Origin of the sequence: Streptomyces sp. NPDC085866 (assembly GCF_044541035.1) — a bacterium.
Classification (GTDB): domain Bacteria; phylum Actinomycetota; class Actinomycetes; order Streptomycetales; family Streptomycetaceae; genus Streptomyces.
Window position 1 is genome coordinate 309,160 of the sequence record NZ_JBITSQ010000007.1, and the last position, 191,370, is coordinate 500,529.

The 191,370-nt window shown below is 72.2% G+C and carries 172 protein-coding genes and 2 riboswitches (1 of these 174 only partly in view); of the genes, 77 read left to right on the forward strand and 95 right to left on the reverse strand.

Annotated features, from left to right (window positions below; genetic code table 11):
* Both ACIF83_RS19915 and bla read right to left on the reverse strand, forming a co-directional pair.
* Positions 1-989 carry the 5' portion of a carbohydrate-binding protein gene (locus tag ACIF83_RS19915; protein ID WP_399728498.1) on the reverse strand. The gene continues 580 nt to the left of window position 1, outside the view, so 989 of the gene's 1,569 nt are visible here — the first part of the coding sequence; its start codon is at positions 987-989; its stop codon lies beyond the left edge, outside the window.
* 220 nt (positions 990-1,209) lie between these two features.
* Complete coding sequence (gene bla / locus ACIF83_RS19920; RefSeq protein WP_393478954.1) at positions 1,210-2,130, reverse strand: class A beta-lactamase; 921 nt, start codon at positions 2,128-2,130, stop codon at positions 1,210-1,212.
* A gap of 131 nt (positions 2,131-2,261) precedes the next feature.
* Here bla and ACIF83_RS19925 point away from each other — a divergent pair, with 131 nt between their 5' ends.
* The 3 genes from ACIF83_RS19925 to ACIF83_RS19935 all read left to right on the forward strand — a co-directional run bounded on the left by ACIF83_RS19925 (position 2,262) and on the right by ACIF83_RS19935 (position 4,897).
* Positions 2,262-3,263: a LysR family transcriptional regulator gene (locus ACIF83_RS19925; RefSeq protein ID WP_399728501.1), complete on the forward strand. Its 1,002-nt coding sequence runs from the start codon at positions 2,262-2,264 to the stop codon at positions 3,261-3,263.
* Complete coding sequence (locus tag ACIF83_RS19930; RefSeq protein WP_393478949.1) at positions 3,260-4,195, forward strand: serine hydrolase; 936 nt, start codon at positions 3,260-3,262, stop codon at positions 4,193-4,195. Before ACIF83_RS19925 ends, ACIF83_RS19930 begins: the two co-directional genes overlap by 4 nt.
* 243 nt (positions 4,196-4,438) lie before the next feature.
* Positions 4,439-4,897 carry a Crp/Fnr family transcriptional regulator gene (locus ACIF83_RS19935; protein WP_393478948.1) on the forward strand — a complete coding sequence of 153 codons (459 nt, stop codon included), beginning with the start codon at positions 4,439-4,441 and terminating at the stop codon, positions 4,895-4,897.
* 405 nt (positions 4,898-5,302) lie between these two features.
* Here the strand turns inward: ACIF83_RS19935 and ACIF83_RS19940 are convergent, their stop codons facing one another.
* Positions 5,303-5,905: a hypothetical protein gene (locus tag ACIF83_RS19940; RefSeq protein WP_393478945.1), complete on the reverse strand. Its 603-nt coding sequence runs from the start codon at positions 5,903-5,905 to the stop codon at positions 5,303-5,305.
* 381 nt (positions 5,906-6,286) lie between these two features.
* Between ACIF83_RS19940 and ACIF83_RS19945 the strand changes: the two genes are divergently transcribed.
* On the forward strand, positions 6,287-6,664 hold the full coding sequence (locus tag ACIF83_RS19945) for an STAS domain-containing protein (protein ID WP_393478944.1): 378 nt from the start codon (positions 6,287-6,289) through the stop codon (positions 6,662-6,664).
* A 67-nt stretch (positions 6,665-6,731) separates the two neighbouring features.
* Here the strand turns inward: ACIF83_RS19945 and ACIF83_RS19950 are convergent, their stop codons facing one another.
* Both ACIF83_RS19950 and ACIF83_RS19955 read right to left on the reverse strand, forming a co-directional pair.
* Complete coding sequence (locus tag ACIF83_RS19950; RefSeq protein WP_399728506.1) at positions 6,732-9,113, reverse strand: phosphoketolase; 2,382 nt, start codon at positions 9,111-9,113, stop codon at positions 6,732-6,734.
* Positions 9,114-9,161: 48 nt separating this feature from the next.
* A complete protein-coding gene (locus ACIF83_RS19955) occupies positions 9,162-10,013 on the reverse strand; it encodes a universal stress protein (RefSeq protein WP_393478940.1) in 852 nt (283 codons plus the stop codon).
* A 215-nt stretch (positions 10,014-10,228) separates the two neighbouring features.
* Between ACIF83_RS19955 and ACIF83_RS19960 the strand changes: the two genes are divergently transcribed.
* The gene (locus tag ACIF83_RS19960) at positions 10,229-10,897 is read left to right on the forward strand and encodes a CBS domain-containing protein (RefSeq protein WP_393478937.1); all 669 of its coding nucleotides are present in this window, start codon (positions 10,229-10,231) and stop codon (positions 10,895-10,897) included.
* Positions 10,898-10,910: 13 nt separating this feature from the next.
* On the opposite strand, the gene ACIF83_RS19965 is transcribed toward ACIF83_RS19960, so the two are convergent.
* The 3 genes from ACIF83_RS19965 to ACIF83_RS19975 all read right to left on the reverse strand — a co-directional run bounded on the left by ACIF83_RS19965 (position 10,911) and on the right by ACIF83_RS19975 (position 13,313).
* Positions 10,911-11,354: a universal stress protein gene (locus tag ACIF83_RS19965; protein WP_393478935.1), complete on the reverse strand. Its 444-nt coding sequence runs from the start codon at positions 11,352-11,354 to the stop codon at positions 10,911-10,913.
* Between the two features lie 115 nt (positions 11,355-11,469).
* Positions 11,470-12,123 carry a response regulator gene (locus ACIF83_RS19970; RefSeq protein WP_393478932.1) on the reverse strand — a complete coding sequence of 218 codons (654 nt, stop codon included), beginning with the start codon at positions 12,121-12,123 and terminating at the stop codon, positions 11,470-11,472.
* Positions 12,120-13,313 (reverse strand): sensor histidine kinase, encoded by a 1,194-nt coding sequence (locus ACIF83_RS19975; protein ID WP_399728512.1) that lies wholly within the window; start codon positions 13,311-13,313, stop codon positions 12,120-12,122. Before ACIF83_RS19975 ends, ACIF83_RS19970 begins: the two co-directional genes overlap by 4 nt.
* Before the next feature lie 176 nt (positions 13,314-13,489).
* On the opposite strand from ACIF83_RS19975, the gene ACIF83_RS19980 reads away from it, so the two are divergent.
* A complete protein-coding gene (locus tag ACIF83_RS19980; protein ID WP_399728515.1) occupies positions 13,490-14,050 on the forward strand; it encodes a heme-binding protein in 561 nt (186 codons plus the stop codon).
* Positions 14,051-14,173: 123 nt separating this feature from the next.
* Here the strand turns inward: ACIF83_RS19980 and katG are convergent, their stop codons facing one another.
* From katG to ACIF83_RS20005, 5 genes are all read right to left on the reverse strand, one after another.
* Positions 14,174-16,363, reverse strand: coding sequence for a catalase/peroxidase HPI (katG, locus tag ACIF83_RS19985; RefSeq protein ID WP_393478258.1), 2,190 nt, complete (start codon positions 16,361-16,363; stop codon positions 14,174-14,176).
* Between the two features lie 25 nt (positions 16,364-16,388).
* Entirely contained in the window at positions 16,389-16,832 is a 444-nt protein-coding gene (locus ACIF83_RS19990) for a Fur family transcriptional regulator (protein WP_145882408.1), read from the reverse strand.
* Positions 16,833-17,020: 188 nt separating this feature from the next.
* Positions 17,021-18,145, reverse strand: a complete 1,125-nt coding sequence (locus ACIF83_RS19995; RefSeq protein ID WP_399728520.1) for an abortive phage infection protein — start codon at positions 18,143-18,145, stop codon at positions 17,021-17,023.
* A 307-nt stretch (positions 18,146-18,452) separates the two neighbouring features.
* On the reverse strand, positions 18,453-18,935 hold the full coding sequence (locus tag ACIF83_RS20000; RefSeq protein ID WP_393478252.1) for a GNAT family N-acetyltransferase: 483 nt from the start codon (positions 18,933-18,935) through the stop codon (positions 18,453-18,455).
* A 2-nt stretch (positions 18,936-18,937) separates the two neighbouring features.
* A complete protein-coding gene (locus ACIF83_RS20005; RefSeq protein ID WP_399728523.1) occupies positions 18,938-20,311 on the reverse strand; it encodes a serine hydrolase domain-containing protein in 1,374 nt (457 codons plus the stop codon).
* Between the two features lie 112 nt (positions 20,312-20,423).
* On the opposite strand from ACIF83_RS20005, the gene ACIF83_RS20010 reads away from it, so the two are divergent.
* The 3 genes from ACIF83_RS20010 (at position 20,424) to ACIF83_RS20020 (ending at position 23,499) form a co-directional block, all read left to right on the forward strand.
* Positions 20,424-21,122: a TetR/AcrR family transcriptional regulator C-terminal domain-containing protein gene (locus ACIF83_RS20010; protein ID WP_399728526.1), complete on the forward strand. Its 699-nt coding sequence runs from the start codon at positions 20,424-20,426 to the stop codon at positions 21,120-21,122.
* A 56-nt stretch (positions 21,123-21,178) separates the two neighbouring features.
* Positions 21,179-22,108 (forward strand): hypothetical protein, encoded by a 930-nt coding sequence (locus ACIF83_RS20015; protein WP_399728529.1) that lies wholly within the window; start codon positions 21,179-21,181, stop codon positions 22,106-22,108.
* A gap of 203 nt (positions 22,109-22,311) precedes the next feature.
* A complete protein-coding gene (locus tag ACIF83_RS20020) occupies positions 22,312-23,499 on the forward strand; it encodes an acyltransferase family protein (protein WP_393478243.1) in 1,188 nt (395 codons plus the stop codon).
* A gap of 59 nt (positions 23,500-23,558) precedes the next feature.
* On the opposite strand, the gene ACIF83_RS20025 is transcribed toward ACIF83_RS20020, so the two are convergent.
* From ACIF83_RS20025 to ACIF83_RS20055, 7 genes are all read right to left on the reverse strand, one after another.
* Entirely contained in the window at positions 23,559-23,792 is a 234-nt protein-coding gene (locus ACIF83_RS20025; protein ID WP_393478241.1) for a chaplin, read from the reverse strand.
* A 90-nt stretch (positions 23,793-23,882) separates the two neighbouring features.
* Positions 23,883-26,423, reverse strand: coding sequence for a discoidin domain-containing protein (locus ACIF83_RS20030; protein WP_399728533.1), 2,541 nt, complete (start codon positions 26,421-26,423; stop codon positions 23,883-23,885).
* A gap of 132 nt (positions 26,424-26,555) precedes the next feature.
* Positions 26,556-27,371, reverse strand: coding sequence for an inositol monophosphatase family protein (locus tag ACIF83_RS20035; RefSeq protein ID WP_399728535.1), 816 nt, complete (start codon positions 27,369-27,371; stop codon positions 26,556-26,558).
* Positions 27,372-27,420: 49 nt separating this feature from the next.
* The gene (locus ACIF83_RS20040; RefSeq protein WP_399728538.1) at positions 27,421-29,232 is read right to left on the reverse strand and encodes an RICIN domain-containing protein; all 1,812 of its coding nucleotides are present in this window, start codon (positions 29,230-29,232) and stop codon (positions 27,421-27,423) included.
* 113 nt (positions 29,233-29,345) lie between these two features.
* Entirely contained in the window at positions 29,346-30,524 is a 1,179-nt protein-coding gene (locus ACIF83_RS20045) for an FAD-dependent oxidoreductase (RefSeq protein ID WP_393478234.1), read from the reverse strand.
* 146 nt (positions 30,525-30,670) lie between these two features.
* Entirely contained in the window at positions 30,671-31,372 is a 702-nt protein-coding gene (locus ACIF83_RS20050; RefSeq protein WP_399728541.1) for an SDR family oxidoreductase, read from the reverse strand.
* Between the two features lie 78 nt (positions 31,373-31,450).
* Positions 31,451-32,227, reverse strand: coding sequence for a DUF1932 domain-containing protein (locus ACIF83_RS20055; RefSeq protein WP_399728544.1), 777 nt, complete (start codon positions 32,225-32,227; stop codon positions 31,451-31,453).
* Positions 32,228-32,478: 251 nt separating this feature from the next.
* Here ACIF83_RS20055 and ACIF83_RS20060 point away from each other — a divergent pair, with 251 nt between their 5' ends.
* The 6 genes from ACIF83_RS20060 to ACIF83_RS20085 are packed head-to-tail and all read left to right on the forward strand — an operon-like array spanning position 32,479 to position 37,969.
* On the forward strand, positions 32,479-33,387 hold the full coding sequence (locus tag ACIF83_RS20060; protein ID WP_398139916.1) for an ABC transporter substrate-binding protein: 909 nt from the start codon (positions 32,479-32,481) through the stop codon (positions 33,385-33,387).
* Positions 33,384-34,196 (forward strand): ABC transporter permease, encoded by an 813-nt coding sequence (locus ACIF83_RS20065; RefSeq protein ID WP_393478222.1) that lies wholly within the window; start codon positions 33,384-33,386, stop codon positions 34,194-34,196. Before ACIF83_RS20060 ends, ACIF83_RS20065 begins: the two co-directional genes overlap by 4 nt.
* Entirely contained in the window at positions 34,193-35,032 is an 840-nt protein-coding gene (locus tag ACIF83_RS20070; protein WP_398139914.1) for an ABC transporter permease, read from the forward strand. The genes ACIF83_RS20065 and ACIF83_RS20070 overlap by 4 nt, the downstream gene beginning before the upstream one ends.
* On the forward strand, positions 35,029-36,633 hold the full coding sequence (gene mdlC, locus ACIF83_RS20075; RefSeq protein WP_399728549.1) for a benzoylformate decarboxylase: 1,605 nt from the start codon (positions 35,029-35,031) through the stop codon (positions 36,631-36,633). Before ACIF83_RS20070 ends, mdlC begins: the two co-directional genes overlap by 4 nt.
* 3 nt (positions 36,634-36,636) lie before the next feature.
* The gene (locus ACIF83_RS20080) at positions 36,637-37,389 is read left to right on the forward strand and encodes an ABC transporter ATP-binding protein (RefSeq protein ID WP_393478215.1); all 753 of its coding nucleotides are present in this window, start codon (positions 36,637-36,639) and stop codon (positions 37,387-37,389) included.
* Positions 37,390-37,435: 46 nt separating this feature from the next.
* Complete coding sequence (locus ACIF83_RS20085) at positions 37,436-37,969, forward strand: hypothetical protein (protein WP_399728552.1); 534 nt, start codon at positions 37,436-37,438, stop codon at positions 37,967-37,969.
* Between the two features lie 45 nt (positions 37,970-38,014).
* Here the strand turns inward: ACIF83_RS20085 and ACIF83_RS20090 are convergent, their stop codons facing one another.
* The 3 genes from ACIF83_RS20090 to ACIF83_RS20100 all read right to left on the reverse strand — a co-directional run bounded on the left by ACIF83_RS20090 (position 38,015) and on the right by ACIF83_RS20100 (position 43,111).
* The gene (locus ACIF83_RS20090; protein ID WP_393478211.1) at positions 38,015-40,657 is read right to left on the reverse strand and encodes a WD40/YVTN/BNR-like repeat-containing protein; all 2,643 of its coding nucleotides are present in this window, start codon (positions 40,655-40,657) and stop codon (positions 38,015-38,017) included.
* A gap of 163 nt (positions 40,658-40,820) precedes the next feature.
* A complete protein-coding gene (locus tag ACIF83_RS20095) occupies positions 40,821-41,927 on the reverse strand; it encodes a GNAT family N-acetyltransferase (protein ID WP_393478208.1) in 1,107 nt (368 codons plus the stop codon).
* Between the two features lie 314 nt (positions 41,928-42,241).
* Positions 42,242-43,111 (reverse strand): helix-turn-helix transcriptional regulator, encoded by an 870-nt coding sequence (locus tag ACIF83_RS20100; protein WP_399728557.1) that lies wholly within the window; start codon positions 43,109-43,111, stop codon positions 42,242-42,244.
* Between the two features lie 140 nt (positions 43,112-43,251).
* Between ACIF83_RS20100 and ACIF83_RS20105 the strand changes: the two genes are divergently transcribed.
* The 9 genes from ACIF83_RS20105 (at position 43,252) to ACIF83_RS20145 (ending at position 52,471) form a co-directional block, all read left to right on the forward strand.
* A complete protein-coding gene (locus ACIF83_RS20105; protein ID WP_399728560.1) occupies positions 43,252-44,001 on the forward strand; it encodes an SDR family oxidoreductase in 750 nt (249 codons plus the stop codon).
* A gap of 35 nt (positions 44,002-44,036) precedes the next feature.
* Positions 44,037-44,945 (forward strand): SDR family oxidoreductase, encoded by a 909-nt coding sequence (locus ACIF83_RS20110; RefSeq protein ID WP_399728563.1) that lies wholly within the window; start codon positions 44,037-44,039, stop codon positions 44,943-44,945.
* Between the two features lie 26 nt (positions 44,946-44,971).
* Positions 44,972-45,187 (forward strand): tautomerase family protein, encoded by a 216-nt coding sequence (locus ACIF83_RS20115; RefSeq protein ID WP_393478199.1) that lies wholly within the window; start codon positions 44,972-44,974, stop codon positions 45,185-45,187.
* Between the two features lie 75 nt (positions 45,188-45,262).
* A complete protein-coding gene (locus tag ACIF83_RS20120; protein ID WP_398139906.1) occupies positions 45,263-45,691 on the forward strand; it encodes a PaaI family thioesterase in 429 nt (142 codons plus the stop codon).
* Between the two features lie 680 nt (positions 45,692-46,371).
* Positions 46,372-48,543 (forward strand): TIM-barrel domain-containing protein, encoded by a 2,172-nt coding sequence (locus ACIF83_RS20125; RefSeq protein WP_399728826.1) that lies wholly within the window; start codon positions 46,372-46,374, stop codon positions 48,541-48,543.
* Between the two features lie 116 nt (positions 48,544-48,659).
* Positions 48,660-49,874 (forward strand): chitinase, encoded by a 1,215-nt coding sequence (locus ACIF83_RS20130; protein ID WP_399728568.1) that lies wholly within the window; start codon positions 48,660-48,662, stop codon positions 49,872-49,874.
* Positions 49,875-50,008: 134 nt separating this feature from the next.
* Complete coding sequence (locus tag ACIF83_RS20135) at positions 50,009-50,782, forward strand: polysaccharide lyase family 7 protein (protein WP_399728571.1); 774 nt, start codon at positions 50,009-50,011, stop codon at positions 50,780-50,782.
* 95 nt (positions 50,783-50,877) lie between these two features.
* The gene (locus tag ACIF83_RS20140; RefSeq protein WP_386577553.1) at positions 50,878-51,330 is read left to right on the forward strand and encodes a hypothetical protein; all 453 of its coding nucleotides are present in this window, start codon (positions 50,878-50,880) and stop codon (positions 51,328-51,330) included.
* A 160-nt stretch (positions 51,331-51,490) separates the two neighbouring features.
* On the forward strand, positions 51,491-52,471 hold the full coding sequence (locus ACIF83_RS20145; RefSeq protein WP_393478190.1) for a hypothetical protein: 981 nt from the start codon (positions 51,491-51,493) through the stop codon (positions 52,469-52,471).
* Between the two features lie 58 nt (positions 52,472-52,529).
* On the opposite strand, the gene ACIF83_RS20150 is transcribed toward ACIF83_RS20145, so the two are convergent.
* Positions 52,530-55,904, reverse strand: coding sequence for a pyruvate carboxylase (locus ACIF83_RS20150; protein WP_393478188.1), 3,375 nt, complete (start codon positions 55,902-55,904; stop codon positions 52,530-52,532).
* 330 nt (positions 55,905-56,234) lie between these two features.
* On the opposite strand from ACIF83_RS20150, the gene ACIF83_RS20155 reads away from it, so the two are divergent.
* Positions 56,235-57,314 carry a PQQ-dependent sugar dehydrogenase gene (locus ACIF83_RS20155; protein ID WP_399728576.1) on the forward strand — a complete coding sequence of 360 codons (1,080 nt, stop codon included), beginning with the start codon at positions 56,235-56,237 and terminating at the stop codon, positions 57,312-57,314.
* Here ACIF83_RS20155 and ACIF83_RS20160 read toward each other — a convergent pair.
* On the reverse strand, positions 57,301-58,200 hold the full coding sequence (locus tag ACIF83_RS20160; RefSeq protein WP_393478183.1) for a hypothetical protein: 900 nt from the start codon (positions 58,198-58,200) through the stop codon (positions 57,301-57,303). The genes ACIF83_RS20155 and ACIF83_RS20160 overlap by 14 nt on opposite strands.
* A 412-nt stretch (positions 58,201-58,612) precedes the next feature.
* On the opposite strand from ACIF83_RS20160, the gene ACIF83_RS20165 reads away from it, so the two are divergent.
* The 6 genes from ACIF83_RS20165 (at position 58,613) to ACIF83_RS20190 (ending at position 64,542) form a co-directional block, all read left to right on the forward strand.
* Entirely contained in the window at positions 58,613-60,073 is a 1,461-nt protein-coding gene (locus ACIF83_RS20165; RefSeq protein WP_393478182.1) for an ATP-binding protein, read from the forward strand.
* Complete coding sequence (locus ACIF83_RS20170) at positions 60,070-60,477, forward strand: roadblock/LC7 domain-containing protein (protein WP_393478179.1); 408 nt, start codon at positions 60,070-60,072, stop codon at positions 60,475-60,477. Before ACIF83_RS20165 ends, ACIF83_RS20170 begins: the two co-directional genes overlap by 4 nt.
* Positions 60,474-60,821 (forward strand): DUF742 domain-containing protein, encoded by a 348-nt coding sequence (locus ACIF83_RS20175; RefSeq protein WP_398139901.1) that lies wholly within the window; start codon positions 60,474-60,476, stop codon positions 60,819-60,821. The genes ACIF83_RS20170 and ACIF83_RS20175 overlap by 4 nt, the downstream gene beginning before the upstream one ends.
* Positions 60,822-60,836: 15 nt before the next feature.
* Positions 60,837-62,045 (forward strand): cytochrome P450, encoded by a 1,209-nt coding sequence (locus ACIF83_RS20180; protein WP_399728579.1) that lies wholly within the window; start codon positions 60,837-60,839, stop codon positions 62,043-62,045.
* Between the two features lie 106 nt (positions 62,046-62,151).
* Positions 62,152-63,378, forward strand: a complete 1,227-nt coding sequence (locus ACIF83_RS20185; protein WP_399728581.1) for a cytochrome P450 — start codon at positions 62,152-62,154, stop codon at positions 63,376-63,378.
* A gap of 174 nt (positions 63,379-63,552) precedes the next feature.
* Positions 63,553-64,542, forward strand: a complete 990-nt coding sequence (locus ACIF83_RS20190) for an aldo/keto reductase (RefSeq protein WP_399728583.1) — start codon at positions 63,553-63,555, stop codon at positions 64,540-64,542.
* Here ACIF83_RS20190 and ACIF83_RS20195 read toward each other — a convergent pair.
* On the reverse strand, positions 64,539-65,138 hold the full coding sequence (locus ACIF83_RS20195) for a hypothetical protein (protein WP_393478168.1): 600 nt from the start codon (positions 65,136-65,138) through the stop codon (positions 64,539-64,541). The genes ACIF83_RS20190 and ACIF83_RS20195 overlap by 4 nt on opposite strands.
* Before the next feature lie 356 nt (positions 65,139-65,494).
* On the opposite strand from ACIF83_RS20195, the gene ACIF83_RS20200 reads away from it, so the two are divergent.
* Together ACIF83_RS20200 and ACIF83_RS20205 are read left to right on the forward strand one after the other, a co-directional pair.
* Positions 65,495-66,652 (forward strand): PP2C family protein-serine/threonine phosphatase, encoded by a 1,158-nt coding sequence (locus ACIF83_RS20200; RefSeq protein ID WP_399728586.1) that lies wholly within the window; start codon positions 65,495-65,497, stop codon positions 66,650-66,652.
* Positions 66,653-66,826: 174 nt separating this feature from the next.
* On the forward strand, positions 66,827-67,894 hold the full coding sequence (locus tag ACIF83_RS20205) for a glycerophosphodiester phosphodiesterase family protein (protein WP_399728589.1): 1,068 nt from the start codon (positions 66,827-66,829) through the stop codon (positions 67,892-67,894).
* Between the two features lie 65 nt (positions 67,895-67,959).
* Here the strand turns inward: ACIF83_RS20205 and ACIF83_RS20210 are convergent, their stop codons facing one another.
* The 5 genes from ACIF83_RS20210 to ACIF83_RS20230 form a co-directional block, all read right to left on the reverse strand.
* Positions 67,960-68,460 carry a hypothetical protein gene (locus ACIF83_RS20210; RefSeq protein WP_399728592.1) on the reverse strand — a complete coding sequence of 167 codons (501 nt, stop codon included), beginning with the start codon at positions 68,458-68,460 and terminating at the stop codon, positions 67,960-67,962.
* Positions 68,461-68,648: 188 nt separating this feature from the next.
* Positions 68,649-69,122 (reverse strand): SRPBCC domain-containing protein, encoded by a 474-nt coding sequence (locus ACIF83_RS20215; protein ID WP_399728595.1) that lies wholly within the window; start codon positions 69,120-69,122, stop codon positions 68,649-68,651.
* A gap of 94 nt (positions 69,123-69,216) precedes the next feature.
* Positions 69,217-70,032 carry an SAM-dependent methyltransferase gene (locus tag ACIF83_RS20220; protein WP_399728598.1) on the reverse strand — a complete coding sequence of 272 codons (816 nt, stop codon included), beginning with the start codon at positions 70,030-70,032 and terminating at the stop codon, positions 69,217-69,219.
* Positions 70,033-70,102: 70 nt separating this feature from the next.
* A complete protein-coding gene (locus ACIF83_RS20225) occupies positions 70,103-70,315 on the reverse strand; it encodes a DUF397 domain-containing protein (protein ID WP_094219813.1) in 213 nt (70 codons plus the stop codon).
* A gap of 26 nt (positions 70,316-70,341) precedes the next feature.
* Positions 70,342-71,217: a helix-turn-helix domain-containing protein gene (locus tag ACIF83_RS20230; protein WP_399728601.1), complete on the reverse strand. Its 876-nt coding sequence runs from the start codon at positions 71,215-71,217 to the stop codon at positions 70,342-70,344.
* A gap of 316 nt (positions 71,218-71,533) precedes the next feature.
* On the opposite strand from ACIF83_RS20230, the gene ACIF83_RS20235 reads away from it, so the two are divergent.
* Complete coding sequence (locus ACIF83_RS20235; RefSeq protein ID WP_399728604.1) at positions 71,534-72,286, forward strand: ATP-binding protein; 753 nt, start codon at positions 71,534-71,536, stop codon at positions 72,284-72,286.
* Between the two features lie 276 nt (positions 72,287-72,562).
* Positions 72,563-73,186, forward strand: coding sequence for a GNAT family N-acetyltransferase (locus ACIF83_RS20240; protein WP_393478147.1), 624 nt, complete (start codon positions 72,563-72,565; stop codon positions 73,184-73,186).
* Between the two features lie 154 nt (positions 73,187-73,340).
* On the opposite strand, the gene ACIF83_RS20245 is transcribed toward ACIF83_RS20240, so the two are convergent.
* The 7 genes from ACIF83_RS20245 to ACIF83_RS20275 form a co-directional block, all read right to left on the reverse strand.
* Positions 73,341-73,646, reverse strand: a complete 306-nt coding sequence (locus tag ACIF83_RS20245; RefSeq protein ID WP_398139893.1) for an acylphosphatase — start codon at positions 73,644-73,646, stop codon at positions 73,341-73,343.
* Positions 73,643-74,587 carry an acyl-CoA desaturase gene (locus ACIF83_RS20250; protein ID WP_393478141.1) on the reverse strand — a complete coding sequence of 315 codons (945 nt, stop codon included), beginning with the start codon at positions 74,585-74,587 and terminating at the stop codon, positions 73,643-73,645. Before ACIF83_RS20250 ends, ACIF83_RS20245 begins: the two co-directional genes overlap by 4 nt.
* 28 nt (positions 74,588-74,615) lie before the next feature.
* A complete protein-coding gene (locus tag ACIF83_RS20255) occupies positions 74,616-75,869 on the reverse strand; it encodes a beta-ketoacyl-[acyl-carrier-protein] synthase family protein (protein WP_399728608.1) in 1,254 nt (417 codons plus the stop codon).
* Positions 75,870-76,147: 278 nt separating this feature from the next.
* Positions 76,148-76,330 carry a hypothetical protein gene (locus ACIF83_RS20260; protein WP_399728611.1) on the reverse strand — a complete coding sequence of 61 codons (183 nt, stop codon included), beginning with the start codon at positions 76,328-76,330 and terminating at the stop codon, positions 76,148-76,150.
* A gap of 133 nt (positions 76,331-76,463) precedes the next feature.
* The gene (locus tag ACIF83_RS20265; protein ID WP_399728614.1) at positions 76,464-76,718 is read right to left on the reverse strand and encodes a hypothetical protein; all 255 of its coding nucleotides are present in this window, start codon (positions 76,716-76,718) and stop codon (positions 76,464-76,466) included.
* A gap of 32 nt (positions 76,719-76,750) precedes the next feature.
* Entirely contained in the window at positions 76,751-78,919 is a 2,169-nt protein-coding gene (locus tag ACIF83_RS20270; protein ID WP_399728616.1) for a hypothetical protein, read from the reverse strand.
* A 373-nt stretch (positions 78,920-79,292) separates the two neighbouring features.
* Positions 79,293-79,751: a flavodoxin family protein gene (locus tag ACIF83_RS20275; protein ID WP_393478132.1), complete on the reverse strand. Its 459-nt coding sequence runs from the start codon at positions 79,749-79,751 to the stop codon at positions 79,293-79,295.
* Positions 79,752-79,836: 85 nt separating this feature from the next.
* Between ACIF83_RS20275 and ACIF83_RS20280 the strand changes: the two genes are divergently transcribed.
* Complete coding sequence (locus tag ACIF83_RS20280) at positions 79,837-80,514, forward strand: class I SAM-dependent methyltransferase (protein ID WP_399728620.1); 678 nt, start codon at positions 79,837-79,839, stop codon at positions 80,512-80,514.
* 91 nt (positions 80,515-80,605) lie between these two features.
* Complete coding sequence (locus tag ACIF83_RS20285) at positions 80,606-81,301, forward strand: lipoprotein (RefSeq protein WP_399728623.1); 696 nt, start codon at positions 80,606-80,608, stop codon at positions 81,299-81,301.
* A 21-nt stretch (positions 81,302-81,322) separates the two neighbouring features.
* Here the strand turns inward: ACIF83_RS20285 and ACIF83_RS20290 are convergent, their stop codons facing one another.
* Together ACIF83_RS20290 and ACIF83_RS20295 are read right to left on the reverse strand one after the other, a co-directional pair.
* Positions 81,323-81,955 (reverse strand): GNAT family N-acetyltransferase, encoded by a 633-nt coding sequence (locus tag ACIF83_RS20290; RefSeq protein ID WP_399728626.1) that lies wholly within the window; start codon positions 81,953-81,955, stop codon positions 81,323-81,325.
* A 119-nt stretch (positions 81,956-82,074) separates the two neighbouring features.
* Positions 82,075-84,060: a DUF1996 domain-containing protein gene (locus tag ACIF83_RS20295; protein WP_393478280.1), complete on the reverse strand. Its 1,986-nt coding sequence runs from the start codon at positions 84,058-84,060 to the stop codon at positions 82,075-82,077.
* Between the two features lie 331 nt (positions 84,061-84,391).
* Positions 84,392-84,562: riboswitch (cyclic di-AMP (ydaO/yuaA leader) on the forward strand.
* 10 nt (positions 84,563-84,572) lie between these two features.
* On the opposite strand from ACIF83_RS20295, the gene ACIF83_RS20300 reads away from it, so the two are divergent.
* Positions 84,573-86,783: an NlpC/P60 family protein gene (locus tag ACIF83_RS20300; protein ID WP_399728629.1), complete on the forward strand. Its 2,211-nt coding sequence runs from the start codon at positions 84,573-84,575 to the stop codon at positions 86,781-86,783.
* Between the two features lie 19 nt (positions 86,784-86,802).
* Here the strand turns inward: ACIF83_RS20300 and ACIF83_RS20305 are convergent, their stop codons facing one another.
* Entirely contained in the window at positions 86,803-87,864 is a 1,062-nt protein-coding gene (locus tag ACIF83_RS20305) for an NAD-dependent epimerase/dehydratase family protein (protein WP_399728632.1), read from the reverse strand.
* A gap of 167 nt (positions 87,865-88,031) precedes the next feature.
* On the opposite strand from ACIF83_RS20305, the gene ACIF83_RS20310 reads away from it, so the two are divergent.
* Together ACIF83_RS20310 and ACIF83_RS20315 are read left to right on the forward strand one after the other, a co-directional pair.
* Positions 88,032-89,396, forward strand: coding sequence for an FAD-dependent oxidoreductase (locus tag ACIF83_RS20310; RefSeq protein WP_399728635.1), 1,365 nt, complete (start codon positions 88,032-88,034; stop codon positions 89,394-89,396).
* A 73-nt stretch (positions 89,397-89,469) separates the two neighbouring features.
* Positions 89,470-90,435 carry a DUF1152 domain-containing protein gene (locus ACIF83_RS20315; RefSeq protein ID WP_393478115.1) on the forward strand — a complete coding sequence of 322 codons (966 nt, stop codon included), beginning with the start codon at positions 89,470-89,472 and terminating at the stop codon, positions 90,433-90,435.
* 15 nt (positions 90,436-90,450) lie between these two features.
* Here ACIF83_RS20315 and ACIF83_RS20320 read toward each other — a convergent pair whose 3' ends face one another.
* Both ACIF83_RS20320 and ACIF83_RS20325 read right to left on the reverse strand, forming a co-directional pair.
* Positions 90,451-91,467, reverse strand: a complete 1,017-nt coding sequence (locus ACIF83_RS20320) for a hypothetical protein (protein ID WP_399728638.1) — start codon at positions 91,465-91,467, stop codon at positions 90,451-90,453.
* Complete coding sequence (locus tag ACIF83_RS20325; protein WP_393478277.1) at positions 91,464-91,841, reverse strand: PadR family transcriptional regulator; 378 nt, start codon at positions 91,839-91,841, stop codon at positions 91,464-91,466. Before ACIF83_RS20325 ends, ACIF83_RS20320 begins: the two co-directional genes overlap by 4 nt.
* Before the next feature lie 366 nt (positions 91,842-92,207).
* Here ACIF83_RS20325 and ACIF83_RS20330 point away from each other — a divergent pair, with 366 nt between their 5' ends.
* Genes ACIF83_RS20330 through ACIF83_RS20340 form a run of 3 tightly spaced genes read left to right on the forward strand, consistent with a single transcriptional unit; the run spans position 92,208 to position 94,435 of the window.
* On the forward strand, positions 92,208-93,389 hold the full coding sequence (locus tag ACIF83_RS20330; RefSeq protein WP_399728641.1) for a hypothetical protein: 1,182 nt from the start codon (positions 92,208-92,210) through the stop codon (positions 93,387-93,389).
* A gap of 22 nt (positions 93,390-93,411) precedes the next feature.
* The gene (locus tag ACIF83_RS20335) at positions 93,412-93,699 is read left to right on the forward strand and encodes a YkvA family protein (protein WP_393478107.1); all 288 of its coding nucleotides are present in this window, start codon (positions 93,412-93,414) and stop codon (positions 93,697-93,699) included.
* Positions 93,700-93,739: 40 nt separating this feature from the next.
* Positions 93,740-94,435 carry a 2-phosphosulfolactate phosphatase gene (locus ACIF83_RS20340; protein ID WP_393478105.1) on the forward strand — a complete coding sequence of 232 codons (696 nt, stop codon included), beginning with the start codon at positions 93,740-93,742 and terminating at the stop codon, positions 94,433-94,435.
* Between the two features lie 135 nt (positions 94,436-94,570).
* Here ACIF83_RS20340 and ACIF83_RS20345 read toward each other — a convergent pair whose 3' ends face one another.
* On the reverse strand, positions 94,571-94,723 hold the full coding sequence (locus ACIF83_RS20345) for a hypothetical protein (RefSeq protein WP_399728645.1): 153 nt from the start codon (positions 94,721-94,723) through the stop codon (positions 94,571-94,573).
* Between the two features lie 280 nt (positions 94,724-95,003).
* On the opposite strand from ACIF83_RS20345, the gene ACIF83_RS20350 reads away from it, so the two are divergent.
* Positions 95,004-97,523, forward strand: a complete 2,520-nt coding sequence (locus ACIF83_RS20350) for a SpoIIE family protein phosphatase (RefSeq protein ID WP_399728648.1) — start codon at positions 95,004-95,006, stop codon at positions 97,521-97,523.
* A gap of 83 nt (positions 97,524-97,606) precedes the next feature.
* On the forward strand, positions 97,607-100,345 hold the full coding sequence (locus ACIF83_RS20355) for a SpoIIE family protein phosphatase (RefSeq protein ID WP_399728651.1): 2,739 nt from the start codon (positions 97,607-97,609) through the stop codon (positions 100,343-100,345).
* A gap of 88 nt (positions 100,346-100,433) precedes the next feature.
* Here the strand turns inward: ACIF83_RS20355 and ACIF83_RS20360 are convergent, their stop codons facing one another.
* Together ACIF83_RS20360 and ACIF83_RS20365 are read right to left on the reverse strand one after the other, a co-directional pair.
* Entirely contained in the window at positions 100,434-101,936 is a 1,503-nt protein-coding gene (locus tag ACIF83_RS20360) for an FG-GAP repeat protein (RefSeq protein WP_399728654.1), read from the reverse strand.
* Positions 101,937-102,080: 144 nt separating this feature from the next.
* Positions 102,081-103,919 carry a glycoside hydrolase family 15 protein gene (locus tag ACIF83_RS20365; RefSeq protein WP_393478093.1) on the reverse strand — a complete coding sequence of 613 codons (1,839 nt, stop codon included), beginning with the start codon at positions 103,917-103,919 and terminating at the stop codon, positions 102,081-102,083.
* A 216-nt stretch (positions 103,920-104,135) separates the two neighbouring features.
* Here ACIF83_RS20365 and ACIF83_RS20370 point away from each other — a divergent pair, with 216 nt between their 5' ends.
* Positions 104,136-104,342: a hypothetical protein gene (locus ACIF83_RS20370; protein ID WP_393478091.1), complete on the forward strand. Its 207-nt coding sequence runs from the start codon at positions 104,136-104,138 to the stop codon at positions 104,340-104,342.
* Between the two features lie 144 nt (positions 104,343-104,486).
* On the opposite strand, the gene ACIF83_RS20375 is transcribed toward ACIF83_RS20370, so the two are convergent.
* Both ACIF83_RS20375 and ACIF83_RS20380 read right to left on the reverse strand, forming a co-directional pair.
* On the reverse strand, positions 104,487-105,650 hold the full coding sequence (locus tag ACIF83_RS20375; protein ID WP_399728658.1) for an MFS transporter: 1,164 nt from the start codon (positions 105,648-105,650) through the stop codon (positions 104,487-104,489).
* Positions 105,647-106,258 (reverse strand): helix-turn-helix domain-containing protein, encoded by a 612-nt coding sequence (locus ACIF83_RS20380; RefSeq protein ID WP_393478087.1) that lies wholly within the window; start codon positions 106,256-106,258, stop codon positions 105,647-105,649. The genes ACIF83_RS20375 and ACIF83_RS20380 overlap by 4 nt, the downstream gene beginning before the upstream one ends.
* On the opposite strand from ACIF83_RS20380, the gene ACIF83_RS20385 reads away from it, so the two are divergent.
* On the forward strand, positions 106,257-106,775 hold the full coding sequence (locus ACIF83_RS20385) for a GNAT family N-acetyltransferase (RefSeq protein WP_399728661.1): 519 nt from the start codon (positions 106,257-106,259) through the stop codon (positions 106,773-106,775). The two genes, ACIF83_RS20380 and ACIF83_RS20385, sit on opposite strands and share 2 nt — an antisense overlap.
* On the opposite strand, the gene ACIF83_RS20390 is transcribed toward ACIF83_RS20385, so the two are convergent.
* Positions 106,753-106,983 (reverse strand): hypothetical protein, encoded by a 231-nt coding sequence (locus tag ACIF83_RS20390; protein ID WP_399728664.1) that lies wholly within the window; start codon positions 106,981-106,983, stop codon positions 106,753-106,755. The genes ACIF83_RS20385 and ACIF83_RS20390 overlap by 23 nt on opposite strands.
* A 90-nt stretch (positions 106,984-107,073) precedes the next feature.
* Here ACIF83_RS20390 and sthA point away from each other — a divergent pair, with 90 nt between their 5' ends.
* From sthA to ACIF83_RS20405, 3 genes are all read left to right on the forward strand, one after another.
* The gene (gene sthA, locus ACIF83_RS20395; protein WP_393478080.1) at positions 107,074-108,480 is read left to right on the forward strand and encodes a Si-specific NAD(P)(+) transhydrogenase; all 1,407 of its coding nucleotides are present in this window, start codon (positions 107,074-107,076) and stop codon (positions 108,478-108,480) included.
* Positions 108,481-108,737: 257 nt separating this feature from the next.
* Positions 108,738-110,207 carry an APC family permease gene (locus ACIF83_RS20400; protein ID WP_393478077.1) on the forward strand — a complete coding sequence of 490 codons (1,470 nt, stop codon included), beginning with the start codon at positions 108,738-108,740 and terminating at the stop codon, positions 110,205-110,207.
* 11 nt (positions 110,208-110,218) lie between these two features.
* The gene (locus tag ACIF83_RS20405; protein WP_393478075.1) at positions 110,219-111,178 is read left to right on the forward strand and encodes a hypothetical protein; all 960 of its coding nucleotides are present in this window, start codon (positions 110,219-110,221) and stop codon (positions 111,176-111,178) included.
* Here ACIF83_RS20405 and ACIF83_RS20410 read toward each other — a convergent pair.
* From ACIF83_RS20410 to efeU, 4 genes are all read right to left on the reverse strand, one after another.
* On the reverse strand, positions 111,175-111,714 hold the full coding sequence (locus tag ACIF83_RS20410; protein ID WP_398139876.1) for a hypothetical protein: 540 nt from the start codon (positions 111,712-111,714) through the stop codon (positions 111,175-111,177). The two genes, ACIF83_RS20405 and ACIF83_RS20410, sit on opposite strands and share 4 nt — an antisense overlap.
* Before the next feature lie 114 nt (positions 111,715-111,828).
* Complete coding sequence (locus ACIF83_RS20415) at positions 111,829-112,980, reverse strand: HoxN/HupN/NixA family nickel/cobalt transporter (RefSeq protein ID WP_399728669.1); 1,152 nt, start codon at positions 112,978-112,980, stop codon at positions 111,829-111,831.
* Between the two features lie 143 nt (positions 112,981-113,123).
* Complete coding sequence (gene efeB, locus ACIF83_RS20420; protein ID WP_399728672.1) at positions 113,124-114,386, reverse strand: iron uptake transporter deferrochelatase/peroxidase subunit; 1,263 nt, start codon at positions 114,384-114,386, stop codon at positions 113,124-113,126.
* 38 nt (positions 114,387-114,424) lie between these two features.
* Positions 114,425-116,455, reverse strand: coding sequence for an iron uptake transporter permease EfeU (efeU, locus tag ACIF83_RS20425; protein WP_399728675.1), 2,031 nt, complete (start codon positions 116,453-116,455; stop codon positions 114,425-114,427).
* A gap of 214 nt (positions 116,456-116,669) precedes the next feature.
* Here efeU and ACIF83_RS20430 point away from each other — a divergent pair, with 214 nt between their 5' ends.
* From ACIF83_RS20430 to ACIF83_RS20440, 3 genes are read left to right on the forward strand one after another with little or no spacing between them, the layout of a single operon-like run.
* Positions 116,670-117,332, forward strand: coding sequence for a DedA family protein (locus tag ACIF83_RS20430; RefSeq protein ID WP_398139873.1), 663 nt, complete (start codon positions 116,670-116,672; stop codon positions 117,330-117,332).
* Positions 117,329-117,931, forward strand: a complete 603-nt coding sequence (locus tag ACIF83_RS20435) for a phosphatase PAP2 family protein (RefSeq protein WP_399728678.1) — start codon at positions 117,329-117,331, stop codon at positions 117,929-117,931. The genes ACIF83_RS20430 and ACIF83_RS20435 overlap by 4 nt, the downstream gene beginning before the upstream one ends.
* On the forward strand, positions 117,928-118,623 hold the full coding sequence (locus ACIF83_RS20440) for a phosphatase PAP2 family protein (protein WP_399728681.1): 696 nt from the start codon (positions 117,928-117,930) through the stop codon (positions 118,621-118,623). Before ACIF83_RS20435 ends, ACIF83_RS20440 begins: the two co-directional genes overlap by 4 nt.
* Positions 118,624-118,639: 16 nt before the next feature.
* Here the strand turns inward: ACIF83_RS20440 and prcB are convergent, their stop codons facing one another.
* The 3 genes from prcB to ACIF83_RS20455 all read right to left on the reverse strand — a co-directional run bounded on the left by prcB (position 118,640) and on the right by ACIF83_RS20455 (position 122,096).
* The gene (prcB, locus tag ACIF83_RS20445; RefSeq protein WP_399728684.1) at positions 118,640-119,494 is read right to left on the reverse strand and encodes a proteasome subunit beta; all 855 of its coding nucleotides are present in this window, start codon (positions 119,492-119,494) and stop codon (positions 118,640-118,642) included.
* 75 nt (positions 119,495-119,569) lie between these two features.
* Positions 119,570-120,511, reverse strand: coding sequence for a lysylphosphatidylglycerol synthase domain-containing protein (locus ACIF83_RS20450; RefSeq protein WP_393478275.1), 942 nt, complete (start codon positions 120,509-120,511; stop codon positions 119,570-119,572).
* Positions 120,512-120,608: 97 nt separating this feature from the next.
* Entirely contained in the window at positions 120,609-122,096 is a 1,488-nt protein-coding gene (locus tag ACIF83_RS20455) for a hypothetical protein (RefSeq protein ID WP_399728687.1), read from the reverse strand.
* Between the two features lie 168 nt (positions 122,097-122,264).
* On the opposite strand from ACIF83_RS20455, the gene ACIF83_RS20460 reads away from it, so the two are divergent.
* Complete coding sequence (locus ACIF83_RS20460; RefSeq protein WP_393478053.1) at positions 122,265-122,648, forward strand: BlaI/MecI/CopY family transcriptional regulator; 384 nt, start codon at positions 122,265-122,267, stop codon at positions 122,646-122,648.
* Positions 122,645-123,538, forward strand: a complete 894-nt coding sequence (locus tag ACIF83_RS20465) for a M48 family metalloprotease (protein ID WP_393478050.1) — start codon at positions 122,645-122,647, stop codon at positions 123,536-123,538. The genes ACIF83_RS20460 and ACIF83_RS20465 overlap by 4 nt, the downstream gene beginning before the upstream one ends.
* A gap of 3 nt (positions 123,539-123,541) precedes the next feature.
* On the opposite strand, the gene ACIF83_RS20470 is transcribed toward ACIF83_RS20465, so the two are convergent.
* Positions 123,542-125,884 (reverse strand): glycoside hydrolase family 65 protein, encoded by a 2,343-nt coding sequence (locus ACIF83_RS20470; RefSeq protein ID WP_399728691.1) that lies wholly within the window; start codon positions 125,882-125,884, stop codon positions 123,542-123,544.
* Positions 125,881-126,621 (reverse strand): HAD family hydrolase, encoded by a 741-nt coding sequence (locus ACIF83_RS20475; protein WP_393478045.1) that lies wholly within the window; start codon positions 126,619-126,621, stop codon positions 125,881-125,883. Before ACIF83_RS20475 ends, ACIF83_RS20470 begins: the two co-directional genes overlap by 4 nt.
* A 119-nt stretch (positions 126,622-126,740) precedes the next feature.
* Here ACIF83_RS20475 and ACIF83_RS20480 point away from each other — a divergent pair, with 119 nt between their 5' ends.
* Positions 126,741-127,400 carry a nucleoside/nucleotide kinase family protein gene (locus tag ACIF83_RS20480; RefSeq protein ID WP_393478043.1) on the forward strand — a complete coding sequence of 220 codons (660 nt, stop codon included), beginning with the start codon at positions 126,741-126,743 and terminating at the stop codon, positions 127,398-127,400.
* Here the strand turns inward: ACIF83_RS20480 and ACIF83_RS20485 are convergent.
* The 5 genes from ACIF83_RS20485 to ACIF83_RS20505 form a co-directional block, all read right to left on the reverse strand.
* Positions 127,384-129,213: a hypothetical protein gene (locus ACIF83_RS20485; protein ID WP_399728694.1), complete on the reverse strand. Its 1,830-nt coding sequence runs from the start codon at positions 129,211-129,213 to the stop codon at positions 127,384-127,386. The two genes, ACIF83_RS20480 and ACIF83_RS20485, sit on opposite strands and share 17 nt — an antisense overlap.
* 6 nt (positions 129,214-129,219) lie before the next feature.
* On the reverse strand, positions 129,220-130,098 hold the full coding sequence (locus ACIF83_RS20490; protein WP_393478038.1) for a carbohydrate ABC transporter permease: 879 nt from the start codon (positions 130,096-130,098) through the stop codon (positions 129,220-129,222).
* A 19-nt stretch (positions 130,099-130,117) separates the two neighbouring features.
* Positions 130,118-131,098, reverse strand: coding sequence for a carbohydrate ABC transporter permease (locus ACIF83_RS20495; RefSeq protein ID WP_399728698.1), 981 nt, complete (start codon positions 131,096-131,098; stop codon positions 130,118-130,120).
* Between the two features lie 53 nt (positions 131,099-131,151).
* The gene (locus ACIF83_RS20500; protein WP_399728701.1) at positions 131,152-132,483 is read right to left on the reverse strand and encodes an ABC transporter substrate-binding protein; all 1,332 of its coding nucleotides are present in this window, start codon (positions 132,481-132,483) and stop codon (positions 131,152-131,154) included.
* Between the two features lie 270 nt (positions 132,484-132,753).
* A complete protein-coding gene (locus tag ACIF83_RS20505; RefSeq protein ID WP_393478030.1) occupies positions 132,754-133,875 on the reverse strand; it encodes an ROK family protein in 1,122 nt (373 codons plus the stop codon).
* A 260-nt stretch (positions 133,876-134,135) separates the two neighbouring features.
* Here ACIF83_RS20505 and ACIF83_RS20510 point away from each other — a divergent pair, with 260 nt between their 5' ends.
* The 5 genes from ACIF83_RS20510 to ACIF83_RS20530 all read left to right on the forward strand — a co-directional run bounded on the left by ACIF83_RS20510 (position 134,136) and on the right by ACIF83_RS20530 (position 140,836).
* Positions 134,136-135,038 carry an N-acetylglucosamine kinase gene (locus ACIF83_RS20510; protein ID WP_393478028.1) on the forward strand — a complete coding sequence of 301 codons (903 nt, stop codon included), beginning with the start codon at positions 134,136-134,138 and terminating at the stop codon, positions 135,036-135,038.
* 219 nt (positions 135,039-135,257) lie between these two features.
* Positions 135,258-137,183 (forward strand): phosphatase PAP2 family protein, encoded by a 1,926-nt coding sequence (locus ACIF83_RS20515; RefSeq protein ID WP_399728705.1) that lies wholly within the window; start codon positions 135,258-135,260, stop codon positions 137,181-137,183.
* Between the two features lie 106 nt (positions 137,184-137,289).
* Entirely contained in the window at positions 137,290-138,996 is a 1,707-nt protein-coding gene (locus ACIF83_RS20520) for a phospholipid carrier-dependent glycosyltransferase (RefSeq protein ID WP_399728708.1), read from the forward strand.
* Between the two features lie 82 nt (positions 138,997-139,078).
* Positions 139,079-139,996: a MurR/RpiR family transcriptional regulator gene (locus ACIF83_RS20525; protein WP_393478021.1), complete on the forward strand. Its 918-nt coding sequence runs from the start codon at positions 139,079-139,081 to the stop codon at positions 139,994-139,996.
* Between the two features lie 462 nt (positions 139,997-140,458).
* The gene (locus ACIF83_RS20530) at positions 140,459-140,836 is read left to right on the forward strand and encodes a hypothetical protein (RefSeq protein ID WP_186581630.1); all 378 of its coding nucleotides are present in this window, start codon (positions 140,459-140,461) and stop codon (positions 140,834-140,836) included.
* 288 nt (positions 140,837-141,124) lie between these two features.
* Here ACIF83_RS20530 and ACIF83_RS20535 read toward each other — a convergent pair whose 3' ends face one another.
* A complete protein-coding gene (locus ACIF83_RS20535; RefSeq protein WP_399728712.1) occupies positions 141,125-141,823 on the reverse strand; it encodes a peptidoglycan-binding protein in 699 nt (232 codons plus the stop codon).
* A 167-nt stretch (positions 141,824-141,990) separates the two neighbouring features.
* Here ACIF83_RS20535 and ACIF83_RS20540 point away from each other — a divergent pair, with 167 nt between their 5' ends.
* Positions 141,991-144,408, forward strand: a complete 2,418-nt coding sequence (locus ACIF83_RS20540) for a polysaccharide lyase 8 family protein (RefSeq protein WP_399728715.1) — start codon at positions 141,991-141,993, stop codon at positions 144,406-144,408.
* Here ACIF83_RS20540 and ACIF83_RS20545 read toward each other — a convergent pair.
* Positions 144,395-145,237: a hypothetical protein gene (locus tag ACIF83_RS20545; RefSeq protein ID WP_399728718.1), complete on the reverse strand. Its 843-nt coding sequence runs from the start codon at positions 145,235-145,237 to the stop codon at positions 144,395-144,397. The genes ACIF83_RS20540 and ACIF83_RS20545 overlap by 14 nt on opposite strands.
* Positions 145,238-145,392: 155 nt before the next feature.
* Between ACIF83_RS20545 and ACIF83_RS20550 the strand changes: the two genes are divergently transcribed.
* Positions 145,393-145,965, forward strand: a complete 573-nt coding sequence (locus ACIF83_RS20550; RefSeq protein ID WP_393478009.1) for a MarR family winged helix-turn-helix transcriptional regulator — start codon at positions 145,393-145,395, stop codon at positions 145,963-145,965.
* Positions 145,966-145,972: 7 nt separating this feature from the next.
* On the opposite strand, the gene ACIF83_RS20555 is transcribed toward ACIF83_RS20550, so the two are convergent.
* From ACIF83_RS20555 to ACIF83_RS20600, 10 genes are all read right to left on the reverse strand, one after another.
* Positions 145,973-146,677: a gamma-glutamyl-gamma-aminobutyrate hydrolase family protein gene (locus ACIF83_RS20555; protein ID WP_399728722.1), complete on the reverse strand. Its 705-nt coding sequence runs from the start codon at positions 146,675-146,677 to the stop codon at positions 145,973-145,975.
* Entirely contained in the window at positions 146,674-148,164 is a 1,491-nt protein-coding gene (locus tag ACIF83_RS20560) for an aldehyde dehydrogenase (protein WP_399728725.1), read from the reverse strand. Before ACIF83_RS20560 ends, ACIF83_RS20555 begins: the two co-directional genes overlap by 4 nt.
* 60 nt (positions 148,165-148,224) lie before the next feature.
* Positions 148,225-149,685, reverse strand: coding sequence for an APC family permease (locus ACIF83_RS20565; RefSeq protein WP_393478002.1), 1,461 nt, complete (start codon positions 149,683-149,685; stop codon positions 148,225-148,227).
* A 185-nt stretch (positions 149,686-149,870) separates the two neighbouring features.
* Positions 149,871-150,494 (reverse strand): TetR/AcrR family transcriptional regulator, encoded by a 624-nt coding sequence (locus ACIF83_RS20570; RefSeq protein ID WP_393477999.1) that lies wholly within the window; start codon positions 150,492-150,494, stop codon positions 149,871-149,873.
* A gap of 44 nt (positions 150,495-150,538) precedes the next feature.
* The gene (locus tag ACIF83_RS20575) at positions 150,539-151,384 is read right to left on the reverse strand and encodes a fumarylacetoacetate hydrolase family protein (RefSeq protein ID WP_393477997.1); all 846 of its coding nucleotides are present in this window, start codon (positions 151,382-151,384) and stop codon (positions 150,539-150,541) included.
* A gap of 10 nt (positions 151,385-151,394) precedes the next feature.
* Positions 151,395-152,330, reverse strand: a complete 936-nt coding sequence (locus tag ACIF83_RS20580; RefSeq protein ID WP_393477994.1) for a 3,4-dihydroxyphenylacetate 2,3-dioxygenase — start codon at positions 152,328-152,330, stop codon at positions 151,395-151,397.
* On the reverse strand, positions 152,323-153,783 hold the full coding sequence (locus ACIF83_RS20585; RefSeq protein ID WP_399728731.1) for an aldehyde dehydrogenase: 1,461 nt from the start codon (positions 153,781-153,783) through the stop codon (positions 152,323-152,325). The genes ACIF83_RS20580 and ACIF83_RS20585 overlap by 8 nt, the downstream gene beginning before the upstream one ends.
* A 97-nt stretch (positions 153,784-153,880) precedes the next feature.
* Entirely contained in the window at positions 153,881-154,693 is an 813-nt protein-coding gene (locus tag ACIF83_RS20590; RefSeq protein ID WP_399728733.1) for an acetoacetate decarboxylase family protein, read from the reverse strand.
* A gap of 10 nt (positions 154,694-154,703) precedes the next feature.
* Positions 154,704-155,912 carry an NAD(P)/FAD-dependent oxidoreductase gene (locus ACIF83_RS20595; RefSeq protein ID WP_399728736.1) on the reverse strand — a complete coding sequence of 403 codons (1,209 nt, stop codon included), beginning with the start codon at positions 155,910-155,912 and terminating at the stop codon, positions 154,704-154,706.
* A 3-nt stretch (positions 155,913-155,915) separates the two neighbouring features.
* Positions 155,916-156,104 (reverse strand): ferredoxin, encoded by a 189-nt coding sequence (locus ACIF83_RS20600; RefSeq protein WP_386577475.1) that lies wholly within the window; start codon positions 156,102-156,104, stop codon positions 155,916-155,918.
* A 369-nt stretch (positions 156,105-156,473) separates the two neighbouring features.
* Between ACIF83_RS20600 and ACIF83_RS20605 the strand changes: the two genes are divergently transcribed.
* Both ACIF83_RS20605 and ACIF83_RS20610 read left to right on the forward strand, forming a co-directional pair.
* On the forward strand, positions 156,474-157,823 hold the full coding sequence (locus ACIF83_RS20605) for a glutamine synthetase family protein (RefSeq protein ID WP_399728739.1): 1,350 nt from the start codon (positions 156,474-156,476) through the stop codon (positions 157,821-157,823).
* A 16-nt stretch (positions 157,824-157,839) separates the two neighbouring features.
* A complete protein-coding gene (locus ACIF83_RS20610) occupies positions 157,840-159,126 on the forward strand; it encodes a cytochrome P450 (RefSeq protein WP_393477980.1) in 1,287 nt (428 codons plus the stop codon).
* Positions 159,127-159,138: 12 nt separating this feature from the next.
* Here ACIF83_RS20610 and ACIF83_RS20615 read toward each other — a convergent pair whose 3' ends face one another.
* The 6 genes from ACIF83_RS20615 to ACIF83_RS20640 form a co-directional block, all read right to left on the reverse strand.
* Positions 159,139-160,602, reverse strand: a complete 1,464-nt coding sequence (locus ACIF83_RS20615) for an HAD-IA family hydrolase (RefSeq protein WP_399728743.1) — start codon at positions 160,600-160,602, stop codon at positions 159,139-159,141.
* Between the two features lie 18 nt (positions 160,603-160,620).
* On the reverse strand, positions 160,621-161,607 hold the full coding sequence (locus ACIF83_RS20620; RefSeq protein WP_393478272.1) for a hydroxyacid dehydrogenase: 987 nt from the start codon (positions 161,605-161,607) through the stop codon (positions 160,621-160,623).
* 44 nt (positions 161,608-161,651) lie between these two features.
* Positions 161,652-162,575, reverse strand: coding sequence for a carbohydrate ABC transporter permease (locus ACIF83_RS20625; RefSeq protein WP_399728746.1), 924 nt, complete (start codon positions 162,573-162,575; stop codon positions 161,652-161,654).
* Positions 162,572-163,540: a carbohydrate ABC transporter permease gene (locus tag ACIF83_RS20630; protein ID WP_393477973.1), complete on the reverse strand. Its 969-nt coding sequence runs from the start codon at positions 163,538-163,540 to the stop codon at positions 162,572-162,574. Before ACIF83_RS20630 ends, ACIF83_RS20625 begins: the two co-directional genes overlap by 4 nt.
* 207 nt (positions 163,541-163,747) lie before the next feature.
* Entirely contained in the window at positions 163,748-165,055 is a 1,308-nt protein-coding gene (locus ACIF83_RS20635) for an ABC transporter substrate-binding protein (RefSeq protein ID WP_393477970.1), read from the reverse strand.
* 176 nt (positions 165,056-165,231) lie between these two features.
* A complete protein-coding gene (locus ACIF83_RS20640; RefSeq protein WP_393477968.1) occupies positions 165,232-166,332 on the reverse strand; it encodes a substrate-binding domain-containing protein in 1,101 nt (366 codons plus the stop codon).
* Positions 166,333-166,517: 185 nt separating this feature from the next.
* On the opposite strand from ACIF83_RS20640, the gene ACIF83_RS20645 reads away from it, so the two are divergent.
* The 4 genes from ACIF83_RS20645 (at position 166,518) to ACIF83_RS20660 (ending at position 171,342) form a co-directional block, all read left to right on the forward strand.
* Entirely contained in the window at positions 166,518-167,309 is a 792-nt protein-coding gene (locus tag ACIF83_RS20645; RefSeq protein WP_393477965.1) for a TetR family transcriptional regulator, read from the forward strand.
* A 180-nt stretch (positions 167,310-167,489) separates the two neighbouring features.
* Complete coding sequence (locus tag ACIF83_RS20650) at positions 167,490-167,909, forward strand: Zn-ribbon domain-containing OB-fold protein (RefSeq protein ID WP_393477962.1); 420 nt, start codon at positions 167,490-167,492, stop codon at positions 167,907-167,909.
* A gap of 44 nt (positions 167,910-167,953) precedes the next feature.
* On the forward strand, positions 167,954-168,364 hold the full coding sequence (locus ACIF83_RS20655; RefSeq protein WP_393477959.1) for a DUF4440 domain-containing protein: 411 nt from the start codon (positions 167,954-167,956) through the stop codon (positions 168,362-168,364).
* A gap of 212 nt (positions 168,365-168,576) precedes the next feature.
* Complete coding sequence (locus ACIF83_RS20660; RefSeq protein ID WP_399728752.1) at positions 168,577-171,342, forward strand: hypothetical protein; 2,766 nt, start codon at positions 168,577-168,579, stop codon at positions 171,340-171,342.
* 54 nt (positions 171,343-171,396) lie between these two features.
* Here ACIF83_RS20660 and ACIF83_RS20665 read toward each other — a convergent pair whose 3' ends face one another.
* Positions 171,397-171,783, reverse strand: a complete 387-nt coding sequence (locus ACIF83_RS20665; protein ID WP_393477954.1) for a PPOX class F420-dependent oxidoreductase — start codon at positions 171,781-171,783, stop codon at positions 171,397-171,399.
* A 32-nt stretch (positions 171,784-171,815) separates the two neighbouring features.
* Complete coding sequence (locus ACIF83_RS20670; RefSeq protein ID WP_393477951.1) at positions 171,816-172,994, reverse strand: MalY/PatB family protein; 1,179 nt, start codon at positions 172,992-172,994, stop codon at positions 171,816-171,818.
* A gap of 464 nt (positions 172,995-173,458) precedes the next feature.
* On the opposite strand from ACIF83_RS20670, the gene ACIF83_RS20675 reads away from it, so the two are divergent.
* Together ACIF83_RS20675 and ACIF83_RS20680 are read left to right on the forward strand one after the other, a co-directional pair.
* Positions 173,459-174,289, forward strand: a complete 831-nt coding sequence (locus tag ACIF83_RS20675) for an SAM-dependent methyltransferase (RefSeq protein WP_393477948.1) — start codon at positions 173,459-173,461, stop codon at positions 174,287-174,289.
* Positions 174,290-174,449: 160 nt separating this feature from the next.
* Positions 174,450-175,835, forward strand: coding sequence for a S1 family peptidase (locus ACIF83_RS20680; protein ID WP_393477945.1), 1,386 nt, complete (start codon positions 174,450-174,452; stop codon positions 175,833-175,835).
* Positions 175,836-175,845: 10 nt separating this feature from the next.
* On the opposite strand, the gene ACIF83_RS20685 is transcribed toward ACIF83_RS20680, so the two are convergent.
* Together ACIF83_RS20685 and ACIF83_RS20690 are read right to left on the reverse strand one after the other, a co-directional pair.
* A complete protein-coding gene (locus tag ACIF83_RS20685; protein WP_393477943.1) occupies positions 175,846-176,025 on the reverse strand; it encodes a hypothetical protein in 180 nt (59 codons plus the stop codon).
* A 99-nt stretch (positions 176,026-176,124) separates the two neighbouring features.
* Positions 176,125-177,273, reverse strand: a complete 1,149-nt coding sequence (locus ACIF83_RS20690; protein WP_399728758.1) for an ROK family protein — start codon at positions 177,271-177,273, stop codon at positions 176,125-176,127.
* A 127-nt stretch (positions 177,274-177,400) separates the two neighbouring features.
* Here ACIF83_RS20690 and ACIF83_RS20695 point away from each other — a divergent pair, with 127 nt between their 5' ends.
* Complete coding sequence (locus ACIF83_RS20695) at positions 177,401-178,603, forward strand: Gfo/Idh/MocA family protein (protein ID WP_399728761.1); 1,203 nt, start codon at positions 177,401-177,403, stop codon at positions 178,601-178,603.
* A gap of 27 nt (positions 178,604-178,630) precedes the next feature.
* On the opposite strand, the gene ACIF83_RS20700 is transcribed toward ACIF83_RS20695, so the two are convergent.
* Together ACIF83_RS20700 and ACIF83_RS20705 are read right to left on the reverse strand one after the other, a co-directional pair.
* Positions 178,631-179,326, reverse strand: a complete 696-nt coding sequence (locus tag ACIF83_RS20700; RefSeq protein WP_399728764.1) for a L,D-transpeptidase family protein — start codon at positions 179,324-179,326, stop codon at positions 178,631-178,633.
* A gap of 175 nt (positions 179,327-179,501) precedes the next feature.
* A complete protein-coding gene (locus ACIF83_RS20705) occupies positions 179,502-180,899 on the reverse strand; it encodes a PLP-dependent aminotransferase family protein (RefSeq protein WP_393477932.1) in 1,398 nt (465 codons plus the stop codon).
* A gap of 61 nt (positions 180,900-180,960) precedes the next feature.
* Between ACIF83_RS20705 and ACIF83_RS20710 the strand changes: the two genes are divergently transcribed.
* On the forward strand, positions 180,961-182,352 hold the full coding sequence (locus ACIF83_RS20710; RefSeq protein WP_399728767.1) for a pyridoxal phosphate-dependent decarboxylase family protein: 1,392 nt from the start codon (positions 180,961-180,963) through the stop codon (positions 182,350-182,352).
* A gap of 4 nt (positions 182,353-182,356) precedes the next feature.
* On the opposite strand, the gene ACIF83_RS20715 is transcribed toward ACIF83_RS20710, so the two are convergent.
* From ACIF83_RS20715 to ACIF83_RS20735, 5 genes are all read right to left on the reverse strand, one after another.
* Positions 182,357-183,145, reverse strand: a complete 789-nt coding sequence (locus ACIF83_RS20715; RefSeq protein ID WP_399728770.1) for an SDR family NAD(P)-dependent oxidoreductase — start codon at positions 183,143-183,145, stop codon at positions 182,357-182,359.
* A gap of 31 nt (positions 183,146-183,176) precedes the next feature.
* Entirely contained in the window at positions 183,177-184,091 is a 915-nt protein-coding gene (locus tag ACIF83_RS20720; protein ID WP_399728773.1) for an SDR family oxidoreductase, read from the reverse strand.
* A 166-nt stretch (positions 184,092-184,257) separates the two neighbouring features.
* Positions 184,258-184,887 (reverse strand): MBL fold metallo-hydrolase, encoded by a 630-nt coding sequence (locus ACIF83_RS20725; protein ID WP_399728776.1) that lies wholly within the window; start codon positions 184,885-184,887, stop codon positions 184,258-184,260.
* Positions 184,887-185,975, reverse strand: coding sequence for an S-(hydroxymethyl)mycothiol dehydrogenase (locus tag ACIF83_RS20730; protein WP_399728778.1), 1,089 nt, complete (start codon positions 185,973-185,975; stop codon positions 184,887-184,889). The genes ACIF83_RS20725 and ACIF83_RS20730 overlap by 1 nt, the downstream gene beginning before the upstream one ends.
* Before the next feature lie 171 nt (positions 185,976-186,146).
* Positions 186,147-186,452: a hypothetical protein gene (locus tag ACIF83_RS20735; RefSeq protein WP_393477919.1), complete on the reverse strand. Its 306-nt coding sequence runs from the start codon at positions 186,450-186,452 to the stop codon at positions 186,147-186,149.
* Positions 186,453-186,622: 170 nt separating this feature from the next.
* Here ACIF83_RS20735 and ACIF83_RS20740 point away from each other — a divergent pair, with 170 nt between their 5' ends.
* Positions 186,623-186,988 carry a nuclear transport factor 2 family protein gene (locus tag ACIF83_RS20740; RefSeq protein ID WP_393477916.1) on the forward strand — a complete coding sequence of 122 codons (366 nt, stop codon included), beginning with the start codon at positions 186,623-186,625 and terminating at the stop codon, positions 186,986-186,988.
* 24 nt (positions 186,989-187,012) lie between these two features.
* On the opposite strand, the gene ACIF83_RS20745 is transcribed toward ACIF83_RS20740, so the two are convergent.
* The gene (locus tag ACIF83_RS20745; RefSeq protein ID WP_393477914.1) at positions 187,013-187,558 is read right to left on the reverse strand and encodes a MarR family winged helix-turn-helix transcriptional regulator; all 546 of its coding nucleotides are present in this window, start codon (positions 187,556-187,558) and stop codon (positions 187,013-187,015) included.
* Positions 187,559-187,618: 60 nt separating this feature from the next.
* Here ACIF83_RS20745 and ACIF83_RS20750 point away from each other — a divergent pair, with 60 nt between their 5' ends.
* Positions 187,619-188,458, forward strand: coding sequence for a hypothetical protein (locus ACIF83_RS20750; protein ID WP_399728783.1), 840 nt, complete (start codon positions 187,619-187,621; stop codon positions 188,456-188,458).
* 27 nt (positions 188,459-188,485) lie between these two features.
* Positions 188,486-188,566: riboswitch (ZMP/ZTP riboswitch) on the forward strand.
* 25 nt (positions 188,567-188,591) lie between these two features.
* Positions 188,592-189,440, forward strand: a complete 849-nt coding sequence (locus ACIF83_RS20755; RefSeq protein ID WP_399728785.1) for a bifunctional 5,10-methylenetetrahydrofolate dehydrogenase/5,10-methenyltetrahydrofolate cyclohydrolase — start codon at positions 188,592-188,594, stop codon at positions 189,438-189,440.
* Here ACIF83_RS20755 and ACIF83_RS20760 read toward each other — a convergent pair whose 3' ends face one another.
* Both ACIF83_RS20760 and ACIF83_RS20765 read right to left on the reverse strand, forming a co-directional pair.
* Positions 189,441-190,463, reverse strand: a complete 1,023-nt coding sequence (locus ACIF83_RS20760; protein WP_399728788.1) for a CU044_5270 family protein — start codon at positions 190,461-190,463, stop codon at positions 189,441-189,443.
* Positions 190,456-191,019, reverse strand: a complete 564-nt coding sequence (locus ACIF83_RS20765; protein WP_393477904.1) for an RNA polymerase sigma factor — start codon at positions 191,017-191,019, stop codon at positions 190,456-190,458. Before ACIF83_RS20765 ends, ACIF83_RS20760 begins: the two co-directional genes overlap by 8 nt.
* Before the next feature lie 49 nt (positions 191,020-191,068).
* On the opposite strand from ACIF83_RS20765, the gene ACIF83_RS20770 reads away from it, so the two are divergent.
* The coding region (locus ACIF83_RS20770) for a cbb3-type cytochrome c oxidase subunit I (RefSeq protein WP_399728791.1) at positions 191,069-191,370 on the forward strand (302 nt) is incomplete at its 3' end.

Sequence of the window (191,370 nt, forward strand, 5' to 3'; positions counted from 1 at the left end):
GCGTCCTCGCCGTCGGAGTCGGCGTTGTCGTGCGACTCGGAGCTCACGATCAGGTTGTTCGACGGCCACTGGCCGCTCGGGGTGCCGGAGGAGATCCGGCCGAGCTGCAGTCCCGTGTCGCGGTTGTACGCCGTCACCGTGCGCTCGACGACGTTGTTGCTGCCGCCGACGTAGATCCCGTTGTCACCCGCGTGTTGCACGGTGAGGCCGTAGAGGTGCCAGTACGAGGCGTTCAGCTGGATCCCGCGGTTCGACGCACTCTCGCTCTGGGCTGCGAAGTTCAGCACCGGGGTCTCGCCGGGGTAGGCGGACAGCGTGGTGCGGGCGGCGGCCGTACCGTCGCCACCGGCCGGGATGGTCACCGTCGACGCGTAGTTGTACGTCCCGCCGCGCAGGTAGACCGTGCCGCCGGACGTGATGCGGCTGATGGCCGAGGTGAGCGTCGTCGGGGCCGACTCCGTGCCGGCCGCGCCGTCGGTGCCGCTCGGCGACACGTAGAGCACGGTGCCGGTCGCCGCCGTGGAGACGTCGGCGTCCACGTAGTCGATGTTGGGCAGGCCCGCGGAGGTGGTCGGGTTGAAGCGGACGGTGTTGCTGCCCGCGGTGACCGGCACGGTGAGCGTCTTGGTCACCCATGTCCCCCAGGCTCCGGTGGCCTCGAACGACGCCGAACCGGCCGCCGAGCCGTTCACCGTGACGTCGGCGGAGCGCGCGATGGTGGTTCCGTTGGCGAAGCGGACCTGGAGGGTCGCCGTGCCCGCACTGGCGGCGTTCACGGTGAACTGGGCGTAGGCGCCGCTCGCGTTGGTGCCGTTGCAGAATCCGCTGCCGGAGTAACCGGTCCAGTCGGAGTCGATGGTGCCGGTGCAGACCGCGGGGGAACTCTCGGCTTCGTACCGGGTGGTCGCGGCGTGTGCGGTGGCGCCGGACAGCGCGACGAGCGTGCCGGCGATCAGGCTGGCGCACGCGATGGCTGGTCTCAGATGCATCGGCTTGTCTCCAGGGGTCGGTTCGGCTGGGCGGGTGCGGTGCCGGGGTGCCGTGGTGCGACGATGCAGTGGTTCGAGTGGGTGAACACCACTGCCGGGTGCTTGCGGCAACCCGGCAGCGGAAAGCGCTTTCACCGACCGTAGGGAGGCGCCATGAGCGCGTCAATAGCCTTGTGCGTGATCAGAATTCAGTGACATGAACCAAAGGGGACCGCCTTGCCTACTCGCCGGGGGCGAGGGTACGCGCCAGGACACGAGCCGTGTCGGCGACCAAGGCGTCGTCCACCGGTGCGTCCTTGGCGGCCTTCGTGGACAGCACGGCCAGCACGATCGGTGTCCCCCGGGTCGTCCAGGCGACGCCGATGTCGTTCGCGGTGGCGTAGTCCCCGGTGCCGGTCTTGTCGCCGAGGACCCAGCCCCGGGGGAGCCCGGCGCCGAACCGTTTGGCGCTGGTGGTGTTGCCCTTCAGCCAGGTGACGAGCTGCTCGCGGCCGGCGCCGTCCAGGGCCCGGCCCAGGGTCAGTCGCTCGAAGCTCCGCCCGACGGCTTCCGGCGTCGTCGTGTCGCGCAGGTCGCCGGGGATCGCCGTGTTGAGGTCGGTCTCCCAGCGGTCGAGCCGGCTCACCCGGTCGCCGAGCGACCGGAAGAAGCGGGTGAGGCCGGCCGGCCCGCCGATCTGGCGCAGCAGGAGGTTGCCGGCCGCGTTGTCGCTGTACTGGATCGCGGCCGCGCACAGGTCGGCCACCCGCATGCCGGTGGCAAGGTGCTCCTCGGTCCTCGGCGAGTTCGGCAGGATGTCGCTCGGCGGGTAGTGGATCACCTTGTCCAGCGGTGCGCAGCCACCGTGGTCACGCAGGACGGCCGCCGCCGCGAACGCCTTGAACGTCGAGCACATCGCGAACCGCTCACCCGCGCGGTACGTCACGATCCGACCGGTGCGCACGTTGTGGGCGTACACGCCGAGCCGCGCGCCGTACCGCTGCTCCAGATCACTCAACTCGGTGTGCGGATCCGCTGTTTCGGCGCCCGGGGCGGCTGAGGCGGTCGGCGCCCCCGCGGCGGGAGCGGCCACGGCGGCGGTGGTGAGGGCGAGACCGGCCTTGAACAGGCGGCGGCGCGGCATCGGACTGGCACTGGTCATGTGCGGAGTTCTCCCGAGTGATCCGTCGTCGGCTTGGTGGATCTTCGACGAGGACCAGCGAAACAGCCGGAGTCCGCTCATGTCCAAGAGGAAACTTTGAACGCCTCATAACTTATTGATATGACTGCTGGATGGATCTCCTCGCGCACCTCGAGGCGTACGTGGCGACGGTCGACGAGTCGAGCTTCTCGCGCGCGGCCGACCGGCTCGGGATCGCCCAGCCGCTCCTCAGCCGCCGCATCAAGACACTGGAGGCCCACTTCGGGGGCCTGTTGTTCGACCGTTCGCGGCGGCAGGTCACGACGACGGAGCTGGGTGTGCTGCTGCTTCCGTACGCGCAGGACGTGCTGGACCGGGCCCAGCGGCTCGGGCAGGTCGCCCGGTCGGCCAGCCAGGCCCAGGTGCGTGTCGTGGGGGTGCCCACGGGCTGCGCGCCGGTGGCGCTGGCGCGCGTCATCCGCGCGGGCACCGAGCGCGGGATCACGCTCGCCATGCGCGAACTGCCGCCGGCGGAACGGGCCTCCGGGCTCGCCGACGGCTCGCTCACGTACGCTCTGATGCGCGTTCCCCCGGAGCACGCCGGGCTCCGGGTACCGCTCGGGCTTGCGTCGGCCACATCGCCCGACGCGCCGGAGCCGGCGTCCACCGCAGTGAGCGGCAGACGGCGGCGCGCCGTCCATCTGGAGGACCTGCGGCCACGCCGGAGCGGTGCCACGACCGGTGAACTGCCCGCCGCGCTGCCGATCCTGACCCTGACGGAGGACGAAGTGCCGTACGCACAGGACCGATTGATCCGCGCCGCCGCCCGCGCCGGCCTGCCGGAGGGCCTGCTCCGGCCGGCCGGACCGGCGGCCACGGCCCTCGCCGAGACCCTGGCCGGCGGGGCGGTGCTGCTGTGCGCCGAGCCGTTCGCCCGGCAGCACGGGGCGAGTTGGGCGCCGCTGGCCGACACCGCACTGCACCGCGGGTACGACGTGCAGGCGTCCCAGGGCCGGCGCGGGGCGGTGGACGTACCCGACTGGCTGGCCGCGCTGCTCGCGGCGGCGGCCGGTGCCTCGACCGGAGCACCGGAGACGACACGACCCGGGTCGGCGGCCGAGGACGCCTCGGCGCGGCTGGCGGCACGCGGATGAGCGCGGAACCGGTGTACCGCCCGGCCTACGTGGCCGGGGACGGCGGCCTGCTCGACGTCGCCGAGGCGATCGCGGCGGACTGGGCCGCGGTCGGAGTCCGTGGCTCGTTCCTCGCCCGCAACCTGGACTCCGGCGAGCAACTCGGCTTCGGCATCGACGAGATGATGCCCCTCGCATCGGTCGTGAAGGTACCGCTCGCCCTGGTCGTGCTGGACCGGATCGCGGCCGGCGAACTCGACCCGGCACACCCGGTCACGGTCGACCCGGCCACCAACAGCGTCGGCCCCACCGGGCTCGCGGCGTTCCGACACCCGGCCACCGTGGCCGTCGGCGACCTTCTCCTCCTGATGCTCTCGGTGAGCGACAACGCCGCCGCCGACGCGCTGTTCGGCCTGGTGCCGGTGGCGGACGTCGACGCCCGCCTGCGTGCGTGGGGGTGCGACGGTATCCGGGTCCGGCATCGGATGAACCACATGTACGAATGCGCGGCCGGAGCCGCCGGCAACGACTTCTCGCTCGCGCTGGAACTGGCCGTCCGCGACGAGCGTGCCGGACGGCACACCATCGAGACCCTGGATCCGGCCCACGCCAACCTGGGCTCGGCCTCGGCGCTGGTGGACCTGTTGCAGCGCGTGTGGGCGGACGAGATCTCCCGGCCCCGGGCGACGGCCGAGCTGCGCCGGCTGATGGGCTTCCAGGTCTTCACCCAGCGACTGGCCGGCGAACTGCGCGCGGACACGCTGCGGTGGAGCGGCAAGACCGGCACCTTCCTGCATCTGCGGCACGAGATCGGGGTGGTGCAGGCCGAGTCCGGCGACCGGATCGCCATGGCCGCGCTCACCCGCGCGGACCGGCGGGCCGGCCAGGCCCCGGACATCGACCTCGCGATCGGGATCGGCGCCCGGCAGGCGTTCGAGGCGCTGCGCGGCTGAAGCGGCGGGTGCTGCCGGCCGACGGGCACCGGATCAGTCTCCGACGAGGACGCGACGGCCGCCCGGAGTCCCGGTCTCGACACCTCAGGTAGCCGCGCGGGCACGCTCGGCGACCTATCGTGGCCCGAAGGACCCCGGTGGGTCCGAGCGGCCTGTTGTGGGCGGGGCCGGACGGGCACAGGCTGGGAGCAGGAGCCCCACGGTCGCGAGGGCTACGGGTCTCGAGCGAAGGGAGCCGGAGCGATGACCTCCGTCACCACCATGAGCGCGGCCCTGCCCGCCGAGCATCGTGTACAGCTGATGCAGCTCGCCCGTGAGGTCTCTTTCGCGGCCGGGACGCGGCTGTTCGAGGAGGGTCGGCGCGCCGACCACTTCTGGATCGTGCGGACCGGCACCGTCGCCCTCGACCTGCGCGTGCCCGGCCGCCGTCCCGCCGTCATCGAGTCGCTCGGGCACGGCGAACTGATCGGCTGGTCCTGGCACTTCCCGCCCCACCTGTGGCAACTGGGCGGCGAGGCGCTGACCCCGGTGCGGGCCTGGGAGTTCGAGGCGGAGCCGGTTCTGGAGATGTGCGCAGCCGATCCCGAGTTCGGCCGGGCGATCGCGGTCTGGGTCGGGCGCGTGGTCGCACAGCGACTGCACGCCTCCCGGGTCCGGCTGCTCGACCTCTACGCCCCCTACGGCAGCGGTGGCCTGGAATGAGTGCGACTCCGCCCGCATCGACGGTCACGGCCGGGGCGCTCATCGGCTCCTCGGCCCGGACCCCGTCGGCCTTGGCCGGCCCGGACAGCCGGCGCGGCTGGGTCACCGGTCCGGATCGTCCTCCCGGAACTCCTCCTTGGACGGGAGATCGGCCTCGGACAGCACGCCGGTCACCCGGCCGTCACCCTCCGGCACGGGAAGGCACCGACGTGCCCCTGCGCCATCCTCCGGACGATGTCCTTGGACAGGGCCGCCCAGCCCACCACGACGACGGCTCCCCGAGGGCGTCCTGGAAGGCGAGGTCGGCCGCGGGGACCTGCTGACGGTGTTCCTGCGCCCGAAGTACTGACATCACCTACGGCAGGACGGACGTCGCCGACACGCCGCGGCAGGCTCGGCCTCGGCTCAGGTTCCGCCGCTGCTGTAGTTCCGCCACTCCGGGCCGATGCGCTTCCATTCCTCGTCCCACTCGGACAGGCGGCGGCGCATGCGCCAGGTGCGCACCAGCCAGCCTCCGGTCCAGACGGCCACGCCGGCCGAGGAGGCGGCGAGCACGCCGGTCAGGGTCGACTGCAGCGCCGCCTCCGCGGTGGAGAGGGGCGGCGACACCATACGGTTCGTGCTGTCCGCCCACACCGTGAGCCGGCTGCCGGCCGGGGCGCCCGGATAGACCTTGGCCCGGTCGGTGTGCACCGAGCCGTCCGGGGCCGTCCAGCGCACACTGGCCCACACCCGGCCGTCGTCGTAACCGCTGCCGTTCGGCGGGGTCCTGGCCGCGTCGTCGGTCAGCACCGCGGACACCGCGTGGACCTGGGCCCGCCGCGCTGAGAACGCCGAGTCCACCGACACGGCGGCCGCCGCGCCCGCGACGGCGCCGCCGACGAGCACGAGGATCCAGGTGACGAGCACGATCCAGGCCTCGACGACGTCGCTGTGCCGTCGCAGCGGGTTGCGACGCCACCGCCACCAGCGCACCCGGGTCACATTCGTGGGAGGTGTCCGCGTCATCGGTCGCCGCCTCCTCTCGCATGCCGGCGGCCACCGGGCAGGGCGTGCGCTCCCGCTCGGCGTCCGGTTCCGGGCCGAGGTCCGGGTGACGGGGCCGACCGGTCAGTGCCCACCGCACGTCCACCACGCCTGCCGCGGCCCGAGCCGGACGGGCGGTGAGCGACACGGCGCGGTGTGGTGCACCCGGCCGTCGAGCGTCACTCCACCATCGTGCACCTCGAAACGGATCGGTGCCGCCCGCAGACCGAAAGAGCCGTGCGATGTCGGAGACCCGGTCCTCGCCGCACCCGTGCCCATGGCGTCACCGGGGCGTCCCGGACGGTCCCGAGCAGGGGCCGGTCGGCCCTTCCCCGCAGCCCGGGAGACCGATTGGCTGGTGTCATGTCCGAGAACCGGCCGGGACCGGCACAGGTGGCCGCGGACCACCCGCCCCACGCGGCGGTCGTCGTACCGTTGCACGGCGAGATCGACCTGCTGACCCTGCCCGCGCTGTCCGAGCGGCTCGACGCGCTGACCGAGCACCCGCGCCCGGACCTGGTTCTCGATCTGCGGCCGGTCGCGTTCATCGACTGCGCCGGGCTCGGGCTCCTGTGCCGGGCCCGGAACCGGGCGCTGGCCCGGCAGGGCCGGCTGCGGCTGGTCTCCGACACCCCGGGCTTCCTGGGATTGCTGCGGGCCGCGGGCCTGTCGGGTGTCTTCGAGGTGCTTGCGAGGCCCCCGTCGGCCTCGGTGCCGGACCCCGGCGGCACCTCCCGCTAGCCCGGGAGGTGCCGTGTGACGAGGCTGCGCGGGCACCTTTCGGAGCCGCGGGACGACGGGGGCCGGTTCAGCTGTGCCAGCTCCAGTCGGCGACCTCCGGCAGGTCGGTGCCGTGTTCGCGGATCCAGTCGTGGTGGCGGGTGCGGGCGTCGGCCATGGTCTGGCGGACACCGGCGGCACGCATCGCGAGGCCGGGCACGCGGTCGATGACGTCCATGACGAGCCGATAGCGGTCGAGGTCGTTGCGCACGACCATGTCGAACGGGGTGGTCGTGGTCCCGGACTCCTTGTAGCCGCGCACGTGCAGGTTCTTGTGACCCGCGCGGCGGTACGCGAGGCGGTGGACCAGCCACGGGTAGCCGTGGTAGGCGAAGATCACCGGCTTGCCGGCGGTGAACAGCCCGTCGTACTCGAAGTCGCTCATCCCGTGCGGATGGTCCTCGTGCGGCATCAGCCGGGTCATGTCGACCACGTTGACCACCCGCACCACCAGCTGGGGCAGGTGCCGGCGCAGCAACTGCGCGGCGGCCAGCACCTCTTGAGTCGGCACGTCACCGGCGCAGGCCAGCACGACGTCCGGCTCGCCGCCGTTCTCGGTGCCGGCCCACTCCCAGATCCCGGCGCCGCGGGCGCAGTGGAGGCGGGCCTGGTCCATGGACAGCCAGTCGAAGCAGGGCTGCTTGCCGGCCACGACCACGTTGACGTAGTCCCGGCTGCGCAGGACATGATCGGTCACGGACAGCAGGGTGTTGGCGTCCGGCGGCAGATAGACGCGCACCACCTCGGGGCTCTTGTTCAGGACGTGGTCGACGAAGCCGGGGTCCTGGTGCGAGAAGCCGTTGTGGTCCTGCCGCCACACGTGCGAGGTCAGCAGGTAGTTGAGGGAGGCGACGGGGGCCCGCCAGGGCAGCAGGCGCGAGGTCTTCAGCCACTTGATGTGCTGGTTGACCATCGAGTCGACGATGTGCACGAACGCCTCGTAACAGGAGAACAGTCCGTGCCGGCCGGTGAGCAGATAGCCCTCCAGCCAGCCCTGGCAGGTGTGTTCGGAGAGGATCTCCATCACCCGGCCGTGCCGGTCCAGGTGTTCGTCGACCGGGAGTGTTCCGGCCTGCCAGGCCTTGCCGCTGGCCTCGAAGACGGCCTGGAGCCGGTTGGAGGCGGTCTCGTCCGGTCCGACGAGCCGGAAGTCCCGTCGCGAGCCGGTGTCCCGCATGATCTGTTCAAGCAGGTTGCCCAGAACCCTGGTGGGTTCGTGCAGGGTCGTGCCCGGCTTGTCGACGGGTACGGCGATGTCGTCGAGGGCCGGCACGGGCAACTCACGGACGAGGAGGCCGCCGTTGGCGTGCGGGCTCGCCCCGAGCCGTTTCGTCCCCTCGGGGACACAGGCGAGGACGTCCGCGACGGGCCGGCCGTCGGGGCCGAACAGTTCCTCGGGCCGGTACGAGCGCAGCCACTCCTCCAACTGCCGAAGATGCTCCGGGTTTTCCCGGACTCCCGCCAGCGGGACCTGATGGGCCCGCCAGGTGCCCTCGACGGGTACGCCGTCCACCTCGGCGGGCCCGGTCCAGCCCTTGGGGGTGCGCAGCACGATCACCGGCCAGTGGGCCCGCTCGGCGCCGCCCGACTCGCGGGCGGTGCGCTGGATCCGGGCGATGCGGTCCAGCGCGTCGTCCATCACCGCGGCCATGGCCCGGTGCACCTGATGCGGATCGTCGCCCGTCACGTGCAGGGGTTCGTGGCCGTATCCCCGCAGCAGGGCGTCGAGTTCGGGCTCCGGCACGCGGGACAGCACCGTCGGGTTGGCGATCTTGTAGCCGTTGAGGTGCAGGATCGGCAGTACGGCCCCGTCGTGCACCGGGTCGAGGAACTTGTTGGAGTGCCAGGAGGCGGCCAGCGGTCCGGTCTCCGCCTCGCCGTCGCCGATCACGCAGGCCACCAGCAGGTCCGGGTTGTCGAGGGCCGCGCCGTAGGCGTGGGCGAGCGAGTAGCCGAGTTCGCCGCCCTCGTGGATCGAGCCGGGGGTCTCGGGGGCCACGTGGCTGGGCACCCCTCCCGGGAAGGAGAACTGCCGGAACAGCCGCTCCATGCCCGGCGCGTCCCGTGACACGTCCGGGTACGTCTCGCTGTAGCTGCCCTCCAGCCAGGAGTTGGCGAGGACCGACGGTCCTCCGTGCCCGGGACCCCACACGCACAGCGCGTCGAGGCCGCGCGCCCTGATGACCCGGTTGAGGTGGGTGTACACGAGGTTCAGGCCGGGGGACGTGCCCCAGTGGCCCAGCAGCCGGGGCTTGATGTGCACCGGCTTCAGCGGCTCGGTCAGCAGCGGGTTGGCCATGAGATAGATCTGGCCCGCCGCGAGGTAGTTGGCGGCACGCCAGTGAGCGTCCAGGGTGTGCAGTTCCTCGTCGGTCAGTGCGGGGGCGTCCGGGTGGGCAGCCTGGGGCATGAGGACTCCGGAGATCATTGTCGGTTGTCGACAAGTCTGCCGGGAATGTCAGGAAAGTTCGGGTACCACGGCCACGGGGCATGCCGCATGGTGCAGCACCCCGTGGGCGACCCGGCCGAGCTGCGGGCCGAAGTGCCCCGGTCGGCGCCGGGCGCCCACGACCAGCAGGGCGGCATCGCGGGAAGCGGCCAGCAGGCCGTCACGGGGACGGCCGGAGACGGTGCGCCGCAGCACCTCCAGGCCGATCGGGACGTCCCGCAGCGCCTCGTCCAGCGCAGGGACGGCGTCCGGCTCCCGCTCGCCACCGCCCCTGCCCGGCAGGGCGCCGGTGACCCCATGGCGCGACACGTGTACGGCCTCCAGGGGTACCCCGCGCAGACCGGCCTCCTCCGCGGCGAACCGCAGGGCCGCCGAACCCGCGGGTTTCTCGTCGACGCCCAGGACGATCCGGCCGGGGGTCCCGGGGCGGGCCCGGTCGGCGTGGTCGCAGCGCAGCACGACGACCGGGCAGTGCGCGTGCTCGGCCACCGTGACGCCGACCGAGCCGAGGATCGCCTCGGTCATGCCGCTGCGGCCGCGGTGCCCCAGGACCACCGCGAGCGCGGAGTGGCTCTCCCGCACCAGCGCCTGTTCCGGTTCCTCGGGCAGCACGTCGGTGGTGACGTGCACGTCCGGTTGTCTGCGGTGGGCGCGCCGCTCGGCGGTCTGCACGATCTCCTCGGCCATCACCTGTTCGGACGGCCGGTCGGCGCCCTGTGCGAGGGAGGCGCCCTCGTAGCGCTCCCAGAGGGACGCGTAGACCAGCCGCAGCGGTGTGCGGCGCAGAGCCGCGTTGTCGGCCGCCCAGTCCACGGCCCTGAGGCTCGATTCGGAACCGTCCACGCCGACGACGAGACGCATCGCCGCCACCTCCCGGAGAGCGGAATCGGATTCCAGCCTGGTCGTGCGGGGCACCCGGTGCAAGGGCCACCCGGCCCCGCCCGGTTCCCGAACGACCCTCGCGTGCCGAGCCGTCGGCCAGGGGCCGCCGGACCGGGCGGCCCCTGGCCGACGGCTCGGCGCCGGCACACGCTGGAAGCGGCAGGACCGTCCGCACGAGACCCAGGGGAGTCACCATGTACGGCACCCCGTACATCGTCAGCGATGTCATGACCCACACGGTCGCCGCCGTCGGCCGGCGGGCCCCGTTCAAGGAGATCGTGCAGCTGATGCACGACTGGCGGGTCAGCGCCCTGCCGGTACTGGAGGGAGAGGGCCGGGTCGTCGGTGTGGTCTCCGAGGCCGACCTGCTGCCCAAGGAGGAGTTCCGGGACACCCCGGAGGAGGGGTACGTCCGGCTGCGCCGCCGCTCCGACGTGGCCAAGGCCGACGCGCTCACCGCGGACGACCTGATGTCCTCCCCCGCGGTCACCGTCCGGCCGGGCGCCACGCTCGCCGAGGCCGCGCACCTGATGGCGCGGGCCGGGGTCAAGCGGCTGCCCGTGGTGGACGAGGTCGGGCTGCTCGAGGGTGTCGTCAGCCGTGCCGACCTGCTCAAGGTCTTCCTGCGGGGGGACGCGGAGATCGCCGAGCAGGTACGGCACGAGGTCGTGTCCGAGCTGTTCCCGCCGCCGGGCTCGGCCCTGCAGGTGGAGGTGGAGGACGGCGTCGTGACGCTCGTCGGCCGGGTGCAGGACCCGGGGCTGGTTCCCGTGGCCGCGCGCCTGGTGCGGGCCGTGGAAGGGGTGGTGGACGTGCGCTTCGACCTGGCTCCCGGCCGAGAGCACCGCACGAGTTCGCCCTGACGGTGCCCCGGCCTCAAGCCGTCCCGGGGCGCACGATCACCACCGGGCAGGTGGCGTGGTGCGTCACGTGCTGGCTGACGGAACCGAGCAGGGCGCGGGCGAAACCGCCCCGCCCCCGGCTCCCGACGACCAGGCACTCGGCGCCCTCCGCGGCCCTGAGCAGGACGTCCGTGGGATTGCCGTGCACCACCAGCGGCCGTACCGAGGCGGCCGCCTCCGCGCCGAGTGCCTCGGTCAGTTCCCCTGCCATCCGTTCGCGGGCGTCCTCCTCGTCGACGTCCATGTCCACCGCGGGCCCCGACCAGCCGTACAGGCCCGGCAGCTCCCAGGCGGCCACCGCGTCCACCGTGGCGCCGATGAGCCCGGCGTAGCGCACGGCCCAGCGCAGGGCCGCGTACGAGGACGGCGACCCGTCGACACCGGCCACGATCCGGGGCCGGGAATCCTCCGTGTCCATGCGTCCCACCTCTCTCGTGGCCAGAGCACCGGCCCCGCCGTTGGATCCCCCATGCCCCACGCTGCGCGAGGTCGCGCCGCGCCGCCACAGCAGCGCAGCCGGGGGCATGACGGCCTCAGGACAGCAGCCGCTGTTCCTTGGCCACGGCCACGGCGCCCGCCCGGGTGTCCACGCCGAGCTTGTCGTAGATGCGGCGCAGGTGGGTCTTGACCGTGGCCTCGCTGATGTACAGGGCGCGGGCGATGGCGTGGTTGGGCAGGCCCTGGGCGAGGTGGACGAGGATGTCGCGTTCGCGGGGGGTGAGGGCGGGGCGGGGGTTGCGCAGGCGGGACATGACGCGGTCGGCGACCGGCGGAGAGAGGGCGGGGCGGCCCTGGGCGGAGGCGTGGATCGCGGTGAAGAGGTCCTCGGCGCGCTCCGCCTTGAGCAGGTAGCCGGTGGCTCCGGCCTCGATGGCGCGGGTGACGTCCGCGTCGGTGTCGTACGTCGTCAGGACCAGGACGTGCGGGGCGGGGATGAGGGCGCGGAGTCGACGGGTGGCCTCCACGCCGTCCATGCCCTCGCCCAGCTGCAGGTCCATGAGCACCACGTCCGGCGTCGTCCTGCGGGCGAGGGCCAGCGCCTCCTCGCCGCTGCCGGCCTCGCCGACGACCTCGATGTCCGGTGCGCTGTGCAGGAGGGCGAGCAGGCCGGCGCGTACGACCGCGTGGTCGTCGCAGACGAGGATGCGGACGGGGGCCTTGGGGGCGGGCTCGGGTGTCGCGGTCATCTGGGCTCCAGCGGGATCGCGGCGGACAGGGCCGTGCCCTCGCCCGCTGCCGACTCGATGGTCAGGGTGCCGCCCAGCTGGCGCAGACGGGCGCGGATGGCGGGGAGGCCGTGGCCGCGGCCCTCGGCTTCCGGGACCGTAGCGGTGTCGAAGCCCCGGCCGTCGTCGGTCACGTCCAGGACGATCTGGTCGTCCAGGCAGGTGAGGGTGAGGGTCGCCGTCGTGGCGGCCGCGTGTTCGCGGACGTTGGCCAGGGCTCCCTGGGCGATGCGGAGCAGGGCCGACTCCACGGGGGCGGGCAGTGCGGCGGGCGGAGCGCCCTCCGTGTGGACGCGGACGGTGAGCGTGGGCGTCGTCTCGCGCTCGGCGACCGCGCGCAGCGCATGGAGCAGGCCGCCGCCCTCGGCCAGGTCGGCCGGGGTCAGGTCGTGGACGAAGCGGCGGGCCTCGGCGAGGCTGCGTTCGGCGATCGACGCCGCCGCGCGGACGTGGTCGCGGGCGATGTCCGGGTCGGTGTCCCAGAGGCGGTCCGCGGCCTGCAGGAGCATGCGCTGGCTGGACAGACCCTGGGCGAGGGTGTCGTGGATCTCCCGGGCCAGCCGCTCGCGTTCGGCGAGGGTGCCCTCGCGGCGCTCGGTGGCGGCGAGTTCGCGGCGGGTGCGGACCAGGTCGTCGATCAGGGCGTCGCGCCGGGCGGACTGGCGCTGCATGACGACGTAGACGGTGGTGGCCACCGCGGCCACGGCCGGGGGTGCGAGCAGCACGTTGGGGTCCGGCCAGCCCGCGAGGCTCAGCTGGGCCGCGACGGCCAGCGCGGTCAGCAGCGCCACCAGCGAAATCGCGGCGCGCGCGGGGAGGGTGCGCAGGCCGGTGTAGAAGAGCGGGACCGCGCACCAGGCGAAGCTGGGCGCCAGGACCACGAGGAGCGCCCAGGTCGCCACCACCAGGCCCAGCCAGGCCAGCCGGCGCGGGGTGGGGCGGGTGCCGAGAGCCGGGCCGAGCACGTACAGCACCGCCAGCAGGGCGGAGAGGGCGATGATCCAGGGGGTACGCGGGCCCTCGGCGTGCCGGGCCAGGTAGCGGGCGAGGGACGCCGCCAGCAGCACGAAGAACGCGGTGTGCATGACGACGGTGAGGGCACGGGTGTCGTCGCGTTCGGGCACGGCCACCGGAGAATCCTTCCTCGTCATCGCGCTGAGCTGGGCAAACACCCTCCATTGTTCCCTGGCCCGGCGCGTCGGGGGTCATCCGATCGGATGACCCCCGAGGCAACCGGTCCGTCGACCTCCTGGGCCCGGATCCGGGCCGAGGATCGGTACGGGAGCGACTCCGCCCCCCGAATCCGACCGCAGAGAGGTCCTTCGTGATGTCCAGCCGCAAGAAGCCGTCCGGCCGTACCCGCGTCCTCGTCGGCGGCGCCGTCCTCGCGATCGCCGGTGCCGGTGTCGTCGGTACGGTCGCCGCCAGTGCCGCCGACTCCACGGGCACCGTGCCCGCCGCCGTGTCCGCCCGGAGCGGCAACCTCACCGAGACCACGCACCTGACCCTCGACGCGGCCACGAAGGCGGCGCAGGCCGCGGTGGACGCCGCCGAGAAGGACGGCCGGCAGGTGTCGGTGGCCGTCGTCGACCGCAACGGGAACACCCTGGTCACCCTGCGCGGCGACGACGCCGGACCGCAGTCGTACGAGTCCGCCGAGCGCAAGGCGTTCACCGCGGTGTCCTGGAACGCGCCCACGTCCGAGCTGGCCAAGCGGCTGGAGCAGGCGCCGAACCTGAAGGACATCCCGGGCACGCTGTTCCTCGGGGGTGGTGCCCCGGTGACCGCCAAGGGTGCCCCGGTCGCGGGCATCGGCGTCGCGGGTGCCCCCTCGGGCGACCTGGACGAGCGCTACGCCCAGGCGGGCGTGGCGGCGCTGGGCCGCTGACGCGAGCCCGCGCGGACGGCCGGGTCCCGTGGGACCCGGCCGTCCGCGTATGCGTCCACGAGAACGCCGAAGGCGTCCGGGCCGGCCCGTGCGGGGCCGGTCCGGACGCCTTCAGGGGTGTGATCAGACCAGGTCGAACCGGTCGAGGTTCATGACCTTCCCGAACGCGGCGGCGAAGTCCTTGGCGAACTTCTCCTTCGCGTCGTCAGCGGCGTAGACCTCGGCGATCGCGCGCAGCTCGGAGTTCGAGCCGAAGACCAGGTCGGCACGGGTGCCGGTCCACTTGACCTCGCCGGTCGCGTCGTCGCGGCCCTCGAAGGTGGTCTGGTCCTCCGAGGTGGACTTCCACGTCGTGCCCAGGTCGAGCAGGTTGACGAAGAAGTCGTTGGTCAGCTTGCCCGGGGCGTCGGTGAGAACGCCGTGCGAGGTCTGCTGGTGGTTGGCGCCGAGGACGCGCAGGCCGCCGACCAGGACGGTCATCTCGGGCGCGCTCAGGCCCAGCAGGTTCGCCTTGTCGAGCAGCAGGTACTCGGCCGGCAGGCGATTGCCCTTGCCCGCGTAGTTGCGGAAGCCGTCGGCGGTGGGCTCCAGCGCGGCGAAGGACTCCGCGTCGGTGTGCTCCGCCGTGGCGTCCACACGGCCCGGCGTGAAGGGCACCTCGACGTCGTGACCGGCGTCCTTGGCGGACTTCTCCACGGCGGCGACACCACCGAGGACGATCAGGTCGGCCAGGGAGACCTTCTTCGCGCCGGAGTTGAACTCCGCCTGGATGCCCTCCAGGACGCGCAGCACCTGGGCGAGCTGGTCGGGCTCGTTGACCTCCCAGCCGGCCTGCGGCTGCAGGCGGATGCGGGCGCCGTTGGCACCGCCGCGCTTGTCGCTGTTGCGGAACGTCGAGGCCGACGCCCAGGCGGTGGACACCAGCTGGGAAACGGAAAGGCCCGAGTCGAGCAGCTTGGCCTTCAGGGCCGCGACGTCGGCGGCGTCGATGACCTCGCCCTCGGCCTGCGGCAGCGGGTCCTGCCACAGCAGGGTCTCCGCCGGGACCTCCGGGCCGAGGTACAGCGACTTCGGGCCCATGTCACGGTGGGTCAGCTTGTACCAGGCGCGCGCGAAAGCGTCCGCGAACTCCTCCGGGTTCTCGTAGAAGCGACGCGAGATCTGCTCGTAGATCGGGTCGAACTTCAGCGAGAGGTCGGTGGTGAGCATCGTCGGGAGGTGCGTCTTCGACGCGTCGTGCGCGTCGGGGACGATCGCCTCGGCGTTCTTCGCCACCCACTGGTGGGCACCGGCGGGGCTCTGCGTGAGCTCGTACTCGTACTCGAACAGGTTCTTGAAGAAGCCGTTGCTCCACTGGGTCGGCGTGGCGGTCCAGGTGACCTCCAGGCCGGACGTGATCGCGTCGCCGCCCTTGCCGCTGGCGTAGGTGCTCTTCCAGCCCAGGCCCTGCTGCTCGATCGGAGCGGCCTCGGGCTCGGGGCCGACGTTCTCGGCCGGGCCGGCACCGTGGGTCTTGCCGAAGGTGTGACCACCGGCGATGAGGGCGACGGTCTCCTCGTCGTTCATCGCCATGCGGCGGAAGGTCTCACGGATGTCGCGGGCCGCGGCGATCGGGTCCGGGTTGCCGTTCGGGCCCTCCGGGTTGACGTAGATCAGGCCCATCTGGACCGCGCCGAGCGGGTTCTCCAGCTCGCGGTCGCCGGTGTAGCGCTGGTCGTCGAGCCAGATCTGCTCGGGACCCCAGTAGACGTCCTCCTCCGACTCCCACACGTCCGCACGGCCACCGCCGAAGCCGAAGGTCTTGAAGCCCATCGACTCCAGCGCCACGTTGCCGGCGAGGATCATGAGGTCGGCCCAGGACAGGCTCTTGCCGTACTTCTTCTTCACCGGCCACAGCAGGCGGCGGGCCTTGTCGAGGTTGCCGTTGTCCGGCCAGCTGTTGAGGGGGGCGAAGCGCTGCTGGCCGGCGCCGGCGCCACCACGGCCGTCACTGATGCGGTAGGTGCCCGCGCTGTGCCAGGCCATGCGGATCATCAGCGGGCCGTAGTTGCCGAAGTCGGCGGGCCACCAGTCCTGGGAGTCGGTGAGCACCTCGGCGATGTCCCGCTTCACGGCGGGGAGGTCGAGGCTCTCGAAGGCCTCGGCGTAGTCGAACTCCTCACCGAGCGGGTTGGCCACGGCGGGGTTCTTGGCAAGGATCTTCAGGTTGAGCCGCTCCGGCCACCACTGGCGGTTCCCGCCGCCCTGGGTCGGGTGCGCGGCACGGTCGTGCGCGACCGGGCACTTCGCCTCGGCAGGGGTGTTCTCGGACATGGGGAATCCTTCCGAACTGAGGGGTTCACGGTGCTGCGGTAGCGGCGCTGGAACAGTCGGGGCACAGGCCCCAGTAGATGACCTCGGCCTCGTCGATCGAAAAGCCGCGGTCGTCGGCCGCGGTCAGACAGGGGGCGTGGCCGACCGCGCAGTCGACGTCTGCGACGACGCCGCACGACCGGCACACGAGGTGGTGGTGGTTGTCCCCGACGCGTCCCTCGAACCGGGCCGGGCTGCCGGGCGGTTCGATACGGCGTACGAGTCCGGCCGCGGTGAGCGCGTGGAGCGCCTCGTACACGGCCTGGACGGAGATGTGGCCCACACGGTCGCGTACGCCGGACGTGATCGCCTCTACATCGAGGTGATCGCCGTGGCGGACGGTCTCGAGCAGTGCGACACGCGCGGCCGTCACCCGCAGGCCGGCACCGCGCAGCTCCTCGGCGGTGGTCGGAGTCTGGGATGCGGTCATGACCCCGAACCTACCCTCATAAACACGAGAGATTCAAGAAAACGAACGATGCAATTCTGGCCACATGTCGTCGGCCGGATTCCGACCGGTGGGCACGGACGCATCATCCGGCCGCGAGTCCGGGACCACCGCGCGCCGAGCCGAGGGGTCCCCCGAACGTGTGAGCGCGCGGTTCCGGGTCCTGTGCGTCAGCCCCGGGACGCCTCGCTCGCGTACCGGCGGGCCAGGGCGTGGAAGGCCCGCTTGGGTTCCCGGTGCCGAGGGGAGGCGGGGTCGAACGGGCGGTCCTCGAGCGTCTTGGTGATGGCGCAGGTCGCCAGGTCGAGGTCGTGCCGGGGGTCGCCGGGGCGGTGCGGGGCGTCGAGGGCCACGAACTCGAAGACCATCGCCGCGTACAGGTTCAGCGAGGAGAAGACGTCGAGGAGCCGCATGAGGTAGTCGGCCTGGGTGCGCTCGCAGCGGACCAGATCGCCCTTGATCTCCTCGGGATGCTTGTCCCGGTCGACGATGTTCCAGCCCATGCCCCGGGTCTCGGGCGCGCCGACGTAGGCGCAGGTGCCGAACTCGGTGATCGCCAGCGGTTTGCCCCAGCGCAGGTAGCTGCGCAGCTCCCGTACGTAGTCGGCGCGGCGCGGGAAGTACGAGTAGTAGTCGATGCCGATGATGTCGAAGAGCCGCCAGTCGACCGTGTCCTCCTGGGCGGCCGCGTAGCTGAGCCGGCCGTGGAAGACGGAGCGGCCGACCGCGGCCGCCTTGGCCGTGAAGCGGTCCAGCAGGCGTTGCATCCTGACGGGGTCGACCTTGCCGTCCAGCAGGTTCTGGATGCGTTCGAAGACGGTGTCGCCGGGAACGATGCCGGGTACGAACAGCCAGAACTCGCAGCCCACGCTGAGGTCGACGCTCGCGCCCTGCCGGCGCAGCCGCTCCGCGAACCGGCCGGTCTCGGCGAGGTGGTCCAGGATGTCCCGTTCGGGGACGTCGCCGAGGGTCGGCTGCAGCCAGATGTGCATGCCCCGCTCGGCGGCCTCCGCGGCGGTGGCCGTGAGCCGCTCCACGCCGTCGCCGGTGACGTCCACGGTGTCCGCGTGCAGCTCGTCGCGGATGGCGCGGATGTCCTTGCGCATCCGGGCCGTCCGAAAGCCGGTGGCCGGTGACTCGCCCTCGCCGACGGTGTAGACGACACCCCGGTGGCGCAGTCCCTGCCGCCTCTCCCCCGCGTGGGCCGTGCCCGCGGTGAGCGCCGTCGCGGCGAGCCCGGCGGACGCCATCCCGGCGAGGAACTGTGCGCGGTTGATCCCTTGGTTCTTCTCCATACGCCCACCCTGTCGGGCGCGCACCCGCCGGCGCCGTCCCCCGATGGTCTACGACGAGGGGCCGAAGGGAGCGGACCGGTCGGCGAAAGTCGCGCCGGGCGTTGCGGGATGGCCGGACGCACTCAAGGCCCTGAACCTCAGGCACTCCGGGATGCGCGAGCAGCCGTAGGTCGGCGTGTGGTACGTCGGCATCCCGGAGCACTCGGGCCTCGGCCACCGGGGTCCGCGGAGATCTCCGCGGCGATCGTCGGCCGTGAGTCGGTCGACCATGCGCCGGCGAGGGCCCGGCTGTCGGTGGAGGACGTGGTCAAGTGCGGCGGCCACCGGGGCTGAGGTGCGGGAGCCGCAGCCGGAAGACCATGCGGTCGACGCCCGGGCCGTCGTGGTCGCGGACGGGGCCGGTCACCGTGAAGCCCATCGCGGTGTGGAAAGCGATGGAGCGCTCGTTCTGCGGAGAGGTGATCGCCCTCACCTCGGTACGGTGCCCGGCCGCGGCCATGTCGAAGAACCGCTCGTACAGGCCACGGGCCAACCCGTCACCGCGGGCCCGTGGCGCCACTCCGACGAAGTGGATGTACGCGGCATCGGGCACCGACGGGGACATCAGCCCGACCAGGAACCCGGCCAGGCCGTCGCCGTCCTCGGCGACCAGGCTCGTGCGATGGAAGTGGTCCAGGAACAGCCGGGGCAGAACCGAGCGGATGGGTCGCTCCCACCACTCGTCCACCACCGCGATGATGCGGTCGTAGTCCTCGGGTTCGGCCTGCCGGACATGCGCGCTCTGTTTCATGATCACGCACCCTTGGCCCGGCTGAAGAGCCGGCCGGCCAGGTCGACACCGATGACCGCGCCGTCGCCGTCCAGGGTGAAGAAACCGCGCTGCCCCTTCAGACCGCCCTCGGTGATGATGTATTCGTGCCCGTCGCCCGGCAGGAAGCCCATGGCGGCCGGCGGGTAGTCCGGTGGCATCTCGGTCTGCGAGGCCGCACGGATCTCCGGCTTGATCCCGACCGCGAGCGTGATCCCGGACCCGTCGGTGGCGATGTCCAGGTTCATGGCGTCGATCTCGTACCGGCCGGCGACCGCCCGGGCCTGTGCCGCGTCGTACGGCACCGGCTCCGGATCCCGCTCCACCACGCCGAGGTGGTGCTCGAGGGCCCAGCGTGTGACGGCCTGGTTGAACTGGTAGCCGTCCGGACCCGAGTTGGCCAGGGAGACGACGGCGAAGTTCCGTTCGGGCACGAGGAGCAGCTCGGCGAACTGGCCGTTGCCCGAGCCGCCGTGGCCGATCGTGCGGACGTCGTCCACCCCGCGCAGGAACCAGCAGATGCCGAAGCCGTCCCCGAGCGTGCTGCCGCGCAGTTCGACCGTCTGCGTCCGCATGGCTCGCAGCGCCTCGGCGGACAGCACACCGTCCCCGGCACCGAGATGGAAACGGGCCCAGCGCAGCAGGTCGGCGGCGCAGGACACCATGCCGCCGCCCGGGTTGTTGCCGCGCGCACCCGCCTTGAACGCCTTCCACGGCCCCGCGGTCCGCAGGGCCCCGTCCTCGTCGCGGTTGTACCCCACGGCGAACGGCCGGATCATGACGTCGTCCAGGTCGAAGAACGTGTTCGACAGCCCCAGCGGCTCCAGGACCAGCGCGGCCACGGCCTGCTCGAAGTCCTGGCCCGTGACCTTCTCGATCACCCGCCCGGCCAGGTTGTACCCGGCCTGGCTGTACGAGGCCCGGGTGCCGGGCGGCGCGATCATCTCCAGCTCGGCCATCTTGGCCACGAACGCGGCCAGCGAGGTGTCGTCCCCGTCGGCGTCGATCAGGTTCCAGTCGAGCCCCGCGGTGTGGTTGAGCAGGTTCAGCACGGTGATCTTTTCCGCGGCCGACTCGTCGACGAGCTTCAGCTCGGGAACGTACCGGCGCACCGGCGCGGTCAGCTCCACCTTGCCCTGCTCCGCCAGGCGCATGAGCGCGGTGGCGGTGACGGTCTTGGTGACGGACGCGACCGGGAACAGTGTCCTCTCGTCGACGGGCAGCGGCTGACCGAGGCTGGTCACGCCGTGGGAGACGTACATCTCCTGACCGTCCATCAGCACCCCGACGGACACACCGGGAATGCCGAACTCCTCGGCCGTCGCCGCTACGAACTCCGACAGCGCATCCTGCGACATCGTCATCTTCTCCCCGTGACCTTGACTTGAACTTAGTGCAATGGAGCCTAGACGGCTTCCCGAACTAAGTGCAAGTGGGTGACTTGAACTAAGTTCACCTACACTTGCGACCATGCCGCGAGACACCCTGACCGCAGACCAGATCGTCCGTGCCGCCATCGAGTTGCTGGACGAGGGCGGACTGGACGGGCTCAACATGCGCAGCCTGGGGCAGCGACTCGGCTCGGCCGCTACCGCGATCTACTGGCACATCAAGACCAAGGACGACCTGGTCAGGCTCGCCGGGGATGCGATCTGGGACGAGGTCGAGCTGCCCGAGCTCGACACCACCGACTGGCGGTCGGCCGCCGTCGCCACGGCGGCCGGCATGCACGCGATGCTCCTGCGGCACCCGTGGCTCGGTCAGGCGTTCGGCAGCCATCTCCTGTACGGCCCTCACAAGTCGCGCTACGACGACCACACCCTCGCCCTCTACGAGAAGGCCGGTTTCACCGCCGCCGACGCCGATCGGGCGGCCGCCACGGTGTTCGTCTTCGTCCTCGGCAGCGCCTTGGGCTCCGCCGCACAGGTCTCCCTCACCCGCCGCCTGAACAGGGGCGGGGGGGACGCCGAGGAGCAGCTGGCGGCCGCCATGACCCAGGCCGGCGAGATCGCGATGGGCTTCCCACGACTGCGTGAGCGCCTCGGCACACAGGCTGCCACCGACTACTCGGCGGCACCCGAGGACACCTTCGCGTTCGGCCTCCGATGCATCCTCGACGGCTTCGAGGCCCGCCTCGCCGACCTTACGGACGACACATACCGCGCATAAAGCCCATCGGGTGGGAGACTCGGACTCCGTAGCGGGGGTGCTCGAGAGGGACTCCGATGGATCTCGACGCGGTCGCCGATGAGCTGTACGGGCTGCGGCCGGAGGAGTTCGTCGCCGCCCGCGACCGGTATGCCGCGCAGGCCCGTACGTCCGGCGAGCGGGACCTCGCCGAGGAGATCGCCGCGTTGCGGCGCCCGAGCCTGGCCGCGTGGGCCTGCAATCTCCTGGTCCGCAGACTGCCCGACGAGGTCCAGCCGCTGCTCGGGCTCGGTGCGGAGCTGCGCCGGGCGCATCGCGAACTGGACGGTCAGCAGCTGCGCCTGCTCGCCCGCAGACAGCGTGAGGTGATCGGTGCGCTCGGGCGCCAGGCGCGGCGGCTGGCCGCCGAGGCGGGTCATCCGGTCGGTGAGGGCGTTCAGCGCGAGGTCGAGGAGACCCTGCACGCCGTCCTCGCCGACCCGGAGGCCGCCCGGGAGTGGGCGGCGGGCCGGCTGGTGAAGCCGCTCGGCGCGGCGACCGGGTTCCCGGACGCCGACGCGGCTGCCGTCGGGCGCCGCCCCGCGCCCGCGCCGAAGCCGAAGCCGAAGGCCATGCGACGCGGCGGCGGCGAGGAGCGCCGCCGGCAGCTCGCCGAGGCCCGCGCGCAGGCCCGGGACGCCGAGCGAGAGCTGCGTGCCCTGCAGGCGGAGGCGGCGGCCGCCGAAACGGGGGCGGTGGAGGCTGCCCGGCGGTCGGCCGAGGCGGAGGAGCGGCTGCGGGAGCTCCGGGAGGAGGCGCGGCGCGTCCAGGAGGAGCAGGAGCGGGCCCGCGCCGACGAGCAGAGCGCCCGTGAGCGGGCGCGCAAGGCCGACCGGGATGTACGCGAGGCCGGGCGCCGCGCCCGGGCAGCGGCCGCGCGGATCGAACGACTGGCCGAGGACGCCGAGGACCAGCAGTCGCACGGCACCGGCCGGAACTCACCTCGCAAGGCGAGGAGTTCACCGTGAGCCCGCACCATCCCGCAGCGATCGACGGGAGATGCCTTGACCGTTCACTCTTAAGGGTGCACCAGGTCCGGCCGTCCGTGGCATACCGCGGGTTCCGTCGTTCGGCAGCAGTGTGATGTTTGCAACGCGATGTGATGGAGAGGGGGCGAACGGGCAACGCTCCCCTTCATGCCCCACGCGAACCTCCTGCGGCAGGTGATTGGATGAGCACGGCGACGACCCGGGCGCCCCGGACGCCGTCCGTACGAACCGACGCATCCACGACCTCGCCGAGATCCTCCCCGCCCGCCGCCATGTCCTCCCTGCCGTCCCTCACCGGGCTGCGCTGGGTCGCGGCGCTGCTGGTGTTCGGACTGCACGTGAACAACTTCGGCTACTTCGGAGGCCACCCCGGTCGCATCGTGACCTGGGCGTTCGGGGCCGGCGCCACGGGCGTGTCGTTCTTCTTCGTGCTGTCCGGTTTCGTGCTGACGTGGTCCGCGCGGCCGCGTGACCGTGCGCTCGCCTTCTGGCGGCGGCGCATCGCGCGGATCTACCCGGTGCACCTGGTCACCCTGGCCGTCGCGTTCGTGATGACGTACACGCTGGCCCATCAGCCGAAGCCGACGCCCAAGCAGGCGCTGGCCAACGTCTTCCTGCTGCACTCCTGGTGGCGCCCCTGGTGGCAGACGCTGAACCCGGTCAGCTGGTCGCTGGCCTGCGAGGCGTTCTTCTACGCGGCCTTCCCGCTGCTGATCCTGCTGCTGCGCCGGCTGGGCGCACGAGGCGCGACGGTGCTCGGCGGACTCTCGGTGGTGGCGGTACTGGTCCTGGCCCGGGCGGACGCACACCACTGGATGGACGAGTCGATCTACTCCCTGCCGGCCGCCCGCCTGCCCGAGTTCGTCCTGGGCGCCGTCACGGCCCGGCTGGTGCTGCTCGGCCGCTGGCGCGGGCCCGGCCTCGAGGCCTCGCTGGCCCTGGCGATCATCGGTTACTTCCTGGTCCCGCAGGTCACACCCGGCTACTCCGCCACCGTCTGCACCATCGCCGGGTTCACCCTGCTCATCCCGGCCGCGGCGGTCGCGGATGCGCACGGGCTGCCCTCGCTGTGGCGGCACCGCCGGATGGTGCGGCTGGGGGAACTGTCGTTCGCCTTCTACATGATCCACCTGCTGGTCCTGCGCGCGGGCACCAACCTGCTCGGCACGAAGCCGCACTTCGGGGTCCTGGCCGGCCTGGCGGTCACCACCGCCGCCTTCGCCCTCTCCCTCGGGCTGTCCTGGCTCCTGTACGAGGCGGTGGAACGCCCGGCGAGACGCCTGCTGCTGCGCCGCCGACGCACCGGCACGCCCGCTCAACAGGAGGACGCCCCGCCCTCCAGGCGTGAGGCTCCGGCGGCGCGTGACTGAGCCGGTCCGGACAGCCGTGCGCCGGTCCCCCTCGGCAGGGACCGGCGCACGGGACGGTTTCAGCCGTTGGTGCAGGTGTTGGCGAGGGCCGGGTTCAGCAGCCCGATGATGTCGATGGTGTCGCCACACAGGTTGGCGTCGAGGTCGACCGGGATCTGGATGACGTTGCCGGAGAGGACGCCAGGGCTGTCGGTGGCGACACCGACCGGGTTCGGATCGGCCGCATAGGCGGCCGTCGTGCCGGCCAGGGCAAGGGCACCTGCGAGAACTGCTGTGGTAGCAAAGCTGCGCATACGCATGAGTTGCCTCACTGGTTGACGTAGGGACCCTTCCATCTCAGCGGCAAGGGACGGCGGCCGCCCGCTCTGGTACGCCGTTCGGGACTACGGGAACCGGGTGACCTTGGAGGGGACGGTGTCCGTTCCCGAGGTGGGGGCTCCCGTGGTGTTGACGACGTGGGCGTACTGGCCCTTGCCACCGAGGGAGATCACCAGCAGGTCGTGCATCCTGATGCCTGCCGTGGTCGGGACCTGGAAGCCGTGGGCCTGGACGATCGAGGGATCGGCCGTGTAGTTGCAGTAGCTGCCCAGCCCCCATGCCTCGTGCGTGGTGACGGAGTCCGCGACCTTGTAGGCCGCGTAGCCGACGATGCCGTCGTGGGTGATGGCGGCGGCGTTCGGGGCGTCGTACGCCTTCTCGTTCTGGAAGAAGATCGTCCGGCCGCGTTCTCCGTTCCAGTACACGTCGTACTTGTTGAAGTGTTCGACGAACAGGCCCGTGGCGAGGACGTCGTCGCCGTTGACGCGCAGGCCGTAGTCGGCGCGGTTGGAGTCCCAGCCGACGCCGCTGCCGTGGTCGGCGCGCCAGATCCAGGTGTGGTCGATGACGACGTCGTTGCTGTTGACCACCACGGAGTCGGTGGCGAGGCCGGGTCCGGCGCCGCCGATGCGGACGAACACGTCCTGCATGGTGGTGGGGTTGGCGGAGTGGTCGGCGGTGGAGCCGGGGGTGCCGATCCGCAGGAGCGTGTCGGAGTTGACGGGGCCCGCGTCGATCAGGAATCCGGCCAGCTTGACTCCGTCGACGTCGGCCACGTGCATCGCGTCGATGCCGCTGTCCGGGACGAGGGTGGCGAGGCCGAGGCCGAGGACGACGGTGTTGGCGCGGGTGATGTCGATGGTCTGGTCGAGGTGGTAGACGCCGGGTGTGAAGAGGAGGTTGAGGCCCTGGGCGAGGGCCTGGTTGATGGTGGCGGCGGTGGCGCCCGGCTTGACGACGTAGAACTGGTCGAGCGGGAGGGACGTGCCCGCATCGGCCGGCCAGGAGACTCCGCGGACGCTGGTGCGCTTGGCCGGGACGAAGACTTTGTAGGTGGAGCCGTCGAGATAGAGGAACGGCTTCTCCCGCGAGACGGGTGTCGTGTCCAGGGTGGTGTACGGACCGCTGTCGAAGTTGGTCGCCGGTGCGCCCTGGACGCCGGAGAAGGTCATGTTCCAGACCCCGTTGGTCCAGCCGCCGACCGAGCTGTCGCGGGTGTACCACTGCTGCTGGGAGTACGGCCCGACCGTGCCGTCGATCTTCGAGTCGGCGATGTAGCCGCCGGAGGCCCAGCCGTAGCCGTTCGGGGCAAGGTTGAGGCCGCCCTGGACGTGGATACGGCGGAAGGGCGCCGCCTGGGCGACCGCCCAGCGGTCCGTGCCGTTGGACGGCTTGATGGCGAGGTTCTCCGCCGAACGCCAGAAGTTCTGGGTGGCGTTGCCGTTGAACCAGCCCGCGTCCACCGTGACGTCGCCGTTGATCCGGGTGTCGTCGGGGTTCAGGCCGAGACCGGAGATGGAGGTGTAGAAGCCGATCTGGGCGTTGATGCCGTCGTAGGTGCCGGGCTTGAGCAGGAACTGGTAGCGCCCGGTGCCGAACTGGCTGGACTCCTGCTGGGCGAAGACGTCGTCGAACTTCTTCTGGAGATCGGGGGTCGAGGGGTCGACGACGATCACGTTCGGACCGAGGTCGCCGCCGCCCTGGACCGGCGGGGTGCCGGTGGAGCCGGTGTGTACGGCGACCTCCCACAGCGAGTAGCCGTAGCCGGTGCCGCGTGCGGTGCCGTTGATCCGGAGGTAGCGGCCGGAGCCGCTGACGTCGTAGGAGGCGGTGCCACCGCTCGCGCCGGTGACGCTCTTGAGGGTGCTCCAGCTCTGGCCGTCGGCGGAGGCCTGGATCTGGAAGTCCTTGCCGTACGCCGTCTCCCAGTTCAGCTCGACCTTGCACAGGTCCTTGACCGAGCCGAGGTCCACCTGGAGCCACTGCGGGTCCGAGGCCTGGCTGGACCAGCGGGTTCCGGTGTCGCCGTCGAAGGCGGCGGAGGCGGGGGTGCCGGCGTTCTCGGTGGAGGAGGCGGTGGCCGGCCTGCCCTGTGCGGCGTTCGCGGTGCCGCAGGCGGGCTGGGTGCCGCTCGTCGAGCCGAACACCTGGAACTCCCAGAGGGAGTAGCCCCATTGGGTCGCGCGGTGCACACCCAGCATGCGGACGTAGCGGCCCTGCCCGGACACGTCGAGGGTGTCGACTCCTCCGTCGGAGCCGGTGACGGACTTCAGGTCGGTCCAGCTGGTCCCGTCCGTGGATATCTGGACCTTGTAGTCCTTGCCGTAGGCGGTCTCCCAGTTCAGGACCACCTGGGTGACCGAGGCGGTGGCGCCCAGGTCGACCTGGAACCACTGGTCGTCGGCTGCGGCCGAGGACCAGCGGGTACCGGAGTCGCCGTCGACGGCCTGGGCCGCGGCGGTGCCGTAGTCCTCCTCGGAGGACGCTGTGGCCGTCTTCCCCTGTGACAGCGGGGTGTCGGCCGCGGCGGCCGGTGGATGGGTGGTGGGCAGGGCGATCAGCGCTGCCGTGGCGGCGAGCGCGATGCCCAGGGATCTCACTCTCATGTGGCGGCTCCATGCGGCTGCGGAGGTCAAGAAGCTGACCCCATGACTTAGTTCATGTTTTGATTTAAGTGGTGAGCCAACTGGGCGACAAGCCTTCGGAAGTCAAAACCTCCGAAGGCGTGCCGGATCGCGCTACACCTGCTGCCGTGTCTGGTTCCCGGCCATCTCCAGCAGTGCGGCGTGCGTCTCCGGGTCGGCGGCCACGATCAGCCCGCCCACGCCGGTGTGCAGGGGCTGGCCGTGGATGCCGGTGACCGTGCAGCCGGCGGCCCGGCACAGGGCGATGCCGGCAGAGAAGTGCACGCTGTCGCGCAGGTCGCCGTCGGTGACGTACGCGGCCCGGCGGCCGGCGGCCACCCAGGCGACCGCGAGGGTCGTGGAGACCACCCGGGGCCGGAACCGCCGCACGAACCCGGGGTCGGCCAGGAGGCGGACCGCCCGGAACCCCGGGGCGTTGGGGAACGGCGGGTCGAGATTGACGTCCACCAGTTGCGAGTCGGGCCTGGGCGCCAACTCCTCGTCCCTGCCGTCGCTTCGGACCCAGGCCAGTTGCCCGTCGGTCCAGAACACCTCGCCGTTGAACGGGTCGGCCGTCGCGGCCGCCGTGATCTCGTCGCCCGCCCGCAGGGCCACGTTCACCCCCACCAGCATGTTCCGCACCGCGTAGTTGAGGGTGCCGCACAGGGGGTCGACGAGCCAGCGGCGCCGCGCCGCGTCGGCGCCGGTGCTGCCGCTCTCCTCCCCCGTCACGGCGTCGTCGGGCCGCGCGGCGCGCAGCACCTCCAGAATGGCCTTCTCCGCCGCGAGGTCCGCCGCCGTCGCGAAGTCGCCGGCGGACTTCTCGAAGCGGGCGAGGGATTGCCCGTACATGTCGCGTACCACGTCCGCGCCCGCCTGGGCGGCCGCCAGGGCCAGGTGGGCGTCGGACTCCCCGTTGTCGATCAGCATGCGGGCAGGATAGGTCCCGGGCCCGCCGGGTCGGCGGGCCCGGAGTCGATCACCGCGTGCGGGCCGGGCCGGTCGGGGTGAGGGCCAGGGTCTGTTCGGCGGCGGTGCGGCCGCCGCCGACGGAACTCCCGCTCGTGTCCGTCCAGTTGCGTGCCGGAGTGGTCTCGGCGCGTCGGCCGGAGGTGCCGGACAGGGCGAGGACGAGGCCGCTGTAGCGGTTGACGAGACGGTAGCCGCCGTCGTCGCAGGCGCAGCGGATCAGGAACCACTGCTGGCCGACGGTCGGCCCGCCGGCCGGTGCCGCGGTGACGGTCGGCCGGGCGCCCCAGGCACGGCCTGCGGTGGTGGCGGAGTCGACGCCCAGCAGACGGCCACTGGCGGCGTTGGCGAGGGTGAAGGCGCCGTCGCCGGTGGCGGTGAAGGTCCACGACTCCCGGGCGGAGCCGGTGGGGGACGCGACGGATGTCGTGCCGGCGCCGCCGGAACTCTGCGCGAGGACCCGGCCCGTGCCACCGGTGATGCGGTAGCGGCGGGTGGTGTCCACCGGTGGCGCGGTGGGCCGGTCGGAGTCGATGGTGACGTCGACGTACTCGCCGGAGGAGTCGTGGGAGCAGCCGAAGGAGCAGTACGAGCGGAAGGTCCTGCCGACGACGGCGGAGCTGGTCCGGTTGGCGGGGTCGAGGAACCAGCGGTACCAGGACGCGTTGGTGTAGCCGCCGGTGTCGCCGATGAGGCGCCACTTCTGGGAGGCCAGGTCGTCGCTGGCGTAGAAGTACTGCGGTGAGTCGCCGCTCTGGTCGACGGCCTGCGGTTCCCCGATGTACAGGCCGAGGTGGGCGTCGTAGGCGATGTTCATGACGAACAGCGGCGAGGTCGGGGGCATCTTGCCGGCCGCGATCTGCTCGGCGGCGGTGCCGGTGCTGGCCGGGTCGTACTCGCCGGAGACAGGGGTGTAGCCGGTGGGGTGATCGGCGTCGACGGGCACGATGTTGCTCTCCCGGCCGCCGGTGCCGGGCTGGGACCAGGAGCCGTCGTACCATTTGCGCCAGGAGCCGGGGGCCATCTTCGCGGAGATCGGAGCGCGGGCCACGTGTTCGTAGAAGGCCTTCCAGCCTCCCTTCTTGTCCACGATCCGGGAGCCGTAATAGACGTAGAAGTACCCGGAGGCGGTGTCCACGTAGAGGCGCTGGTCGCCGTCGCCGTAGGAGTACGTCTGGTTCGGGAAGGCCGTCGAGTCCCCGCGCTGCGTGCTGTACGGGGAGGTCAGGACGTGGTCCTCGATGGTCCAGGTGCGGCCCCGGTCGGTGGAGACGGCGTAGTCGATGGCGTCGTAGTGCAGTCCGTCCCCGAAGGGCTGCGGGGTGAACTCGTTGTGCACCAGGCCGTACCAGTCACCGGTGTCGGGGTCGACCCACACCCCGGACAGGTCGCAGTAGTTCTTCTGGGCGTAACCGGAACCGCTCGGGGCGTACGTCGCCTCGCGGCCGGTCGGGCTGTTGTTGCATCGCCAGGTGGTGTCGTCGTTGCGGTCGGCGGAGTTGGCCGGGTCGACGGCCTTGCTCAGCGTCTTGTCGAACTTGGCGGTGTCGAAGTCCTTGCCGGTGTAGAAGTCCCAGGTGCGCGGGTCGTCGGCGCCGTAGAGGGCGGCGGACTGCTGGTAGTGGAAGGTGCCGTCCTTGTCGGTGTACGGGGTGGCGGGGGTGTCCGTGGGGTGGGTGAACGGCACCGGTGTCCCGACGCTCACGCTGTAGGTCGCGTCGGTGGCCGGGGGCGCGGCGGCCGCCGGGGCCGGTGTGCCGCCGCCCAGGGTCAGGGCGGCGGCCGCGGCCAGGGCGCCGCCTGCTCTGCTCAACAGTCGCACGGGTGCTCCTTGTTGCCGAAGGGCCGGTTGCACCGGAACGATCCGGGCCCGGTGGTTGCTCCGGCAATGGACTCCCATGCTCCGCCTCTTGCACTTTCGCGGCGGCGCGCCGCTCAGCGCTCCCCGTCGACGCCGGCCGGGAGCGGTGTCTCCCAGGCCAGTTGGCGGATCAGCGCGTCATCGACACGTGAGGCGCCGGGAGCTGCGGAAGCGGCGCGTGAGGGGGTGTGGGTGCCGCGGGAGATGCCTCCGCTGACGGTGATGTTGCGCTCGACGCGCGGGCGGCGGTGCTGCTCGTAGACGGTGAACGCGGTGCGCGGGTCGGGGGTGTCGCGCAGGGCCTTGGCCAGGACGACGGCGTCCTCGAGCGCCATCGAGGCGCCCTGCCCGGTGGCCGGGGAGGCCGCGTGGGCCGCGTCGCCGATGAGGAGGACTCGGCCCACGTGCCAGGGGGTGCCGAGCGGCATCTCGGCGGCGTTGACGACCATCGTGCGGTCGGCGCAGGCCGCGACGATGTCGCCGGCCGGACCGGTGTCCTCGCGCAGCAGGGGAAGCAGCTCCTCGCGCTGGTCGCCGGCGGCCGCGCGGTACGCGGGACGGTCGGCGGGCAGCGGGTCGCCGGCGACGCGGGCGAACCAGTACGTCTCCCCCGCCGGCGAGACCGCGTACCCGAAGGCGGACCTGCTGCCGCGCACCATGGTGATGGCGCCGGTGTCCTCGGCCGCGGGAGTGCTGTCCGTGTAGCCGTAGAAGACGCGCTGGCCCGCGTACCGGGGCTGTGCCGCGAGGGCCGCGACATGGCCGCGCACGGCCGAGTTGAGGCCGTCCGCGCCGATCAGCAGGTCTCCGGTGGCGGTACTGCCGTCAGCGAAGTGCGCGGTGACACCGTCGGGACCGTCGTCCACGGACACCAGGCGGGCGCCGTGGACGACGGCCATGCCGCGCCGGGCCGCCTCCGCCTGCAGGGCCGCGTTCAGCTCGCCGCGGCGCAAACAGCGGTAGCGCAGGGCGGGGTCGTCCGCCCCGGCGAGTGGCGCATGTGTCACCTCGGTGCCCGTGCGGTCGAGCAGGCGCAGCGAAGTCAGCGGAAAACCGACGGCCGTGACGGCGTCCGTGGCATCGAGCTGGGCCAGGGCACGCATGCCGTTCGTCGCCAGGGTCAGGAAGGCGCCGATGTCCTCGGCGGTGTCGGGGTGCGCCTCGAAGAGGGCGACGTCGTGTCCCACCTTCTGCAGGCCCAGCGCGGCCGCCGTGCCCGCGATGCCGCCGCCGATCACCAGTGTGCGTGCCATCGGATCCACCTCACCGTTCCGTTCCGGTACCTCGACCGGTGGCACAGGTACGCCATGAACGGCGGGGCGGGCAAGAACGCGGTGTCACATCCGGACGTGTCCGGGGGCCTGACCTGCGCCACGCCCCAACGGCTCGGATTCCGGGCTCACTTGGCGAGCTGCTGGTACATCGAAGCGAGGTCCTGCGAGAGGACCGACTTGACCCGGCGGGTGGCGTCGTCGCCGAGCACCTCGTATGCTCCGGACTCGATGCCGTCGAGGGCGGCCACCGCGATGTCGTGGGCGTTCGCCTTCGGGGCGTCGAGTCCGGCCGTCATGTCGGTGTCCACGTAAGCCATGTGAAGGCCCGTCACCTGGATGCCGCGGGACCGGAGCTCCAGGCGCAGGCTGTTGGTCTGCGACCACAGGGCTGCCTTGGTGGAGCTGTAGCTGCTGCCGTCGGCGAGCCAGGACAGTGCGGAGTGGACGTTCAGGATGTGGCCGCCGCCGTTGCGCTCGATGACCGGCACGAAGGCGCGGGTGAGCAGCAGCGGGCCGTAGTAGTTGATCTCGAACTCGCGGCGGACGTCCTCCAGCGGCGAGGTGAGCACTCGGGCGCCGGTCGCGATGCCGGCGTTGTTGATCAGCACGGTCACGTCCGGCGCCTGCTCGGCCAGGGCCGCCACCGAGGCGGGGTCGGTGACCTCCAGGGGCAGCGCGACGGCGTCGGGGTGGGTGATGGTGCGCGGGTCGCGGGCGGTGGCGTACACCTTCCCGGCTCCCCGCTCGTACAGCTCCTCGACGAGGGCCTTTCCGATGCCCCGGCTGCCGCCGGTGACGAGGACGACGGAGTTCTTGAGTGCGGTCACAGCAGTCTCCAGACAGGTGAAACCGATCGGTTTCCAGCATCGTAAACCGATCGGTTTCCAGGCTCAAGGAGGGGTGACTCAGGGGTGCGGGGTGGGGGACTCCCCGGTCAGGTCCGACAGGAGCCGGGCGACGGTCACCGTGGGGTCGTCCTTGTGGGCGTGCCAGCGGTCGAAGGTCCCGGCCGCGGCTTCGGCGAAGGTGCCGGGCAGTCCGGTGTCCCGCCAGGCCTGGGCGATCTCCCGCATCTCCGGCCCCCAGCGCCAGGCCCGGGGCCCGGCACTCACCAGGTGTTCCGGCCGCGCGAGCGGGGTGCCGGGCAGCAGGTGGGCCGCCAGGTCCAGCAGGTCGTCCAGCACTCCGTGGCCGTCGGCGAGGGCGCAGGCCTGTGCGGCGAGGGCGTACGAGATCTTGTTGTAGGCGGCGAAGGCCGGCTTGAGCGCGGAGGCCCGCCCGAGGGGGCCGTCCAGCGCGACCGGGGTGAGCAGCGTGCCGTCGAACAGCGCCGAGACCTCCTCGACGGCTTCCGTGTCTCCCGAGAGGTAGAGCCTGGTCCGCCCCGCCGGGCGGGGAGGCGGGCCGGTGATTCCGCCGTCCACCACGGTGGCCGCGCAGCCCTGGAAGAGGGCGCCGATCCCTGCCGCCGCCCGGGGGCTGATCGCGTTGGCGTCGACGTAGACCCCTTGAAAGCCGGTGGCCGCGGTCTGCCGGGCCACGTCGAGCGCGGCGGCCGGAGGACACACACTCAGGACGACGTCACACGTCGCCGCCAGTTCCGCCAGGCTGCCGAGGCGGGGCGCAGCCCGGCCTCGGCAGCCCGCTCCCGGGTGGCCGTCGAGCGCCCTTCCGGCACCCACCACACCCTTGCTCCCGCAATCACGGCCTGCGCCGCCACGCCCGCGCCCATGGCACCGGGGTGCATGATTCCCACGTCTCGCCCAGTCATGCCGGGACCCTAACTCCCCTGCAACGCTTCGCATTTCTCCAAAGCTCGACGAAAACCACCACTCGTCATGTAGCGATCACGACAATCACGGGTACGCATGCCCGTATGGCGTTACGTCGATCACGATCGGGACGAACCAGGTTCGCGGCGGCCATCGCCGCCGTGGCACTCATCCTCGCCGGCTGTGAGAGCGCGGGTTCCTCCTCCGACCACGGGCGGCAGGAGCTGACCGTGGCGGCTCTGCCGCTCACCGACTCGGCGGCCCTCTATCTCGCCCGGGACCGGGGTCTGTTCGCCAAGGAGGGCCTGGACGTGCGCATCCGGCCCGTGCAGCAGAGCGTCCAGGCGCTGCCCGCGCTGATCAAGGGCCAGGTGAGCGTGATCGCGAGCGCGAACTACGTCACCTACCTCCAGGCGTACGAGAAGGGCACCCTGGACCTGCGCATCCTCGCCGAGGGTGTCCGGATCGCCCCGCACATGATGGACGTCCTGGTGCCCAAGGACTCGACGATCAGGACTCCGGCGGACCTCGCGGGCAAGAAGGTCGCCGTCGCCGTCCTCAACAACATCCAGTCGCTGACCCTGAACGCGATCCTGGGTGCCAAGGGTGCCGGCCGGCCCGTCTACCGGCAGATCCTCTTCCCCCAGATGGGCCCCGCCCTGCAGCAGGGCCAGGTGGACGCCGTCCACGCCGTCGAGCCCTTCGACAGCGCGATCCGGGGTGAGCTGGGCGCCCGGGTGCTGCTGGACGGCGACTCACCGCCGGTGCAGGGCCTGCCCGCCAGCGGGTACGTCACCACGCGGGACTTCGTGCAGAAGCACCCGAAGGCGGCAGCGGGCTTCCGGCGCGCCATCGAGGCGGCCTCGAGGATCGCCGCCCGGGACCCGGGGGCCGTACGCGCGGAGCTGCCGAAGTACACCAAGGTGACCGCGGAACAGGCCGAGTCGATCCACCTGCCGACATATCCGGTGACCGCCGACCCCGCGCAGCTGCACCGTATCGTCCGGCTCATGCGCGACCAAGGTCTGCTGAAGAAGGATGTCGACCCGGCATCGCTGCTGGCCCGATGACACGGCGTCAGGAGTTCCTGCTCGGCGCCCTCGGCGCGGCTCTGGCCCTCGGCGCCTGCGAGGCGGTCGGCCGGGCCGGGGTCGTCCGGCGCAGCTATCTGCCGCCCGTCTCCGAAGTCCTGGCCCGGGCCGCGTGGTTGGCGGGCGACGGGACCTTCCTCGACGGGATCGGGGTCACGCTGCGGGCCTGGGCACTGGGCCTCGGTCTCGCCTGTGGGATCGCCGTGCCGCTGGGGCTGCTGCTGGGCACGGTACCGGTCCTGGAGGCCGCCCTGCGCGCGGTCGTGGAGTTCCTGCGGCCGTTGCCGTCCGTAGCCCTGATCCCGCTGGTGTCGCTGCTGCTCGGGTCGGGCACCGGTGCGGAGGTGACGCTGATCGCGTACGCGTCCGTGTGGCCGGTGCTGTTCAACACCGTCTACGGGCTGGCCGAGACCGATCCCCTGGCCAAGGACACGCTGCGGGCCTTCGGCTTCGGGCGGATCGGGGTGCTGCTGCGGGTGGAACTGCCGGGCACCGCCCCGTTCATCGCCGCCGGGGTGCGGATCTCCGCCGCGGTCGCCCTCATCCTGGCCGTCGCCTCGGAGATCCTCTCCGGGTTCGGCGAGGGGCTGGGCATCTTCATCGCCCAGGCGCAGACGGCCACGGACGGCACCCGGGACGTCCTGGCCGGCGTCCTGTGGGCGGGGACCCTCGGGCTGGTGATCAACGCCCTTCTGGTCGGCGCGGAGCGGCGGTTGTTCGCCTGGGCCCATGAACCCCGGGGCGCACCGCGGCGGTTCGGGACGGGACGGCAAGGGGCCGGGGCATGACGGCGGACGCGCAGCCCGGCCGCCGGGCCCTGCGCGGCTCGGTGACCCCCCGAGCCCGGACCGCCGTACCCTTGCTGCTGCGCTGGTCGGTACTGCTGCTCGCCGTCGCCTGCTGGGAGGCGGCCGCCCGCGCGCACGGCAGCGTGTACTTCCCGCCCCCGCTCCGCATCGCCCGTCACGCCCACGACCTGTGGTTCTCCGGGCCCGTCGGGCATCTCTTCCTCACCACCGCGGCCGTCGACAACATCCTGCCCAGCCTCGGTCGGATGGCGGCCGGCTTCGTGATCGCCGCCGTCGCCGGAATCCTGCTGGGCGTCGCGTTGGGCCGTTCGCGGCGGGCGTACGCGCTGTGCAACCCGGTGCTCCAGTTCGCTCGGGCCGTCCCGCCGCCCGCCCTGGTGCCGGTGTTCGTCGTCGTCCTCGACTTCGGTACGCCGATGCAGGTGGCGTCGATCGCGTTCAGTGCCGTGTGGCCGGTGCTGGTCAACGCGGCGGAGGGCGCCCGGGCCACGGATCCGCTGCGGCTGGAGGTGGCGGCGGTGCTGCGGCTGACGGGACCGGAGCGACTGTGGTTCCTCGTCCTGCCGTCCGCGCTGCCCCGGATCTTCGCCGGGCTCCGGCTGAGCCTGTCGCTGTGCCTGATCCTGATGGTCTTCTCGGAACTGCTCCCGGGCACCGCCGACGGGATCGGCTTCACGCTCACCGACGCCCAGTCGCGTTCCGACCTGCTCACCGTGTGGGCCGCGCTGATGCTGCTCGGCGTGCTCGGGTATCTCCTCAACACCGGACTGCTCGCGGTCGAGAGGCGGATCGTCGGTCCAAGGAGGGCTTCGTGACGACAACGGTGCGCGACGCCGTGGTGCGGTTCCTGCGCGACACCGGCATGACCACGGTCTTCGGCAATCCGGGCTCCACGGAACTGCGCATGTTCCGTCACTGGCCGGACGACTTCACCTATGTGCTCGGCCTGCAGGAGTCGACCGTCGTCGGCATGGCTGCCGGACACGCCCTCGGCACCCGTCGCGCGGCCTTCGTCAGCCTGCACTCGGCCGGCGGGGTGGGGCATGCGCTCGGCGCCGTCTTCAACGCCTTCCGCGACCGGGTGCCCCTGGTCGTCGTGGCGGGCCAGCAGGCACGCTCACTGATCCGGCTGCGGCCGTTCCTCGGCGCCGACGAACCGGCCCTGTTCCCGCGCCCGTACGTGAAGTCCGCCCGGCAGCCGGAGCGGGCCGAGGACGTGCCGGCCGTGCTCGCCGAGGCGTACCGGATCGCGATGACACCGCCACGCGGCCCGGTCTTCGTATCCGTTCCCGAGGACGACTGGGACCGGCCCGCCGAGCCCGTCGAGCCCCGCACGGTGCACTCCGCGTTCACGGCCGACTCGGACGCCCTCGCCACGCTCGCGGCCCGGCTCGGCTCGTGCGCCCGCCCGGCCCTGGTGGTCGGCCCCGGTGTGGACGACGAGGACGCGCTGGAGGAGGTCCGGGTGCTGGCCGAGCGGATCCGCGCCGGAGTGTGGATCAGCCCCCTGTCCGGCCGCTCCGGGTTCCCGGAGTCGCACCCGCTGTTCCAGGGGTTCCTGCCGCCGGTCGCCGGGCCGCTGGCCGCGCGCCTGGCGCCGTACGACGTGGTGGTGGCCCTGGGCGCCCCGGTGTTCACGTACCACGTGGCCGACGACGGGCCGCCCCTGGCGCCGGGCACCGACCTGTTCCACCTGGACTGCGACCCGGGCCAGGCCGCCTGGCTGCCCACCGGCACCAGCATCCTGACGACCCTGCGGCCCGCCGTGACCCGGCTCATGGAGCTGCTCGAGGAAACGGACCGCGACCCGCCGCCACCCCGCCTCGCGCCGGCGGCCGCCCGCGCCGCCGAGCACATCACCCCGGAACTGTTCTTCGACCTGCTCGCCGCCCGGCTGCCGCGCGACCGGGTGCTCGTCGAGGAGGCACCCAGCCACCGGGACGCCCTGCACGCGCGCGTGCCCGTCGACCTGAGCGGCGGCTTCCTCACCACGGGCAGCGGCGCGCTCGGCTGGGGTCTGCCGCTCGCGGTGGGTCGCGCCCTCGCCGACCGGCGCCGAGTGGTGTGCGTGGTCGGCGACGGCTCGGCGCTCTACTCCGTGCAGGCGCTGTGGAGCGCGGCCCGGTACGCGGCGCCGGTCACCTACGTCCTGCTGGACAACGGCGGTTACGCGGCCGTCCGCGCACTGGGCCGCCGGATCGGTGTCGCGCCCGTCCCCGGTACGGACATCGGCGGCATCGACTTCGCGGCCCTCGCCGAGTCGCTCGGCTGCCCGGCCGCCCGCGCCGAGCACCCCGACGAGCTGCCGGCCGCCCTGGACCACGCCCTGGGCCGGGGCGACGACGCGGGCCCGTTCCTGCTCCGGCTGCGGGTGGCCGGCGGCACGGGCACCCTGTACGAGCCCTGGGCCGGGTGACGGATGCTGCGCCTCGACTCGATGACCCGCCGCTTCGGTGACCACCTCGTACTGGACCGCGTCGACCTCACCGTGCCCGACGGCCAACTGCTGTGCGTGGTCGGGCCGTCGGGCTGCGGAAAGTCCACACTGCTGCGGACCATCGCCGGACTGCTGCCCGCGGACGAGGGCACCGTCACGATCGACGGCGCACCGGTGACCGGCGTGCCCGACCGGCTCGCGGTCGTGTTCCAGGAGTACGGCCGCTCGCTGCTGCCCTGGCTCACCGTCCGCGACAACGTGGCCCTGCCGCTGCGGCGCCGTGGCCTCGGCCGGGCCGCGCGGCACGCCGAGGCCGAGGCCATCCTGGAACGCGTCGGCCTGCACGGGGTGGCCCGCCGGCATCCTCGGCAGCTGTCCGGCGGCATGCAGCAGCGCGTCGCCATCGCCCGCGCGCTGGTCTGCCGCCCCTCCCTGCTGCTCATGGACGAGCCGTTCGGCTCCCTGGACGCCCGTACCCGCGAGGACCTGGAGGACCTGCTCCTCGAAGTGCATCACGCCGACGGCACGACCATCGTGTTCGTCACCCACGACATCGACGAGAGCGTGTACGTCGGTGACCGTGTCGTCGTCCTCTCCGCCGGCCCCGGCTCCCGCGTCGTGCGAGACCTGCCGGTCGACCTGCCCGGCAAGCGGGACCAGATCGGCACGCGGAGCCTGCCCGGTTTCGTGGCGCTGCGCACGGAGGTGGGCCGGGCGGTGCGGCAGGGCGACTGAGTCGGGGGCATCCTGGGAGGCGTACACGGGGCCGGGAGGTGTGGGCATGCGGTGGTGGGCCGGTGGGTGCGTGGCGGCCGCGGTCGTCGTGCTGGCGGGGTGCGGGGCGTCGGCCGGCGGGGGCGGGGCGGCTGGTACGGCGGCGTCCGGGAGCGACTCACCACGGCCGTCGTCCCCGGCACGCGCCACCGAATCGTCCGGCGGCGGGGCCACGCCCACGACGGGATCCTCCGCGTCGGCCGGAAGCTGCGCCGCCGGGCACGTGGAGGTCACCGTCTCCCCCGGTGACCGGGTCCGGGGGCTGTGTGTACGGCCCGGCACCGTGATGACACTGCTTCTGCGGCCACGGCTGGACGACAAGCGGTGGACCGGCGTGGTGAGTTCTGCGCCTGCCCTCGTCCTGGTCTCGGGTTGGCAGGTGGACCCGGACGGCACCGCGCACGCCACCCTGCGCTGTGCGGGCACCCGGGGCGGTGCCGCCCGGGTCACCGTCTCGGCGAAGGCGCCGGACGTGGCGGGAGCCCCGCGGGGCGTCTTCACGCTGGACGTGAACGTGGTGCCGTATGCGCAGAACGGGTGACCCCAGGGTCAGCGGGGTCACCCGTTCCTCACTCGTCCGCGTGGCTCAGTCGAGGTCGCGGAGCCTGACGGTGTAGATGCCCCGGCCGTGGGTGGCCGCGTACAGGGTGCCGCCGTCGGGGCTCGTCTTCAGCTGGAGGACGGCGACGGCGGGGAGGTCGCCGACGCGCTGCCACGTCGTACGGCCCGGTGCCCGGTAGACGACGCCGAGGTCGGTGGCCACGGCGAGGCCGCCGTCCGCCGTCACCAGGGCGGAGTCGGTCGGCACGTCCGGGAGGTTCGCCGAGACGTCCTTCCAGGTGGTGCCGCCGTCCGTGGACTCGAAGACATGGCCGACGCCCGCGCCCGGGCCCTCGGTCCAGTGCCGGGAGAAGCCGTTGACCGCGAGGAAGACGTGGTCGGCGTTCTTCGGGTCGACGGCGAAGCCGCTGAGGTAGCGGTTGGGTACGGTCCCGTCCACCGGCAGGGTGATGTCGTGCCAGCCGGTGCCGTCCGCGTTGCCGACGGCGATGCCACGGGCGAAGCCCTGGTTGTTGCACGGTCCGCACCAGGCGGCGTAGATCTTCCCGCCGGAGGCGGCGACGGCGGTGGCGACGCGTCCGGCGCCGAAGTCGTGCACGCTCGTCCACTCGGAGCCGCTGCGGATGGCGTAGCCGTGGGTCTGCACCCAGATGTGGCGGCCGCCGGCGATCCAGGTGGAGCCGTTCTTCAGGTCCGTCGCGAGCGGGGCGATGAAGCGGGCCTCACTCGTGGCGTTGTCGGGCGGGGCGACACCGTACGACGTGGCCTTGCTCGCGTCGGTGGTCCAGCTGCCGTCGTTGACCGCGCAGTTCTGGGTGACCTGGACGGCGAGGTAGACGTACTCCTGGGCGATGTCGCAGCCGTTGGCGGGATCGGTGAGGGTGTCGCCGCCGTCGCCGCCGAAGTTGGAGCCCATCACCTTGTCATTGCCGCGCAGGACGGACTGGCCGTTGTCCTGCAGGCCGCCGGTCACGGACAGGCCTCCGTGGTCGAGGTCCTTGCCGATCCCGACGGAGTAGTACTGGAGGGTGTCGATGGTGCCGTCGTTGAGGGAGGTCCAGTCGGTGGCGTGGCCGGAGGCGTCCTGGGAGCCGTCGGCCGGGCGCTTGTAGACACCGCCGTCGTTGCCGACGTACACGAAGCTCTTGCCGTGGTAGCGGCCGATCGCCACGCCGTGCTGGTCGGAGTGGGTGGTCTGGTGACAGTCGCCGGTCTGCTTGGCGGGGTCGATGCTCCAGCAGGAGAAGGTGAAGTTCCAGTACGGGCCGACGGTGGACCAGTTGGTGCCGCCGTCCTTGGTCTCGTAGACCTCCTCGAGACCGGCGTAGACGTGCTGCGGGTCGCTCGGGTCCACCGTGAGGAACTGGTTGTACCAGGCCTGGACGCCCGGCATGTAACCCGCCGAGGTCAGCGCCGAGTTGTCGGCCGCCAGTCCCTTGTAGTCGGCGATCTTCGTCCAGGGGCCGGTCGGAGAACCGGACTTGGAGACGAAGATGCCTTCCAGACCGCTGTCCGGGTTGGTGTTCAGCTGCTCCGGAGACTGCTCGATGGCGTAGTAGCGGGAGCCGTCGGAGGAGCGGGCGAAGGTGACGTTGCCGACGTTGTCCGCATCGCCGGGCAGGTCGCCGAGGCCACCGGTGATCCGCGTCCAGGTGCCGTCGGTCCGGGTGTAGAAGCCGTTGTAGTCGTCGCCGCTGCGCCAGCCGACGGCCAGGACCACCTTGGACGGGTCCTTGGGGTCGATGGCGATGTCGTTGGCGATGTTCTTGTACGGGGCGCTCGGGTCGCCGGCCTTGGAACCGCCCGGCAGATAGTCGGGGTTGGGCGCGAACTCCAGCTTCCAGGGGCCGCTCAGCTTCTTCGTGGAGTGGCTCCAGACGCCCTCGCTGGTGGCCGCCCACACCTTGCCGCCGCCGAAGCGCAGCTCGTGGATGGTGGTGCTCTCCAGTTCGTCGCCGCCGACCCGGCGGCGCGGGGAGAACGTGCCGTGGTGCGGGTGGGACAGGACGTAGACACCGCTGCCGAGGTAGGCGTCGGCGTTGGTGGTGGCCTCGCCGGTGCCCAGCCACAGCCGGCCCGCGCCGTCGAGGGCGAGGGCGCCGGTGGACTGCGCCGGCAGCCGGTCGCTGATGGGCTGCCAGTGGCCGCCTCCGCTGCGCGAGCGCCAGACCCCGCCGCCGGCGCTGCCCGCGTAGACGTAGCCGCTGTCGTCGGCCGCGATCGCGGCCATCCGGCCGGTCACATTGCCCGAGCCGCCACTGGAGTTGGAGTCGATGTCGCGGTAGCGCGGGTCGTCGGAGTTGTACGGCAGGTCGGTGATGTTGCGCCACCTGCCGTCCGTGCTCGGCAGGTTCCGAAGACCGCGCCAGGCGGCGCCGTACGCGCCCGGTGCGACGACACCGGGTGAGGTGCGGGCCTCCGCGTACTGGTCGGCACCCTCGGCGATCTCGTCCGCCTCGTTGCCGTCGTCGTCATCGGCCTTGAGGTGCGGCGACATGGCACCCACCGACTGCACCCGCTCCTTGGCGAGTCGGTCGAGCGTGCGGACGCCGAAGGGGCTGACGCCGCCGCGGCCGGAGGCGGCGGACGGGGGTATCGCGACGAGCGCGGCGGACGCGGTGAGCGCGCAGACGGTGAACCACCGTCTTCTGCGGGTCGGCAAGGACAACGGGGACCTCCCAGAGGGGCATCGACTGCCGTCGCAGGAGACCCGACCACGCGGACGGAGGATCATCCGGAACTTGACGCACTTTTGACAAGAACCTGCCAGTAGCTGACGGTCCGGCCCGCGATTTTCCGGGGCAGCAGGCGGCGGGTGGCGTCCCTCCGCGTCACTCCCTGCGACCTGACGCGCCCGACAGGCCCTGGGTGCGCAGTCGGCCCGCCGCCTTCAGCAGGCGGTCGGCGGGCTCGCGCAGCCGGGGATGGGCGAGGACCGTGTTGCGCAGGCCGCGCACCGGTCTGCGCCACAGTCGCTGCGCCATGGCCACGGGGTGGGTCCGGGCCGCGAAGCCCTCGCCGACCCGCAGTTCACGGGTCTTGAGCCAGTCCTTGTACTCCTTGTCGCCGCGCCCCAGGTCGACCAGGGTCACCCCGTTGCGGGCGGCTGCCTCGGCGGTCCTCAGATGCATCATCAACCCCGGCGAGTAGTACTGCAGTTCGGGGTCGTAGGCGGTGAACCAGGCCGCCAGGACCGTGCTGGAGCGCGGGCCGAAGTGGGCGGCGACCGGGCGGTCCCCGGCATACAGCACGGACAGCACCCCGGTGAAGTGTTCCTCGCGGACATGGAAGAGGTGGTCCACCAGGTCCACGATCCAGGGCCGCGAGAACCGGTCCATGCGTCCCGTCCGGCGGTACTGGGCGGACTTCCACTCCATGAGCGTGCGCAGGGCCCGCGGGTCCCGCTCGTCGAACTCGAACCGCACCTCGCCGATGTCCCGCCCGAGCCGGCGTTCCTTCTTCAGCGTCGTCTTGGCCAGCCCCGGATAGGCGCCGCGCAGCCACTGCGCATAGCTGCCGTCACCGGGCTTCACGTCGATCACCGGTGAGGCGAAGGTGCCGGTGACATGCGGGGCGAACGGCCGCTGCTCCTGGACGAGATGGTCGAACTCGAAGATGCTGAGCCCGCAGGCGCGCAGCAGATCCGCGGCGTCCCAGGTGACGCCGGGCCGGTGCACCAGGGCCTGGCAGTCGGACAGCCCGAGTCCGATGGCCCGGCCGGTGCCCAAGGGCCCTCTCTCGTACGGGAAGAAACCGACGGGTTCCCCGTCCTCCCGCAGGATCGCCACCCGCGCCCCGCCCCGCTGACGGCCCACCCCGATGGTGAACTCCGGTGCCAGGAAGGGGTTGGCGTACTCGGGCGACTCGTCCATCGCCCGGTGCCAGGCGGCGCGCAGCGCGGAGGTCAGGTCACCGGGTCTGTGGATCGTGATCTCCACGTCAGCTCGACCGCCCTTCCGCCGGCTCCGCGAGTGATCTGTCGCGTTCGGCACAGACCGGCAAGGCGTGTGGACCATCGTGTGGACCGTGGCTCATGGATCGCATGGGCGACCGCTCCCCCCCCATGACGCGTCGGGCGCGTCCTGCCATCTCTTCCGCTGACTCCGACTCCCCGCCGTGCGCCAGTGCTCAAACGTCGCGAAACCGTACGCACACTGTCAAGGGTGCCTCAGGCGACGGATGGTCCGCCACGGGTCCGCGGACATCCGTGACGAGTCAGGACGCATGGCGTGAACTGTGCGCCCCCCTTTCCTCAGCCCGGCCGGTGCTCCGAACGGTCCGCACCCGCCGTCAGGTCCTGGGTGCCGATCACCGACAGCAGTTCCAGCTGTGCGGCGCCCTCGGTGCCGGGCGGGGCGCTGAACCACAGCAGGCGCTGGCGGCCGTCCTCGCTGAACAGGTTGTGGCAGTCGAGTTCGACGACGCCGAGCGCGGGATGGACGATCCGTTTGTGGTCGGTGCGGCGAAGGGCCACATCCCGCTGCTCCCAGAGCGCGGCGAACTCCTCGCTGCGGCGGCGCACCGCGACCACCATGCGGGCGACCTCGGCGTCCTTGGCCCGGCGGGCCGCGACCGCCTGCAGGTCGGCGACGAAGACCCGGGAGTGGTGCGGGTGGTCCTCGACGGGGTAGACGGCGCGGGCGGCGGGGTCGGTGAACCAGCGGTACACGAAGCTCGCCTCGGGGCCCCGGGTGGCCGGGGGCGGGCCGAGGAGCGCCAGGGCGAGCGGGTTCTGGGCGAGGGTCTCGTGCAGGTCGTTGATGATCTGCGCGGGGGTGGTGGCGAGCCGGTCCAGCAGCCCGAGCAGGGCGGGCTGGGCGTGTGCCGCGGTGCTGTGGGCGGTCGGCACGGGGCGCTCGGCGAGGTGGAAGAGGTGGTCGCGTTCGTCGGCGCTCAGCCGCAGGGCACGGGCGAGTGCGGCCAGCACCTGTGCGGAGGGCTGGGCGCCGCGGCCGCGCTCCAGCTCGGTGTAGTAGTCGGCGGAGAGCCCGGCCAGTTGCGCGACCTCCTCGCGCCGCAGTCCCGGGACCCGGCGGCGGGGCCCGGCGGGCAGGCCGACGTCGGCGGGACGGACCCGGTCACGGCGGGACTTCAGGAAGGCGGCGAGCTCCGAGTGGTTCACGCCCCCATGGTCACCCCTGCCGCGACGCGTAACCAGGGGTTGCCGACCCCAGGGTGAGGTGAGCCGTGGCTGCCGCACGGACCGCGGCCCAGGCTGGAGGCGCAACCAGGAACCAACCCCTCCAGCGCTCAGGAGTCCCCATGTCCACGCAGGAATTCGCAGCCTCCCGTGTCGCCGTCGTGACCGGTGGCTCCCGCGGCATCGGCCGCGAGACGGTGACCCGGCTCGCCTCCGACGGCTACGCCGTGGTGGTCGGGTACGCGGGCAACCGCGACCTGGCCGAGGCCGCCGTCAAGGACGTCACCGCGGCCGGCGGCCGTGCGGTCGCCGTCCGGGCCGACGTCGCCGACGAAGAGCAGGTCGCCGAGCTGTTCGAGACGGCCGCCCGTGAGTTCGGCGGAGTCGACGTCGTGGTCCACGCGGCCGGGCGGATGTACCTCGCGCCGATCGCCGAGCTGGACCTTGCGGAACTGGACGCCATGCACCGCACCAACATCCGCGGCACCTTCGTGGTCGCCCGGCAGGCGGCCCGGACCCTGCGCCGGGGCGGCTCGTTCATCGCCTTCTCCACCTCCGTGGTGGGCCTGTCCTTCCCGGCCTACGGCGCCTACAGCGCCAGCAAGGGAGCGGTCGAGGCGATGACCATGGTGCTGGCCCGTGAGCTGCGCGGCCGGGACGTCACCGTGAACGCCGTCGCTCCCGGGCCCACGGCCACCGATCTGTTCCTGGACGGCAAGGACGAGGAGACGGTCGCGAAGCTGGCCGCCCAGCCCCCGCTGGAGCGGCTCGGCACGCCCGCCGACATCGCCGAGGTGGTGGCCTTCCTGGCCTCCCCGGCCGGCCACTGGGTCAACGGGCAAGTCGTGCGCGCCAACGGCGGCATCGTCTGACCCCCTCCGCCCGCTCCCTTTCCCTGCGAGGAATCATGACTACCGACACTCCCCTGACCGTCCTGGTCACCGGCGCCTCCAGCGGATTCGGCGCGCTGACCGTGCGCGCGCTCGCCGACGCCGGTCACACCGTCCACGCGGGCATCCGGCAGACGGCCACCCGCAACGCGCCGGCCGTGGCCGAACTGGACCGGTACGCGGCCGAGCACGGCGTGGCCCTGCACGCGGTCGACCTCGACGTCACCTCCCAGGACTCCGCCGACGCCGCCGTCGCCCGGGTCCTGGCCGCCGAGGGCCGTCTGGACGTGCTCGTGCACAACGCGGGCCACATGGTCACCGGACCCGCCGAGGCCTTCACCCCCGAGCAACTGGCCCAGTTGTACGACGTCAACGTGCTCGGCGCCCAGCGCGTCAACCGGGCCGCGCTGCCCCACCTGCGGGAGCGCGGCCAGGGCCTGCTGCTGTGGATCGGCAGCTCCAGCACCCGGGGCGGCTGCCCGCCGTTCCTGGCACCGTACTTCGCCGCGAAGGCGGCGATGGACGCGCTGGCGGTCGGCTACGCCGCCGAGCTGGTCCGGTTCGGCATCGACACCGCGATCGTCGTCCCCGGCGCCTTCACCTCCGGGACCAACCACTTCGCGCACGCGGGCGCGCCCGCCGACACCGGGCGCGCCGCCGCCTACGACGACCGCTACGGCAGCCTGCTCGCGGGCCTGGACCAGCGGCTCGGGGCGCTCGTCCCGCCGGACGCGGACGTGGCCGAGGTCGCCGAGGCGGTCGTACGCCTGGTGGACCTGCCCGCCGGCCGGCGGCCGCTGCGCACCCACGTCGACCCGAGCCGCGACGGCAGCGAGGTCGTGTCCGCGGTCGCCGACCGGATCCGCGTCGACTTCTTCCGCCGCGCCGGACTCGAGGACCTGCTCACTGCCGGCAGCTCGCTCTGACACCCCGTCGACCAAGGAGATCCACCATGCCGTTCGCGAACTTCAAGGTCCCCGCCGGAAGCCTGGACGAGAAGCAGAAGGAACTGATCGTCACCCGCACCACCGAGCTGTACGCCGAGATCTACGGCGAGCGCGCCCGCGCCACCACGCTGGTCCTGGTCGAGGAGGTCGCCGACGGCGGCTGGGGCATCGGGGGCGGTGTGCTGACCCTGGCCGTGATCCAGGAGTCGTCCGAGGACTGACTGGCGCACCCTGCCCGGCGGCACCACAGTGGATCACCTTCGCAGCACCAAGGCACCCACGAAAGGCGGTACTTCATGTCCCCCTCCGAGCCGGTCGTCCCCAAGCCCGGTGATCTGCTGGCCGTCATGCCGTTCGCGGCCGGGTTGGGCATCGAGTTGCGGGAGGCCACGGCCGAGCGCACCGTCGGGAGCCTGGCCTGGTCACCGGATGTCTGCACGGCGGGCGGTGCGCTGCACGGCGGAGCGCTGATGGCGCTCGCGGACAGCGTCGGTGCCGTGTGCGCCTACCTGAACCTGCCCGAAGGGGCGTCCGGCACCTCGACGGTGGAGTCCAAGACCAACTTCCTGCGCGCGGTCACCGCCGGCCACGTCCGCGCCACGGCTCGCCCCCTGCACCTCGGCGGCACCCTGCTGGTGGTGCAGACGGACCTGCACGACGACCGGGACCGGCTGGTAGGGCAGACCACGCAGACCCAGATCGTGCTCCGGAAGAACACCGGCTGAGCGTCACCGACACGAAGGCCGGCCCCTGTGGATGGTGGGGCCGGCCTTCGTCGTGTCCGGCCGTGATCCGCACCGCCGTATTGACATGAACCTGCGTCAACCCCGAGGCTTCGTGCGTGAAGTTGCTCGATTGAACCTCTTTTCGAGCGCTTCCGAGCAGAAACGCAAGGACAGTCAATCCGCGATGGTGCGATGGGAGCTGTTCCGCCGTGCGAAGAATCCGACACCGCGTGCCGTGGCCGGCCTGGGTTCCGCTGGGGCTGGCGACCGCCCTGGCCGGTACCGTGCTCACCGCCCCGGCACCCGCCGCGGCCGCCGCGACAGCGGCCGGCGCCGTACTCGACTCCGCCCACAGGAGCGTCGACTGGCAGAGCCCGGTCTACGCCAAGGGCACCGGCGGCGGCCCCGAGAGCTGCCCCGGTGCGGCCGGCGACCCCGACAGCAAGGTCTGCGACCGCTTCGACCTGACCGTCTCGGTGCCGGACGGCTACTGGGACGACAACCCCGAGGGCGGGGTACCGCTGTCGATCAAGTGGGAGAAGCCCTCCGACGACTTCGACCTGTACGTCTACGACGACCACGGCAAGCAGGTGGCGTCCAGCGCCGGCACCGCCGACCCCGAGGCCACGGTGATCCCGCGCGCGTCGGGGACGTACCACGTCCTGGTCGTGCCGTACGACGTGCACGACAACTCCTTCACGGGCACGGCCTATCTGCCCGCGACCACGGACGCCGGCGATCTCACGTCCTTCTCGGGCGGCAACGGGAGCTACAAGATCGGCGCGGGCGCGCTCACCGCCCGCGCCGACTTCCTGACGGGAGGTCGGCTCCGGCTCCAGGCGGACCCGTCGGGCTCGCTGAGCGATCCGGCCGGCACGGCCATCGTGCGCAAGGAGCCCGCGCTGCAGCGGCACACCTCGTCCTTCGACGCGGGCGACTACTACGGCATCCGCTCCCCCGAAGCCGTGCTGCGCGTGTACAAGAAGCCGCTGCGGTTCGGACTGTACAAGCCCGACAACCGCACCAGGATCTGGCAGGAGGACAAGCCGCTGCGCTGGTCCACCGGCGGGATGCGGCAGAGCCTCACGCGGGGTGCCGACGAGCAGTTCTTCGGCGGCGGCGAGCAGAACGGCAGCTTCTCGCACCGCGGGCAGACCATGTACGTGGCCAACAGCTTCGACTGGAACGAGGGCGGCTACAACAACTCCCAGCCGTTCTACCTCTCCAGCGCGGGCTACGGCGTCCTCCGCAACACCTTCGCGCCGGGCGTGTACACCTTCGGCTCGCCGGTCACCACCGGGCAGCAGGAACGGCGCCTGGACGCCTACTACTTCCTCGGCGACGCGAAGCAGGTCATCGGGAAGTACACGGAGTTGGTGGGCAAGCCCTTCATGCCTCCGGTCTACGGTCTCGAACCCGGTGACTCGGACTGCTATCTGCACAACGCCAACCGGGGCGAGCGGCACACCCTGGACGCCCTGAAGATCGCCGACGGCTACACCGAGAACCAGATGCCGCTCGGCTGGATGCTGGTCAACGACGGCTACGGCTGCGGGTACGAGAACCTGGAGCAGACCGCCAAGGGTCTGCAGGACCACAACGCCCAGCTCGGTCTGTGGACGCAGGACGGTATCGACAAGCTCGCCGACCAGGTCAAGGCGGGCCAGCGGGTGGCCAAGCTGGACGTCGCCTGGGTCGGCAACGGCTACAAGTTCGCGCTGGACGCCTGCGACGCGGCGAAGAAGGGCATCGAGGACAACAGCGACGCGCGCGGCTTCGTGTGGCTGCCGGTCTCCTGGGCGGGCGCCCAGCGGTGCGGCGTGCTGTGGAGCGGCGACCAGAAGCTGTCCTGGGACTACATCCGCTGGCAGATCCCGACCTACGCCGGGGCCACCATGTCCGGCATCGCCTACAACACCGGTGACGTGGGCAGCATCTACCGGCACGACGCCAAGATGTACGCCCGGGACCTGCAGTGGAAGGCGTTCCTGCCGGCGATCATGACGATGGACGGCTGGGCCAGTGACATCACCACCGGCAAGCCCGCCGACCAGCAGCCGTGGCGGGACGGCGAGCCGTACACCTCGGTCAACCGCAAGTACCTGCAGCTCAAGGAGCGGCTGCTGCCGTACATGTACACCCTGTCCGCCGAGGCGGCGAAGACCGGCGTGGGCGCGGTGCGCCCGCTCTGGCTGGAGTACCCGGACGACCCGAACACACTGGGCGCGCAGGCCAAGTACGAGTTCCTGTCCGGCCGCGACTTCCTCGTCGCCCCGGTCTACCAGGACTCCGACACCCGCGACGGCATCTACCTGCCCAAGGGCACCTGGACCGACTACTGGACCGGCCGTACCTACCAGGGGCCCACCACCCTGAACGGCTACCACGCCCCGCTCGACACCCTGCCGCTGTTCGTGCGGGAGGGTGCGATCGTCCCCATGTGGCCCAGTGGCACGACGAGTTGGCAGACCCGCGACCGGCACGAGCTGGACTGGGATCTTTATCCGTCCGCCCACGGCACCAGCCGCTACACGCTGTACGAGGACGACGGCGTGACCCGCGACTTCGCCGAGGGCGCGGCCGCCGCCCAGCGCGTGTCGGTGCACGCCGGCGCCGAGGGGACGACCGTCTCGGTCGGCGCGAGCAAGGGCGACTACGCGGGCAAGGTGGACGCGCGGACGTACCGGTTCACGGTGCACGGCGACACGGCGCCCGACCACGTCCTCCTCGACGGGCGACAACTGCCGGACTCCGCCTGGTCGTTCGACGCGGACACCCACGTGACGACGGTCAACACGCCGAGTCTGCCGCTCGATCGCGGCTTCACCGTGCACCTGGTCGATGCGAGGTAAAGAAATCGTATGGTCTAGTCCAAAGACCAAGTTGGTCTAGTCCAACTTATTGACGTGGCCGCAACAGCTCCCGGAGGGTGGGGCCACTCCCCACCCCCACCCTCTGGAGGCACCCGGTGAGACGTCTTCACGCATGTCTGAGCGCGGCGGCGGCCGTCACGCTCGCCGCCGCGGGCACGGCCGCGCTCGCCGCGGGCAGCGCCTCGGGCGCGACCACCGCGCTCAGCAACCGCTGGTACGCCGCCGCCCCGTATCTGATGCCGCTGGACAACGACCCGCCGGACGCGGCCACCATCATGGACGCCACCGGCCTCAAGGCCTTCCAGCTGGCCTTCGTCCTCGCGCCCAACGGCGGCGGATGCTCCCCGACCTGGGGCGGCACGGCCGCGGTCTCCTCCGACACGGCGGTCCAGGCGGTCATCGACACCATCCGGGCCAAGGGCGGTGACGTCTCCGTCTCCATCGGCGGGTACGGCGGCACCAAGCTCGGGCAGGCCTGCTCGGACGCCGCCTCCACGGCGGCCGCGTACCAGCAGGTCATCACCAAGTACGGGCTGCACGCCATCGACTTCGACCTGGAGGAGCCGGAGTACGAGAACAGCGCGGCGATCAGGAACGAGATCGGCGCCGCGAAGATCCTGCAGCAGAACAACCCGGGTCTGTACGTGTCCGTGACCACGGCCGGCACGGCGGACGGCACCGGCTGGTTCGGCAAGCAGATGCTGCTGGAGGCCAAGTCGCAGGGGTTCACCCCGAACAACTTCTCCATCATGCCCTTCGACGGCGGCTTCAACGGTGCTGCGAGCCAGACCGGCGCGCTGACCAACTTCAACTCGATCCTGCAGTCCACCTTCGGCTGGGACCAGGCGACCGCCTACGCCCACGAGGGCTTCTCCGGCATGAACGGCCGCAGCGACACCGGCGAGTACTTCACCCAGGCCGACTTCCAGACCGTGCTGGACTACGCCACCAGCCACAACATGGACCGGTTCACCTTCTGGTCCCTCAACCGCGACCGCCAGTGCACGCCGGCCGACAACGGCGGCCGCACGTCAGGCACTTGCTCCAGCGTGACCCAGAACTCCTGGGACTTCGCGAAGTACTCGGTGAAGTTCGCCGGGGTCACCCCGCCGACCAACACACCCACCCCCACACCCACTCCGACGCCGACCCCGACGTCCTGCAAGACCGCCTGGAGTTCGACGGCGGTGTACACCTCCGGGAACGAGGTCTCGTACAACAAGCACAACTGGAAGGCCAAGTGGTGGACCCAGAACGAGGTGCCCGGTGCCTCCGAGTGGGGTCCGTGGCAGGACGAGGGCGCCTGCTGAACCCCTTGACGTGTCTGGTTCAGACCTCTAGCTTCACGGGTCACCGATGACCAAGGATGCGTTCAGCGTTCATCATGCTGAACGACTCGACGGCTGAACGCCTGAACGCATCCTTCCGGCGGAAGGCCCCCCACATGACCCGCTCCCGGCTCCTCGCGACCACGACCGCCGCGGGCTTGGCGCTCGCCCTGACCGCCCTCGGCGGCAGCGCCGACGCGGCCGACCCGCATGTCGCGCCCGGCGGCAACTTCGACCTGTCCGTATGGCAGCTCCAGGAGCCCGTCGGCTCACCCGGCTCCCCGACCACCGTCCCCTCGTCCCGGCTGCAGGGGGCGAACGGCTACCAGGACGCGTACTTCTACACCGACACCCGCGACGGAGCGATGACCTTCTGGGCGCCCGAGAAGGGCGTGACCACGCCGAACTCGAACTACGCCCGCTCCGAGCTGCGCGAGATGAACCGCAACGGCAGCCCCGCCGACTGGCCGCTCAGCGGCTCGCACCGGATGAGCGCGACCCTGCGGGTGGTCTCGGTGACCAAGAACGTGTGCGTGGGCCAGATCCACCTCGGCTCCGGCGGCTCCTCCACCAAGCCGCTGCTGGAGCTGTACTACCACGCGAACGGCGACATCGTGCTCGGCACCGAGAACTCGCCGTCCGGCGGTCAGACCCCGCACACCGTGGGACACGTGTCGATCGGCAAGACGTGGACCTACACCATCGCGGTCTCCGGCGGGAACACCATCGAGCTCACCGTCAACGGCACCACCACCCGCTACGGCATCCCGTCGTCGTTCTCGCCCTACAAGCAGTACTTCAAGGCGGGCTCCTACAACCAGTCCTCCTCGGACAGCACCACGAACGGGGCCCGGGTCGCCTTCTACGGGCTGACCGTCCGGCACGGGTGACACGCGGCGCGACCTGCGCGACTGGTGCAACGGGGCGGACGGTCGTAGCGTCGAGATGCACGCGGTCGGACACGGCACGACGGGTGGGAGCGACCATGCGCGGATCAGTGGTGGGAACGGCGGTCACCCTCGCGGCAGGGGCCCTGCTGACAGCGGCCATGACCACGGCCTCGGCGAGCCCACCCGCCACGGCACCGAAGGCCGATCCCCCGAAGCCCGTACTGGTCGACTGCTTCTGGAACCGCCACGTCCGCCCGGCCGACTTCATCCTGGCCTGCGGCGACGGCAACAGCCGCCTGCTCGGGCTCCACTGGTCGCAGTGGGGCTCGCAAGCGGCGACCGCCGTGGGCCTGAACGCGGTCAACGACTGCAAGCCGTACTGCGCGGCGGGCACCTTCCACTCGTACCGGGTGACCGTCCGGCTGGACCGTCCACGGCCGTGGACGAAGCACCCGGACGTCGAGCACTACACCCGGATGAGCCTCATCTACGAGGGTGCCCGGCCGGAAGGCTTCAAGCAGGTCATGACCTATCCGCTCTGGGACTGACCACCCGCGGCCCGTCACCCGCGCGGGTCGCTCGCGGCGCCATGTCCTGGGCCGCGCGGGCGACCCCGCGGCCCGGCTCCCCTGCCCGGTGACCGGCACCCGGCCATCTTTGTGTGACCCCGCACTCCGGCGCCCCGCGCGCCGTACGAAGAGAGGTCACATGCCCCGACTCCCCCGCCCGGCCGGTGCGGCCGCCGCCGCGCTCGCGCTCGGCCTGATCGCGGCGGCGCCCGCCAGCGGCCACGAGCCGACCTTCACCGATGTCCGCGTCGTCGCCCACTTCGGCCTGGCCGCCGGGCAGACGCCCGAGAACATCGCGCTCGAACCCGACGGCTCCGCCGACCTCACCTTCGCCCTCGCCCGGCAGGTCGCCCACGTGACGCTCGACGGCGACACCCGGATCCTCGCGACCCTGCCGGCCGTGGCCCGTCCGAACACGCCCGTCGTGCGCAGCGCCGTCGTCACCGGCATCGCCCGCGGGTACGACGGCACGCTCTACGTCAACTACGCGACCGGCACCCGGGAGACCGGCATCTGGCGGATCCCGGCCGACGGTGGCGCGCCCCGGCAGATCGCCCAACTGCCGCCGGACGGACTGCCCAACGGCCTGGCTCTCGACGGGCGCGACGGCATGCTCTACGCCGCCGACTCCGCGCTGGGCACCGTCTGGCGCGTCCCCCGGTCGGGCGGCACTCCCACCGTGTGGGCGCGGGGCACACGACTCGACCCACACCCGGTGCCGCCCGGCTCCGGGTACGGCGCCAACGGCATCAAGGTGCACCGCGGCGCGGTGTGGGTGTCCAACAGCGACCGCGGGACGCTGCTACGGTTCCCCTTCGCCCCGGACGGCTCCGCGGGCCCGGTCGAGACTCGGGCCACCGGGCTCGCCGGCATCGACGACTTCACCTTCCCCGGGCACGGGAGCAGCGCGCTGGCCGCACTGAACGGCTCCAGCGAGCTGGTTCTGGCGCGCCGGGACGGCACCCACTCGGTGCTCCTCACCCGTCAGGACGGGCTGTCCAACCCGACCTCGGTGGCCGTACGGGGCCGGACCGTCTACGTGCCCGGCGCAGCGTACTCGACCAGGCGGGACCCCAATCTGCTCCTGGCCCGTCTGCGGCAGCTCTTCGGCCGTCTCTAGCCCGCTGCGCGCTCGCCGCGGCCGGGTGTGGTGTCCCCCGGCCGCGGCGAGCGGTGTCTCAGGCGATCTCGACCAGCAGGTCGCCGCCCTCCACCTGCTGGATCCGGTTGATGGCCAGCCGGGACACCCGGCCCGCCTTGGGCGCGGTGATCGTGGCCTCCATCTTCATCGCCTCGATGGTGGCGACCGTCGCACCGGCCGCGACCTCGTCGCCCTCGGCGACCGCGAGCGTCACCACACCGGCGAACGGCGCCGCCACATGGCCCGGGTTCGCGCGGTCGGCCTTCTCGGTCACCGGCACGTCCGAGGCGGCCGCCCGGTCACGGACCTGGATGGGCCGCAGCTGGCCGTTGAGCGAGGACATCACGGTGCGCATGCCGCGCTCGTCGGCCTCGCCGACCGCCTGCAGCTCGATCAGCAGCCGCACGCCCGGCTCCAGGTCGACTGCGTACTCCTTGGCGGGCCGCAGGCCGTAGAAGAAGGCCTTGCTGTCCAGGACGCTGGTGTCGCCGAAGCTCTGGCGGTGGGTGTCGAACTCGCGGGTCGGACCGGGGAACAGCAGACGGTTCAGGGTCGCCCGGGGCTCCTTCGCCAGCCCGTCGCGGTCCTCGGCGGACAGTTCCGGGGCCGGCTTGGGCTCGCCGCGGCCCTGGAGGGCCTTGGTGCGGAACGGCTCGGGCCAGCCGCCGGGCGGGGTGCCCAGCTCGCCGCGCAGGAAGCCGATGACCGAGTCGGGGATGTCGAACCGGTCGGGGGTCGCCTCGAAGTCCGCCGGGGAGACTCCGGCGCCCACCAGGTGCAGGGCGAGGTCGCCGACCACCTTGGACGACGGGGTGACCTTCACCAGGCGGCCCAGGATGCGGTCGGCGGCGGCGTACATGGCCTCGATGTCCTCGAAGCGGTCGCCGAGGCCGAGGGCGACGGCCTGGGTACGCAGGTTGGAGAGCTGGCCGCCCGGGATCTCGTGGTGGTAGACGCGTCCGGTCGGGGAGGCGAGACCCGCCTCGAACGGGGCGTAGATCTTCCGGACGCCCTCCCAGTACGGCTCCAGGTCGCCGACAGCCTGGAGGTCGAGCCCGGTGGGCCGCTCGGAGTGGTCGGTGGCGGCGACCAGCGCCGACAGCGACGGCTGCGAGGTCGTGCCGGCCATGGAGGCCACCGCCCCGTCCACCGCGTCCGCGCCCGCCTGGATCGCGGCGAGGTAGGTGGCGAGCTGGCCGCCCGCCGTGTCGTGCGTGTGCAGATGGACCGGCAGGTCGAACTCGCGGCGCAGCGCGGACACCAGCTTGGCGGCGGCCGGGGCGCGCAGCAGTCCGGCCATGTCCTTCACGGCGATGACATGGGCGCCGGCCTCGACGATCTGCTCGGCCAGGCGCAGGTAGTAGTCGAGGGTGTACAGCCGCTCGGCGGGGTCGTTGAGGTCGGCCGTGTAGCAGAGCGCGACCTCGGCGATCGCGGTACCGGTCTCGCGTACGGCGTCGATGGCGGGCCGCATCTGGCCGACGTCGTTGAGGGCGTCGAAGATCCGGAAGATGTCGATGCCGGTGGCGGCGGCCTCCTGTACGAAGGCGTCGGTGACCTCGGTGGGGTAGGGGGTGTAGCCGACGGTGTTGCGGCCGCGCAGCAGCATCTGGAGGCAGATGTTGGGGACGGCCTCGCGCAGGGCGGCCAGCCGCTCCCACGGGTCCTCGGCGAGGAAGCGCAGCGCCACGTCGTACGTCGCACCGCCCCAGCACTCCAGGGAGAGCAGTTCGGGCAGGGTGCGGGCGACGACCGGGGCGACGGCGAGCAGGTCCTTGGTGCGTACCCGGGTGGCGAGCAGCGACTGGTGGGCGTCGCGGAAGGTGGTGTCGGTGACGCCGATGGTCGGCGACTCGCGCAGGTGCCGGGCGAAGCCCTCGGGGCCGAGGTCGACCAGTCGCTGCCGGGAGCCGGCCGGAGGCTCGCCTGCGGGCAGCGGCGGCAGCTTGGTGACCGGGTCGAGGAGGTCCGGGCGCTGGCCGTGCGGCTTGTTGACGGTGACGTCGGCGAGGTAGGTGAGCAGCTTGGTGCCGCGGTCGGCGGAGCTGCGGGCGGTGAGCAGGTGCGGGCGCTGCTCGATGAAGGAGGTGGTGACCCGGCCGGCCTGGAAGTCGGGGTCGTCCAGGACCGCCTGCAGGAACGGGATGTTGGTGGCCACACCGCGGATGCGGAACTCGGCGACGGCACGCCGGGCGCGCCCGATGGCGGCCCTGAAGTCACGGCCCCGGCAGGTCAGTTTGACCAGCATCGAGTCGAAGTGCGCGCTGATCTCCGTACCCGCGTGGGTGGTGCCGCCGTCGAGGCGGATGCCGGAGCCGCCGGGCGAGCGGTAGGCGCTGATCCGGCCGGTGTCCGGGCGGAAGCCGTTGGCCGGGTCCTCGGTGGTGATCCGGCACTGCAGGGCGGCGCCGCGCAGGGTGACGGTGTCCTGGGACAGGCCGAGGTCGGCGAGGGTCTGGCCGGAGGCGATGCGCAGCTGGGCCTGGACCAGGTCGACGTCGGTGACCTCCTCGGTGACCGTGTGTTCGACCTGGATGCGCGGGTTCATCTCGATGAAGACGTGGTTGCCGTCACGGTCGAGGAGGAACTCGACGGTGCCCGCGTTGCGGTAGCCGATCTCGCGGGCGAAGCGCACGGCGTCGTCGCAGATCCGGTCCCGGAGCGCCGGGTCGAGGTTGGGTGCGGGCGCCAGTTCGATGACCTTCTGGTGGCGGCGCTGCAGCGAGCAGTCTCGCTCGAAGAGGTGAATGACGTTGCCCTCGCCGTCGGCGAGGATCTGCACCTCGATGTGGCGCGGGTCCACGACGGCCTTCTCCAGGAAGACGGTCGGGTCGCCGAACGCGGACGCGGCCTCGCGGGACGCGGCCTCGATGGACTCGCGCAGCTGGGCGGGCTCCTCCACCCGGCGCATGCCGCGCCCGCCGCCGCCCGCGACCGCCTTGACGAAGACGGGGAAGCCGATCTCCTCGGCGGCGCGGACGAGTTCGTCGACGTCGGTGGAGGGCTCGGACGAGCCCAGTACGGGTACGCCCGCCGCCCGGGCCGCGGCGACCGCGCGGGCCTTGTTGCCGGTCAGCTCCAGCGTGTGCGCGCTCGGCCCGACGAACGTGATGCCCGCCTCCTCGCAGGCGCGGGCGAGTTCGGGGTTCTCGGACAGGAATCCGTAACCCGGGTAGACGGCGTCGGCGCCCGCCCGGCGTGCGGCGCCCACGATCTCCTCGACGGAGAGATAGGCCCGCACGGGATGTCCCGGTTCGCCGATCTCATACGCTTCGTCGGCCTTCAGCCGGTGCAGCGAGTTGCGGTCCTCGTGCGGGAACACGGCGACCGTGCGCGCGCCGAGTTCATAGCCCGCCCGGAACGCGCGGATCGCGATCTCTCCACGGTTGGCGACCAGCACCTTGCGGAACATCCTGGATTCCCTTCAGCTGCCTGCCGGCGACGAACACCATGGTGTCAGCCATGCCTTGCCGTACGTCGCGGCAACATTAGGGGTTGCCCGCACGTGTCGAAGTGCGAAAAGCGTCACATTGACGTGGTCCGGACATGCCAGTGAGGGCCTGCCTCCCTCAGCAGGATGGGTCAGTCCAGGTGGCTCCTGTCTCGACGAGCGCCCAATACTCCTCGAAGGGACGCGGTTCCCTCCCCCCACGGCAGGAAAGGCAACCAGATGTCACGTCGGGCACGTCGGGCGCTGTATCGAGTCCGTCCGGGTATACCCGCTCTGACCGCCGTCACGGCGATGGCGGCCGCGGCCCTGCTCCAGTCGCCGGTCGCGGCCGCGCAGTCCGCCCCCCGCGGTGGGGACGCCTGGCGCGGCGCGTCCCAGGAGGGCGGTGGCCCGTCGGGCATCAGCACTCTGGCCGACAAGTTGACGAATCCCTGGGGCATCTCCTTCCTGCCGAAGACGAAGAACGCGCTGGTGACGGAGCGCTACACGTCCGCGGTGTGGCTCGTGAAGTCCGACGGCTCCAAGAAGAAGGTGGGCACGGTACCGAACACGGTCCGGCCGGACCCGGGCCCCGCGATGGCGGACGGCGGGCTGCTGGGCGTGGCCCCCTCACCGACCTGGAACGGCACGACGGACAAGGACGTGTTCTTCGTCCACACGGTCGCCGACGGCACCCGGGTCGTGAAGATGCGCTTCGACGGCACCTCGCTCAGCGGCTACACCGTCGTGCTCAGCGGCATCAAGAGAGGCGGGGACCACAACGGCGGCACGATCGCCTTCGGCCCCGACGGATACCTGTACGTCACCACCGGCGACGCTCATCACAGCAGCCTGGCGCAGGACAAGAACTCCCTCAACGGGAAGATCCTGCGCATCACCAAGAGCGGTGCCGCGGCACCCGGCAACCCCTTCGGCAACCGCGTGTACAGCTATGGCCTGCGCAACCCCGAGGGCCTCGCGTGGGACGCCCGGGGCAGGCTGTGGGCGGCCGACATCGGCCATACCAAGTGGGACGAGCTCAACCTCCTCTCGAAAGGCGGGAACTACGGCTGGCCCACCTGTGAGGGACCCTGCTCCACCGCGGGAACGACCAACCCGAAGATGGTCTGGAAGCCGGAGGACGGGGGCGTGCCCGCCCAGGTCGCGATCGTCGACAACGCCATCTACGTCACCACGCTGCTCGGGAAGCGACTGTGGCGGTTGCCGATCGACGCGAGCGGCGTGGGCATCGGCCCCGCGACGTCCTACTACAACGGTGCCTACGGCCGGCTGCGCGCACTGGCCAAGGTGCCGGGCGCCGACCGGCTGTGGCTGGGCACGAGCGGCAACGGCACGGGCAAGGACCGCATCCTCAAGGTCACCATCGGCTGACATCGGCTCCGGGCACGCCGCCGGCCCGGCGCTCGAGGGCGGTCACGTCGGCCTCGGGGGCGGGATGCGCCGACCGGGGGTGGTCCGGACGCGTGGGAACCGGTACCGGCACGGCTTCCGACGGAGCGGGCTCGGTGGTCCGCGTCGCCGGCCATGAGCCCACGAAGGACCGCAGCCGCTCCCGGCGGCGTGGCAGGAGGCTCAGCACGATCGAGGCGCCCACCGCGATCAGGTGCTCGCGTCCGGCGAGGTTCGGCACCGCGACGGACTCCCACACCATCGAGCCGCCGGTCAGCGTGAACATCACGGGTGCGCGCCGGACGACCGCCAGATAGGTGAACAGGCCCACCACGGCCACCGACGGCCCGGTGTCGAGCACCTTGCCGCACGCGGGCGGCAGTCCGAACCCCCACCAGCCCGGGCCGAGCGCGATCATCAGGCGGGCGGTGAGCGTGCCCACCAGGGTGGTGCCGTAGGCGAGCGCCAGGGTCCGGGCCCGGCCGAGCGTCAGCTCGGCGAGGGCGAAGGCGAGGAACAGCTGGATGATGCCCGCCCACACCGGCAGATCGAGCGCCGGGACGTACAGCGACACGGGGGTGCGCAACAGGGACAGCCACAACGGCAGGTCGGCCTTGACGCCGCCGAACCGCTCGACCCACAGCGCTCCGGTGGGGTGCTGCGCGACGTCGTGGCAGAAGATGACGCCGAACGCGGCGACGAACGCCAGTAACAGCCCGGACGGCCCACGCCGGGCGAGCAGGCCCACCGGGTCGACGACGACGGCGTGCCACTCCCCCCGCAGCCTGCGCCAGGTGAACCGGGCCAGGCGCGCGAGCGCGGCACGGACCTGGTCCGCGCGCCCGGCGGTGCTCCCGTCAGTGCTCATGAGGCACGGCAGCCCATCGCCCCTCGGTCCCCGTCACCCGCATCGCCCCCTCCACCCCGCTCCCCGCTCCCCGCACCCCGCACCCCGGCCATGCGGGAATTTTGCCCGCATTCAACCTGTTTCAGCCGCATCGCACTGATGTGCGATTCCCCCCCTCTTTGCCTGAGCCGCCCCGTTCCGGACGCTCCCAGTTCAGCGAGCCCGGGGCCGGGGCAGGCGCCCGTACTGCCTCGAGACACGCGGCGCCCGGGTCAACGCACAGGTTCGACCGCCCACTTCGTGGAAACACACCTGAACCTTCCAGATTCGATCACCAACTCTCGTATAGTGACCGCCAGTTCACTCTCGATAGTCGCTCCGCTACCCGCCCGCCCCTGCTCGCCCCCTCTGCCGCGAGGACCACACCGGACCGATGACCGTGCCCACGCATCCCGGCGAACGACCTTCCCTCCGTACGCTCACCGCCGCCCTCGCCGTGTCCGGTGCGCTCTCGGCGCTCGTGGTCCTCGCGGCCGTGTCGGCCGCACCGGACTCGATGCGCGCGCCGCTGGCCTGGGGTGGGGGTACGGCGGCGGTCGTGCTCTGTGCCGCCGTGGCCACGGCGGCACACTCCGGGCACACCGCGCGCGGCACCCGGCGCAGGCTGGACAGCGCCACCCGGGAGATCGGCCGACTTCTGCAGCAACAGGCCCGCACGAGCGAGGAGAACCGTCGGGAACAGCAGCGGCTCATCGACGAGATGGCCGCGCAGCAGGAGGAGTTCACGGCCGATCGGACCCGGCTCACCCAGGAGGGCGCGCAGGAGCTCGACCGGGTCCGCGGCGAGAACACCCGGCTGGCCGAGGACTTGCGGCAGGCTCGGCGCGAGCGGGCCGCGGCGATCTCCGCGACCGCCGGCGCGGCAGCCCGGATGCAGGCCCTCGCCACGGCGACCCTCGCCGATCTGCGGGCGATGGAGGACCGGCACACCGACGAGGACGTCCTGGCCGACCTCCTCCACCTGGACCACCGTACGGCCCAGGCCGGCCGGCTCGCCGACTCCGTCGCCGTCCTCTCCGGGGCGCGGTCGGGGCGCAGGTGGGCGCGGCCCATAGGGATGGAGTCCCTGCTGCGCGGCGCGCTGGGCCGGATCGCCGGCTACCAGCGGGTGCGCGTCCACTCGGTCAGCGAGACCGCCGTCGCCGGACACGCGGCCGAGGGCGTGATGCACGCGCTCGCCGAACTCCTCGACAACGCGGCGAAGTTCTCGCCGCCGACGGCCGAAGTACATGTCTACGTCGAGGAGGTGGCGGCCGGCGTGCTCGTGTCCGTGGAGGACAGCGGCCTGGTGATGGGGGACGTGCAGCTGCGCCGGGCCGACCGGGCGGTCGCCGGTGACGTCTCGGAGCTGGGCGGCCTCACGGGGACCCGGCTCGGGCTCGCCGTGGTCGGCCGGCTGGCCCGCAAGCACGGCCTGAAGGTGTCGTTCCGGCCGTCTGCGCGCGGCGGCACCGGCGTGCTGATGCTCATCCCGCAGGAGATCCTCGTCGGCCCCGCCACGCGTCCGGACGCCGGACGGCCGGCCGAGCCGACCGTCACCGCCGGACCCTCCCCGGTCCACGAGTCCCCCGCGCCTCCCACGGGTGAGGACCAGACCGGGCTGCCCAGACGGAGCCGCGGCCGCACCCTCGCCGAGGCCGAACGGTCCCGCCCGGCGCCCCCGAGCATCGCGCCACGCCCCGCACCGGGCACCGACGAGGCCAGGACCCGGGCCACCCGCTTCAGCACCTTCCGTCAGGCCGTCCGCCCCGCTCCCGGGTCGGACGACGAGCCCGAGCACAGCTCCCCCTGCTCCCACCCGCACGCGCACCCGGAAGGCGACGCCACCTCATGAACGGCCCGAGCACCGCCGACGAGACGCTCACCTGGCTCCTGGAGGGACTGCTGGAGAGGACACCGGGGACGCGGCACGCGCTCGTGCTGTCCCGGGACGGGTTAAGGCTGTGCCGGTCGCCGGAGTTGAGCCCGGACCAGGCCGACCAGCTCGCCGCGATCGCCGCCGGGATCCAGTCGTTGTCGCGCGGGGCGTCGGCCGAGTTCGGTGACGGCGGCGGAGGTGTGCGCTCGGCGATGACCGAGTTCCACGGGGGCGTACTGTTCATCGTCGAGGCGGGCGCGGGCGCCCACCTGGCCGTCGTGACGACGGAGGAAGCGGACCCCGGGGTCGTCGGGCACCACATGACCGAACTGGTCGAGCAGCTCGCTGAGCACTTGACCGCTCGGCCCCGTACGTCATGAGCCGGCCCGGCAGGGACGATGCGCCCGACCGTCTCTACACCCTCACCCAGGGACGCAGCCGGACCGGCCCCGACAACCCCTTCGACCTGGTCACGCTGGTCGTCGCGGAGTCGGAGCCGATGGCCGGCATGCAGTCGGAGCACGCGGCGATCCTGCGGATGACCGAGTTCCCCGCGTCGGTGGTCGAGATCGCCGCCGAGCTGCGCCTGCCCGTCGGCATCACCAAGGTGCTGCTGTGCGACCTGCTGGCGGCGGGCCGAGTCAGCGCCCGTCATCCGCGCCCGCCGGCCGTCACCGACCCCGACATCCTGGAGCAGGTGATCGTTGCACTCCGCAACCTCTGATCAACAGGAGCTCGCGTGATCCCCGACGCCGTCCCCCTGACCGGCCCCCTCTTCCAGACCGAACCGGCCCGCCTGTACCGGGAGATGCGGCGCGAGCACGGCGCTGTGGTCCCCGTACTGCTCGACGGCGGCGTGCCGGCCTGGCTGGTGCTCGGGTACCGCGAACTGCACCAGGTGACCGGCGATCCGGTGCTGTTCAGCCGGGACTCCGAGCTGTGGAACCAGTGGCCGAACATCCCGGACGACTGGCCGCTGCTGCCGATGATCGGCCACCGGCAGCCGTCGATCCTCTACACCGTCGGCGAACGGCACCGGCAGCGCGCCGCGATGGTCGGCGACGCGCTGGAGGCGGTGGACCCCTCCGAACTGCGGGGCCACGCCGAGCGGTTCGCGGACGAGCTGATCGACGCGGTCTGCGCCACGGGCGCGACCGACCTGGTCACGCACTACGCGATGCTGCTGCCGGTACGGGTCCTCGCCCACCTGTTCGGCTTCCCGGACCAGGACGGTCCGGGTCTGGTCACCGCCCTCAACGACATGATCGACGGACGCGAACGGGCCCTCGCCGGCCAGGACCATCTGGCCGCCTCCATGCGGCAGTTGCTCACCGACCGCAGGAAGGAGCCGGCCGACGACGTGGTCTCCCGGATGCTCGCCGACGAGGGCGGCTTCACCGACGAGGAGATCGTGCAGGACCTGATGGTGATGATGGCGGCCGGGCACCAGCCGGCCGCCGACTGGATCGGCAACTCGCTCCGGCTGATGCTCACCGACGACCGGTTCGCCGCCTCCCTTTTCGGCGGGCAGGGCAGCGTCGCCGAGGCGATGAACGAGGTGCTGTGGGAGGACACACCCACGCAGAACGTGGCCGGCCGCTGGGCCGCCCGCGACACCCACCTCGGCGGCCGCCCGCTCCGGGCCGGCGATCTGCTCCTGCTCGGGCTGCAGGGCGCCAACTCCGATCCCCAGGTCCGCACCGACGCCTCGGCGCTGACCGGCGGGAACGGCGCGCACTTCTCGTTCGGCCACGGCGAGCACCGCTGCCCGTTCCCCGCGCAGGAGATCGCCGAGGTGATCGCGCGCACCGGCATCGAGGTCGTACTGGACCGGCTCCCCGACATCGACCTGGCGGTGCCCGCCGAGTCCCTCACCCGCCGGCCCTCGCCCTGGCTCAGGGGACTGACCGAGCTGCCCGTCCGGTTCACGCCCGTACCCGCCCTCTGATCCCGCGTCGCCCGCCGATCCGCCGATCCGCCGATCCGCCGGGATCCGGGGGTGTCTGCCGGACCGGCGCGGTACCCCCGACCCCTGCCCCGGGAGGCACGCCACGATGACGACCGAGACCGACCACGCCCGGATCGCCCTCGACCCCTTCGTCACCGACCTGGACGGCGAGAGCGCGGCGCTGCGTGCGGCCGGCCCGCTCGCCGCCGTGGAACTGCCGGGCGGCGTCCCGGTGTGGGCCGTCACCCACCACGCCGAGGCCAAGGCGCTGCTCACCGACCCACGCCTGGTGAAGGACATCGAGGTATGGGGGGCCTGGCAGCGCGGCGAGATCCCGGCGGACTGGCCGCTGATCGGCCTCGCCAACCCGGGCCGTTCCATGCTCACCGTGGACGGCGCCGACCACCGTCGCCTGCGCACGCTGGTCGCGCAGGCGCTCACCCCGCGCCGGGTGGAGCGCATGCGGGAGCGGATCGAGAAGCTCACCCAGGACCTGCTCGACGCGCTGCCCGCCGGTGAGGAGGTCGTGGACCTCAAGGCGGCCTTCGCCCATCCGCTGCCCATGTACGTCGTCGCCGCCCTGATGGGGCTCGACGAGGCGCGGCTGCCCCGCCTGCAGGTGCTGTTCGAGAGGTTCTTCTCCACGCAGACCCCGCCCGAGCAGGTCGTCGCGACCCTCACCGAGCTGGCGGGGATCATGGCGGAGACGGTGGAGGCGAAGCGGGCCGAGCCGGGCGACGATCTGACCAGCGCCCTGATCCTCGCCTCCGAGGACGGCGACCACCTCTCGGACGAGGAGATCGTCTCCACCCTCCAGCTGATGGTCGCAGCGGGGCACGAGACGACCATCTCCCTGATCGTGAACGCCGTCGTCAACCTCTCCGCCCACCCCTCCCAGCGGGCCCTGGTGCTGTCCGGGCAGGCGGACTGGGCGGCGGTGATCGAGGAGACGCTGCGTCATTCGACCCCGACCTCGCACGTCCTGATCCGCTTCGCGACCGAGGACGTGCCGGTGGGTGACAAGGTGCTCCCGGCCGGGGACGCGCTGATCGTGTCGTACGGGGCGATCGGCCGCGACGAGAACGCGCACGGCCCGAGCGCCGGGGAGTTCGACCTCACGCGAGAGACGAGGAACCGTCACATCTCCTTCGGGCACGGCCCGCACGTGTGCCCCGGCGCTGCGCTGTCCCGGCTGGAGGCGGGCGTGGCCCTGCCCGCGCTGTACGCCCGATTCCCCGCCCTGGAACTGGAGGTGCCGGCGTCCGAGTTGCGCAACAAGCCGGTCGTCACCCAGAACGACCTGTTCGAGCTGCCGGTCCGGCTGAACGGCTGAGTTGACTTCGAGTGTGCTCCAAGTCATAGCGTCGCAGACATCCCGGCACGCGAAGGTCACGTCGCCCGGCCTCCCCCACGGGATGCCGGGTGAGGGAATCCGTCGCTAGATGGATGAGGGCCTCCGTGCCGTACGGAACGACGACCAAGTGTGCAGGAAAGGCTGGGACACCTCATGCGACAGCGCAGTCTGCGGGATCTCCAGGTATCGGCCATCGGCCTCGGGTGCATGGGCATGTCGGCCTTCTACGGCACCACGGACCAGGACGAGGGCATCGCGACCATCCGGCGCGCCCTGGAGCTCGGCATCGGCTTCCTCGACACCGCGCAGCTCTACGGCCCGCTCACCAACGAGTCGCTGGTCGGCGAGGCGGTCCGGGGACACCGCGACGAGTACGTCATCGCCACCAAGTTCAACTACCGGATGGACAACGCCGTACCGGGGGACATGAGCACGGTGGGCCGGCAGGACGGCTCGGCCGAGCACGTCCGCAGCTCGATCCACGGCTCGCTGGAGCGGCTCGGTACGGACTACATCGACCTCTACTACCAGCACCGGGTCGACCCGGACGTGCCCATCGAGGAGACGGTCGGCGCCCTGGCGGAGCTGGTCGCCGAGGGCAAGGTGCGGCACATCGGACTGAGCGAGGCGAGCGCGGACACCATCCGGCGCGCCCACGCCGTCCACCCGATCACCGCCGTGCAGACCGAGTACTCGCTGTGGACGCGGGACCCCGAGGCCGAGGTGCTGCCGACCTGCCGTGAACTCGGCATCGGCTTCGTCCCGTACTCCCCGCTCGGCCGCGGCTTCCTCGCCGGCCGTTTCTCCTCCCCCACCGAGCTGGACGAGAACGACTACCGGCGCACCAACCCCCGCTTCACGGACACCAACTTCGAGGCGAACCTCCGGCTGGCCGGGAAGGTGAAGGAGATCGCCGCGGAGAAGGACGTGACGCCCGCGCAGCTGGCCATCGCCTGGGTGCTGGCCCAGGGCGATGACCTGGTCCCGATCCCGGGCACCAAGCGCCGTACCTACCTGGAGCAGAACGCGGCCGCGACCGACATCGAGCTGTCCAAGGAGGACCTCGCCCGCATCGACGCCGAACTGCCCGAGGCGGCGGGCGCGCGCTACGACGAGGCCGGGATGCGCTCGGTGAACCGCTAGCCGACCCGGCCGGGGTCGTCCCTGCCGCCGCGGCGCCTGGCGTAGGCGACGGTCAGGACGGCGAGCAGGGGACCCCACAGGATCAGGGGCGCGTAGCAGAGGTAGAAGGAGACGGCCTCCCAGCCACCTGCCTGGCTGGGGAAGTCGTCGGGCAGCTTCCCGCCCCGGATCGTCCGGCCCATGATCTGGGTGGTGAGGGTCAGGACCGTCCACAGCAGAGTCAGGACGATGGCGCCGAGCGCGGCCGGGACCACGGCCGCGCTCACCGGGACCCTCCGGCCGCGCAGGTACGGCACCCACCTCGGGAACACCTCGCCCCAGCGGGCGATCAACCCGAACGCGGTGAACGCGACGGCCTCGGAGAAGAGCGACAGGAACACGATGTAGACCCGCTCCCCGATCCCGATACCGGGGTCGAACGCGGCCGGAAGGCGCCACAGGCCTGCGGGCAGGACGGTCAGCGGCACGGCGCGGGCGACGAGCCGCATCCTCCGGGAGACCCCCTCGACTGGCTCGTGGGCCGCCCGCCACGCGGCACGGAGGCGTCCCGGGCGGCGGGCTGTGGCTGATGCGGGCGCGGTCGGCGGCGAGTGCATGCGTGGTCCTCGGCGTCGGGGGCCCGGCGGGCCCGTCCGCTACCGAAGATCGCAGCGGGGGCACCCGTCACGCATCGCGCTGCGGGCCGAGCCTCCCTCCGCCGCGCGGCGGACGAGCACGTCGGGCCCGAGGACGAGGGAGCGGTCCGCCGCTGCGGACCGGCCGTGCGGGGCGGTCGACGGGCCGCGACGAGGTGGTTCATCGGCCACCTTTGCGTCGGGCTGCAGCGCCTCGCACGGCGCGAACGTGTTCTCCGTGGCGCACGCCCGCCGGGCCGTGGGCATGCCACCGTCGTGACGTCCTGTTCCCGCTCTTCCACGTGCCGTGCGGCTCGTCCGGGAGCACGCTGGTAGGCATGAGGCTCCGGCAGAGGGGCGCGGGTGTGCAGCAATCGTGGCAGTCGACGCATGCGCTGCTGCTGCTCCCCATCGTGCTCATCGTGGTGATCACGGTGGTGGACATCCGCTCCCCCGAGAGCATTCATCTGGGCCCGGCCCTGGTCATCGCCCCGGCGCTCACGCCGTCGTTCGCCGGGCCCCGGACCACGGCGTTCGTGGGGGCGCTGGCCCTGGCCGCCCAGACGCTGATCGCCTTCCTCCACGGCGGGATCGCCACCTCGAACCACGTCGTACAACTCGTCACCCTCGCGGTGCTCTCGGTGATGTGCGTGGTCTACAGCGCGGTCCGCGAGCGCCGCCAGGCCCAGCTGGCGCAGGTGCGCACGGTCGCCGAGGCCGCGCAGCACGTGCTGATGTGGCCACTGCCCGAGCACATAGGTCCGCTGCGCATCGCCTCCCTGTACCTGGCCGCCGAGGACGAGGCACAGATCGGCGGCGACCTGTACGCGGTTACCCGCTGCGACGGCGCGGTGCGGGTGCTGATCGGCGACGTACGGGGCAAGGGGCTGCCGGCCATCGGGGAAGCGGCCCTGCTGCTCGGCGCGTTCCGGGAGAGCGCGCACCGGCACGTGGCGCTGGCGGACCTGGCCGCCGGTCTCGACCAGAGCATCAGCCGCTACGCCACCGAGCTGGAGACGGAGGAGGAGGCGGGTGAGCGCTTCGCCACCGCCCTGCTGGTGGAGATCCCGGACCAGGATCCGGTCACCGTGATGACCAGCTGCGGCCATCCCCCACCGCTGCTGCTGAGCCCGGGGCACGCGGTCTCGGTACCGAGCCTGCACCCGTCGCCGCCCCTCGGCGTGCACGGGGCCGCCGATCACACGCTGGACGTGTTCTCCTTCGAACCCGGTGACACGCTGCTGCTGTACACCGACGGTGTGGTGGAGGCCCGGGACGCGCGCGGGCGGTTCTATCCGCTGGCGGAGCGGGTCGCGCGCTGGACGGACGACAGTCCGGAGGCGCTGATGCACCATGTGCGGCGCGACCTGCTCGCCCACGTGGGCGGCCGGCTGGACGACGACGCCGCCCTCATCGCGCTGCACCGCACGCCCGTCGACCGCCGCCACCACCACCACGGACGCGAGGGCGCACGGCTGCTGGCCCATGGCTCCTAGAAGCCCTTGACGCTCCGCTCCGGGACGTTCGCGCGACTGTTCGCCCACGGGCCCGGCCGAGGTGTCGGTGCCGCGCACGTTCAACAGCCTTTGCGTCAATGTTCAGTTCCGGAGGTGGTCCGCCCCGGCCGGTCGTTGCGAGAATCCCGGGCGCCCCGAGAACAGGGAGTTCCGATGTCCGTACGACACCTGCTCGCCGGCCTCGCCCTGCTGCCGGCGCTGGCGCTCGCGTTCCCCGCCGCCGCGCAGGCGGCCCGGGCCACCCCGCCGCTCACACGCTTCGACCTCCAGGCCCACCGCGGCGGCATCGGCATGACCACCGAGGAGTCGCTGGAGGGCTTCGGCAAGGCGATGCGGCTCGGGGTGTCCACGCTGGAGCTGGACACCCACGTCACCAAGGACCTGAAGGTGGTCGTCAACCACGACCGGCAGATCAACGGCGTCAAGTGCCGCGACACGGGCCCGGCCACGCCCGGCGACCCGATGTACCCGTACGTCGGCAAGTACATCAAGGAACTGACGCTCACTCAGATCAAGACCCTGGACTGCGGCTACCGGCAACTGCCCGGCTTCCCCGATCAGGAGGTCGTCAAGGGCTTCCGGATGGTCGAGCTGAAGGACGTGCTGGACCTGGTCAAGAGCTACCAGGCCAGGCAGGTGAAGCTGAACATCGAGACCAAGGTGGAGGCGGGCGCGCCCGAACAGACCGCGCCGCGCGAGGTGTTCGTCCGCCGGGTGCACGAGGAGATCCACCGCTCCGGCATCGAGCGGCAGGTCACCATCCAGTCGTTCGACTGGGGCGCGCTGAAGCTGATGCACCGGCTGGCGCCGCGTCGGCCGCTGGTGGCGCTGACGAACTACGATTTCCTTCAGGTGGGTCGGCCGGGCGCGTCCCCGTGGCTCGGCGGGATCGACGCCGACGACTACGGCGGTGACTTCGTGAGGGCGGCCGCCACCGTCCCCGGGGTCACGACCCTCTCCCCCAACTACGGCTTCCCGCAGAGCGGGAAGGTCGGCGACCCCGGCTTCCGCTTCTACTCGGACGCGGCCATGGTCGCGGAGGCGCACGCCCGCGGCCTGAAGGTGGTCCCCTGGACCTGTGACGACCCGGCGACGGTGGAGGCGCTGATGGACTTCGGCGTCGACGGGATCATCACCGACTACCCCGACCACGTGCGGCAGATCATGGCCGACCGCGGGATGCGACTGCCCCGGCCGTACCATCCGCACGGCCGGTCCTGACAGGCCCGGAAAGCCGCGAGCCCCGCCCCGAGTGGGGGCGGGGCGGGACTGCGCCCGTCAGCCGGTCAGCGGGCCGGCTTGAGGTCGGTGATCTTCAGGGTCGTCAGGTCGGACCGGACGTCGATCCTGGTGACCTCGGCGTGGGGACCGTCGCCCCAGGTGAGGGTGACCCTGCTGGTGGCGTGGCCCGCGCCGGAGCCGGTGTAGGCGACCTTCCACTTCACCGGCACGTTCTGCGCGAACAGGATGCCGTCGGCGTGGTTCTTCCTCTCGTACGCGGCGACCTTCTTCTGGGCGGCGGAGGACAGGTAGAAGGCCCGCAGAGCCTTGGCGTCGGGACCGGCCGCCGGGTCCTCGGTGGCCCAGACGGAGTCGATGTACGCGCCGTAGAAGTCGGCCACGTGCTGGGTGACGTTGCGCGGGTCGCCCTGGGCGGAGGACACGGCGGCGGCACGCGGGGCGTGGCCGGCGCCGGAGCCGGCCAGGGCGGGCGTCACGGCGGCCAGGGAGAGCCCGGCGGTGAGGGCGACTGCGGTCAGGAGGGTCTTGCGTCGACTTACGGACATCTTTCTCGTTCCCCCGGTTTCTTCGCGACCGGACCGATCCCGGCCGTCGACGGACTTTAAGACCGCATTTCCCTCCGCCCGGTTCCGCTTCTCCGGAACTTCCTTCCCCGCATTTTCGGGTGTCTGACACGTCGGCAAAGGTTGTGCCGAATTCCGGACCGATTTGCCGGTCTTTTGGCCAGATCCCTTCAGGGCGTCGGGTGATTCCGCTCCTCGACCAGCCGGGCGAGGTGGTCGAGGGCCATCCGGGTGCCGAGTTCGTTGTCCTCGCGGGGGATGTCGTCCGGGATGCCCTCGTGCAGGATCTCGACTTCCGTCGCACCGTCCGTCTCGGTGAGCGTCGTCGTCATGGTCATGGTGCCGCGCAGGCTCTCGTCGTCCGTCTCGAACGCGAAGACCTCGACGACCCGGACGCCGGGGACGAGTCTCGCGAAGTACCCGCGGTAGGTGTCCGTGTGCCCACCGGACTTGCCGGGGCCGCGCGGGTCGTCGTAGGTGAGCGAGACCCGGAAGGCACCGCCCTCGCGGGCCGCGAAGGTGTGGACGCGGGCAGTCATGTTCTCGGGGACCCGCCAGGCGGCGAGGGCGTCCGGGTCGACCAGTGCCCGGTAGACGGCCTCCGCCGGCGCCTGCACACGCCGGGTGACTCGCGTGGCGTACATGGCCTCACGCTACCGGCCGGGGCGCGGCCCGGCCCGTCGTACGACACGAACGGGGCCGGGGTCCGGGAGGTGGGTCGGACCCCGGCCCCGGGTCTCACGGCTTGCGGGCCACCGCGCCGTACATCGCGATGTCCTCGTCACGGATGTCCTTCTCACCGGTGCCGTCGGGGTGCCACTTGTGCACCTGGACGATGTCTGGTTCGACCAGGTCCAGGCCCTCGAAGAACTCGTGGGACTCGTCGATGGTGCGCAGCCGCATCGGCATGTTGCGGGCCGCGTACTCGCGGGCGACCCGGCCCACCTCGTCGGGCGCGAACTCCGCGGTGCCGATGGACATCGCCAGGTAGCTACCCGACGGCAGCGGCTCCAGCAGCCTGCGGACGACGCCGACCGCGTCGTGCTCGTCCAGCATGAAGTGGACGATCGCGATGACGGTGAGGGCGACAGGCTTGTTCAGGTCGAGGGTGTCGCGCAGTTCCGGGGCCTGGAGGATGGCGGCCGGGTCGCGGAAGTCGGCCTCGACGTACGAGGTCCGGCCCTCGGGTGCGCTGGCCAGCAGGCCCTGCGAGAGGGTGAGGACGATCGGGTCGTTGTCGACGTAGACGACCCGGGACTCGGGGGCCACCGCCTGCGCGATCTCGTGCAGGTTGGGCGAGGTCGGGATGCCGGTGCCGATGTCCAGGAACTGGCGCATGCCCGCCTTCTCGGCGAGCCAGCGCACGGCACGGTTCATGAAGTCGCGGTTGGCGCGCATGTGGACCGGGAGGGCGGGCCACTCCCGGGACATGGCGTCGCCCGCCTCCTGGTCGGCGGGGTAGTAGTCCTTTCCGCCGAGGATGTAGTCGTAGATGCGGGCGGAGTGGGCGTTCTCGGTGTCGATGCGGTCGGCCGGCCATCCGTTGTCGGGCAACGCCGTGTCTCCCATTCGGGTCGGGGGGTGTGGAACTTGCGTCAAAAGGGGTGCGTCACAACAGGCACGGTCACAGCAGGAAGTCGGCGTCCCCCTCCTTCACTCCGGTCAGGAAGCTCGACATCTCGTGGGACGTGAACACCAGCGCCGGACCGTCGGGGTCGGTGGACTGGCGTACGGCGACACGTCCGTCGGCGAGCCTCTTCACTTCCACGCAGGCGCCGCCGGCGTCGTCGCTCCACGGCTTGGTCCAGCCGCGGGCACCCAGCTGCCGGGCCGGCATGCCGTTGCGTATGGGAGGGTGCACGGTTACAGCTCCTTGCGAATCGCGCCGAGCACGGTCTCGGTCTTCCTGGCGGGCGCCGCCTGGGCACCCAGCCGGTCCAGGGCCTCGCGGTACACCACGACGTCGCCGCCCTTGTCGAGGTAGACGGCCCCGACCAGGCCGTTGAGGTAGACGATGTCGGGCAGTTCGCGGGCCCGGAACCGGAAGAGGTGGTACGCGCCCGCCCGCATCGCCGGATGCGGGCCGCTGGCGAACGGCATGAGCTGCAGGGTGACATGGGGCAGCCGGTTGACCTCGATGAGATGGTCGATCTGGGCGCGCATCACCTCGGGCCCGCCGACCGGCCAGCGCAGCACGGTCTCGTCCATGACGACCCACAGCCGCGGCGGCCCCTCCCGGGCCAGCAGTTCCTGCCGGCGCATGCGCAGCGCGACCCGGCGTTCGGTGGCCTCGGCCGGGGCGTGCGGATTGCCGGCGCCGAGCAGGGCGCGCGCGTAGGCCTCGGTCTGCAGCAGGCCGTGCACGAACTGGTTCTCGTAGGCCCGGATCTGCAGCGCCGCCTGCTCCAGGCTGAGGTAGGCGGCGAACCAGTCGGGCATGACGTCGCGGTAGGTGTGCCACCAGCCGCGTTTGTTGGCCTCCCGCACCGACTGCAGGAAGGTGTCGATCTCCTGCTGGTCCGTCACGCCGTACACCTGGAGGAGCTTCTCGGCGTCCGCGAGGCGCAGCCGGGCGACCTTGGCGGCCTCCATGCGACGGATGGTCGAGTGACTGACGCCGATCGCCGCGCCCGCCTGCTCGTAGGTCAGGCCGGCCCGGGTCCGCAGCCCCTCGAGCTGTCGGCCGAGGATCATGCGCAGAACGGAAGGGGCGCCGCCCCAGTCGGTCTCCGCGGTCACGCCCACCCCCTCACACGGGTTTCAGGGTCACCGTCTCACGCGATCGCTTTCCCGAACCCATTCGATCATTTCTTGCCTGAAGCAGCATGCACTTGGCTTCTTGCAATTTTCAACTTGCATGTTGCGAGGGGTTGTTGACAGGTGACACAGTGGACTCACTGCTCCGGCTGACCGAAGGAGCGGGCGGCGCAGTCCAGTTGGGGGAGACGGGGCTGCACCACGGCCTCATGGGAGGCGGTGTGCGTCGTCCGACCCCTGGACGGCCGACCCTCCGACACCGCCCCCCGACGCGAGGCCGGACGAAAGGCGTACGGCGATGGCTCCGCCCTCCTCCCTCCCCCAACCGCTCCACCGGCTGCCCGAGCACCACAACCCGATCCCCGGCAAGTCGGCCGCGAGTCCGTCCCCACTGCGGCTGCCCCCGATCGGCCTTCCGCTCCGCATACCCGACGCCACGGAGCCCGCGCACCGGCCCGCGGAGGCCGCCGGCACCCCAAGACCACCCGGAGGCGAGCACCCGGGTCGACTCCCTGGGCCCAAGAGCCCCGACCCGCTCGCCTCCGGGGCCGTAACTCCCGGACCCACGGCCGCCTTCGAACTGCCGGCCCTGCCCGCGGCGGTCGGCACGGCCCGCCGCGTGCTGCGCGACCTGCTGACCGCATGGGGCGTCGCCGAACCCGTCCGGGACGACGCGGTCCTCGTCGCCTCGGAGCTGGTCACCAACGCGCTGGTGCACGCGGCCGGCGAACGGATCGTGTGCCGGATGCGCAGTACCGCGGACCGGGTCCGTCTCGAGGTCGAGGACCAGAACCGGGGTGCCGCCCGCCCTGTCCAACGGCAGTCCGGACCCGACGACCAGAACGGACGCGGGCTCTTCCTGGTCGACGCGCTGAGCGCCGACTGGGGCGTGACGCTCTCGCCCGACCGGCCCGCGCGGATCGTCTGGGCCGACCTGACGACCGCACCCGAACCCCCGGCCGACCCCGCACCACCCGCACCCCTCCCCCGGACCATCCCCCACTCGTCCGAAGGAACTCCGCCCCATGCCCCGGCCGACCCCTGTCCCTGATCTGCCCGCCGACCCCTCCTGGACCCGGACGCGCCCGAAACCGGGTCCCGACGGCCCGGCCGAACGCCATCAGCCGTAAGGAGCCGTACGCCCTCAGCCGTGAGCCATCGGCCGGCGGCAGCCACCCCCACCCGATTCCTCGGTAGATTCACCCCGATGCGAGCCGTTCGCATCCGTCGGCGGGCCCGGCTCCCCGTAAGGGTCCGGACCGTCCGCCACGCAGCGGTTCCATCGGGGGGTTCCATGGTCTGGTCGCTCGTCCGCCGGAGCCGGGCCGTGTCCGGGCTCCCCGTGCCCGGGCGGTGCGAGCCCGGCCGGCACGTCCTGGCCACCGAGCGGCTGTTGCTGTTCACGCCCCGGACCCACCTCGACGTGGCCGCGGCGCTCGCCGCCAGCGCTGACGCCGAGGCCCAGCGGTGGCTCGGCAACCATGCCGACCGGATCGCGCCCGACCCCGGCACCCGGCGCGCCCTGCTGGAGTGGCGGCCCGCCGGGGACGACGGCCGCCGCGTTCCGCGCCTACTGGCGAAGCCCTTCACCCCCGACCCCGACATCCCGGTGTTCCTCGTCTGTGTGCGCAGGGCCGACCTCAGCTACGCCGGCGGACTGCAACTGGAACACCACACAGGCGAGGTGGGCGGCTGGCTGGCACCGCGCTGCCGCGGGCAGGGCCTGGGCGCGGAGTTGTTCCGGGCCGGGGCGCTGCTCGCGCACACGCACTTCGGCCTGGCCCGGGCCCGGGCGGGCGCGGAGACCGGGAACACCGCGAGCCGCCGGGCCCTGACCCGGGCGGGCTTCGTCCCGGACGAGGGCCCGCCCCGACACATCCTGCCCGACGGGCGCGTGATCGAGTCCGTCTGGGTCCGACACGACGCCTCGGCGGCCACCCGCTGCGCCTGACCGTCCGCCTACGACACCGACGCCACGCCCCCCTTCGGACACACGCTGCGGATGCCGCGCCGAAGGGGAGCGTCATGGCCGACGCCGCGCCCACCCCCGGGTCGGCTCGGCTCCGAGCAGCTCGCCGGTCCCGTTCGGCCCGGCCACCAGGGGTCTAGTCGGCGCGGGGCTCGTCGCCCGGCGGTGCGTCGGGCAGTACCTGGAAGCCGGACAGACCCTCGGGCTCCTCGGCCACGCCCGTACAGTGGGTCACCTGGGCCGTCGGTGGACCCTCTGCCGCCCAGCGGGCCAGCTCGGCGACGTCGTCGGGCCGCCCCTCGAAGACGGCTTCCACGTCGCCGTTGTAGAGATTGCGCACCCAGCCCGCCACGCCCCGTTCCTCGGCGAACCGACGGCACGTGTCGCGGTAGAACACACCCTGGACGCGGCCGCTGACGTGCACGTGCTGCCGTACGGTCATCCCTGTGGGCTCCCCTTCTCGCGCCGGCGCGCGGTGATGCGGCGCCGCTCCGGCCAGCGGACCTCGTAGGCCCAGCCGAGGCGCTCGAACCAGCGGATCAGTCGGGCGCTGGCGTCGAGCTGGCCGGTGAGCACGCCGTGCCGGGCACTGGTGGGGTCGGCGTGGTGGAGGTTGTGCCAGGACTCGCCGAAGGACAGTGGGGCCAGCCACCACACGTTGCCCGAGCGGTCCCGGCTGCGGAAGGGACGGGAACCGGTCGCGTGGCAGATGGAGTTGATGGACCAGGTGACGTGGTGGACGAGGCAGATCCGCACCAGCCCGGCCCAGAAGAACGCGCTGAGCGCCCCCTGCCAGGACCGGGTCAGCACCGCGCCGAGCACGGCGGGCAGGGCGACGGAGGCCAGGACCACGAGTCCGAAGCGCCTGGAGATCAGCATCAGCGTGCGGTCGCGGACCAGGTCGGGTGCGTAGGTGCGGGGCGAGGCGTGCTCGGTCTCGAAGAGCCAGCCCAGGTGGGCGTAGAGCATGCCCTTGGCCAGGGCGCGGGGTGAGCGGCCGTACCGCCAGGGCGAGTGCGGGTCCCCGTCGCGGTCGGAGAAGCGGTGGTGCTTGCGGTGGTCGGCCACCCACGTGAGCAGTGGACCCTGTACGGCGAGGCTGCCGGCCAGCGCGAGGGCGATCCTGAGCGGCCGCCTGGCCTTGAAGGAACCATGGGTGAAGTGCCGGTGGAAGCCGACGGTGATGCCGAGTCCGCTGACGAGGTAGAAGACGACGGCGAGCACCAGGTCCGTGGGGCTCAGACCGTGCCGCCAGGCCAACGGCACGGCGGCGAGGAGCGCCAGGAACGGGACGGCGACGAACACGCCGATCATGAGCTGCTCGCCGCTGGGCCAGGACCGCGCTCTGCCGGTCAGCGGGGTGGATTGCGAGAACTCCGACAACAGGGGGACCTTTCGTGCGGAGTGGCTGCTAGTCGACGGCGGTGAAGGCGAGCACGGCGTTCTGGCCGCCGAAGCCGAAGGAGCTGCTGACGGCAGCTCGTATCCGGTGCGGGCGGGGCGCCTTGGCGACGACGTCGAGGTCCATCGCCGGGTCGAGGGTGTCCAGGTTGGCGGTGGGCGGGATCAGCTGGTGGCGCAGGGTGAGCACGGTGCAGGCCGCCTCGATGGCGCCGGCGCCGCCGAGGGCGTGCCCGATGGTGCCCTTGACGGCGGTGACGGGCGGGGGCCGGCGGAAGACCTGGTACAGCGCGTTGTGCTCGGCCGTGTCGCCCTGCGGGGTGGAGGTGCCGTGCGCGTTGACGTGGTCGACGTCCTCGGGGGCCAGGCCGGCGTCGGTGAGGGCGCCGCGGATGGCGCGGGCGGCGCCGTCGCCGTCCGGGTGCGGGGCGGTGAAGTGGTGGGCGTCGCAGGAGGCGCCGAACCCGGAGAGCAGTGCCGCGGGCCGGGCGCTGCGGGCGCGGGCGTCCTCCACGCGTTCCAGGACGAGCACGCCGGCGCCCTCGCCGAGGACGAAACCGTCGCGGTCGCGGTCGAACGGCCGCGAGGCCTCGTGCGGGCTGTCGGCGCGGCGGGACAGGGCGCGCATCTGGGCGAAGCAGGCCGCGGTCATCCGCAGCCGGGCGGACTCGCTGCCCCCGGCGAGGACAAGATCGCAGGCACCGGACAGCAGCCAGTCACGGGCCAGTCCGAGCGCGCTGGTGCCGGAGGCGCAGGCGGTGCTCACGACCATGTTGGGGCCCTGCGCACCGAGGTCGAGGGCGATCTCGGCGGCAGCCATGTTGGGCACGCTGCGCGGCAGCGCGAGCGGCGAGACGCGCTCCGGGGTGCTGTGGGCGAGCCGGTCGAACTCGGCCTGCCAGCCCTGCATGGACCCGGTGCCGACCCCCATCACGACGCCGACGCGGGCCCCGTCCCAGCCGCCGGGTGTGAGCCGGGCGTCGGCGACCGCCTCCCGGGCGGCGAGCAGCGCGAAGGTGGTGAAGCGGTCCAGGCGGCGGCTGAGCCGGTGCCCGAGCAGTCCGGCCGTGTCGAGGTCGGGCACCCGGCAGGAGAAGGCCACGGGCAGCCCATCGAGGCCGGGGTCGGCGACCGCGGTGGACTGTCCGGCGCACAGGCCCTCCCACGCCGCGTCGCGGCCGATCCCGGCCGGTGTGACCAGTCCCAGTCCGGTGACGGCCACAGGGGCGCGTCGTGCCGGGACGCGTGCTTTCACGAGCTGCATGAAGCGTGATTATCCGCGCCGAAAGCGGCTGTTCCGGGCTACGACAACTCGTTCGGCCCAGGACGGCGGCCGCTACCACCCGGATGTGCGAACGTCGCTGACGAACGGTCACTCCCAGCGTCCGCACCGCACACGACCAGGCGTCGGCGAGGGCGGTCTCCAGGTCGTCCAGCGGCCGGGGCGAGCCGGTCGGCGGGACGGCGGGACGGCGGGACGGCGGGGCCGATGCGCACGTGGACGTGGGGCGGCGGACGGGGGCGGCGGATGGGGGCGGTGGCTCATTCGGCCGGCTGCTCGGCACGGCTTCCGGAGGAGACCCGGCGGGCGCCGACGTGCCCGATCGGGATCACCGGGGCCCCGCTGGACCGGACGAGGCGGACGATGCCGGACTTCAGCCGTCCGGGCGGGCGGTCGTGCGAGGCGTCGTAGCGGGGCAGGCCACCTTCCGGGGAGATGGGCACGCTGCGCCCCGTCGAGCCCCTCGGATTCTCCGACCTCGTGCACCGCAACCTGCAGGCGGACAAAGGGCATTGCTTCGTCTCCCTCGGCCGGAGCGGTTCGAACTGCCGGGCCGCCGCGCTCCGATCGGACCGGTCAGGCCCGCGAGTGGGCGAGCAACGCCTCGGCCGCGGTGCGCAGTTGCTTCGCCGCGGTGCTACAGGCGGCCGCCTGCAGTTCCAGGGTGGGGCGGCTCCACTCGGGTGCCGTCGGGCAGGCGGACAGCTCGGACGCGGTGGCGAGCAACTGCTGGGCATAGCCCTCCATCAGGTCGGCGTCTGCGCGCAATCTGCTTGCCTGGTAATGGAGTTCGTCGGCCGACGGCAGCATGCGGAGGGACTCGGTGACCATGGCGGCTCCCACTGACGGGTGTGCGTGCGGGGTCAGCGCGGCAGGGCGGCGCCGGCGCTGCGGTGGAAGACGAACTGCGGGCAGGACAGCACGAAGAGCGGCCGGGACGCGTCGATGCCGAGCCGCCGCAGCTGCCCGGCCATGGGTTCGGCCGCGGCGGTGTCCAGGCGCAGCCGCACGCCGGTTCCGGTGTGCAGCCGCAGCCGGCCGTGGGTCCGGACCAGGGTGCGCACGGTGCTCTCGCCGCGCCGGCCGTACAGGATCCAGTCCGCCTCGGGGCAGCGCAGGCCCCGGCCGAGGCGGCCCTTGACGGCGAGCCCCAGCCCCGGTGCGGCGACACCGAGGTCACGGCTCATCAGATCGGCCTCGGCGGCCATGCGGACCGCGGGCTGGCCCCAGATCTGCCGGGAGACGACGCGCGCCTCCTCGCTGCTGACGGCGAGGGAGAGGACGTAGCGGCCGGTGCGGCGCAGGTCGACGCGGCGCAGCAGGTCGGCGGCGGCGTCGTACGGGCGCGGCCGCCACAGGTCGTCCACCAGCACCGACAGGGCGATCTCGGCGTAGGGGCCGATCGTGGAACAGCGGTGGTCGTACAGGGACACAACCGCGAGCGCCCGTCGGCCCAGCCGGCTCGGCACCATCCAGGTCACGTCGGGCAGCAGGCCCCGCGCGGCAGCGGCGTCGACGGCGAAGCAGAGGTGGGCCGCGGAGGAGTCGTAGTAGCGCACCGGGACGTCGACGGGCCCGGTCATGGTGGGGAGTGAGGTGGTGGGGACGGTGAGGAAGGGGTAGCCCTCGGGCGGGTGGGCGCGGTCCTTGAGCTGGTAGGCCTGGGTGCGCACCACCGGGCCGCGATAGGGGGCGAGCGCCTCGTCGACGCCCTTGCGGGCCTCGGGGACGACGGTCCGCAGGTGCGCGATGTACTCGCGGAGCATGTGGCACAGCGGGAACTCGCGGGTGGGCCCGGTGTAGTCGACCTCGTACCGGTTGGGGTGCGGGCTCGAGGCGGAGTCGGCGTCCCGGCCGTCGAGGACGGGCACGATGTCGTGCTGGTTGGTGATGCTGGCGACCCAGGTTCGCGGGTCGGCGGGCCTCTTGTTGCCGACCGGGGAACCGACCGCGATCACGTGGGTGACCCGGTAGGCGCGGCAGAACTCCTCGTCCTGCGCGAGGTTCATCAGCGCGATCCCGCCCTCGCTGTGCCCGATCAGGGCGAGGTCGGCACCGCGCGGGATGCCGTGGTCCGCGAGGGCGAGCAGGATCGAGCGGGTGTGGGGCGAGTCGGTCGTGAAGAGGTCGCGCCAGGCGCCGACGAAGTCCTGCGGGGAGTCGTTGCGGGGGCGTCCGGGCGCCGTGCCGGGGGCCTGGACTACGTACCGGACGACGCCGTCGGGGCCACGCACGTTCTGCACCAGGATCCGCCCGTTGGTCGACACGACCTCGATGTTGCGCAGGAAACCGAGGAGGGAGCCTTCGGTGGCCACGGTCTGCCGCTCCTGGTCGGAGAGGTCGACGGCCTCGGCCGCTCCCTCACCCCGGTCCATGCCCGCGAGATGGGCGGCGCTGATGCCGTACACCGGACCGGCGGACAGGCCGCGGCCGGCGGCCGGCGCCCTGCCGGTCTCGTGGTTCTCCGGATCCTCGTCCAGCAGGGCTCGTACGGCGAGGAGTTCGGCCATCAGGGGCGCGAGCCCGGACAGGGCGCGCTGGGCACTCCGGTCCCTGAACAGGGCACGCAGGGCGCGCACGGCCTCCAGGTCGCGGTCGGCGGTGACCGCGCCCATCAGCCGACGCATGCCCGGGTCGCGTTCTAACTCGGGGTGGTCGCACAGCACGGCTGCGATCCTCAGGCGCAGGGAGGTGACAGCCACCAGCGCGGCCAGGCTCTCCCGGCCGAGCACCTCGCCGGCCGCGCCGAGCACATGGCCGATGCCCTTCGGTGCCGTGACCGCGGAGCCGCCCAGGCCGTCTTTGTTCGTCAGGGCCCGCAGCAGTGCCCACCGGGCGGCGAGACCGGTACGGGGACGGCGGCGCGCGGAGGCGGTGAGGGCAGGCGCGAACAGCGCGGTGCTGGTGCGTGTGGACACCTCGCGGATGCCTTCGGCGACGTCCACCACGTCCCGTGCGCACCGGCGCAGCAACTCCTCGGCGTCCTGCTCGTCCTGGGCGGTCCGTCCGCGTATGTGGCCGTCCGCTCCCATGCGACGCTCCCTCGGCTCGACGACGTTCGGCGGTGCACGACCGCGCCCCGGGGACGCGGTCTCCCTCCTCATCGTCGGCCAGCGGCACCGCGCCCGCACCTTCATCCATCCAGGTAGAGGATGTGCGCCGGGTCCGGTATCAGCGTGCGAGCCCGGACCGGAGCCGGATGCCGCTCCTGCACGACCGCCGCACATGCCCCCTCCACCCACCCGCCCCTCCCGGCGGGAGGTGCGCCGTGACCACGTCCACCCGACACCCGAACGGCCTACGGGCCCCGCTCCCCGACACCGTCGCCGTCGGCCTTCCGCTGCGCACCGGTTGTCTGCTCACGCCCGGTCCGGCGCGGGCTGAGGACCGTCGGGCCCCGCACCCTCAGACCTCGGCCATGAGCCCGGCCGCGACCGTGGCGCCCAGCTCCCAGCAGGCCTGCACATCGGCCTTGCCGGGCTCGCCGGTGACGGTCACCGCCTCGGTGGCGCGGCGCCAGCCGAGGCCGGTGGTGAGGGCCTCGACGGCGCGGACGGCGCCGGTGACGTCGCTGCCGCCGTGGACGTAGTAGCCGAAGGGCCGGCCCCGGGTCTCGTCCAGGCAGGGGTAGTAGACCTGGTCGAAGAAGTGCTTGAGGGCGCCGGACATGTAACCGAGGTTCGCCGGGGTGCCGAGGAGGTAGCCGTCGGCCTCCAGGACGTCGGAGGCGGTGGCGGACAGGGCGGCCCGCCGTACGACGCGGACGCCCTCGATCTCCGGCGTGGTCGCGCCGGAGACGACGGCCTCGAACATGGCCTGGCAGTTGGGCGAGGGGGTGTGATGCACGATCAGCAAGGTAGGCACGTTCCGAACCCTGCCCTGCGGGTGCGGCGGTCCGCAAATGGCACCCGGCGCGCGGCATTGTGGGCTGCGGGACGGGAGTGCGACGATGCCGGGCACCTGGCGGGACACGGAAGGAGCGGTCTTGGGCGAGGACGAACAGCGGGCACCGGCAGCCGTGGTGTTCGACGCACTGGGTCTCGACTACGAGAAGGCGTTCGCGTCGTCCGAGGCGCACCGGGCCTCGCTCCGGTGGCTGCTGGACCGGCTGGAGCCGGGCAGCCGGGTGCTGGACGTGGGCAGCGGGACGGGACGGCCGACCGCGCAGACCCTCGCCGAGGCCGGGCACAGTGTGCTGGGCGTCGACGTCTCCCCGGTGATGGTCGACATCGCCGCCCGGCAGGTGGCCGGGGCCGAGTTCCGGCTGGCCGACATCCGTGAACTGCCGCTCGCGGAGGGCTCGTTCGACGCGGTGTGCGGGTACTTCTCACTGCTGCAGATGTCCCGTGCCGAGCAGTCGGCCGTCGTGGGCCGCATGGCGCGTGCGCTTCGGCCCGGCGGGCTCGCGGTGCTGGCCACCGTGCCCCTCGACGTGGAGGCCTTCGAGGCGGTGTTCATGGGGCATCCGGTGCGGGTGACGAGCTTCGCCGCCGATGACTTCACGCGGTTGGTGACCGGGGCGGGCCTGACGGTCCTGTCCGAGGAGCACGCCGCGTTCTCCCCGGCCCATCCCGACGCCGTACCCGAGCCGCACCTGTTCCTGCACTGCCGGCGGGACGAGGACTGAGCACCCTCCTTCCACTGTCCCCCTTTATTGCGTACGGCTGTGTCGGCACCCTCGGTTACAGTGGCCGCGCTCGACAGGAGGGGAGACGACAGTGCAGGTCAGGGTGGGGTCCGTGCGAGGCCGGGTGGTCCAGGCGATGGTGCTGGCGGCGGTGCTGGGAGGTTGCTCGCAGTCGCCGGACGGAGAGGCGAAGGCGTCGAGGAGCCCGTCGGCCGCCGGGAGCGCGGGGGCGAAGAACGCGGTCGCGGCGCGCGGCGGCACCGTCGGCGCCGCCGGGTCGGCCTGCGAACTGCCTGTCAGCTTCGACATCGCCAAGAGCTGGAAGCCCAAGGGCATCGACGCCGAGAAGGAGATGTCGAAGGCGTCGAAGGGCTCGGACGGCGACCTGAGCGGAGCCCTCGCCGACGCCTTCCTGCGCCAGGGCCCGGTCACCACCGCCTGTGAGATCGACGCCAAGCCCGCCGGCAGGATCGGCTTCCTGCGGGTGTGGACCGGCGAGCCCGGCAACGCCGACGCGCGCACCGTGCTGCGGCAGTTCGTCGCCGCCGAGGACAACACCAGCAAGGAGAAGTACCGCTCCTTCAGGACGGCCACCGGCCTGTCCGGTGTGGAGGTGGAGTACCTCTGCACGAGCAAGCTGCTGGAGGAGACGAAGAAGGAGAGCGCCCTGGCGGTCTCCACGCCCGACGGCCCGGTCGTGCTGCACCTCGGCGGGATGGACACCGAGGAGCACAACGCGATGCTGCCCGCGTACGAGCTCGCCAAGCAGACCCTGCGCGTCCTCTGACGGCCACCGCAGGGCGGGTGCTCAGTCCGGGGTCGTGGCCCGGCCGAGATACGTGAGCGGGCCGGGGTCCGCGACCGGGATCTCGTGGAAGCCGAGCCGGTCGTAGAACGCCCGGGCGGCCGTGTTGACCGTGACCATGCCGAGGTGGACGGCCGGAACGCCCTGCGCGTGCAGGGTGTTCAGCAGTGTGTGCATCAACCGACGGCCGTGTCCGCGCCCCTGCCACGGCGGCAGCAGGTCGATGTGCAGGTGGGCCGGGTAGGCGGCGAGTTCGGGTACGAGCATGCGCTCCGGGCGGTGCAGGAGGCCGATCATCTCCTCGGTGGGCGTGCGAGGGTGCGCGGTGGGTTCCGGGTAGCGCTCGGCCAGCCCGGGGATCCAGGTCCGCCGGAAGTCCTCGACGAACCGCTCGGTGTCCGCCGTAGCGACGACGTACCCCACCGCCCGGCCTTCGCCGTCGTCCAGGACGAAGGCGAGGTCCGGGTCGAAGTGGCAGTAGGGCTCGGCGAAGATCGACGGCATCAGACGCAGATCCGGACAGAGGGCGCGGGAGTCGCCGCCGTTGTACGCGGTCCGGACGCAGATGTCGGCGACCGCGTCGCGGTCGGTGGGGCGGTAGCGGCGGATCGCGGGGCGGGTGTCCGTGGGTGGCATGAGGACATCCTCATGCGGTTGGGAGCGCTCCCACAAGTGGTCGACGGGCTCCGGACGGCGAAACGGCGGCCGCACCGCTGGAGGGTGGGGCCGCCGTTTCGTCGTTCCGTGACGTGCCGTCAGTACCGCAGGCGCTTGGCCCGGATCAGCATGACGAGGCCGGAGAGGGCGAGCAGCGTACCGATGGCCGCGGGCCACAGGTGTGCGCCGGTCTCGGCGAGGCCGCCCTGGACGGCCTGGGGTTCGCTCTGGTCGGCGGGGGGCTGCGCCGGTGCGGCCGGGGACTGGGCGGCCTGACCGCCGGCAGGGGTCCGGGTGGCCTGACCGACCTCGCCGGCACCCGAGTCGGACGGTGCGGTCGAGGCGGCCTTGTCGGCCTTCGCGGGAGCCGTCTGCTTGCCCTCGCCGTCCTGCTTGGTCCGTCCGCCCTGCTGGGAGGACTGGCTGTCGTGCTTGGCGGGCTTGTCGTGCTTGGTGGTGTTCGCCGGCGAGGTCGACGTGTAGGTCCTGGGCTCCTGCGTCGAGTCGGAGGAGGCCGGGGCAGGCTCGGCCGGGGCGCTCGTGGCGGGGGCGGCCGTGGCGCCGCCGGTGCCCGTGCCCGGGGCGTCCGTCGCACCGGAGTCGTCGCTCGGGCTCGGGGCCGTGGTGGCACCGGAGTCGTCACCGCCACGGGGTCCGCAGGTCCGGCCGGAGTTGATGCAGTCGACCATCTCGCGCATCAGGTCCTCGTCGAAGACGTTGATGAAGTCGCCGTGGTCGGTGACCGGCTTGTGCAGCTGCTCGGGGAAGGAGTCCACCGCGAAGAACGGCACCGTCCGCCCACCGTCGTTCAGGCTCGGCGCGGCGACGCCGTAGACGATGCGCTGGACCAGCTGCGGAATCGCCCGGAAGCCCTCGGGGCAGGAACCGTCGGGGCCGGCGAAGGCCACGTGGGTGCGGTGGTTGGCACTGTCGATGTTGCGGCCGTCCCAGCAGCTCTGGAAGCGGAAGGTGCGCACCACGTCGCTGCCGGACGGACACAGCGGGTACTTGTCCTTCAGCTGCCGGTCCTCGAAACCGGTGCAGCTCCACGAGGCGTTGGCGTTGCCGGGGCCGTTGACGAAGGCCTTGGCGTCGCCGGTGATGATGCGCAGCAGGCGCGGCATCTCGGTGACCTTGCCGCGCGGGTTGCCCACGAAGGTCAGCGTCACCTGCTTGGCCGTGACGATCTGGCCCGCGTTGCCCTCGGTGCCGCCGCCCGGGGCGCCGGCGTCCCGTTCCTGCTTGCCGTTCTGCAGCCGCAGCACCGGCCAGTAGTAGGTGGACTTGTCTCCCTGGTCCACACAGCTGGTCTGGGCGTCGGCCAGGTCCTCGTCGCTGGCGAAGGCGTTGTTGGACTGGTTGCCGATGTAGTCGTGGAAGTGGTGGGCGCCGTTGGAGACGCCGGGCGCGACGATCACGTTGTCGGAGTTGAACAGGCCGCCTGCGTTGACACCGCACTCGGAGGTGAACGTGCCGCGCGACGCGTCGTCCTGCCGGGGCGGGTTCGGCACGTTCGGCTGTACGGAGGTGATGTCCGCGTAGTCGGAGGCGACGGGACCGTTGCCGCCCTGGCCGGCGCCGTTCTGGCCCTGGCCGGTGCCCTGTTGGGCTCCGTCGCTCGGGGTGGCGCTGCCCTGGCCGGCGTTGCCGGTGTCGCCGCCGGCGCCGTCCTGGGCAGGGCGCAGGGTGCAGGCGGCCAGGGATTCCAGTCCTTCCGGCCGGTCACCGACCTGGTCGATGGCGACGGCGATCCGCTCGATCGTGGCCGACCGCTTCTCCTTCAGCGGGTTCATGATGGGCTCGTCCGCCGCCGTGGGGTCCTGGCGGACGGAATCGGCCGACGCCTGGAGTTGCTGGTAGGCGGCCGCGATCTGCTGGTCCAGCTGGGCGAGTTCACGGTCGACGGCCTCGCGGGCGCCGTCCGGCACCGTCGTCAGCCGGCTGCCGACGTCCGGGCAGTCGATCGTGGCCATGCCCGCGGAGCGGACCTGTCCGGTCGCGTCGGGGCCGCTGTCCCCGCCCCATGTGCCCTCGGTGGCCGAGGCGTAGACATTCGCCGCGACGAGCCCGCCTCCGCCCAGCATCAGGGCGACCGCTGCGAAGGTCGCGCGTCGTGCACGGGTCGGGCGTCTGCGCGTGTTGCGTCCCACGGAAGTACCTCTGAGTCTGTCGAGCGGCTCGGCATGGAAATCCCCCGCCCCATACGGATCCGGGCGCCCGAGTGTTCAGGCGTCCCGAGAATTCATCAGAATCTCATAGGCACCGCGTCACCCGGAGGGTGACCCATCTCGAATGGCAAGACGAACATCACATATCTGTATCGGACATTGCGCACTTCAACCTTCACACGGGCCACACAAATTGGCTAGGTTGACGACCAGGCCGCACGGCTCCCCCGGCGAACCGCGCCGGGCCGCGTGGCCTCCGCCGAATCCGGTGCACCGTGGAGTGCCGCCGGAGCCGGGACCCGACCGACTTCGGGGTGAATCGGCCAACGCCCTCGCGGGCGACGGTCGTAGGGCACGCCTTCCGGAACCGACCGCCCGAACCCGACAGCTGACTCGGTAGGCGGAGCACGGAAGGAGTGCGTCCCTTCATGGCGACGGACAGCCGCGACGAGGTCCGGCAGCGAATCAGCTCCCTCTACGACCGGGCCGAGGACGAGACCGGGAACTTCAACGCGACTCGGGCCATGGCGGGGGCGACACGGACCCGTGGTGTTCCGCTGGCCAAGCGGCCGGAACGGCGCTCGGATCCGGCCCTCGACGAGGTGGCCAAGCAGTGGTTCGAAGGGGCGCGGGCCAAGCTCGGCCCGTCCGCCCCGGCGGTCCTGCCGGCGGACCGGATGCCCGGCCGGCGGGCCGCCCCGGCCCGCTCCTCGGACCGAACCGGCGGCGATCGCCCCGGCGGTGACCGGGAGACACCGGGGCGAGGTCTGCCGGAGTTGCCCGCCGGGCCTTCGGGGCGGACGGGTGCCCGTGCGCTGCCGGAGCTGCCGCGTGGGGCTGCCGCCGAGCCGACCGCTCGGCCCGTCCCCGAGCTGACGAGCCGCGCCCTTCCCGAACTGACCAGCCGGGTCATGGAAGTAGCGGCCGACCGCACCGCCCTGGAGCTCCCCGGCCGAGCCTCGGCCGAGCCGCCGAACCGGGCCATGCTGGAACCGGCGGGCCGCACCTCGGCACCGACGGCCGCCCTGCCTCTCGCCGCCTCCCCGGCGATCCCTCAGCAGGAGCCCCGGGCACTGCCCGCCCCTGCCACCGGCTCCCGGCGGCCCGCCCCGGCCGTGTCCAAGGCGGAGAACCGGCGCAAACTCGCCGCGGCCCGGGACGTGTTGTCCCGCGGCATCGCCCTGCGCGCCGCGGCCGCCCAGCCCACTCCCGCGCCGGACGCCCTGGGCACCACGGCGGGTCAGGCGCCACGGCCGACCGAGGACCAGTGGCGCGCACCGCAGTGGGCGGCACCCGGCGTGTTCCCGGCGCAGGAGACGACCGGCGCCCTCGGCACGGCCGCACTCCCGGCCGGCAGCGAGCCCTTCAGCCGTCCGGCCGCGACGGCCCCTTTGACCGACACGGGCTCCTTCGCCGCGCCGCTGCCTGCGGGCCTCCCGGCTGACACCGGGTCCTTCGCAGCGCCCCTTCCGGCCGACACCGGGGCTTACGCCGCGCCCCTCCCGACCGACACCGGCTCCTACGCCGCGCCCCTCCCGACCGACACCGGCTCCTTCGCCGCGCCCCTCCCGACCGACACCGGCTCCTACGCCGCGCCCCTCCCCATCGACACCGGGGCTTTCGCAGCGCCGCGCCCCGTCGACACCGGGTCCTTCACCGCGCCCCTCCCGACCAACACCGGAGCTTTCGCCGCGCCTCCCACGACCGACAACGGTTCCTTCGCCGCGCCAGTCACCGTCGGCACCGGGGCTTTCGCAGCGCCGCGCCCCGTCGACACCGGAGCTTTCGCAGCGCCGCGCCCCGTCGACACCGGAGCTTTCGCCGCGCCCCTCCCGACCGACACCAGCTCCTTCGCCGCGCCCCTCCCCATCGACACCGGGGCCTTCGCAGCGCCGCGCCCCGTCGACACCGGGTCCTTCACCGCACCCCTCCCGACCAACACCGGAGCTTTCGCCGCGCCCCTCCCGACCGACACCGGCTCCTTCGCCGCGCCAGTCACCGTCGACACCGGGTCCTTCACCGCCCCCCTTCCGACCGACACCGGAGCTTTCGCCGCGCCCGCCATCGCCGACACAGGGTCCTTCACTGCACCTGTCACAGCCGGCGCAGCCACCTTCGCCCCACCCGCACCCCCAGCCCCAGCCCCAGCCCCAGCCCCAGCCGCCCCCCTCCCCACCGAAACCGGCTCCTTCACCGCACCCCTCACCACCACCCCCACGACCGGCACAGGCTCGTACGCACCCGTCGCACCCGTCGCACCCACCCCGCAGTCACCCCGCGCCCTACGCGCCGAGAAGGCCATCGCCTTCGCTCGGGCGCAGATCGGGAAGCCGTGTGTGTGGGGTGCGATGGGGCCGGACTCGTACGACTGCTCCAGCCTCACCCAGGCGGCGTGGAAGGCGGCCGGGGTCACGCTGCCGCGGGCCGCGCACCAGCAGGCGCTCGGGGGCTCGCCGGTCACCCTGGCCGCTCTCGAACCCGGTGACCTCGTCCTCTTCTTCGACGACGACCGGCATGTGGGCCTGCACACCGGCAACGGCATGATGATCCACGCGCCGGGCCCCGGGTCGTACATTTGCGAGGAGTCGATCTACGGCGCCGGGGAGGCGGCGATCCACCGGGTGATCCGGCCGGCGTGATGCCGCGGGCGGGCTCGCCTCAGCCCGGTCGGCGCCGTCGCGCGCGCCAGCTCTCGTAGTGGTCCAGCAGGGTCTCCGCCACCGGCCGGTAGGTGAGCCCCAGTTCGTCGATGCCGCGGCGGTTGTCGACGCGGAAGCGGATGCCGAGGTGCTTGCGTATGTAGTCCTGGGTGAGGCCGAAGGAGGGGCCCAGGACGCGTACCGGCCAGTGCGGGAGCGCGGTGCGCGGCAGGCGCGGGTCGTAGGGGTGGCGGGTACGGATGATGCGGGCCATCTCGTGGAACGAAGTCATCGTCTCGGCCGCCACGATGTAGCGGCCCTTTGCCCCGGGGTTCTCGGCGGCCGCGATGTGCGCGTCGGCAACATCCCGTACGTCGGCCGTGGTGAAGCTGAAGTCGGGGGCTCCGTAGCAGAAGTACCCCTTGAACAGCTCGTCGAGGAGGAAGAGGCTGCCGGACTCGGAGGCGGGGGTGAGGGAAGGGCCCAGGATCAGGCCGGGGTTGACGGACACCATGCGCCAGCGGTCCTGTGCCGCCTCGGCGTCCCGGGCCGCGCGTTCGGCGACGGTCTTGGCGTAGTGGTAGGGATTGTTCTCGGCCGTGCTGGTGGTGTTGAAGTACCGCTCGGACAGCACCTGGCCGTCCATGTGCAGGACGTCCGCATAGTCACCGAACACCGCGCCCACGGTGGAGGTGAACACCAGGGTCCGGACCTCCGGGGTCCGCTCGATGCTCGCCAGGACGTTGCGGGTGCCGAGCAGCGCCGGGTCCACCACGTCCCGCCGGGCGTTCCTGATCCGCTCCGGCATGAGGAACGGCGAGGCCACGTGGAAGACGATCGGACAGCCGCGGAACGCCTCGTCGAACGAGCCTTCCTCCAGCAAGTCCGCCTCGAACAGCGTCAGTCGACCGGGGAAGGCCTCCTGCATCTCCCACAGCGGCCGCGCCTTCGCCGCGTTCGCGCTGCTGCGTACAGTGGTGCGGACACGGTAGCCACGCTCCAGCAGCCGTCGCACGAGATGGCTGCCGACGAAGCCGCTGCCGCCGGTCACCACGACGGTCGTCTCCCCGCGTCCGCCCACGCGCCCTCCTCCGCAAGAGACCCCGGGCAAGCGACCCCATAAGAGACCCCTGGAGAAGTCATAAGATCCACTTATGAGGTCATAGACCGGACCCGTGTACTAACTTAGGTCTGCCTTAGTCTAGGCTTCCCACTCGAGTATCTGATCACGCTCGAAGGGAACTGATCATGCCGCGCCCCCTGCGGGTAGCCATCGTCGGAGCCGGCCCCGCCGGGATCTACGCCGCCGACGCCCTGCTCAAGTCCGAGGTGGCCGCCGAACCCGGCGTCTCCATCGACCTCTTCGAGCGGATGCCCGCCCCGTTCGGCCTGATCCGGTACGGCGTGGCACCCGACCACCCGCGCATCAAGGGCATCATCACCGCCCTGCACCAGGTGCTCGACAAGCCCCAGATCCGGCTGTTCGGCAACGTCGACTACCCGAACGACATCAGCCTGGACGACCTGCGTTCCTTCTACGACGCGGTGATCTTCTCCACCGGCGCGACGGCCGACCGGGATCTGTCGATCCCGGGCATCGAGCTGGACGGCTCGTACGGCGCCGCCGACTTCGTCTCCTGGTACGACGGCCACCCGGACGTGCCGCGCACCTGGCCGCTGGAGGCCGAGAAGGTCGCCGTTCTCGGCGTCGGCAACGTGGCACTCGACGTGGCCCGGATCCTCGCCAAGACGGCGGACGAGCTGCTGCCGACCGAGATACCCGCGAACGTCTACGACGGTCTGAAGGCGAACAAGGCCCTGGAGATCCACGTCTTCGGCCGCCGTGGCCCGGCGCAGGCCAAGTTCAGCCCGATGGAGCTGCGCGAGCTGGACCACTCCCCGAACATCGAGGTCATCGTCGACCCCGAGGACATCGACTACGACGCGGGTTCGATCGAGACCCGGCGCGGCAACAAGCAGGCCGACATGGTCGCCAAGACCCTGGAGAACTGGGCGATCCGGGACGTCGGCGACCGGCCGCACAAACTGTTCCTGCACTTCTTCGAGTCGCCCTCGGAGATCCTCGGCGAGGACGGCAAGGTGGTCGGCCTGCGCACCGAGCGCACCGCCCTCGACGGCACGGGCAACGTCAAGGGCACCGGCGAGTTCAAGGACTGGGACGTCAGCGCGATCTACCGCGCCGTCGGCTACCTCTCCGACAAGCTGCCCAAGCTGCCGTGGGACATCGAGTCCGGCACGGTTCCGGACCAGGGCGGCCGGGTCATCGAGGAGAGCGGCAACCACCTCCGGTCGACGTACGTCACCGGCTGGATCCGGCGCGGCCCGGTCGGTCTGATCGGCCACACCAAGGGTGACGCCAACGAGACCGTGGCCAACCTGCTGGACGACTTCGCGAACGGCCGTCTGCACACCCCGGACTCCCCCGCGCCGGAGTCCGTGGACGCGTTCCTGGCCGAGCGCGAGATCCGCTTCACCACCTGGGAGGGCTGGTACAAGCTGGACGCCGCCGAGCGGGCGCTGGGCGAGCCGCAGGGCCGCGAACGCGTGAAGATCGTCGAGCGCGAGGACATGCTCCGGGAGAGCGGAGCCTGATTCCCGGGAGTGCCCGGGAGGCTTCGGGAACGAGTCCAACGAGGCCTCCCAGGGCCCCTGTTAGGGTCCTGAGGTGTTTTCCCTGCGTGAGCCCCTCTTCTTCACCCGTCTGCGCGAGGCGCGCCGGGTGCTCGTCGCCGGTGCGGGCGGCGGATTCGACGTCTACGCCGGACTGCCCCTGGCCTTCGCGCTGCGCTCGGCCGGTGCGGAGGTCCATCTGGCCAACCTGTCCTTCTCCGACCTTTACGGCCTGAGCCTGGACAGCTGGGTGGAGGAGGACGTCGCCGCCGTCCGCCCGGACACCCCGCTGCGCGGCGACTACTTTCCCGAGCGGGCTCTGGCCCGATGGCTGGGGTCGCAGGGGATGCCCGACACGGTGTACGCCTTTCCCCGTACGGGAGTCGAGCCGTTGCGCGCCGCCTACCGGGCGCTCCTCGATCATCTGGGCGGCGTGGACGCCGTCGTGCTGGTGGACGGCGGTACCGACATCCTGATGCGCGGGGACGAGCACGGGCTCGGCACGCCGGAGGAGGACATGGCGAGCCTGGCCGCAGTCGCCGGTCTCGACGAGGTCCCGCACCGGCTGGTGGCCTGCCTGGGCTTCGGGGTGGACGCCTATCACGGCGTCAACCACTCCCTGTTCCTCGAGAACCTGGCCGCCCTGGACCGCGAGGGCGCCTATCTGGGGGCGTTCTCGCTCCCCAGGGAGAGCCAGGAGGGCGCGCTCTATCTCGACGCCGTGGCGCATGCCCAGCAGAGCCACGAGAGCTATCCCAGCATCGTCCACGGCTCGGTCGCGGCCGCCGTGCGCGGGGACTTCGGCGACGTGCGGTTCACCGAGCGCACCCGGGACAGCGAGCTGTTCGTCAACCCGCTGATGTCCCTCTACTTCTGTGTGGACCTCCCAGCGCTGGCCCGTGCGAACCTCTACCTCGACCGGCTGGAGGGCACGATGCTGATGCGGCAGATCAGCTCGGTGATCGCAGAGTTCCGTGAGGAGCTGCCGCGTCAGCGGGCGCCCCGGGCGTTCCCGCACTGAGCCGGGGCGCACCGGTCACGACAGGCCCGGCTCGGCCGCGACCAGGTCCCGGCGGCCGACCACCGCGAGTGTCACGGTCAGCAGAGCGAGCGCGGCCGTCTGCACGAGACAGCCGCCGAGGTAGACGGCGGGCACGGGCACGTGCAGCCAGGGGTAGAGAGCCGCGCCCCGGACAGCCAGGATCAGCAGGCCGAGAGCGGCCAGGGCGAGCGCGCCGCCTGGCGTCGTCCGGTCATCGCTCAGGGTCTGCCACAGGAGCCAGCCGAGCGCGCCCACGACGAAGCAGCTCGCGGGGGCCCACGCCAGGTCGGGGAGGGCGGGCAGCAGCACGATGGACGCGCCCGTCACCACACAGGCGGTCATGAGGACCAGCCCGGGTGTACCGGCGGGGAGCCGGGCCGGGGGTGCGTCCCGGTGGTGGGAGGCGCAGAGCGCGAGGGCCGGCAGCCAGGCCAGGAGCCCGAAGGAGGCGGCGAACGCCGGGTCCGCGGGTACCATCGCGCCCGTCAGCGGGCCGAGCAGCGGCCAGAGGGTGGGCAGCGCGGCGCACAGCGCGGCCGTCCGGGCGAGGCGTCGACGGTCGTGGAGGAGGGCGAAGTACGCGACCGTCCACAGCAGCGGAAGGATCCACTGGGCGGCGGTGACCACCGCGGTGAGCAGTCCCTGGTCGGTGAACTGCGACAGGAACAGGTGCCGCCCCGAGCCGCCCCGGCCGACGGCCCAGGTCAGTTCGAGGACCAGCTCGACCACCCCCGCGGCCGCCTGGATGAGCACGGCGAACAGCGCGAAGAGCCGGACGGCCGAGCCGAGGAGGACGTAGCGGCGCGGCGCCCCGGGCGCTCCCAGCCGGCTGCGCACGGCGAGGGCTGCGATGCTCGCCACCTCGCCGAGGGTGGGCCGGCTCTGGTCCTGCGTGTCGCGGTCGACGTCCCACAGGTACGTCTCGACCATCTCCTCCTCCCGTTCGCGCCGGTAGTAGGCGGGGAGCAGGCGCAGGACGGTGCGGTAGCGGGATTCCAGGAGCGTGGTCATGCGAAGCCTCCCGCGAGTCCGGGTGCCGTGGGGGGTTCGGGGGCGGTGTCGGCCGGTGCGGCGGCCCGGCGGCCCTCGGCGATGCGCCGCTTGGCGGCCCCGGCACCGGCGGCCATGCGCTCCGCCTCCGCGTCGAGGGCCGCCACTCCGTCCTCGGTGAGCCGGTAGTAGCGCCGCAGGCGGCCCTGCTGCACCTCCTCCCGGTCCAGCACGATCAATCCGTCGGCGGTCAGCCGGTCCAGCACCCCGTAGAGGGTGCCGACCCTCAACTGCACCTCTCCGTCGGACAGCTCCTCGACCTCGCGCAGGATGCCGTAGCCGTGCCGCGGCTGGTCGGCCAGTGCCGTGAGGACGAAGAACGCCCCTCGGGTCATGTTCCTCGATGCCATGCGAGCAGAATATATCGGCTGCCGATATATATCGAGCTGCGTGTCGAGCGGGCGCGCCCGCCCTGCGCGAGACCCGACAGGCCCGCCGCACATGGCGAACGGGGCCTACCCCTAAGCGGATGGGAGGGCGGACCCCGTTCGACGGACAGTTTTCGGTACCGAGGGACGGTCCGGGGACGTGTGAACAGCGCTCACGTGATGTGTGCGGCCCGTACCCCGGGTGCGGGGCGCACACCCCGTGCGCGGGGCGCGGGGCCGCGGCGGCGCGCCACGCCCGGACCCCGCCCGGCGTGTACCGCGCCCGGGCGGTGATACTGGAAGGCGCACCCGCCCCCATCAGCAGATTGGCCCATGTCGAACTCCACCACCGACCGCGCCACCATCCCGCAGACTCTCTGGTCGGCCCGCGGCCGCCACACCGGTCCCGCCGCCGAGGACGTCGTCCGCCGCACCCTGCGCCGGCACAAGGAGAGCGGGGACATCGACGACTTCGCCGAGCCCCCCGTGCCGGAGGAATCCCCCGAGGACTCCCCCGAACGGATCTTCGAGGCACGCTGGCGGCCCGACGGCACCGTGACCGTACGGGCCCGGCTCACCCTCGTCCCCCTGCAGGGCCGGCCGGAGGGGCGGCAGTGGACGCTCGTCGCGGAGGCGGAGCGCCCCTGGGACGAGGCCTGGCCCTCGCCGGCGACGCTGTTCTGGCCCGAGGCCGGGCCTGCGGAGGGCGCCGACGGCGCCTGGGACCACCACCCCACCGTGGCGGGCCTGCGCTTCCGGCAGGTGAACGCGCTCCCCGAGGACGACAAGGAGATGCGGCGCCGGCTGCGGGACGCGTCCCGCGAGGCCTGGTGCGTGAACCTCGTCGTGCACGAGGCGATGACCCCGGACGATCGCGGCCGGCTGCCGCTGGCCCAGCTGCTGCCGCCCGGACTGCGGCACCGCGTGCTGGAGCACCGGGCCGCGCCGCAGCAGCTGCGCGCCGTCAACTGGGCGCTGAAGGACCTCGGCGTCGAGGTACCGCGCGGCGGCGCCGTGCTGCTGCCCCCGGACCCCGCGCCGGAGGGCTACGACCGCCGGGAGCACAGCGTGCGCACCGTCTTCCTCGACGGCTCCGAGCCGACCGAACTCGTCGCGGCCCTGCGGCACTTCGCCGCCCTGCCCCGGCCCCTGCCGCAGGGTGCAGCGGAGGCGTTGGCGGACCTGCGCGACAACTGGACCCTGCTGACCCTGCGGGAGGAGCTGGAGCGCGAACGGCAGCTGGTCGCCATGTACGCCGAGGCGCTGGAGGCCATGACGAAGTCCCGGGACCTGTACCGGGAGGCCGCCGAGCAGGCCCACCAGGCCCTGACCGCCTACCGCGACGCGCCCGCCCCACACGCCCTGCCCCGTCAGCAGGAGCGGCCCGGTGCCCGGACGCCGTCCGCGCTGCAGCAGTTGACACGGACCTTCGAACGGCTGAAGTTCAGCACGAAGGGTTCGCGCCCGGACGCCTCCCCCGGTGGCGACGGCACGGACCCCACCGACTCGGCGTGAGCCAGGAGGGACAGGAGGCCGCATGGATTCCACCACGACCCTGCTGGTGATCGTCGCCGTCGTCGCGGCGCTGCTGCTCGGCGTAGCCGTCTGGCTGCTGGTGCGGCTGGTGCGCGCCCGGCGGACCCTGCAGCGGGCCGGGCTGCCGACGGGGCCGCGCTGGGTGTTCTGGGGCGCGATCCTGTACCTGGTGCTGCCCACCGACCTGCTGCCCGACCCGGTCTACCTGGACGACATCGCCGTCCTGCTCCTCGCGCTGCGCAGCCTGCGCACCGCCCGCACGCTGCCGCCCGGACCCTCGGAGTACTGAACTTCCGCTGCGCGAGGGCCGGTTGCCGCACCATGGAGCGATGCAACCGACTTTCACCGGGATCCCCGATCGGCCGACCTCCCCCGACGTCGCCGTGGTCGTCGATGTGATGCGCGCGTTCACCGTCGCCGCCTGGGCGTTCCGGCGCGGCGCGGAGAAGATCGTCTTCGCCGGGACGCAGGAGGAGGCCCTGGAGCTCAAGGCCCGCAACCCGGGCTGGCTGGCCTTTCAGGATGGTCCGCCGGTGCCGGGGTTCGACCTGGCCAACTCGCCCGCCCGGCTGCGCTCGCTCGAGGTGCGGGGCCGTACGGTCGTGCAGAAGACCACCGCCGGGACGGCCGGAGCGCTGGCGGTCGCGGACGCGCGGCTGCTGCTGTGCGCGAGCTTCCTGGTGGCCGGGGCGACCGCCGAGGTGCTGCGGCGCGCCCGGCCGGACACGGTGACCTTCGTCGTCACCGGGGACGGCGGGCGGGCCGAGGAGGACCTGGCCTGCGCCCAGTACATCGCGGCCCGCACCGACTCGCCCACCGCCGATCCCGCGCCCTACCTGGACCGGGCCCGGCACTCCGACGCAGCCGCCCGGCTCGCGGAGGGCGTACGGCTCGGCTGGGAGGGCGTCCATCCCGAGGACGTTCCGATGTGCCTGCGGGCGAACACGTTCCCGTTCGCCATGGCGGCGACCCGCATGGACGGCCACCTGGTGCTGCGCCCGGTGGGCGTGGTGGCAGGTGCCTGACCGGGCGCCCGTCCACGCGGCTGCGGCGGCCCGATCCGACACCCGTCGGCGCGGTCGCGACGGCCGGGCTCAACACCCCTGCGCGCGGCCACGGCGGCGGCCCGCCATCCGCCGGCACGGCCGCGGCGACCTCACTCAGCACCCCTCCGCAGGGCGGGTGTCAGCCAACGCGAGCGTGGCGAGCAGCCAGGTTCCGGGGTCGGGGAACGGTGTGGCGACCCCGGTGGCGGGCGGTGCGACGGGTATGCCGCAGGAGTCGTCGGGAGGGGGCGACGGAGAGCTGGTCATCTGGGCTCCGGGGGAAGGGTGCGGCCACACCGGCGCGCCGCACGCGGCGCGAAATCACGCGGTCCGCGGCACGGAATCACGCGGTCCATTACTAGGAGCGCGTACGACGTCCCGCCACCGGGCGAGGCACAGGTGTGAGGTGCGCGGTACGAGATCCGTACAGGCCCCTCCCCACGGCCGTGACCGTGCAGTACCGTCTTCTCCCGCCCAGGTGCATTACGCCACCGACGTGGCGCATTCTTGTGTCATCCACCCGGCGGTACGGGACGAGGTAGGGCCCATGGCTGGGAGTGGAGAGCCGGCGGTCCGTACGCGGGCGCGGCTGACCACGCTGCTGGTCGACGCCTCGACCGGCGCGCTCGGCGCGGCCGGAGCGCGCGTGGCGGGCGTGTACCTGCGCTCCAGCACCCCGGGGCTGCTGCGCCTCGCGGTGCTCGTCGGGCTGCCCGGCCCGCTGTTCCGGCCGTGGTGGCGACTGCACGTCGGCCGGCCCTTCCCGGTGGCCGACGCCTACCGGCTCGGCGTCCAGGTGATACTGCCCAACGCCACGGAGACGGCACGCCGGTATCCCCAGTTCGCAGCGGGTCTGCCCTTCCCGTTCGGGTCGGTGCACGTGCCCGTGCCGGGCGGGACCGAGCCCTTCGGGGTGCTCACCGTGCTGCGCCCCGCGGCGACGGACACCGTGGACGAGCTGCTGGACCGCGAACTGCTCACGCGGCTCGCCGAGGGGCTGGGAGCCGAGCTGCTCGCTCTCGCCGACGGGGACGAGGCGGTCATCGCCTGGGACGGGGCACCCCATTGCGTACGACCGCCCGCCACCCGGCCCGCGCAGACGCGCGTGGGGCGGTTCACCTGGGATCCACAGACCTCGGCGGTGCACCCGGACGAACGGCTGTACGCGCTCCTCGGGCTGGATCCGGCCGAGTTCGCGGGGACCGGCCCGGCGCTCGCGGACGCCGTGTCCCCGGCCGAGGCGCACCGGATCCTTGCCGCACTGCGCGAGGCGGGCGCCGGGAAGCCGCCGGCCGCGCCCCTGCAGGTGTGGTCTCAGGAAGGGACACCGCGGCTCCTCGACCTGTCCCCGGCGACGGAGACCCGCGAGGCGTCCCTGGTCGCCGGAACCGTCTTCGATCCCGGCCCGGGCCCCTCCGCCGACGGCGCGGCCGACATGCTGCCGCAAGGGGTGTTCTGCCTGGACCGGCTCGGTGTGCTCGTGTACGTCAACCCGGCGGCGGCACGCATGGCGGGCCGGGAGCGGGCATGGCTGCTCGGCCGTCCGCTGTGGGAGGCGATGCCGTGGCTGACCGGGCCGCCGTACGACGACCATCTGCGCAGCGTGCTGCTGTCCCAGGAGCCGGTGCATGTGCACGTCCGGCGTCCGGCCGCCGGGCGTGCGGCAACCGGTGAGGGCGACTGGCTCGCCCTCTCGGTGCATCCCGGCCCGGATATCCTTACCTGCACGCTCGTCCCTGCCAGCCGTGTCGACGCGCCCGCTGAACCCTCCCCCGAGGCCCCGGCCGAGGTCGAGCCGCACACGCCGGAGGACACGGTGCCCGGCGATCACCCGCTGACGCCGCTGTACCGGCCCATCGCCCTCGCCATCGCGCTGACGGACGCCGTGACCGCCCGGCAGGTGTCGGCGGTCGTGGTGCAGGAGCTGCTGCCCGCGTTCGGCGGCCGCCGCCTGGCCATCTACCTGCTCCAGGACCGGCACCTGTACCTGGCCTGGGAGACCGGCTTCCCGCAGGGCTTCCTCGCCCCCTTCGAGGGCGTCGGCCTCGAAGCGCACCTGCCCGGCGTGGAGACCCTCACGACCGGGCGCCCGATCTTCTTCGAGTCCATGCACCAGCTGGCGGCCACCTACCCGGGCATCCCCCTGGACGCGGAGGAGGGTGCCCGCGCCTTCCTGCCGCTGATCGCCTCCGGCCGGCCGGTCGGCTCGTGCATCCTCGGCTTCGATCGGTCGCGCAGCTTCAGCACGGAGGAACAGACGGTTCTCACCGCACTCGCCGGGCTGATCGCGCACGCGATGGAGAAGGCGAAGCGCTATGACACCGAGGCCGCGCTCGCCCGCGGCCTGCAGCAGGCTCTGCTGCCCCGGCGGCTGTCGACGCACCCGCAGGTGGAGACGGCGGGCCGCTATCTGCCGGGCACCCAGGGCATGGACGTCGGCGGGGACTGGTACGACGTCGTCGAGGCCGGGGACGGGCTGGCGCTGGTCATCGGCGATGTGCAGGGGCACGGAGTGCAGGCGGCGGCCACCATGGGCCAGCTGCGCAGTGCCGTACGCGCCTTCGCGCTCGGCGACCGGCCGCCCGACGAGGTGCTGAGCGGCACGAACCACCTGCTCATCGACCTCGACCCGGGCCAGTTCGCCAGCTGCTGCTACGTCCGTCTCGACCCGGCCACGGGGCAGGCCCGGGCCGCCCGGGCGGGACATCCGCCGCCGCTGCTGCGCAGCCCCGACGGACGTACCCGGGTGCTGGACATCCCGGGCGGTGTCGTCCTCGGGGTGGATCCGCGCGCCCAGTACCCGGTGACCGACCTGCGGTTGGAGACGGACGCGATCCTCGCCCTGTACACCGACGGCCTCGTGGAGCGGCCCGGCGCCGACATCGACGACGGCATCACCGCGCTGCGCCTCGCGCTGGCGAAGGCCGGCGGGGTCGCCGGACGCCGCGGCGGCCGGTCCCTGGCCGGGGTCGCCGACCGGATCACCGCCACCGCCCGGCACGCCACCGACCGCCCCGACGACGTGGCGCTGCTGCTCGCCACCCGCCGTGGCCCGCACCGACGGTGACCGGGGCCCGCCGCCGGAACAGGCGGCTGTCACCTCGGGCAACGGCCTCGCCTGACGGGGCCGGGCAGTGTAGACATGGGCACATGGTGCGTCTGCCCGGCCGGTCCGAGACCCGGCCGCCCCGTTCTACCGGGCAAGCGCGCGCACCACAGGTCCCGCGGAAGGACGCTTCGGGCGCGAACGGCGGCCGTCCGGGAGTGCTGCGGTCGGCGGTGACCGGACGCAGCGTCGCCGGGCAGGTGTTCGTCCTCCAGGTGGTGATCGTGCTGCTGCTGGTCGTCTCGGCCGTGGTGGCGCAGGTGCTCCAGGTGCAGCACGACAGCACCAGGGAAGCCCTCAACCGTTCACTGGCCGTCGCTCAGACGTTCGCCAACGCGCCCGGCACGGCCGCCGCGCTGCGCGCCCCGGATCCGACGGCCATCCTGCAGCCGAAGGCCGAGGCCGCCCGCAAGGGCTCGGACGTGGACTTCATCGTGGTGATGAACACCGACGGCATCCGCTACACCCACCCCAAGCCGGACCGCATCGGCAAGAAGTTCGTCGGGACCATCGCGCCGGCGCTGGCCGGCAGCACGGTCGTCGAGGAGATCCACGGGACGATCGGCGAACTGGTGCAGGTCGTCGTACCGGTGAAGGACTCGGGCGGCAAGGTGGTCGGCCTGGTCTCGTCCGGCATCACCACCGAGCACGTGGGCGGGGCCGCCGACCAGCAACTGCCCCTGCTGCTCGCGGCGGCCGCGGCGGCGCTCGCGCTGGCCACCGGGGGCACGGCCCTGGTCAGCCGGCGTCTGCTGCGGCAGACGCACGGCCTCGGCCCGTACGAGATGACGCGGATGTACGAGCACCACGACGCGGTGCTGCACGCCGTCCGGGAGGGCGTGCTCATCGTGAGCGGCGACGGCCGGCTGGTGCTCGCCAACGACGAGGCGCAGCGGCTGCTGGACCTGCCCGAGGACGCCGAGCAGCGCCATGTGCTGGAGCTGGGTCTGGACGACGACACGGCCGGGCTGCTCGCCTCCGGGCGGGTCGCCACGGACGAGGTGCATCTGGTCAAGGACCGGCTGCTGGCCATCAACCAGCGCCCCACCGACCTGCGTGGCGGCCCGGCCGGCAGCGTCACCACGCTGCGCGACTCCACCGAGCTGCGCGCCCTCTCGGGCCGCGCGGAGGTGGCGCGCGAGCGGCTGAACATGCTGTACGACGCCGGGGTGGGCATCGGCACCAGCCTGGACGTGGCCCGCACGGCGCAGGAACTGGCGGAGCTTGCCGTGCCGCGGTTCGCGGACCACGTCACCGTGGACCTGTTCGACGCGGTGCTGAACGGGGAGGAGCCGAGGCCCGGGACCGCGCTGCGCCGGGCGGCCTGCAGCGGCATCCGCAAGGACGCCCCGCTGTATCCGGTGGGCGAACGCATCCGGTTCGTGCCGACCTCGCCGCAGGCCCGGAGTCTGACGACCGGGCAGTCCGTGGTCGAGCCGGTGCTGCGGGAGGCGCCCGGCTGGCTCGCCCAGGACCTGGAGCGCACCGAGCAGGTCGTGGACTACGGCATCCACTCCCTGATCACCGTGCCGCTGCGGGCGGGCACCCTGGTCCTCGGAGTGGCCAACTTCTACCGTTCGGAGAAGCCGCAGCCGTTCGACGCCGAGGAGCTGGCCCTCGCCGAGGAACTGGTCGCGCGGGCCGCCGTGTCCATCGACAACGCCCGCCGCTACACCCGTGAGCACAGCATGGCGGTGGCCCTCCAGCGCAGCCTGCTGCCGCGCTCCCTGCCCGAGCAGGGCGCCCTGGAGATCGCCTACCGCTATCTGCCGGCGCAGGCGGGGGTGGGCGGCGACTGGTTCGACGTTCTGCCGCTGTCCGGCACCCGGGTGGCCATGGTGGTGGGGGACGTCGTGGGCCACGGACTCCACGCGGCGGCGACGATGGGCCGGCTGCGCACTGCGGTGCACAACTTCTCCTCGCTCGATCTGCCGCCCGAGGAACTCCTCGGCCTGCTGGACGAGTTGGTGGGCCGGATCGACCAGAACGAGACCCCGGCCGACGGCGCCGCCGCGGTCACCGGCGCGACCTGCCTGTACGCGGTGTACGACCCGGTGTCCCGGGTCTGCACGGTGGCCCGGGCCGGCCATCCGCCGCCCGCGCTGGTGCACCCCGACGGCCGCGTGGAGTTCCCGGACGTGCCCGCCGGTCCCCCGCTGGGCCTCGGCGGGCTGCCGTTCGAGACGGCAGAACTGGCACTCGAGGAGGGCAGCCGCCTCGTCCTGTACACCGACGGCCTGGTGGAGGACCGGGACCGGGACATCGACGAGGGCCTCGAACTGCTCCGCGACGCCCTCGGCCGGGCGCCCGACGCCTCGCCCGAGGACACCTGCCGGGCGGTGCTCGACAGCCTCCCGAACCGGCCCAGCGACGACGTCGCGCTGATCGTGGCCCGCACCCGTGTCCTCGGCGCCGACCGGGTCGCCGAGTGGCAGGTGCCGTCGGATCCGGTGGCCGTCTCGGAGGTACGGGCCTCGGTCACCCGGCAGCTGGCCGAATGGGAGCTGGACGAGCTGTCGTTCACGACGGAGCTGATCCTGAGCGAGCTGGTCACCAACGCCATCCGCTACGGGCGCGGACCGATCGGCGTACGGCTGCTGCGCGACCGCACACTGATCTGCGAGGTCTCCGACCGCAGCACGACCTCCCCGCATCTGCGGTACGCGGCGACCACCGACGAGGGCGGCCGGGGCCTGTTCCTGGTCGCCCAGCTCGCCGACCGCTGGGGCACCCGCTACACCAGCAACGGCAAGATCATCTGGGCTGAGCAGCCGCTGCCCTGAGCCGAACACCCGCAACCCCCACCCAGCCCATCGGTCCACCGAGTCGGGTGGTGGGTCGGCGGGGGCCTGGGGGCGGAGCTTCCCGTGGTTACTCGTCGATCACCGCGCCGAACCGGGCCGCGTGGGAGGGGCCGCCGAGGGCGCCGGCGCCGTAGGACCAGGAGCCGTCGGCGAGCAGGCCGTGGTCGCTCGCGGGCAGGAGCCACATCGCGCCGTCCCCCGCCTTCTCGCCGGGCGCCGCGGCCAGCAGCTCGGCGCGGCCGTCGCCGTCGGTGTCCGCCAGGCGGACCTGCGCGCCCCAGGCGTCGTCGGTCTCGGCCGTGCCGGAGATGCCCCGCGTGTTCTGGTCGAAGGACTGCGCGCCGGTCCCGGTCAGACCCGTACGGGAGCCCCGCAGCAGCCACACCGCGCCGGCGTCGGCGACGCTGCCGACGTCCTCGCCGGGCGCACCGACGGCCACGTCGGCGTACCCGTCGCCGTTCACGTCGGCGACGGACAGGTCGGCGCCCCAGGCGTCGCCCTGTTCGGCGGTACCGGGCACGCCGGGCGAGTTCTGGGACCACCACCGGGCTGCGCTGCCGGGGCCCTGGGTGCCGGCGGGTCCGTCCTGTCCGCCGTAGTAGACGCCGACCAGACCGCCGGGCGCGTCCGCGTCGCCGGTGGCGTCGAGCCGGCCGAGGACGAGGTCGTCGTAGCCGTCGCCGTTGATGTCGCCGGAGGCCGAGCCCAGGCCGCCGTGCAGGTCACGCCGGTACGTCAGGCCCTCGGCGCCGCCCGCGTAGTACGCGGACCAGCCCTTGGTGTAGTCGTCGTCGGGGCTGTAGCCGGAGACGACGAGGTCGGCGAAGCCGTCGTGGTCGTAGTCGCCGGTGGTCACATAGGCGGGCTGGAGCCGGTGGCCGGTGGAGTGCGGGGCGCCGACCCGGCGCAGGACGCCCGCGTGGTACGTGAAGGCGTGCAGGCCGACCTTCTGGTCGACGACGACGAGCTGGTCGGCGTCGGTGTCCCCGGAGAACCGGGCGGCGGCGACGGCGAGGCCGAACCGGGCGCCCGCGGCGGGCTCGGCGGCGGTGACGGAGGCGGTGCGCTCGGCGCCGAGGCCGGCCTTGGAGCCGTACAGGACGGTCACCCGGCCCGCGTCGGCCACGCGGCCCTCGTCCTCGCCGGGTGCACCGACGACCGCGTCGTCGTAGCCGTCGCCGTCCAGGTCGCCGGTGGCCACGGCCTGCCCGAAGTCGTCCCAGGCCTCGGAGGTGCCGGGCACGCCCTTGGTGGACTGGCTGATCACCTGGACCCGGCCCTTGGGGACCGTGGTGTCGGTGCCGATGCCGTTCGGGGCGCCGTACTGGACGGTGACGTACCCGGCGCCCTCCTTGCCGCCGACGGTGCCCTCCGGGACGCCGGTGAGGAGGTCGGTGTAGCCGTCGCCGTTGAAGTCGCTGTTGCGGTCGGCGGCGGAGGTGCCGCCGGGGACGCCCGCGAACGCGGACGGCGCGGCGAGGATGCCCGCCCCGGCCAGCAGCAGGAAGGAGGCCGCGGCGACGGCGGCGGTGCCTGCGGTACGCCGGGTGGTGGGCGCGGTGATGCTCATGTCCGTTTCCCCCATTGGAAGTTGATGATGCGTCAGTCGGTTGGTCCGGGTCCGACGCAGGGTTCGACACGGGGAATGCGGACGGAGTTGTGGTGCCCGCGCGGGCTGTTACAGGGCGGTGACAACCCGTGCGCGCCAGGGCGCTCAACCCAGCGCGCGGTCCAGGTTGAACGCGGCACTGATGAGGGACAGGTGGGTGAACGCCTGCGGGAAGTTGCCCTGTTGCTCGCCGGTGCGGCCGATCTCCTCGGCGTACAGGCCGAGATGGTTGGCGTAGGTGAGCATCTTCTCGAAGGCCAGCCGGGCCTCGTCCAGCCGGCCGGCCCGGACCAGTGCCTCGACGTACCAGAAGGAACAGATGGAGAAGGTGCCCTCGTCGCCGCGCAGCCCGTCGGGGCTGGCCTGCGGGTCGTAGCGGTAGACGAGGGAGTCGGAGACCAGGTCCTCGGACAGGGCGTCCAGGGTGGACAGCCACTTGGGGTCGGTCGGCGCGATGAACTTGGCCAGCGGCATCATCAGCACCGAGGCGTCGAGCACGTCGGCACCCTCGTACTGCACGAAGGCGTTACGGCGCTCCGACCAGCCGCGCTCCATGATCCGCCGGTAGATGGCGTCCCGGGCCTGGCGCCAGCGGCGATGGTCGGCGGGCAGCCCGCGGTGGGTGGCCAGGCGGATGGCCCGCTCGATGGCGACCCAGCACATCAGCCGCGAGTACAGGAAGTTCTTGCGACCGCCGCGGGTCTCCCACACACCCTCGTCGGGCTGGTCCCAGTGGTCGCACACCCAGTCGACGAGGTGGCACACGTCGTCCCACTGGCCGCTGGAGATGGGCTCGGCCCACTTGTCGTAGAGGTAGATCGAGTCGATCAGTGCGCCGTAGATGTCCAGCTGGAGCTGGTCGGCGGCGGCGTTGCCGACCCGGACCGGGGCGGAGCCGAGGTGTCCCTCCAGGTGGGGCAGTTCGCGTTCGGGCAGGTCGGCACGGCCGTCGATGCCGTACATGATCTGCAGCGGGCCGGAGCCGTCGCCGCAGCCGGGGCTGATGTGTGTGGTCAGGAACTTCATGAAGGCCGCGGCCTCGCCGCTGAAGCCCAGTCTGAGCAGCGCGTAGACGGCGAAGGCGGCGTCGCGGACCCACACGTAGCGGTAGTCCCAGTTGCGCTCGCCGCCGAGCTGCTCGGGCAGGCTGGTGGTGGGTGCGGCGACGATGGCGCCGGTGGGGGCGTAGGTGAGGAGCTTGAGGGTGAGGGCGGAGCGGTGCACCATCTCGCGCCAGCGGCCCCGGTAGCGGGACTGGTGCAGCCAGCGCCGCCAATAGGCGACGGTGGCGTTGAACTCGTGCTCGGCCTCGGCGTGTGCGCAGCCGCGGGGGGCCACCTCGGCGCCGAGGTGGTCCAGGGCGAACACCGCCGTCTCGCCCTCGCTCAGCTTGAAGTCGGCCCGCGCGTCCCGGCCGTCGCACTCCACGACGACGGTGGAGGTGAGGGCGAGGGACAGCTTGGCGGACTCGAAGACGACTTGGCCGTCCAGGGTGCGCAGGGCGTGCGGGTCGGAGCCGTAGTCGAAGCGCGGGGCGATCAGGGCCCGGAAGGGCACGGTCCCGCGGACGCACACCACCCGCCGGATCAGCCGGTGCCGGCCCTCGGATTGTGACTCCTCTGCGCTGACCGGCATGAAGTCCTGGATCTCGCCGACGCCGTCCTCGGTGAAGAACCGGGTGATCAGCACGTTGGTGTCCGGGAAGTAGAACTGTTTGGTGCGCGCCGGTACCGCGGCGGCCAGCTCGAAGCGGCCGCCGCGCTCGGTGTCGAGGATGGCCGCGAAGACGCTGGGTGCGTCGAAGGACGGGGAGCAGTACCAGTCGATCGTGCCGTTGGTGCCGACCAGGGCGACGCTGCGCAGATCACCGATGAGGCCGTGTTCGGCGATCGGCAGGTAGCGGGGACTCCCGGACAGGTCCTGCGGGAAGGGGATCTCGGCCATCGCTCAGGCCTCCCGGTGCGGTGTGCGGGCTGCATTCCAGCTCGGGCTGCATTCCAGCTTAGGGCGCCTGCTTCGCCGTCGGGCGGGCAGCCGCCGGTCCCCCGACGCCGCGGCGTCTTCCGGATGCAGGGTGCGCCGAGGCGCGGAATGGTGAGAGTGTGCCCCGTTCGGCGGCACCGGCACGGATGCGGTCATCCGGACCGAGGAGGAGGCATCATGTCGACATCCACACCCGAAGAGTCCCGTTCGTCCGACGACCACTGCACCCCGGACGCCCTGCTCCACTCCGCTCCGCCGAGGGACGTCACCGCGGAGGACCTGGTGATGGCGGCGGGCAGGGACGTCACTCCGGCGAACCTCGACTGGGCGCGCCGCAAGCTGGAGACCGAGGGCCAGGCAGCGGTGGAGAAGCTGCTGCCCTAGGGCGGTCCGGGGAATCAGAGGACACCAACGGGGAGGCGCCGGGCGGGGTCGCGCCGGCCGCACGGAAGCGTGCCCGCCCGGCGCCCGATGCTGCCCGCACGGCGGGCCGTGACCGTCGTCGCGAAGCCGTATGTCAGCAGGCACTCAGGTCTGCCGGGTGCCGCCGCGTCCGTAGGCGGCGGCAAGGAGCAGCGCGGCGAGGGCGGTCAGGGCGGTGCCCTGCCAGCCGAGGGTGCCGAGCAGGGGTGCCGCGAGGCCGGTGCCGACGGCGCCGATCGTGAAGTACAGCACGAGGTAGACGCTGCTGAGGCTGCCGGAGCGTTGGGGGTCGAGGGCGATGACGCGGCTCTGGTTGGCGGCCTGGGCGGCGAAGCAGCCGGCGTCGCACAGCGCGAGTCCGGCTGCCGTGACCAACGGGGTGTCCAGGCCGGTGACCAGGAGGGCGACTCCGGCCGCGGCGGCCGCCATGGAAGCGGTGATCACGGCGCGGGGACCGTACCGGTCGGCGAGGCGTCCGGTGAGCGGGAGTGCGGCGAAGCCGAGGAGTCCGGCCAGGCTGTACAGGCCGATGGTGGTGGGGCCGAGGGAGTGGGGCGGCTGGGCCAGAGCCAGGGCGAGGGCGACCCAGACGAGGTTGAAGGCGAAGTACCACAGCCCGCCGGTGGCCACCGCGCTGCGCAGCTGCGGATGGTGGCGCAGGAGCGGGGGAAGCGAGCCGAGGGTGGCGCGGTAGCCGCGACGGGAGTGCGGCCGCTGCCGGGGCAGGAGCGTGGCGGCGGCGATCGCGCCGAGCAGGGCGAGCGCGGCGAAGACCAGGAGCATCCGCCGCCAGCCGAGGACGTGCGCGAGGGTTCCCCCCGCCAGGCGGCTGAGCAGGATGCCGGCCGACATGCCGGCGGCCACGGTGGCGACGCCGGTTCCCCGGCTCCCGGGCGGGGCGTGCCGGCCCGCGATGCTGCCGGCCTGGGCCGCGACACTGGCGGCCGCGCCGATGAGCAGGTAGGCGGCCAGGAGCGCGACCGCGCCGGGTGCGTCCGCGGCGAGGGTGAGGGCGGCGGCCAGGGCGGTGAGCTGTGCGGCCACCAGGCGGTTGGGGGCCAGGTGGTCGGTGAGCGGGAGCAGGAGGGCGAAGCCGGTCATGCAGCCGGCGAGCGCGGCGGTCGGTACGAGGCCGATCACGGCGAGGGGGACGCCCAGGTCGGCGGCGACCGCGGTGAGCGCGGGCTGCAGGGCGTAGTTGTTGGCGATCGCCGTCCCGGCTATGGAGGCGAGGAGGAACGTGCCGCCTCGGGGAAGGGGGCGGGTCAAGGCTGTGCGCCGCGGGTGAGGACGACGGCGTAGCGGCACTCGGCGTCGGTGGTGTTGGCGAAGACGCGGTCGGCGGGCTCGCCGAGTTCGATGGTGTCGCCCGCGTCGAGTTCGTGGACCGTGTCGCCGTCGTGGAAGGTCAGACGGCCGTCGAGGACCCAGACGACCTGGCGTACGAAGGCGAAGGCCGCGGCCGGATACGGCACACGTGCACCGGCGGGCAGGCGGATCTCGGCGATCTCCGCGGGGAAGTGCGGTCCGGTGATCTGACGGCGGCGGTATCCGGTGCCGGGGTCGCGCCACTCGGGCGCGTCGTCCCGGCGGCGCACACCCACGACGCCGTCCGCGTGGCCCTGCGCTCCTTCTTCTTCCTCCTGCGCCCCTTCGGCGAGGGCGAGCAAGGAGGCGACGCTGAGCCGGAAGGCGGCGGACAGCTTGCCGAGGACGACGGCGGTGGGGCTGCTCTCGCCGCGCTCGATCCTGCTGATCATGGCCTGGGAGACACCGGAGGCGTCCGCGAGCTGGGCCAGGGTCCAGCGGCGGCGTTCCCGCTCGGTGCGCACGCGGGCTGCGATCTGCCCCACCAGAGGATCTACTATGTTGGACATGAATCCAATATACGAGAGAAGCCGGGCCGTGACGGTACGGCCGGCGCACTCCGGCGACGCGGAGGCGATCCGCGCGATCCGCAACCACGCGATCGAGCACTCGACGGCGCTGTGGACGCAGACCCCGCAGTCCCCCGCCGAGGGAGCGGCATGGCTGGCCGCTCACCTGGAGCGCGGCTCGGCGTTCGTGGCCGACGTGGAGGGCGAGGTGGCCGGGTTCGCGGCCTTCGGCCCGTGGCGGAGCCTGGACGGGTACCGGCACACGGTGGAGGACTCGGTCTACGTCCGCGAGGACCGGCACGGGCTCGGCATCGGCTCCGCGCTGCTGGCCAGCCTCATCGCCGCTGCCCGTGAGGCAGGCCACCATGTCGTCATCGCCGACATCGAAGCCGGCAACGGCGTGTCGATCCGGCTGCACGAGAGGTTCGGGTTCCAGCACGTCGGAACGGTCCCCGAAGTCGGCACCAAGTTCGGCCGGTGGCTCGACCTGACCATCATGCGTCTGCCCCTGACCTGAGCCACCGGCAGCCGCCGCAGTTGGGGCTCATCTGCCGACCGCCGTACGGGGACTTGCGCGTGCTGCACTGCACGGCGGAGAGAGTGACGGCAGCGGCCGACGCCGGCTCGGGCAGGGCGAGCAGCGTGCCCGCCAGGGCGCCGGTGAGTGCGGTGGCCGTCAACAGGCCGATGCACGAGGGGCGGTGAGTTCTCGGGCCGGACTTCATGAGGGTGCCTTTCCGTCGGCGACACCCCTGCACGCCCAGCGGTGACGCGGGCCTTCCGCGCAGCACCCGGCGGCTGTCAGACTCCGGAAGATGCCCGACTTCGACATGCTCGTCATCGGATCCGGACCCGGCGGGCAGAAGGCCGCCATCGCCGCGGCCAAGCTCGGCCGCCGGGTCGCCGTCGTCGACCGCCCCGACATGCTCGGCGGGGTCTCCCTGCACACCGGCACCATCCCGTCCAAGACCCTGCGCGAGGCCGTGCTGTACCTGACCGGTCTCACCCAGCGCGACCTGTACGGGCAGAGCTACCGGCTGAAGGAGGACATCACCGTCGCCGACCTCACCGCGCGCACCCGGCACGTGGTCGGGCGCGAGGTGGACGTCGTCCGCAGCCAGCTCTCCCGCAACCACGTGGCCGTCCACTCGGGCACCGGCCGGTTCACCGACCCGCACACCGTCGCCCTGCGCGACGAGGCCACCGGTCATGAACGGCTGCTGAGCGCCGAGCACATCGTCATCGCGACCGGCACCCGGCCGGCCCGCCCGGACAGCGTGGCGTTCGACGGGCGCACGATCATGGACTCGGACAACGTGCTCTCGCTGGAGCGGGTGCCGCGCTCGATGGTGATCGTGGGCGCCGGTGTGATCGGCATGGAGTACGCCTCGATGTTCGCCGCGCTCGGCAGCAAGGTGACGGTCGTGGAGAAGCGGCCCGGGATGCTGGATCTGTGCGACGTAGAGGTCGTGGAGTCGCTCAAGTACCACCTGCGGGACCTTGCCGTCACCTTCCGGTTCGGGGAGACCGTCGCCGCCGTCGAGCGCCATGCCCGGGGCACGCTGACCGTGCTGGAGAGCGGCAAGAAGATCCCCGCCGACACGGTGATGTACTCGGCCGGCCGGCAGGGTCTGACCGCCGGGCTCGACCTGGACAGGGCGGGCCTGAGGGCGGACGCGCGCGGCCGGATCCGGGTGGACGAGCACTACCGCACCGAAGTGCCGCACATCTACGCCGTCGGCGACGTCATCGGCTTCCCGGCGCTCGCGGCGACCTCCATGGAGCAGGGCCGGTCGGCGGCGTACCACGCGTGCGGGGAGCCGGTCGGGCAGATGCACGGCCTCCAGCCGATCGGGATCTACACGATTCCGGAGATCAGCTTCGTCGGCCGGACCGAGGACCAACTCACCGAGGACTGCGTCCCGTTCGAGGTGGGCGTCGCCCGCTACCGGGAGCTGGCCCGGGGGCAGATCATCGGGGACTCGCACGGCATGCTGAAGCTGCTGGTCTCCCCGGTGGACCGCACCCTGCTCGGCGTGCACTGCTTCGGCACCGGCGCCACCGAGCTGATTCACATCGGCCAGTCGGTGATGGGCTGCGGCGGCACGGTGGACTATCTGGTGGACGCGGTCTTCAACTACCCGACGCTGGCGGAGTCGTACAAAGTGGCCGCCCTGGACGCGACGAACCGGCTGCGCCAGATCGACCATCTCGCCGACTGAGAGGTATCAGAACAGGTCAGCGGACGTTACCGGTTGGTCATCTTGAAACGTCAATGAGTGACGCTATAGTCACACCCACACACGGTGACCGTCCGCCGACGCTCGGCAGCACGGTGTGTCCATCCACCCCCCGTTCTTCCTGGCCGGCTCCTGACCCGAGGCCATCCCTTCTCGGGTACGAGGCGGGTCCACCCCCCACCTGCACGCCGTAGGGCCGGGCGCCCGTGCGCCGTGCACAACCGGAAAGCGGCACGACCATGAGCAACAACAGGGGCAGAGGGCTGCAGGCCAATGTCCTCGGCACGTTCGACACCGTGGTGATGGCGGTCGCCGGCAGCGCTCCGGCGTACTCGCTCGCCGCGACCACCGCCGTCCTCGTCGGCGCGGTGGGACTGGCCAGCCCGGCCGCCCTGCTGTACTGCGCGATACCCATGCTGGGCATAGCCCTGGCGTTCAGCTACCTCAGCCGGATCGACGTCAACGCGGGCGCCAGTTACTCCTGGGTGGGCCGTACCCTCCACCCGTTCCTGGGCTTCATCAGCGGCTGGGCGCTGGTGATCTCGGCGACCATCTTCATGGTGGCCGGTTCGCTGCCCGCCGGGTCGATGACGCTGGCCCTCTTCGACGACAAGCTCGCGGACAACACGGCGCTGTCCACGGTGGTCGGCGCGGCGTGGTTCCTCGTCATGCTGGGCGTGGTGCTCGGCGGGGCCCGGCTCACCGTCCGCGCCCAGCTGCTCATGTCCGGTGTGGAGCTGGGGATTCTGGCGCTGTTCGCGGTGCTCGGCGTCTTCCACACGGACAACGCCCGCGCCTTCGACTGGTCCTGGCTGGGCTTCTCCCACTTCGACGGCATGGCCGGGTTCGCGTCCGGCGCACTGCTCGCCGCGTTCTACTACTGGGGCTGGGACGTCACCAGCAACCTCAGCGAGGAGACCCGCAACAGCCGTCGTACGACCGGACTCGCCGGCCTGATCGGGGTCGGGATCGTCTTCCTGCTGTTCGAGGTGTTCACCATCGCCGTGAACGTCATCCTGACCTCGAAGCAGATCGAGGAGAACGACGCCAACGTGCTCGCGGTGCTGGGCGAGGAGATCTGGCCGGGCTGGGGCGGCAAGCTGCTCATCGTGTCCGTGATGCTGTCCACCATCGCCACGCTGGAGACCACGCTCATCCAGGTCACGCGCTCGCTGTTCGCGATGGGCCGCGACCGTACGATGCCGACCGCGCTGGGCCGGGTGCACCGCACCTGGAACACGCCGTGGGTGGCGATCGTGGTGGTCGGCGCGGTCGCGCTGGCGATGTTCATCGCCTCCAACGCGCTCGGCTCGGTGGGCGAGATCCTCTCCGACGCGATCTCGGCGATCGGCCTGCAGATCGCCGTCTACTACGGCCTCGCCGGCCTCGCGGTGGTCGTCGCCTACCGCAAGATGCTGCTGAAGTCGCCGGCCAACTTCCTGCTCGGCGGGCTGTGGCCGCTGTTCGGCGCCGTGTTCATGTTCTGGATCTTCGTCGAGTCGCTGGGCGAGCTGAGCGGCGCGGCGATCGCGATCGGCATCGGCGGACTGGCCGTCGGGCTCGTCCCGATGCTCTGGTACTGGCGGCAGGGCAGCGACTACTACCGGCCGGCGAAGCTGGACGCGACCCGGACCGTGGAGGCGGAGTACGTTCCCGACGACGCCGGTGCGCCGTCCCGGCCCCACGAGGGTCTCCCCACCGACTTCTGAGGGAGATCCCGATGGCGCGAGACCGTTTCACGCCCGATTTCGACCCCGACTGCGGGGACGCGCGGCTCACCTCCGCCCGGCAGGACATCGTCATCGGCCGCTGGCAGGGCCTCAGGGACCTGCTGTGGGTCACCGGCGAGGACCGGACGCTGCGCGGCCACCGGGTGCGGCTGCTGGCGCAGGCCTGCACGGGCAGTTCGACGGTGGAGTCCTGGCTGGCCGCCGAGCCCGGCAACGCGGACGCGCAGGTGCTGCGCGCGGCGACGGAGACGGCCCGGGCGTTCCACCTGGCCATCTCCGCCGGGCGAGGTGTGCCGATCGACCGGGACCGTATCGACACCGCGGTCCTGGCCTGCCTGCGCGCCGCCGAGGCCTGCCCCGAGGACCCGACTCCGTGGGTGTCCCTGATCTCCGTCGCCCGGCTGTATCCGACGGGGGTACGGCGGCAGGAACTGGCCCGCTGGTGGGACGAGTTGCACCGGCGGGACCCGTTCAGCGTGGAGGGCCACCTGCAGGTCCTGCACTACTACTCGGCCCGCTGGCACGGGACGCACGGCCTGATGTACGACTTCGCCCGCGACGCGGCCGGAGTGGCGCCGCCCGGCTGCCCGCTGCCGGTGCTGGTCCAGTACGCCCGGGTCGAGGAGTACCGCTACGCCCTCGACGCCGCCCGCGGCCGGCAGGGCTCGGTCGGCCTCGGCCAGCACTGGGACCACGACGGCGCGGTCAACGACGTACGGCGCACCTGGGAGCGCTGGGTGCGGGCCCGCCCGGACAGCAATCCGGCCCCGACCGAGCTGCGCGACCTCAACCACCTGGCGCACGCGGCCTGTCTGGCCGGCACGGCGGACGTCGCCGCGTCCGTGCTGCGGCTGCTCGGCCGCCGCGCCACCCGCACCCCGTGGTCGTTCACGGGCGATCCGGCCCAGCAACTGACGAAGTGGCGCAAGGAGTTGGGGCTGCGGGCCTAGACGCGGCTCCGGAGCAGGACCAGGCCGGCTGCGGCCGCTCCGGCCGCGGTACAGCAGAGGATGCCGGCCGCCATGTAGCCGGAGACGGTGAAGGCGACGAACGCCAGGGCCCCGAGGGTGGCCAGGACGGCGCAGGTGCGGGGCAGACCGCCGGCCGTCCAGGCCTCCTGGAGGAAGTCGCTGGTGCGCCAGGCATGTGCCGCGACGAGCAGCATGACCACGATCATGACGGCTGCGAGGACCGGGGAGAGACCGGACGTCCGGTGGAATATTGTGGGACGCTCCGACCCCTTCAACTCCAGCAGATGGTGGATCCCCTTGATCGCCGTCACCGGGCCCACCACCGCGAACACGCCACCGGCCACACGGCTCGGCCACACCTTCCCGCCGTTGCCCCGCCGCAGCGCGATCCACTCGAGGATGCCGCGCGGATTGATCAGCGCCACCCAGCCCATCGCGGTGGCGCCCAGCCCCCACGTCAGGTCGAACAGAGCCGAGTCCGGCGCCGACATCTGCTGTGACGCGACTGTGTACATCCCTGGTCCCTCCCGAAGCGCCGGCAGCGGAACACGCCGGCAGCGCAGTGTGACGCCGCGCAGGAGCCGCGCACCATGGGTGACGTGGGGAATTGATGCGATCTTGACGGAGCGCTAGTCCGCGGATCCCTCCGCCAGGCCCGCCGTCCACTTCTCCTCGATGCGACCCGCCTTCCACACCAGCAGGGCGATCACCCAGGTGGCGAAGAACAGGCCGACGATGACGAAGCCGACCGTGTTGAGGTCGAGACCCGAGATCCAGTCCCAGAACGCGCCGTGCAGGTCCAGCTTGTCGGCGAGCAGGCCGAGGAGTTCGACGGTGCCGATGACGAGGGCGACGGCGACGGACAGGCCGGTGATGGTGAGGTTGTAGTAGACCTTGCGGACCGGCTTGGAGAACGCCCAGCCGTAGGCGAAGTTCATGAACGAGCCGTCGATGGTGTCGAGCAGCGACATGCCCGCCGCGAAGAGGACGGGGAGGCAGAGGATCGCGTACCAGGGCAGGCCCGAGGCGGCGCCCGAACCGGCGAGGACCAGCAGGGCGATCTCCGTCGCCGTGTCGAAGCCGAGACCGAAGAGCAGGCCCAGCGGGTACATCTGCCACGGCTTGCCGATCGACCCGGTGACCCGGCCGAGGAGGCGGTTCATGAAGCCGCGGTTGTTGAGCTGTGCCTCCAGGGCGGCCTCGTCGTACCGGCCGGAGCGCATCTGCCGGAACACCTTCCAGATGCCGGCCAGGACGACGAGGTTGATCCCGGCGATGAGGTAGAGGAACGTGCCGGAGACCGTCGTGCCGATCAGGCCGGTGACCTCGTGCAGCCGGGAGTTGTCGTCGCGGACCGGTCCGGCCAGGGCCTTCATGCCGAGCGAGAGCAGCAGGGTCAGGCCGAAGACGATGCTGGAGTGGCCGAGGGAGAACCAGAAACCGACCGAGAGAGGGCGTTGCCCCTTCCCCATCAGTTTCCGGGTGGTGTTGTCGATCGCCGCGATGTGGTCGGCGTCGAAGGCGTGCCGCATCCCCAGCGTGTAGGCAGTCACTCCGATGCCGATGCCGAACGTGTCGGCGCCGACGCTGTAGTGCTCCGGGGCGACGATCGCGACCAGCGTGCCCCAGCCGATCACGTGCAGCGCCAGCACGAAGGCGGCCATACCGCCGACCCTGGTCCACTCCTGCCGCGTCATGGAGCCACGGACGCGGTGCCAGGCCGAACGCGGGGCGTCGGCCTGAGCGGGGAGGGACGGAGTGGAACCAGGGGCGGCCGTCATAGGGGGGGTTGTTCCTTCGGTGGGGCGGCTACGGCTGCGCTGCACAGCCTTGTGCCATCTTCCCGTAGTTGCAACTTATGTGCAGTAAAGCCCGCGACAGGCCTTTCCCATGGGGAGGGAAAGAGCGTGGCCGAGGGGACGGGTCAGGCGGAGAGCAGGCCCCGGCCGAGCCAGTCCCGCCCGTCGCGCACGCCGGGCAGCGCGAAGAAGTAGCCGCCTCCTGTCGGGGAGATGTAGTCGACCAGGGGTTCGTCGATCAGCCGGGTCTGTACGGCCTCGAACTGCCGCTTGACGTCCTGCTGGTAGCAGCAGAAGGCAAGGCCCATGTCGAGGTTGCCGACCTTGTCCACGCCCCGGTCGTAGTTGTAGCCGCGGCGCAGGATGCGGGAGCTGTCGGTCTTCGCGGTGCGCGGGTTGGCGAGGCGGATGTGGGCGTCCACCGGGATCGCGGTGCCGTGCGGGTCCTTGGTGTAGTCGGGGATGTCGGTCTCCTTGGCGCCGTCGAGCGGGGCGCCGGTGTCCTTGCGGCGGCCGAACATCTTCTCCTGCTCGGTCAGCGAGACCCGGTCCCAGAACTCCACGAGCATCCGGATGATCCGGATCACCTGGTAGCTGCCGCCCTCGGCCCAGGCCGGCTCGCCCTGCCCGGCGCCGACCCAGATCAGCCGGTCGGTCTCGCGGGCCGAGGTGACGTCCGGGTTGGCGATGCCGTCCTTGAAGCCGAGCAGGTTGCGCTGGGCTCCGGTGGGGCGCGGGGTGTTCTGGAAGCCGTCGATGCGCCACTTGATCTGCATGGCGCCGCGGGTGTGCCGGGCGATGTCGCGCAGGGCGTGCAGCACGGTGTCCTGGCTGCCCGCGCACAGCTGGAGGGACAGGTCGCCGTGGCACTCGGCCGCGTTCAGGTTGTCGTTCGGGAAGGTCCGCATCGGAGTCAGCCGGGCGGGCCTGGCCTTCGCGAGGCCGTAGCGGTCGTCGAAGAGGGAGGCGCCTACGCCGACCGTGACGGTCAGGGCGTCCGAGGGGACCTCCGGGCCGAGGATGCCGTTGTCGGAGGGTGGCGCGCCGACGCCGAGGTCGGCGGGGGTGCCGCCGGAGGTGAGGAAGCGGGCCCGTTCGGTGAGGGTCCGCAGCAGGTCGGCGAGGCCCTTGCGGTCGTCGGCGATGACGTCGAGGGAGACGAAGGTGGCCGCGGCCGGCGCCGGGGTGACGATGCCGGCCTGGTGGACTCCGTGGAAGGGGACCTTCGCACCGCTGTCCGCCCCCGTGACCTGTGCCTGGGCCGTGCCACCGCTCTCGGCGAGCGCGAAGCCGCCGCCGGCCAGGACCGCGCCGGCCGCTCCGGCGCCCAGCGCGGTCCGCACGAAGGAGCGGCGGGCCGGGCAGACGGGGGTGTCGGCAGAGGACATCGGAGGGTTCCCTTCGGGGTGCGGGTGCTCGGTGGTCATCAGGCGGACTTCCGGATCTCGAGGAGGTCCGGGACCGGGGCGAGGTCTTCCAGCAGCTGCCCGGTGGCACCGTCGAGGCGCTGCCGGTCGGCGGCGGCGAGCTGGTCGACGGGGGTCCAGTGGGTGCCGTCGTGCGCCGCGTCCAGGAGCTTCTGGAGCCGGGCTGTGTCCGCGTCGGCCGTCGGGAGCAGCCGAGGTGCGCGGCTGGTCAGCAGCGGCCGGAGGACGGTGAGCAGCTCCCGGGTGCCGGCGAGGTTGGCGTCGGCGGTGGCGAGGTTGGTGCCGCTGCCCTGGTCGGTGTCGCCGGTCAGCTCGAACTGGAGGGTGTTCTCCAGGATCTCGTGGGCGCGCAGCGGTAGGTCGCCGGGGTCGAACTCCTGGGTCGGGAAGGCCCTGCGCAGTCCCGCGGCCGCGTCGGCGAGCTGCTGGGCGGGCGCGCGCAGGTTCTTGGCCGACTCCCCGTGCCACAGGCCGTGCTCCAGGCGCAGGAAGCCGGTGAAGTCCTTGTCCTGCACGCCGTTCGGCAGCCCGTCGGGCCGCCCGTCGATCTTCTGGTCGAAGTCCTCGAAGGTGCCGTAGGCGGCGCCGAGGGAGGCGTAGGTGCGGTGGGCGGTGAGCCAGTCGGTGCGGGCCCGGTCGAGGTGGCCGCCCTCGATGTCGTCGTCGAGGGTGCGGGTCTGGGTGACGAGCGTGGCCAGGCCCTGCTCGACGTAGGTCTTGTACGCCTTCAGGGGTGCGGCGAGGTCCTGTGCGGAGACGGGGACGACCGGCTCGGCCGCTCCGCCTCCGCTGACCCGTACGGCCTTGGACGTGACGGCCTTGCCGTCGGTCGGGACGCAGCGCCAGGCGTAGGTGCCGCCGGCGACGGTGGCGACGAGGTCGCGGGTGGTGCCGGGGGCCAGGCCCTCGATCTCGCCGTAGACCGCGCTGGTCGACGGGTCGATCAGGTACACCTCGGAGGTCTTGCCGCCGGTGTTGTGCATCTGGAAGGTCTGCCGGCCGGGCCTGGGGGCGGTGAAGCCCTTCCCGCACTCGGTCTCGGAGACGGCGACGGTCTGGTCGTCGGCGGGCTTGGGCCGGGAGAGGGCGACGACGAGTCCGGCGAGCACGGCGGGTACGGCGACCACGGCGGCCGGGATCACCCACACGGGCCGGCGCCGCTGCGGGCGGGTCGCCTTCGGCTCGGGCGCGGACCGCTCGGCGGCCGGCTTCGGGGTGGTGGCGCGGACCCCGCGGACGAACAGGGTCATCACGACGACGAGGTAGGCCACGTAGGCCACGACCTGTAGCCAGGTCATGGCCGGGGTCAGGTTGAACACGCCCTGGACCAGGGTGCTGTACCAGGAGCCGCCGTCGACGCTGCCGGTCAGGTCGACCGCGTAGGCGGTGCCGCCGGGCAGCACCCCGCCCTCCTGGAGGTCGCGCAGGCCGTAGCCGAGGACTCCCGCCGCGATGACGATGAGGACGGCGCCCGTGGCGGTGAAGAACCTGGTCAGGTTGATCTTCAGGACCCGGCGGTACAGGCCCCAGCACAGGCCCGCCGCGAGGACCAGGCCGATGGCGGCGCCGGTCAGCGGGCCGACCGACTCGCCGGCCGCCCGGGCGGTGGTCCACAGGAACAGGGCCGTCTCCAGGCCCTCCCGGCCGACCGCGAGGAAGGAGGTGAGGATCAGCATCCCGGAGCCCATCGCGAGCGCGCCGGTGACCTTCTCCCTCAGCTCACCGGAGAGACCGCGGGCCGAACGGCGCATCCAGAACACCATGACGGTGACGAACGCGACGGCGATCACGCTGAGGGTGCCGCCGAACGCCTCCTGGGCGGTCGCGGACAGGGAGGCGGCGGTGAAGGTGAGGACCGCGCCGAAGCTCATCGCCACGGCGATCGCGGCCAGGACACCCGTCCACACCTGCGGCAGCCGCGAGCGCGCCTCGGCCCGCACGAGTGTGGCGATGAGGATGGAGACGATGAGTCCGGCTTCGAGTCCCTCCCTCAGTCCGATCAGGAAACTCGGAAACGCGTCGTCCCACATGCCCTGCCACCCTCCCAACTTAGTGAAGGCATACCTTACCTTCGTGGACCATCATGACTACAGGGATGTAGTCAGTCAGTCATGGAGCGGCAATAGAGAGGCAAAGCCCGGGAACTGCGCACACACTCGAATCGTCTACAGTTCGGTAGACGGTCTACACATGTGTAGTCGGAAGCAGCCGAGTCAGAAGCAATCGAGGAAAGGGCGTGCGGCGATGGCCACTCCCTCAGACCTGTCGTCGCAGCTCGCGGTCAACGTGCTCGACGCGCACTCCCTGTTGGCCGCCTTCGGGGTGATCGGCGTCGGGGTGGTGCTGTTCGCCGAGACGGGCCTGCTGATCGGCTTCTTCCTGCCCGGCGACTCCCTGCTGTTCACGGCGGGGCTGTTGTGCACGGGCGCGTCCGACCGGGGTGTGCACCTCTCGCTCGGGCCGCTGCTGGCCGCCGCGGCCGTCGGCGCGCTCGCGGGTTCGCAGTGCGGGTACCTGCTCGGCCGCAAGGCGGGCGGCACCCTGCTGGCCCGCAGCCGGTCGGCCCGGCTGCACGAGGGCGCGCAACGCGCCGAGGAGCTGCTGGAGCGCTACGGACACGCGAAGGCGATCGTGCTGGCCCGCTTCGTGCCGGTAGTACGGACGGTGCTGAACCCGATGGCGGGCGCGCTGGGCGTGCCGGCCCGGACGTTCACCCTCTGGCAGGTGGCGGGCGGGCTGGTGTGGAGCCTCGGCCTCACCCTGGCCGGATACGCGCTGGGCTCCTCGATCCCGAACGTGGACAAGTACCTGCTGCCGGTGATCGCGCTGATCGTCGTCGTGTCGCTCGTCCCGCTCGCCGCCGAGGTGGTGCGCTCCCGCAGGGCGGCCAAGGAGGCGCGCGGATGATCCTGGCGATCACGGGCTCGTCGGTCGACGGGCCGCTCTACCGGGACGTGGTGGATCTCGCCCACCGCTCCCCCGGCCGGCTGGACGGCGTCGTCGCGCTGTGGTCGACGTACGGCCTGGCGGTGTTCGCGCTGCTCATGGTCGTGGGCTGGTGGCGGGCCCGCAGGGTCGTCGCCACGGCGGGCATGACGGCGCTGGCCGTTCCGGTGGCGGTGCTGGTGGCCTTCGGAGCGGACGCCGGGCTGAAGGCGCTGGTCCGGGAGGACCGGCCCTGCCGGGGCCTGCCTTTCCGCACCCTGGAGGCGTGTCCGGCGCCGGGCGACTGGTCGTTCCCCAGCAATCACACCGCGATCGCGGTCGCCTCGGCGGTCGCCCTGTTCTTCGTCTCCCGTCGGCTGGGGCTCCTCGCCTCCGGGTTCGCCGTGGCCATGGCGGCCTCCCGGGTCTGGGTGGGCGTCCACTATCCGCACGACGTTCTGGTGGGAGCCCTCGTCGGCGGCCTGGTCGCCTTCCTGGTGATGACCGTGCTCCGGCGCCGGCCGCGGGGACTGGCCGCACGGCTGGCGGCGACCAGGCTGCGTCCGCTGCTGGTGTCATGACCCGCAAGACCCTCGCGGAACTGGCGGGCGGTGCCGCGCTCGGCGCCTGGGCGGCGTTCGGCGTGCTGGCGATGTTCGTCTCCGGCCGGCACGGCGCACCGCTGTTCCTGGACCACGGCCTGCTGACCTGGTCCGTCGGCCACCGTCCGCCGATGGCCGTCGCCGTCGCCCGCGGACTGACCGCCACCGGCACCGGAGTCTTCCCGTACGCGGTGGTCGTCCTGGCCGGGCTGCTGACGGGCCGCAGCCGGCGACAGCGGCTGGTCGGCGCGCTGCTCATGGCCGCCTGCCTCACCACCGGCCAGGCCGTGCGGTACGGCGTCATGGAGCTGATCGGCCGGGCTCGCCCGCCCTCGGTCGACTGGCAGACCCACGCCTCCGGCTGGTCGTTCCCGTCGGGGCACACCACCACGGCGTCCCTGACGGCCGGTCTGGTGATCCTCGCGCTGTGCCTGCGCGCCCCGCACGGCCGCATACTGCTCTGCCTCGCGGTCGCCTGCTGGGGGGCGGGGGTGGGCCTGACGCGGGTCTTCCTCGGCGTGCACTGGTTCACCGACGTGCTCGGCGGCTGGCTGTTCGCCATCGGCTGGCTCGGGCTGTGGCTGTGCGCGGCGGCCTGGTGGCTGCCCCCAGGCCTGAGCACGGACACCGGCGAGCCGGGCCCGGGCCGAACGCGTCCTCACACGTCCTGAGTGCGCGGGCCCACGGTCAGGCGGCGGCGTGCGGGCCGTCCGGGCGGCCGCTGCGCTGCTGGACCATCTCGCGGCTCAGCTCCTCCGTCTCGGACTCGGGCAGCCGTTCGAAGCCGGCTTCGGTGATGGCCGAGACCACCGGGAAGATACGGCGGTTCAGGTCGGGGCCACCGGTGGCCGAGTCGTCGTCGGCGGCGTCGTACAGCGCCTGGAGCGCGGCCAGGGCGGCCTCCCGGCGGGTGAGGTCCGGCCGGAACAGCTTCTTCAGGGCGCCCCGGGCGTACGGAGAGCCGGAGCCCTCGGCGTGGAAGTGCCGTTTCTCGTACAGGCCGCCGGCCGCGTCGAAGGAGAAGATGCGGCCGCGGCCGCCCTCGGGCGCGGTGGTGTCGTAACCGGCGAGCAGCGGGACGACGGCGAGGCCCTGCATGGCCTGGGCGAGGTTCTGCCGGATCATGGCCGCGAGGCGGGTCGCCTTGGCACCCAGGGACATCGGGGTGCCCCCGATCTTCTCGAAGTGCGTCAGTTCGACCTGGTAGAGCCGCACCATGTCGAGCGCGAGGCCGACGGTTCCGGCGAAGGCGACGGCGGTGTGGTCGTCGGCCGGGTGCACCTTCTCCAGGTCGCGCTGGGCGATGAGGTTTCCCATGGTGGCCCGGCGGTCTCCGGCGATCAGCACGCCGTCACGGAAGGTGAGGGCCAGCACCGTGGTGCCGTGCGGGATGCTGCCGGGCGCGGCGCGGACGCCGTCCGGGAACGGCGGCGCGGTGGGCAGCAGGGCGGGCCGGTGCGCGGCCAGGAACTCGGTGAAGGACGAGCTGCCGGGCGTGAAGAACTCCTCCGCCGGCCGCCCCGCGATGTGATGCTCCGTCATACCCTTCCCCCTCCTGTGCCACCAGGCCCCCCTCGTCTCCTACCTGGCGCGGGCGTCCGGGAAACTCCCGACCGCTCACAGGGCCTTGCGCCGGACGAGCACGGCCAGCACGAGGAGGCCCGGGAGCAGCGGCAGCCACACGGTGAGCAGCCGGTAGCCGAGTACGGCAGAGGCCGCGGTCGCGGCGGGGGCGCCGGACACGGTCAGCGCGAGGGCGAGGGCGGCGTCCAGGGAGCCGAGACCGCCCGGGGTGGGCAGCAGCGCGGCCGCGCAGCTGGCGGTGAGGTACAGCAGGGCCACCTGGAGCGGGGGCAGCGGCAGCTGGACGGCCTGGGCGACGGAGATGAGCACCAGGGAGTGCAGGGCGGCGAAGGCCAGCGAGCCGCCCCACAGGGCGGCGGCACGGGCCGGACAGGCGTGCACGGTACGGATGTCGGCCAGCACGCACGCCAGTGCGCGGCGGCAGCGCGGGCGCAGCGGACCGGCCAGGAGCGCCACGAGCAGGGCGGCGGCGCCGAGCGCGGCGGCGACCGCGGCCGGGGAGACGTGCGGGACGCGCAGCAGGCCCGGGCAGAGCGGAGCGAGCACCGCGATCAGGGCGAGGCGGACGACGGCTCCGGCGGTGGCCTTGACGGCGAGCGCGCCGGCCGAGCGGCCCGCCGGCAGCCCGCAGCGCATCAGGAAGCGCAGATTGACCGCGCCGGCGCCGAGCCCGGCGGGCAGCAGGTGGTTGGCGGCGGAGGCGGCGAACTGGGCGGCGAGCAGCCGCGGTCCGGGCAGCCGCCGGGCGACCGCGCCCTGCTGGGCGAGCGCCGAGGCAGCCCAGGTGCCGACGGCCGCCACCGCACCGAGCAGCAGCCACCCCTCGTCGGCGACGGCCAGCCGCAGCGCCCCGGTCTCCACCGTCGGCCAGTGCCGCCGGGCCACGTAGGCCGCGCCCAGCAGGACCGCGAAGCAGACCAGCGTGTGCCAGTAGGCCCGGCGGCGGCCGACGGCGAGGTCCGCGGGAGCGGTCAGCAGCGGGCCGGCGCCAGGGTGGAGCGCGTCCTGGGGCGCCTCCTGTACGGCGTGCTGGGTCATCGGCCGCCTCCCCCGTGTCTGCCACGGCGCCAGGTCATGAGCCGGCCTCCGGTACGGCGTAGTAGAGGCGCAGTCCGTCGAGCGGCACGGAGGGCCACGAGCGGGCGTACCGCGGTGGCCGGGAGCCCGCGGGCACCAGGGTGGCGACCGGGGTGTGGCGCGCGGTGCGGGTGATGGCCTGTGCCGTGCTGTTGGCGTTGTGCCCGCTCGTCGCCGCCGAGGAACAGCCGGCGTAGAACGCCACCGGGATGGCCTCGTGCCCGGTGACCAGACAGGGCTGGCGGACCCCCAGCCCGTGCAGGACGGCGGCGGTGCGGGACCAGGCGCGGTGGGCGGTGGTGGTGCGGTCCACGGCGCGCGTCAGGACGGCGAGTTGCACCGTGAGGTGGGCGGCGAGCCCGAGCGCCAGCAGGGCGACGACCGTCGGCCGCCAGGCACGGGAGGTCGCGGTCAGCAGATGGACGAGCGCGACGGCGACGGGGATCGACAGCAGGGCGTAGGCGGGGAGCAGGAAGCGGGGCGCCGCGTAGCCGATCAGGAACAGGTAGGGGACGGCGGCCGTGGCCGCGCAGGCGAGCGGCAGCAGGGTGGGCACCGTGCGCCGGGCCCGGACCGCGACCGTGAGGCCGAGCGCGGCGAGCACGGGCAGCGCGAACCACCAGACGGTGACCACCGGGTTGGGCAGCGCTCCCGTGCACGGCCGGCACAGTGCCCGCCCGCCGAGGCTGCGCAGCTGGTCGACGACGGCGAAGTGCAGGCCGAGTCCGCCCTGGATCGCGGAGCCGTCGGCGAGGCGCCTGGCGAGGCCGCCGTAGCTGACGTACGCCTCGATCACCCATTCGAGCGCCCCGGCGGCGAGCCCGGTGAGCAGGACGAGGAGGGGCCGCCAGTGGTGCCGCACCAGGCCGAGGGCGAGGAGCGGCAAGCCGACCCAGACGGCGTCCACGGGGCGCATCCAGGCCATCAGCGCCGCGCTCACGCCCAGGCCCCACAGTGCGGCACGGTCGACCCGGTCGGCGCGGGCGCGCAGGAAGCAGGCCACGGCGGCGAGGGCGCCGACGGCCACCCAGTAGTTGGGCATGGCCTGGGGACCGTAGAACAGGGTCACCCACAGGGAGGCGAACAGGGCGCCGGCGAGGGCGAGCACCGGGACGGGGAACAGACCCCGCCAGGCGCGCAGGGCCAGGAAGAGGGCGAGGCCGGACAGGAGCGCGAGGTAGACCCGGAGCAGCGCGGTCGAGGAGGACCAGGCGGCGACGGGCGCGACCAGCAGGGAGACGCCCCGCGCGCGCGGTGCGCTGAAGAAGGCGGCCGGAACGTGTCCGCTGACCTGGCTGACATACACCGTCTCGTCCCAGCCGAGGCCCATGCCGGGCCGGACCAGGAGCAGTTGGGCCAGTGCGAAGGCCGCCGCGACGGCCGCGAGCGACCAGGTGGCGCGAGCCCGTCCGGTGCCGGCGGACGGGCGGCGCGAGCCCTCGCGCCGGGCCGCGTCGGCTGTGGCGTGCGCGCTGCCGATCATGATCACCCCTATTCCCCCTACAGATCGTAGGGTCGACTTGCACCCTACAGCCCGTAGGACCGAGAGCCGGGATCGGGGAAAACACCGACAAACTAACGCGGATCGCAGGATTGTGTCGGGCGAACAGGGCCATCCGGTCGACGGCACTACGCGCTGTAAGGTTGGGGCATGGCTGGCACAGGGTCCCGCAGCAGGGCGGAGCGGCGCAGCGCCGGGGAGCTGGAGAGCGAGGTACTGGCCGCACTCTGGGCCACCGAGCGGCCGATGACACCGGCGGAGATCCAGGCCGAGATCGGCGGCGGGCTCGCCTACAACACCGTGCACACCATTCTCAAACGCCTGTACGACAAGGGCTTGGTACTGCGGGACGCCGACGGGCGGCGCGGCGCGTACCGTACCGCGAAGAACGCGGCGGAGCTGACCGCCCAGGCGATGCACGAGGCCCTGGACCGGGGCCCGGACCCGATCGCGGCGCTCCAGCAGTTCGTGACCGGCCTGAGCCCCGAGGAGGAGCGGGCGCTGCGGGAACTGCTCGCCGGAGGCGGCGCATGAGGTTCGACGTCTACACCCCGCTGCTGCTTTCGCTGCTGCTGTCCGGCGTGGCGCCGGTGATCGGCGGCCGGGTGGCACCCGCGCTCGCCGCGCGCGTGCTGACGTCCGCGGCCGTGCTGACCGCCGCGGCCACGACCTGGACGCTGGTACTGCTGGCGGCCGCGCTGCTCGGGGACGCGCCGCCGGTGGTGCGGGAAGCCCGCGAGGACGGGCGTCGGCTGGTGGACCCGGTGCCGGAGGTGATCGGCCTCGCCGCGGCGGTGGCGCTGGCCGTCGTCGTGTGGCGGGTGCACCGGGCGGTGCGCGCCGAGCGGCGCACCCGGCGGGCGCTGCGGCGGCTGTGCGCGGGGCAGCCCGCGGACACGGAGTTGATCGTCGCCGCCTCGGAGGTGCCACAGGCGTTCGCGATCCCGGGCCGACCGGGCCGGATCCTGGTCACCTCGGCGATGCTGGGCGCGCTGGCACCGGAGGAGCGGCGGGTGCTGCTCGCCCACGAGCGCGCGCATCTGACGCACCGGCACGGGCCCCTGGTGACCGCGGCCACCCTGGCCGTGGCGGCCAACCCGCTGCTCGCACCGGTCCGTTCGGCCGTGGTCTTCCTCGTGGAACGCTGGGCGGACGAGCAGGCGGCAACCGCCGTCGGGGACCGGCGGACCACCGCCCGCGCCCTGGCCCGGGCCGCGCTCACCGCCGGACGGGCCCGCCCGGCGTGCACCCTGAACTTCACCGACCGCGCGGTCACCCGCCGGATCGCGGCGCTCCAGACGAGCCCGCCACCGCAGCTGTGGCCCGCCGCGATGGCCGTCCTCGCCCTGGGCACCCTCGCCGCCCTGCTCGCCGCCGACGCGACGGGCGACCTGCTCGGCCTGCTGTCCGGGATGCTGAGCTGACGCTCAGCCGGCTTTCGGCGCCCGGTGCAGGGGCTGCTCGGGGGCCGGGCGTGGGCGGACCGACGGTACGGAGCGGACGGCGGGCTCGTCGGTGCTCACCCGCAGCGCCTCCCCGTGGTGGTGGAGCGTGAGCGGCTCCCCGTCCAGCAGCGTGTACGTCGCCTTGTCCGCACCGATCTCCACCCTGACGCGACGGCCGCGGAACTGGAGGCTGAAGGCCAGGCGGCGCAGCCGCTCGGGCAGGCGCGGCGCGAAGCGCAGTCCCTCGCCGTCACGGCGCAGTCCGCCGAAGCCCGCGACCAGCGCCATCCAGGTCCCGGCCAGCGAGGCGATGTGCAGTCCGTCCCGGGTGTTGTGCTCCAGGTCCTCCAGGTCCATCAGGGCCGCCTCGGCCGTGTATTCGTAGGCGAGCCGCAGATGGCCCGCCTGAGCAGCGATGACGGCCTGGCAGCAGGCGGACAGGGACGAGTCGCGTACGGTCAGCGGCTCGTAGTAGGCGAAGTTGCGGGCCACTTGCTCGTCGTCGAAGCGGTCGCCGCACGTGTACATGGCCAGCACCAGGTCGGCCTGCTTGACGACCTGTTTGCGGTAGAGGTCGAAGTAGGGGAAGTTCAGCAGCAACGGGTACTGGTGGGGGCGGGTGTGCGCGAAGTCCCAGCGCTGGTAGCGGGTGAATCCGGCGTGCTGCTCGTGGACGCCGAGCTCGTCGTTGTAGGGGATGTGCACGGCCTCGGCGGCGTCCCGCCAGGCTGCGCTCTCCTCGGCGTCCACGCCCAGGCGCTCCGCCTCGCGCGGATGCCGCTCGGCGGCGTCGGCAGCGGCGAACAGGTTCTGGCGGGCCATCAGGTTGGTGTACGTGTTGTCGTCGGCCACCGCGCTGTACTCGTCGGGGCCGGTGACGCCGTCGATGTGGAAGACCCCGTGGTGGTCGTGGTGGCCGAGCGAGCGCCACAGCCGGGCGGTCTCCACCAGCAGCTCCACTCCCGCCTCCCGCTCGAAGCGGGTGTCGCCGGTGGCCTCGACGTAGCGGACGACCGCATCGGCGATGTCGGCGTTCACGTGGAAGGCCGCGGTGCCGGCCGGCCAGTACGCCGAGCCCTCCGCGCCCTGGATGGTCCGCCAGGGGAACGCGGCCCCGCCGAGCCCCAGTTGGGTCGCGCGCTCGCGTGCCTCGTCGAGGGTGTTGTACCGCCAGCGCAGCGCCTCGGCGACGGCCTCGGGTGCGGTGTGGGTGAGGACGGGCAGCACGAACATCTCGGTGTCCCAGAAGGCGTGCCCGTCGTAGCCTGAGCCGGTCAGGCCCTTGGCGGGTATCGCCCGCTGCTCGGCGCGGGCGCCGGCCTGCAGGACGTGGAAGAGGGCGAACCGTACGGCCTGCTGGATCTCCTCGTCGCCGTCCACCTCGACGTCCGCGCGGGACCAGAAGTCGTCCAGGTAGGCGCGCTGGTCGTCCAGGAGCCCCTGCCAGCCGTCGTGCGCGGCGGCCGCGAGGGCGGCGTCGACCTGGTCGGCCATCGCGGGCAGCGAGCGGGTGCCGGACCAGCCGTGGGCGACCAGCTTCTCCACCCGCAGCGTCTGGCCCGGCTCCAGGACGGAGGTGACGGTGAGCCGGGCGACGTCGCCGCCGCTCTCGCTGCGGGTCGTGGTGCGCTCGGGACCGGTGACCACGTGGTCGGCGGCCACGGCCACCCGCAGGCCGCTGCGCCGGGTGCGGTGCACCAGCCGCAGCCGGTTGCCTGCGGCGAGGTCGTCCTCCTGCTCGAGCGGCGACTGCAGCGCCACCGCGGCGCGCGGGTCACCGTTCGAGCCGGGCAGCTGTTCGTCGGCGACCAGCTCCGACTGGATCACCACCCGGCTGCGACGGCCGACGGCCTCCACTTCGTACGCCACCGCGGCCACCGCGCGCTGGGTCAGCGACACCAGCCGGGTCGAGCGGACCCGGACCGTGGAGCCGGCCGGGGACGTCCACTCGACGCTCCGCTCCAGCACTCCGCGGCGCAGGTCCAGGACGCGCTCGTGGGCGACGAGCCGACCGTAGCGCAGGTCGAACGGTTCGTCGTCCACCAGCAGCCGCAGGATCTTGCCGTTGGTGACGTTGATGACTGTCTGCCCGGACTCCGGATAGCCGTAGCCGGCCTCCGCGTACGGGAGCGGGTGCGCCTCGTGCACCCCGTTGAGGTAGCTGCCGGGCAGGCCGTGCGGTTCGCCCTCGTCCAGGTTGCCGCGCCAGCCGACATGGCCGTTGGACAGCGCGAACACCGACTCGCTCTGGGCGAGGACGTCGAGGTTCAGGTCCGTCTCGCGCACGGCCCACGGCTCGACCGTGTACGACCGGTGGGTGATCACTGCTTGCCTCCCAGCTCGGCGAGATCCTTGACGACGATGCTCGCGCCGTGTGCGTACAGGGCGTCGGTCTGTCCGACCCGGTCGACGCCTACGACGTACCCGAAGCCGCCCGAGCGGCCCGCGTCCATGCCGGCCAGCGCGTCCTCGAAGACGGCCGATTGCGCCGGCTCGACGCCCAGTTCGTGGGCGGCGGCCAGGAAGGTGTCGGGGTGCGGCTTGCCCGGCAGGTTCCGCTCGGCGGCGACCACACCGTCGATGCGGACGTCGAAGAAGTGCTCGGCGCCGACGGCCCGCAGCACGTCCTGGCAGTTGGCGCTGGAGGAGACGATCGCGGTGCGCAGCCCCTGCGCGCGGACGGCCTCCAGATAGTGCAGGGTGCCCTCGTAGGCCTCCACGCCGCCGGTGCGGATCCGCTCCAGCAGCAGATCGTTCTTGCGGTTGCCGAGGCCGTGCACGGTGCGGGCGTCGGGCGGGTCGTCGGGCCCGCCCTCGGGCAGGTGGATGCCGCGCGAGTCGAGGAAGGAACGGACCCCGTCGGCGCGCGGGCGTCCGTCGACGTACTCGTCGTAGTCGGCGATCTCGTCGAACGGCCGTCCCTGCGGGCCCTCGTACTCGCGCAGGAACGCGTCGAACGTCTCCTTCCAGGCGGCCGCGTGCACGACGGCCGTCTTGGTGACGACCCCGTCGAGGTCGAACAGACAGGCCAGGATGGTGTCGGGCAGACCGAGCTGAGTCATACCCAGCACCCTTCCCCATGGAGTGCACTCCAGTGGGTGGCGAGCGCCACACGAGCCAGACTTTCGAACCTTCCGACCTGGCTCTCGCCGTCGTCGCCACCGGTGACACACTCTGCTGTGTGCCGCTGACCTTCGACGACCTCCTCATCCGCGCCCGTGCCCTGGCCGGTGGCGGGCGGCGCGCGATCCTCGGGATCGCGGGCGGCCCGGGCTCGGGAAAGACGACGCTGGCCGAGCATCTGGTGCGTGCCCTGAACGCCGACGGCCCGCCCTGGGTGGCGCACGTGCCCATGGACGGCTTCCATCTGGCCGACGTCGAGCTGGACCGGCTGGGCCGCCGGGACCGCAAGGGCGCGCCGGACACCTTCGACGCGGCCGGGTACGCGGCACTGCTGCGGCGGCTGCGCGAGGAGACCGGCGAGGTGGTGTACGCGCCCGGGTTCGAGCGGGTCCTGGAGCAGCCGATCGCGGGCGCGATCCCCGTGCCGCCGACGGCCCGGCTGGTGGTGACGGAGGGCAACTACCTGCTGCTGGCGGAGGGTTCGTGGGCGCGGGTGCGGTCGTGCCTGGACGAGGTGTGGTACTGCGAGATCGATGAGCAGGAGCGGATCCGGCGGCTGGTCGCCCGGCACGAGGAGTTCGGCAAGGAGCGCGAGGCGGCCGTGGCCTGGGTCCTGGGGACGGACCAGCGCAACGCCGATCTGATCGCCACGACGCGGGACCGGGCGGACCTGGTCGTGCCGCCCGGCGCGCTGCCCTCGCTCAGACGCCCAGCGTGAGCACGGGTTCGCCGACGGCATCACCCGCCGGATCCCCGAGCACCGCGGTGAACGCCTCGGTGCGTACCGTCACCCCCCGTTCGTCGCTGTCGAAGGCGGGCGCGAAGGGGCCGCCCGGCCCGTAGCGTACGGCGAACACGTGCAGGCCCTCCGGAGCGCCCGGTGCCGGGGCTGCCTCCACTGCGGTGGAGCCGACCAGGTGGCGCCAGCCCTCGTCGGGGTTGCCGTAGCCGCGCGGGTCGGCCGCGAGTGCGAACGCCGCCTGTTCCTGGGTGAGTTCGGCGCGGGCGTCGAAGTGGTCGGGGCCCGGGTCCGCGGGATGTGTGAGGCGCAGCCCGCCCGCGGCGGCGACCTCGCCCTCGGCGACGCGGCGCACCCGGTCGCCGTCGTCGGCGGCGTACGGCAGCCCGGACAGCAGGTACGGCGCCCCGTCGAGCCGCTCGACGGCGACCGTCACCCACAGGCGGGTGCCGTCGGTGACGTACAGCGACCGCAGATGGCGCAGCACATGGTCGCGGCCGACGACCGGCTTGGTGACCAGCTTGGCCGCGAGCCCGCCGGCGCGGACGTCGCGGACCCGCACCTCGCCCATGGGACGGCACAGCAGGAAGCCGTCCGTGACCGGGCCGAACCCGTGCTGGCGGCGCACGGCGGCGGGCAGGTAGTAGGTGCCGGCCGCCTCGACGAGCGAGGGGGTCATGCGGCTGTCGAAGGCGACGGAGACCGTGCCGGAGCGCAGCTGGTGGCGGGCGGTGGTGGTCGACGGGACACGGTGCCAGCGGGTGGTGTCCTGGATCTGCCAGACCAGCATGAAGGCGAAGTGTCCGTCGATGCGGCCGTCGCGTTGGACCGCGTACCGTCCCCAGCGGGTGTCGCCCCGGTAGCGGCCCAGGTCGGCGCCGACGCGTGCGCTGAAGTAGCGCAGGCCCAGGACGGATTCGAACCCGGAGTGCTGTTCGCTGTAGCGGGGTCCGCCGTTGTCGAAGCCGCCGCTCGTCAGACGGGCGTCGATGTAGCGGGCGAGCGCCTCTCCGTCCTCGGCGAACACCTGCTCGCCGCTGACCCGGTGGGCCTGGGCGAGGAAGGAGAGGGAGATCGGGCCGTAGTTGTTGTCGTACGCCCCGCCGTGCTCGGGCGGCAGCAGGGCGCCCCGGTCGCGGACCCGGTGGGCGCGGATCTCGTCGGTGTACAGCTCCATTGCCCGGGAGCCGATTTGTGCTCCTGCGGAAGCGGGCAGATGGCGGGCCAGCATCAGGCCGCCGACCACGCAGCCGATGGCCTGGTTGCCCGCCTCCTGCGGGTTGAAGAAGGTCGCCTCGGTCAGCCGGCGCCAGTAGCCGTGGGCCAAGTCCGTGAGTGCGGTGCGCTGTTCGTCGTCCAGGAGGCCGTCGGCCGCGTCGAGGACGTTGACCGCCTGGAGCAGCGCCCACACCGTGCTCGGCCAGTCGCCGATGGGGTGGGCGCCCGCTTCCAGTACGTAACGGGCGTACGGGAGGCCCGAGTCGGTGATGCGGAGGTTCGGGTAGCCGGGGTTGTCGTCGGTGTAGACACGCTCGCGCAGGTGGAAGGCGAGGCTGCGGCGCACCGCCTCGGGCAGCCGGGGGTCCCGGCCGCGCTGCCAGGCGAGGGCGAGCAGGGAGGTGATGCCGAGGGAGGTGTCGCCGATGTCGTCGCCGGCGTCGGGGTGTTCGAGACTGCCCTCGGGGGTGAGGCGGGACAGGGCCTGCTCGGTGACGTCGGCGAGGACCGCGTCGTACGCCTCGGGGGTGTCCGGGAGGTCGTGCAACGGGCCGCGCTGGTGAGGGAGATACACGGGGGATCAGCCCTTCATGCCGGAGGTCGCCATGCCTTCCACCAGTCTCTTCTGGAAGACGAGGAAGCAGATGAGCGTCGGGAGGAGGGCGAGCGTCGACATGGCGAACATGGCGCCGTACGAGGAGCCGCTGGTCTTGTCCAGGAACAGGGTGAGGCCGAGCGGGACGGTGAATCGGTCGTTCTGCTGGAGGTAGACGAGTTGGCTGAGGAAATCGTCGTAGGTCCAGATGAAGGTGAAGATCGTGGTGGTGACCAGGGCCGGCTTCATCAGCGGCAGGATGATCTTCCAGTAGATCTGGAATGGGTTGGCGCCGTCCATCATCGCGGCCTGGTCCAGCTCGCGCGGGATGGAGCGGATGAACTGCACCATCAGGAAGATGAAGAAGGCGTCCGTAGCGAGGAACTTGGGGACGATCAGCGGCAGGAAGGTGTTGATCCAGGTCAGGTTGTAGAAGATCGTGTACTGCGGGATCAGAGTGGCCTGCATGGGCAGCATGAGCGTGCCGAGCATCACGCCGAACAAGATCTTCTTGCCGCGGAACTCGAGGCGCGCGAAGGCATAGGCGGCCAGCGAACAGGAGATCACGTTTCCTATCACCGCACCGGTCGTGACAATCAGCGAGTTGGTGATGTACAGCGAGAAGGAGTTGCCGGAACCGCTCCAGCCCTCGGCGTAGTTCGCGGCGTGCACCTTCTCCGGCACAAGGCCGGGGTGCGTGAAGATCTCGGTGTCGGGCTTGAGCGAGCTGCTGAGCATCCACAGCAGCGGATAGAGCATGAGCAGGGCCACGCCGATGAGCAGCGTGTGCAGGAGGATGCGGCGGGGGCCGGTGAGTGAGCGCAGCTTGCTGAGCGGCGAGACGCCGGGCGTGATGGCGGACATGGTGGACAGAACTCCTTGCTCAGTCGTCGTAATGAACCCAGTAACGGCTGGCGATGAAGTTGACCGCCGTGAAGCCCGCGATGACCAGGAACAGCACCCAGGCCAGCGCCGAGGCGTATCCCATCTGCAGGTCGGTGAAACCCTTCTTGTACAGGTAGAGGGAGTACAGCATGGTCGAGTTGAGCGGTCCGCCGGTGCCGTTGCTCACGACGTAGGCGGGGGTGAACGTCTTGAACCCGTCGATGATCTGCAGGACCACGTTGAAGAAGACGATCGGGGTGAGCAGCGGAAGCGTGATGCGGAAGAACCTGGTGAACGTTCCCGCGCCGTCGATCGCCGCGGCCTCGTAGACATCCTTCGGCAGCTGCTTCAGGCCGGCGAGGAAGATGACCATAGGGGTGCCGAACTGCCAGACGGCCAGCAGGATGAGCGTGTAGATCGAGGTGTCGGGGCTGGAGATCCAGTCCTGGCCCTTGATGCCGAACCAGCCGAGGAAGTCGTTGAACAGGCCGTCCCCGCCGAAGACCTGCCGCCACACGATGGCCACGGCGACCGCGCCGCCGAGCAGCGAGGGCAGGTAGAAGGCGGCCCGGTAGACGCCGATGGCCTTCATCGGGCGGTTGAGCAGGATGGCCACGCCGAGCGCGAGCGCCAGCTTCAGCGGCACGGAGACGAGGACGTACAGCAGGGTGGCGTGCACCGAGTCCCAGAACACCGGGTCGTCGGTGAACATGCGCGAGTAGTTCTCGGTGCCGACCCACTTGGCGGGCGAGAGCAGGTCGAAGTCCGTGAAGGACAGGTACAGCGAGTCCAGCATCGGGTAGATCGTCAGGCCGAACAGGCCGACGAACCAGGGCGCCAGGAAGAGGTACGGCCACCAGCCCCCGCCGCGCCGTCTGGCGGCACGCCGACGCATCCGTTCCCGCTCGCGCTGGTCGGCGGGGGTCGCCGGGGCCGCCGGCGCCTCCCCCACGACCTCGTCGGTCTTGGTGGTGGTCATGCTCATCTTCTCCCTGGCCCTCTCCCGGTGCCTGACTGTGCTGGGGCGGGCGGTCAGCCCGCGAGGATCGACTGCGCCTGGTCGAAGAACTCGCTCAGCTGCGCCTTGATGGACTTCTTGCCGAAGGCGACCGCCAGGTTGGACTGGAACAGCAGGTCCCAGATCTGGTCCGCGCCCTTGGGCGGGGGCACCGGCGCGGGCAGCGCGCCCGCGGCCTTGGAGACCCGCCGGGAGATGTAGTCGGCGTTCGCCATGTTCAGCTTGTCGGTCTCGGTCAGCCCGCCGGAGATCAGCGAACGGGCCTTCTCGGTCGGCGGGATGCCGCGCAGCAGCTGCATGTCCTTGATGGCGGTGGCGTCCTGGGCGAAGAAGTCCATGATCTTCACCGAGTCGGCGACCTGCTTGCTGGCCTTGGTGGCGCTCAGCAGCACACCGCCGTTGACGAAGTTGCCCTCGCGGGCACCGGACCAGTCGCCCTGCGGGGTGGGCAGGAAGTCCAGCTGGGCGTCGGTGATCGAGCCGCCGGCGCCGTAGACACCGGAGTCGAAGGTGAACAGGGCCTTGCCGATGACGACCGCGTTCTTGGTGAGGTCGTTGTGCGCGGCCGAGGTGACGGCGGGCGGCGGGGAGGCGTGGTCCCCCCGCATCCCGGCCCAGAACTCCCACCACTCCTGCAGGGTGTCGGCGGTGAAGCCGAGCTTCTTGCCGTCGTCGGAGAAGAACTGCTGGCCCTTCTCGCGGGCGAAGATCTCGAAGCACTGGAGGGTGGAGCCGCCGCCGTCGTCAACGCCGTACTGCTTGCCGCCGCTCTTCTTGTAGACGTCGGTCGCGATCTTCTTCAGGTCGTTCCAGGTCCACTCGCGGTCGGGCAGCTTCAGGCCGAGCTGCTCCAGGCCGGAGCGGTTGACGGTGAGCTGGTTGACGCCGATGCCGGACGGGACGCCGTACAGCTTGCCGTCGACGGTGCCGACGGCCAGGAGCGTCTTGGAGAAGCCGGCCAGGTCCAGGGACTTGCCGACGTAGGAGTCGAGCGGGGCGAGGATGCCCTTGCGGGCGTACTGCGCGACCAGCGCGGTGTCCATCTGCAGCAGGTCGGGGGCGCTGCCGCCGGCGACCTGGGTGTTGAACTTGTCGAAGTAGCCGTCGTAGCCCTGGTACCGGGTCTCGATCTCGATCTTCGAGTTCTTCTTCTGGAAGTAGGCGAGGGCCTTCTTGTACGCGGCGTGCCGTTCGTCGCTGCCCCACCAGGTCATGGTCAGCCTGCCGCTGTCGCTGCCCGCGCCGGTGCCGCCGGCGCAGGCGGCGAGGCTGGAGCCGAGCGCGCCGGCGACGGCCAGCCCGCTCGCGGTGCGGAAGAGGGTTCTGCGCGAGATCTGGTGACCCACCGGGTCCTCCCTGAAGGTGCGTGACGGATCCCGGAGCCGGTCAACTCGGCTCGGGTGCCTTGGTGTTGGAATCGCGTTCCGGTACGCGGCCTCGCCCGGCCGCGTACCCCTGACGGGTGCGGTCCCCGGCCCTGACGGCCGTTGCCCAGCGAGCACGCCCTCGCGTGGCTGCCGTACGTCGCGTACGGTCGGGACGCCCACCCTCGAGCCGGGGTCCCGCCCGGCTTAGAAAGCGCTTGTCCGGACATTGGCAGACCGAGTCGGAGGCCGTCAATCCTTCGTCCGCACGGCCTCGGTCACGGTTTGGACTCCTCGTGCGACCGCGAGCCGGGCCGCGCCGGTGACGGTGCCGAGGTCCCCGACCGTGCTGCTGACCACCTCGGTGGGCCAGCTCAGCCGCTCCAGTTCGGCCCGGACACCGGGCAGGAGCTGCGGGTCCGCGCCGGTGCTGCCGCCGAGCACGATCAGCCCGGGGTCCAGCACGGCGGCCACGGCGGCGGCGAGCCGGCCCACGTCGGTGGCATGCCGGGCGACGACGGCGCGGGCCGTCGCCCGGCCCTCGGCGGCGAGGGCGAAGAGCTGCTCGGTGGTGCGGGGGCAGGGGCCGTCGGCGGACTGCCAGGCCTGCGCGGCCCGGCGCAGCAGGGAGTGCGCACCGACGTACTCCTCCAGGGCCTCGCGGCGCGGTTCGCGGCCTTCGTCCCAGGGGTAGGGCAGCCGGGCCAGCTCGCCCGCGGCGCCGTTCGCTCCGCGCAGCACCCGGCCGCCGACGACGATGCCGAGGCCGATGCCCACGCCGATCCGCAGATAGCCGAAGGTGTGGCGGCCGCGGGCGGCACCCTCGTGCAGCTCGGCGAGCGCGGCGCAGTTCACGTTGTTCTCCAGGTGGACGGGCACACCGGGCGGCAGCGCGACGGCCATGGCGTCGTAGGCGGGGCCGGCCTTGGCGGTCGCGGGCCGCATCCCGGTGCCCTCCCGGTCCTGTGCGGTGACGTCGCCGACGGCGACGACGATGGTGCGCAGCGGGGCGTCGGCGGGCAGCGCGACGAGGGTCTCGCGCACGGCGTCGGCGGCATCGGCCCGGGAGGTGGTGGCCTGGGCGAGCAGGCTGCCGTCGAGACCGCAGCCGCGCACCCGGGTGTGGGCGGGGCCGAGGTCCACGGCGAGCACGGTCCCGGCGGCCGGGCCGAGACGGTAGACGGCGGCGGTGCGGCCGGTGCCGCTGGAGGCCGTACCGGAGTGGGCGGCGAGCCCCGCGGCCTCCAGCTCGGCCACGGCTGCGGAGACCGTCGGTTTCGAAAGGCCCGCGTCGGCCGCCAGCTGGGGGCGGGTGGCGGATCCGGCCGTGGCCAGGACGGCGAACACCGCGCGGGCGCTCTCGCTCAGGATCATGCTCTCCCCCAGATTCGAGCCGCAGTCTGCTGGTGAGGGGCGCTGGGATTGCGTGCCTCTTGACGCACTCTACTTCGTTAGTTAATTTCCTAACGAATTCACGGTACTCGCCTGCCGTGGCCGCCGCCGAAGTCCGTCCCGGGGCTTCCCGACACCTTCTGCAGCCGTTCATCCAGGCGCGGTTCGCCCGCCGTCGCAGCACAGCACCAGGGAGCACGGCTCCTGCAGCACAGCTCCCTGCGGACGACGAAAGAGGATCCGTGCAGGACGTTCCGTATCCCCTCGTGGTCGGGATCGACGTGGGCGGCACCAAGACCCGTCTCCGGGCACTGGCCGGGGGCGAGCTGGTCGCCGACCGCGTCCGTTCCAGCAGCGGCTGGCGGCCGCACACCCCGGCCGCCGCCGCGGCCTGGCTGGCCGCACTGCTCGACGACGCCCTGCCGGCCGGCCTCCGACCGGCCGCCCTCGCCGTGGGCGGGCACGCCTGCGAGACCCCGCGCCAGTGCGCCGCGATCCGGGCCGCCCTGGGCGACGTCCTGGACGCGCCCGCGCTGATCGTCGGCGACGCCGAACTCCTCGTCCCCGCCGCCGGGCTGGAGAAGGGGATCGGTCTGGTCGCGGGCACCGGCTCGGTCGCGGTCGGTCACACGTCCGACGGCACGCCGGTGCAGGTCGGCGGCTGGGGCGCGGTCCTCGGCGACGAGGGTGGCTCGGCCGGGCTGGTCCGGGAGGCCGCGCGGGCCTGCTGGGCCGCCCACGACCGCGGAGAGGCACCCGACGCGCTGGCCTCCGCACTGCTCGCCGCGTTCGACGTACCCGAAGTGCCTGCGCTCGGCGCGGCGTTGGAGAGCGCCACGGACGTCTCCGCCGAGTGGGGCCGGCACGCCCCGGTCCTCTTCTCGGCCGCCGAGGCGGGCTCCGCGCTCGCCCACGAGGTGATATCCGCCGGGGGTCGCTCCCTCGCCGCACTCGTCGTCCGGCTCGCCGACCGCGGCCTCGCCGTGGACGACGTGGTGGTCGCGGGCAGCACCGTCCTCGCCCAGCCGCTCCTGTACGACGCGTTCACCGCCGCGCTCGCCGACGCCCTGCCCGGAGCACGGCCGCACCCGTTGCGGGTGCCGCCCGTCAACGGGGCGGTGGCGCTGGCGCGTTCGATCCTGTGAACGCCGCGCCCCGCGTTCACCTGCCGCACACGCCCTCGTCGCCGGGGACTCCCCGACGGGACACGACCCCGCCCTAGATATTCACTCGTTCAACTTCTTTCCCACGGGACCGCACAATCCGGCACATCGTGGCCGGGCGTCTGCGCCGTGCGCGCCGGGCGGTCCCGTGGGCCACTCCCCGGCCGCCGTCCGGCCGAAGAACTCGAGAGAGGCACACGCATGCCGTCACCCGCCGGGCTCCACTCCTCCTCGCCGGCCCGTGGAACCGCCCTGGGCCGACGCGGCTTCCTCAAGACCTCGCTGGGCGCGTCGGCGGGTGTGCTCGCCGCCCCGACCTTCGCCGCGTGGCTGTCCGCCGCCGACGCCAAGGCCGCGACCGCCCCCGCCGCGTTCGTGGACGACTACCGGACCAACGTCCTCCCCAACCTCACCCCCGAGGCCAACGCGGTGGTCCGGATCCTCGGCGGCTTCGCCCAGGTGTGGAAGACCGGCTCGGCCTGGGACTCCGGCACCCCGCTGCGCCCCGAGGTGCTGCGCGCCAACATGCTCTACTGCGCCCGGATCACCACCGAGCGCACCGACGCGCAGGCGAAGGAGGCGTTCGTCTACGACCGCCAGCACCAGAGCTACGCGATGATCGCCGGCCTCGGCCCGCTGGCCGACCTCTACCGGGCGGGCGCCAGGGCGGTCACCTCGATCACCGGCGCGCCCGACGGCACTCCGGCGACCACCATCAGCGACGCGGTGCCCGCGAACGCCCCGGCCGGCTCTGCACTCGGCGCGGGCGCCCACGACTCCGCGCTCGGCAAGGTCGCCGAACTGGTCGACACCGTGCGCGGTCCGTACGCCTCCGGCAACCCGGCCAAGTACGCCTACCAGTACCCGCGTCCGTGGCGCATGAACGAGGACAGCGTGGTCGTCGACACCGGCGCGAAGGACGCGCTCGGCTACCCGGTGTACGAGTCCTCCGTGGTGGTCGCCCCGCAGCTGTTGCGCCAGCGCGGCACCTCCCCGGCCGACGACGGCGGCTTCCCGAGCGGCCACACCAACGCCTTCCACCTGGCCGCCCTCGCCTACGCGTACGCGGTGCCCGAGCGGTTCCAGGAGCTGGTGACGCGCGCCTTCGAGCTGAGCCACACCCGAATCGTGGCGGGCATGCACAACACCGTCGACGTCATCGGCGGCCGCGTCATGGCCACCGCGCTGGCCGCGGCCACCCTCGCCGACCCGGCCAACGCCGGGCTGAAGGCCGCCGCCCGCGCCCAGGCCCTCGCCTACTTCACCGCGCGGACCGGCACCACCGCCGACACCCTGTACGCCTACGCGCACCCGGACACCGACCCGTACGCCGACCGGGACGCCAACGCCCGCTCGGTCCGGCCCCGGCTGACGTACGTGCTGACACGGCAGGGCCACAGCGCGCCGCTGACCGTGCCCAAGGGCGCCGAGGTGCTGCTGGAGACCCGGCTGCCGTACCTGGACGCGGACCAGCGCCGCGAGGTGCTGCGCACCACCGGGCTGCCCGCCGGGTACGTGCTGCTCGACGGCGTCGAGCAATGGGGGCGGCTGAACCTGTTCGCCGCCGCCGACGGTTACGGCGCCTTCGACTCCGACGTCACCGTCGTCCTGGACGCCGCCGTCGGCGGCTTCTCGGCGGCCGACAGCTGGCGCAACGACATCGACGGGTGCGGCGGCCTGACCAAGCGGGGCACCGGCACGCTGACGCTGAGCGGCCGCAACCGGTACACGGGCGGGACGGTGCTGGAGTCCGGTGCGCTGACGGCCGGTTCCGAGGACGCCCTCGGCCACGGGGACGTGCGGGTCTCGGGCGGCACCCTGCGGGTCGACGGGCGGCTGCGGGTGCGCGGCGGGTACGCCCAGGACTCCGGCACCCTGGAGGTCACCCTGCACGCGGACCGCAAGGCGCCGCTGGCCGTGAAGCACCTTGCGGTACTGGGCCGTTCGGCCGTGCTGTCGCTGCGGCTGGACACCGAGCGGCCGCCGGCCGCGGGCAGCACGCTGCCGGTGCTCGACGTGCCCCGGCTGCGCGGGCAGTTCGACCGCGTGGAGGTGAACTCCGACGCGCTGCGGGCCGTACCCGTGTACACGGCAGAAGGTCTGTCGGTACGACTCGTGAAGCGGTGACGCCCCGGTGGCGGGAGCGGTGCGACAGTAGGGCCATGATCCGGTCCCGGCCAGGTCCTGTCGGCCTGACTCCCGCCACCGCACGGCCGGTGCCACCGTGGGGCGGATGATGGCGCGCGCACAGCACACGGCCCAGGTCCTCGTAGCCGAGGCCCCCACGGACGACAGCCCCCGGCGGAGCACGGCCCGGGACCGGCTGCACGCCGGGCTGCGCCGCCGGCGGCGGTGGCTGGTGCCGCTCCTGGTGGCACTGCTGCTGGCCCAGACGGCCGCCGCGATGGTCACCACGGCCGTCCGGCAGACACCCACCATCGACGAACCCGTGTACGTAGCCACGGCCACCGACTATTTGCATGAGCACCGGCTGCGGTACAACCCCGAACATCCGCCCCTCGGCAAGCTGCTGATCGCGGCCGGGGTGGCGGTGGCCGACCCGCACTACGACCCGGCGTACACCGGTACCCAGGGCGATGTGGGCCGACATCTGCTGTACGAGTCGGGCAACGATCCGTGGCGGCTGATGCTGTGGGCACGGCTGCCGGTGATCGCACTGACCCTGCTGTTCGGGCTGGTGGTGTTCGCGTTCGCGTATGAGCTGACGGGCACGGCCGGCGGGCTGGCGGCGCTCGCGCTGTACGCCTTCTCGCCGGACGTGGTCGCGCACGGCTCGCTGGCCACGCTGGACCTGCCGGCGGCCGGGTTCGTGCTGACGTCCACCTGGCTGGTGTGGCGGGCCCGGGACCGGCCCCGGTCGTACCTGCCGCTCTCCGGGGCGGCCCTCGGGGCGGCGGTGGCGACGAAGATGAGCGCGCTGCCCGCGATCCCCGTGGTGATGCTGCTCGCGGTGGTGTCGGTGTGGGCCGCCCGGCGGGGTGCCGAGCGGCGTCGGAAGGTGCTCCTGGGGCTCGCGGGGGCGACGGTCGTGGCACTGGTGGCGGTCGCCGTCGTGTGGGCCACGTATCTGGCGGTCGATCCCCGGCTGCGGTTCACGCCCGCCGAGGCGGTCCCCGCCGTGCACGGGCTGCGCGGGCGCCTGACGGACCTGCTGCCGCTGCCGGAGGCGTACCGGGCCGGGATGCGGGTGCAGTTCGGCCTGGAGGACTACCCCTGGCAGGGCTACCTGTTCGGGCATCTGTACACGGGCTCGCTCTGGTACTACCTGCCCGCCGCCCTGCTGGTGAAGACACCGCTCGGGCTGCTCGCGCTGGGCTCGGCCGGCGCCGTGGCCGTACTGACGGTGCGACGGCTGCGGCCCGCCGCGCCGTATCTGCTGCTGCCGCCCGCGGTGCTGCTCGCTGCGGCGATGACGGGCTCGCGGGACTTCGGGACCCGGTACGCGCTGTTCGTTCCGGTGTTCCTCGCGGTGGCGGGAGCGTGCGTGCGCACGCTGCCGTGGCGCCGGTCGGGTGCGCTGACGGGGCTGCTGGTGCTGTGGGTGGCGGTGAGTTCGCTGCGCACGTTCCCGTACTACCTGCCGTACGCCAACGAGGCGTTCGGCGGGCCGGCCAACACCCACCGGCTGCTGCACGACTCCAACGTGGACTGGGGCCAGGACCTCGGCCGGCTCGCCGACCGCCTCCGGCAGCGGTACCCGGGCGAGCGGGTGTGGCTTGTCTACAAGGGCAGCGGCGTGCCGTCGTACTACGGCATCCGTGCCACCGATCCGCGCACGGCGCCGCCCGGCCGGGTGCACGGACTGCTCGTCGTGTCGGACTCCGCGGCGGCCAAGGCACGTGGCCGACTGGCCGAATTGATCGAGTCCAGCCACCCGATCGATCAAGTGGGTCATTCGATCACCTTGTACCGGCGGTGAGCCTGCCTGCCCGTCACAGGCCCTGGTCATGACGGTCGGTGAGCTATGTTGAGTGGTCGTGGGAGACAAAGGAGAAGGGTCGGTGCCCTCGCCGCAGCAGGCACGCGCCCAGGCATCAGCGATCACCTCGGGCAAGATCGCGCCGGAGGCCGGGGCCGCACCGACCTCCCAGCTCAGAGAACTCTTCGACGGCCCCCGGCTGTCCCCGGGGCAGCGCCGCGTCGCCCAGTACCTGATCGAGCACATCACCGAGGCGGCGTTCCTGTCGATCACCGAGCTGGCCGACCGCGTGGGCGTCAGCCAGCCCTCCGTCACCCGCTTCGCGGCCGCCGTCGGCTTCAGCGGCTACCCGGCGCTGCGGGAGAAGCTCCAGTCGATCGCGCTGAGCACGCTGGCGGGCGGGCCCGGCGAGGTGGACCGCGCCAACGAGCTCCAGGCGGCCGTCGACGCCGAGATCCAGAACCTGGAGAACATGCGCCGCGACTTCGCCGACCCCGACCGGGTGATCCAGGTCGGCCGCGCGCTGTCCCGCTCCACCCCGCTGACCGTGCTGGGACTGCGCATCTCCGTGTCACTGGCCGAGTACTTCGGCTATGCCGCCCGCCGCATCCATCCCGACGTACGGCTGGTGACGCGCGGCGGCAGCGTGGCCTACGACGCGCTGCTGCAGTCGCGCGAGGCCGGCGGCACCTGGGTGCTGGCGTTCGCCATGCCCCGGCACGCACAGGAGACGCTCACCGCGCTCCGGGTCGCACGCGAGGCAGGTCTGAAGGTTGCCCTGATCACCGACCTGGCACTCGGTCCGCTGGCCGACGAGGCCGACGTCACCTTCGCCACCGGCACCGGCTCCCGCCTGGTCTTCGACTCCTACGCGGCGCCCGGGGTGATGGCCGCGGCCCTGCTGCAGGCCATGACGGACGCCGATCCGGAGCGCACGCAGGGCCGCCTGGAGAAGTACGAACAGGTCGCCGACCAGCAGCAGTTCTTCCTGAAGGACTGAACCTTCCGCCCGCCGGAGACCCCCCTTCCCGCAGTTCTTCCTGTCGCACTCCCCCCGCACGGGGATCTTTCGCCGTCAGAGGATCATTCAACGCATATCCCGCATGAATGTTTTCATACGTCTTGCAAACCCGTCGGTATATATAAATACTGCTCACGGATCTCGCCCGGTCGACTCCGGGCTCGTTCCGCACCCGCGGGACTCACCGCTCGCACACCGCCCCGAGAAAGCCGACGGACCGCCCATGCGCACGCAAGCACTCCAGCCGCGCAGGTCCTCCGCGCCCGGGGCCCCCGCACGGACACCCTCAGCCGCCGTCCCCTACCCACGTCGGCGATCAGGGTGTTCGGTGGCGCACCGCCCAGGCGATGCGCCCGTGGCGGCCCCGGCCATCCCCTAGGCCGGGGCCGCCCCAAACCGTCGGACCACCCTCACGACGCCGCACACCGGAAGCGATTGCCCATGTCCTTGACCACCACCACGCGCCTCAGCCCCGACTGGCCCTGCCAGGTCAAGATGCCCGGCAGCTACGACTGGGAACGCTCGGCGGCCAAGTGGCTGCGCGAGCTGGTCCCGGCGCGCTACGCCAGCTACCCGGCGCTGATCCGGCACCCCGTCCTGCTCGCCCGGCACGCGCAGATCCAGGTCCAGCAGGAGATCCGGGTGGCCCGGACGGCTCTGCAGACCGCGCGGGCCGAGCTGCCCGTGCTCGGCCTGCCCGAATCGGTCATCGAGCACACGATCAAGTTGTACGCGGCCGAGGTGCTTCAGCTGCAGCACATCGCGCGCAGTGTCCGCGCGGTCAGCGAGGCGCTGGCAGCCCGCGGCATGCCCCGCTGAAGCGCGTCGCCGGCCGTCGTCGGTCAGCGCTGTCGTGGTCAGTCGTCACCGTGTCGTCAGTCGTCGTCGCGGTGTCGCCAGTACCAGAGGACACCGACGGCCAGGGCCAGCAGGAAGACGGCGGGCACTAGCAGGCCCGGAATGCGGGAGCCGGTCATCGGCATGACCTTCGGTCGTGGTGCGAGGTGCGCCCGGCGGCAGGCCGCAGGGTGAGCCCATGGTGGGGCCTGCCGGCCGGTCGTCCACGAGGTTTTTCCGAGGCGTTGCCCGGTGTTCGAGCCCGGCTGCTCAGCCGCTGCCGTCGAGGCTCGTCCGGGATTGCAGTGCGCGGCGCGTGTCGTTGCCGTAGACGCCGGTCTCGTCGCCGCTGATGCCGTACCAGAGCTGGAAGCGGGCCACGGCCGCCGTGAGGACGGCGTCGTAGGTGCCGTCGGTCGAACCGTCCCGGTAGACGTCGGGGACGCGCAGCAGGCGCTGCTGCAGTTCGGCGACCTCGGGGCCGGTGTCGCCCTGCCGGAGGGTGCCCGCGCCGTCGGGGTCGGCGGCCGGGGTGGTGGCGGGCGCGGCCGGAGCGGTGGTCGTCGGTGCGGTCGTGGTGGTGTGGGACGGCTGTAGGCTCGCGTCTGCCTCCTGCCGCGTGGGGAGCAGGAGGGCGCAGCCGAAGCCGACCACCGCGGCCGCTCCGACCGCCACGGCGACGGCGGCACGGCGCAGCCCCGCGGCCGGGCGGCCGGTGCCGTTCCGTGGGGTCTGCCGGGCAGCCGGGAAGGGGGGCAGCTCCTGGGTGTCGTCCTCGGTGGCGGATGTCCGGGGCGGCGTGCCGGCACCAGGTCGAGGTGCCGTGCCGAAGGACTCGAACGTCTCGCGCTCCGGGAGCATCTCGCGCATCAGCTCGGCGAGGGCGTCGAAGCGGCGCAGCCGCACGACGCGGACGGGTTCGAGGACCGGTCCGGGGTGCGGCTGTTCAGGGTCGGGCGGTGTCGGCACCCTGCTCTCCTTCCGTCCCGTGCGTACGGGATCCGCGGTCCCCGTGCTGAGATACGGCGCGCATACCGCACCCGTTCAGCCCCCACCCTCTCCAGTAAACGCTCGAAACGCTCAACTCGGTAAGAAGCATTGAGCGTTTGAGCGAATGCATGCTAGAAACCGCCGTCATGACAACTCCTTGGTCCCGCCGTGGTTTCCTGACCGCTTCCGCGGGCACCGCTGTCGCCCTGGGGCTCGACACCCGGGCGTTCGCGGCCTCGGACGAGTTCGCGACGCTGCGCGCGAAGTGGCGCACCCTGATCCTCGGCGAGGGCGTCGACCCGACCGCCGAACCGTTCACGTCCCGGCTCGCCGACCTGGGAACCACGGCGCGCGGGCTGCTCGCCACGATGGCCCCGGCCACCGGCTCGCTCTGGCCCGACCTGGTCTACGCCGACCCGGACCCGGACACCGACCAGGAGTCCTACGGCTACTCGGGCAACATGAACACCAGTTACACCCGCCTGAACACGCTCGCGCAGGCCTACTGCCGGCCGGGCACCGGCCTGACCGGCGACACCGGTCTGCGGGACGCGATCCGCACCGGCCTCGACCATCTCCACGACGACGTCTACAACGCGGGCCGGACCCCGTACGGCAACTGGTACAGCTGGCAGATCGGCGCCCCGCAGGCGCTGCTCGACGTCTGCGTGCTGATGTACGACGCCCTGTCGGCGGCGCAGCTCGCGAACTACCTGGCCGCGGTGGACCACTTCGTGCCGGACTCGGCTGTGGCGAGCTACAGCGGGACCAGTACCGGAGCCAACCGGGTCGACCTGTGCCGGGTGCTGGCGCTGCGCGGTGTCGTCGGCGCGAGCGCGGCCGAGGTGGCCCTGGCCCGGGACGCCCTCTCCCCCGTCCTCCCGTACGTGAGCTCGGGCGACGGCCTGTACCCGGACGGGTCGTTCGTCCAGCACACCACCGTGCCCTACACGGGTTCGTACGGTTCGGTGCTGCTCGGCGGGCTCGGTCTGCTCTTCGCGCTGCTGGCCGGCTCGAGCTGGGCGGTGACGGACCCGAACCGGCAGATCGTGTTCGACGCGGTGGAGCACGCGTGGGCGCCGTTCCTCTACAACGGCCTGGTGATGGACGGTGTTTCCGGGCGCGCGATCAGCCGGGGGCTGTCGGCCTCGGATCCGAAGCAGATCCAGCAGGACGACCACCTGCGCGGCCATCCGATCCTCGCCTCGATCGTCCTGCTCGGGCAGGGCGCGAGCGCGGCGGAGAACGCCCGCTGGCGCGGCCTGGTGAAGGGCTGGACGCAACGCGACTACTACAGCCCGCCGCTGAACGACCCGGTGCTCGGCCTGCCGCAGCTGGCCCGGCTCAAGGGGGTGCGGGACGACACGTCGGTGACCGCGGTCGCGGAGCCCACCGGGCACCGGCTGTTCCCCTCCATGGCGCGGGCCACGCACCGCAGGCCCGGCTGGGCGGCCGCGCTCAGCATGGCCGACCGCCGGATCACCTACTACGAGACGGGCAACGGCGAGAACCTGCGCGGCTGGCACACCGGTTCGGGGATGCTGTACTGGTGGGGCGACACGTTCGCCAACGGCCAGTACAGCGACGCCTTCTGGCCGACCGTCGACCCCTACCGGCTGCCCGGTACGACCGCCTCCCGGAAGGTCCTGGCGGACGCGGCGGGCGGGGACTGGGGTGCCTCGCTGCCGGACGTGAACTGGGTGGGCGGTGCCACGGACGGGGAGCGGGCGGCCGTCGGGCAGTACCTGAAGGGGCTGCAGTCCACCCTCATGGCGAAGAAGTCGTGGTTCTTCCTGGACGACACAGTCGTCTGCCTGGGCGCGGGCATCAAGTGCGCCGACGGCACGGCCGTGGAGACGACGGTCGAGAACCGCAACCTCGGCCCCACCGGCGGTGCCCCGTTCACGGTGGACGGCACGGTCAGGCCCACCGCCTACCCCTGGTCCGAGACGCTCACCGGCGCGACGTGGGCGCACATCGGCGGGCACGGCGGCTACGTCTTCCCGGGCGGGGCGAGCGTGCGGGCCCTGCGCGAGGCCCGCGACGGCAGCTGGAGCACGATCAACAAGGGTGGTTCGACGACCGTCCTGAACCGCAAGTACCTGACCCTGTACGTCGATCACGGCACGGATCCGGCGAACGCGTCGTACGCCTACCTCCTGCTGCCGGGCGCGACCGCCGCCCTCACCCAGGCGCGCGCCGCCGACACCGGGTGGCTGACCGTCCTCGCCAACACGGACAGCCGGCAGGGCGTGGCCGTGCCCTCGCTCGGCTTCACCGGTGTGAACTTCTGGTTCGGCGGAACGGTCGGAACGCTCACCGCGAGCGATCCGTGCTGCGTGATGATCACCGAGAAGGCCGACGGCACCGCGGTGATCGCGGTGAGCGATCCGATGCGCATGCGCACGAGTCTGACCCTGACCTGGCAGCGGCCGGTCGCGGCGGTGACGTCCGCGCCGGCCACGGTCGCCTCGGCGACGACCGGCTCCGCACTGACCCTGGCCTTCGGGGATCTGACCGCGACGGCGGGCGCGACCCAGCGGATCACCGTCAGGCTGGGGTGAGCGCCCCCTGGACGAACCGGCTCAGGGACGCCGTCAGCGCGGTGACGAAGGCGTCCCGGGCCTCCTCCGGGAGCGCGTCCAGGAACAGGTAGGGGTTGAGGTCCTCCAGCTCGACCAGCAGCAGCTCGCCGTCCGGCGCGCGGCAGGCGTCGACCCGCTGGATGCCGCGGCCGAGGCCGTTCCAGTCGATGAAGTGGCGGGCGAACTCCAGGTCGGCGGCGGTGGCGGCGTACGGCCGCAGCTCCCAGCGGCGCCCCGGGTCGGGTGCGTGGAGGGCGTACTGGAAGTCGTCGTCGACGAAGTAGAAGGACACCTCGTAGGCGAAGTCGACGCACGGCTGGACGAGGACCGTGCCGTCCGTGAGGCCGGCGAGGCGGTCGGCGGGCAGGATCCGCAGGCCGAGGGAGTCGGCGCCGATCTTGGGCTTCACCACGTAGCGCTCGGCCGCCGGCAGCTTGTGCAGGTCCTCGGCACGGTCGACGGTGGGTATGACCGGGAACCCGGCGGCACTGAGGTCGAGCAGGTACTGCTTGCCGGCCATGTCCGCCTTGCCGCTGAGCGGGTTGTACACCAGGGTCCCGCTGTCGAGCGCACGCGCGCGGAAGGCGTCGTACTCCTTCTGGTAGCCGAGGACGGGCCCGCTGTTGCGGACGACGACCGCGTCGTAGGCGTCCATCAGCGCGGCCGCGTCCAACGGATGGCACAGGGCGAGGTCGAAGTGCTCACGCAGCCGCGAGGTCAGGAAGACGTCCTCGTCGCCGTAGCGGCGCCCGCGGGCCGGGTACGCCAGGTCGGTGACGTAGAGGACGCGGGGACGTGCGGCGGACATGTGGATCTCCTCGGACAGCTGGGGTGCAGAAAGGTTACGTCCAGGGGCGGCCGCTCCCGTCCCCGGCCCGGTTCTCCGTACAATTTGAGGCCGAACGATCTCCCGTGGCCGGAATCCGGCCGTGGGTGTCCCGCTCAGCCACCCGAGGAGCGCCCGTGCCCGGCCAGCGATCCATCACCGAAGCCGAACGGCTCGCGTCCGCGAAGCTCGGCGGCGTCCCGATCCGCCGGGAGCAGATGGCGGCCGTGGCCAACATCTACCGGGCCGCCTCCGCGGTGCGGCAGCACCTGGAGAACTCGGTGCTGCGCGGCTCCGACCTGACCTGGACCGCGTTCGTCGTGCTCTGGGTGGTCTGGGTGTGGGGTGAGTCGGAGAGTCGGCACGTGGCGGAGGAGGCCGGGATCTCCAAGGGCACGCTCACCGGCGTGGCGCGCACGCTGGAGTCGCGCGGGCTCCTCGGCCGGGCCGGGCATCCGGACGACGGGCGGCTGGTGCTGCTGAGCCTCACCGACAAGGGCGAGGACCTGATGCAGCGGGTGTTCCCGCAGTTCAACGAGGAGGAGGCGTTCGTCACCGCCGGTCTGAGCGACGCCGAGTGCCGCAGCCTCGCCGAGGGGCTGCGGCGGGTCGTCCTGCAGGTCGAGGAGCACGGCGAGGAGCGCCGCCGGGAGCTGCTCGGCGGGGCCGAGCCGGCACCCCGGCGCAGTGGGCGGCGCCCCAGGAACTGACCGGTGGTCAGAGGCGGGTCCGGGCGGCGCTCACCAGGGCATCGAACAGGCCCTGCTGAGCGGGGTCTTCGTGTGCCGTGTCCTCGGGATGCCACTGCACGGCGGTGAACCAGCCTCGGGCACCCGGGAGTTCGAGTCCCTCGACGGTGCCGTCGGCGGCGGTGGCCGTGACGGCCAGGCCCTGGCCCGGGCGGTCCACTCGCTGGTGGTGGTAGCAGGAGGCGTCCGCCTTCTCGGCGCCGGTGGCTCGCTCGAGCAGGGTGCCACGCCGGATCCGTACCGGGTGCACGAGGTGCCGGTGTTCGTGTCCCGGACCGCCCATGTCCTGTTCCAGGCTGCCGCCGAGCGCCACGTTGACGATCTGCAGTCCCCGGCAGACGGCCAGCAGGGGCAGGCCCGCGCCGAGGGCGTGCCGGGCGACCTGGAGGTCGAAGGCGTCCTGGAGTTCGTCCACGTCGTAGACGCTGTCGTGGGTGGTGGCGGCGCCGTAGCGGTGCGGGGCGAGGTCGCCGCCACCGGGCAGCAGGACGCCGTCGAAGCGGGCGAGCCGGGCGGCGACGTCGCTCTCGGCGGGGTGGATGCTCGCGGGTTCTCCACCGGCCCGCCACACGGCCTCGATCAGGGCGCGGGCGTTGACCTCGGCGGCGTACCGCAGGGCGGAGGTGGTGGCGGAGAAGCGGGCGGGTACGGCGATCAGTGGGCGGTGGGTCACAGCTGGATCCAGGTCGTCTTGAGCTCGGTGTACTTCTCCAGGGCGTGCGCGGACTTGTCACGGCCGTTGCCGGACTGCTTCATGCCGCCGAAGGGGACGGTCAGGTCGCCCTCCTCGTAGCAGTTGACCCACACCGTGCCGGCCTTCAGCCCGCGGGAGACCCGGTGGGCGGTGGACAGGTCGGACGTCCACAGGCCGGCGGCGAGGCCGTACTCGGTGGCGTTGGCGAGCCGTACCGCCTCGTCGAGGTCGTCGAAGGTGAGGACGGAGAGCACGGGGCCGAAGATCTCCTCGCGGGCCAGCCGCATCCCGGGGCCGACGCGGTCGAAGACGGTGGGGCTGAGGTAGCTGCCGCCGGTCTCGGCGAGCGTGCGGGCGCCGCCGGTGCGCAGGCGGGCGCCCTCGGCGCCGGCGGTGGCGACGTGGTCCAGGACTCGGTCCAGGTGGGCCTCGCCGACGAGGGCGCCCATCTCGGTGGCCGGGTCGAGCGGGTCGCCGACGCGGAGTTCCCGGGCCCTTCGTACGACGGCCTCGGTGACGCGCTCGGCGATCGAGGAGTGCACGAGGAGCCGGGAGGGCGCGGTGCACATCTCGCCCTGGTTGAAGAAGATGCCCCAGGCCGCGGTGGCGGCCGCGCGGTCGAGGTCGGGTGCGTCGGGCAGGACGATGTTGGGTGACTTGCCGCCGAGTTCGAGCCAGACCCGCTTGAGGTTGGAGTCGGCGGAGTAGCGCAGGAAGTGGCGGCCGACGGCGGTGGAACCGGTGAAGGCGAGGACGTCGACGTCCGGGTGCAGGCCGATCGCGCGGCCCGCGGTGGGGCCGTCGCCGGTGACGACGTTGAGCACGCCCGGGGGCAGTCCGGCCTCCGTGCCGATCCGGCCCAGCAGCAGCGCCGAGAGCGGGGAGGACTCGGACGGCTTCAGGACGACCGTGCAGCCGGCCGCGAGTGCCGGGGCCACCTTCCAACTCGCCAACGTGAGGGGGAAGTTCCAGGGGACGACCGCGCCGACCACGCCGGCCGGCTCGCGGGTGACGAGGGCGAGGGCGTCGGGGGCGGTGTGCGGGGATTCGTCGGTGAGCTTGTCGGCCAGCTGACCGTACCAGCGGAAGGTGTTGATCGCGGCGCGCAGTTCGACGGCGTACGCGTCGGTGATCGGCTTGCCCATCTCCAGGGTGACGGTGAGGGCGAGCACCTCCCTTTGTTCTTCGAGGAGTTCGGCGATGCGGAGCAGCACGCGGCCGCGTTCGACGGGTGCCAGGCGCGGCCAGGGGCCGGAGTCGAAGGCGCGGCGGGCGGCGGCGACGGCGTGGTCGACCTCGGCCCGCCGCGCGTCGGCGACCTCGGCGAGGGTCTGTCCGTCGCGGGGCGATACGACGGTGAAGGTCGTCCCCGATCCGGGTTCGTCGGCCCCGTCGATGTGGTGCAGCGCGGGCAGGTCGAGGGTCTTGGCCCGGCGCAGCAGTTCGTCATGGGTGACGTCCAGCATGGTGTTCCTGTCCAGGATAGGGGGCCCGGCCCCTGGCGGAGCCGGGCCCGGCGGGGTGCGTCAGCGGGCCTCGGCGGTCCGGGAGCGGACCACGCGCGCGGCCCCGGCGCCCAGGAGCAGTACCGCGGGGACGGCTGCGACGAGCCAGCCGGCGGTGGTGGCATCGCCGCCGATGAGGGTCGTGAAGTTGGCGAGGACCACCCAGATCACTGCGGCGATGCCGAGGGCGCCGAGGGCCGGGGCGATCAGGGTGTTCCAGCGCCGGGTGTCGAGGCGCTCGCGGCGGAAGAAGACGATCACGGAGAGCGAGGTCAGGAAGTACAGGAGCATGCAGGCGAGGACGCCGACGCCGCTGAGCCAGGAGAAGAGGGTGAGGACCGGGTCCTTGCCCGCGAGAGCGAACGGGATCACCAGCAGCACCGCGACGGCCGTCTGCACGATGCCCGCCGCCCACGGCGAATGCCGCTTGTTGAGCGAGCGCAGCCCGCGGGGCAGCAGGCCCTCGCGGCTGAGGGAGAACAGGTAGCGGTTGGCGGAGTTGTGGAAGGCGAGGATGCCGGCGAACAGGGAGGTGCCCAGCAGGACGGGCAGCACGTCGCCCGCCCAGCCGCCGAAGAGCTGCGCGATGGGTGCGAAGACGAACACGGTGGCGTCGCCGCCCGCCAGGGCCTTGCCCGCCGCCCCGGTGACCTTCGTCGCGCCGTACGAGGAGACGAGCATCCACGAGGTGAAGGCGAAGAAGCCGGTCACCACGGCGACCGACAGATAGGTCGCCCGGGGCACCGTCCGGTGCGGCTGACGGGCCTCCTCGCCATAGATCGCGGTGGCCTCGAAGCCGAACATGGACGCGACGGCGAACATCAGGGCCACGCCCGGGGCGCCCTGCAGGACGGCGCTCGGGGAGAAGGTGTCGGCGACACCGAGGCCCTCGGGGCCACCGCCCTTGAAGAGGGTGACGAGGGCGAAGGCGAGCAGGATGCTGAACTCGGCCAGCACGAAGACGGCGAGCACCTTGGCGCCGATCTCGATGCCGGCGGCGCCGAGCGCCTGGACGACGGCCATGGTGACCAGGGCCCACACCCACCAGGCGAGGTGCACGCCGGCGTAGTGCTCGACCAGGCCGGCGACCGTGAAGCCGTACAGGCCGTACATCGCGGCCTGGACCGTGCAGTAGGCGAAGAGTGCCACGGCGGCGCTGCCGCTGCCGGTGGTCCGGCCGAGGCCCTTGCCGATGTACGTGTAGAAGGCGCCCGCGTTCACCACGTGCCGGCCCATGGCCACGAATCCCACCGAGAACAGCAGGATCACCGCGCCGGCGACGGCGTAGGCGGCCGGGGCCCCGGGTCCGTTGCCGACGGCGACGGCGATCGGAACGGCGCCGGCGATGCCGGTGAGCGGCGCCTGGGCGGAGAGGACGAAGAAGAGGATGCCCAGGACTCCCAGGGCGTTGCGCTTGAGGGTTCCTGCGGGCTGCGGGGCCTCTCCGGCCCGGGGCGCTGCGTCGACCGTCTGACTGTCCACTCGGATCACCTGCTGAGGAGGGGAGGGAGGTTTTGTTTTGAGCCAAACGAGTTGCCTCATGGTGGGCCGGAACTATCCATCTGGCAAGGGGTGCGGGTGGGAATTTACTGTCCGGAAACCGCCTGTGGGATCGCATGAGAAACCCCCCGCCGCAACAGCGACGGGGGGTTCCCGAACGGGCACGCTCAGTCGCCGTCCGGGGGCCGTTCACCCAGGTCGCACAGGAGGGACCGCAGCTCGGCGAGAGAGGCCTCGGTGTCCGCGCGGTCGGCGATGCCGGTCAGCTGGTGCAGGACGAGACCGTCCAGGGCGGCGAAGACCAGCCGGTTGAAGGCCGGGCTCGCCCCGGGCGGCAGTATCCGGTCCAGCTCGCGCTGCGAGGCACCGAAGTACTCGGCGTACAGCTCACGCACCTGCGGCAGCAGCTCGGGGCGGCGGCGGGCCTCCAGCAGCAGCTCGTACTGGTACGCCTGTCCGTCCGCGTCCTCCTCCACCATGTCCGTGAGACCGGCGACGAAGTCCTCGGGGCGGCCGGTGCCGGGTTCCAGGAGGCTGCTGCTGAGGCTGGTGCGGATCGCGTAGGCCAGGGACTCCTCGATCAGCGCGTCCCGGGACCCGAAGTGGTGCACGACCAGCCCGTGGGTGACGCCCGCCTCCTCGGCGACCGCCCGGTAGGTCAGGTGGCGCAGACCCCGGCGCCCGACGACCCGCACGGCGGCCCTGAGCAGCGCTTCCCGGCCCTCGCCGTAACCGAGCCGCTTGCGGGAGGGCGGGCGGCGTTCCTGCGAGGTCTCGGCGGATTCGGTCATGGCGGTGACCCTACCCGCCGCCCGTGCCGCGCAGGGTCCGCGGTTCACCGCCGCGGCGGCCGGATGCCGCGGAACTCCCAGTCGCCGCCCAGCGCGGTGGACAGCACCTCCTCGGACTCGGTGGGCTGCGCGCCGACGTCGGTCCGGACCGGGGTGGGCCCGGTGACGACGTGGTTGGTGAGCCGGCCGAGACCCTCGACCTCCACCTCCACGACGTCGCCGGGCCGCACGGGCCGCGAGTTGGCGGGGGTGCCGGACAACAGCACGTCACCGGGGTACAGGGTGATCGTGCGGGCGATGTCGGCGACGAGGTAGTGCATGTCCCACTTCATCTCGTCGGTCGAACCGTCCTGGACGACCTCGCCGTTGACATAGGTCCGCAGCCGCTTGCCGTGGAAGTCCCAGTCGGTGACCAGGCCCGGGCCCAGCGGGCACAGGGTGTCGGAGCCCTTGACCCGGAGCATGGAGCCCGCGTCGGTGTCCCGGAAGTCGTGCAGGCCGTAGTCGTTGGCGACCGTGTAGCCCGCGATGTACTCCCCCGCCTCGGCGGGCGAGATGTTACGGGCCGTCTTCCCGATCACGATCGCCACCTCGCCCTCGTAGTTCAGCCACTTGCAGCCCTCGGGGCGGACGATCGCGCCCCGGTGGGAGTTGAGGGACGAGGTCGGCTTGTGGAAGTAGGTCGGCGTGTCCGGGAGTTCGATGCGGAACTCCTCCACGCGGCTGTGGTGGTTGAGGTGGACGGCGATGACCTTGGAGGGAACCACCGGGGGCAGGTGCGCGGCGTCCTCGATCTTGACGCGGCGGCCGTCACCGGCGACGAGTTCGTCTCCGTCCACTGTGACCTGGACGGCGGCGCCGTCGAGGAGGATGCGGCGGTATTCGGGCATGACGGTTCTCCTAGACGCGGCTGTGCGGGGTGCGCGGGGACGGTGCGGCGGGCCGGCCGGTGCCGGTCCAACCGGCGGCCGGGCGGTCGAACCAGAGGTGCACCTGGCCGGTGCCGATGGAGTTCTCGTACTCGCCGTACTGGCGGGCTCTGGCGACACAGGCCTGCTCGCCGAGGGCGCCGGCCATCATCAGGTAGTGGAAGAACTTCGCCTCGGGCTTGAACCTCCAGAACTCGTCCATGGTGTCGAGGACCTTGTCGTGGCGGCCCTCCTTGAACCAGGCGATGCGTTCGTGGTCCGCCTCCCGGGCCTCCGGCGTACGGATGTGCACCGGGTCGCTGGACTCGTGGTCGCGCAGCTCGCGCAGCGGCCAGAAGGTGTGCGAGAGGGCGCCGGAGGCGATGAGCAGCACCCGGCGCCCCGGGGTGGCGGCGATACCGTCGGCGAGGGCACGCCCGAGCCGCAGGTGGTCCTCCATGTCACCGGTCTGGCAGACGCCGATGGTCACCCACCGCTTGTCCGGCAGGCCCTCGCCCAGGAACTTCCAGAGGTTGATGGTGGCGTAGTAGATCGGCAGGTGGTCGTCCTCGATCGGAGTGATCCACGTGCCGTGCTCGTCGGCGAACCGCGCCACGTTGTGGGCGAGTTCGGGATCGCCGGGAAAGTCGTACGGCATCCGGCACATGCCGCGCGGCAGCTCCTCGGAGGTGAAGAGGCCGGCCCGGCGCCGCTGTGCGGTGACGACGAACTCGACGGTGGTCGCCCAGTGCGAGTCGAGGACCACGACGGTGTCGTAGTCGTCCCGCTCGAAGACGTCCTTGCGGAGCTGCCGCAGACCGGTGACGAGGGTGATCTCCTTGCCCTCGTTCAACTCCAGCCGGTCGGCCTCCGGCAGCACGATGGTGGGGACGTGGGCGAGCAGTCCCGCCCCGACGATCTCACCCATGGTCGTTCCATCCCTTCGGGGCGGTGACGGTGTTCTTCAGGTCGCAGTAGAAGTCGAAGCTCCAGGTCCCGCCCTCGCGTCCGACACCGGAGAGGCGGGAGCCGCCGAAGGGTGCCTGCAGGTCGCGTACGAAGAAGCAGTTGACCCAGACGGTGCCGGCGACGAGCTGCGCCGTCACGCGCTCGGAGCGCGCACGATCGCCGGTGGCGACGGTGGCGGCGAGCCCGAAGCGGGTGTCGTCGGCGAGCCGGACGGCCTCCTCCTCGGTGGCGAAGGTCTGCAGAGTCAGGACGGGCCCGAAGACCTCCTCCTGCACGATCTCCGAATCCTGGGCGACGTCGGTGAGGAGCGTCGGCGCGTAGTACTGGCCGTCCTCCGGGTGCCCGCCGATGACGGCACGGGCCCCCGCCTCGATCGCCCGCCGCACGAACCCGTCGATCTTCTCCAGCTGGCGGGGGTGGATGTTGGGCCCGATGTCGGTGTCCTCGTCGCGCGGATCCCCCTGCGTGAGCCGTCCGGCCTTCTCCACGAAGCGCCGGGTGAACTCCTCGGCGACCGACTCCTCGACCAGGATCCGCGTGGCGGCGAGGCACACCTGGCCGGCGTTGCCGTACTGCTCCACCGCGAGGTCGACGGCGAGGTCGAGATCGGCGTCCGCGAACACCAACAGCGGCGACTTGCCGCCGAGTTCGAGGCTGAGCGGGGTGAGGTTGGCGGCGGCCGAGGCTGCGATACGGCGAGCGGTCGGCACGGAACCGGTGAAGCTGATCCGGCGCACGTCCGGGTGCGAGGTGAGCGCGTCACCGATCTCGGCACCGTACCCCTGCACGACGTTCAGCACCCCGGCCGGCAGCCCCGCCTCGGCGGCGATGTCGGCCAGCAGCGAGGCGGTCAACGGAGACCACTCGGCGGGCTTGAGCACCACGGTGTTGCCCGCAGCGAGAGCCGGGGCGACCTTCCAGGTGGCCAGCATCAGCGGGGCGTTCCACGGCGTGATCAGCACACAGGGGCCGGCCGGGTCCCAGCTGACGTGGTTGCCGTGCCCCCGCGTCTCGAAGTCCTCGTGGTCGAGCTGGAGCAGCCAGTCGGCGAAGAACCGGAAGTTGTGGGCTACGCGGGGCATGACGCCCCGGCGGTGGGAGCGGAGCAGGGCGCCGTTGTCGGTGGTCTCGACGACGGCCAGCTCTTCGATCCGCTTCTCGACGCCGTCGGCGATGGCGTGGAGGATACGGGCGCGCTCGGCACGGGGAGTGGCGGCCCAGCCGGGGAACGCGGCCTTGGCGGCGGCGACGGCGGCGGCTGCTTCGGCGGGGCCGCCGCGGGCGATCTCGCCGAGGGCGGTTCCGTCGATGGGCGAATGGTTGGTGAAGGTGTCGCTGGAGGCGATGCGTTGGCCGCCGATCCAGTGCCGGGTGTCTACGGCGACTCCGGCGACGGTGATCTTGTCAGTCATGAGAGGGCTCCTTATGGGACGAGGGGACAGGTGACTTACCTAGGGGCGCGGGGAACTGCGCGAGAAACCACAACGGACCCGCAGTCGACCACCGGCCCTACTCGGCAGACGCCCCCGACGTACCGGCTTCCAGCAGCCGCCCGCCGTCCCAAACCACCCCGACCTGCCGGTAGTACGCAGCGATCGGCTCCCGAATCTCCAGCCGGGCCAGCTCCTCCGTCGGCGCCTCGAACAACTCCAACTCCGCATCGCCGACCCACGGTTGCCCACCCTCGAAGGAAGCCGCCCCCGACTCGATCAACTCATCCAGCGCAAGCCCCTTTCCCTTCTCGATCGAGGGCAGCCAGCGATGATGGGCCATGGGGTGCCCGTTGACGAACCCGTTGGTCTCCGACGGCTCCCGCAAAGTCACCACGACCTGAGCCAACCGCCGATCAGCGGCAGCAAGCGTCGCCCCGAACCGCGCCCCCGCCTCGATACGGGGAGCGGGCCCGTACGGATGCGGCCGCGTCTGGTGAATGGACCCGAGTTTCTTCGGATACCCCTGGTGCAGCCCCCGCGCGATCGCGAAGTCCTTGTCCACCCAGATGTACACGCACCGCGAGTACGTCTGCCCCCGGTACTTGCACCGGACGACCGCGAAGGCCTCCTTGTACTGCGACAGCACCGGATCGAGCAGCTCCGAGCCCGACCGGGAGCAGGACTGCCAGTCGGCCCAGATCAGGGCGACGGCACCCGGGTCCTCGTCGGCCAACTCCAGCGGTTCGGGGAGCAGTTCACGTACCCGTGCGGGATCCGTGCGGTATTCGACGGTGAGCAGGTCGCCGGAGTAGCGCCAGGGCGGCGAGGGGATCAGCGACGAGGCACCCGTCGCGGTCTTGGGGTGGAAGTAACCGCGGACACTGGTCACTTGAGGCTCCTTACGCGGTGAGGGCGGGCTGCTTCAGCAGTTCGGCGCGGTAGCGGGCGGCGGCGGACGCGACGCCGGGGCCGCCGAGCGCGACGACGCCGACCAGCCGGTCGTCACGGTGATAGCCGGCGAGGAGGTCGCCGTCGGTGTCGCCGTCGAGGACCCGGACGTCGGCGAGGCCGAGCGCGGGTGCACCGAAGGACTGCAGCCGGAAGTCGTGCTGGTCGCTCCAGAAGGTGGGCAGCGGTGCGAACGGCGCCGGCTCCGGCTCACCGCCGACGAGACGGGCGACGAGGGCCTTCGCGGCCTGCTTCGCGGTGTCCGTGGGAATGGACCAGTGCTCGACCCGGCGGGGCACGCCGTCGTAGCGGGCGTTGGGGAAGCGGGCGACGTCTCCGACGGCCACGACCTCCGGGCGTCCGCCGACCCGCAACAGCTCGTCCGTGAGGACGCCGTCGGTCAGGTCGAGGCCGTTCCCGTCCAGCCACTCGGTGTTGGCGATCGAACCGACCGATTCGACCACCACGTCCGCCGGTACGACCGAGCCGTCGTCCAGCACCACGCCGGTGACCGTTCGATCGCCCTCGAAGCCCTGGACACCGGTACCGAGCCGGAACCGTACGCCCCGCGCCTCGTGCCGTTGCAGCAGCGACCGGGCGAGCAGCTCGCCGAGCGGGCCGACCATGGGCAGGGGCAGCGGGTCGACGACGGTCACCTCGGCGACGCCGAGTCCGACGGCGGTGGCGGCGACCTCGCAGCCGATGAACCCGGCGCCGACCACGACCACCCGGGCGCCGGGCCGGGTCATTGCCTCGCGCAGGCCCCGGGCGTCGGCGAGGGTGCGGACCGTGTGGCGGCCGGTGCGCGGGCCGGGACAGCGCAGTCGGCGGGGCCGCATGCCGGTGGCGACGACCAGTGCGTCGTACGGGAGCACCTCGCCGCCGTCGAGCTCCACGGTCCGCTCGTCGAGCCGGGCCGCGACGGCCCGGCGGCCGAGGAGCCACTCGACGTCGGCGACGCTCGCCCGGGGGCGGAAGGCCAGCGACTCGAAGGGCGCCTTACCCGCGAGGACCTCCTTGGAGAGCGGGGGGCGGTTGTAGGGCATGTGGGGCTCGTCCCCGACCAGGGTGATCGCCCCGGTCCAGCCGGCCGCACGCAGTTGTTCGGCGGCGCGCAGGCCGGCCATGGAGGCGCCGGCGACGAGGATGCGACCGCTCATGGGTCAGTCCTCGATCCGGATGGCCTGGAGCGGGCAGACGTCGGCTGCTTCCTCGACCTCGTCGCGCAGGGCGTCGTCGGGGTCACTGACGTAGGCGAGGCGCCCGTCGGTGTCGAGCTGGAAGACGTCGGGTGCCGCGAAGACGCACTGGCCGTGGTCCTGGCACTTGTTCATGTCGACGACGACCTTCATGGCCGGTCCTCCTGAGGGTGAGGGCGTCGAAGCGGAGTGAAGGGGGAGAAGTGGGGCCCCTCCGGCTCAGGAAGGGCCCCGGCCAACGGGGTGCGATGACCGCACCCCGAACTCGTTTGGCTTCAAACAAGGTAGGCAGGCGCCACGCCCTGGTCAATACCTATCCGGATGGATAAATTCTTGCCGCGGAAACCTTGCGGTCCGGCATGACGCTGCCTACCGTTTGGCTTCAAACAGCATGCCCGGAGCTGCCCGGGAGCCGCCCCGCACGGGCCCCTCCCCCGCCGCATCCCGGCGTTCTCTGCCACGCCACCCGCCTCCCGGACAGCACGTCCCGGAGGTGCCCGACGTCCGCCCCAGGAGACAACGGTGAGCGCTCATGACATCCAGGAAGTCCGCCGCCACATGGACCGGCTCGCCGCCGACGGCATCGACGTCGTCCGGGTGACCTATCCCGATCTGATCGGCACCGAGCGGGCGCGCGACGTCCTGCTGGAGGAGCTGCCCCGGGCCGTGGAGCACGGGCTCGCCTTCTGCCGGGCCGTCTACCACACCAGCCCGCAGGGCGACGTGGTGCCGGTGAGCGGCGGCCTGGACGCGGGGCTCCCCGACATCGCCGTACGACCGGACCTCGACACGCTGACCGCGCTGCCGTGGGAGCCCGGCGTCGCGACCTGTCTCGCGGAGATCGTCGACCCGGCCACCGGGTCCGCGGCGCCCGAATCACCCCGCGACCTGCTGCGCACGGTCCTGGAGCGGTGCCGGGCGCACGGGCTGCGCCCGGTCGTCGGACCGGAGCTGGAGTACTACCTGTGCGAAGCGGACCCCGCCGGAGGCTGGCGCCGCTACGCCCGCGACCCCGGTGTCGTCTACACCGCCGGCCTGCGCGCCGACCCCGACAACCACCTGCTGCGCACCCTGCGCCAGGTGCGCGATCTGAACATCGGGGTGATCAGCGGAAACCACGAGTTCGACGGCGGTCAGTTCGAGATCAACCTGATCCATTCGCACGCTCTGTCGGCAGCCGACCGCTCCTTCCGCTTCAAGGCCGCGATCAAGGAGCTGGCCCGTCGGGAGGGCAGGCTGGCCACCTTCATGGCCAAGCCGTTCGACGACTCCGGGGGTTCCGGCTTCCATCTGCACCTGTCCTGCGACGACGCCGACGGCCGCAACGCCTTCGACGACCCCTCGGGGCCGTACGGCCTGTCCGCCACGGCCCGGCAGGCCGTGGCCGGTGTCCTCACCCATGCCCCGGCGCTCGCCGCGCTGCTCAACCCGACGGTGAACTCGTACAAGCGCTTCGGCCCGGACACCCTCGCCCCCTGGCTGATCGACTGGGGGCTGGACAACCGCAGCGCCATGGTCCGCGTCCCGCCGGAGCGCGGCAGCGGCGCCCGCCTGGAGCTGCGGCTGGGCGACGCGAGCGCCAACCCGTACCTCGCAATCGCCGGCACGATCGCCGCCGCCCTGCTGGGCGTCCTGGCCGGCGAGGAGCCACCCGCCCCACTGGAGGGCTACGGCTACGACGCCGCCAGGTCGGCACCGCTACCGACGACCCTGTCCGATGCCCTGGACGCGCTGGAGGCGGACACCGCCCTGGCGGAGATCCTCGGCAAGGACTTCACCACGTCCTTCCTCTCCTACAAGCGCAACGAGGTCGAGCGCTTCCAACGGTTCGTCACCGACTGGGAGTTCACCGAGTACGCCTACCACCTGTGACACCGAGGAGCCACCGATGACCACCGAGACCCCGACCGCCGCCGCGAGCGAGCCGATGCCCCTGGCGGACGTCGACCTCGCCGATCTCGACAACTTCACCGACGGCATCACCCCGTGGCGGATGTTCCACACGCTGCGCCACGCGGACCCGGTGCACTGGCAGCCGGAGGAGGCACCCAACTCCGGTTTCTGGGCGGTCACCCGGCACGCCGACATCGCCCGGGTCGACCGGGACGCGGAGACATTCACCTCGACCCGGTTCGTCAACCTGGAGGAGCTGGACGACGACCAGATCAAGAAGCGGGCCTCCATCCTGGAGCTGGACGGCGTCCGCCACCGCGCGCTGCGCAGCCTGATCCAGCGGCAGTTCGGCGCGAGCGTGATCAACAGCTACTCCGACTTCCTGCGCGGCCTGACGGCGAAGACCCTGGACACGGCGCTCGCCAAGGGCAGCTTCGACTTCGTCGCGGATGTCTCCGCCGACTTCCCGATCAACGTGCTGGCCCGCCTGCTGGACGTGCCGCCGGAGGACAACCAGCAGCTCATCGACTGGGGCAACCGCATCATCGGCAACACCGACCCCGACTACGCGGACGTCCTGCTGCACAGCGAGGAGAGCGAGAAGTACCGCGACCTGCCGTTCCGTTCCCCCGCCTCGCTCGAAGTCTTCGAGTACGGGCGGGAGCTGGCCCGGCAGCGGCACGGCAAGGACGGCACCGACCTGGTGTCCAAGCTGGTCAACACCACCCCGCGCGACGGCGTCCCGCTCTCCGCACAGGACTTCGACAACTACTTCCTGCTCCTGGTGGTGGCCGGCAACGAGACGACCCGGCACACCATCACCCACTCCATGCTGGCCCTCCTCCAGCACCCCGAGCAGCTCGCCCGCCTCCGGGACGATCCCTCCCTGATCCCCACGGCCGTCGAGGAGTTCCTGCGCTGGGCCTCCCCCGTCTACCACTTCCGCCGTACCGCGACCCGGGACGTCGAGCTGGGCGGCAAGCGGATCAGGGAGGGCGACAAGGTCGTCATGTGGTACGCCTCCGGCAACCGCGACGAGGAGGTCTTCGGCAACCCGTACGACTTCGACGTGGCCCGGCAGGACAACGACCACGTCACCTTCGGCAAGGGCAGCCCGCACCTCTGCCTCGGCAACCTGCTCGCCCGCACCGAGATCCGGATCATGTTCGAGGAACTGATCCCGCGCCTCGCGGACATCCGCCTGACCGGTGACGTCCCGCGGGTGCGCTCGAACTTCGTCAACGGCATCAAGAAGCTTCCGGTGGAGGTCACCCTCGCCTGAGGGCGGGCGGCCTCACAGCCCCGCCGCCCACAGCTCCTCCCGGTCGATCCCCGCAAGGCCCCGGCGCACCGTGCGCCGGGGCGCTTTCCTGATCGGCGTGTACGACGGGACGGCGAGCACCCTGCAGCCGGCCGCCTCGGCCGCCGTCACCCCGGTGGGCGAGTCCTCGACCGCGAGACAGGCGGCGGGGTCCACGCCGAGGGCCCGGGCGGCCGCCAGATAGGGGTCGGCAGCCGGTTTGGTGCGGGGCGTCTCCCCCTCGGCGAGGGTCGTACGGAACCTGTCCGCGCCCAGCACCTTGAGCGCGGCGTCCACGACGGGCCGCGCGGACGCCGAGACCAGCGCCATGGGAAGGTCCAACTCCGCGATCGTGTCGAGGAGTTCGAGGGCACCCGGGAGCGGGGTGGCCTCCTTCTGGACCGTCTCCAGGAACCGTGCGTCGAGGTGCTCCGCGAGTTCCCGCGGGTCGGCGCCGGTCAGGCGGTGCAGGTGCCGGGCGGTGTCCGCGGCGGAGCGGCCGAGGGAGTCGAAGAGGTCCTCGACGCCGATCTCCGGCACCCGCTCCCGGACCGTGCGCAGCCACAGCGACTCGGTGTCGACGAGCGTGCCGTCCATGTCGAGGAGTACGGCGTGCGGCTCGGCCGCGAAGGGGTGGCCGTCCAGGGTCCAGTGCCGGTCGGGGTGCCGGCCCACGGCGGCGAAGACCTGTGCGGCGACGTCGGCGTGCCGCACCCGCGGGGGTGCCTGGCCGATACCGGGGCCCGCCGCCGCCAGCCAGGCCGTGCGTTCCTCGGCGGAGCGGCCCCCGTGGCCGCCCGCGTCGACGTGACCGTGGTCGGTGACCACCAGGTACGTCCACTCCTCCGCGGCGTACGTGCGGCGGGCACGGACGGCCGCGAGCAGCCTGCCCAGGCGGGCGTCGGCGCGGCGGACCGACGCCTCGTAGGCCGCCCCGCAGCCGAGGACGTGCGCGGTCTCGTCGGGCGCGCCGAGATGGACGAAGGACGCCTCGACGTCCTCCTCGGCGAGGATGTGCGCGGCGGCATCGGTGATCCGCTCGTCGCACTCCTCCCAGGCCTCGGGGGTGTCGGCCTCCGGGGCGATGAACGCCGTCCGGGACGCCGCCCGGAACAGGGGCCCGCCGTCGCGCGGCTGCAGCAGGGGCCGCCAGCCCGCGGCGACGAAGGTGCGCCGGCCGTCGTGGTGGTCGAGGCGGGTGGCGAAGTCGGGGAAGGCGTCGAGGCGGTGGCCGCTGAGGTCGTTGCTCCACACCCCGTGTTTGGCCGGGCCCACTCCGGTGACGATCGTCGCCCAGCAGGGTCCGGACATGGTGGGCGTGTCGTCCGCGACCTCGACGGGCGTCAGGAATCCCTCGGCGCCGAGGGCGTCGAGGTGCGGGGTGGGCTGGCGGTGCAGTACGTCGAGACGTACGCCGTCGATGCCGACGACGAGGACGCGGCGTGCGGCGACGGGCATGGCGCTCCTTACGGTCGATCAGGCGGACCGGGACAGCTCGTCCGGTCCTACTCCATAAGCGAACGGAAGGCCCTGGGCGTAACGCGCCACCTCGTCGGTGGCCCAGTCGGCCATGCGGCCCAGCTCGTTGCCGAGGGAGCCGGCGATGTGCGGGGTCAGCAGCACGTTCGGCAGGGTGTACAGGGGAGAGTCGGCCGGCGGTACGTCCGGTTCGGTGACGTCGAGGACGGCGTGGATGCGGCCGGGGACGAGGTGGCGGGTGAGGGCCTCGGTGTCGACGAGGGAACCGCGCGCGGTGTTGACCAGTGTGGCGCCGTCACGCAGCAGGGCGAGCCTGCGGGCGTCGAACATGTGCCGGGTCTCGGGGAGTTGAGGGGCGTGGATGGTGACCACGTCGCTGCGCCGGGCGAGCTCGTCGAGACCGACCGGTTCCGCGCCGAGGGCCCGGGCTCCGGCCGGGTCGAGATAGGGGTCGTGCAGGAGGACGTGCAGGTCGAGCGGGCGCAGCAGCTCGATGACCCGGCGGCCGATGCGGGAGGCGCCGACGACGCCCACGGTGCGGTGGTAGTTGCCGTAGCCGCTGAAGTCCGTGAGCAGATCGGGCTGTTCGCGGTTGTGGGCATAGCGACGGGCGATGTCCAGGACCCGCTTGTTCGCGAACAGGATGGCGCCGAGGGTGAATTCGGCGACCGGGAGGGCATTGGCGGCGGCCGCCGAGGACACCGTGATGCCGCGCTTCCAGACGGCGTCGGTGACGTGGTGCTTGACGGAGCCGGCGGCGTGGACGACGGCCCGCAGGCGGGGCACACGGTGCAGCGCGTCCTCGGTGAGTGCCGGCGCGCCCCAGTGGGTGAAGAGGATCTCGGCGTGGGCGAGGTGGTGGGCGTCGGCCGGGCTCGCGTCGGTGATCGTGGTGATCGTCGTGGTCGTGTCGACCCTGGCGACCGTGTGGAGGCGGTCGAGGGTGCCGTCGGTGAGCAGGGAGCGGTGGATGTCGGCGCCCATGGCCAGGACGGTGCGCGGGCGGCGGGTCTGGGGCACGGTCACCGTCACTTCACCGCGCCGGCGGTCAGGCCGGAGCGCCAGAAGCGCTGCAGGCAGACGAAGGCGGCGATCAGCGGGAGCACGGCGACCAGGGAGCCGGTGATCACGAGCGCGTAGTACTCGGGTTGCTGCTGGGTGACGCTGTTCCACATGAACAGACCCAGGTTGACCGGGTAGAGGTGGTCGTCGTTGAGCATGACGAGCGCGCCGAAGAAGTTGTTCCAGCTGGCCGTGAAGGAGAAGAGGAAGATCGTCATGAAGCCGGGGGCGAGCATGGGCAGCGCGATACGGGCGAACGTGCGCAGCTCGCCGGCGCCGTCGACGCGGGCGGCTTCCAGGACCTCTCCGGGCACGTATCCCTCCGAGAAGACGCGGGCCAGGTAGACGCCGAAGGGGTTGACCAGCGCGGGCAGCAGCACCGCCCAGTAGGTGTTGACGATGCCGGCCCTGCTGGCGAGCAGGTACATGGGCAGCTGGATGACGGTGCTGGGGACGAGGACGCCGCCGAGGACCAGCCCGAACAGCTTCTCCTTGCCCTTGAAGTCGTACTTGTCGAATGCGTAGCCCGTGGCCACGCAGATCAGGGTGGAGGCGGCGGAGCCCACGACGGAGTACAGGACGCTGTTGCCGAACCAGCGCAGATAGATGCCGTCGTCGACGGTGAACACGTGCCGCAGGTTGGCGAGGAGGTCGAAGTCGCCGAGGGTGAAGCCGGAGGTGGCGAAGAGGTCGCGGTGGTTCTTGGTGGCGGCGATGAGCAGCCAGCTGACCGGCATCAGGGTGTAGCAGGCGGCGAGGATCAGCAGGCCGTTGACGAGAGCCTTGGAGAGCAGGACGTTCGCGGGGGTGCGGCGGCGGCCGGTAGCCCGCGGGCGGGTGTCCGTTTCCGGTCGGGCGGGTGCGGGGGTGGAGTGCGTGAGGGTGCTCATACCGCCGCCTTCCAGCGGTTGCCGATCCGGGTGACGACGAAGGAGAGGGTGACGCCGAGGGCGGCGAGCAACAGGGAGGCGGCCGCGGCCAGGCCGTAGTCGTGCTGCACGAATCCCGCCTTCCAGATGTACAGGGTCGGCGACCACTCGGTGTCGATCGAGGGTGCTCCGCGCTGGTTGAGCACCTTCGGCTCGGTGAAGATCTGGATCGCGCCGACACAGGTGAACAGGACGGTCATGACGATCGCGGAGGCGATCATCGGGACCTTGATCCGCAGGGCGGTGCGCACGGGGCCGGCTCCGTCCATGACGGCCGCTTCGATCACCTCGCGCGGTACGGCCTGCAGGGCGGCGTAGAAGATGACCACGTTGTAGCCGGTCCACTGCCAGGCGGACAGGTTGACCATCGAGAGCAGCACGTGATCGTTCGCGTAGAAGTCCCAACTGCCGCCGGCTGCTCCGATCCAGTCGAGCACGGGGCTCAGGCCGGGCGTGTAGAGGTAGATCCAGATGATCGAGGCGATCAGCCCGGGGATCGCGTGGGGCAGGAAGAGCGCGAGCTGGAAGAACCGCTTCGCGCGGGCGACGGCGGAGTCCACGAGCAGCGCGAGCGCGAGAGAGCCGCCGATCATCACCGGGATGTACAGGGCGCAGTAGAGCGCGATGTGCGCGAAGGAGGAGCGGAATCCGGGGTCGGAGAGGGCGGCGGTGTAGTTGGCGAGTCCGGCGAAGACGCGCCGGGTGCCGCCGAAGCCGAGCCCGGAGGAGCGTTCCTGGAACAGGCTCATCCACAGCGCGTAGCCGATGGGCGCGACCATGACCGCACCGAACAGGACGAAGAACGGGGTGATCAGCAGGGCGGCGGCCCGACGCTGGCCGCGCCTCGGCTGCGCGGCTCCGCCGGGTCCGTCCGGTCCACGACGGGCGTCCGGCGGACCGGCGCTTCGGACCAAGGGTGCTGCCATGGCGGCTCCTTCGGGGTCGGGGTGGCGGGAGATACGGGGCGGGACGGGGGGCGGAGCTGCTCTGCGTGGCACATGCCTGGCCGACGCCGACGCAGACACCGACGTCACCGGGCGGCCACTCCGCCGGCGCCGGGTCCGCTGCGGGTCCGCTGCGGGTGCGGCGCGCTGTGGTGGCGCGCCGCACCCGTGGCCCCTCCCCTTGAGGGGCTACTCGGCGAGCTTGAGGCCGCGGTCCGCTATGCCGGACTCGGCCTTCTGCTCGCCCGCCTCGACGCCCGCGGTGAAGCCGGACTTGGCGGTGGTGTCCTGGATGGCGGTGTAGACGTCCAGCTGGTCGGGGCCCCAGGTCCAGCCGGGGACGATGGTCTCCGCCTGCTGGGAGGCGAGGGTGTAGAGGTCCTGGCCGTCGAAGTAGGACGTGTCGAACCTGGCAGCGGCGACCTTGCGCATGTCCGCGTTGGCGGGCAGCGCGCTGCTGGGCGAGGCGAGGTCGGCGAGCCGGGCCTCGACTCCGGCCTTGTCCGTGGTGAGCCAGGTGATGAACTCGGCGGCGGCTTCGGCGTGCTCGCTGCCCTTGAGGACGCCGTAGGAGGTGCCGCCGTAGTTGCCGACGGCCGGGGTGCCCCAGTTGGGCATGGGGGCGGCGGCCCACTTGCCCTTGAGGTCGGGCAGGGCGGTCTTCATTCCGCCGGCGGACCAGGAGGCGCCGAGGAAGGAGAGGGTCCTGCCCTGGGCGCGGGCCCTGGTCTCCTCGGGGCTGTAGCCGGTGAAGGTCTGCACGAGGCTGTCCTTGACCAGACCGTCCCAGTAGGCGGCGACCTTCTTCGTGGGGGCGTCGTTCACGCCCGTCTTCCAGGCGTCGCCCCGAGTGCCGAACCACTTCCCGCCGGCCTGCCAGGCGAGCGCGGCCAGCAGGGCGGGGTCGTTCTTCGGGAAGGAGGCCAGGCGGACGTTCTTGTCCTGCTTCCTGACCTTCTCGGCGGCCGCCCTGAACTCGTCCCAGGTCTTGGGGACTGCGATGCCGTACTTCTTGAACAGGTCGGTGCGGTAGTAGAGCAGCTGCGGTGCCACGTCGTAGGGGACGGTCCAGGTACGGCCGCCGAAGGTGACCAGCGACTGCACGGGCTTCGGGAACTTCGTCCTGACCGTTTCACCGGCGTACTCGGTCAGATCGATCAGATTGCCCTGGCTCGCGAACTCGGGGACCATCTGGTACTCGATCGTGGCGACGTCGGGCGCGTTGCCCGCCTTCACGGCGTTGGCCAGCTTGCTGTATCCCTCGGTGCTGCTCGGGATCTCGGTGAACCGGACCTTGATGTCCTTGTGCGTCCTGTTGAACGCGTCGACGGTCGACTTGGCACCGAGCGTCCAGGTCCAGTAGTCGATGGTCACCGGCTTGCCGTCGGACGCGGATCCGGTCGAACCGCCGCTGCCGCCACAGGCGGTGGCGAGCAGGCCCAGGGCGGCGACGGCGGCGGTTGCGGCGATACGGAACGATCGTGACGTACGCGTCATGGCACGGCTCCTACGAGACCTCGTACGGGAAGAGGCGGTCGCAGGACATCTTTTGTGCACAGCCGATCAACGTCAAGAGCGTTCGCACAAGACAATCAAAACGATCGCCATTCGATCGCTTCGCTCACACGCACCGCTCGACGGCGTCAGCAGGCGTCATGAGGTGAAATGAGGTGTCATGAACCGCTTCGGGCAGACGAGGTGCCCCCGCACGACGAGCGGATCCGCAGCTCCGGAAGCAGGTCGAGGTGCTGCCGGGGGCTGGGCCGCTCCCCCGCCGCCTGCTCGGCGAGGCGGCGCAGCAGAAGCTTCGCGGCGAGATCGCCCACCGCGTGCTTGGGCGGGGCGACGGCGGTGAGGGGCACGTCGGCGAGGCCCGCGACCTCGTCGTCGTAGGCGATGAGCGCGAGATCGTCGGGCACCCGCACACCACGCGCCTGGAGCCGGGGCACGAGCACGATGGCGTCCTCGTCGCTGTGCACCAGCGCCGCGGTGACGCCGCGTTCACGGACCGCCTTGACGAGATAGTCGACGGAGGCGTCGTAGTCACCGTGTTCCCGCACGCTCGGGGCGCCTTCGTCGACGTCGATGCCGCGCGAGCGTACGGCCGCCTGGAAGCCGGCGCCGATCTGGACGGCGTGCGGCCCCTCCTGGAGGACGGCGGCGATCCGGCGATGGCCGAGGGCGGCGAAGTGTCCGACGGCCAGGGCGGCGCCGTGGGCCCGGTCGGTGCGGACCCGGTCGAGGTCGGCCGCGGGGTTGCCGGGCAGCGCGGAGCGCTCCACCAGAACGGTGGGCACCTCGCACTCCATGAGCCACTTCTCCTGCCCGTCCTCGGGGACGCCGCCGAACCAGCTGGGCGCCACCAGCAGCCCCTGTGCACCGCCCGCGACCAGGTGTTCCGCCTGCACGGAGTCCTCGGTGTCGACATAGCCGGAGACACCGAGGACCAGCCGTCCACCCTGGGCGCCGACGGCCTCGCGGGCACCGCGCACGATGTCGGCGAAGATGTAGTTCGTGGTCGGCACGATCATTCCGATCACGGCGCCTTCGGCGGGCTCGGGCCGCGGCTCGGGGGTGGCGGCGGTGTCGCCCGGCCAGACCACCGCCCCGTGCAGCCGCTGCACCCGGCCCTGGGCCGCCAACGTCTCCACGTCGCGCCGCAACGTGACCGCCGAGACGCCGAGTTCGGCCGCCAGTTCGGCGACGCGGAGGCTGCCCCGCTCCCGGACGAGTTCGAGCACCCGCTCGTGGCGCTGGTCGACGTGCAGTCGCATGGGGCTCCCCCTGGAACAGTGATCCCGAGTCGCTTACTCTACGCCCACAATCGTATCGATCGTTTCCAATCAATTCGATCGCTCCGGTGTTCGGAGACTCGACCACAGAGCACTCAGTTCCCCTGTCGCGCCCCTTCTGCTGCACTGAGTGTCATGAAACCGGGCCGGGTGCTACGTTCCCGTTCATGAGCTCCAGCAGCGCGGCGCCGACCGCGAAGCCGCCGATGCGGGACGCCCTGGTCGCGGCGGCCTTCCAGCTGTTCCTGGAACGCGGGTACGAGCAGACCACCGTGGACGACATCGTGGCGCTGGCCGGGGTCGGCCGCCGCTCGTTCTTCCGTTACTTCCCCTCGAAGGAGGACGTGGTCTTCCCCGACCACGAGCGCTGCCTGGCCGACATGACCGCGTTCCTCGCCGCGAGCGACGAGGCGGACGAGCCGGTCCGGCGGGTGTGCGACGCGGCCCGGTTGGTGCTGCGGATGTACGCGGAGAACCCGACCTTCTCCGTACAGCGCTACCGGCTCACCAAGAAGGTGCCGGGACTGCGCGCCTACGAGCTGTCCGTGGTCTGGCGCTACGAGCGCGCGCTCGCCGAGTATCTGCGCGGGCGGTTCGCCGGGCAGCACGACGGGACACTGCACGCCGACGTGATCGCCGCCGGCGTCGTCGCCGCGCACAACAACGCCCTGCGCTCCTGGCTGCGTTCGGACGGCAAGGGCGACGCGGGCACGGCGGTGGACCATGCCCTGGGATACGTCCAGGCCGCCTTCGCCCCCTCGGCACATCCACGCCCCACCCCGGCCGGCGAGCACCTCGACACCACACGCTCCGAGATCACGCACCCCGAAGGCACGCCCCCGGAAGCAGCACACCTCGGCATCGATCACCCCGACGACGTGGTCGTCCTCGTCACGCGCCGGAACGCACCGCTGTGGCGGGTGGTGCAGGAGTTCGAGTCGGCCGTCGGCCGCGCCTGACCCGCACGACCTGGTACCTCTCGCTCACAAAGCCTCCGCAGATTTGGGGTACGGAGTGCCTTTACGAGTGACACTGAGTGCCATACTCTGTCGGCGTGCACGGTGGCACGGCAACCGGGCACACACGCGCGGTTCACTCCGGGCGCGCGGATTCCGGTCGAGGGCAGGGAGTTGACCAGCGTGTACCACCACTCAGCGAGCGCCTCGCATCCGGCGGCAGGCTCCGCGGGGGCGGGTGTCCTCGACCCCGCCGTCGCGGACTCCAAGGACGCCATCGTCTTCCAGCGCTGCACCTGGTGCGGCACCGCGATGTACCACCGCCTGCTGTGTCCGGTGTGCCAGGGCAGCGAACTGCGCACGGAGCGCAGCGAGGGCGCCGGGACGGTGCGCCACTCCACCGTGGTGCACCGCAACACGCCCGCGGCGCGCAACGTGTCGCTGATCGAGATGGCCGAGGGGTTCGTCGTACGGGGCCGGGTCATGGGCCCGCCCGTCGGCATCCACAGCGGGGACCGGGTGCGGTTGTCCACGACCAAGGACCCGGTCCGGGGCGAGCCGGTCTTCCAGCTGATCGACGAGCCGTACCGCGCCTGGACCTGAGGCCGTCTCGGCCGCGGGATCGCGGCCTGCGCGAAGATGCCCCCATGAACATGGCATCGGAACCGACCTCCGCATCGGAATCGGAGCAGGTGAGCGCGGCGATCGAGGGTGAGCTCGCGCTCATGGACCCCCGGGTGCGCTCCTCGCGGGACCTGACCCGGCAGTGGCTCGACCCGGACTTCGTCGAGGTCGGTGCCTCGGGCAGGCGATGGACCCTGCAGGACATCCTGGCCGCACTGCCGGACATGGCGGGCAGCACGGACGAGGGTCCCCGTTACGAGCCCTCGGAGATGAACGGGGCCCTGCTGGCTCCGGGTCTGGTGCATCTGACGTACGAGACCGTGCTCGACGGGCGTCACGCGCGCCGCAGTTCGCTGTGGCGCCGGCGGGACGAGCGGTCCGGCTGGCGGATGTACTACCACCAGGCCACCCCGGTACCGCCCCCGGCCGGGTAGCCGCGCCGCTCCCAAGTCACTTTTCGCGGGCGGTAGTTGCCGTACGCCCCGACCGCTGACCCCACCGTTGCCGTGCGCCGGAGCGCCGGCCGCACGATGTGATCCAACACTTGCCCTTCACAGGCAACCCACAGTGTCTCCTTCCCGTCCTCCCGGGACGAGGGGCGCCCGGGACCGCCGGGACGCCCGAGGACGGGGTCAGAGGAGGAACTGTGGTCCGTGCCCGGCGCATATGGGTCACCGCCGCCGCGTTGCTCGCGGTGGCGGGCGCATCCCCAGGGGCGGCAGTCGCACAGGGTCAACCATCATCGGAGTCGGCGGCGTTGACCGCAGCGGCCGACGGGAAGCTGCCGCCAGGGTGGGGGATCACCGGCGGCCGGTCGGCGTCGCAGCAGCTGGTGTGGCGCTCGGACCGGCCGGTGCCCATGGGGGACGCACGCGTCGAATTCCGTTCGGGTGGACGCCTGTTGGGGATTCCGCAGCCGGCCAAGGACGGACGTACCTTCCGGCTGCCGCTCGACGGGCAGCACGCCGGCGAGCTGCGCGGGCTGCAGGTCTGGTCCGGCGGACGGCGACTGGACGGCCGGGGCGCCGTCCCGACCGGATCCGCGGTCCAGCCGCCGGCACCTCTGCCGGCCAACCCCGTGGACCCGGGCAAGCCCGGTTCGTACCGCACCAAGACCGGTGAGTACAGCCTGAAGTCGGTCCGGCTGCCGGGCTTCTCCGCCCCGGTGGAGATGCGCGCGGTGGTCGTCGCCCCCACCGGCGCCCGCGGCCCGCGCCCGCTCGCGCTGTTCCTGCACGGCCGCCACTTCACCTGCTACAAGGGTCAGGACATCACCGGCGACTGGCCCTGCCCGGCCGGGACGAAGGCGGTGCCGAGCCACCGCGGTTACCTGCGCGACCAGAAGTTGCTGGCCTCCCAGGGCTATGTGACCGTGTCGATCTCCGCGAACGGCATCAACGGCCAGGACTGGAACGCCGAGGACGGCGGCGCGCAGGCGCGTTCGTCCCTGGTGCGACTGCACCTGGCCCAGTGGGCCGACTGGACCGCGCACCCCGAGACCGCCCCGCAGATCGTGCAGGACGCGCCCCGCGCCGACCTGTCCCGCGTCCTGCTGGTCGGGCACTCGCGCGGCGGCGAGGGCGTCGACCGGGCCGCGATGGACAGCCTGTACCCGCCGCCCGCCGCCCAGGACGGCTACCACGGGCCGGTGCGCTGGACGATCCGCGGTCTGGTCCTCATCGGCCCCACCGTCTTCGGCCAGAACCCGGTGCCCGACGTGCCGTCCGTGTCGATCCTGCCGGGCTGCGACGGTGACGTCTCCGACCTCCAGGGCGAGATGTACGTCGACGGCACGCGTGGGGTGAGCCGCGGTGCCGCACTGCACAGCGCGGTGTACGTCATCGGCGCCAACCACAACTTCTTCAACTCCGAGTGGACGCCGGGGCAGGCCACCGCGCCCGCCCAGGACGACTTCTCGGACGATCCGCAGCACCCCGACCCGGTGTGCGCCAAGCGTGCCGCGACCCGGCTGACCGCCGACCAGCAGCACCGGGCCGGTTCGACCTACATCGCGGCCGCCGCGCGGCTGTTCCTCGCCGGTGACGACAAGGTCCGGCCGCTGCTGGACGGTTCCGGCAAGCGGGCGCCGTCGGCGGACCCGGCGCGGGTCCTCAGCCATGCGGTGGGCGGGCTCCGTGACGCCGGGTTCCTGCCGGACGGCGGGGTGTCCGTGACCGGCGCCAAGCTGTGCGCGGCAGTGGACCCCGCACCGGCCAAGGCCTGCCTGGGCCAAGGTGCCAAGGGGAGCTCTCCGCACTTCGTGCAGTGGGAGACCGACCGCGAGCCCGGCCGGCACGCGATCGCGCTGCACTGGACGCATGCGGGCACCCCGGCACGGGTGGCGGTCAAGGACCCGGTCTCGATGGCCGGTGACAAGGCGCTCACGCTGCGGCTGTTCGTGCCGCCGAACTCCCGGGGCACACGGCTGGACGTGTCCGTCACCGACGCCTCCGGCCGCAAGGCGGTCCTCGGCAAGGTGAAGGCCGACGGGCTGCCGGGCAGTCAGAGCACCGCGTCCTACTGGGCACGGGAGATCCGGGTGCCGCTGACGGCGGCCACCCGCGCCGGGCTCGACCTGCACCGGATCAAGTCCCTCGAGCTGACCCCGCGTTCGGGCTCCGGCCGGGCCTGGCTGATGGACGCCTGGGGCTGGCGCCCCGGTCTGCCGGCGGTGCAGGCGGCCGGTCTGCCGCGCGTGGACGTCGGCCGCATGACCGTGGACGAGGGCGACTCCGGCACCCGCACCTACCAGGTTCCGGTCGAGGTGTCGGGGCAGGGCAGCGGACAGGTCCGGGTGTACGTCTTCGACCCGGCCTCCGGCAAGGTCACGAACCGGCTGGTCACCGTGCGTCCCGGCGGTCACGACATCGACGTGCCGGTCGAGGTGAAGGGCAACAAGCGCTACGGCCAGGACGTGTCGTACGACATCAGCGTCAAGGCGGTCCGCGGCGCGGTCGTCGGCTCGTACCGGGGCGGGATCACGGTGCACGACGACGACCCGGCGCCCAAGATGACCGTCACCCCCGTCGCCGACAAGGTGACCGAGGGGCAGGGTCTGAAGTGGCGGGTGTCGCTGTCCGAGGCCGTCGACGTGGACATGAGCGCGTTCTTCCTCGCGGTGGCGCCCGACGGGACCGAGCTGTCCACCAAGGACGTGTCCGCGCGCTGGCTGCGGGACACCACCGGTGCCTCGCCGGACCCTGAGCGGCCGCTGTCCAAGGTGTCCGGCGGTCTCTACCTGTGGGAGAACATCCCGGCGGGCAAGACCAGTGCGGACATCACCATTCCCACGGTCAAGGACCGGGTGCGGGAGTCCTCGGAGTCGGTGCGGTTCCAGCAGATCGACGAGCAGACGGGCAAACCGAAGCCCGGCGGCCTGGAGTTGAACGGCACGGTGCTCGACGCGTCGTAGCCGCCTAAAGCCCTCGTCGTAGCCGCCTGAAGCCCTGGGGAAGCAGCAGCCTCCTCAGGGCTTCAGCGTCACCCGGATCCCGACCGTGCCCTCCAGCCCGCGCCGCAGCCGGCTGCCCAGCAGGGTGAGCCGGCCGACGATGCCGTACTTGCGGGCGATGAGGGTGCGGTAGCGGGCGGTGGTGGCCGCGTCGGCGATCTCGGCGGTGGCCGGGAGCTGGTCGCCGGTGGGATTGCCGCGCAGGTCGCAGGGGCCGACGAGGACGTCGGCGCGCCGGCGGATGCGCTTGACCTTCCAGCTGTCGGCGGCCGTCCACGCGCCCAGGGCGTCCCCGTCCCGGACCACCCACACCGGGGTCGCGACGGGGGTGCCGTCCTTGCGGTAGCTGGTGACCAGCAGGTACTTGCCGGAGCCGAGCCGGTCCAGCTGCGTGTCGTCCATTCCGGCAGTCTAGGAGGCCGAGCGCCGATGGTTCAGGCCAGGGCCGCCGCCATCCGCCGTACCCCCTCCGTGAGGATCTCCGGAGAGGTCGCCAGGTTCAGGCGCACGTGCCCGGCGCCGCCGGTGCCGAAGAGCACGCCGGGGCTGAGGGCGACCCGGCCGCGGTCGAGGAAGACCTCGGCGGGGTCGTCGCCGAGTCCGAGGGCACGGCAGTCGAGCCAGGCCAGGTAGGTGGCCTCGGCGGGACACGGGCGGACCGCGGGCAGGTGCTCGGCGAGCAGGTCGGTGAGCAGGCGCCGGTTGGCGTCGAGACCGGCCAGCAGGGCGTCCAGCCATTCGGTGCCGTCGTTCAGGGCGGCGGTGTGGGCGATGACGCCCAGGTGACTGGGGCCGTGGCTGACCTCCTCGGGCAGCCGGGCGAGGTCGGCGGCGGCGCCGGGTCCGGCGACGGCCAGCGCGGCCTTGAGCCCGGCGAGGTTCCAGCCCTTGGACGCCGACATCAGCGACAGGCCGCGCTCGGCGCCGGGCACGCTCAGGTACGGCACGTAGGTGACACCGGGGGCGACGAGCGGGGCGTGGATCTCATCCGCGACGACACGGACGCCGTACCGCTCGGCGAGGTCGGCCACGGCGGCCAGTTCGGCTGCGGTGTGCACGGTGCCGGTGGGGTTGTGCGGGCTGCACAGCAGGAACGCGGCCCGGCCACCGCCCGCGGTCGCCTCCCGGAACGTCTCCGCCAGCCGATCGAGGTCGATGCGCAGGTCGGCGCCGAGCCGGGCCTCGACCACGCGGCGGTCCATGTGGCTCACGAACTGGTAGAACGGCGGATACACGGGCGCGTTCACGATCACCGGATCCCCGGGACCGGTGACCAGTCTGAGCATCTCGACCACACCGAGCATCACGTCCGGAACGATCGCGGTGTGCTCCACGGCGATCCCGTGCCAGTGCCAGCGCTTGGCGGCGAACCCGGCCAGCGCTTCGGCGTAGGCGGTGCCCGCGGGGTAGCCGGTGTCCCCGAGGGCGAGCGCGTCGGTGACGGCGCGGACGACCGGCTCGGCGAGGGGTACGTCCATCTCGGCCACCCACAGTGGCAGCACGTCCTCGGGGTAGGCGCGCCACTTCATGCTCGTACGACGTCGCAGCCGCTCCAGGCCGAGGACGCGCAGCGGGTCGGGTTCGCCGGGTGTGCCGTGCGGGATGCTGGTCATGGGGCTCAAGATAGGCGGCTGTGGCGTGACCGGAAACGGGGCGAGCCGGGCGGACGGGGCGACCGAGGACCGCTTGGACCCACCGGGCCCGGCCGACCGTGGCGCGACCGCTGATCCCGGTGCTCGATCCGCTGCGCGACAGGAGGGGGCCTGCCTCGCCGGGTGCTGCCGGTGCACTCGCGGCTGGACGCACGGGTGCAGCTCGCCGACCTCCTCGCCGGGATCGCCCGCCGGATCGCCTCCGCCGAGCCGGGCGGCCGCGGGGATCCGGCTCCGGTCGCGCGGCTGCGCCCGTTCGGGGGTGCGGAGTCGGTGCGCGCAGTCGGTGCGCGGCGACGCGCGCAGCTGGTCCCGGCCCGGTTCGGACGCGGAAAGCCCGGGACGTGCGGCACAGATCAACTCGGGCGTCTAGATTGCGTCTTGAATGGCGCACCTCTCTTCAGGCATCCAGGAGCTGAACCCACGTGACCGACAACCCGGCAGCCACCAACGACGTGGCCGTGTCGCTGCGCGCCCGGATCAACACCAGCCAGCCGCACACGGCCCGGATATGGAACTACTGGCTCGGTGGCAAGGACAACTACGAGGTCGACCGAGCGGCCGGCGACCAGATTCGCCAACTCCACCCGGGCATCGGGGAGTACGCGCGCGCCGACCGGCTGTTCCTGGGCCGGGCGGTACGCCACCTGGTCGGCGAGCTCGGCATCCGCCAGTTCCTGGACATCGGCACCGGGCTGCCCACCGCCGACAACACGCACGAGGTCGCCCAGCGCATCGCTCCGGACGCGCGGATCGTGTACGTCGACAACGACCCGCTCGTCCTCGCGCACGCCCGCGCCCTGCTCACCAGCACGCCCGAGGGCCGCACCGACTACCTGGACGAGGATCTGCGCAATGTCGACGCGATCCTCGAACACGCCGCGAAGACGCTGGACTTCACTCAGCCGGTGGCGCTGATGCTGCTCGGCGTGGTCATCTTCATCGGCGACGACGAGGACCCGTACGGCCTGGTGCGGCAGTTGACGGACCGGCTGCCGTCGGGCAGCCATCTGGTGCTGTCGCACACCGTCACCAGCCCGTCGATGCCGGACGTGGACGAGGCGGTCAAGTTCTGGAACGAGCACGGCACTCCGAAGCTGACCCAGCGTACGCCCGAGGACGTCACCCGTTTCTTCGACGGTCTCGAGCTGCTGGAGCCGGGCGTGGTGTCCTGTTCGCGCTGGCGCCCGGAGGACGGCGACGGCGCCGAGCCGGAGGAGGTCGCCATGTTCGGCGGGGTGGCGCGCAAGGCCTGACGGCGACGCGCGAGAGCCGGCGGCGGGTTCGGGTCGAGAAGATCACCGCCGTCGGTGAACACCACCGGGCCGGGCCACGTACTCAGGGTCGGGCGCTCGACGACCGGAGGGCCCCGTGGTGCCGGTAGGGGCATCGCGCGTTCGGGTTCGGGAGCCATGCATGAGGCACGCACGACGACGGGTCGTCCGGCGAGTGACACGCCTGGCGGCGGTCGGCGGACTCCTCCTGGGAGGTGCGATGGTCGCCCAGGCGGCCATGGCGAGCGAGACTCCCCCGGCGTCCGCCAGGACGCTCAGTTCGGCCGGGACGGCCGGTGACACGGGCGCGGCGCTGGTGGCGAAGCTCGGCACGGCGCGGACGGCGGGCAGCTGGATCGGCGGCGACGGGCGGCCCGTCGTCGCGGTGACCGATGCGCAGGCGGCACAGACGGTGCGCCGTGCGGGGGCCGAGGCGAAGGTCGTGTCGCACAGCATGAACGAGCTGAAGTCGGCCACGGCCACCCTGCGTTCGGCGCCCCGTGTGGCGGGCACCGCCTGGTCGATGGACTACCGGACCAACCGGGTCGTGGTGCAGGCCGACCGTACGGTGTCGGCCGACGACTGGTCCCGGATGACCCAAGTCGCCGCGCGGATCGGCACTTTCGTGCACATGGAGCGCACGAACGGCAAATTCACCACGCGGCTGAACGGGGCGCAGCCGATCCTGTCGACGGGCGGTCGCTGCTCGGCGGGCTTCAACGTGAGCAACGGGCAGAGCGACTTCATCCTCACCGCCGGCCACTGCGGGCCCGCCGGATCGATCTGGTTCGCCGACAACCAGGGCAACCAGCAGCTGGGCAAGACGGTCAGCAGCAACTTCCCCGGCAACGACTTCTCGCTCGTCCAGTACAACTCCGGCAAGGCCGGCGACGGTGCCGACGTGGTCGCGATCGGCGGCGGCAAGGGCGTGCGGATCACCGGTGCGGCCGATCCGACGGTCGGGCAGCGGGTGTTCCGCAGCGGCAGCACCAGCGGGCTGCACGACGGCCAGGTGACCGGGCTGAACTCGACCGTGAACTATCCCGAGGGCACGGTCACCGGACTCATCGAGACCAACGTGTGCGCCGAACCGGGCGACAGCGGCGGCCCGTTGTTCTCCGAGGGCGTCGCGCTGGGCGTGACCTCGGGCGGCAACGGGGACTGCACCACGGGCGGGACGACGTTCTTCCAGCCGATCACCAAGGCGATGGCGGCGCTGAACGTCCGACTCCTCGTGTCGGCACAGAACGCGGGCGGCGCCCAGGGCGCGGCACCCTCCCCCGCGCAGTCCGCCCCGGCAGGCCAGGGTGCCGTTGCGCCGAGCGCGGCCTCGCCCGGTTCCTCGGCGCCGGTCACGGGCACCGCACAGGGCGAGACGCTGCTGGCACGGCTCACGGACACCCGGAACGTCGGTCCCGGGCTGCTGGTCATCGCGGGGAGTCTGATCGCGCTGGTCGCCACCCGCTACTTCCGTGCCGAGCAGGACCGCAAGGCGTACCAGCGGTACTACTCGGCGACGTGGGGCTGACGAGAGAGGTTCAGGCCGCCTGGTGCGGGGCCGCCGCGGCCCACTCCATCACGAGGCGCTGGTACTCCGCGCGCTGCTCGGTGGTAAGTGTCCCGCCCGACCGGCGCCACAGGGCCCTGATCTCCTCGTTGACCTCGTCGGCCGATCGCTCGGAGACGGCTTCAACAGTGGTGGACATGCTGTGAAGCATATGCCGGGCTACGTGAAGGCGCTGTGAGTAAGTACACCCGATACGGACATTTCGGACCGTGTTACTCATCACGTCAATGTGTCAAGTGGAGGCGGGAGTTCACACCCGGTCCGCACCGAGCACGAGGACCTGGATCGCCAACACCGCTGCTCCGCGTGCCCAGTCGTGAAAGTCGGAGATCTTGGTCTCCAGGCCGACCGGAGCGGCCTGCGGGTGCCGGTGGGCGGCGATGGTCTCGCGCACCGTGTCCCCCGCCACATCCATGAGGCCCACACCTTCCCCGGCGAGCAGGATCTTCTGCGGCATGGCGAAGTTGGCGATCTGCGCGACCAGCGTGCCCAGGGCCCGGGCAGCCTCGTCGATCACCCGGGAGGCCATGGGTTCGTCCGCGGCCGCAGCGGCGAGGATCTCCTCGTAGGTGGCGTCCCGGCCGGTGGCGGCGCGGATCTGGTAGCGGATGCTGGGGATGCCGAGCAGGGACACGGCACTGCCGCGCTCGCCGTCCGGGGTGAGCGGGCCGTTGGGGTCGATGATCAGGTGCCGGCCGAAGCCGCGGTCCTCCTCGGCGTAGGACACCCGCCTGCCGCCGAGCACGAGCCCGTAGCCGAAACCCGCGCCGATGGTCAGGACGACGAAGCGGTCGAGGCCGCGTCCGGCGCCGAACCAGGTCTCGGCCTCGACCAGGGCGGCCACGTCGTTCTCCACGACCACCGGCAGGCCGGTGCGCTCCTGGACCAGCTCGGCGAGCGGAACGTTCCGCCAGCGCAGGAAGGGCGACTCGCCGACCACCGCACGCTCGCGCACCAGCCCGCCCACGCCGATGCCGATGCCCGCGAGGGCCGGGTGGCGAGCGGCCAGTTCGGCGGTCATCTCCGCGAGCAGGTCGGCGACGGCCGCCGGGTCGCGTCCGGTCAGCGGCCGGTCGAGACGGGCGACGACCTCGCTGCGCAACGTGGTGACGACGCCGTAGACCAAGTCCTCGGTGATCTTGAAGCCGAGGAAGGTGCGGGACTCGGCGACGACGTCGAGCGGCTGCGAGGGCCGGCCCTGGCGCACCGGGGCCGGGGCACCCGCCTCGGGCACCTCCACCAGCAGGCCGGACTCGATCAGCGGCTTGGTCAGCCGGGTGAGGCTGCCCTGCGAGAGGTCCAGCCGACGAGCCAGCTCGGTGCGGGACAGCGGGCCGTGCACCAGGACCTCGATCGCCACGGAGCGTTCCCCCGGGCTCAGCGGCAGCCAGCTGCTCATGAAGGCCGACCCTTCCGTTTCTTTTGAGGTTGAAGCAACCAGGCCACTCTACTGGGATCTTTCCCGTAGACGAAAGCTACGGGCGCCCCCTTGACGCTCTGATTCTTCTGGAGCAAAAGTAATCCGCATGACTTTCTCCCTCGGCATCGTCGGTGCCGGCCAGTTCTCCGGTCAGTTCGCCTCGCTGTTCCAGGCCCATCCCGGCGTCGGCGAAGTCCACATCACCGACCTGCTGCCCGAGCGGGCCGGGCGGCTGGCCGCCGCACACGGGCTCGCGGGCACGTTCCCGTCGTACGAGGCCATGCTGGAGTCGCCGGCGGTCGACGCGGTCGCGATCTTCACTCAGCGCTGGACGCACGGCCCGCTGGTCCTGCAGGGCCTGAACGCGGGCAAGCACGTGTACTCGGCGGTGCCGATGGCGATCACCACGGAGGAGATCACGGCGATCATCGACGCGGTCAGGGCGACCGGTCTGACGTACATGATGGGCGAGACCAGCCAGTACAACCCGGCGACCGTGCACGCCCGCAACCAGATCGCCGAGGGCGCCTTCGGCCGGCTGTTCTACGCCGAGGGCGACTACGTCCACGACATGGACCTCGGCTTCTACGACGCCTACCAGTACAGCGGCGGCGAGAACTGGAAGGCGACCGCCAGCTATCCCCCGCTGCTGTACCCGACGCACTCGGTCGGCGGGGTGCTCGGCGCCTGGCGGACGCACGCGGTGAGCGTCTCGGCGATCGGCGTGCGGGACGAACGCGGCGACGGCGTCTTCGACCGTTCGGTCAGCCGGTTCGACAACGACGTGTCCAACGCGACCGCGCTGTTCGAGGTGGCGGGCGGCGGCTCGTTCCGTACGAACGAGTTCCGGCGGGTCGGCTACCCCTCGCACATCCGCGAGTCGCGTTTCCGGTTCTTCGGGACGGAGGCGAGCATGGAGCAGCTGGCGACGGTGGCGCTGTGGCAGGACAAGAACGGTGTGAAGGACATCAGCGAACTGCTGGAGCCCAAGCCGACCCTGTCGCCCGACGATCCGTCGCTGCAGCACATCGCGCCGGAGCTGCGGGCCGCCTTCACCTCCGGGTCGGCGCCGGTGCACGACCGGGCCCGGCTGCCGCGGGAGTTCGACCAGCTGCACAACGGGCACGAGGGCAGCCACCACTTCCTGGTGGACGACTTCGTCACCGCGGTCAACACCCGCACGCTGCCGTCGGTGAACGCGTGGGTGGCCGCCCGCTACACCCTGCCGGGCATCGTCGCGCACGAGTCCGCGCGGCAGGGCGGGGTCCGGCTGGAGATCCCCGACTTCGGGGACGCACCGGACGACTGAGGCCGGTGAGCGGGCGCCCGGGCCGGCTCAGGTGCCCGGCTTGCGGCCGTACACGAAGACGTCGTCGCCCGTCTTCAGCAGCGACCAGTACTTCTTGGCGTCCCTCGTGGTCATGTTGACGCAGCCGTGGGAGCCCGGCGGGTTCCACATGCTGAGGTTGACGGAGTGGAAGGCCTGCCCGCCGTCGAAGAACTGGCTGTAGGGCATCGGCACGTCGTAGATGTCCGAGACGTGGTCGATGTCCCGCCAGTAGATCTTCTTCAGGCCGGTGCGGGTCTCGTACCCGTCACGTCCGGTGCGCACCGGCACGGGCCCGTAGACGAGCTTGTTGCCGTCCTGGATCCAGCTCAGCTGGAGCGAAAGGTTCACGCAGGCGATACGGCCCTTGTTCACCGGGCACTTGCCGTCCTTGTTCGGGTTGCTCCCGACGGCCTTCTGCTTGTTCATCAGGTCCATCACGCCCCAGGTGACGGGCCCGGCGTAGCCGATGGCGGGTGTGATGCCGTGCTTGTTCTGGAACGCCTGGATGGCCTTGCAGTCGGCGGAGGACTGCTTTCCGTCGACCGGGCGGCCGAGGAACTTCTCCACCTGCTTCTGGTACGGCCCCGCCTGCGTGGTGCAGCTCGCGGCCTGGGCCGGTGCCGCGGTGAAGGCGAGCGTGAGCGGCGCCACCAGTGCGGTGACGCCGAGCGCGACGACACCTCGTCTGCGTATGTCCCCCATGTCGACCCCTTCCCCTTCTCCCCTGTGTTCCCAGGGCCTCCCCCGGGTGGTCCCCTTCGGATTCCCGTGCTCTCGGCCTACTAGACCTGCCGCCCGAGCCGACGGTTGTAGTTCCGGCCACGCTGTGACGGAACGGTGAACTTCGTCGCCGCTTCGTCGCTGCGCGGAGGCCGGGTCAGGCGGTTTCGGGGCTCCCCGAACACGCGCGCAAGAGGCCCACCGCTCGCGTCAGCGTCTCCTCCGTCGCCGTGAACGGCAGGCGCAGGTGCCGGGTGAGGGTGGTGCGGTCGGCGGCGAAGTGCGGGCCGGGGGTGACGGCGAGCCCGCGTGCGGCGGCCCGGGCCGCGAGGTCGGTGGCGCTCGTGCCCGCGCCGAGGCGCAGCCACAGGGTGAGGCCGCCGTCCGGGACGGTGTACGTCCATCCGGTCGCGGTGAGCAGGCCGGCGAGGTGGTCGCGCTGGGCGCGGAGCCGGTCGCGGCGGTCGGCGAGGAGGTCCGGGAGCGGAGTGCCGAGGAGTTCGGCGGCGACGAGCTGCTCCAGCGGGGGCGGGGAGAGCTGGGCCTGGAGCGGGCTCAGCCGCAGCTGTCGTACGAGGTCCGCGCCCGCCCTGATCCAGCCGACCCTGAGGCCGCTCCACAGGGTCTTGCTCGCCGAGCCGATCTGGATCACCCGGGCCCCGGCGAGGTGGGGTTCGGTGCCGGGCGGGGTCCTCAGGTCCAGGTCGCGCATCGTCTCGTCGGCGAGGACGGTCAGTCCGAACCGGTCGGCGAGGGAGGCGATCGTACGGCGCGTCGCTGCGTCCATGTGGGCGCCGGTCGGGTTGTGGAAGTCGGGCATCAGGTAGGCGAGTCGGGGACCGTGGCGGCGTACGGCGTCCGTGAGGCGGGCGGTGTCCCAGCCCTCGGGTGCCGTGACGGGGACGGCCAGCAGGCGGGTGCGGCGGGCGCGCAGGACGGCGAGGGCACCGGGGTAGGTGGGGTTCTCCACGACGACGGGTGACCGGCGGTCGGTGTGCAGGTGGTCGAGGAGCAGGGTGAGGGCGGCCTGGGCGCCCGCGGTGACGAGGATCTGCTCGGGGCGGGTGGCGAGGCCGGCGCGGGTGTAGCGGTCGGCGAGCAGTTCACGCAGGCGGGGCAGGCCCGCGCCGGTGACGCCGGAGTCGACGAACAGGGCGGCGCTGCGTTCGGCGGCGCGGGCGAGGGCGGTCCGGAAGGCCTCGTGGGGTGCGGCGGTGACGGCGAGGGTGAGGTCGAGGTCGGCGTCGGGGGCGCCGCCCCGGTCCTGGGACCAGGGCGTGGTGCGCTCGGTGAGCCGGACGGGCAGGCGGACGACGCTGCCGCTGCCGTGCCGGGTGGCGAGCCAGCCGTCGTCGCGCAGCAGGGTCAGCGCGGCCACGACGGTGCCCCGGCTCAGGTGCAGGGTACGGGCGAGTTCCCGCTCCGAGGGCAGCCGGGAGCCGGCCGGGAGCCGCCCGTCGACGACCGCCTCACGCACCGCCGTGGCGAGGGAGCCGGCGCGGGGGCCGGGCCGGGCACGCCAGTCACCGAGCGCGGCGACGAAACCTGTGTCCACTGGTCCAGTTTCCCTCAAGTGGACCAGTCGTGCGGCACGCGTCGGGCCTACGCTGCGGCTCATGCACCCGACACTCGCCGACGATCTCTCCCGGCTTCCCGAACTCCTGCAGTCCGCCCGTGACTTCGCCGCCGGTGAGGTGGCGGGCCTGGCCGAGCGGCCGGTCACCGCACCCGGTCGGCCGCCCGGGCGTGCGCCCCTCCCGGACGAGGGCGCAGGCGGCACGGGCGCCCTTGCGCGGTTCGCCGAGCGGTGGGCGCCGGGCCTGTCCGGCTCGGCCGGGCCCCGCTACCTGGGCTTCGTCACCGGCGGCGCGACCCCCGCGTCGGTCGCCGGGGACTGGCTGACCTCCGCGTTCGACCAGAACGTGTCCGGGTCGGTCGGCTCCTGGGCGGCGGAGCTGGAACGGGAGACCGTGGCGTGGCTGCGCGAGCTGTTCGGGCTGGGCGAGGCGCACAGCGGGGCGTTCGTGACCGGGGCGACGGTGTCCAACACGGTCGGGCTGGCGATCGCCCGCGAGTGGCTCGGCGAGCGGCTCGGGGTGGACGTCTCCCGGGCGGGGGCCGCCGCGCTCGGCCCGGTCGACGTGCTCTCCGGCAGTCCGCACTCCAGCGTGGTCAAGGCCCTGTCGGTGCTGGGCATCGGCCGGGACCGGCTGCGGCGGGTGCCGCTGTTGGCGGGCAATCGGGAGGCCGTGGACGTGGCCGCGCTGGAGACGGCGCTGGCGGGCCTGGGCGGGCGGCCCGCGATCGTCGTCGCGAACGCGGGGACCGTCGACACCGTCGACTTCGACGACCTGCGGGCGATCGCCGCGCTGAAGGAGCGCCACGACTTCTGGCTGCACGTGGACGCCGCGTTCGGCGGCTTCGCCGCCCTCTCCCCCGAGTACGCCGCTCTGGTCGACGGGCTGGACGCGGCCGACTCGGTCTGCGTGGACCTGCACAAGTGGCTCAACGTGCCCTATGACGCGGCCGTCCAGTTCACCCGCCGCCGCGACCTCCAGGTGGCCGTGTTCCACAACGCCTCGCCGTACCTGGGCCTGCCCACCGGAGAGCCCGACTTCCTGCACCTCACCCCGGAGAACTCCCGGCGGCTGCGCGCCCTGCCGGCCTGGTTCTCCCTGGTGGCCTACGGCCGGGCCGGGCACCGCGAGATCGTCGAGCGGAACGTGGCCCTCGCCCGCCGGCTGGGCGAGGGCGTCGACGCCCTGCCGGGCCTGCGCCTGCTGGCCCCGGTCCGGCTCAACGTCGTATGCTTCACGCTCGCCGGCGAGGAGCCCGCCCAGGAGCGGGTGGCCGCGCTGGCGCGGGCGGTCGCCGACTCCGGGGAGGCGTTCGTGACGCCCACCGTGTACGGCGGGGTGCCCGCGCTGCGGGCCGCGTTCAGCAACTGGCGCACCACCGAGGACGACATCCGCCGGGTCCTGGACGTGTTCGCGGCGGCTTCCGGCTGACGGCTCAGGACTGTTCGAGGGCGGTGCGGAACCCGGTCTGTACGGCGGTCAGGCCGCCGTCGACCACCAGCGTGGTGCCGGTGATCCAGGCGGCGTCGCTGGAGGCGAGGAAGGCGACCGCGGCCGCGATGTCGTCCGCTTCACCGACCCGGCCGAGCGGGTACAGGCCGCGGACGGCGTCGAGTTCGTCGTCGCGTCCTTCCCAGGCCGAGGTGCGGATCGTGCCCGGCGCCACGAGGTTCACCCGGACACCCCGGGCGGCCGCGTGTCCGGCGAGGGTCCGGGTGAGGGAGCCCAGGCCGGCCTTGGCGGCGCTGTAGGCGTGGTTGCCGAAGTCCTGCAGGCCGTTGACGGAGCCGACGCTCACGATGGCGCCGTGTCCGGAGGCGGCGAGGTGGGGCAGGGCGGCGCGGCAGCAGCGGTAGGCGCCGGTGAGGGTGATGTCGAGGTCCCGGGCCCACGCCTCGTCGGGTTCGTTCTCGAAGAGGGGGACGTCCGGGGTGCAGTGGGCGGCGCAGTTGACCAGCACGCCGAGCGAGCCGAAGGCGGCCACGGCATGGGCCACGGCCGCCTCGACGGAGTCCCGGTCCCCCACGTCGCACGCCAACGCCTCGACGGTCAGGCCGAGTCGGCGCAGCGCGGCAGCGGTCCGCTCCGCCTCGGTCCCGTCCCGGTCGGTCACGAGCACCCGGCCGCCCTCCTCGGCGAGCCGCCGGGCGGTGGCGGCGCCGATGCCGCGGGCGGCGCCCGTGACGAGAACTCCCTGTCCTGCGAAGCGCTTGAGATCGGTCATGGGGTGACCGTAGGGCCGTACGGGCCCGGTTTCACCGGTATCCGGTCACGTCCGCCGGCTTGCCCGGGTCCTGCACCTCGACCAGGTACCGCCAGGCGTCGGGACGACTGCCGTCGAGGTCGGTGAACCCGTACTGCCGGGCGAGGCCGCCGCTGGAGAGGGACTGCCCGTTGAAGCGGGCCACCTCGGGATCGCCGGCCAGCGCGGCGACGGCGCGGCCGACGAAGCGGGGGGTCTCGGAGATGGCGAAGTGCGGTTCGCGGCCCAGGGCGTCGCGCCAGTTGTCCTCGCGTACACCGAAGGCGTCGAGCATGATCTCCGAGCGCAGCCAGCCGGGGGTCAGCGCGAGGGCGGTGGCGCCGCGCGGGCCGAGTTCGTGGCCGAGTGCGAAGGCCATGCGCAGCACGGAGGCCTTGGCGAGGTCGTAGAAGAGGTTCACGCGGTAGGTGTCGCGGTTGTACTCGGCGGTGCCGTCGGTGACCTCCACGACCAGGCCGCCCGGGTGGCGCAGCAGGAGCGGCAGCGCGAAGTGGCTGGTGACGGCGTGCGTTTCGACGGCGAGCCGGAGCAGCCGGAGCCCGTTGTCGAGGTCGTGCTCCCACACCGGTGTGTCCCACTCGAAGAGTTTCTCGCCGCCCCAGATGTCGTTGACGAGGAGGTCGAGGCGGCCCTGTTCGTCCGCGATACGGTCCACGAGGGCCCGTACCGCGGACCGGTCCAGGTGATCGACGGGGACGGCGACGCCTTGTCCGCCGGCCGCCGAGACGAGGTCGGCGGTGTCCTCGATGGTCTCGGGGCGGTCGTACTCGGAGCGGTGGGCGCGGGTGCTGCGTCCGGTGACGTAGACGGTGGCGCCGGCCGCGCCGAGTTCCACGGCGATGCCCCGTCCCGCGCCCCGGGTCGCCCCTGCGACCAGCGCTACTTTGCCTTCCAGCGGCCCTGACATGTCCGACCTCCCGTGCGGTACGACTCTCGCTCGTCGTCCACTCTCCCGGGAAAGCCGGACATCTCCTGTCGCCTTTTCTCAGCGGCGCAGCTTTTCGCCCAGGTCCTCGTGACCGCTGACGACCCAGAGCCGGCGGCCCTGGGTCGACTCGTACCCGAAGTCCCGCTCAGTGCCCGCGTTCGATCCACTCCTCCAGGTGGGGTGCCTCGGCGCCGATCGTGGTGGAGTCGCCGTGTCCGGTGAGGACCTTGGTCTCCGGCGGGAGGGTGAGGAGCCGGTCGCGGATGGACTCGATGATCGTCGGGAAGTGGGAGTACGAGCGTCCCGTGGCACCGGGGCCGCCCTGGAAGAGGGTGTCGCCGCTGAAGACGACACCGAGCCCGGGGTCGTACAGGCAGACGGCGCCGGGGGCGTGGCCCGGAGTGTGCAGGACGGTCAGGTCGGCGCCGGCGGCCTCGATGACCTGGCCGTCGTCGAGATGACGGTCGGGGTCGCGGTAGGGGTGGGTGAGCTTCCACAGCGGCAGGTCGTCCGGGTGGAGCCAGATGGTGGCGCCGGTGAGGTCGGCGAGGGCGGGAGCCGCGTCGATGTGGTCGTTGTGGGCGTGGGTGCACAGGATGGCGGTGAGCCGGCGGTCGCCGACGGCGCGGGCGATGGCCTCGGCGTCGTGGGCCGCGTCGATGACGACCACCTCGTGGTCGTCGCCGACGATCCACACGTTGTTCTCCACGTCCCAGGTGCCGCCGTCGAGGGTGAACTGGCCTGAGGTGACGAGGCGTTCGATGCGGGCGCCCATCACAGCACCACCACCGAGCGCAGCACGTCGCCCTGGTGCATCCGGTCGAACGCCTTCTCCACCTCGTCGAGTCGGATGGTCTCGGTGACGAACGCGTCCAGCGGCAGGCGGTCCTGGAGGTGCAGGTCGATCAGCATCGGGAAGTCCCGGGAGGGCAGGCAGTCGCCGTACCAGCTGGACTTGAGCGCGCCGCCGCGCCCGAAGACGTCCAGCAGCGGCAGTTCGAGCTTCATCTCGGGGGTGGGGACGCCGACGAGGACGACGGTACCGGCCAGGTCGCGGGCGTAGAAGGCCTGCTTGTACGTCTCGGGCCGGCCGACCGCCTCGATGACGACGTCGGCGCCGAAGCCGCCGGTCAGCTCCCGGACGGCCTCGACCGGGTCGGTCTCCTTGGAGTTGACCGTGTGGGTGGCCCCCAGCGTGCGGGCCTTCTCCAGCTTGCGGTCGTCGATGTCCACGGCGATGATCCGGGCCGCGCCGGCGAGGTTCGCCCCGGCGACGGCCGCGTCACCGACGCCGCCGCAGCCGATGACGGCGACCGAGTCGCCGCGGCCGACGCCTCCGGTGTTGATGGCGGCGCCGATGCCGGCCATCACCCCGCAGCCGAGCAGCCCGGCCACGGCCGGGGAGACGGCCGGGTCGACCTTGGTGCACTGTCCGGCCGCCACCAGCGTCTTCTCGGCGAAGGCGCCGATGCCGAGCGCCGGGGAGAGTTCCTGCCCGGTGGCGGCGAGGGTCATCTTCTGCTTCGCATTGTGGGTGTTGAAGCAGTACCAGGGGCGGCCGCGCAGACAGGCCCGGCAATTGCCGCACACGGCACGCCAGTTGAGGACGACGAAGTCGCCGGGCGCCACGTCGGTGACACCCTCGCCGACCGACTCCACCACGCCGGCGGCCTCGTGGCCGAGCAGGAAGGGGAACTCGTCCGAGATGCCCCCCTGTTTGTAGTGCAGATCGGTGTGACAGACACCGCAGGCCTGGACGCGTACGACGGCTTCGCCGGGCCCCGGGTCCGGGACCACGATCGTCTCGACCCGTACGGGTTCGTCCTTCCCCGGTGCGATCACGCCGCGTACTTCCTGCGCCATGGCCTGGCCCCTTTTCCTCGATGTGCCTTCGGAGCCGACCCTACGCGCGAGGGCCCGCCGACGGCATGGACCACGACGGCGGCAGTGGATCTTTCGGCCGTCGCCACGCGGTCCGGACGGACAGCGGTGAGGGCCGTCCCGGGCAGGACGGCCCTCGGGTGCGTGGGGGGCTCAGGCCTGGACGGCGGGCAGCAGACCGGTCACGGGCGCGACGAGGTCGGTGAGCTGGTGCAGTTCGTTCAGCCGCTGCAGTTCGCTGACCTGGTTCAGCGGGCGGAGCTGGTCCGAGACCCGCGGGAGCTCGGTCCTGTGCTCCGCGGGGATGTCGCTGACGGCGAGCGAGTCAAGCGTGGTCATCGGGTTGATCTGCCCGGTGTTCGGTGCGCTCGCGTCGGCCGCGTTCGCCAGCGGCGCGGCGAGGCCCGTGACGCCGACGGCCAGACCGACGGCGGCGACGATACGTCGTGTTGAGATCATGTCCTCAGCAACGGCGGCGGGCCCCACCCGGACACGGCCCCCGGTCGCCGCTCACCCGTCAGGCGGACCGCCTCGGCTGCGCTTGCCGTTGCCGCCGGGGCGGAGGAGTCTCGGAGGTGGGGCCCGTGCGGCCTGTTCCCGCCGGGCCATGGGCGCTTAAGGAGGTCACCATGGGCGCTGCGACAGGCTCCGCCTTCGACACCGAGACACTGCGCCGAGGCATAGAAGGGAACACCGGGAACACTCTGCTCGCCCTCTACGCGGACGACGCCGAGATCCGCATCATCGACCGCAACACCCAGCCCAGCCATCCCAAGATCCTGCACGGTCGGCGCGAGATAGCCGAGCTGCTCGACGACGTCTACAGCCGCGACATGACGCACAAGCTGGACCAGTGCGTCATCCAGGGCGACCGGGCCGCCTTCTCCGAGTCCTGCGAGTACGGGGACGGCACCCGTGTCCTCGCCGAGTCCATGGTCACCCTGCGTGACGGCAAGATCGCCGAACAGATCCTGATCCAGGCATGGGACGAGTAGGGAGGAAGGTCGCGAGGGTCCAGGTCACCTCCCGGCTGACCTGGACCTTCTCGACCCGGGCGACGCTGGGCCGGGCGCGTCCCCGCTCTCGGCTGCCAGGACCAGTTTCCGCAGCAGGTCTGCAAGCGTCCGCCGCTCTTCTTCGGTCAGTGCTGCGAGCAGCACACCCTCACCCGCGCCCTCCGCTGCCGCATGTGCCTCGAACGCGGCGTGCCCGGCGTCGGTGAGCCGTACCCGCACCCGCCGGCGGTCGCCGGTCTCGTGGGTACGGGTGATCAGCCCGGCCTCCTCGACGGCCCCCAGCCGCGCCGACAGCGCACCCCGGGTCAGGCCGAGCCGGTCGGCGAGCAGTGAGGGACTCGACTCGTACGGCGGCCCGGACCTGCGCAGCATCAACAGCACCTTGTACTGCCAGTACTTGAGGCCGTCGGAGTCAAGCACGTCCCGGCGGGCCTGGGCGGTGTGCCGGCCGAGGATCGCCAGCCTCGCGATGATCGCCTCCTTGACCGGGTCCAGCCAGTCCAGCTCGCGCGCCCAGACGGCCACGTGCCGGTCCACCGAGTCCTGCATTGTCTGCCTCCCGCAGTGGTTTTCTTGTGGATCATTTTCTGCCCAACTACCTTGCCCGGCATGACCTCTGCAACCCACACATGCGTTGACATCGAAGAACTCCTCGATGCCACACGCGAGTTGAGCGTCGCCGGCCGCTGGGAGCGGGCCGCTCGACTGCTCGACGCGGCCGCCACCGACGACCCCGCCGCTCGCGCGCGGATCACCCGGGCCGCAGCCGAAGTCGCCCTGGACCGCGACTGGTTCGCGGGGACGGACACCGCGGCCGAGCGGCTCGAGGCGGCGGAGAAGGAGTTCCCGGACGGCGACTGGGACACCGGCTTCCTGCGGCTCAGGCACACCTACGGCCGGCTGCTCCTGGTCGACGGCACCCTGCGCATCGGCCCGGACGGCAAGGACCCCGAGGCGCTCGCCGCCCTCCTCGACCGGGCGCGGGAGCTGCACGGCAGCGCCCCGGACGAGGTGCGGCGGGGCTGGGCGGCGATGTACCGGGGGCTGATCACGGAGAACCACTTCGCCGAGCGGGCGGCCGCCGCCGGACACTACACGGCAGCGCTGCGCGCCGGGGAGGCCGGCGCGGACGGTCTGCTGGCCCGCGAGGCGCTGCGGCATCTCGGCGACCACGACCACGACGCCGGTGACGGCGAGCGGGCCGGGGAGCGCTGGCGACGGGCCACTGCTCTGGGCGCCCGGGCCGGCACGGTGCCGGGCACCCTCTCCCAGCAGTTGCTGCTGGCCGTGCTGGCCCGGGACGCGGGCGACGAGGCGGGCGCCGTCGCGCTGGCGGCGGAGATCGTCCGCTGGGCCGGGGCGATCGGCGCGGACCGGCTGGCCGCCCAGGCGGACGCCTTCCTCGCCGGGGCGGATCCCACGGCACCGGGGTCCGCGGACGCGGACTGAGCGCCGCCCGCACTCTCGGTTAGGCTGTGGGCGGGCCGTGACTGGCGCTGAGGTGGAGTACCACCGGGGAGCGGCCCGTGGAGCATGCCGCGCGCCTGGGCGATCAAGGTCAACCCAGCTCAGGAGTGCGCAGATGACACAGGCCCGACTCATGGACGGCACCGCCCTCGCCCGCCGCAGCGTCGAGGAGACCGCGAAGAAGGCCGCCGACCTCACCGAGCGGACGGGCAGCGCGCCCTGTCTGGCCACGGTGCTGGTCGGCGAGGACCCGGCGTCCGTCACCTACGTCCGCATGAAGCAGAACCGCTGCCGCAAGGCCGGCATCGAGTCCCGGCACGTGGCGCTGCCCGCCGCCACGACCACCGCCGAACTCGTCGGCACCCTGCGGGAGCTGTCGGCCGATCCGACCGTGCACGGCATCCTGCTCCAGCACCCGATGGGCGACCACATCGACGAGCGGGCCGCGTTCGAGGCGATCGCTCCGGAGAAGGACGTCGACGGCGTCACCTTCGCCTCGTTCGCCACGATGAGCTTCGGCCTGCCGGGCTTCGTCTCCTGCACGCCCGGCGGCATCATCCGGCTGCTCGACGAGTACGACGTCGACCCGGCCGGGAAGCGGGCCGTGGTGGTGGGCCGCAGCGCGATCCTCGGCAAGCCGATGGGCATGCTGCTCCTGGCCCGGGACGCGACCGTCACCTACTGCCACTCGCGCACCCGGGACCTGTCGGCCGCGGTCCGCGAGGCGGACATCGTGGTCGCCGCCGTGGGCCGGCCGCGTCTCGTCCGGGGCCAGGACATCAAGCCGGGCGCGGTCGTCGTCGACGCGGGCTACAACGCGGGGAACGTCGGCGACGTCGACTTCGACTCGGCCGTGGAGCGGGCCTCGCTGATCACGCCGGTGCCCGGCGGTGTCGGCCCGATGACGATCGCCACGCTGCTGGAACAGACGGTCGACGCCGCCGCCCGGCAGCTCGGCGTGTGATCAGCGCATCCAGGCGCGGTACTCCATGACGTCCCCGGCCTCGACCCGGTACTCGGGCTCGGCCCGGGTGAAGGTGGTCTCCATGCCGAGCACCGCGCCGGTGCGCGGTTCCAGGATCAGCATGTGGCGCACGCTCCCCGTGTCGTACACGTACGCGTGGCCGGGGCGGCCCAGGCGGTCGGTCACCTCGCCGGCCGGCCGCAGCCCCTCGGCCTGTGCGAACAGCCGGACGAGGGCCGCCGACTCGCGGGCACCCAGGGTCCAGTGGTCGAGCAGTTCCCCGACGGCGTCGAACAGTTCGGTCGTGCTCAGCGGGGCCTTGCTGCGGTTGATCTCGGGCCGGACGATCTCGGTGAGGTAGGCCCGCAGAGGCGCCGCGGTGTGCGGCGGGGTTCCCGCGGGCGGGACGTCGCTCCACATCGGCGGATAAGTGGTCCGGCTGATCACATGGCCGTCCGCCACCTCGTGCGGGACGTCTCCCTCGTCGGTGAGGACAGGGCGGCCCGGCCTGCGCGGGTCGGTCGCCACGACCAGTTCGGTGTGGCTGTCGTCCGCCCGCCAGCGCACCACCCGCTCCTCGGGGAGGGTGACGGGGTGCCTGCCGTCGCTCATGCCGAGGCTCCACGACTGCACGTGCGTGCCCTTGCGCAGGCCCGGTGAGCCGCCCGACGCGGCCGCGTCGGCCAGGGCGACCAGCTCCTTCAGGGGTACGGGCGTGGAGTGCAGACGGACGGTCAGCGGGCGGGGCGCGGCGACGGCCCGCGGCGTGCTCGGACCACCGAGCACGGCGTTGACGGCGACCACCAGGACGGCCGCGGTGGCGGCGAGGCCCCAGACCAGCCGGGCGCGCGGGGTACGGCCGGGGAGCGACGGAAGCAGCCGGAGACGGCGCCGTGGACGGTCCTCGTGCAGCAGCCGCTCCAACTGCCGCTCGGCGCGGTGGTCCAGCGGTCCGTCGCCGAAGTGGGGGCCGTCGGCCGGCACCGGGTCGGCGCGGCGGAGGAGTTCGAGTTCGTCAGCCATGTCGGTGGTCCTCGCAGAGGGTCGCGTCGGCGGGGGCGGGCAGGACTGCCGCAGCGGGCCGCATCCGGTCGATCTCGGCTCTCAGCCGGCGCCGGGCCCGGTGCAGCCGCATGACCGCCGCCCGTCTGCCGCAACCGAGGGCCACCGCGATCTCCTCGGCGTCGAGTTCCTCCCATGCCGCGAGGCGCAGCACCTCCTGGTCCGCCGGGGAGAGCCGGGCCAGCGCCTCGTGCACCCAGGCGCCGGGGGCCTCCGCGTCGGGGCTGTCCACGATGTGCCGGCCGTGCGCCGCCTCGTCGTTGCCCAGCCGGTCCACCAGCCGGCGCCGCCGTCCGTAGCCGCGTACCGCGTTGGCCAGGCAGTTGCGTGCCACGCCGTACAGCCAGGGCAGCGGCGACCCGGGCAGGTCGGACCGGCGGCGCCAGGCCACCGTGAACACCTCCGCCACCACTTCCTCCACTTCGTCGGCCCGCCCCTGCAGTCGCCTGGCGACATAGCGGCTGACCGCCCAGTAGTGCTCGCGATAGGCAGCGGCGAAGATCTCGTCGTTGCTCATGTTCGGTTCGTGTCCGGCACCCCCCGGATCGTCACACCCTTCTTCCGTGATGCTCGTCGCGCCGTCCGAGTGTGACCGACGGGCCGGGCGCGGACACAGGCGGGGCGTGAAGAGGATCAGAGACATCAGGGCCGTGCGGTGGCTGACGACCACCGATCACAAGACGATCGGAACGCTCTACTTGGTCACGGCGTTCGCGTTCTTCCTGATCGGTGGTGTGATGGCGCTGCTCATGCGCGCCGAGCTCGCTCGCCCCGGTCTGCAGATCATGTCGAACGAGCAGTTCAACCAGGCGTTCACGATGCACGGCACGATCATGCTGCTGATGTTCGCGACGCCGCTGTTCGCCGG

Coding starts and splice junctions, on each gene's coding strand:
- bla (WP_393478954.1), bottom strand. CDS start 2,130: ATGACCAGTGCCAGTCCGATGCCGCGCCGCCGCCTGTTCAAGGCCGGT.
- ACIF83_RS19925 (WP_399728501.1), top strand. CDS start 2,262: ATGGATCTCCTCGCGCACCTCGAGGCGTACGTGGCGACGGTCGACGAG.
- ACIF83_RS19930 (WP_393478949.1), top strand. CDS start 3,260: ATGAGCGCGGAACCGGTGTACCGCCCGGCCTACGTGGCCGGGGACGGC.
- ACIF83_RS19935 (WP_393478948.1), top strand. CDS start 4,439: ATGACCTCCGTCACCACCATGAGCGCGGCCCTGCCCGCCGAGCATCGT.
- ACIF83_RS19940 (WP_393478945.1), bottom strand. CDS start 5,905: ATGACGCGGACACCTCCCACGAATGTGACCCGGGTGCGCTGGTGGCGG.
- ACIF83_RS19945 (WP_393478944.1), top strand. CDS start 6,287: ATGTCCGAGAACCGGCCGGGACCGGCACAGGTGGCCGCGGACCACCCG.
- ACIF83_RS19950 (WP_399728506.1), bottom strand. CDS start 9,113: ATGCCCCAGGCTGCCCACCCGGACGCCCCCGCACTGACCGACGAGGAA.
- ACIF83_RS19955 (WP_393478940.1), bottom strand. CDS start 10,013: ATGCGTCTCGTCGTCGGCGTGGACGGTTCCGAATCGAGCCTCAGGGCC.
- ACIF83_RS19960 (WP_393478937.1), top strand. CDS start 10,229: ATGTACGGCACCCCGTACATCGTCAGCGATGTCATGACCCACACGGTC.
- ACIF83_RS19965 (WP_393478935.1), bottom strand. CDS start 11,354: ATGGACACGGAGGATTCCCGGCCCCGGATCGTGGCCGGTGTCGACGGG.
- ACIF83_RS19970 (WP_393478932.1), bottom strand. CDS start 12,123: ATGACCGCGACACCCGAGCCCGCCCCCAAGGCCCCCGTCCGCATCCTC.
- ACIF83_RS19975 (WP_399728512.1), bottom strand. CDS start 13,313: ATGACGAGGAAGGATTCTCCGGTGGCCGTGCCCGAACGCGACGACACC.
- ACIF83_RS19980 (WP_399728515.1), top strand. CDS start 13,490: ATGTCCAGCCGCAAGAAGCCGTCCGGCCGTACCCGCGTCCTCGTCGGC.
- katG (WP_393478258.1), bottom strand. CDS start 16,363: ATGTCCGAGAACACCCCTGCCGAGGCGAAGTGCCCGGTCGCGCACGAC.
- ACIF83_RS19990 (WP_145882408.1), bottom strand. CDS start 16,832: ATGACCGCATCCCAGACTCCGACCACCGCCGAGGAGCTGCGCGGTGCC.
- ACIF83_RS19995 (WP_399728520.1), bottom strand. CDS start 18,145: ATGGAGAAGAACCAAGGGATCAACCGCGCACAGTTCCTCGCCGGGATG.
- ACIF83_RS20000 (WP_393478252.1), bottom strand. CDS start 18,935: ATGAAACAGAGCGCGCATGTCCGGCAGGCCGAACCCGAGGACTACGAC.
- ACIF83_RS20005 (WP_399728523.1), bottom strand. CDS start 20,311: ATGTCGCAGGATGCGCTGTCGGAGTTCGTAGCGGCGACGGCCGAGGAG.
- ACIF83_RS20010 (WP_399728526.1), top strand. CDS start 20,424: ATGCCGCGAGACACCCTGACCGCAGACCAGATCGTCCGTGCCGCCATC.
- ACIF83_RS20015 (WP_399728529.1), top strand. CDS start 21,179: ATGGATCTCGACGCGGTCGCCGATGAGCTGTACGGGCTGCGGCCGGAG.
- ACIF83_RS20020 (WP_393478243.1), top strand. CDS start 22,312: ATGAGCACGGCGACGACCCGGGCGCCCCGGACGCCGTCCGTACGAACC.
- ACIF83_RS20025 (WP_393478241.1), bottom strand. CDS start 23,792: ATGCGCAGCTTTGCTACCACAGCAGTTCTCGCAGGTGCCCTTGCCCTG.
- ACIF83_RS20030 (WP_399728533.1), bottom strand. CDS start 26,423: ATGAGAGTGAGATCCCTGGGCATCGCGCTCGCCGCCACGGCAGCGCTG.
- ACIF83_RS20035 (WP_399728535.1), bottom strand. CDS start 27,371: ATGCTGATCGACAACGGGGAGTCCGACGCCCACCTGGCCCTGGCGGCC.
- ACIF83_RS20045 (WP_393478234.1), bottom strand. CDS start 30,524: ATGGCACGCACACTGGTGATCGGCGGCGGCATCGCGGGCACGGCGGCC.
- ACIF83_RS20065 (WP_393478222.1), top strand. CDS start 33,384: ATGACACGGCGTCAGGAGTTCCTGCTCGGCGCCCTCGGCGCGGCTCTG.
- ACIF83_RS20070 (WP_398139914.1), top strand. CDS start 34,193: ATGACGGCGGACGCGCAGCCCGGCCGCCGGGCCCTGCGCGGCTCGGTG.
- ACIF83_RS20080 (WP_393478215.1), top strand. CDS start 36,637: ATGCTGCGCCTCGACTCGATGACCCGCCGCTTCGGTGACCACCTCGTA.
- ACIF83_RS20085 (WP_399728552.1), top strand. CDS start 37,436: ATGCGGTGGTGGGCCGGTGGGTGCGTGGCGGCCGCGGTCGTCGTGCTG.
- ACIF83_RS20105 (WP_399728560.1), top strand. CDS start 43,252: ATGTCCACGCAGGAATTCGCAGCCTCCCGTGTCGCCGTCGTGACCGGT.
- ACIF83_RS20110 (WP_399728563.1), top strand. CDS start 44,037: ATGACTACCGACACTCCCCTGACCGTCCTGGTCACCGGCGCCTCCAGC.
- ACIF83_RS20115 (WP_393478199.1), top strand. CDS start 44,972: ATGCCGTTCGCGAACTTCAAGGTCCCCGCCGGAAGCCTGGACGAGAAG.
- ACIF83_RS20120 (WP_398139906.1), top strand. CDS start 45,263: ATGTCCCCCTCCGAGCCGGTCGTCCCCAAGCCCGGTGATCTGCTGGCC.
- ACIF83_RS20135 (WP_399728571.1), top strand. CDS start 50,009: ATGACCCGCTCCCGGCTCCTCGCGACCACGACCGCCGCGGGCTTGGCG.
- ACIF83_RS20140 (WP_386577553.1), top strand. CDS start 50,878: ATGCGCGGATCAGTGGTGGGAACGGCGGTCACCCTCGCGGCAGGGGCC.
- ACIF83_RS20145 (WP_393478190.1), top strand. CDS start 51,491: ATGCCCCGACTCCCCCGCCCGGCCGGTGCGGCCGCCGCCGCGCTCGCG.
- ACIF83_RS20150 (WP_393478188.1), bottom strand. CDS start 55,904: ATGTTCCGCAAGGTGCTGGTCGCCAACCGTGGAGAGATCGCGATCCGC.
- ACIF83_RS20155 (WP_399728576.1), top strand. CDS start 56,235: ATGGCGGCCGCGGCCCTGCTCCAGTCGCCGGTCGCGGCCGCGCAGTCC.
- ACIF83_RS20160 (WP_393478183.1), bottom strand. CDS start 58,200: ATGAGCACTGACGGGAGCACCGCCGGGCGCGCGGACCAGGTCCGTGCC.
- ACIF83_RS20165 (WP_393478182.1), top strand. CDS start 58,613: ATGACCGTGCCCACGCATCCCGGCGAACGACCTTCCCTCCGTACGCTC.
- ACIF83_RS20170 (WP_393478179.1), top strand. CDS start 60,070: ATGAACGGCCCGAGCACCGCCGACGAGACGCTCACCTGGCTCCTGGAG.
- ACIF83_RS20175 (WP_398139901.1), top strand. CDS start 60,474: ATGAGCCGGCCCGGCAGGGACGATGCGCCCGACCGTCTCTACACCCTC.
- ACIF83_RS20185 (WP_399728581.1), top strand. CDS start 62,152: ATGACGACCGAGACCGACCACGCCCGGATCGCCCTCGACCCCTTCGTC.
- ACIF83_RS20190 (WP_399728583.1), top strand. CDS start 63,553: ATGCGACAGCGCAGTCTGCGGGATCTCCAGGTATCGGCCATCGGCCTC.
- ACIF83_RS20195 (WP_393478168.1), bottom strand. CDS start 65,138: ATGCACTCGCCGCCGACCGCGCCCGCATCAGCCACAGCCCGCCGCCCG.
- ACIF83_RS20200 (WP_399728586.1), top strand. CDS start 65,495: ATGAGGCTCCGGCAGAGGGGCGCGGGTGTGCAGCAATCGTGGCAGTCG.
- ACIF83_RS20205 (WP_399728589.1), top strand. CDS start 66,827: ATGTCCGTACGACACCTGCTCGCCGGCCTCGCCCTGCTGCCGGCGCTG.
- ACIF83_RS20210 (WP_399728592.1), bottom strand. CDS start 68,460: ATGTCCGTAAGTCGACGCAAGACCCTCCTGACCGCAGTCGCCCTCACC.
- ACIF83_RS20215 (WP_399728595.1), bottom strand. CDS start 69,122: ATGTACGCCACGCGAGTCACCCGGCGTGTGCAGGCGCCGGCGGAGGCC.
- ACIF83_RS20225 (WP_094219813.1), bottom strand. CDS start 70,315: ATGCCGGCCCGGCAGCTGGGTGCCCGCGGCTGGACCAAGCCGTGGAGC.
- ACIF83_RS20235 (WP_399728604.1), top strand. CDS start 71,534: ATGGCTCCGCCCTCCTCCCTCCCCCAACCGCTCCACCGGCTGCCCGAG.
- ACIF83_RS20245 (WP_398139893.1), bottom strand. CDS start 73,646: ATGACCGTACGGCAGCACGTGCACGTCAGCGGCCGCGTCCAGGGTGTG.
- ACIF83_RS20255 (WP_399728608.1), bottom strand. CDS start 75,869: ATGCAGCTCGTGAAAGCACGCGTCCCGGCACGACGCGCCCCTGTGGCC.
- ACIF83_RS20265 (WP_399728614.1), bottom strand. CDS start 76,718: ATGGTCACCGAGTCCCTCCGCATGCTGCCGTCGGCCGACGAACTCCAT.
- ACIF83_RS20270 (WP_399728616.1), bottom strand. CDS start 78,919: ATGGGAGCGGACGGCCACATACGCGGACGGACCGCCCAGGACGAGCAG.
- ACIF83_RS20280 (WP_399728620.1), top strand. CDS start 79,837: ATGCCGGGCACCTGGCGGGACACGGAAGGAGCGGTCTTGGGCGAGGAC.
- ACIF83_RS20290 (WP_399728626.1), bottom strand. CDS start 81,955: ATGCCACCCACGGACACCCGCCCCGCGATCCGCCGCTACCGCCCCACC.
- ACIF83_RS20295 (WP_393478280.1), bottom strand. CDS start 84,060: ATGCTGGGCGGAGGCGGGCTCGTCGCGGCGAATGTCTACGCCTCGGCC.
- ACIF83_RS20300 (WP_399728629.1), top strand. CDS start 84,573: ATGGCGACGGACAGCCGCGACGAGGTCCGGCAGCGAATCAGCTCCCTC.
- ACIF83_RS20310 (WP_399728635.1), top strand. CDS start 88,032: ATGCCGCGCCCCCTGCGGGTAGCCATCGTCGGAGCCGGCCCCGCCGGG.
- ACIF83_RS20320 (WP_399728638.1), bottom strand. CDS start 91,467: ATGACCACGCTCCTGGAATCCCGCTACCGCACCGTCCTGCGCCTGCTC.
- ACIF83_RS20325 (WP_393478277.1), bottom strand. CDS start 91,841: ATGACCCGAGGGGCGTTCTTCGTCCTCACGGCACTGGCCGACCAGCCG.
- ACIF83_RS20330 (WP_399728641.1), top strand. CDS start 92,208: ATGTCGAACTCCACCACCGACCGCGCCACCATCCCGCAGACTCTCTGG.
- ACIF83_RS20335 (WP_393478107.1), top strand. CDS start 93,412: ATGGATTCCACCACGACCCTGCTGGTGATCGTCGCCGTCGTCGCGGCG.
- ACIF83_RS20340 (WP_393478105.1), top strand. CDS start 93,740: ATGCAACCGACTTTCACCGGGATCCCCGATCGGCCGACCTCCCCCGAC.
- ACIF83_RS20345 (WP_399728645.1), bottom strand. CDS start 94,723: ATGACCAGCTCTCCGTCGCCCCCTCCCGACGACTCCTGCGGCATACCC.
- ACIF83_RS20350 (WP_399728648.1), top strand. CDS start 95,004: ATGGCTGGGAGTGGAGAGCCGGCGGTCCGTACGCGGGCGCGGCTGACC.
- ACIF83_RS20355 (WP_399728651.1), top strand. CDS start 97,607: ATGGTGCGTCTGCCCGGCCGGTCCGAGACCCGGCCGCCCCGTTCTACC.
- ACIF83_RS20360 (WP_399728654.1), bottom strand. CDS start 101,936: ATGAGCATCACCGCGCCCACCACCCGGCGTACCGCAGGCACCGCCGCC.
- ACIF83_RS20365 (WP_393478093.1), bottom strand. CDS start 103,919: ATGGCCGAGATCCCCTTCCCGCAGGACCTGTCCGGGAGTCCCCGCTAC.
- ACIF83_RS20370 (WP_393478091.1), top strand. CDS start 104,136: ATGTCGACATCCACACCCGAAGAGTCCCGTTCGTCCGACGACCACTGC.
- ACIF83_RS20385 (WP_399728661.1), top strand. CDS start 106,257: ATGAATCCAATATACGAGAGAAGCCGGGCCGTGACGGTACGGCCGGCG.
- ACIF83_RS20380 (WP_393478087.1), bottom strand. CDS start 106,258: ATGTCCAACATAGTAGATCCTCTGGTGGGGCAGATCGCAGCCCGCGTG.
- ACIF83_RS20390 (WP_399728664.1), bottom strand. CDS start 106,983: ATGAAGTCCGGCCCGAGAACTCACCGCCCCTCGTGCATCGGCCTGTTG.
- sthA (WP_393478080.1), top strand. CDS start 107,074: ATGCCCGACTTCGACATGCTCGTCATCGGATCCGGACCCGGCGGGCAG.
- ACIF83_RS20400 (WP_393478077.1), top strand. CDS start 108,738: ATGAGCAACAACAGGGGCAGAGGGCTGCAGGCCAATGTCCTCGGCACG.
- ACIF83_RS20405 (WP_393478075.1), top strand. CDS start 110,219: ATGGCGCGAGACCGTTTCACGCCCGATTTCGACCCCGACTGCGGGGAC.
- ACIF83_RS20410 (WP_398139876.1), bottom strand. CDS start 111,714: ATGTACACAGTCGCGTCACAGCAGATGTCGGCGCCGGACTCGGCTCTG.
- ACIF83_RS20415 (WP_399728669.1), bottom strand. CDS start 112,980: ATGACGGCCGCCCCTGGTTCCACTCCGTCCCTCCCCGCTCAGGCCGAC.
- efeB (WP_399728672.1), bottom strand. CDS start 114,386: ATGTCCTCTGCCGACACCCCCGTCTGCCCGGCCCGCCGCTCCTTCGTG.
- efeU (WP_399728675.1), bottom strand. CDS start 116,455: ATGTGGGACGACGCGTTTCCGAGTTTCCTGATCGGACTGAGGGAGGGA.
- ACIF83_RS20430 (WP_398139873.1), top strand. CDS start 116,670: ATGGCCACTCCCTCAGACCTGTCGTCGCAGCTCGCGGTCAACGTGCTC.
- ACIF83_RS20435 (WP_399728678.1), top strand. CDS start 117,329: ATGATCCTGGCGATCACGGGCTCGTCGGTCGACGGGCCGCTCTACCGG.
- ACIF83_RS20440 (WP_399728681.1), top strand. CDS start 117,928: ATGACCCGCAAGACCCTCGCGGAACTGGCGGGCGGTGCCGCGCTCGGC.
- prcB (WP_399728684.1), bottom strand. CDS start 119,494: ATGACGGAGCATCACATCGCGGGGCGGCCGGCGGAGGAGTTCTTCACG.
- ACIF83_RS20455 (WP_399728687.1), bottom strand. CDS start 122,096: ATGATCGGCAGCGCGCACGCCACAGCCGACGCGGCCCGGCGCGAGGGC.
- ACIF83_RS20460 (WP_393478053.1), top strand. CDS start 122,265: ATGGCTGGCACAGGGTCCCGCAGCAGGGCGGAGCGGCGCAGCGCCGGG.
- ACIF83_RS20465 (WP_393478050.1), top strand. CDS start 122,645: ATGAGGTTCGACGTCTACACCCCGCTGCTGCTTTCGCTGCTGCTGTCC.
- ACIF83_RS20475 (WP_393478045.1), bottom strand. CDS start 126,621: ATGACTCAGCTCGGTCTGCCCGACACCATCCTGGCCTGTCTGTTCGAC.
- ACIF83_RS20490 (WP_393478038.1), bottom strand. CDS start 130,098: ATGTCCGCCATCACGCCCGGCGTCTCGCCGCTCAGCAAGCTGCGCTCA.
- ACIF83_RS20495 (WP_399728698.1), bottom strand. CDS start 131,098: ATGACCACCACCAAGACCGACGAGGTCGTGGGGGAGGCGCCGGCGGCC.
- ACIF83_RS20505 (WP_393478030.1), bottom strand. CDS start 133,875: ATGATCCTGAGCGAGAGCGCCCGCGCGGTGTTCGCCGTCCTGGCCACG.
- ACIF83_RS20515 (WP_399728705.1), top strand. CDS start 135,258: ATGCCGTCACCCGCCGGGCTCCACTCCTCCTCGCCGGCCCGTGGAACC.
- ACIF83_RS20520 (WP_399728708.1), top strand. CDS start 137,290: ATGATGGCGCGCGCACAGCACACGGCCCAGGTCCTCGTAGCCGAGGCC.
- ACIF83_RS20530 (WP_186581630.1), top strand. CDS start 140,459: ATGTCCTTGACCACCACCACGCGCCTCAGCCCCGACTGGCCCTGCCAG.
- ACIF83_RS20540 (WP_399728715.1), top strand. CDS start 141,991: ATGACAACTCCTTGGTCCCGCCGTGGTTTCCTGACCGCTTCCGCGGGC.
- ACIF83_RS20545 (WP_399728718.1), bottom strand. CDS start 145,237: ATGTCCGCCGCACGTCCCCGCGTCCTCTACGTCACCGACCTGGCGTAC.
- ACIF83_RS20560 (WP_399728725.1), bottom strand. CDS start 148,164: ATGCTGGACGTCACCCATGACGAACTGCTGCGCCGGGCCAAGACCCTC.
- ACIF83_RS20570 (WP_393477999.1), bottom strand. CDS start 150,494: ATGACCGAATCCGCCGAGACCTCGCAGGAACGCCGCCCGCCCTCCCGC.
- ACIF83_RS20575 (WP_393477997.1), bottom strand. CDS start 151,384: ATGCCCGAATACCGCCGCATCCTCCTCGACGGCGCCGCCGTCCAGGTC.
- ACIF83_RS20580 (WP_393477994.1), bottom strand. CDS start 152,330: ATGGGTGAGATCGTCGGGGCGGGACTGCTCGCCCACGTCCCCACCATC.
- ACIF83_RS20585 (WP_399728731.1), bottom strand. CDS start 153,783: ATGACTGACAAGATCACCGTCGCCGGAGTCGCCGTAGACACCCGGCAC.
- ACIF83_RS20595 (WP_399728736.1), bottom strand. CDS start 155,912: ATGAGCGGTCGCATCCTCGTCGCCGGCGCCTCCATGGCCGGCCTGCGC.
- ACIF83_RS20600 (WP_386577475.1), bottom strand. CDS start 156,104: ATGAAGGTCGTCGTCGACATGAACAAGTGCCAGGACCACGGCCAGTGC.
- ACIF83_RS20610 (WP_393477980.1), top strand. CDS start 157,840: ATGACCACCGAGACCCCGACCGCCGCCGCGAGCGAGCCGATGCCCCTG.
- ACIF83_RS20615 (WP_399728743.1), bottom strand. CDS start 160,602: ATGCCCGTCGCCGCACGCCGCGTCCTCGTCGTCGGCATCGACGGCGTA.
- ACIF83_RS20620 (WP_393478272.1), bottom strand. CDS start 161,607: ATGGGCGCCGACATCCACCGCTCCCTGCTCACCGACGGCACCCTCGAC.
- ACIF83_RS20625 (WP_399728746.1), bottom strand. CDS start 162,575: ATGAGCACCCTCACGCACTCCACCCCCGCACCCGCCCGACCGGAAACG.
- ACIF83_RS20630 (WP_393477973.1), bottom strand. CDS start 163,540: ATGGCAGCACCCTTGGTCCGAAGCGCCGGTCCGCCGGACGCCCGTCGT.
- ACIF83_RS20635 (WP_393477970.1), bottom strand. CDS start 165,055: ATGACGCGTACGTCACGATCGTTCCGTATCGCCGCAACCGCCGCCGTC.
- ACIF83_RS20640 (WP_393477968.1), bottom strand. CDS start 166,332: ATGCGACTGCACGTCGACCAGCGCCACGAGCGGGTGCTCGAACTCGTC.
- ACIF83_RS20645 (WP_393477965.1), top strand. CDS start 166,518: ATGAGCTCCAGCAGCGCGGCGCCGACCGCGAAGCCGCCGATGCGGGAC.
- ACIF83_RS20655 (WP_393477959.1), top strand. CDS start 167,954: ATGAACATGGCATCGGAACCGACCTCCGCATCGGAATCGGAGCAGGTG.
- ACIF83_RS20665 (WP_393477954.1), bottom strand. CDS start 171,783: ATGGACGACACGCAGCTGGACCGGCTCGGCTCCGGCAAGTACCTGCTG.
- ACIF83_RS20670 (WP_393477951.1), bottom strand. CDS start 172,994: ATGACCAGCATCCCGCACGGCACACCCGGCGAACCCGACCCGCTGCGC.
- ACIF83_RS20680 (WP_393477945.1), top strand. CDS start 174,450: ATGAGGCACGCACGACGACGGGTCGTCCGGCGAGTGACACGCCTGGCG.
- ACIF83_RS20685 (WP_393477943.1), bottom strand. CDS start 176,025: ATGCTTCACAGCATGTCCACCACTGTTGAAGCCGTCTCCGAGCGATCG.
- ACIF83_RS20690 (WP_399728758.1), bottom strand. CDS start 177,273: ATGAGCAGCTGGCTGCCGCTGAGCCCGGGGGAACGCTCCGTGGCGATC.
- ACIF83_RS20695 (WP_399728761.1), top strand. CDS start 177,401: ATGACTTTCTCCCTCGGCATCGTCGGTGCCGGCCAGTTCTCCGGTCAG.
- ACIF83_RS20700 (WP_399728764.1), bottom strand. CDS start 179,326: ATGGGGGACATACGCAGACGAGGTGTCGTCGCGCTCGGCGTCACCGCA.
- ACIF83_RS20710 (WP_399728767.1), top strand. CDS start 180,961: ATGCACCCGACACTCGCCGACGATCTCTCCCGGCTTCCCGAACTCCTG.
- ACIF83_RS20715 (WP_399728770.1), bottom strand. CDS start 183,145: ATGACCGATCTCAAGCGCTTCGCAGGACAGGGAGTTCTCGTCACGGGC.
- ACIF83_RS20720 (WP_399728773.1), bottom strand. CDS start 184,091: ATGTCAGGGCCGCTGGAAGGCAAAGTAGCGCTGGTCGCAGGGGCGACC.
- ACIF83_RS20725 (WP_399728776.1), bottom strand. CDS start 184,887: ATGGGCGCCCGCATCGAACGCCTCGTCACCTCAGGCCAGTTCACCCTC.
- ACIF83_RS20730 (WP_399728778.1), bottom strand. CDS start 185,975: ATGGCGCAGGAAGTACGCGGCGTGATCGCACCGGGGAAGGACGAACCC.
- ACIF83_RS20735 (WP_393477919.1), bottom strand. CDS start 186,452: ATGATCTCAACACGACGTATCGTCGCCGCCGTCGGTCTGGCCGTCGGC.
- ACIF83_RS20740 (WP_393477916.1), top strand. CDS start 186,623: ATGGGCGCTGCGACAGGCTCCGCCTTCGACACCGAGACACTGCGCCGA.
- ACIF83_RS20745 (WP_393477914.1), bottom strand. CDS start 187,558: ATGCAGGACTCGGTGGACCGGCACGTGGCCGTCTGGGCGCGCGAGCTG.
- ACIF83_RS20750 (WP_399728783.1), top strand. CDS start 187,619: ATGACCTCTGCAACCCACACATGCGTTGACATCGAAGAACTCCTCGAT.
- ACIF83_RS20755 (WP_399728785.1), top strand. CDS start 188,592: ATGACACAGGCCCGACTCATGGACGGCACCGCCCTCGCCCGCCGCAGC.
- ACIF83_RS20760 (WP_399728788.1), bottom strand. CDS start 190,463: ATGGCTGACGAACTCGAACTCCTCCGCCGCGCCGACCCGGTGCCGGCC.
- ACIF83_RS20765 (WP_393477904.1), bottom strand. CDS start 191,019: ATGAGCAACGACGAGATCTTCGCCGCTGCCTATCGCGAGCACTACTGG.